Origin of the sequence: Winogradskya humida (genome assembly GCF_016862215.1) — a bacterium.
In the GTDB taxonomy this organism is placed as follows: Bacteria; Actinomycetota; Actinomycetes; order Mycobacteriales; family Micromonosporaceae; genus Actinoplanes; species Actinoplanes humidus.
On sequence record NZ_BOMN01000012.1, the window covers coordinates 1 to 175142 of the forward strand.

Here is a 175142-nt window from a genome sequence, read left to right on the forward strand (position 1 = left end):
TCCGGGGGCTCGGCCCCCGGAGCAAACATGACGAGAGTCCCCGGTCCGAGCGTTACGCGGACAGAGTCCTCCGACTCTCGTGGGCGCGGTAGGTTTCGAACCTACGACCCCTCGCTTGTAAGGCGAGTGCTCTCCCACTGAGCTACGCGCCCGGCTCCCGTCCCCGCGCTCGTCACGGCGCGGGGCGTTCCGGAGTGGTTATCTTACCTTGGTGGGGCTGGTGGGTCTTCTCCGGCTTCAGAGGATGAGGTCCTTGAGGGTTTCGCGCCAGGTGGTCTGGTCGCGGGGTTCTCCGGGGCCTTGCATCTGGGCGTAGCGGACGGCGCCTTCCTTGTCGATGATGAAGGTGCCGCGGTTGGCGAAGCCGGATTGGTTGTTGAAGACGCCGTAGGACTGGGCGACCGCGCCGTGCGGCCAGAAGTCCGCGAGGAGCGGGAAGGTGAAGCCCTCGCGGTCTGCCCAGATCTTGTGGCTGTATGTGGAGTCGACACTCGCCGTCAACACCTGGATGTAGTCATTCGAGTACTCAGAGTAGTGCTCTTGGATCTCTGAGAGCTCGCCCTGGCAGGTGCCGGAGAACGCCAAGGGGTAGAAGACCAGGAGTACGGCTTTGCGGCCGCGGAAGTCCGAGAGGGAGACCTCCTGGTTGTTCTGGTCCTTGAGCGTGAAGTCCGGCGCCTCTGTGCCCACGTCGATCGGCATCGGTCAACGATAGCCAAAAGGCCGCGCGGCGGCGGGTACCGCGCGGCTGACGAAGCGGAAGGGTTACTTCTTCTTCGCCCCGCGGGAGGACACCAGGCGGGCAGCGGTCCAGTCCGTGCCCGCGTTCACCGTGGAGGTCTGCTGAAGGCCGGCGGCCGGCGCGTTCTCGCTGACCTCGCTGGGTTCGACATGGCCGTCCCGGCCTGCCTTGGGGGTCAGGAGCCACACCACGCCACTGTCGGCTAGGGGGCTCAAAGCGTCCGTGAGCAGTTCGAACAGGTCACCGTCGCCGTCGCGGTACCAAAGAAGCACCGCGTCGACCACCTCATCGGTGTCCTCGTCGACCAACTCGCCCACGCGTTCGGTCAGGGCATCACGGAGATCCTCGTCTACGTCATCGTCGTAGCCCATCTCCATGACCACCATGCTCGGCTCGAAGCCGAACCGGTCCGCCAGGCTGCGTACGCCGTCGGCCTGACCAGCGGTCGCGCTCACTGTCTAATTCCTCCTTGCTGTTCACGACAACTTTGTGGGGGTAGTCCACACACTCGGCGCCTTGTGCGCAAGTGGCGCACCGAGTGTGTGGCAATCTATCGCGTCAGCAGGGCATGGGCACCCTGTGTGATGGCATCTTCCCCGATCAGGACCAGTTGCGCTGCCGGACCGAGCGGAACGGGTGAATCTACCGAGGCGATCCGGCGGACCGCGCCGACGAATCCGCCGTCCACCAGAGCGGCCAGAATTCCCTCGCCGACCCCGCCTGAGCGGCGGGTTTCGTCGACGATGAGGACCCGGCCGGTCGCTGAGGCCTCGCGGACGAGGTCGGCAACCGGGAGCGGGCTCAGCCAGCGCAGATCCACCACCCGGGAACCGTATCCTTCCGCGGCGAGTTGGGCGGCGACGCGCAGCGACATGCGCACGCCGTTTCCGAAGGTCAGGATCGTCAGGTCCTCCGCCGAGCCGACCGGGTAGGTGCGGGCGCGGCCGACGGGGATGTGCGCGCCGGCCCAGTCGCCGGGTGGGGCGTAGGGGGCGAGCCATTCGTTGTCTCCCTGCTGGAACAGGTCGCGGGTGTGGTAGAGGGCGATGGGCTCGAGAAACACGCTCACCGTGCCGTCCACGGCCGCGGCGGCCAGGCAGGAGCGCAGCAGCGGGGCCGCGTCGGCCGGGCGGGAGGGGACGGCCAGGACCAGGCCGGGCACGTCGCGCAGGACAGCGACCGAGTTGTCGTTGTGGAAGTGGCCGCCGAAATTCTGCTGGTAGGCGAGGCCTGCGACGCGCACCACCATCGGGTTGCGGAACGCTCCCTGCGAGAAGAACGCCATGGTGGCCGCCTCACCGCGGAGCTGGTCCTCGGCGTTGTGCAGATATGCCAGATATTGGATCTCGGGGATCGGGAGCAGGCCCGCGAGACCGGCGCCCAGGCCGAGGCCGAGGATGGACGTCTCGTCGAGCAGGGTGTCGAAGACCCGGGTGGCTCCGAAGCGCTCGCGCAGGTTCTTCGTCACGCCGTAGACGCCGCCCTTGACCGCGACGTCCTCGCCGAAGAGCAACGCGCCCGGATGGGCGAGCAGCGCGTCGGTCAGGGTGGCGTTGATCGTCTGGGCGAGGGTCAGCGGGCCTGCCCGTTCGGGCAGTTTGCCGCCGAAGGCCTGGGAGCGCAGCGCGGAACCGGCTCCGTTGGCCCGGGTGGCGGTGTCGGTGATGTGTTTCGAGGTGCGCAGCGGGCGGCGGGTGGCCAGCGGCGCCGCGACCTCCGCCGCGGTCGCGAGTTTGGGCTCGCCGAGCACCTCCTCGGCCACCTTGCGGACCTGCCAGCCGAGCTCGTCGTAACGCGAGATCAGGTCGTCGGGTGTGGCGAACCCGCCCTCGATCAGCAGGCGCGCGGTGCCGATCAGGGGGTCGCGGGCCAGGTCGCTGCTGATCTCGTCGGCGGCGCGATAGGCCACCTCGGCGTCCGCTCCCGCGTGCCCCATCAGCCGCACCACGGACAGGTGCAGGACGGCGGGTTTGCGCTGCTCACGAACCCAGTCGGCGGCTTCTCGGGCGGTGTCGTAGGCGGTGGCCAGATCGGTGCCGTCGGCGGCGAAGTAGCGCAGGCCGGGGCGCGAGCTGAGCGTGGCGGCCACCCAGCCCTCGGGCGAGGGGACGCTGATGCCGAGGCCGTTGTCCTCGCAGACCAGCAGCAGCGGCAGGTCCTGCCCGAGGTGCTCGTAGTAGCCGGCGGTGTTGAACGCGGCGGTGGCGGTGGCGTGGTTGACCGAGGCGTCGCCGAAGGACGCGACCACGATCGCGTCCGCGGGCCAGGAGGAGTCGGCGCCCTTGAGCGAGGGGGCCAGCGCGAGGCCGACGGCCCGTGGGAGGTGCGAGGCGATGGTGGACGTCGTGGGGATGATCGCCAGATCGGACCGGCCGAAGACCTTGTGCCGGCCGCCGGAGATGGGCTCCAGCGAGGACGCGACGATGCCGCGGAGAACATCTCGGGCGGCATCCAGAACAAAGTCGCCCGCAGCGGAAGCGACAGCGGCCCGGACACAGTAGAACGCGCCGGAGCGGTAGTGGAGCAGGGCGGGATCATCCGGGCGCAGCACGGCCGCGACGGCGGCGTTTCCCTCGTGGCCGGACGACCCGATGGTGTAGAAACCCTCGTTGAAGCTGCGCAGCCAGCGCGCGGCGAGGTCGAGGTGGCGGCTGGTGAGCTGGGCGTCGAAGAGCTCCCGGGCCCGCTCACCGGTGAGTGCGGAACCTTCGCGGACCGGTTCGCCGGGCGCGCGCAGCGGGTCGCGCGGCCGCAAGGCCGAGACCGCGTCGCGGAAGCGCTCGTCGAGTTGTTGAGGCGTGGTCACGCGAACCAGCATTGCCGACCTTGGCCACCCCCGCCACCGCGCAATCGCGTCCTGTGGATAACGGACGCGGATAACGGGCGTCGATAACGGGCGCCTGTGGATAACCGCGTTCGCCTGCGGACAGGCACAACCGCGTGATGAGCTACGAACGTCTCCGTGTAAGACTTCCCTCTCATGGACACCACCGTGATCACCGTCCGGACCGGTTCGAAGCCGGTGGTCCGCGACATCACGGGCGAAGCGGAGCTGTTCGTCCGCGGCCGCGGCGACGGCCTGCTGCACGTCTTCGTCCCGCATGCGACCGCCGGGCTGGCGATCATCGAGACCGGTGCGGGATCCGACGAAGACCTGCTCACGGCCATCGACGAGCTGCTGCCGGCGCAGGACAAGTGGCGGCACAGGCACGGTTCCCGCGGTCACGGTCGTGACCATGTTCTGCCTGCCTGGATCCCTCCGTACGCGTCACTGCCGGTGATCGGCGGCCGCATAGCGCTGGGCACCTGGCAGTCCATCTGCCTCGTCGACCCGAACGGCGACAACCCCGAGCGCCAGGTCCGCTTCAGTTTCCTGGGGTAGCAAAAGTAGTTACTGCCCAGTACATGTGTCCCATGTCGCGCAGCACGACGGTAGGCGTGACGACGGGCACCGGGAGGGGGCAGGATGGAACCATTGCCGTGCGGCTCACACAATGGGCGTACGGTCCGACACCGACCAAGAGGAATGCCTGTGGCCACGGAACGCAAGCGCCCGGTGATCAGTGACGGCCTGCCGAGCCAGCTTCCGGACATCGACCCCGAGGAAACCAGCGAGTGGGTCGAGTCGCTCGACGGAGTCATCGACGAAGCCGGGCCCAAGAGAGCCCGTTATGTGATGCTGCGCCTGCTGGAACGCGCCCGTGAGCGACAGGTCGGCGTCCCGCCCCTGACCTCGACCGATTACATCAACACGATCCCGCCCGAGCAGGAGCCCTGGTTCCCCGGCGACGAGTTCGTGGAGCGGCGCATCCGGGCGTACATCCGATGGAACGCCGCGATGCTGGTGCACCGCGCGCAGCGCCCGCAGATCGGCGTGGGCGGTCACATCTCGACCTACGCGTCGAGCGCCAGCCTCTACGAGGTCGGCATGAACCACTTCTTCCGCGGCAAGGACCACCCCGGCGGCGGCGACCACATCTTCTTCCAGGGTCACGCCTCCCCCGGCATGTACGCCCGCGCGTACCTCGAGGGCCGGCTGACCGAGAACGACCTGGACGGCTTCCGCCAGGAGTTGTCGCACCCGGGTGGCGGCCTGCCGAGCTACCCGCACCCGCGGCTGATGCCGGACTTCTGGGAGTTCCCGACGGTCAGCATGGGCATCGGCCCGCTGAACGCGATCTACCAGGCCCGGTTCAACCGGTACATGCACAACCGCGGCATCAAGGACACCAGCCAGCAGCACGTCTGGGCGTTCCTCGGCGACGGCGAGATGGACGAGGTCGAGTCGCTCGGCGCGATCGGCCTGGCCGCCCGCGAGGAGCTCGACAACCTCACCTTCGTGATCAACTGCAACCTGCAGCGGCTCGACGGCCCGGTCCGGGGCAACGGCAAGGTCATCCAGGAGCTGGAGTCGTTCTTCCGCGGCGCCGGCTGGAACGTCATCAAGGTCGTCTGGGGCCGCGAGTGGGACGCCCTGCTCGCCAAGGACACCGACGGCGCGCTGGTCAACCTGATGAACACCACGCCGGACGGCGACTTCCAGACGTACAAGGGCGAGTCCGGCGCGTACGTCCGGGAGAACTTCTTCGGCCGTGACCCGCGCACCCGCAAGCTGGTCGAGGGCATGTCCGACGACGACGTGTGGAACCTCAAGCGCGGTGGTCACGACTACCGCAAGCTCTACGCCGCGTACAAGGCCGCCACCGAGCACACCGGCCAGCCGACGGTCATCCTGGCGCACACCATCAAGGGCTGGACGCTGGGCTCGCACTTCGAGGCCCGCAACGCCACGCACCAGATGAAGAAGCTGACCCTGGACGACCTCAAGGGCTTCCGGGACCGGCTCTACCTCGACATCAGCGACAAGCAGCTCGAGGAGAACCCGTACCTCCCGCCGTACTTCCACCCCGGTGCGAAGTCCGACGAGATGCAGTACCTGCAGGAGCGCCGGCGCGAGCTGGGCGGCTACGTGCCGACCCGGCGCACCAAGCCGAAGACGCTGGCGATCCCGGAGTCGAAGACGTTCGGTGACGTCAAGCGCGGGTCCGGCAAGCAGAAGATCGCCACCACGATGGCCTTCGTGCGCCTGCTCAAGGACCTGATGCGCGACAAGGAGTTCGGGGCCCGCTGGGTGCCGATCATCCCTGACGAGGCGCGTACGTTCGGCATGGACTCGCTCTTCCCGACGAAGAAGATCTACTCGCCGCACGGCCAGACCTACACGTCGGTCGACCGGGAGCTCTTCCTGTCGTACAAGGAGTCGACCACCGGGCAGATCCTGCACGAGGGGATCAACGAGGCCGGCTCGACCGCAAGCTTCATCGCCGCGGGCACGTCGTACGCGACCCACGACGAGCCGATGATCCCGCTGTACATCTTCTACTCGATGTTCGGCTTCCAGCGCACGGCGGACGAGCTGTGGGCCGCCTCGGACCAGATGACCCGGGGCTTCCTGCTCGGCGCGACCGCGGGCCGCACCACGCTCAACGGCGAGGGCCTGCAGCACGAGGACGGCCACTCGCTGCTGATCGCCGCGACCAACCCCGCGGTGGTGGCGTACGACCCGGCGTTCGCGTTCGAGATCGCGCACATCGTCGAGCGTGGCCTGCACCGGATGTACGGCGAGCACCAGGAGAACGTCTACTACTACCTGACGATCTACAACGAGCCGATCCTGCAGCCCGCGGAGCCGGCCGACGTCGACGTCGAGGGCCTGCTCAAGGGCATCTACCGCTATGCCGCGGCGCCGCAGACGACCGGTCCGAAGGCGCAGATCCTCGCCTCCGGCACGGGCATGCAGTGGGCGATCAAGGCGCAGGAGCTGCTCGCTCAGGACTGGGGCGTCGGCGCCGATGTCTGGTCGGTGACCTCGTGGACCGAGCTGCGCCGCGACGCGGTGGAGACCGAGGAGCACAACCTGCTCAACCCGGGCGAGCCGGGGCGCAAGCCGTACATCCAGACCAAGCTGGAAGGCACGGAGGGCCCGGTCGTCGCGGTCAGCGACTGGATGCGGGCCGTCCCCGACCTGATCAGCCGCTGGGTGCCGAACGACTACACGTCGCTGGGCACGGACGGCTTCGGCATGAGCGACACCCGGCACGCCCTGCGCCGCCACTTCCACGTGGACGCGGAGTCGGTGGCCGTGGCGACGCTGCGCCAGCTCGCGCTGCGCGGCAAGGTCCCGGCGCACGTGCCGGCCGAGGCCGCCAAGAAGTACGCGATCGACGACGTCAGCGCGGCTCCGGTCGGCGAGACCGGCGGCGACAGCTGATCAGCACGGCCTGAAGGGGTGTGCCGCGTTACAGCGGTACACCCCTCAGTTTTTGCCCGAGATGGTCGAAAAGTCGGGCATGGTGCGTGCTCAGATCAGTCACAAGCTGCTTGCCCTCGGCCTCGGCAGTGTCATCAGTACGGCCGCGGTCCTCGTAGGGGTCGGCGCCTGGCAGAGCGGTTCGTTCGCCGACCGCACGGACGACCAGGTCCAGCAGCTGACGACCGACGATCTGAACCGCACCTCGGACGAGGTGAACAGGCTGGTCAGCTCGGTCGGCGACGAGGTGCAGACCGGCGTCAGCAACAGCATGAACACCGCCAACTCGCTGCTCAAGAAGGCCGGCGGCGCGTCGCTGCAGGACCGGACCGTCAAGTGGGCCACGACCAACCAGGTCAGCCAGGCCAAGAGCACCGTGACCCTGCCCCGGATGGCCGTGGGCGGCAAGTGGCTGGGCCAGAACACGAGCTTCGGCACCTCCACCACGTTCGTGGACGACACCGCCGACCTCACCGGGCGCTCGGTGACCGTCTTCCAGCGGATGAACGACGACGGTGACCTGCTGCGGGTGGCGACGAACGTCAAGGGCAAGACCGGCAACCGGGTGATCGGTACGTACATCCCGGCGACAGGCGCGGACGGCACCCCGAACGCCGTCGCCGCCGCGATCAAGTCGGGCAAGAGCTACCGCGGCGTGGCGCAGGTGGTCGACACCTGGTTCATCACGGCGTACGACCCGATCAAGGACAGCTCCGGTACGGTCATCGGCGCGCTGTTCGTCGGCGTACCCCAGTCCACCGCCCTGGCGAACCTGACCGACGCGATCGCCGGCAGCAAGATCCGCGAGAACGGCTCGGTGGCGGTCTACAGCACGAACAGCGCCGACAAGGGCCGGGTCATCGCCTCCAGCGTCGACGGCGCGGCCGGGACGACCGTGCTGGACGCCACCGACGCCAAGGGCGTGAAGTACGTCGAGCAGATCGTCACCGAGGCGACGAAGCTCACCGGCGACAACACGTTCCGGACCACGTACCAGCTGCCCGGCGCCACCAACGGCAAGGCCGGCAACACGATCACCACGGCGTCGTTCTACAAGCCCTTCTCCTGGGCGATCGCGGTCAACGGGTACGAGGCCGACACCACCGGAGCCTCCGACGCGGTCCGCGACGGGCGCCGGGACATGCTGGTCGCGTTCGTCATCGCGGCGCTGCTGATGGCGGTGGCCGGTGGCCTGCTGGCGGCCGGGCAGGCGCGCCGCATCTCGAAGCGGCTGGGCCGGCTGACCGACGCCCTGGCCCGGCTGGCCAAGCGTGACCTGACGGTCAGGAGCGACGAGAGCGGCACCGACGAGATCGGCCGGGCCGGCACGGCGCTCAACACGGCCGTCAGCGAGCTACGCGAGGTGATGATCGAGGTCACCGGGGCGTCGCACGAGGTGTCGAAGTCGGCCGGGCTGGTCGCGACGACCGGTGGCGAGCTGACCGGCTCCGCCGCGACCGCCTCCGACCGGGCCGGAGCGGCGAGCCGGGCGGCCGAGGACATCTCGCACGTGGTGCAGACGGTTGCCGCCGGCGCCGAGGAGATGGGGGCCTCGATCAGCGAGATCTCCAGCAACGCGCAGGACGCGGCCAGGGCCGGGCGTGACGGCGTGGGCCTCACCGCCACCGCCTCGGGCGTCATCGACGAGCTGCGCGTCTCCACCGGCAAGATCGCCGACGTGGTCCGGCTGATCGCCAGCATCGCCGAGCAGACGAACCTGCTGGCGCTGAACGCGACGATCGAGGCGGCCCGGGCGGGCGACGCCGGTAAGGGCTTCGCGGTGGTCGCGGGCGAGGTCAAGGATCTGGCCCAGGAGACCGCGAAGGCGACCGAGGACGTCACCGCGCGGGTGTCGGCCATCGAGGGCGACACCGCCAAGGCCGTCGAGGCGATCAACGCGATCACGAACACGATCGCTCAGGTCAACGACTACCAGACGGCGATCGCCGCGGCGGTCGAGGAGCAGGCCGCGACGACCGCGGAGATGTCGCGCAACATCTCCGAGGTGGCCGTGGGCAGCCAGGAGATCGCTTCGGGCATCGGCGCGGTCAGCGGGGCCGTGGAGAGCACCCGCGGCGCGGTGCAGGTCTCCCACCAGGCCGCCGAGGAGCTCGACGCGACCGCGCGCCGGCTCACCGTACTCGTGGACAGATTTACTGTTTGATCTTCCCGCCCGCGCCCAGAACGGCAGCGAGCTTGTCGAACTGCTGGTTGGTTCCCTCGATCATGTAGCCCTGGACCACGTCGTCGGTGTAGCCGGCGAAGTGGTTGGTGAGCTCTGTGCGACCGTCGCCCAGATCCTTGAGGGTGACGGTCGCGGTGCCTCCGCCGATCCCGCGCTGGCCCTCCCACTCGTACCCGAGCGTGGCGACCGGCTCGACGACGGTGAAGCGCATGTCGGTCGGGAATTCCGTCCCGTCGGGGGCGACCATGGTCAGGCGGAAGACACCGCCGGGGCGTACATCCATCTCCACGCTCTCCCGGGGTGTGGTCATGCCGGAAGGCCCCCACCAGGCGGCGAGCTGGTCCGGGTCGGTCCAGGCCGCCCAGACGAGCTCGCGGGGAGCGTCGAAGACGCGAACGATGTCGATCTCACGGAAATCCATCAGGTGCCTTTCATCAGGTTCTTGAGGTGGGCGTCGAGCTTGTCGTAGCTCGACTCCCAGAACTGGCGGTAGCGGTCCACCCACTCGGAGGCCTCCTGCAACCCCTCGGCCTCGAGCTTGCACGGGCGCCACTGGGCCTCGCGGCCGCGGGAGATCAGGCCGGCCCGCTCGAGGACCTTGAGGTGCTTGGAGACGGCGGGCAGGGTCATGGCGAACGGCTCGGCCAGCTCGTTGACGCTCGCCGAGCCCTGCGCCAGGCGCGCCAGGATGGCCCGGCGCGTGGGGTCGGCGAGGGCGCCGAAGATGACGCTCAGCCGGTCGTCCGCCACCGGATCAGGCCGGCACGTACGTGATGACCTCGACGCCGGTCTTCGTGCTCCAGCTCTTGGTCAGCGAGAGCGCGACCTTGGTGCCGTCGTGCCACAGCTTGCGCCCCTCGCCGACGACGACCGGGAAGACCATGATCCGGTACTCGTCGATCAGGTTGTGCCGGGTCAGATAGTTGACCAGCTCGGCGCTGCCGTTGATCAGCAGACTCTCCGGGCCGTCCTTGAGCGCGCCGACGGCCCCGGCGACCTCACCGGTCAGGAACGCGGCGTTCCACTCCGGCTCGGTGAGCGTGGTGGTGGCGACGTGCTTGGGCATCGAGTTCATCTTCTTGCCGAAGTGCCCGGTCGCTTCCTCCATGCCGGGCCACGCGGCCTTGAAACCCTCATAGGTACGCCGTCCGAGCAGCAACGCGTCCGCCTCCTGCAGGTTCTCGTCCTGCCAGCCGCCGAGCTCGTCGTTGAAGTAGGGCCCGCTCCAGCTCGGCTCCTCGAAGACACCGTCGAGCGTCACGTACTCCACCGCGATGATCTTGCCCATGTCCCGTACTCCCAAGTCTGTCGGTTTGTTTAACGTTCTGGTTAATTAGCTTGTCGGTAAACTACCCAGCTCACGGCACTCGCGTCAAGGGCGTATAACCAGAAGCGTGAACCTCGACCAGATCCTGCGGCGGCGGATAGAGCGACAATTCCTCGGCAGCGAGCGGGGAACGGACGCGATAGCCGTCGCACGCCGCCTCAGCGGGGTGCATGCCCAAGTGGCCGCATCGGCTCAGGCCGCGGTCTCTATCCGGACGGCAACGGCGGACCTCGACAGAGCGCTCTACCAGGATCGGACTCTGGTACGCACGTGGGCAGCCCGGGGCACCCTGCATCTCCTCCCGGCCGAGGACCTCCCGACCTGGGTGGCAGCGATGAGTACGCGCACCCGTGAGACAAATCGAGGGGGTCTGGGAGGAACGGGACGGCAGGCCGGTGATCACCGCTTTCGGCCGGCTGCCGGCCGCGGTGCGCCGGGCCCTTCCCGAGGGGGCGGTGGTCAGCCGGGATTGAGGCGCCGCGTGGCGCCTTGACCTGCCCGGCGTGAACCTGCTCGACGGGCGCCGTAGTCTTGGTGGGTGACTGTACGAGTACGCTTCGCCCCCTCGCCGACCGGAATGTTCCACGTCGGCGGCGCCCGTTCCGCTCTGCAGAACTGGATCGTCGCCCACCAGACCGGTGGCGCGTTCGTCCTTCGCATCGAGGACACCGACGCGGCCCGCAACCGTCCCGAGTGGATCGAGGGCATCATCTCCGCCCTCGACTGGATCGGCATCGAACGCGGCAGCTACGAGGGCCCCTACTTCCAGTCCTCCTACGCGAGCGAGCACACCGCCGCCGCCACCCGGCTCTACGCCGAGGGCCGCGCCTACTACTGCGACTGCACCCGCGAGGACGTCGTCGCGCGTTCCGGCAACACCCACACCGGCTATGACGGCTTCTGCCGGGAACGTGCGCTCGGCCCGGGCGAGGGTCGTGCGCTGCGCTTCCGTACGCCCGACGAGGGCAGCACCGTCGTCGTCGACCTGGTCCGGGGCGAGCCGACGTTCGAGAACAAGCTCATCGAGGACTTCGTCATCGCCCGGAGCAACGGCACCGCCGTGTTCCTGCTCGCCAACGTCGTGGACGACATGACAATGGGCATCACCCACGTCATCCGCGCCGAGGAGCACCTGCCCAACACCCCGAAGCAGCAGCTGCTGTGGGAGGCGCTCGGGGTCAAGCCCCCGATCTGGGCACACGTGCCGGTCATCGTGAACGAGAAGCGCCAGAAGCTCTCCAAGCGGCGCGACAAGGTGGCCCTGGAGTCGTACCGCGACGAGGGTTATCTCGCCGCCGCCATGCGCAACTATCTGCTGCTGCTCGGCTGGGCGCCCACCGGCGACCGCGAGATCGTGCCGTGGCAGGTCATGGAGGACGAGTTCCGGCTCGAGGACGTCAACCACTCCCCCGCGTTCTTCGACGTCAAGAAGCTGCGGGCGTTCAACGGCGAATACATCCGCGCGCTGTCGTCGGAGGAGTTCGCCGCGGTGTGCGCGCCGTGGCTGGGCGGCACCGAGACCATCGCGGCCCCGCCGTGGGACCCGGAGGCGTTCGACTTCCAGGTCTTCGCCGACGTCGCGCCGCTCGCCCAGACCCGTATCGCGGTGCTGAGCGAGATCGTCGACTACGTGGACTTCCTGTTCCTGGCCGAGCCGGTCAGCGACGAGCAGTCCTGGAACAAGGCGATGAAGGAGGGTGCGGGCGACATCCTCGACGCCGCCGCGGCCGCCTTCGGCGCTCTCGAGGAGTGGGCTGCCGAGCCGTTGAAGGCCGCGCTCGAGAAGGTCGGCGAGGAGCGCGGGCTCAAGCTCGGCAAGACCCAGGCACCGGTGCGGGTCGCCGTCACGGGGCGTACGGTCGGACTCCCGCTCTTCGAATCTCTCGAGGTCCTCGGCCGGGAGAAGACCCTCGCGCGGCTCGCAGCGGCCCGCCAGAAGGTGGCCTGAACTATTTCGTGACCATTTCGGTACACGCTCACTGAGAATTCAGTGCGCGTGTACCGAGTGGTGCAACGTCCTGGTCAGCCGCGCGCGTCATAGGGGTAGAGGTATCCGCAGGACGGGTGACCGGGCACTGCGGGACTTGCTCCTGCTGGGTACTATTCGCCCGCTGATCAGCTCTGTCGGCGTACCCCCCTCGCCTTTGCACCGGGTCTATTCCGGATGGCTCCAAAGGTCGTGGCCCGGGATGCGGCCGGGGTCGTCTGCGGGGAAGCTGTGAACCGGGGTTCGTCAGAACCAGGGGCGCGGCGGACCATGTCCATCACCAAGGCGGGGGAGGCCGGACGGTGGCTCGAGGGATGTTGAAACGGCTTGTAACCGTGACGGGTGCGCTCGCCGCGACCGTCGCGATCGGCCTGTCCCTGTCCTCGGCGCCGGCGAGCGCCGCGCCCAAAGCGGCCGCGACCCCGGATTCCGTGATGGTGACCGGCAAGTTCCCCGAGGGCAAGCTCGTCGTCAAGCAGGCCGAGCACCCCGACCTGTTCCAGCGGCTGCTGGGCGAGGTCAACTGGCTGGGCGCCGCAACGCCGACCACCACTCAGCCCAAGTCGGACAAGCTCGGCGTCAAGTTCACGGTCACCGTGCAGATCAAGGACAAGGCCACCCAGGTCTACGACCTGTACCCGATGGCCTCCGGCGGGCCGCGGGCCTACCGGCCGGCCAAGCAGCCGACCGGCAAGAAGACCTCGGGCTGGTTCTACGGCCGGCTCTCGATGTCCGAGACGCTGCGGCTCAGCGGCCTTCCGCTGGACGCGAAGCCCGACGCGGTCGCCGGTGGCATCGGCGGCGGCGTGGGCGAGAGCGTCAACGAGGAGCTCGACCCGGTCGCCGTCGGCAAGGATGTCTTCGACCAGTTGCAGCGGCTGTTCCTGCTCAACGGCGCGGTCCTGCTCGTCGTCCTGCTCGGCCTGGCCGGCGTCGCGTTCCTCATCCGCCGACGGGTCTAACCAGCGGGCCGCACCGGGATGCGCAGGACCGGGCAGTCCGGCGCGGGTTGATTGCAGCGCTCGCCGAGACCGAAACCGTCCAGCAGTCGCGGGTTCGTCGCCGCGTCCGCCACCTCGCGGGTGGTCAGCGGTGCCTCGCCCCGGTCCCGGTCGCCCGTGCCGCGCTCGCCGGTGACCTGCACCGCGATCGTGCGGCCGTCGACCACCCGGCGGGCGATCACCTCGTGCACCTGCCAGTCCCGGTCGTCGCTCTCGTCGTAGCGGGCGAATTCGAACCCGGACGCTGAATGGTCCGGGTCGGCGCAGGCGTTCGGGTCCGCGGCCACCGGCAGGCACAGGCCCGCGGGTGCGTCGAAGACCGCCACCTCGATCAGGCCACGGGATTCCCCACCGGCGCCGACGACCGCGTACTGCCGCCAGCCCGAACCGCGGTACGGCGGGCGGGGCACGATCCGGAACTCCTTGGCGTCGACCGGGGCGGCCAGGACGTTCAGCACCGGATCCAGCACTGCCGACGGGCGGGGCTGGGCGACCGCCACGGCCGCTGTCGAGCGTGGTTTGTGGCCGGGGAGGAGGACTGTGGTCAGGGCGTACCCGAGAAGGACGACCAGGCAGACCGCGACGAGGCCGGAGATGACCACGGTGGCCGCCCGTCGCCGGCGCAGCCGTTCGGCGCGGCGGAAGATGTCGTCGACCGCGTCACCGATCGGCGGCTCCCCGGCGCACGCCCGTTCCAGGACGGACGTCATCGCCGCGCTCACAGTGCACCGGCGGGCTGGGTCGCGCGCAACAGGTCACCGAAGGCGGCCAGCCCCTCGGCCTCGTACTCCGTGACCTTGCCGCCGTCGATGCCGAGCACGTCGGCCGTCTCACCCACCGGCAGATGGCAGAAGTGGTGCAGGACCAGGACCGCGCGGCACTTCGGCGGCAGCCTGCGCAGGGCGTCGAGGACCAGGACGGTGTAGACGTCGCTGAGTGCGGCATCCGCGTCCTGCTCGCCCGCCGCCTGCGGAGATGCTGTCTGCGGTGGTGCCACGAAGACGTGCTCGCGACGGCTGTGCGCGGGTTTGAAGGCCGACATCAGATCGCCGTACGCCCACAGGTCGAGATCGGCGACGTCCGGATCGGTCAGCGCCCGGGCCAGCGTGGCACGGGCGAGGCCGGCCGCCCGCGTCCAGTCCCCGCACATCAGGAAGGCCGCGCGGCGCAGGTGGGCGTACCGCTGGGCCACGTAGTCGTCGGTCATTCGGGCCTCCCTTTTGCCCCTTTTATAGGGCACGGCGGGGTGGCCTCGTCGCGGAACGGGGTTCACACGACCCGGACGGTGACCTCGACAAGGCGTACGAGATCGTCCAGGTCGGCGTCGAACTCGGCTCCGGCCGGGTCTCCCTGCGGGGTCGCCTCGGGCAGCCCGCCGGTCACCTCGCCGGTCGTGTAGCCCAGCAGGAACGCGCAGATCATCCGGGTCAGCCGGGGCACCGTGTCCGGGGCCACACCGGCGTCGTGCAGCGTGGCGCGCAGGGCCGCGGTCAGCCAGGAACTGCCGGGCGAAGGGCGATTCAGCAGCAACGGGTACGCGCCGGGGTGCCGCAGCGACAGCCCCCGCACCGCCCGTCCGAGCGCCCGGAGCCGCTGCCGCCAGTCGATCTCCGCCGGGTCGCCGTCGTAGTCGGCCAGCTCCAGGTTCAGCAGATCGACCAGGCCGTCCAGCATGGCGTCCTTGCCGCCGACGTACGGGTACAGCGCCATCGACGTCAGCCCGACCCGTTCGGCGACCGCGCGCATGGACATCGCGGCCAGTCCGCGCTCGTCGACGAGCGCCAGGGCCTGGTCGAGGATCAGCCGTCTCTTGTCGTCCACCCGCTCACGGTGTCGGGCCGTACGCCCGGGCGCTGCGGACGCGCCGGGGCGGTCACCCGCCCGTGGCTCTTCAGCACCAGCGGCCGGGCGGGCGGCCACGACCGGCGGCGCGGCGGCGGGGGCGGACCGCACCGTGCAGGTGGGCACCGGCCCAGCCGTGCAGCTGGGTGCGGCAGCCCATGCGGTGCGGGAAGTCGTCGGCCGGCTCGGGGGCGAGCAGGGTGGGCAGGTCCTCGGTGCAGTCCTGCTCCGGGTCGGGGAGTACGCCCTCGTGGTCCGTCACTGCCGCCTCCTTTCCGTGCTTCGCCGGGATACCCGGTCTCATCGGCACCGCGACCCCGCGCTTGACCCTCGACGGTTATCGAGTCAAGTACGCGGTCACGTACCAGGACGACACGATGCCAGGTCACCGACCGGAATCGCAGGGAAGGCGCACCGCTATTACGGACAAATATCTCAAAAGGTACGCCTCTCGCCGCGCGCGCCGCGTACCGGTGGCCGCCTGACATGCTGGTCCGGTGGCACGCAAACCCGCACCGACGAACGCCCCGCTGGCGGCCACCCTCCGCAAGGTCGAACGCAGCGCCGGCACCCTGGCCTCGGCCAGCGTGGCCCGGATGGAGGAGACGCTGCCCTGGTTCCGGGCGCTGCCCGCCGACCAGCGCTCCTCGGTCATGCTCGTCGCGCAGGCCGGCATCCGCTCCCTGGTCGAGTGGCTGCACTCGGGCGGGACGGCTGCCGGCACCCAGGAGATCTCCGACGAGGTCTTCGCGGCCGCGCCCCGGACCCTGGCGCGCGCGATCACGCTGACCCAGACCGTCCAGCTGATCAAGGTGACCATCGACGTCGCCGAGTCCGAGGTTCAGGCCCTCGCCGCCGACGGCGAGGAGGACGCGCTGGCCATGGCCATCCTCAAGTTCTCCCGCGAGATCGCGTTCTCCGCCGCCCGTGTCTACGCCCGGGCCGCCGAGACGCGCGGCGCGTGGGACACCCGGCTGCAGGCCCTGCTCGTGGACGCCCTGCTGCGCGGCGATTCCTCCGACGTGCTCGCCAGCCGCGCCGCCGCCCTGGGCTGGGCCGACGCCCCGCCCGTCTCGGTGGTGGTGGGCCGCTCCCCCGGCGGCGACCACACCGTGGTGCTGCACTCGGTCTACCGGGCCGCGCGACGGGCCCGGGTCGAGGTCATCGGTGGCGTGCACGGCGACCGGATCGTGGTGGTGATGGGCGGCGCCACCGACCCGCTCGCCACGGCGACGCAGCTCGCGGGCGCGTTCGGCGACGGTCCGATCGTCGTCGGGCCGGCGGTGCCCTCACTGGACCAGGCCACCGAGTCGGCCCGCGCCGCGCTCGCCGGGTTCCGGGCAGCGCCCGCCTGGCCCGCCGCGCCGAAACCGGTCGCCGCCGACGACCTGCTGCCCGAACGCGCCCTGGCCGGGGATCCCGAGGCACGGCGGGCGCTGCGGCATGACGCGTACGGTTCCCTGTCCCGGGCCGGGGGTGGGTTGCTCGAGACCCTGGACGCCTTCTTCGGGGCGGGCGGGGTGCTGGAGAGCGCGGCCCGCGAGCTCTATGTCCATCCGAACACGGTGCGATACCGTCTCAAAAGGGTTACCGAAGTGACCGGGCTGTCCCCGCTGGACGGGCGCGACGCGTTCGCCCTGCGCATGGCGATGACCATCGGCCGGCTCGACCCGGCGACGTGAAACACCTCTTAGTGGGACAGGCACCAGGGGTCTTTGTAGGAAACCCACAACGTCGGTCGTAGGGTTTGGTCCCGTGCGACACCTTCGTAATGACCCCGGATCCGGGAGAGTCATAAGCGTGCTCGCAGTCCTCTCCCCCGGCCAAGGCTCCCAGAAGCCCGGCTTCCTCGCTCCCTGGCTCGAACTGCCCGGCGCCCGGGACCGGCTGACCGCCTGGTCGGCGCTGTCCGGTGTCGACCTCGTCCACCTCGGGACGGAGGCCGATGCCGAGGAGATCAAGGACACCGCGCGTACGCAGCCCCTGCTCGTCGCCGCCGCCCTGCTCGCGGCCGAGCACCTCCCGCTGGCGAGCGTCGACGTCGTCGCCGGTCACAGCGTCGGCGAGCTCGGCGCCGCCGCCCTCGCCGGGGTGCTGACCCCGGAGACCGCGATCACCCTCGCCGGGGTGCGTGGCCGGGAGATGGCCGCCGCCTGCGCGCTGGAGCCGACCGGCATGAGCGCCGTCCTCGGCGGCGACGCCGACGCGGTCCTCGCCGGGATCGAGGCGCACGGGCTCTACCCCGCCAACCGCAACGCCACCGGCCAGATCGTCGCCGCCGGCGCCCTCGACGCGCTCGCGAAGTTCGCCGCCGAGCCGCCCGCCGCCGCCCGGATCCGCTCGCTGGCCGTCGCCGGGGCGTTCCACACGCCGTACATGGCGCCCGCCGAGAAGGCCCTCGGTCTCGCCGCCGCCGAGGTCAGCGTCGCCGACCCGGCACGCGTGGTCCTGTCGGACCTGGACGGCACGTCCGTCGCCGACGGGCGAGAGCTGCTGCAGCGCCTGGTCCGCCAGGTCACCGCCCCCGTCCGCTGGGATCTGGTCATGAGGACCCTGCGCGAGCTGGGCGTCACCGGCATCATCGAGCTGCCGCCCGCCGGCACCCTGGCGGGGATCGTCAAGCGCGAGCTCAAGGGCGAGAACGCCCCCGAGATCGTCACCCTGAACAACCCCGGTGACCTGGACGCTGCCCGCGACCTCATCGCCCGCCACACTGCGACCGAAGGAGCATGACCATGACCGCGGGTTCCCGCATCGTGGCGATGGGCCACTATCAGCCCTCGAAAGTGGTCACCAACAACGACCTGGCCCAGCTCATGGAGACCAACGACGAGTGGATCCGCGACCGGGTCGGCATCGCCGAACGCCGGGTCGCCGACGCCGAGTCGGTCGCCGACATGTCCACGTTCGCCGCCGAGAAGGCCCTGGCCGGCTCCGGGCTGACCGCCGCCGACATCGACATGGTCGTCGTTGCCACCTGCTCCTCGATCGACCGGTGCCCGAACGTCGCGACCCGCGTCGCCGCACGCCTCGGCATCACCGCGCCCGCCGCGTTCGACCTGAACACCGCGTGCTCCGGCTTCTCCTACGGGCTGGCCACCGCGGACCACGCGATCCAGGCCGGCGCCACCCGTAACGCCCTCGTGATCGGTGCCGAGAAGCTCTCCGACCTGACCGACTGGACCGACCGCACCACCGCGATCCTCTTCGGTGACGGTGCCGGTGCCGCGATCGTCAGCGGCGTCCCCGACGGCGAGCAGGCCGGCATCGGCCCGGTGCTCTGGGGTTCCGCCCCGGAGAAGGGCGAGGCGCTGCGGATCGAGGGGCGCACCCCGTACATCAAGCAGGACGGTCAGGTCGTCTTCCGCTGGGCGACCACCGCGCTCGCGCCGCTCGCCCTGCAGGCCTGCGAGCGGGCCGGCGTCAAGCCGTCCGAGCTCGCGGCGTTCGTGCCGCACCAGGCCAACACCCGCATCATCGACGGCATCGTCAAGCGGCTGGGCCTCGGCCCCGACGTGGTCATCGCCAAGGACCTGGTCGAGTCCGGCAACACCTCCGCGGCTAGCATCCCGCTGGCGCTGTCCAAGCTGGTCGAGAGGCGCGAGGTGCCCTCGGGTGCCCCGGTGCTGCTCTTCGGCTTCGGCGGCGGCCTCACCTACGCCGGACAGGTCATTCGCTGTCCGTAAGCAAGACCACCATCGAGAGGAAAGACCACACAATGGCAACTCGCGAAGAGATCACCTCCGGCCTCGCCGAGATCCTCGAAGAGGTCGCCGGGGTGAACCCGGAGGACGTCGCCGAGGAGAAGAGCTTCACCGACGACCTGGACGTCGACTCGCTCTCCATGGTCGAGGTCGTGGTGGCAGCCGAGGAGAAGTTCGGCGTCAAGATCCCCGACAACGAGGTCCAGAACCTCAAGACCGTCGGCGACGCCGTCTCCTTCATCGAGGCGAACCACTGACATGAGTGTCACTGACGTCGTCGTCACCGGGCTCGGCGCGACGACCCCGCTTGGCGGGGACGTCGCGTCCACCTGGGACGCCATGCTCGCCGGCCGCTCCGGGGTGACCCCGCTCACCGCGGAGTGGGCCGAGCAGTTGACCGTACGCATCGCGGGGCAGCTCGCCGTCGACCCGTCCGAGGTCATCGACCGGGTCCGGATGCGCAAGCTCGACCGCTCCGAGGCGATCGCCCTGATCGCCGCGAAGCAGGCCTGGGCCGACTCGGGCCTCGAAGGCTCCGGGCTCGACCCGGAACGCCTCGCCGTCAGCTTCGGCAGCGGCATAGGGGGCGCGGTCACCCTGCTCAACCAGGACGACATCCTGGAGGCCTCGGGCCCGCGCCGGGTCAGCCCGCACACCGTGCCGATGCTCATGCCCAACGGCCCCGCGGCCTGGATCGGCATCGACCTGCAGGCACGGGCCGGCGTGCACTCCATGGCCAGCGCCTGCGCCACCGGTTCCGAGGCGCTGTCCCTGGCCCTCGACATCATCCGCTCCGGCCGCGCCGACGTGGTCGTCGCGGGCGGCACCGAGGCGGTCATCCACCCGCTTCCGCTCGCCGGTTTCGCCTCGATGCGCGCCATGTCGACGCGTAACGACGAGCCCGAGAAGGCCTCCCGCCCGTGGGACAAGGGCCGCGACGGTTTTGTCATGGGTGAAGGCTCGGGCGCCCTGGTGCTCGAGCGCTACGACCACGCCGTCGCCCGGGGCGCGCGCATCTACGCCCGTCTCGCCGGCGCCGGCATCACCTCCGACGGCTTCGACATCGTCCAGCCCGACCCGGACTGCAAGGGCGGCATCCGCGCGATGACCAAGGCGATCCAGGACGCCGGCCTGACCGGCGCCGACATCGCCCACGTCAACGCGCACGCCACCTCGACCCCGGCCGGCGACATGGGCGAGATCAAGGGCATCCGGGCCGCCGTCGGCGACCACCCGGTGATCACCTCGACGAAGTCCATGTCGGGTCACCTCCTCGGCGCGGCCGGCGCCCTGGAGTCCATCGCCACCATCCTGGCCATCCGGGACAGCGTCGTACCCCCGACGATCAACCTGGACGACCCGGACGATCGCCTCGACCTCGACGTGGCGGCCCACAAGGCCCGTCCCCTCGAGATCGCGGCGGCGATGAACAACTCGTTCGGCTTCGGCGGTCACAACGTAGCCCTGGTCTTCACCCGGGTGTGACCTCGCACTTCCAGGTCAGGGCGTCTCCTCGCGGAGGCGCCCTTTCCTGTTCTCAGCGGTCAGACGCTGTATTCGTCGATGCTGACGTCCGCGTCGATCGACACCAGAAAAGCCAGGTCGGCGATGGTGAGATGCCAGCCGAGCAGTGACTCCGGCGGGCCGTCCTCGGCTGCCTGCGGGTCGCCGTCGTCCACCTCGAAGTAGCGGACGATCTGCAGCACGGCCTCGATCTCGCCCGGCTCCACCAGCTCACGGATGCCGTTGGCTATGGGCCGGATCCGGTCCAGCACCTCGGAGACCTGCTCGTCGACGGTCATCCGGGGCTTGCGGCATTCGACAGCCCACGTGTGGGCGGCCGGGACCGGCGGCGTGGTCTGGCGTGACCCCCGGACCCCGACCCGATCGGGCTGAAAGCCCAGCTTCGCGGTTATCTCCTCCGGCGTCGTCACGTCGCTCTTCAGGGCAAAGTACACATACTGCTTAACCAGGACCGAGCCCTCATCATCACTCACCCCCGAACGCTATCCCCGTCCCGCCGGGCTCATCCGGTCAGGCGGCAGGACGCAGTCCGGCGGTGTCGAAGGCAACCAGGGACTCGACAACGAGGCCGCCGTGCAGCCGCATGCGATCGATGCCCTCCCAGGCGATCGACTGCCCGGCCGCGGTGGCGGTGCCGCGCCAGCTCACAAAACAAAGATCATCCACCATGGCGTACGCGGTGACGGCCAGCCGCACATCCGGAAAACGCCCGACGATGGCGGCTACCCGCTCGCGCCATGCCTCGATGCCACGCAACGGCTCGGGCAGCCCGGGGTATCGCAGCTCGATGCCGGGGGCTGCGAGCTCACCCACGCGCGCCGGGTCGGGCGAGCTCCAGAACGCGGCCCAGCGGTCGACAAAGTCCTGCATGGCACGCTCCTAACTTACATACTCGAAGTACGTACTTGGAGTATGTATCATTTGACCGGTCCACTCCGATGTCAAGCCGAGGACGTCCTATGCCGACGCGCCGCACCCAGGCCGCGCGGTCTGCCGGCACCACCACCGACCTGCTCGCGCACGCGACCACCGCGTTCGGGGCCGTCGGCTACGACCGCGTCACGATCGACGCCGTGGCCGAGGCCGCGAGCCTGACCAAGGGGGCGGTCTACCACCACTTCGGCGGCAAACAGGGGCTGTTCCTGGCCGTGTACGCCGCCGCACACGAGCGCATCGCCGCCCGTACGACCGCTGCCGTCACGGCCGCCGGCACCGCCTGGCAGAAGCTCGAAGCCGGCGTGGCGCAGTTCCTGACCGCGGTCGCCGAGCCGCACCTGCAGCGCATCGTGGTGGTCGACGGGCCCCGGGTGCTCGACCGCACGACGATCCGCGACATCGAGGACCGGCATGCCGCGGGCCTGCTCCGGACGGCATTCAGGCGGCTCCGCGAGGCAGGCGAGCTGACCGCGGGTGACGACGCTCTCCGCACCAGGCTGGTCATCGGCGCTGTCTGCGAGGCGGCCACGATGATCGCCGAGTCCGCCACACCGGAACAGACCTTCGAAGCCGCCCGGACCGACGTCGAACGCCTGCTGACCGGCCTGCGGGCCTGAGTCCTGCGCTACCGCACCGGGCAGGAGATCACCCGGGCGGTCAGGCGCGCAGGGAGCCGAGGAGTTTCAGGCGGTCGGCGTCCGGGCTGCCCGGTTCGGCGGTGAAGACCAGCATGACCGGCCCGGGGTTGCCGGGCAGCGGGTAGGTGTCCCAGTCCAGGAGGATGTCGCCGGTCTCGGGGATACGGAAGATCTTGGTGCCGCTGACCGATTCGCGGACGTCGTGCAGGCCCCACAACCGCCGGAAGTCGGCGCTGCGGATGCTCAGCTCGCCGACGATCGCCGTGGCGCGGGGATGGGTGGGGTCGGTGGCGACGGCGGCGTGCATCATGCCGATGTAGTCCAGGGCCTGGCGTTCCCAGTCCGGGCAGCTGCGTTCGCGGGTCAGCGTGTCGTCGAACATCAGCAGGAGCATGTTGAGCCGTTCGGGCGGGACCTGGTCGGGATCACCGAGCAGTGCCTCCGCCATCGGGTTCCAGGCGAGCAGGTCGAGGTGGCGGCCGAGGACGACAGCCGGGGTGTCCATGATCTGCAGCAGCCGCCGGGTACTGCGCGGGACCTCCTCCGGACCGCGCTCCAGCTGGGCGGGCATCGGCCGGCGCGCGGCGTAGGCCAGGGTGAACAGGTGGCGGCGTTCCTCGTCGTCGAGGCCGAGCGCACCCGCGATCGCGTCCAGGACCTCGTCGGACGGGCGTACCTCCCGGCCCTGCTCCATCCGCTGGTAGTAGTCGGTGCTCAGCCCGGCCAGCAGGGCGAGCTCCTCGCGCCGCAACCCGGCGACCCGGCGCCGGCCGCCCGGCTCCAGGCCCACGTCGTGCGGGCTCAGCCGGTTGCGCCGGGCGCGCAGGAACTCGCCGAGCTCACGTGCGTACGGATGGGTCATGCCCTCAGTCTGCCGACCCGCCCGGCAGCCAGGGTAGGTCTCGCGGACCTAGGCAACCGGGAACGACCGAAGCCGCCCGGATCGCGCCTAGCGTCGGCCGGACACCGACCCGACAGCCGCCAGGAGCCACAGATGACCGGATGGACCGCCGACCGCATCCCCGACCAGCACGGCCGGACCGCCGTCGTCACCGGCGCGAACTCGGGTCTCGGGTTCGTCACCGCCACCGAACTCGCCCGGCACGGCGCCCACGTCGTGCTCGCCGTCCGCAACACCGCAGCCGGGCAGGAGGCCGCCCGCCGGATCGGCGGCGACGTCGAGGTGCGCGAGCTGGACCTTGCCTCCCTCGCCTCGGTCCGCGCGTTCGCCGCGAAGCTGACCGCCGACCACCCGGTGATCGATCTGCTGGTCAACAACGCCGGCCTGGTGCTGCTCGGCCCGCGCCGCACCACCGCCGACGGCTTCGAGCTGCACCTGGGCACGAACCTGCTGGGCCACTTCGCGCTGACCGGTCTGCTGCTCGACGCCCTGGCCGCGGGGCGCGGGCCCCGCGTGGTCAGCCTCAGCTCGATCACCCACAAGAACGCGCACCTCGACTTCGACGACCTGATGTCCGAGCGCGACTACCGGCCCGCCCCCGCCTACGGCCGCTCCAAGCTCGCCACCACGATCTTCGGCCTCGAACTCGACCGCCGCCTGCGCGCCACCGGTTCGCCGATCATCAGCACGCTCGCCCACCCCGGCCTCACCCGCACCAACCTGACACCGCGCGCCTGGGAACACCGCGGCCGGCTCGGCAAGGCGGCGGCCCGGCTCGGCCTGCTCGCCACCCAGTCGGTGGAGCAGGGCACGCTGCCCCAGCTGCGGGCCGCGACCGATCCGGAGGTGCGGGGCGGCCAGTTCTTCGGGCCGGCCGGGCTGTTCGAGACGCGGGGCCGGGTCACCGAGGCCAAGCTCAGCCGGGAGGCCGCCGACCCGGCCGTGGGTAAGCGGCTCTGGGCCACGGCCGAGGAGCTGACCGGCGTCAGCTATCTCTGATGTCACATCGGCGCGACGCACGGGTTCACAGGGGTGGTTACCAACAACCCTGAGGAGGACACGTTGCAGTTCGTACTGGTCATCTATCACGGGAGCTATCCGCTGCCGGGCAGCCCGGAGTTCGAGGCGTTCCCCGCGCAGGAGAAGGCGGCGATCTATGCCGACTACGCCGCGATCTCCAAGCTGGAGAACGTCGCCGGCGGGCCGCCGCTGGGGCTGCCGGAGAACGCCACGACCGTGCGGGTGAAGAACGGCTCGCCCGTCACCACGCCCGGGCCGTACCTCGACGTCAAGGGCGCGGTCGGCGGGTTCGCGGTGGTCGAGGCAGATGATCTCGAGGCCGCGGTCGCCGTCGCGGCCCGGGTGCCGCAGGCCCGGCTGGGCGGTGCGGTCGAGATCCGGCCGTCTGCGAAGTACTGGTGACGCCAGTGCCCGGCACGCGCTGCGCGCCGGGCCCGGCAAGTCTTGGCCGATCGCTACTCCCGTCCGGACGGGGTTCCGGCCGGACGGCATGGCAGCCGGACGGCATGGCAGCCGGGTGAGACGGGATGGCAGCCGGGTGGGATGGGAGCCGGGTGGGATCGCGGCTCAGCAGGCGGTTGTGGGGAGTTTGCCGACCGGGACCGGGGATTTGCCGGGGGCCTTGGCCTTGCCGGCGATGACTGCGGCCAGGGCCTGCAGGGACAGGGGGCTGGAGGAATACGTTGCCAGCAGGGCCGGGGACTTGGCCTGGGCCAGGAGATACGGCGTGTCCATGATGACCGTGACCGCCGCGTCGGGGCTGAGGTCGATGGCCTTGTCGCCATAGCCGACGAGGTGGACGACCTTGCCGCCCGCGGCCTGGACCGTCATTCCCGCTTCCTGCAGCGCCTTGACCAGGGTGGCCCGGGCCGTCTCGCGGCCGTCGGAGGCGGTCACGGTGACCGGGCCGGTGATCAGCGGGCCGCTACAGGCGCCGCGCAGGACGGTGATGGAGGCCGCGTCGGCCGCGCTGACCGCCTGGTGGTGCGCCGGGGAGTCGAGCGTGGTGAGGGCCGGCTGGGGCTTTGCCGCCTGGCGCTTCTTCAGGGTCAGGATGCGGGTGACCGCCTCGGTCAGGCGCTCGCGTTTGAGGCTGCCGTCCTGGATGCCGGCCAGGATGCCGTCGCGTGCCGCGGTCAGGTCCGGCGGCATCAGGAGCATGTCGTTGCCCGCGTTGAGCGCCCGGACCGCTGCCTCGCCGGCGGGCCACTTCATCGCGGGGGCCATGTTCATCGCGTCGGTGATGGCGACGCCCTTGAAGCCGAGGTCCTTGCGGAGCACGTCGGTCATGATCTTGTGGGAGAAGGTGGCGGCGACCCCCTTGTCCAGGGATTCGACGTCGAGGTGGCCGGACATCACGACGCCCGCGCCCGCGTCGATGCCGGACTCGAAGGGCGGCCGATCCTGCTTCTTCCACTGATCGGCGGTCTGCTTCACGATCGGGAGGTCCTCGTGGCTGTCGCCGGTGGTGTGGCCGTGGCCCGGGAAGTGCTTGAGTGCCGCGGTCACCCCGGCGCCCTCCAGGCCCTGCACCGCTGCCCGGGTCTGCGCGGAGTTGGTGGCCGGGTCGCCGCCGAACGCGCGGGAGCCGATGACCGCGTTGCCCTGCGGGCCCAGGGTGTCGGCGACCGGGGCGAAGTTGAGGTTGATCCCCATCGCGGCGAGCTCCTCGCCCGCGGCGCCCCAGGCGGCCTTGGTAAGGGCGGGCTTGCCGGCGGCGCCGAACGCCATCGCCGCGGGCAGCAGCGTCACCCCTGTGCGGACCCGGGTGACCACGCCGTATTCCTGGTCGGTGCCGATCAGGAGCGGCGCGCCACCGGGGAGCTGCCGGGCGGCTGTCTGCAGACCGTCGGTGAGGGCGCGGACCTGTTGCGGGTTGTCGACGTTGGTGGCCGGGTTGGTGGCACCGGTCGGGTCGTCGGGGGCGAACGCGACGAGGATCAGGCCGCCCAGGTGGAACTTCGCGACCATCTCGGCGGGGGTGTCGACGCCGGCGATGCTCTGGTTGCCCGCGGCGGCGAGCTTGTCCACGGTGGTGGCGCTGTCACCGTACGCATAAGGCATGAGAACTTGACCTGCCAGGTCGGCGTCGCTCATGGCGGCGACGGCGGCTGTGGGATCCAGTGCGGCGGTGGGTGCGAGGGCCGGGGGCGCTGAGCTGGGCGCGACGGCCTGGGGTGGGGTGGGGGCAGGCTTGTCGCTGCCGCACGCCGCCAGAAGCAGCACCATCGCCAGGGGAAGCACAGCCCTCGTCGTCATGGCCGCCATTGGATCAGCATCCGGCGATCAACGACAAACCGCCCTGTGGACAGAGCCGCATTGTGGATAAGCGTCAGCCCACACGCGTCAGCAGGGTGACCGGGGCACCGTCGCCGGCGTAGCGGTAGGGCTCGAGCTCGGCGTCCCAGGCGGTGCCGAGCGCCTTGTCGAGGGCGTGCGACAGCGCCTCCGGAGCCCGGACGGACGCCATGATGGCGCGCAGCCGGTCCTCACCGATCTGGATGTCACCGGAGGCGCCGATCGTGCCGCGGAACAGCCCGCGACCCGGGACGTGCATGAAGCGTTCCCCGTCGACGCCGGGGCTGGGCTCCTCGGTGACCTCAAAACGGATCATGGGCCACTGCCGGAGGGCAGCAGCCAGCTCGGCGCCCGTCCCTGGCCGACCGGTCCAGCTGCATTCGGAGCGCCGCATGCCGGGGTCAACCGGCTGGGCACTCCAGTGCAGGGTGACCGGCGCGGTCAGGACGCGCGCGATCGCCCACTCGACGTGTTGGCTCACGGCGAGTGGGGTCGAGTGGACGTATACGACGCCACACGTTGGCACGGTGACCTCCCGGAGACCGAGGTGCGTCTTCCCCTACGACCTCGACCGCGGTTGATCGTGCTCCATGATGCCGGGTGGTACGGATGGTGCGCCAGAGAAACCGCAATATCGACATGGGGAATGCCGTCGAGGCCCACCTGACCTAACGGACCGAGCCTGTCGGGCGATGCGGCCCGGCTGCGATCGTGTAAACTGGCTGCGGCATTTTCTGCCGACAACCGTTCTTCTCAAGGAGTACCGCCGTGGCAGGCAACACCTCAAAAACCGCCCGCGCATCCGTCCGCGCCGGACAAGCCGGCCAGGGTGGCGCCCTCAGCGTGCTCGGTGAGTTCAAGTACCTCATCCCGCTCGCCGACGGTCGCTTCGCGTACGTGCGCAACCTGACCAACGGCAAGACCAACCACCTCAGGACCGACTCGGACGCGTTCGTCGAGGAGATCCGCAGCCTGGCCTCGGCCGGTCACGGTGCCAAGATCCGCGCGGAGATCCAGGGCCTCGACGAGGCCAACCCGGGTCACCAGTGGGCGGCCACCGAGAAGCGCCTCGCGGACGCGGGCGTTTTCGAGGGCTGATCGACCACGCGAAAAGGCGCTCCGGGGTTTTCGTACCCTGAAGCGCCTTTTCGCATTTCCCGAAGAAGATCAGGTCAGCAGTTCGACCCGGCCGGTGTCGAGGTCGTAGACGGCACCGGCGATGCTCACCCGGCCCGCCGCGACCGCCTCCGGCACGCCCGTGACGTCGCGCATCCGCCGGACCGTGCGGGTGACGTGCGCCCGCATCGCCTTCGCGCCCACGTCGGGGTCGTCCAGCCCGATGCCGTCGACGGCGGGTGCGATCTCGTCCACGAGATATCCCACGTCGCCGTCGGGCCGGGAATCCGTCCGCAACGCGGTGACGGTCGCGTCCACGGCCCCGCAGCGCGCGTGGCCCAGGACCACGATCAGCGGGACGTTGAGCGCCGAGACCGCGAAGCCGACCGAGCCGAGCACCGCCCGGTCCACCACGTGCCCGCCGGAGCGGATCACGCAGATGGAGCCGAAGGTCTGGTCGAAGATGGCTTCCAGGGGAACCCGGGAGTCGATGCAGCCCAGCACGACGGCGTGCGGGAGCTGACCGCCCGAGGCGTGGGCCGCCGCGGCGACCTCGTGGCCGTGGATGGGACGCCCGCTGACGAAGCGGCGGTTTCCCGCCAGCAGTTCAGCGAGGGCGTCGGCTGGGGAAACGATCCGCCCGGACACCGCCGGCGCGGGTGTAGCTGCAGGTGAGGGGCCCGTCATGGGTTGATTGTCTACGAGTGGTCGCCGCTGAACAGAGGGTGCGATTCGAATCACTTTTTGACGATCACGCCGATGGCGTTCAGAACTCGCAGGAGTGATGCTTATTACCCGCGGGTATGACGGGGCCGTGCGACACACGGAGGTGCCCATGCCTGAACGCTCGCAGTTCACCCTCTCCGACGGCGTCCGGTTACGCGTGGACACGTCGGGACCCGCGGATGCCCCGGTGACCGTCGTCTTTCTGCACGGGTGGTGCCTCGACCGGCGTACCTGGCACTACCAGCGGGCGGCGCTGCGCGGCACCGGGACCCGGGTGATCAGTTACGACGCGCGCGGGCACGGGCGTTCCGGCAGCATGGACCTGCGGTCGGCCACGCTGGGCCGGCTCGGTGCCGACCTGGCCGAGGTGCTCGCCGCGTACGCGCCGCAGGGTCCGGTTGTGCTCGCCGGCCACTCGCTCGGCGGCATGACGATCATGGAGTACGCCGACTCGCACCCCGCCGACTTCGCCGCCCGGGTCGCGGGCCTGCTCTTCGTCTCCACGACGGCCGAGGGCGCCACTCACACCTGTTACGGCCTGCCCTCGCAGCTCACGCCCGTGCTGCGGATGGCCGAGCAGACCGGAGCCGGCGTGCTGGCCCGGCTCGGCGACTGGCGGCCGCACCGGGTGATCAAGCCCGCGCTGCAGCCGGTGGTGCGCTGGCTGCTGTTCGGCGATGACTACGAGCCCGCAGACCTGGCCTCGACCATGTCCGCGTTCAACCGGGCGTCGATGCGGGCGATCGGCGGGTTCCGGGCCTCGGTCGGCGCTCAGCAGCGGCTCGACACGCTGGCCGCGCTCGGGAACATCCCGGCCGCCGCGCTCGTTGGAGACCGCGACAGACTGACACCGCCCGCCTGCGCGGAGTCGATCGCCGACGCACTGCCCGGCACCGAACTCACCGTCTACCCCGGCGCCGGTCACATGCTGATGCTCGAACGACCACATGAAGTGACGGCCGCTCTGCGTACGGTGCTCCAGAAGGCCGTCCGGCAGCAACGGCAGGGATACAGCCAGGCCGCTTGAGCGTGCCGCCGTCGACGGCGGCACCCCGGCAGGAGTAAGTTCGATTGCCCCCTTCGTACAGGTGGACCCCGGGGGGCGTTCACAGGATCCACCAGCGGCCAGATCAGAACCACCAGCGGGGAGCATGACCGACTTGAGCGACGCCCACGTCCTGCAGCAGGAGATCGCCGTCGAGCAGGAGCACGTCGACACGGTTTACACCCGTCTCGCCGAGCTCCGCCGCGAGGCGTCCCTCGCCGAGAAAGAGGGCTACCAGCTCGCCGGCGTCGGCACATTCGGCGCCCTGGTCGAGCGCGACGCGATGGTCTTCCACGCGGCGCGCCGCCGGCACGCCCTCGACACCGAATACGAAGGCCTGGTCTTCGGCCGCCTCGACATGAACGGCGGCGCCCGGCACTACGTCGGCCGCATGGGCATCCGTGACTCGGAGTCCCAGTCGCTGGTCGTCGACTGGCGGGCGCCGGCCGCCGCCGCCTTCTACCGCGCCACCCCCGCCGAGCCGCAGGGAGTGGTGCGGCGGCGGATGATCCAGTCGAGCCGGGAGAAGGTCACCGGCATCGAGGACGACCTGCTCGACCCGGAGGCCGCCCCCGACGACATGAAGGTGGTCGGCGACGGCGCCCTGCTGGCCAGCCTCTCCAAGGCCACCGGCCGCGGCATGCGCGACATCGTCGCGACCATCCAGCGCGAGCAGGACGAGGCGATCCGCTCCCCCGCGAGCGGCGTGACGATCGTGACCGGCGGGCCCGGCACGGGCAAGACCGCCGTCGCCCTGCACCGCGCGGCCTACCTGCTCTACGCCGACCGCAACCGCTTCGCCGGCGGCGGCATCCTGGTCGTCGGCCCGTCCGGCGTCTTCGTCAACTACATCGCCACGGTGCTGCCGTCGCTCGGCGAGGACACCGCCACGCTGCGGTCCCTCGGCTCGCTCGTGCCCGGTTACAACGCGACCCGGGTCGACCCGACCGACGTCGCGGCGGTCAAGGGCTCCCTGCGGATGCGCCGGGTCCTCGAGCGCGCCTCCCACGACGCAGTGCCCGGCGCCCCCACCGAGCTGCGGCTGCTCTACCGCGGCGCGCTCCTGCGCCTCGACGCGGCCGAGCTGGAGAAGGTCCGGCGCAAGGCACTCAACAAGGGCGCCCGGCGCAACGAGATGCGGGGAGTCGGCTTCGACCGGCTCTTCGACGCGCTCTGGGCGCAGGCCAAGGGCTCGGTCCGCAACCTGCCCGAGAAGCAGGAATTCGAGTCCGAGCTCGCCGACCGCACGGACTTCCGCGAGTTCCTCAAGCTCTGGTGGCCCCGCTTCACCCCGATGCGGGTGCTGCGGTGGATGGCAGACCCGGGGCGGCTCCGGGCGTACACCAATGGCCTGCTCTCGAAGGAAGAGATCACACTCCTCCAGGGCTCGTTCGACGGCCTGGACCAGCACGGCCCCACGATCGCCGACGTTGCGCTGCTCGATGAGCTCGACGAGCTGATGGGCCGTCCGCGCAAGGCCCCGGCCCGCAAGACCGGCGGCCAGTTCCACGTGCGCGACGGCGTCCAGGAAGTCAGCATGTCCATCGAACGCCAGAACGCCTCCCGCCCCAAGGCGGAACGCGAGGACGACTACCGCGACTATGCCCACGTCGTCGTGGACGAGGCCCAGGACGTCTCCCCGCTGCAGTGGCGCATGATCGGCCGCCGCGGCCAGTACGCCTCCTGGACCATCGTCGGAGACCCCGCCCAGACCGCCTGGCCGGGCGACACCACCGAGCTCGACGCGGCCCGCGACCGCGCCCTCAACTCCCGCAAGCGCCAGACCTACGAACTGACCACCAACTACCGCAACTCGTCGGAGATCTTCGCGGTCGCCGCCCGCGTGATCAAGAAGCTGATGCCCGGCCTGCGCCTGCCCCGAGCCGTCCGCAGCACCGGCGTCGAACCGATCGAGCACATGGTCGCTTCGTCCGAACTCCCCACGGTCATCCGGGACGCGGTCGAGAAACACCTGGCCGACGTGGACGGCACCATCGGCGTCATCACGCCGGTCCCGCGCCGCGACGAGATGGCCGCGTGGGTGGCCGGCCTCCCCGAGCGCGTCCAGGTCGTCACCGCCCTCGAGGCCAAGGGCATGGAATACGACGCCGTCGTCCTGGCCGAGCCCGCCGAAATCGCCACCGACGCCAGTGGGGTTCGGACGCTTTATGTTGCTTTGTCCCGCGCCACACAGCGATTGACGACGGTGGGCAGTAAGGCCTGGTAAGCCATAGAGGCAGGATCAAGATCAAGGGCTGGTCGTAGCTCGGCAGGTGGTGCGGATCGCTGCTCACGCCGAGGTCGGGCCCGGCAACCCCAGGCGCCTTGCGGCGCCAGAACGGGGTTCCCGGGCCCTCGGCCTGCGTAAGTAGTCACCCTCCGAAGATCAAAGGCCAAACCGAAGACCAACGCCGAGCGCCCCGTTTCCCGACTCTCCCGATAGAGCCGAAGATCAGGCCCGGCATCCCGCTCCAACCGCTCCCAACAGCCGAAGGATCACAGCGGTAGATCAGGCCCGGCGCCCCGCTGCGACCGCCCCCACCAGCCGGAAGATCACAGCAAACGCCCCATCGCAGCAGCGCCCCATCTCAGAAGACGCCCGCCAGGGCAGGGCCCCCACCTCGAAGACCAAACCCCTGTCCGGAGATCAACTTCTCGGGGTGGGGAGCGACGGGATGCGGGTGGTGGGTCAGGGACGGGCCACGCCGACGGCTGTGTAGGGCGTGGTGGGGGTTGGGGGTGTGGTGAAGCGGGCGTTCGGAAGGTAGAAGCGCTTGCCGTATTCGGCGATCGTTGTGGGGACGTCGAACGCGGGGCTGGTGGTGCGGCTGAGGACCGTACCCTCCGTGGCCTGGTTGTTGAGTTTGATCGTGGTGATGACGTTGTCGCGGTTCTGGACGACGTAGAGGGTGGAGCCGCGGAGCCACAGGCCGTCGCCGTTGAGGACGTTGTCGCCGCCGAGGTCGATCTCGGTGGTGTGGCCCGCGTACGAGGTCTTGAAGAGTTTTCCGGTGTTGGACTGCACGACGATGAGACCGCGCCCGTCCGGGGTGGCAGTGATGCCGTTGGCGTTGTTACCGGTCGTGTAGACCAGGTCACCGGTGATCGGGACCCGCACGGGCTCCGCGGGGAGTTTGCCGTGGCGGCCGAGCGGCAGTTTGAACAGAACCGGGTTGGCAGAGTCGGTGTACCAGGCGGCTCCCCCGGTGAGCACGACGTCGTTGATGAACGCGGCACCCGTCTGCAGCTGGTACGACTTGAGCACCGCGCCGGTCGCCGCGTTCAGCACCCGGGCGTTGCCGCCGGAGCCGCCGGAGACGAAGAGCCGCCCGCGGCCGTCGAGCTTGAGCCCGAGTGACGGCGTGCCGGGCCCCTCACTGATCACTGTGCCTTTGCCGGTTCGCAGGCTGACCCGGTAGATGTCGCCGTCGACCCGGGAGCCGAAATACGCGTACGGGAGCTTGCCGATCGCGATGCCCTCGGGCTGGAACCCGTCGGGCAGGGCGAGCACCACCGGCTCGGAGCCGTAACCGGCGGGAGCGGCACTCGCAGGCGCGGCTGGTGCGGCGGTGGTCACTGCCAGCGCGGTCAGGGCAGCGATCGCGAAAATGCGTCTGGACACGGATGAATCCCTCCAGGCGGGGTCAAGTTGTCGACAGTACGTACCCCGATGAACACGCCCTGGTTCAGATTGCACACATAGCAATGTGAACATATATTGGCCAAGGCGATCAGTCACGACGGAAGGTGGGCGCATGGGAGCCGGGCACGACCACGGCGGTCAGGCGATGCGCGCCGGTGAGCGACACCGGTCGCGGCTCTGGTGGGCCGCGGGGTTGCTGGCCGCGTTCATGCTGGTCGAGGCCGTCGCCGCGATCATGACGGGCTCACTGGCGCTGCTCTCCGACGCCGGGCACATGTTCACCGACGTGCTGGGCATCGCGATGGCGCTCGCCGCGATCCACGCCGCCGGCCGCGCGGCCACCGACTCGCAGCGCACGTTCGGGCTCTACCGGCTCGAGGTGCTCGCCGCGCTGGCCAACGCCGTGCTGCTGACCGGCGTCGCGATCTACGTGCTGATCGAGGCGGTCCAGCGGTTCACCGATCCGCAGAACGTCCCCGCCGGCTCGATGCTGCTCGTGGCCGCCGGTGGCCTGATCATCAACCTGATCGCGTTCGCGCTGCTCCGCTCGGGTGCCCAGGAGAGCCTCAACGTGCGCGGGGCGTACCTCGAGGTGGTCGGTGACCTGCTCGGCTCGGTCGGCGTGATCGTCGCGGCCGTGATCATCGCGCTCACCGGCTGGTCCTACGCCGACCCGATCGTCGCCGTGGTCGTGGCGCTGATGATCCTGCCCCGCACGTTCGCGCTCGGCCGCTCGGCGGTGCGCATCCTGGTCCAGGCCGCCCCGGAGCACCTCGACATCACCGTGGTCCGCGACCGGCTGGCCGCCGTCCCGGGCGTCTGCGACGTGCACGACCTGCACGTGTGGACGCTGACCTCGGGCATGGACGTCGCCTCCGCGCACCTGAGCCTCGAAACCGACGCCGAGCTCGGCAAGGTTCTCTCCAGCGCCCGCGAGGCGCTGCACCACGACTTCCAGATCGACCACGCCACGCTGCAGGTCGAGCCGGTCGGTGCCGGCGGCCGCGAGTGCACGCCCGTGGGCTGGTGAGTCTCGGCCGTGGGCTGGTGAGTCTCCGGGAAAACCCGGTCCTGCAACCCGGCGCACCTACCGTGGGTGGTTAGTCAACCGCGGAGGGAAAACATGAGTCAGACCGTCATCCATCAGCCCCGCGTGGTCTGGGACGGCGCGCGGGCGTTCGTCCGGGCCGCCAACGGATCCGGCTACGACGCCTTCTCCGCCACGGTGCTCAGCCGCCTCGGGAGCGGGTACTACGGCGAACTCGCCAACACCCGCCAGCGCCTGCAGCACGCGTCCATCGAGAGCAGCGACAACGACCGCTTCACCGTGGACGTGGAGGCCAGCCGCTGGCGCGTACGGCTGGATGAACTGATCCGCAACCGCCCCGACCTGATCCCCGTGATCCAGGAACTGACCACCACCGTCTGACCCTTTGGTCGATACTGGGGCCATGGGTAACAAAGGGGTCATGGTGTTCGTGCCTGCACCCCAGCTCACCGTGACCATCGAACAGCAGCACGACAAAGCGGAACTGCACGTGCATCCGGGCGGCCAGGGCGTCTGGCAGGCCCGGATGATCACGTTGCTGGGCGCCCAGGTCACGCTCTGTGCGGCCGCCGGCGGCGAGGTCGGCCGGGTGCTGGAGCCGCTGCTCAAGTTTCACGGCGTGACCCTCAAGACCATCAAACGCGACCACGGCACCGGCTGGTACGTCCACGACCGGCGCAGCGGCAAACGCGAGGAGCTGGCCGAGGACCCCGGTCAGCCGCTGTCCCGTCACGAGATGGACGAGCTCTACAGCCTCGCGCTCGCCGAGGGCCTGCGCGCCGGCATCGCCGTGCTGAGCGGCCCGGCCCACCCGTCCGTGGTCCCCGCCGAGGTCTACCGCCGGCTCGCCACCGACCTGGGCGCCAACGGGTGCAAAGTGATCATCGACCTGTCAGCGGCACACCTGTCCGCCGCGTTGGAGGCCCGTCCCTACGTGGTCAAGGTCAGCCACGAGGAGCTGATCCGTGACGGCATGGTCAAGGACGGCTCCACCGCGGCCCTGCTCAAGGCGCTGCACAAGCTGCACGCCGACGGCGCCGAGATGGCCCTGGTCTCCCGCGGCGACGAAGGCGCGCTGGCCCTGATCGACGACCGGGTCTACGAGGTCGACATGCCCCGGATGATCGCCGCCGAGTCCCGCGGCGCCGGCGACTCGATGACGGCGGGCGTCGCGGCAGTCCTGGCCCAGGGCGGCACGCTGTGTGACGCTGTGCGTACGGGAGCGGCCGCCGGTGCCCTCAACGTCACCCGCCACGGCCTGGGCACCGGTCGCGTCGACGCCGTCCAGGTCCTCACCGAACGGGTCCGGCTCACCCCCGTCGACACCAAAGTCCCGGCGTGACCCTAAGGAGATTCAGCGGTGACCCCTCGGATCCTGATCACCAACGATGACGGCATCGACGCCCCGGGGATCAGATGGCTGGCCCGCGCGGTGGCGCGCCAGGGCTTCGACATCGTGGTGGCGGCCCCGCTGACCGAGGCGAGCGGCACCAGCGCGGCCATGACCGCGGTGGAGCAGCACGGCAAGATCGTCGTGCAGACCCGCGAACTGCCCGGCGTGAAGAACGTCCCCGCGTACGGGGTGGCCGCGTCCCCGGCGTTCATCGTCCTGCTCGCCCTGCGGGGAGCCTTCGGCGAACCCCCGGAACTCGTCCTCTCCGGCATCAACCGGGGCGCCAACGCCGGCGCTGCGGTGATCCACTCCGGCACGGTCGGCGCCACGCTGACCGCCTCGCACGCGGGCCTGCACGGGCTGGCGGTCTCACTCGATGTGCTCAACCCCGCCAACGGCAGCGTGGGCAGCGGCGGCCAGGCCATCGCCGACCTGGAAAAAGCCGACGACGAGAAACGCCACTGGACCAGCGCCGCGGAGCTGGCCGTGAAGCTCCTGCCCACGCTGACCCACACCCCGCCCGGCACGATCCTCAACCTGAACGTGCCCGACCTGCACGTCGACGGGATCCGCGGGCTGCGACGGGCCAGGCTGGCGCGGTTCGGCCAGGTGCAGATGAGCATCGCCGAGGCCGGCGAGGGCTACGTCCGCACGGCGGTCCAGGCCGCCGACGAGCCCCTGGAGGATGGCACCGACCTCGCCGCCCTGGCCGAAGGGTTCGCGGTGGTCACACCGATCCGCGCGCCGGGCGAGGCCACGGACGTCAAAATCAACCTCGAGAACATCGTCTTCCAGACACCCGCCATCTGAACCCGGTCAGTTGATGCTGGGCTCCGGTGGCCACACCTGGATCTGGCGGAGCCGGAGCGCGACCTCCGCGCTCAGCGGGCGGTCCCCGGGTCTCTTCGCCATGCAGGCCCGGACCAGGTCCCGCAGCTCCGGCGGCAGCCCGACCACGGCCAGCACCGGCGTCGGCGCGAGCTGCCCGGCCCGGCCCGCCGCCATGATCATCGCGGCAACATGCGGAGGGTACGGCGAGCGCCCCGTCAGCATCTCGTAGAGCACCACACCGAGCGAGTAGACATCCTCCGCGGGATCCCCCGACCGCGCCCCCGGACGACCCTGCACCCGCGCCGTCGCCGCCCCACCACCCCTCGGCCACGCCGCCAGCCCCGCCCCGGAGCCCCCAAATTTCACCCGGGCCGTCGGCGCCAGATCCGCACGGGCCGACGCCAAATCTGCACGGACCAGCGGCGCTAGATCCGCACGGGCCGGTGGCGCCAGATCCGCACGAGCCGCGGCCGGATCCGCACGGGCCGATACCAGGTCCGCCCGGGCCGATACCAGGTCCGCACGGGCCGCGGCCGGATCCCCACCGGCCGGGAGCAGGTCCCCGCCGCGCGGGAGCAGACCCCTATCGCGCGGGAACAGGTCCCGGCCAGGCGCGAACAGACGCCCACCGCGCGGGAGTAGATCCCCACGGTCCTCGGAGGGCGGGAGCAGGTCCTCGGGGGGTGCGGCCAGGCCGAAGTCGATGATTTTCGGGCCGGTGGGGGTGAGCATGATGTTGCGGGTGGACAGGTCGCGGTGGACGATGCCGGCTTTGTGGGCGACGGCGAGGACGTCGGCGATCGTGGTGGCGGCGTGGGCCGCATCGGGCCAGTCGAGGCGGCCGTGGGTGAGCCGGTCGGCCAGGGGGATGCCGTTCAGGAGCTCGAGCGCCAGGTAGGGAGCCGTGCTGCCGTCCGGGAGGGGCGCATCGCCGTACTCGTAGACGCGGGGAACGCCCGGGTGGCGGAGCCGGTCGGTGATCAGCGCTTCGCGGCGGGCGGTTTCGCGGGGGCGGGGGTCGTCACCTTGCGCGGCTGCCAGGAGCTTGATCGCGAGGAGGCGGCCGAAGCGGACGTCGACAGCGCGGTAGACCGTGGAGACTCCGCCCTGGCCGGCAACGCCGAGCAGCACGTAGCGCTCCAGCAGAGTGGTGCCCATCGCGAGTCTCGCCACGCACCGGAGTGTTCCTCAGCGGGCCGGGGAGCGACAAGCAGCTCCCCCGGACGGCTCAACCCGGTCATCACGCGCGGTCAGGCGGACATGACCACAGGTCCGTCGGCGCGGTGCAGTACGAGTTTTTAGTCTGATTTGAGCCGGTGAGCCGAGGGGCCGGCGGCGGGTCGGGGTGAGACCCGCCACGATGCTGATGGTTTGCGCCGACGGCGGGGCTGATTGTGCACGGCGGGCGCGTCGCCGGGCGTACATAAAGGGTGAAAAGGCCGCGACCCACCTGGGCCGCGGCCGGATCGATCAGAGTGGAGAGATCGATCAGGGTACGAGGGTGCGATGTGCCGGATCGCCGCAGTCGGTGCACGGCTCCGGTGCGCCGAACAGGCCCAGCAGGCCCGTCACCCACAGCTGGCGGTGCGCGAACCGGCTCGGCCGCGTGACCACCAGCTTGACCCCGCTCACACTGGCCATCTGAAACGCCGCCACCAGGGCGGAGATGCCCACGGAGTCGATGAACGAGACGCCGTGCATGTCGAGTTCGATGCGGTCCGGGGTTGCCGCGGCCAGGTGCTCCGCGACGGCTTCCTTGATCTCGTACGCGTTCTCGACGTCGATCTCACCCACGGGTGAGAGCTCCACCACGCCGGTGGTTCTCGTCGACGTCGTTATCGACAGCGTCACGCCCTACCTCCACCCGCTCGGGTCACCCCCGAGCGTCTTCTCCTGGGTTCGAAAGGGCCCCGACCTGCGGAAACCTTTCGCCGGGGGCGGCGTTGACTACCCCCGTCGGGTCCGGTGAAACTGCCCCGGACACTAATGCTCGAACCTGGCAGGTGGCTGTGTGCCACCCGTGAACCGGAGCAAGCGTACCCAGTGACGTCCACCGGTTTCCGCCCTGAGGCTCGTCCACTTCTGACGGGTGCCCGACGTGAACGTCACGTTTGCGATTCGGCCACGCTGGGCAGGAGACCTGTGGATGACCTAGCGCCGGCACCGGCGAACGCAGGAGGTACAAGACGATGTTCTCTCGCAAGAGCACTGCCGAGCGCACCACCGCCCAGGCATGGGACTACCTGTCGACCGCGATGACCGCGGCCGGCGAGAGCGTCAAGGGCGCTGGACTGCACTCCGTCGACGTGGCGGGGGCGAAGACGTCCGAGCTGGCCGGCGCGGCGTCCAAGCACTCGCAGAAGCTGGCCGGCAAGGCCGCCAAGCACTCGGACCGGCTGGCGGCGAAGGCCTCCAAGCAGTCCCAGCGGCTCGCCGACAAGGGTTACAAGCTGGCCGACAAGGCGAGCACCAAGGGCTCCAAGCTCGCCGACAAGGCGACCACCCAGGGCTACAAACTCTCCGGCAAGGCCGGCGCCAAAGTCAACGCGGCAACCGACGAGGCTTGGTCGCGGGCCAACCTCGCCGCGAACGCCCTCGCGGGCCGTAAGCCGGGCCTGCCCTGGGGCCTGATCATCGGCGCGAGCCTGATCGGTGTCGCCGCGGGCTGGCTGGCAGCCTCGACGGTGCGGGCCGCCGCCGAGCGCCAGGCCGAGAACGAGGAGCTGGAGCTCGCGGAGACGGCGATCGTCGTCACCCCGACCTACGACAACTGACGTTCTGCTCTCAAGCGGGTGCCGGGCTTCCGGTGCCCGCTTTTTTGTCGTACCCCACCCCTAGCGTGAGCCGCATGGAAGCTGTCTTCTTCGCCGAACCGGCCGAGTTGCGCGCCTGGTTCGAAACCCATCATGCGGACGCCCCTGAGCTGCTGGTCGGCTATTACAAGAAACACGTCGGCAAACCGGGCATCAAGCACACCGATGCCATCGATCAGGCGCTGTGCTTCGGCTGGATCGACAGCATCGCCCACCGCATCGACGAGGACCGCTATCAGGTCCGCTTCACCCCGCGCCGCAAGGGCAGCGTCTGGAGCACGGTCAACATCGCCAAGATCACGGAGCTGACGGCGGCAGGCCTCATGCATCCCGCCGGCACGCGTGCCTTCGAGACCCGAAAACCCGACAAACCAGCAGCCTATTCGTACGAGCAGCCGGCCGATGCCGAGCTGGACGCCGCCCAACTGGCTCGCCTCCAAGCCACTGAAGCGGCCTGGGCGTGGTTCAGCGCCCAGCCGGCCTCGTACCGCCGGGCTGCCGTGCACTGGGTGACGAGCGCCAAACGCTCCGAAACCCGCGACCGGCGTCTGACTCAGTTGATCACCGACTCGGCCGCATCGCGTACGGTGCCGCCGTTGACCCGCCGATAGTGCGCTGGCTCACTCTTGCGGGGTGAGTGGTGGAGATGAGGCGGGCGGGGATGGCGGTTCACCAGGGGATGATTGGACGTCACCCGCCAGGGGTACGGCTTGTTCTTCGGTGTGCCCGATCCGCAACGCACCGACCTCGCCGTGGAGGGTGGGGAATCTGTATCGTGGTGCGCGGTTCGGAGGTAGGGCAGGTTCATGGTCCGGTCGTGGCGACACTCGAGTAGATAAGGTCCCGCTGGTGCTCAGTTCGGGAAGTCTCCTGGACAACCGCTACCGGTTGGACGATCGCATCGCCACCGGTGGCATGGGTGACGTGTGGCGTGGCACCGACGTGGTGCTGGGCCGGACGATCGCCGTCAAGGTGCTGCGCACCGCGATGCTCACCGACCCCGAGTTCGCCGCCCGGTTCTACGGCGAGGCCCGGATGATGGCCGCGTTCCGGCACCCGGGCGTCGTCGAGGTCTACGACTACAGCGCCGGCAACGAGGGCGACGAGGAACAATGCGCCTACCTCGTCATGGCATTCGTGGACGGTGACCCGCTGTCGGCCCGCCTGAAGGATCAGGGGCGGATCGGGGTCGCCGAGACGATGTCGGTCGTGGCCCAGGCCGCCGAGGCCCTGCACGCCGCGCACGAGAACGGCACCGTGCACCGCGACGTCAAGCCCGGCAACCTCATCGTCAAGCCGAACGGCACGGTGATCCTGGTCGACTTCGGCGTGGCCCGTTCCGCCGCCGTGACCAGCGTCACCGGCCTGAACGCGATCGTCGGCACCGCCCTCTACATGGCCCCCGAGCAGGTCGCGAAGGGCAACGTCTCCCCCGCCACCGACATCTACGCGCTCGGCGCGGTCGCCTACCACTGCATCTCGGGTGTCCCGCCCTTCGACGGCGACAACGCGCTGCAGGTGGCGCTGCGTCACCTCGAGGACGACCCGGAGCCGCTGCCCGACACCCTGGCCCCGCCGGCCGTCCGCGAGCTGATCAGCCGCGCGATGGCCAAGAACCCCGCCGACCGCTTTCAGAGCGCCGCCGAGTTCGCCGAGGCCGCCCTGGCCGCGTCGGGAGCCCTCGACTGGCGTGCACAGACCGGCACGCGGACGGCCCTGGTCCGCCCTTCGGCCGCCCACACGGCCCTCGGCGGCGCGCCCTCAACCGGTGCCTACGCCAACGTGCCCTACTCGACCGGCGCCCGGCTCGACCCGCGCTCCTCCATGCACGGTCAGCCGCTCCCGAGCCAGTCACCGCACGGCCAGTCCATGTCCGGCACCTCCCTCACCAGACCGATGAGCCCGGCCGGCCCCCGCGGCCCGCTGCCCTCCCAGCGCAACCTCCTGGAAGCCGCGCCGCCGCCGCTCGCCCCGTCCCGGCCCCAGCAGTCGAAGAGCCAGGTCGCCGTCCTCATCACGGTGATCGTCCTCTTCCTCGTCGCCATCGGCCTCGGCGTCGCCATCTGGAAATCCACCGGCAGCGACGCCGGCGAGCGCAAAACCCCCGGCGTCGGCACCGTCCCCTCCCAGACGGACGCCACCGAGGAAACCGACGACGACCCCACCGAGCCGACAGAAACCGAGCAGACCGAGGCCCCCGCCAAGCCGAACAACCCGGCCCCGCTCCCCAGCCTCACCAGCAAGGCACCCCCGTCGTCGTCCCCCACCCCCGCGAAATCCACATCCGCCACCCCGACGACGACCAAAACCACCCCGCCGACCAGCAAGCCCACCAGCAAGCCGCCGACGGACCCGACCACCACCCCTCCTGACGAGGGCACCCCGCCCCCGGAAGACCCCACCGACCCCGCCGCAGCCGGAGCCTGACCCCGCCCACCCAGCCACCCGGCGCCCGACCCCGCAGGTCGGCTGGCCCGCAGGTCGGCTGGCCCGCTGGCCCGGCCGTTGACTGGCCCGGCCGTTGACTGGCCCGGCCGTTGACTGGCCCGGCCGTTGACTGGCCCGGCCGAAACGGCTGGGGCCGGGACAACGACAGGCCTCGCGCAACACGGGCAGCATCCCGGTTGCCGGCTTCGGCGGGGGCTGGGGCCCGCGCCTGGGGGATGTCCCCGGTCGTCACGATCAGCATCCGGCGCAACCGCAGATGCTCCTCCCCGTCCGAACCGCGATCCGTGCGTTCCGCCGACCACCAGCGAACGCATGCCGAGCAACGGACAGACCGCACAACGGACAGGCCGGCGGACCCGCGGCCGGGCAGTCATCACGGACTCGCCGCCTGGCAACCACCAGGGACTCGTGATGTTGTCGCTGCCGCACCGGACAACGCCGGCCTGCGTGTTCTGGCGGCCGGCACCGACCCGGACCGGCTGGCTCCAAAGGCCGACCTGCGGCGCCGGCATCTTGAAAGTCGCCGCCGGGCAGCCACCGGGCGGGGCGGCCAGCTGGACGAGCGGCAGCGGGATCCGTGGCCGGAGCGGGACGTGACGGTGCTGGCTCTGGCGTTTGCCAAGAACGGGCGGTAGAGCGAGCAGCGGCTCGGGTGGCCCCCGCGGGGGCCGAAGAGCAAAGCCGCACTCTGCCCGGTCGGCGTAATCGTGAAGCGGCCCATTTCGCTGTGCGTATTTCAATTCCCGCAACCGAACGACAGAACCGTTTCGGGCGGAACGGGTTGTCAGACCTTTATGGCAGCCGCGGAAATGTCAGACATCATCGGGCAGGGCAGTCCCGCGCGCTGATCTGCCCGCCGGATGCCCGCAGCTCAATGTGGGCTCAAGCCTGCCCCAAGCTTGGGTGTGACGCGGTTGCGACGGCTCAGGATCGGATTTCCGGTACCGATACGGGTCGGGCGAGAAAGCAAGGGACCAGGCGGGAGAGAGTATGCAGATCAGCAGGACCCATGTCGCCACCGTTGCCGGTGTTCTGCTGGGATTCGCGCTTACGTCCACCATGGTCGTGCGGACCACCCAGGCGGTCATCACCAGTTCCACCGCGACCCAGTCGAACACCTGGACCACCGGCGGCGCCGCGATCAACAACGATGGTGCCATTTCGGCGAGTGCCGTGTTCAGCCAGGCCAATGACAATCTGCTGGCCGGCGGGCAGACCGTGACCAAGTGCATCGCGGTGAAGTACACAGGTAACTCTCCGGCGCAGATCAAGCTTTACGGGAGCAGCATCTCCGGCGGGCTGGCGAGCTATCTTGATCTGAAGATCGAGACCGGCACGGGTACGGCGAACGACTGCACCAACTTCGTCAGCGGCGGCACGCTCTTCAGCAGCGGTACGGTCGCGGGTTTCGGGTCGGCGAACAACAGCTACGCCAATGGGCTGGGTTCGTGGAATGCGACGCTGAACAATTCGCTGACGTACAAGTTCTCGGTGACCGTGCAGAACGTCGCCGGCGCGCAGAACGGTAACGCGTCCGCGGTGTTCAACTGGGAGGCCCAGGCGTCGTGACGTGGCCGGGGGTCGTCGGGCGGGGACTGCTCGTCATGGTCGTCACCACCGTTCTCACGCTCACGGCGTGGACGGTGGTGCCGTTGCTGTGGGGCTGGCAGGCGTACACGGTGACCTCGGGTTCGATGGCTCCTCTGGTCCGGCCGGGTGACGTGGTGCTGGCTTCGCCGCGCATCGGCGCCGGGCCGAAGGTGGGTCAGGTCGTGGTGATCGCGCCGGCGGCGGCCGGGGGTCAGCCGGTCACGCACCGGGTGGTCGAGCTGCTGCCGGACGGCCGTTTCCGCACCCGCGGTGACGCGAACGCCCAGGCCGACTCCCGCCTCGTCGCCAAGGACCAGCTGATCGGTCTCGGCCGCGTCGTGGTTCCGCTGGCCGGTCTGGTACGCCTCCACGGCGGCCGCATCGCCCCCGCCCTCGCCGGCCTGGCCGTCATCATGTTCGCCCTGACCCGCCGCCGCAGGCCCCGCCCCCCAGCCGCCGGCCAGCCCCGCCGCGCCGCGACCGAACCCCGCGGACCAGCCGCCGCGGAACCCCGCGGACGAGCCACCGTCGAACCCCACCGCGCCACCGTCCCCAGCGACGACCCGCCGGCTCAGGGCGAGCCGGCTGTGGAGGACCGCCCGGCCGACAGCGGTTCCCCGAAGTTCAGAAGCAAGAGGAAGCGCGTCAGCGGGCATGCCACCACGCGGAAACGGCCGCGTGGAGCCGTGAAGAAGCGCCGGGGAACGCGCAGGCGGAACCGGCCTCGTGCAGGCGTGGCGCTCCTGGCCGTACTCGGCATTGTTGTCGGCACCGGCCTTGCCCGCCCGGGCACCGGCGCCGTCTATTCCGCGATCAGCCCGACCCAGGCCAATGCCTGGAAGTCGAGTTACTTCTACACCACGGCGATCAAAGCATCCGCCCCCGTCTCGTACTGGCGGATGGGTGGCACCAGCACCACGTCGGTCGCCGATGAGATGGGCACCGTTCCGCTCGCTCTCTACGGCACCCCGGCCGTGGGTGCGGCCGGTGCGGTGAGCGTCGACCCCAATGCCGCGACCAAATTCAAGAATGGCACCGGCCGTTCGTACGCGGGCGTCACCAACGCCGCGCATTCGATCACCGGCCCGATGACGGTAGCGGCCTGGACGGACGGTGTCGCGAACACGAACTGGCGCCTGGTCTTCAAGGGCGGCCCGGGCACCAACAAGCTCAACTATCTGCTCTCCTGGAGCAGCGATTCCGGCGTGGACATGCGTTTCCTCGTCGATGCCGGCGGCGTCCGGCAGGAGGTCAAGTCGAAATGGCCGACGACCGGCGGCTACCACTTCGTGGTGGGTGTCTATGACGGCACGGCGGCCAAGCTCTACATCGACGGCGTCATGACCGCGACCAAGGCTGCCGGCGGCACGCTGGCGGTTGACACGACGCTGCCGCTGACCGTGTCGGAGGACAACGCCTCCACCGGCCTGAACGGCTCCGTCGACGAGGTCGCGATCTGGAGCAGGGCCCTGACCGACACCCAGATCAGCACGTTCTACGCGTTGGCCCGGCAATAGCACGTAAACGCATTCACTCAGGTCGGCCGGATATCGGCCGATTCAGTTGTTCTCGGCGCGGAGTTGCACCCCTGCCGCTACCGGAAAGGCCCCCGCATGACGACGCAGATTCCGTACGGCCCCGAGAACGCCGACTATCCGCAGTTCGCCGCGGGGCACGCACAGTATCCGCCGGCCGGTTACGAGCACCCCATCGAGCCGCAGCCCGGTTACGCGCAGCCGATCGAGCAGCAGCCCGGTTACGCGCAGCCGCTCTACCCGCAGGAGGGCGCGGCCGCCTACCCGCAGCCCACGCCGTACCCGCAGCCCCCGGCCTTTCCGCAGCCCCCGGCCCACCCCCAGCCCTCAGCCTTCCCGCAGCCCTCGGCCTACCCCCAGCATCCCGCCCAGCAGAGCCCCGCAGCCCACACCCAGGCGCCCCACCCGCCCGCGGCCCAGAACTATGCGACCCCGGGTTACCCGGCGGATCAGGCTTACGCGAACCAGGCCTATCCGACAAACCAGGCCTACCCAGCGACCCAGCAAGATCAGGACCAGCTGGTAGCAGCCCAGCAAGCCGCCGCCCAGCGAGCGATGGCCCAAGCCCAGCAGGCCCAAGCCCAGCAGGCCCAAGCCCAGCAGGCCCAAGCCCAGCAAGCCCAAGCCCAGGCCCAGCAGGCCCAAGCCCAGGCCCACGCGCAGCAGGCCCAGGGCCAGACCCAGGCGCAGCAGCCCCCGGCCCAGCAGAGTTACACGCCGCAGGGCGTATACCCGACAAATCCCCCCTGGGCGCCCACCGCGGCCGGCGGAGCAGCGGGAACCGGCTCCGCGTACGAAAATCAGGTCCCGGTTGTGGGTGGACTGCTCGTTCCCTACCCGGAAGCGATGCGCAACGCGGCCAGGGCGCAGCCCCCGGCCCTTTGGCCGGTGGCGGTCCTGACCTTCTTCTTCAGCCTGGCCGGCGTGGTGTCGGCGGCCCGCCGGGCCAACCGGGCCCAGCGCGGCGGCAACAGCGGCGCCCCCTACTGGATCACCTGGGCGGTGTCCCTGCTGGCCGGGTCGTTCGTCTGGTTCGTCGTCTCGCTGACCGTGATCCAGCCGGCGGTGACGGATTTCGTGGAATCGCGGGCGCAGAGTGCGGTGGAGAACCAGGTGCTGCACGACGGGCAGCTGGCGAAGGCGAACATCACCGCGACGAAGGCGGAGTGCAATGCGGCGTCGGAGCGACGGGCTGACGGCACTCGCGATTATCTGTGCAATCTGACGCTCAATGACGGCAAGACCGGGCAGGTCACGGTGACGGCCGACAAGGACGGCACCTGGAAGCAGCTGGCCGCCAAGTAAAAGGCTCGTGGCGCACCCGGCGGGGGGTCGGGTGCGCCACGGACAAACGTTTTAGAAGACGGGTACGCCGGCGCGCACGAGCTTCCAGTTCGGCACGTAGAAGTCGGCCGGGTTGATGGAGCCCTTGGCCTGCGCCCAGTCGATGAGCAGCTGGCGGATCTCCTGCTGCGCGTTGTAGACCTGCGTCTTCACGATGCCGGGGAAGTTGCCGCCGCCGCTGCGCCGGTAGTTGTTCACCGCCACCACGAACTGCGCGCCGGCCGCCACCGCGACGCCGGCGATCTCCAGGCGGGTGATGCGGGAGCCCACCGGCAGGCTGATGTCGATGTCGTAATCGACGCCGGAGAGCACGTCGTAGTTGTAGTCCGGCACCGTGGAGTCACTGATGGTCGCCGGGTCGGGCGTGGCGCCGGCGGGCAGGGTCACGAAGTACTTGGCGGAATACTCCAGGTACGCCTTGACCTCGGCACCGGTGAGGACGACGGCCTCGAGGGTGTTGTCGTAGATGTAGAGCCCGGCCACGTCCTTGATCTTGACGTCGCCCTGCGGGAAGACCGCGGTGCGGCTGAACGGCGCGGCGATCGACAGGACCGGCAGCGACGCGTACGCGCCACCCGCCAGCGCCGTGGTCACCGTGTCGGTCTGCACCTTGTTGATGTAGTCCAGGATCGCCGTGTCCTTGTACCGCGACTCGGCGGCCGACAGTTCCTCGGTGGACGTGGCGACGACCTGGTTGACGTACGCGACCGTCTTGGTGTGCTGGGCCTTGACCGCGGCGAGCACCTTGGGGTCGGCGGTGACCGTGTTGGTGTTCAGCGTCGCCGACTTCTTGGTGGTGATGCTCCACCGGCCCTTGTCGCGGACCAGCGTGAAGTCCATCCGGGTGAGCCGCTGGCCCCACTTGGACGGCTCGGAGAGCAGCACCTGCACACCGGTCTTGGTGTTGGTGACGAAGCGCTGCGCCACCTCGTTGTGCGCGTGCCCGAACAGGATCGCGTCGATGCCGGGAACCTGCTCGGCGATGAGCGCGCTCGGGTTCTCGTTGGGGATCTCGGGGCCGTAGCTGCTGGTCCCGCTGTCGCCGCCGTGCGCGGAGATCAGCACGAGGTCCGCGCCGCGGGCCCGCATGATCGGCACCCACTTGGCCGCGGTCGCGACCATGTCGTTGAAGACCAGCTTGCCCTCGACGTTGGCCCGGTCCCAGATCGCGATGCCCGGGTTCGTCAGACCGAGAATGCCCACCCGCAGGGTCGGTGCGCCCTTGCCGAGCGAGACCTTCTTGATGACGTACGGCGTGAAGGCCGGCTTTCCACTCGTCGCTCCGACCGCGTTGGCCGCCAGGGCCGGGAAGCCCAGCTGACGGATCCAGAGGTTGAGCAGCGGCAGCCCGTAGTTGAACTCGTGATTGCCCAGCGTGATGGCGTCATAGTTCAGCACGTTCATCGCCCGCGCCATCGGGTGCCGCTCACCGGTCGTGGTGATCGGCTCCTGCTTGGCGTAGTACGTCGCGAGCGGCGTGCCCTGGATCGTGTCACCGGCGTCGAGCACCAGCGTGGCCTTGCCCTTGCGCTCGGCCCGGATCTGGTTCACCAGGGCGGCGAGCTTCGCGACACCGACATCGTTGTGCGCGCTGTCGTCGTACTCCAGGTCCTTGTAGTAGTCCCAGTTGTAGACGTTGCCGTGCGTGTCGGAGGTGCCGAGCACGGTCAGGTCGTAGGTCTTGGGGGCGGGAGCGCCACCGTGCCCGCCCTTGCCGTGCGCATCGGCAGCACCGGCGAGGAAAACAGGAGCGGCGACACCGGCAGCAGCGGCACCGAGCACGCTACGCCGTGATACGCCCGTGGGGAGGGTCATACCCGAACCTTTCGAGGGGAGGTCACGGACGCCTTGTGGGCGCCCATCGAGGCACCATAGCTGCGAATGCATCGATCGGCGAGATCAACAACGTGAACGTAACCAGGCTCAGAGGTTGCTCAGAGCCAGCATGCCCCGGTCTAGACCGACAATCAGTACATCATCGACGGCAGCACAGGCCAGCGCCTGGTGATGGACGGGTATGACGCGCAGCACCCGCCCGGTGCTGATGTCCCAGATCCGCACAGTGCGGTCCAGGCTGGTCGATGCGAGTGCCGTCCGCCCCTCATACCGAACCGCGCACACGCTGGTGACCTCCGCGGTGTGCCCGGTCAGAATCCCACGTGGGGCCAAGTCGTCGAGGCTCCAGAGCCGCACGGTCCGATCGTCGCCGGCCGAGATCAGCAGCTCCCGGTCGTCGAGTGGGAACCGGGTGAGTGCATTCACCGCCTCGTGATGCCCCTGGACCTCACACAGCAGCTCGCCTCCTGGGTCCCAGAGCCGGATCGTGCCGTTCCTGTCACCGGAGACGAGCAGTTCGCGGCTGTCATGGCGGACGGCAGCGAGCGAGGTGACCCAGCTGGAATGACCGAGCAACGGGCGCGCCATGTCCTTGTCCAGGTCCCACACTCGCACGATCAGGTCATCAGCGCCTGAGGCCAGCAGCGGTCCGACACCGCTGACCGCATTGACCCGTTCGTGGTGCTGGTGGAACTCCTTGAAGAGTTCACCGCTGTCGACATCCCACACCCGCACGACGCGGTCCTCGCTAGATACCGCAAGCAAGTTGACGTCGTCGTCGGCCAGCACGGACACGTCGGTCGCCGCGGCTCCGTAACTGGTCAGCACCCCTGATTGCGCACCGGTCCGAGGATCCCACAGCCGGACGACACCGTCATCACCGGCGCCGGCGACGAGCGTGCCCTTCGCGGTCGGAACCGCGGTGAGGGCACCCACAGCACCGATCCTGCCGCCGTCCATCACCTTCCGGGCCCGGCCGGTGGCCGTGTCCCAGAGCCGTACGGCACCATCATCACCTGCCGTAGCCAACAGGTTGCGCTCTCCGACAGGTAGCTCGCAGATCGCGCGGATCCACGTCGCCTGCCCTTCGATGGGCGGCCGTTCCACCCCGGTGTGCATGTCCCAGAGCCGGATGATTCCGTCCTCGGCTGTCGCCGCCAGCAGCAACGCGTCGCCCGTATCCACGGTGCACAGATCGGTCAGCGGCCCGGCTTGCGTCTCGAAGACGGCGACCGGGTCGGCGTAGCGCGGATCCCAGAAGCGGATGCTGCCGTCATAGCCTGCCGAGACCACCATTCCGCGCACCGTATGAAGCGTGGTCACCCAGCCGGAATGACCGGTGAAGACCGCGAGGTTCCGGCCACTCAAGGGCTCCCAGAGCCGCACGGTGCCGTCGACGCCGGTGGAGGCGATCAGGTTGCCGACCCGGCACACGGCGGTCACCCAGCCGGAATGCCCCTCGATCGTGCGCACGAGCTCGCCGGAGATCGGGTCCCAGAGCCGTACGGTGCGATCGTCGCTTCCTGATACCAGCAGCTCACGACCATCGGGCAAGGGTAGGGAGCACATGTTTCGCACCCAGTCGGTGTGCCCGGTGAGAGTGTGGACGAGCTGACAGGTGCGCGGGTCCCAGAGCTTCACCGTACCGTCGTGGCCCCCCGTGGCCAGCAGAGAGATATCGCGGGTACGCACTGCCGCGAGACTCCGGATGCAGTCGTCATGGCAGTCGATGACGTGCTCCGTCTGACTGGTCAGAGGGTTCCAGAGTCGAACCGTGCCGTCCTCGCCCGCGGAAGCGAGCAAGGTCCTGCCGTCCACGGCGAGCGATGCCACATCACAGACGGCATTCGAATGGCCCTCGAGAATTACCCGTTCCAGCCTTCTCGGCGTACGCGACCAGAGTGGAATGTAGGCGCCGGGTCGTACCCAGTGACCACTCCCCAGTTCGTCCAGCTGCTCCACCACCGAGAACAGGGCGGCGCGTTCCGGCGCTGAGGCGTCCAGGGCCTGCGGGGTCAGCTGCAGGAGCCGGGCACGGGCGAAGCCAAGCTCGGTGCGTGCGGCGTCGGCTGCGGGCAGCAGACGATCCAGGCGGGCGTACAGGAGGTAGTCGTCATCGCCGAGCAGTTCATCGATGACTCCCGTACGCACGGCGTGCTGGGGAAGGGAACGCAGGAGATAGTCCGGCGCAGCGCTCCAACCGATCGTCCTGGCATGCGCGAGCCATGCTCCCACCAGGCGTTTCTCTTCGCTCTCCCGGCCGGCCAGCAATGCCTCGTTGAGTGCCTGGTGGAACAGCCGGTAGACGGGAATCTCCGCGGCACCGCTCTCGACGAGGAAGTTAGCCGCCGACGTGCGCGCAAAGAAGGTCAGATCCTCCTCCGTGACCTGGCCGCCGAGTGCTTCCACCGCTACGCGCCACAGCGAGATGGGTAGTCCTGGTGTCTCGGCGTGAGCGAGGGCGGTCAGAGCAAGGCGCGCCGGCGTCCAGCCCGCCGACGGCAGATTCTCGACGTACCGGTCGAGGGCATCGGACACGGTCGCCGCGAACGAGACGTCGGCGGGCAGCACCGGCTGTTCGTCACGCAGCCCCCGCGCCCGCGCAACGAGCCCGGCGACCAGGAAATTGCCGTGCGACAGCGCCGCGATCCGGCGTGCCACCGGCTCGGCGACCCACTCATCGGCGTACGGATTGTCCGATCGCTGCATTCCCATGAGCGTGGCGAGCGCGTAATCGACGAGATCGGACTCCGCGAAGTACTCCGGCGAGTCCAGGTTGACGAACTTCGCGGCCGACCCGAATTCGCCGAGCAGGTCGCCGTTGTCATCGGAGTGCCGGGTTCCGACAACCACTTTCACACCGATCGGGGCAAGGTCACGAAGCAGCGGCAGGACCACGTCGTTGATCGTCTTTCGGGCCTGTGCGGGTGAGACCGCCTCGTCCAGCGCGTCAATGACAAGGTTGAACCGACCCGATCGCCGGGTCAGACGGGCACGCAGAGCGGGCACCAGGTCGATCGGCTGGGACGGCAGCGCGACGGCGGCCCCCCGGGCGATTTCGGTGGCGATCTCCAGCGCGCTCTTGCCCTTCGCATGTACCGCGCAGGACACCGAGCCTTCGGTCGCCAGCTCGGCGGTATCTTCACTCGGCAGTCCAGCGCGTACGGCCGCGTCGGCAGTCGTGACGATACGGCCGAGAACCGCGGATTTGCCGACGCCTGGTGAGCCGGTTACGACGAGTGCCGAGTCTCGCGTCGCCGGCTCGTCCAGCCAATGTTTGATCACGCGTAATGCGGCCGCGCGTCCCCGGAACCGCGACCCGCGCTCACTGTTCACGGCGACCCCGCGCGCCCGCGGCAGCCAGTGACGATGGGCCTCATCGTCCTCGGCCAGCACCCAGCCCCACGCGGCGAGCGCCGCATCGTCGGCGTCCCTGGTCTGCCAGCCGGCGAGCACGGAGAGCTTCAGCTCGGGCAGCTGTTCGTCGGCGTGTTGCAGCGTCAACGCATAACCATTGCCCTCTCCCGCGGCGACGATTAGGCCGACCACGGCTTCGTACTCGGGCGACCAGAGCGCTCCCCCGCTGAATCCCTGCCGCAGTCCTGGTGCTGTCGCGGTCCGCAGGTCGATCCGGCCGTACGTCAGGGGATCACCGGTCAGGCCCTCTGCCGAGCCACCGTGTTCAGCACCGTGGGGAAATCCGAATGCCCACCAGGATCGCCCGCTCAGCTCCTGCGCCGGTAAGCACCGTAACCGGGCCGGTCGTACCGATGGCGGCACGGGCTCGCCGAGCTCCAGCAACGCGATGTCGACATGCTTGCCGTCCTCGCCGTCGTGGATCAGCCGGGCGCGGCGGCGTTCGCCGTAGCCGACTCCGGGGGCCTTGGGGAAGGCAAGCCAGATCTCCTGGAGGGTGACGCCGTCCCTGCGCAGGACATGCGCACAGGTCAGAACCTGATTGCTGTCGATGACCACGCCGGTGCCGAGTGGCTCGTTGTCGTGCCGGGTGGCGTGCACCGCGACGGTCCAGGAGTCCGCAGGCGCCTTTGTCATTCCCCCGCCCTGGCTCAGCGCCTGCTACCGGTGCCGCCGGGTTTCCAGATCATGGTCACCTCGAAGTTGGCCTCGGTCGCCGCCTTGGCGATCACCCAGTTGGCAGCGCCGGTGACCTTGATTCCGAACTTGACCTCAACTGCGTCGGGCGCGATGTCGCGTACCTGTTCCAGCAATACCTTTGCGGCCGCGACCGCCGGGCCCGCGGACTCACGGACCGAACCCGCGATGTCGGCGACTCCGGCCGGCCGGTAACCGTTGACCGGGTCGATCTCGATCTGGGCGACCGTCTCCGCGTCGACGCGATACCGCACGATCTCGGACGACATCGACGAGAGCCTCCCTGGAAGAATCGCGATCAGAATGATCATGAGATAGCGCCGCAGTGGCGCCGTCAGGGAATGTCGCACGCTCGGTCCCGGAGGGCAATAGACCTTTCAGCAGATCTCCGCAGGGGTCGGCGAACATGTGTTCGATCGGCCCATTTCGACCTGGCCCGCCGAAGATCAATACAAGATCCGGGTGTCAGATTTCTGAAACTGCACAGTGGACCTTGCGGCACCTGGCCGGGATCGGCAGAATCGGCCCGACACACCCGGGACCGAGTTGATCACCGGGTCGGCCCGCACATCGGAGGAACCGGAATGCCGGACGCGACGCTCACGTTGATCGAGACTTGCGCGCTGCTGGTCCTCCTGGAAAAGGCGCAGGAGATCGCGAATTCCGAGTTGACCAAGGCGGGCTTCAAGCTCGATATCAAAAATCGGGAGAAGCTGAAGGAGCTAGGCCTGATCGAGGTTCGCAAAGAGGGACAGCGCATTTTCCTCGGAATAAGCGAGGCCGGCTGGGCGAAGTCCTTGGCGGCTATCGGCACCGAACCACCCACCGGATCGGGTTACCGCGGCGTGGCCGTATATTCGCAGGTCGCCGCGCTACGACAGTTCCTCGCAACCTCCGGGCTCGCGCTTTCCGATTTCTATCTGCCGCAGGGTGAGGTGGCGCCTGACCCGCAACCCGCAACCATTTCCGCGGTCGATGACGTCACGGCAATGGTGCGAAAGGCGTATGACGGGCTGGCCGGTACCCCTGGTGACGCGGTCAAACTGGTGCGCCTTCGGGCCGCGCTGCCCGGGATCGGCCGGGCGGAACTCGACGCGGCCCTGATCGCCATGCGGAGCGCGCCCGGCGTCCGGGTCTTCTCCGAGGTCAATCAAAAGACACTTACCGCCGCCGACAGAGCAGCAGCCGTCAGCATCGGTAACCAGGACAAGCATCTCCTCGCCATCACATGATCAGCGAGATCGAGCGCAAGGCGCTGTCCGCGCTGCGATTCAACTGGGCGCCCACCGCTGACGACGTCTGGAGGCCACCGCCCTTTCACGTCGCCGCCCTGCATCGAACGGCCCTCTCGATGGTGCTGGATGGATTCGCCGAGGCACAGGAAGAGCCGGAGACAAGCCCGGTGGGCGTTGCCCTGCTCGGCGATCGCGGCACCGGCAAGACACATCTGCTGTCGGCAATCCGCGAAGAGGTGCAGGCGAGGGACGGGTATTTCTTTCTCATCAGCCTGCTGGACGCCAGCGCCTTCTGGAGCAGCACGGCGCTGTCCGTGGTCGAAGGCCTGACCCGCGCCCCCGAAGACGGTGACAGCCAGCTGGTGGTGTTCCTCCGCCGGCTGGCGGACGACTGCGGCGCTCCGCGCGGAATTCGCCGAGCGGTGAGCGGGGAGACCCCGCTGACCCGGGCGACCCTCGACGCGTTCATCGATCTGCTTCGCAAACGCAATCGACGCGTCGGCGTCGAGGTGCAGGACACGGTGCGGGCGCTCGTCCTGCGGGCCGCTGACGACCCCACGGCCCAGGATGTCGGATTCGAATTTCTCTGCTCGAACGACGAGGTCGAACCCGGGGAAAGGGCGAAGTGGGGTATGCGCCGGGGCCGGCGTTCCGCGCAGGAGATAGTCCGCGACATCTCACGGCTCCTGGCATTGACCGGGCCGACCGTGGTGGCCGTCGACCAGATCGATGCCATCGTCCACCAGTCCGCCCAGTCCAGTGCCGCAGCGGACCGGTCGAACTGGAGCGGATCACTGCTGCTGGAACACATCGCGGGCGGCCTGATGGCGCTGAGGGAGAACACCCGGCGGACCCTGTCGGTGGTGAGCTGCCTGCCGGGCGTGTGGGACCTAGTCAAGTCGACGGCGACAAACACCGCCCAGGACCGGTTCCGGGAAGCGATCGACCTCAGGGACATCCCGTCACCGGAGATCGGCCGTGAACTGGTCGCGCGACGCTTCACCGCGAAATTCACCGAGGCCGGCTTCACTCCGCCCTACCCGACCTGGCCGGTAGCGGATCTGGCCTTCGCGGAGTCGATCGAGTTCACGCCTCGTGAGCTACTCAGGACGGTGGACACCCACATCCGGGAATGCCTCCGGGCGGACGAGGTCCACGAGCTTCTCCACCTACTGCGTCAGCCGAGTAATGGGCCCGCGCGGGCGCTCGAGAGCGTCGCAGTCGCCGAGAGCGACCTGGCCGCACTGGACGCCCGTTACGCCGAGCTGATCAAAGAGGCGGACCCGAGGCCCGCCCTCACCCCTGGCACGGAGGACAAGGTTGTCCCCGGTCTCCTCCGTGCGGGCCTCACGGCCTGGATCGGGGCTCGAAACGAGCCCGAGGAGATCTTCGGCGTCGATCCCGCACCGGGCGGAAAGCCCGCGCTGCATGCCCGGCTACGGCGCACCTTGAACGAGGAGATCGAGGACGAAGCCCACTGGGCGTTCCGGGCGATAAGCGCACCGCATCACATCGCGGTCCTCAATCGGATCAGGAATGCTCACACCGCTGCGGGCCTGGTCGAGGGACAGCGCAAGCGCCGCCTCTTCCTGCTGCGCACCGCTCCGTGGTCCAAGGGTGTGCGGACCAGAGAGGTGGTCGCCACTCTGGAGGCCGCGGGCGGCATCCGGATCGAGTTTCCCGAGTCGGACGTCGTAAGGCTGATGGCGCTCGAGAGTCTGATCGCGGAAAATGGCCTGGAGAAACTGCGGCCCTGGTTCCAGCAGCACGATCCCGCCGCGGCGATCTCCTTTCTGCGGGAAGCCCTCGCGGATCAGCCCACGACCACCGCGGCCGTATCCCTGGCCGCGCCGACACCCGAGCACGGCGACCGGATCATCCTTGGGACAGCGGCCGAGGACGGGCATCCCGTGGGCATCGACCTGGCGGTGCTCCGCAAGCACACTGCGATCTTCGCAGGGTCCGGATCGGGCAAAACGGTGCTGATCCGTCGCCTCGTCGAGGAATGCGCGTTGCGCGGAGTGTCGTCGATCGTGCTCGATCCCAACAACGACCTGTCGCGTCTCGGCGATCCCTGGCCCGAATTCCCGCCGGGGTGGGATCGGTCAGACACCGCCAGATCGCAGGAGTATCTGCGGGAAACCGATGTCGTCATCTGGACACCTCGCAGAGAGAGCGGGCGGCCCCTCAGTTTTCAGCCGTTACCTGAGTTCAAGGACATGCTGGATGATGCGGACGTCTTTGCCGCGGGGATCGATTCCGCGGTCGCCGCTCTCGCGCCACGCGCCAAGCTGGACGGCCTGAGCAGCAAGGCACAGCTGGGGCAGGCGGTGCTGCGGGAAGCGCTCACCAGCTATGCGCGTACGGGTAGGAGTGACCTGAAAGAGTTCATCGGCCTGCTGAACGCGCTCCCCGACGGCTTGAGCCAGATCGACGATGCGCCGAAGATCGGTGCCCAGATGGCGCAACTGCTGATGGCTACCATCGTGAATGATCCGCTCTTCGGAGGGCTCGGCGCCCCTACGGATCCAGGGCTGCTGCTGACACCGAAGCCGGGCTGCCGTGCCCGGGTCTCGGTCATCAACTTCGTCGGGCTGACCGACGACTCGCAGCGGCAGAGCTTCGTGAACCAGCTACAACTGGCGCTCTTCGCCTGGATCAAGCGGAATCCTGCAGGTGACCGGCCGCTCGGCAGCCTGTTCGTGATGGATGAGGCACAAACTCTGGCGCCGTCGGGTCCGATGACCGCCTGCACCCACAGCACCCTCGTCCTGGCCTCCCAGGCCCGCAAGTACGGGCTGGGGCTCGTCTTCGCCACCCAGGCGCCCAAGGGCCTGCACAACCGTATTCCCGGCAACGCCGCCACGCAGTTGTTCGGATTACTGAATCACCCCACCCAGATCGCCAGCGCCCGTGAGCTCGCCCGGGCCAAAGGAAGCGACATCACGGACATCGCCCGGCTCAAAGTCGGCCAGTTCTATGCGGCGGTCGAGGGCGGGGAGTTCGTCAAGGTTCAAACACCGTGGTCGCTGTCCTTCCATCCCCAGAGCCCGCCGACGACCGAGGAGGTACTGGAGCGGGCCCGGACCGACCGGCCACGATGACGGGCCGGGTCGTGGCCCATGGGGGTGGCCGGATCCCATAGGATCGCGGCCATGTCTGCGCAGCCCGATCTGCCGCTGCGTCCGATGACGCTCGGTGAGCTGCTGGATGCCGCCATGACGCTGTTGCGCGCCAGGGCGTTGCCGCTGCTGGCCACCGCGTTCGTGCTGGCGGGGCTCGAGCAGGCGGTGCTGGTGCCGTTGCGGGGGTTCGCGCAGGTCAGCGCGCCGCTCTATCTACCCGAGGACGGGCATTTCGGGGCCTGGTGGACGCTGGTGTCGGCCGGGTTCGGCATCGAGGGCTTCATCGTCTGCGTGCTCGGGGCGCTCGCCGCCGCGGCTGCCGGGCCGGCCCTGGTGGGGCAGAGCGTCCGGGACCGGGAGTTGTGGACGCGGATGCGGCCGATCAGCACGCTGGTCACGGCGATAGTGCTGGGGACCATCTGCGGGGTCGCGGCGTTCGCGGGGTTCGTCGGGTGGATTTTCGCGTACGGGCTGTTCGGCCTGGTCAGCGGCGTGATCGTGATCGACCGGGCGGGGCCCTCGTTCGTGCGCGCGGCGCGGCTGGCGTCGCGCGGCGGGCTGCGGGGCATGTGGACGAGGCTGGCGGCGTATCTGACGTGGCTCGCCGTGCGGGTCGTGCTCGGTGCCGGGTGGGTTGCCTCGTTCGACCTGTTCACCGGTGGTGGGCTGCCCGACTGGTCGAGCTGGGCCGCACCGATCGCGTGGACGCTCGCCAACACCGTCGCCTATGCGGCGCTCGGCTGTGTCGACGCCGTGCTCGTGCTGGAGACCCGGATCCGCACCGAGGGGCTGGACATCGCCGTCAGCCGGGCGCGCAGCCGCGGTGAGGATCCGGCGGTCGTGCTGGTGTGGGCGCCGTGACCCGCGTCTGGGACGAGTTCGTCGCGTCCGTCTTCGACCACATCTCCCCCGGTCTGCTGCTACTCCTGATGCTCGCGGCGGCCGGGCTACTCGGCTCGCTCTGGTACTGGTATCCACGCTGGATCCCGCGCCGATGGCCACGCCTCCCCCGATGGGAAAAGCGGGCAAAACGCGCCAAAGCCAAGAAAACTCCCGCCCCAAAACCAAAAAAACAACAAGAAGAACCGATCTTCGAGCCGCAGGTCGTGCTGCCCAACGGCATGCTGCTCGCCGACCGCCTGGCCTCCGAGGGCCGCTACGCCGAAGCGATCCGCCAGCGGCTGCGTGATGTGGTCGGCGACCTGACCGCGGCCGGGGTCGTCTCCCCGCTGCCGGGCACCACCGCCGCCGAGGTCGCCGCCTCCGCCGCCCAGCAGCGGCCCGCGGTGGCGGCCCCGCTCGGCGGCGCGACCGACCTGTTCTCCGAGGTCTGGTACGGCGACCGCCCCGCGGAACGCGTCCACGACGATCACATGCGCACCCTGACCGGCGAGGTCCGGAGCAGGATGACAGGCGGCGCGCGATGAGGATGCCGAGACTGAAGAATCCGCGCCGACTGCGCCTGATCATGCCGTTCGCGCTGGTGCTGGTGCTGGTGGCGCTGACCGTGATCGTCCACGCGGTGCAACAACCCGACCCGACCGACGCCTCGTTCCTCTCCCCCACGAGCACAGCGGGTGACGGTGCCCGGCGCCTCGCCGATGACCTGACCCGCGACGGCGTACGCATCGACGTCCGGAGCACCAGCCCGGAGGCGATCGAGGCGGTCGGTGACGGTGACGCCGTGACGCTGCTGGTGACCACGCCGGAGCTGGTCAACCCGTACTACCTGGAGCGGCTGGCCCTGCTGCCGCCGCGGGTCCGGGTCGTCCTGGTCGCGCCGGGCGCAGGCGAGGTGTACGCCGCCGGCCTCGACGTCGTGGTCACCGGCCCACGCTGGACAGCCGCCGCGCCGCAGCCGGGGTGCACCGAGGACTTCGCCCAGGCCGGGCCCGCGGCGACCCTGCGCTGGCGTTACGACACCGGCGACTTCCGCAGCGAACCCGTGCGCTGCTATTCCGACAGCGTGGTCGAGGTCAAGAACCTGACGATGGTCGGGGCGGCGGACCCGTTCCGCAACGACCGGGCCGACGAGTACGGCAACCGCGCGCTCGCCGTCAGCCTGCTCTCCCGCTACGGCCGGCTGATCTGGCTGGACCTGCACGAACGCGAGAAGGCGCCGCCGGAGCCGACCGCGCCGACCGCCGAGCCGGACCCCGCCGAGCCGACCCCCGACCCGGACTCCACCGAGCCGTGGGACGACGACCCGTCGAACGACAACGGGGAGCCCGCTCCGGCGACCGAGGACCCGAGCGGGCAGCCGGCCGAGCAGAGCGACGACGGCGGGGGCGTGGCCGGCAGTCCCCTCGCACAGGCCTTCCCACCCGCCGTCTGGGCGACGCTGGCGCTGTTGCTGCTGGCCGGGATCGCGCTGGCGCTGGCCTCGGCCCGGCGGTTGGGCACGCCGGTCGCGGAGCCGTTGCCGGTCCAGGTCAGGGCCGCCGAGACCGTACGCGGACTGGGCGGTCTCTACCGCAGGGCCCGCGCCCGCGGCACCTCGCTGGCGACCGTGCAGGCCGCCGCGCGTACCCGGCTGATGGTGCATTTCGGGATGCCGGCCGACAGCACGGTGGACGAGGTCGCCCACCGGGTAGCCACGCAGACCGGCCTGCAGGAGAACGAGGTCCGGCATCTGCTCGGCGGTGGTGTCGAGGACAGCGACGAGGAACTGGCCCGCGCCGCCTCGGACGTGCAGCGGCTGGTCAGGACGGTTATCAGCAATGAACGAGGGGATCTGACGTGACGTCTTCCGCATCCGGCGACTCCGCCTCGGCCCGGGACGCGCTGCAGCGTCTGCGGGCCGAGGTCGCGAAGGCGGTCATCGGTCAGGACGCGGTGGTCGGCGGCGTGATCATCGCGCTGCTCTCCGGCGGCCACGTGCTGCTGGAGGGCGTGCCCGGCGTGGCGAAGACGCTGCTGGTACGCGCGCTCGCCGCGGCGCTGGACCTCGACACCAAGCGGGTCCAGTTCACCCCCGACCTGATGCCGGGTGACGTGACCGGCTCGCTCATCTACGACGCGCGCACCGCCGCGTTCAACTTCCGCGCCGGGCCGCTGTTCACCAACCTGCTGCTCGCCGACGAGATCAACCGCACCCCGCCGAAGACCCAGGCGGCGCTGCTGGAGGCGATGGAGGAGCGCACGGTCAGCACCGATGGCGAGACCCGCAAGCTGCCGGAGCCGTTCATCGTGGTGGCGACGCAGAACCCCATCGAGTACGAGGGCACGTATCCGCTGCCCGAGGCGCAGCTCGACCGGTTCCTGCTCAAGCTGGCCGTGCCGCTGCCGGAGCGCAACGAGGAGCTCGGCGTGCTGCGGGCCCACCACATGGGCTTCGACCCGCGGGATCTGAAGGCCGCCGGGGTCGGCCCGGTCGCCAACGCGCACGACCTGGCCGCGGGGCGCGAAGCCGTACGCCGCGTCGCCGTCGCCGAACCGGTCCTGGAGTACGTCGTCGACCTGACCCGGGCGACCCGGGTGGCCCCCGCGCTGGAGCTGGGTGCGTCCCCGCGTGGCACGACGGCACTGCTCGCCGTCGCCAAGGCGCGGGCCTGGCTCAGCGGCCGCGAATACGTCATCCCGGACGACGTGAAGGCGTTCGCGATCCCCGTGCTGCGCCACCGGGTACGGCTGCGCGCGGAGGCCGAGCTGGACGGCGTCACCACCGACTCGGTGCTGCGTTCCGTGCTCGGTGCCGTCCCGGCGCCCCGCTGAGCCGGCCGTGATCACGAGGCGCTTCGCGCTGCTGCTGGCGCTGGGCGTGCCCCTGCCGGCGCTGCTGCCCGCGCCGTGGCTGCTGACCGCCGCCGTGCTGGCGCTCGCGCTCGCCGCGGCGGCGCTGGACGCCGCTGTCGCCGCGCCACTGAACGGTGTGACGCTGCGTCGCGAGGGCGCCGAGACGTTGTGGCTGGGAGCGACGACGACCACGACACTGACGGTCACCAACACGTCGGGGCGTCCGATGTGGCTCCGGCTGCGTGACCGCTGGGTGCCGTCGGCCGGCGCGGACAACGCCGAGCACCGGCTGCGGCTGCTCGCCGGACAGGAGCAGACGATCACCACGACGCTGACCCCGACGCGGCACGGCGACCGGCCCGCCGTGCGCGTGACGCTGCGGTCGTACGGGCCGCTCGGGCTCGCGTACCGGCAGCGGCGGCAGCGCTGGAACGAAGCGATCACGCCGAAGTGGACGCTGCGGGTGCTGCCGCGTTTCCCGTCGCGGCGGTTGCTGCCCGAGAAACTGGCCAAGCTGCGGATCTTCGACGGCGCCGTGGTCACCCGGGGGCGTGGACAGGGCACCGAGTTCGACGTGCTCCGCGAGTACGTGGTCGGCGATGACGTGCGGTCGATCGACTGGCGGGCTTCCGCGCGTACCCATGATGTGATGGTCCGGACCTGGCGCCCCGAGCGGGACCGCCGCGTGGTCTGTGTCCTCGACACCGGCCGCACCTCCGCGGCCCGCATCGGTGACGAACCCCGTCTCGACGCCGCTATCGACGCCGCGCTGCTGCTCGCCGTGCTCGCCTCGAAGGCCGACGACCGGGTCGACCTGCTCGCGGTGGACTCCCAGGTCCGCGCGCGGGTCGAGGGTGGCGGGCACCGTACCAAGCTGCCCCGGCTGATCAGCTCGATGGCGGCGCTGGAGCCCCGGCTCGTCGAGACGGACTTCGGCCCGGCGGCGAGCGACCTGCTGCGCCGCGGCCACAAGCGCGCTCTCGTGGTGATCTTCTCGGCGCTGGACGCGGCGCCGATCGTGGAGGGTCTGCTGCCGATGCTCGCGCGGCTCACCACCAAGCACCGGGTGGTGCTGGCCAGCGTGCGGGACCCGGAGACCGCGCAGCTGGCCGAGCTGCCCGGCGAGGGGGCGAGCGCGGATGACGTACACCTCGCCGCTGCCGCCGAACTCGCCCTGGCCGAGCGTGGCCGGGTCCGTGCCCTGCTGGAACAGCAGGGCGTCATGGTCGTCGACGAACCCCGCGAGACCTTCGCCTCGAAGGTCTCCGACGCCTACCTCGCGCTGAAGGCCGCCGGCCGGCTTTGACTAAAGGCGCTGGTAGGCCGTCACCAGGTCGTAGTCCTTACCGGGCCCACCGGCGTGCCAGGTCTCGACGAACGAGTCAGGCCCGGTGATCAGCCCGGTCACCGTGTAGAGATCCGCCCCGCAGAGATGATCCGCACCCCACCGCTGATCCCGAAGATCAAGGTCATAAAACGGCCGACCATCAGCGAAACGTACGCCCACCGCGGACCCGGCCCCGGCCACGTAGACCAGCCGCCGCGACGCGGGACCACGATGCTCGGCGAACCGGAGCTCGCCCTCCTCGGCGTACCGCAGAGTCCCGGCGTCCCACTCGAAGCTCGCCCGCCCCGTGAAGAGACCGGTGTGCCCAGATCGGCGATCGGTGATATCGCGCCGGACCGCCCACTCACCGTGCAGGAACTGCAACGGTGTGACCTCGGCCGGAACCTCTTGGACGCTTCCACTCACCATCGCCCGCTACCTCCATGTCGCAGGTAGCCACGCTACGCCGACCGCGTACCCCCGCTAATCTCCCCTTCGTGAAACTGTTCCTGGGCGAGGGCGCGACGAGCACGCTCGTGGGCCGGCGCGCCCCCGCCGCGTCGGTGCCGTGCGACCATTTCGTGCTGGGTTCCCTCACCGTCCTGCGCCCGCGTGACGACGCGAGGGTGACGTTCGAGCTCCCCCTGACCGCGGGCTGGCGCCTGCTCGGCCGGTCCGCCGGCGACTACCGCGTCCTGACCGCCCCCGCCGACCAGGACGACTTCCGCCGCGCCGCCGACGCCGCCGTCCTCACCCTGCACCACTGGCCGTCGCTGCGCCGCCACCTCGACCTGGACGACCCCAGCCCCACCCTGGCCACCACGCTGTGGGACCTCGCGGGCATCCTGACGGACCGCGCCCGGGTGCGGGAGAGCCAGCTCCAGCTCGGCGCCCTCGTCCAGGACATCCCCGCCGGCAGCCACCTCCGCGCCGAGGTCGCCGAACGGGTCCTGCGCGCCCAGGACCGCATGGCCCACCTCGACGCCGACGTGGAACGCCAGGTCGAGCATCTGGCCCGGCTCGCCGACGAGACCGCCGAGTTCATCCGCGAACAGCAGGCCCTCCGCAAGGCCGAAGCGGTCCTCCGCGACGCCGACTACCTGCTGCACACCGGCACCCCGCCGTCCCCGAAGAGCGACAGCGCCGCGGATCTCACCGACCGGACCACCGCCGTCCTGGCCGCCTACCAGGAACTCACCCGCTGATGCGCCCCGGACCGGGCGAGGTGCTGCACTTCTCGCAGGACGCGACGATCGAGCGCTTCGTGCCGCAACCGGGCGCCTTCGTCTGGGCGGTCGACCACGATCGGGCCCCCGACTACTGGTTTCCCCGGGAGTGCCCCCGCGCGATGGCCTGGACCGTCGGGACGACCACCGACGCCGACCGGGAGCGGATCATCGGTGCCGGCAGCGGAACCCGGGTCCATGCGGTCGAGTACGCCTGGCTGGAGACGATCAGGACCGTCCGGTTGTACGCCTACCGCTTCCCCGCCGCACCCTTCCGCCCACTGCCCGACCCGCACGCCGTCGTCACGACCGGGGCGGTCGATCCGCTCGGTCCTCCCGAGCTCGTCGGCAACCTGTTCGACCTGCACGAACAGGCAGGCATCCAGCTCCGCGTCCTCCCGAGCCTCTGGCCCTTCTGGCACTCCGTCACCGCCAGCACCCTGGGATTCAGCGCCATCCGCCTCCGCAACGCCAAGCCCCCGACCGCCCTCGCCCCGTAGAACGGGCACACCAGCCCGCCACACGCCTGACACCCAGCCCGCCGCCCCGCCAGCCCGCCGCCCCGCCGCACGCCGCCCCGCCGCACGCCGCGCTGCCGCAGGGCACTTCGTCGGCCACCGCACGCTGCCGCAAGCGGAAAATAGGGAATCGGGCTTAATCAACGTTCAGTCTGGCGCTGGAAGGCACGAACCGGGCATAAAGAATTTTATTCGTCCGCATTCGCCCCGGCTGGCCCCATTCTGATAACGAGCAACCGGATATAAAGCCCAAATATCCTCGACTGCAAACCGCAGACAGCAGTCCGCCGACTGCCATCTCAGGAATGACTCTTGCTGTTGGCGTATGTCAGCCCTGACCATGATGTCTTGAGGGTCACGGGAGGTAGCCATGACAGTTGAGTCCGGTACCGCAGTTCCGGGGCAGAGCGGCTGGGTCGTGTATTACGACGGGCCGGGAGTGGTCGTCACGAGCTGGTATGTCATGAACGCCGCGGGCCGTTATCCGGTGACGTCGCTGACGGAGGTCCGGCAGGTGCACCTGCGGTCCGGCGGCCCGAGGCTGGCGGCGGTGATCGCCGGCGCGACCGCGGTGATCGTGGCGGTGCCCCTGTCCGTTCCGTTCGGGTACGCCGCCCTGCTGATCGCCGCGGCCGCCGCGGTGCTGGGAGGCATCGCCGCACAGGTGGTCGACCGCCGGTACAACCCGCGGTGGATGGCCTTGTGGGCCACCCACCAGGGGCACGACGTCGAGCTGTTCGGCTCGTCCGACAAGCAGCAGTTCGAGCAGGTCCGGCGCGCGGTGATCCGAGCCGTGCAGATCAACCGGGACCCCTGGTCATGACCTTGCCGCGGTCAGCACCAGCCGCAGTCAGCAAGGCCCGCAGTCAGCACGGGCCGCACTAAGCACGGCCCGCAGTAAGCACGGCCCGCAGTAAGCACGGCCCGCAGTAAGCACGGGCCGCGGTAAGCAAGGCCCGCGGTAAGCACGGGACGGCCCGGTGGTTATGACAGGCCGGCCCGGATGCCGCGGATCAGGTCGATCGCCGCGTCGCCGGTCAGGCCGGCGGTGAGCAGTTCGCGCATGATCTCGCCGTAGACCGCGGTGAGCTCCTGATCGAGAGACAGGTCGTCGGTCGACGCGGCGGCCTCCACGAAGAGCACGTCCGGGTCGGCGGTGCCGGCGAACTCGAGCAGCTCGAAGGTGCCGCCGAGGCCCGGGTGCCGGTCCAGCTCGATCGGGGTGACGGCGAGCGTGTACGCGTTCTCCTTGGCCAGCGTGAGCAGGTGGTCGAGCTGGCCGGCGAGCACGGCGCGACCGCCGACCGGGCGGCGCAGGGTGGACTCGTCGATGACCGCGACGATGCGCGGCGGCGCGGGCTGCAGGAGGCGTTCCTGGAAGGCCCGCTGACGGTCGAGGCGCAGGTCGACACGGGCCTGCACGTTCTCGCTGGCCGGGTCCTCGCGGATGGAGATCGACGTGATGGCCTGGGCGTACTCGGGGGTCTGCAGCAGGCCCGGGACGAAGAGCATCTGCCAGATGTTGATCGTGGAGGCTTCGTTCTCGTAGGCCACGAACCGCTGGTAGTCGCCGTTGAGCCGGTGCTTGCTGTACCACTGCCGGGTGCGCGACCGGCGCGCCAGGCTCGCCAGGGCGACGACCTCCGCCTCGTCGCGCAGGCCGTAGAGGGCCAGCAGGGCGCGCACCTCGAGGGGCTGGACGGTGACGTCGCCCTTCTCGATCCGGCTCAGTTTCGACGGTGACCAGTCCATCCTGGTCGCGACGGTGTCGGTACTGAGACCGGAGCTGTCGCGGAGCTCGCGCAGCCGCAACCGCAGCCGCTCGCGAGCGACCGTGGGGCCCACCGAATCGGGTCTGCGGGTCGAATCGGGTCTGCGGGTCGAATCGGATCTGGGGGCTGAATCAGGTCTGGGGGCTGAATCAGGTCTGGGGGCTGAATCAGGCATGTGAGCCCGCACGTGAATCTGCGTTCTGCAACCTGCCGAAGTCCATTCGCGGAATTCTACCTGACATATGCTTCCTGCCAATATCCACTGAGGAAAAGGGGCGCTTGCGATCCCATACACGGCGCCGGATATCGGGTACGTTGAGGCGATGAACGACCGGAGCGACCTCATCTGGCGGACCAGTTCCCGCAGCGGCGGCGGCAGTTGCGTGCAGATCGCCGCCGACACCGATCAGGTGCTCATCCGCGATTCCAAGAATCCCGCAGGGCCGGTATTGAGCTTCGACCGGACAGCTTTCCGGGAATTCATCACCTTCGTGAAAGAGTCTGCTCGCTGAGTTCGACCACGCGCGCCGAGCCGATCAGCGAGTCGATCCGGGCGCGGCAGGACGCCAGCACCCGCTGGTCGGTCGCGATCCGGTCGCCGTCCGGAGCCTCGAAGAACGCGGCCGCCATGACCCCGTCACGTTCGATGATCTCGGTCGGGCCGGCTAGTCCGGCATGCGCGCCGCGGTCCAGCATGGCGACGAAGATGCGGACCGTCGGGTAACGCCCTGACGTCTCGAGCAGGTGGCCGAGCTGCTTGTCCATGACGGCCTCGTCACCGACCCGGCGGCGCAGCACCGATTCGTCGACCACGACCGTGAGCCCGGGCGGCTGCTCCCCGTCGAGCCGCTCGCGGAAGCCGGCCGCCCGGCGCATCCGCAGGGCCACCTTGTCGTGGACGAAGGAGTCGCTGAACGCGGCGAGCATCGCGGCGGCGTACTCCTCGGTCTGCAGCAGGCCGGGCAGGAACAGCGGCTGATTCTGCAGGATGTGGGTCGCTTGGCGTTCCAGCTCCAAGAGCTGCACGAACGCGTCCGAAGCCCACGCCGGGGCCGTGTTGTCAGGAACCACGTTGTTCCCACCCTCCGAAGTCTGCCAAGTGCAATCTGCGAAATGCAGAATAGAGCACTCAGCTACCCCATGGGGATGGAAGCGACGGTGTGCTCGGGGGCGAGCTCCGACGACTCGCCGCGGCGGTGCGCGGCGGCGCCGACGCCCAGGGCGTACCAGAGGAAGGCGGCCCAGACCGTGAAGCCGATGCCGATCCGGACGGGATCCGGCCAGCCGGACGGGGTCACGTAGGCCTCGAGGACGCCGGAGACGAGCAGCATGACGACCAGGCCCAGGGCGACCAGCATGCCGGCGCGGGCCCGCTCGGCGAGCGCGCGGCCCCGGGTGCGGTGCGGGCCGGGGGCGATCCAGGCCCAGCCGATGCGCAGGCCGACGCCGGCCGCGACGAAGATCGACGTGAGCTCCAGGAAACCGTGCGGCAGGATGTAGGTCCAGAACGTCGAGCTGTTGCCGGTGTAGACCATCGTCCCGCCGACCAGCCCGATGTTCAGCAGGTTCTGCCCGAGGACGTAGATCACCGGCAGGATCAGCACGCCGGACGCGAGGCACTGCCCGGCGATCACGGCGTTGTGGGTCCACACCTCGGCCGCGAAGTTCTGCGCCTGGAACTCGCTGTAGTAGCCGACGAACGAGTTGGTGGCCGTCTCGGAATCCAGGCCGCCCGGCGAGAGCGACTCGATGATGTCCGGGTGCGAGCCGAAGTACGCGATCAGCACCCCGCCGACGAGCACGTTGAGCACCGTCACGACGAGCCACCAGCGCCGCGAGCGGTAGAGCTCCAGCGGCAGCGTCGTCGTGAAGAAGCGGGCCAGCGGCTGCCAGGAGAAGCGACGGCTGCCGGTCACCGCCGAGCGGCCCGCGAGCACGAGCTGGGACAGCGACGCCAGCAGGATCGGGTCGGCCGAATGGCTGCGCACGACGGAGAGGTGGGTGGCCGCGCGCTGGTAGAGCAGGACCAGCTCGTCGGCCTCGTGCGCGTCGAGGCGGCGACGGCGGGTCAGGGCCTCGAGGCGGTTCCACTCGCCGCGGCGTTCGCTGACGTACGCGTCCAGGTCCACCGGCGCAGCGTAGCGGGCGGCCATCTAGTTAACTACCCGCATGAGTGTGGTGCCGGTCGCGGACGTACAGCTCGTCAACGGCGAGGCGGTGGAGGTCGACATCCGGCACGCCCGGGTCGGCTCGCGCGGGCTCGCGCTGCTGCTCGACCTGATGATCCAGGTGCTGATCGCGCTCGCGTTCTTCATCGCCGGCGCCGCGGCCGCGGCGGGCCTGGTGCGGGACGTCGTCGACGACGCACTGCTCAACGCCATGGTCACCGTGGCGATCGCGATCGGCTTCATCGCGTACCCGACGCTTGTCGAGACCCTCACCAACGGCCGGAGCCCGGGCAAACGCGCGATGGGCCTGCGGGTCGTGCGGGAGGACGGCGGGCCGATCCGGGTCCGGCACGCGCTGACCCGCAGCCTGGTCGGTTTCGCGGTGGAATGGCCGGGCCTGCTGTTCCCGCCGTTCACCTGGGCGGTCGCGCTGACCACGATGATCTCCTCGCCCCGCGGCCGGCGGCTCGGCGATCTGGCCGCCGGCACGTTCGTGGTGCACGAGCGCACCCCGGTGCCGTGGGGCTGGGTGCCGTCGATGCCGCCGCACCTGGGCGCGTGGGCGAGCGCGCTCGACCTCACCAACCTCGGCGACGACCTGGCCCTGGCGTCGCGGCACTACCTGGCGCGAGTGCGCGACATCAAGGAGCCGATGAACTCCCGGCTGGCGAACGGCCTGGCCGCCGAGGTGAGCCTCCGGATCGCCCATCCGGCGCCGCCCGGCGTGCCGCCCTGGATGTTCCTCAGCGCGGTGCTGGCCGAGCGGCGCCGCCGGGCCGGGGAGCGGGTGCATGCGACCCGCGCCCTGACCCAGCGGATCTGGCCCGGTTTCGGCCGCGCGCAGTGGCCGTCGGCCGGCGGCCCGACCTGGGATCCCTCGGTCACCCACCCGCCGATTCTCGGGATCGCGAAGGAACGCCAGGGCGACAACCTATAGCCGGGCAGGACTGGCGATACCCAGGAGGTCCAGTCCCCGCCGGAGCGTGCGAGCTGCCACAAGACAAAGGGTCAACCTGCTCTCGCGTACGCCCGGAGCGGCCCTCAAAACGGGGCACTGCTGATGGAACGTGTTGAACAAAGCCGCCAGCCCGTACAGGTACGCGGCAAGCCGGTGGAACTCCAGCGACTGCGCCACCCCCGTCACCACCGGTTCGAAGGCGAGCAGTTCGAGGGCCAGCGCCCGCTCGGCCGGTTCGCCCAGCGTCACGCCCGCGGTGAAGGCCCCGCCCTTGTCGAGGATCGAGCTGATCCGGGCGTACGCATATTGCAGGTAGGGTCCGGTGTTGCCGGTCAGCGCCAGCATCCTGTCCCAGTCGAAGACGTAGCCCGAGCGCCGGTCCGCACCCAGGTCGGCGTACTTCACGGCGCCGATGCCCACCGCGGCGGCGACGGCCGGGTCCGGGTTGAGGACGGCGGCCCGCGTCACGGCCTCGTCGAGCAGCGCGGCGAGCGGGACGGCATCACCGGACCGGCTCCGGAACATCTTGCCGTCGGCTCCCAGCACCGACCCGAACTCGACGTGCTCGGCGCTCACGCTTTCCGGCAGCCAACCGGCCGCTCTCGCCACCGCGAACACCATCTCGAAATGGGTGCGCTGCGGGCTGCCGACTACGTACAGCAACCGGGTTGCCCCTACCGAGAGAGTCCGGTGCCTGAGCGCGGCGAGGTCCGTGGCGGCGTACCCGAATCCGCCGTCGCTCTTGCGGACGATCAGCGGGAGCGGCCCTCCCTCCCTGCTCACGAACCCGGCCGGCCACGCGCACAGCGCACCGTCGCTCTCGGTCAGCAGCCCCTTCGCTTCCAGCTCGGCAACAACCGGCGCGAGCTGATCGTGATAGCTGCTCTCCCCGGCGAAGTCCCCCCCGGTGAGTGTCACCCCCAGCCTCTGGTACGCCGTGAGCAGCTGATCCTTCGTCCCGGCGACCAGCTTCCGCCAGAGATCCAGCGTCTCCTCATCCCCCGCCTGCATCTTCACGACCCGCAGCCGCGACCGCTCCTGGAACTCGGGACTGCTCGCGAACAGCGTCCTGGCGTCGAGATAGGTCCCGCCGGGATGTTCGAGCAGATATTCGATGAGCATCCCGAACGACGTCCCCCAGTCGCCGAGATGGTTGGCCCGCACGACGTCGTGCCCGAGCCACTCCAGGATCCGCGCGGCGGCGTCCCCGATGACGGTCGAGCGCAGATGCCCGACGGTCAGCTCCTTCGCGGCGTTCGGCCCCGAGTAGTCCACGATCACGGTCTGCGGGTGCTCGACCCGGGGCACGCCGAGCCGTGCGTCGCCGGCCAGTTCGGTCAGCACCGCAGCGATCAGCTCATCGGCGACGGTGAGGTTGACGAACCCCGGCCCGGAAACCTCCGCGGTGGCGAGCCCGCCCAGATCGGCACGGGCCACCAGGTCGGCGGCGATGTCCCGCGGCGCCCGGCCCAGGGTGCGGGCCAGCGGCAGCGCGGCCCCGGACTGGTAGTCGGCGTGCGGCGAGCGCCGGACGGCCGGGTCGGCCCCGTCCAGTGCCGGAGCGAGCCGTGCGGCGAGAAGAGCTTCGAGATTCATCGGTAACCCATCGGTACGCGGGGGCGGCGGGCCCACCGATGGTCCTGGTCCTGCGACACCGGCGGGAGACCCACCGGTGGAGGACACGTGTCAGCTCAGCTGTTCAGTCCGTTCGCCGGGAGTCGCTTCTCCGGCGTCGCTCGCAACTGATGCTGTACACGAGCGCCATCTTAGCGGGTATTTTCCCGCCGATGCGAGCAGAATCGGCGGGGTGAAGAAGCTCATCAATGCTGCCGGCGACGTGGTCGGCGAAGCCCTCGACGGGCTCACTCTCACCAGCGCCGGCATCGCCCGGCTGGCGGGCTCCACCACCGCCGTCCGCTCGGACATCGACAAGGTACGTGCCGCGGGCCAGGTGGCCCTCCTCTCCGGTGGCGGCGCCGGACACGAACCGGCACACGCCGGCTATGTCGGGCCGGGCATGCTGACCGGCGCGGTGGCGGGCGAGGTCTTCACCTCCCCGTCGGTCGACGCCGTCCTCGACGCGATCCGCGCGGTCGCCACCCCCGGCGGCGTCCTGCTGATCGTCAAGAACTACACCGGTGACCGCCTCAACTTCGGCCTCGCCGCCGAGTTGGCCCGCGCCGAGGGCATCAGCACCGAAACCGTCGTGGTCGCCGACGACGTCGCCCTCGCCGAGGTCTCCGGAACGGGCCGCCGCGGCATCGCCGGCACGGTCCTGGTCCACAAGGTCGCCGGTGCCGCCGCCGACGCGGGCCTGCCCCTGAGCGAGGTCGCCCGCCTGGCCCGCCGCGTCGCGGACACGGTCGGCTCGATGGGCCTGGCGCTCAGCGCGTGCACGGTCCCGGCCGCGGGGCAGCCCGGCTTCCTGCTCGACGAGGACGAGGCCGAATGGGGCCTCGGCATCCACGGCGAACCCGGCGTCGAACGGGCCACGCTGCCCCCGGTCGCGGAGGTCGCCGAACGCCTGATCACCACGATCGTCGAGGACCGCGGCATCACCTCCGGCAGCCAGGTCGCCCTGCTGGTCAACGGTCTCGGCGCCACCCCGCCCATGGAGCTCTCCATCGTGGCCGACGCCGCCATCCGCGACCTGCGCAAACGCGGCATCACCGCCGCCCGGGTCTGGGCTGGCACGTTCCTGTCGGCCCTCGACATGGCCGGCGTCTCGATCAGCCTCCTCCCGGTCGACCAGGAACTCCTCGGCCTGCTCGACGCCCCGGCGACGGCTCCGGCGTGGCCGCGTACCGAATCCACCTCCGAAGGCACCGTCCTGCCGGCACCACCTGGTGTTCTCCAGGAAAGCGGCACCCTTGCCGCTTCCGACCCGGTGCGCCGCGCCCTCGAAGCCGTAGCCGAAACCCTCATCGCCCACCGCGACGAACTCACCGCGATGGACCGCGAGGTCGGCGACGGAGACCTAGGCATCAGCCTCGCCCGCGGCGCGGCCGCCATCCTGGCCGAAACCCCCACCTACCCCGGCGAACAGGGCCCGGCCGCGGTCCTCAGAGCAGTCTCAGCATCAGTACGCCGTGACGTCGGCGGCACCTCCGGCCCGCTCTACGCCATCCTCCTGCTCCGCGCAGCCGCCGCCCTCGAAGAAACCGGCTCCTGGCCCGCCGCCCTCCAAGCCGGCACCGACGGCATCCGCGAAGTAGGCGGCGCCTCCGTCGGCGACCGAACCATGATCGACGCCCTGGCCCCCGCAGCCGTTGCCCTCGCCGCCGGCGGAGACCTGCCCGCCGCCATCACCGCCGCCCGCACCGGCACGGACCACACGGCCACCATCACCGCCCGCCTGGGCCGCTCCAGCTACCTCGGCGAACGAGTCCTCGGCCACCCCGACCCCGGCGCGTACGCTGTGGTGCTGTGGCTGGAAGCAATCTCGGCGGCCCTGAGCCCCACCACCTGACCTGGCACCCCGACGGGCCCGGCGTGCTCCCCCTGCCGTCGGGCCGCCTGATCCGAGGCCGAGCCCTCCGCCGCCCACCCCTCGACCCACCCGCCGACCTCACCATCCGCCTGCTCGGCCGAGGCGGCGACATCCACTGGCCCGACTTCTGGCTCCCCACCGACCGACCCCACGCCCATGCCGTTCTCCGTGACGCCTGGCAGCGCTCCGCAACCGAGCGAGTGGAGATCGCCTGCAAAGGCGGCCGAGGCCGAACCGGCACAGCCCTCGCCTGCATCGCCATCCTCGACGGCATCCCACCCACAGAAGCAGTCACTTACGTCCGCACCCACTACAGCCCCCACGCCGTAGAAACTCCTTGGCAGCACCGCTACGTCCGGAATTTCACCGGCGGCTGAGTTACCAGTGGGCGGGTGCCAGCAGGTCGGTCTTCACAAGCGGCGGGAGACCGTCGTCGAGCGTGCGCAGGCGCTCGCGCACCCGCTCGTGCATAGGTTGCCGGGAGACCCGATAGATCACCCTGTCCAATTCGGGGGTGACCTCGTCGGAGAGGACCTCGATCCATCGTGGCGTCAACTTGCGCCAGACTGTCGCTGCGGCCTGCAAGCGGCTGTCCTCTCTGGCTTTCCTCAGCACCTCGCCTCGGACGGTCTCCGGCACGCTCAACGGGCCCAGGACGCTCATGAGAAGACGCTCTTTGTTGATCGAGAAGAAGTTCAGACTCGGTCCGGCATCGATGATCGGCCGTTGGGTCATCGCCCCGCGGCCTCCGTGCGGGACTCGGCGGCAACGTCCGGCGCGTTGAGATCCTGGTCGAGAGCCGCCCAGTCGATCTCGACGTTCGGGGACTCGGACGGATCAGCCCACACGACCGGCCGCTCGGCGGGGGTGATGCCGGCCTCGCGCAGCTCCGCTTCAACGGTTTCCAGCGGAATTCCGCGCAGGGTCGCGATGGCCTGGGCAGACAGCACACCTTCTACATAGCCGTTGATCGCGCGAGCGAGCAGCCGTTGGGGCGCTCTGCGCCGGTCGGAATCGATTCGCAGTGCTTCATATTGGTCGCTCCACCCGAAGCCGACTGCCAGACGACGGGTGGACAGGACCATCCAGCTGTCCTTCGTGGCTGCGTCCAGATATCCGACCTGCTGCAACGCTATGGCGGCGATGGCGGGGGACACCAGGAACCGTTGCACGACCGACGAAAGCGTCGCATGGGTTGCCGGCTTCCCCGTGCCGAGGAACTCCCGCAGTCCGTCAATCGGCAGCAGCAGATGGCGGGCAAAGGCATCGGCGCGGACCTCTGCCCGGGACCGGCCGCCGCGCTTGCCGGGAGTGCTCTCCGTCCAGTCGCCGAACTGCACGTGCCCCAGCTCGTGAGCGAGGGTGCTCCGCTGCCGCATGGGATCTCTCGTGCGGGCCACCCCGATGATCACGGTGTTGTGTTTCGGATCGCGCATCGTGAGGCCGTGCTCGTCAGGCCCGGCATCGAGCACGGCCACATCGATGCCGGCTGTCTGCTCAACGATCGCAACAAGGTCGCCCAGCGGCTGCAGGCCCAGTCGGTGCTCCCGACGGAACCGCTCGGCGGCGCCACGCCCTTCCGTTTCTGCGCTCATGCCTGTCCGCCCATGTCAGATCGTGGCCGGGATGGCCTGGTCGTCCAGGTAGTCGTCCAGGTCCAGGAAGTGCAGGAGCGATCGGCGCATGTCTTCCATGTCGCAGTCGTTGGTCGCGCGCGCCACGAACTCGACCCGATCGGCGACGGTCTCCAGCCCGGTGAGTTGCGCGACGGTGTGTCCGGTCGCCCAGGCGATCGTCATGATCTCGGGCATCTTCGCGACGCGATCCCCGGCGATGATCCGCGACAGGGTGGGCTGAGAAATGCCGGTCTGATCGGCGAGAGCGCGCTGACTCAGACCTGCCGCAGCACGTGCCCGTTCTATCGATGCGCCTACATCAGCCATCGCCACACTCCCGAGCTGAATCAAACTTCCTGGCCGTGATTCAGCCTACGCGGGTTTCCCCTTGATCGCACTCCCGCGCGAGCCGGCGAGCGTCACACCACGGCCTCAACCGCACCCACATCCGCACCACGCAATCAGTGGCTGGTGGGGGTGCGGACGAGGTCGTTGACATGGCGTTCGATCCGGGCGGCTACCGCGGGGTCGGTGATCATCATTTCGAGGCCGGCCTGGTCGGATTCGCGGATTTCTACGCGGGCCATGACGGTGATGGGGTCGGTGGGGTTGCCCAGGCCCTGGATGTCGACGATTTCGCCGGGGTCGAGGGGGGTTTCGGGTGGGAGGCGTACGCGGAGGCCTGATTTGCTGATGTTGATGAGGGTGGCTTCGAGGTCGTGGGAGCGGCCGGCCCGGTGGAGGTGGACGGTGCCGGTGGTGGCTATCCGCTGGGATTGGCGGCGTTCGAGCTGGGCGGCGAGGCCGGACATGCGCTCGACCTGGTCGATGGTCTGGGACATGCGTTCGGTGAGGCGTTCGACGACCTGGCCCTGGCCGGTGGCGATGGTTCGCAGGGAGGTTGCGGCGGTGCCGACGCCGCCGATGCCGGCGATCATGGCGGCGATGGTCTCGGAGACCAGGGTGGTGTCGCGGGTGAGGTCGGCGATGGTGGCGGCGATCTGGTCGGTGGATTCGGAGGTGCTGGTGGCGAGGTCCTTGACCTCGTCGGCGACGACGGTGAAGCCGAGGCCGAGGTCACCGGCGCGGGCTGCCTCGATGGTGGCGTTCAGGGCGAGCAGGCGGGTCTGGCCGGCGATGGTGTTGACCAGGACGGCGGTGGCCGCGACCTTGCGGAGGCTCTCCTCCAGGGAGGCGATAACCTCCTCGGCGCGTCGGGCGTGGTCGACGACCGTCGAGGTGGCGGATTCGGTGGCGGAGATGCCGTGGTCGATGGTGGCGGAGGCTTCGCGGACCTCGGCGACCTGATCGGTGACCTGGCGGAGCTCCTCGGCGACGGCGGTGGCTGATTCGCCGATGATGGTCTGGGCGCGGTCGCGCAGGCCGATCTCGGCTTCGCGCTGGTGGCGGAAGCTGACCCGGAGCTGTTCCTCGCGGACGGACTGGGCGGCGGCGAGTTCGCCCTCCTGGCCGATCATGCGGGTGCGGGCCACGTCGATCGCGTGGCCGATCTCGCCGAGTTCGTCGCGGCCGGCCGGGAGCGGGTGTGTGGTCAGGTCGCCGTCGGCGAGGGCGGTGACGCCACCGACGGCGAGGGCCACGTCGTGGCGGGTGCGCCAGAGCACCGCCGCCGCGAACCAGGCCGCGAGCGCGAAGCCGCCGAGCGTGATGACCAGGATGATCAGGCGTTCTCGGCTGAACCCGGCGATCCGCGTTTCGAGGAGGTCGTCGAGCACCGAGGTCAGCGCGGTTATGGCCGCGTCGGGGTCGCTGATGTCGAAGGTGAGCACCGGGGCCAGCCGGGATTCGAGATCGGGGGCGGAGGTGTTGGCGATCGCGGTGCTCACGTCGTACTCAAGAGCGGCAAGGACCACCGACTGGTCGGCGCCGGAAACGAAGGCTTTCGGCAGTTGGATGATCTGGGCATCCATGACGTAGAAGGAGTCCAGATCCGGATCGAGGATCAGGTTGGAGTTGTTGCCCGCATCGGTGATCAATTTCGGAAGCTCGGCGCCGGTGGTCACGCTGGTGAGCCGCAGCGAGGGATTGGCGGCAATCGCGGCGTTGACCGCGGAGAGGTCGGGCTGAGCACCCGCCGCCAGGGCGAATAGCGCCGGGCGGACCACCTCGAGACCGTCGCGTTCGCTCGCGCTGAACGTGATCTTGGTGTGCATCTCGTGGACATAACCGTAGGTGGCGGCACCACCCGGGATCATCAGCACCAGGACGAGGGTGCCGAGCCGCAGACTGGTCCGCATCCGGTCGGCGGCCGCGAGGACCGGCCGCAGCAGAACGGGCACCGGCCGATTCCACCACGCCTAGCCGCCCGATTCGCCCTTTTCATCCCATCAGCAGGCCGCCGGCGGGTTAGATTGGCAGACGATGATCACCGTTGACCGGACCTTCACCGTGACGGCCGCCCCCGCCGCCGTCCTCGAATACCTGCGCGACTTCGGCAACACCGAGCAGTGGGACCCAGGCACGCAGAGCACCACGCGCACCGACGCCGGCCCGATCGTCGCCGGGTCGACCTGGCACAACGTCTCCAAGGTCCTCGGCATCACCACCGAGCTGACCTACACGCTGCAGGAGGCGACGAGCGACCGGCTCGTCTTCGTCGGCCGCAACGACGGCGCCACCTCGACCGACACCATCACCGTCCGCCCGGCCGAGGGTGGCAGCGAGGTCAACTACCACCTCGAACTGCAGATGCACGGCGCGGCGAAGCTGGCCACCCCGGTGATGAAGTTCGAGTTCGAGAAACTCGGCACCGAGACCGCCAAGAGCCTCACCGAGACCCTCAACAAGCTCGGTTAGGACAGGCGGCGCTGCCGGGCGGCTTCGTAGAGGGCGACGGTTGCCGCCGAGGCGGCGTTCAGCGAGCTGGCCGCGCCCGTGATCGGGATCCGGACCATCTGGTCGCACGCCTCACGCCAGGCGGTGCTCAAGCCGTGCGTCTCATTGCCTACGGCAAGGACGGTCGGGCCGGTCAGGTCGTGCTCGGCGATGTCGACCGGCCCGCGCTCATCGGTTCCGACAATCTGCACGGGTACGCCCAGAGCGCCCACCCACGCGACAACTTCCCGATGGCTCGGCAACCGCACGACCGGCAGCGCGAACAGTGATCCGGTGCTCGCGCGTACGGCGCGGGGGTCGTACGGGTCGGCGGCGTGCCCGGTGACGATCACGCCGGCAGCCCCGAACGCGTCCGCCGAACGGATCAGGGTGCCGACGTTCCCCGGGGTGGCCGGGCGATCGAAGACGACAACGAGCAGCTTCGGGCGTACTGATATCCGGGTGGGATCGTCGGCCGGCATGCCCACCACCGCGAGAATCTCGGGGGTTTCGTCGTCCTTCTCGCCCAGCTCAGCCATGAGGCCGGCGGCCAGGAGCACCCGCGGCGCCCCGCTGGTCTCGATCAGTTCGCGCGCCCACTTCGACATCCCGGGCGCGTCGGAGGTCAGCAGGGTACGGATCTCCCAGCCGTGCTCGACGGCCAGCGAGACCGGGCGTACGCCCTGGACGAGGAACTCCCCCGCCTGGTGACGCTTGTTGCGGTTACCGAGCAGCGCCTGCCACTGCTGGAAGGTGGCGTTGCGCGTGGTGATGCGAAGTGTTCGGGGCACGCCGTCCGACGTTACGGTGTCGGCGGGTGACTGGTGTAGCCGGGGAAGTTCCCGTAGAGCCGCTCGCCCGGCCTGCCCTGCGTCACCGCCTGCACGAGCAGGTCACCGCCGACGAACGCGCCCTTCCAGGAAGCCCCTCGACCACCGAACGTCTCGGCCTTGTCACCGCGCGAACGCGGCCGGTTGATGCCGATCTTGTACGCCTGGACGTCGCGCGCGAGTTTCCCCGCCAGATCCTCGTCATCAACCGCGAGGCTGGCCACGAGGGCCCCGTTGCTGACGTTCATCGCGGCGAGCAGCTCGTCCTCGGTGTCGACCACCACGATCGTGTCCACCGGCCCGAACGGCTCGGCGTGACGCAACCGGCTGCGCCCCGGGGGCGCCAGCAGGGCGGTCGGGCCCACGTACGCGTCGTGGCCCGGGTCGCGGTGCAGGGGGATCGCGCCGGCCTCGATCGCCTCCTCGACCTTGCGTCGCAGTTCGCCGGCTTTGACGGCGCTGATCAGCGGGCCGAAGTCGAGGTCGTCGCGCTCCAACGGGTTGCCGTAGCGCACGCTTTTCAGGACCGGGAGGTAGACGTCGAGGAATTTGTCGACGAGTTTGCGCTGGATGACGAATCTCGGGTACGCCGTGCAGCGCTGCTTGCCGTACTCAAAGCCTTTTCTCAGGTGTTCTTCGAGCTGGTCCCATCGGGTGTATTCCCAGATTCCCCAGGCGTTGAGTCCTTCCTGTTCAATGAAGTGCCGCTTGTCGGTGTCGGCGAGGGCTGCTGCTACTTTTCCGCCGTTATCCCGGCCACCTACGAAGGCCACCGCCGCGATGTTTCCGTTTTTGACCAACACTTCGGACAATTCGTTCCCACTGCCGCTGAGCAGCGTGACCGGGAGGCCCTCCCTGGCCATCAACGCGTGCGCGAGCGTCAGGCAGATCGCGCCGCCCTGCGACGGCGTCTTCGCGATCACCGCATTGCCGGCCAGCAGCTGCACCAGCTCGGCGTGGACCAGCACACTCATCGGATAGTTCCACGACGCGATGTTGCTGACCGGCCCCGGCAACGGCGTGCGGCCCTGCATCTGCCGGTCGATCTGCTCGAGATACCAGCGGACACCGTCCAGCGCGCGGTCGACGTCGGCGCAGGCCAGCCGCCACGGCTTGCCGATCTCCCAGACCAGCAGCCGGGCGAGCAGATCGCGATGGTCCTGCAGGGCGGCGACGGCGGCGGCCACCCTTTGCTTGCGCTCTTCTCGCGGAGTCGCGGCCCATATCCGGTGGTCCCGGGCGGCGGCACGCACCGCGGCACCGGCGGTCAGAGCGTCGATTCGCCCACTCACCGCGATTTCCCGGCCATCAATGGGGGTACGCAGGACAGCTGCCACGCCGTCGTCCTGCCACCTGTTGTCGTAGAGGGTGCGCAGCCTGTTCCCGGTTATCGCTTCGGGGGCGGCCTGCCGGACCTGGGCCAGAACGTCATCCATAACCCACTGTGGCCGCTTGTTTTTACCTCGCGCGACGGTTTGCTGCTCGTCCTCGTCGCGATTCTTGCCGTGTGGCTAAATTCCGCGCTTCTTCTCCGGTCGTGCTGCGGAGGGGCCCTGGGTGGGGCCCCTCCATCGCATCAGATCTCGGGAACCGGCTCCGGCTCCAGACTGGCCAGACCCTCCCGCAGGTGACGGTTGTGCCGCGGCTCCTGCTTCGACTTCGCATCGTCGAGCTTGCGCCGCAGATCGTCACGAACGTCGTTCAGCGCGGCGTGCAGGTCTTCCTCACCCGACGTCGTCACGATCGTCTGCCGACCGGCGATGAAACACTCCAGGGTGACCTTCTGCCCCTTGGCGGCCCGGTCCTTGACCGAGATCTCCAGGGCGGTGGTCTCCGCGGGAAACGACGCCAGCCGAGCGTCGAGCGTCGCGAACTGCTCGGCGATCCAGTTCACATCACCCAGCGAAAATCCGCCCCCAGTACGCAAGCACTGGTCGACGGTGGCCGGCTCTGCCTGGACACTCATCCGTGGTCTCCCTCCGTTGGGACTGTTGCTACCCGGTCCCTACCCGCTTTGTCCGCTCTTCACTCCCCGCATCTCACTCCCCCGGGTCTCCACTGCGCCCGGCCCCCGTTCCCCGCCCGCCGCCCTCCGGTCAACCCCTCTGTCCGACTTCCGTCCGACAACCATCAAACCCCCAGGTCACGGACGTCTGCGAAATTGCGTGAACGCTTCCGCCCGTACACCCGTGTTGGAAGTGGTCGGCACGCTCGGCAACACTCGTCCCGAGCGGCCTGTCGATACGCTCGGCGACACTTCGTCCCGGGCGGTTCGCCGAGGGGGAGGCATCATGCCGGACGGCGTCCAGATCCGCACCGACCAGGTCACCGACTTCGCCACAGGCATCCGCGCCGACGCCCACGAAGGCTTCCGCTCCGCCGCCTCCCGAGCCGCCGCCCTCCACCACCACGGCGTGGTCTTCGCCACTGCCATCCCCGGCGACGCCACCCTCCTGGCCAAACAGCGCTACGCCCAGGTCCTCGAAAACACCGAAGCCAACCTCCGCGAATTCCGCCGGGCCGCCGCCCTCTTCGCCGAAGCAGCCGAACAGATCGCCCAAGGCTTCGCCACCGCCGACCTCACCACAGACCAGGCCCAGAAACAGATCGAATCCCTCCTCACCCACCACGAATCCCTCCCGCCCCTGCACGAAGGACAGCAGTGATGCCCCCCGCCCCCTGGGAGTCCTACACCCTCCCCGACATCTGGAAAATGCTCCGCCACGAAAGCACCTGCGACGGCGCCGACCGAATCCTCGACTGGGACGCCCTCACCCACGACGTCCGAACCCAGCACCGCCGCCTACAAGAAGCAAGAGCAGACCTGGCCGCCGCCTGGCCCCCCGACCAAAACACCTCCGCCCGAACCTTCCTGGACCACATCGACATCCTCACCACCGCCATGCAACAAACCCTCACCAGAGCCGAAGACACCCGAGCCGGCCTCCGCGGCATCATCGAAGCAATCTCAGAAGCCCAACTAACCGTCCAACCCCTGATCGCCCAACGCACCACAGTCAGCAACGACCTCATCCCCCGCTGGGCCGACCACGCCGAAAACGAATACGACGCCCAAGCCCAGCAAGCAATGAAAAAAGCCGAATCAGCAATAGCCGACCACACCGCCCAACTCCAACCACCGGAGCTCTTCTCCATGAGGACGGATCGGGCGGTTACCGGAACAGAGGTCGGTGGTGACAGGCCTGGCAGCGAAATCGGCGCAGGACCTTCTGGCTCTGCCGGGACGTCCGGCTCTGACTCCCTGCGAGCGACCCCTATCCCGGTCCCCGTCCCGCACGATCCTCCACCAGCAACAATCGGTCAGAGCGGCTCTCCCGCCACAGATGGTCCCGGGTTGTCAGGCGTGGTCACGCCCGCAGCGCCCGCTAGAGAAGTTCTCAGCCCTCCGATCGGTCCGGGGGGCGGAGCTGCCGGCGGCGGCGCCCTACCGGGGAACGTCATTGGCGGAGGAGCCTTCGGTTTGCCGGGAACAGTTCCTGGAAGTTTGTCTGTCCCCGTCGGGAGACAACCCGGTTCGACTGGACGCCAAAGCCTTCCAGCCAAGAAGGCGTTGCCCTCCGGTGCGGTGATCGGCTCGGCCAACTCAGCCACCGGCACCCCTGGGTTGATCGGTCAGCCGCATGCTTCCCGTTCCGATCGCAAGCAGCGCGGGACAGAGACAGCGTTCGAGAGCAAAACCGATCAAACATGGGATGTTCTAGAGGGCGTGGCCCCGGTCATCCGGCCACGACGCCGCAGGCAAGAGCACGGCCCCGGTCCTGGCGTCATCGGATACGACCGTTGAGACTCGTCAGCCGTACAGCCCAACTCGCCTTCACTGCCGCAGCAGTAGCGTCACTTCTCGGGTGGGCAGCAGCACCGGCCGCCGCCGACTCGATCAGAAAACGGCAATGGCACATTGCCGCGCTGGACCTATCCAAGGCCCACAAACTCAGCCGTGGTGACGGTGTCATAGTCGCAGTGATTGATTCAGGCGTTGACGCCGGCCATCCCGACTTGGCAGGAGCTGTGCTGCCCGGCGAAGACCTCGTGAGTGATGGCCAGGACGGCCGCTCCGATGTCGACGGTCACGGTACCCAGATGGCCGGAATCATCGCCGCTCATGGTCATGGGGACGGCGGCGGCACTCTCGGGGTCGCACCGAACGCCAAAGTCCTCCCCATCAGGCTCTCCATAAACGCTTTCGGAACGAGCGGTGAGGCAGTAAAAGCCGTTACCTTTGCGCAGAAGCACGGCGCCGGCGTGATCAACATGTCGTTCGGCAGCGCCGACGATGCTCCCGTTCAGGCTGCGATCCGAGCCGCCCTTGCCGCAGATATCGTTGTTGTCGCCTCGTCAGGCAACCGCGGTGAGCCCGGCGGAGACTTCCCAGGCAGGTATCCGGAGGTGCTGACGGTCGGAGCTACGGATCCTGCCGACAGAATTGCCAGCTTCTCCATCACCGGACCGCAGGTTGACCTCACCGCGCCCGGGGTGGACATCGTCACGACCGGGATCAATAGTTCGGGCTATTACCAGGGCAGCGGAACGAGTGAGGCCACCGCTGTGGTGAGCGGTGCTGCGGCCCTGGTGCGGTCTCGTTTTCCGGAGTTGAGTGCGGCGGAAGTTGTTCATCGACTGACCGCGACCGCCACAGATGCGGGCGACCCCGGCCGCGACGACAGCTACGGATACGGCCGACTCAATATCGTTGCGGCGCTGACGGCAAATGTCCCCGCAGCACCAGCATCCGCCCATTCCGAAACCACCCCACCGTCCACCGCAGAAGCACTGCCCCAGCGCTTCCCAAAGCGAACCTCGCCCCTCGTCATCACCGGAACCGCAGCCGCCGCGGTGCTGATCCTGGGCGGCCTGGTCCTAACTCTCATGCTGAGACGACGCCGCTGATCCCGGCGGATTCAGCGCCGATTCCCCAGCCCGATCATGGCCACATGAACCTGATCCATGGTCATAGGCGGGACCGGAAGCGAGTGAGCCGCCGAAGCCCTCAACCCATCAAGGGTGATGCCCAGAGCCCGACGCCAAGCATCCGGCGCAATGCCCGCCGTAGCCCGCAAAATCATTGAAGTCGACCAGAAGATGTACGCCAGATCCGCCGCAGTGAAGTCACCCCGCAACGCACCTGACTGCTGAGCCCGCTCCACAAGCTCCTGCGAGCTGATCATCTGAGCGTCACAGATCCGGGTCAGCTCGGCCGCGTCCGGGAAGCGCCGGCTGACCGCGTCGTTGAGCGCGAGGTCGCTGGCCTGCAGTTCGCACAACAGAGTGACATAGCGGGCAAAAGCGTCCCAGGGATCCTGGATCGCCGACGCCTCGGTGAGGGCATCGCGGACGCGGGATTCGACGAGGGCGGGCATGACCGCGTCGATGAGGGCGTCGCGGCCGCCGAAGCGGTTGTAGAGGGTGCCGGGGCTGACGCCGGCGCGTTTGGCGATCTCCTCGAGTGGCACCTGCAGGCCCTGCTCGCGGAACGCCTCGGTTGCCGCAGCCACCAGTCGTTCCTGGTTGCGCTGCGCGTCGCTCCGTAATTTCACGTCTCAAGACTACGTGCCCGTAAGTTGACGACACTCTCAACTTCGCCGTAAGTTGAGGGCGTCTTCAAGTTAAGGAGCAGCGTCATGAGCAGGACCATCGTTGTTTTCGGGGCCGGGACCGGTCTCGGGCAGGCCGTCGCGCACCGTTTCGGCCGCGAGGGATATCGGGTCGCGCTGGTCGCCCGCAATCGGGACCGATTGGAGACACTGGCCGCCGACCTGGCCAAGGAGGGCGTGGACGCTGCGGCTTTTGTCGCCGACCTTTCGCGTACGCCCGAAGTCCCCGACATGATCGCCCAGGTCAAGCGCTACTTCGGCAGCATCGACGCGATCGAGTACGCCCCGATCACCACGGAGGGCTTCGTCCCGGCAGCGTCCCTGGACACGGCGACGATGCAGCACTACGTGAACCTGTACCTGCTCACGCCGATCGAGATCGTCCGCGCGGTCCTGCCCGAGATGCTGGACCGTGGCGACGGTGGCATCCTGCTCGGCCAGGGCGTTTCGGCGATCCATCCGATGGCGAACCTGAGCGGCGTCGGCCCGGCGATGGCCGCGGCCCGCAACTATCTGCAGACCCTGCACGCCGAGGTCGCGGACAAGGGCGTCTATGCCGGGGCCATCCACGTCGGCGGCATCGTCCTGGGTAGCGCCGGCCACACCGCCATGACCAGCGGCACCCTCGCCGGCGATCTCGACCTCTCCCATGTGCCCCGGATCGAGCCCGCCGAGATCGCGGACGCGTTCTGGGATCTGCTCACCAAGCGCGACCGCTTCGAGCGCCAGCTCCCCTGAATCGGGAGAAACCGTCCTCGATGGGTAATCGGTTACGGGTGGTAGGTGTCACTTTGTCCCCCGCACACGAATGCCCCGGCGCGTCGTTGACTCGGGCATGGAAACACAGGCGCAAATCCTCGACACGTCACTGCTGGCCTGGGACAAGGAGGCCGCGTCGGGTGAGGACAACGTCCCCGCCGACCTGACGTGGGGCACGATCCGGCTCGGCGTCGAAGCCCTGCAGCGCAAGGCGGAGGTGCTGATCGAGCTGTCGGAGAAATTCCCGTCGGTCCAGGCCGTCCTCAGCATGGACGAGCAGTACCAGGAGGGCGTGGACCTCGCACACGACCTGGTAGGCCGCGACCACAAAGTCCGCGTCTAACGCTCACGGCAACCGTCCGCGTCTGACCTCTCACGGCAACCGCCGCAGAACGCAGACCACCTTGCCGAGGATGATCGCGTCGTCGCCCGGGATGACGTCGAAGAGCGGGTTGCGGGGCTCGAGCTCGACATGCCCGTTGCGCCGCTGGAAGACCTTGGTCGTGGCCTCGTCGTCGATCAGGGCGACCACGACGTCGCCGTTCTCGGCGGTCTGCTCGCGGCGCACGATCACCACGTCACCGTCCGCGATCGCCGCCTCGATCATGGACTCGCCCTTGACCCGCAGGGCGAACAGCTCGCCTCCACGGCCCACGAAGCTCTCGGGAAGCGCGAGCTCCTCCTCGATCACCTGGTCGGCCAGGAGCGGCGCACCCGCGGCCACCGTGCCGAGCAACGGAACCTGAACCGCGCCGGCCGGCCCGGGCCGCGGTGAGAACGACTCGCGAGCATCGACCGCACGCGGCGAGTGGGCCTCGCGGCGCAGCAACCCCCGCGCCTCCAACGCTTTCAGGTGGTGCGTCACGGTCGAGGGAGACCGCAGCCCGACAGCCGCGGCGATCTCCCTGACCGTGGGTGGATAACCGCGCTCGTGCACCAGCCTCTGCACGACATCCAGGATGCGTCGTTGCCGGCCACTGACCGCGGAATCCTCGTCATCCATGCGGCAACCCTACCGCAAGAACCGAACATATGTACGAACGGATGCCCTACGCCTCGAAGCGCGTCCGCCGGCGGCGGACCAGCAGGACACCGCCCGCGATCAGCACGACCCCGGTGAGAACGATCAGCGTGGTGGCCGGGCCGGTCACGGGTAGACCGCCGCCGCCGGAACCGCCTTCATCGGCGACGACCGGGGGCGTGGTGGCCACGGGCGGTGAGGTAGCCACGGGGGACGAGGTGGCCGGGGAAGGTGAGGGCGGAGGATTCAGGACCAGGGTCGTACCATTGTTGGCCTGGTCGTCGTAGCTTTCGTATTGCACCAGGCCGGCCCGGACCGTCCCCTTGGCAGTGGTGATGAGCTTGTCGATCCGCAGCCCGATGTCGAAGGTGACGGTCTCGCCGGGCAGAGTGAAGACATCCGAGATCGAGCAGAAGACGGTCGCCTTGTTGTAGGAGAAGCAATGCTCCGGCAGGCCGGTGGCCGTCGTTCCCGGCGGCAGGGCGAATTCGATGCCGCTCGGCCGCACGATGAACTGGCCGGCGTTGTGGACGCCGACCGTGGCCGTCACCACGTCGCCTTTCTTGCCACGGATCGGGGACTTCGCGTACGCGGCGGTGTCGGTCTTGCCGGTGGTGGCCTCGTCAGCCACGATCCATTTCGAGGACGAATTGTTCGCGTACTTCCAGTAGTCCTGGTCGACCTGTTCGACCGGCGGTCCCGTCGAGTCGGGTGCCGAGTCGATCCGCAACACGCCACCACTGCCGTGCGTACCCGTCACGGGTTTGTGCTCCGTCACGGTGTCCCAGGTGAAGCCGAACCTGAGCTCGCCGAAATGCTCGACGTCCGCGCGTACGGTCATCGGCAGCCGCACGGTATAGGTCCTGCCCGGCGCCAGGTCCTGGTCGAAGACGCACTGCTTGGGCAGGGCGAAGCCGGGGTCGTAGACACAATTGCTGTAGAGCTCGGCCGGCTTCGGCGGGGCCAGCACCAGCTTCGCCGTCGGATCGTCGAAGGTGAGCACCGCGCGGCGGATGGTGTAGGTGCCGTCGACCGCCGCCGAGAACGGGACCTCAGCGGTTTTGCCGGGCCCGATCCAGATGCGCTCCGCCGGGTTGGTGCCGACCGCCGCGAAATTGACGTTCTCGACGACACGATAGGTGTTCACCGTCGACACCGGCTCGATGTTGCTGCCGCTCAGCGTGACGGTGACGCGTACCGTTTCACCGGGCTTGGCATCCGAAGTGGGCGAGAGAAAAATGCCGATGCCCATGTCGTAGGGTTTCGCCGCGGTCAGCGCCAGTTTTGCACTGCCCTGGCAGACGACCTCGGTACCGCTTCGCGAGCACGTCGGGTTCTCGTGCGGGTAGACATAGCCATGCTCCCCCGCCGTCGACCACGTCCATTTCGGATCCTGGACGACGGTGTCGGCGGTCGTGTGCACGGTTGTCCCGGTGCCCATGCCGATCTCGGTGCCGGACCGCCCCACACCCATCAGGGTGCCGTTGTGGCGGGGCGTCATGGTGATATCTGCCGCCGCGGCCATGGCCGGAGCGGGAATGGTCAAGGCCATGACAGCCGCGGCAAGCGCCGCGCAAGCCATGCGTACAGGTCTGTATCGCATCGATCTTCTTTCCCCGTAGACGATCGATGCACAGTAATGGTTCTCGGTGAACTTCGGGGGGCGCCGTCGCCTGGCGCGACGCCCCCGGGAAGCTCAGACCTCGGACGTGACCAGCTGAGCGATGGCAGCCGCACGCTGGGGGCCGTAGATGGCGAGCATCCGCTGGGCGGCCTCCTCATCGGTCTCGCCCTGGCCCAGACCGGCCGACAGGACCTCGTCGGCCACGCCTTCCTGCGCTTTGGCGATCTCGTCCAGCTTCGCCATGATCGTCGGCAGATCCTGGTCGTCGGCCGCGACGTTCTTGGCGATCGCCTGAATGGCCGTCGACAGTGTCCGCAGGGTCGCCGGCACCCCCGAGAGAATGTTGATGTACGACCCCGGCTTCACGCCCGCGTACTTGGCCCCGGCGCCGTCGCCGATCTCATAGTCCCGCTTGTATTCGATGTCGTTGACAAAATTCTCGAACGTCCGCGTCGGGTACGCCTTGTTGCGGATGTGCATGTCGAGGATCGCGTCGGCCAGCGCCGCCCGCCCCTCGCTGCTCTTCAACGCGTCGATGACATCCTGCTTGCTCACGCCGTCCTCCTCGAGAAGCCCCCACGGGCTCGTGTTCTTTTCCTGCGCCGTCGTGTATCGAGCGCTGAAATGCGCGTGCTCCGTGTGCGGCGAAGTGCCGGTGTAGTCCCGCCACGTCCAGCCCCATGAGGCACTGGCGATCCGCCGGTTGTAGATGACGTTCTGCAGCCGGTTGTCCCGCCCGGCCCGGTGATTGCCGACGATGATGTCGACACACTTCTGCATGTTCCAGCCCGGCTTCTTCAGGTCGGTGTCCACATCAATGGCGTGCACCTCATTGATGTTGTCGGCATCCTCGGACGGCGTATTACCGGTCTCATCAGGATTGTGATCCGATGCGCCGGCCGCGTGCGAGGTGTCACCGATCGACCCGTCCGAAGCCTTGTCCCGGGACGGCGCCAGTTTGTTGAATTCGTTACGCAGACTGACCAGACAAGGCACCAGAATCCAGCTCGCCATGGTCACCTCCCACGTCGGCGCGGCCCGATAAGGCCTCGTCAGTGTTGCTGTCGTGCGGTTCCATCGGGGGTCTCTCCTCACGTCCAAGCGGGTTCGCGGGTGGGCGTACACATCGAAATACCCCGTTCCGTGCCGAACTAGTCGACACGGTGTCCGTCCCTCACCCCATCGAGACCCGCAAGTCCCAAGATCTGACATCCGACAAGCCATACGATCAACAACACCCCACCGGATCACTTCAACCCCTTTTTGGGTACGCCCGGAGCGCAGCCGCCGTCCGGAGGTCACGGGACAACGAAGGAGATCAACTGCCGCTAGGCTGCTGCGATGTCGTTCCGCCGAACGTTCCGCGCCGATGTCCGCGAGCAGACCGCCGCGCAGACCGAGAGCCCCGCCGTAGCCCGGGTCCGGTTCTACGCGGCCAACCTCAGCATCCTCTTCGGGCTCATCGGGCTGGTCTCCATCATTCCGTTGATGGCGGGCGACATCTCGTGGGCGGCCGCACCTGGTTGCGTACTCATGATTGCCGGTGGTGCTTTCGGCGGAATGGTGCACGTGGCCGGTGGCGTGCAACCAGCTCGACGATTCGGCCTCCTGGCGGCCATCTGCACCGTCCTCGGGTTCGCCGAGTTCTTCGCCACGATCTCGCTCACCTCATGACTTTCACAGTGGAGCCGTCCGCGCTGGACGGTTATGCGGGCCAGATCGGCCGGGCGGCCGACGATGCGAGCGGGACGAAGAACTATCTCTCCGGCTACACCGTCCAGGGCGGCTGGAACGGCGCGTTGATCGCACTGGTCGGCAGCTCCTCGGTCAATTCCATGAACGCCGCGGTCGCAGCCTCCCAGAAAGCGTCGGAAATCCTCGCCGACAGCCGCCAAGGGCTGATCGAGGCGGCAAGTTACTACCGCAGCACCGATGCGGCCGCCGCGGCGAGGCTCGACGCCACGTTGCTGAGTCCCTGCGACGTGATCCCGACCGCGCTGGAGAACCAGTGGGCAGCCAACCCGTGCGCGCCGTCGTTCAGCGACTCACGGGAACCGTCGGGCCGGCTGAAGCCCGTCGACGACGTCGAGTATTCGCACCCGCTGGGTCTGCTCGACAACATCAGCGTCTCCCACTGGGCGCTCAAGGGCTTCGATTTCGTGCTGGGCTTCAACCCGCTCGAGAAGATCTCCGACTATTTCCTCGGTGACTGGCAGGCATTCGCGAAGGCGGGCAAGGCCATCAGCAATGCCGCCGACGCGCTCGACGACCTGGGCTACAACGTGCAAGGTGGAGCGATCTCCCTGCAGAGCAGCTGGCAGGGCGAGGCGGCCACTTCCGCGTACACACATTTCACTGGTCTGGCCTCCGGTGTCGAGGACCTGGTCGATCCGATGCGGGAAATCGCCAAGCAGTGCGACACGATCTCGCGTGGCGTCTGGAATTCCTGTGAGTCGGCCACCGGCTTCGTCAAAGGAATGCTCGACGCCGCGATCATCGCCGGAATCTCCAGCGCCGCAGGCACCATCACCGTCGAAACAGGAATCGGTGCCATCGTCGGATACGGCATCGCCGCCATCGAGGTCACCCGAATCCTCGACATGTGGGCCGAAGCCACCAAGGTCATGACCACGGTCTACGGCCTGGTCCAGGCAGGCGCCGGCCTCATCGAGGCCCAGGTGTCCCGCCTGCAGGGCGCCGACCTGCCGGAGCTCTCGGGCTACGGCGGCTACCACCACCCGCTCGTGGCGAACTGACCCGGAGGATCCCACCCCGTGCACGACAGCGTCTACGACCTCGCTGGCGACGACCCCCGCATCGCCAAATCCCTGCGAGCCAGCCTCACCAAACTCGCCGAAGGCCCCGACGGCCTCCTCAAGGAAATGGCCGAAGGCGTCCTCCACGGCGAGATCGACCTCCGCCAGGCCGCCCTGTCAGAGGCTTACGGCAACGAAATCGGCGCCGCCCTCGACAAGTTCACCGTCTATTACGACACCCTCGACCAGGACGAACGCAACGCCCTGGCCGGGCAGGCGGAAGAACAGCTGGACATCCTGCTCGACGGCCCGGCCACCCTCAGCCGATCCCCGCAGGAATAACGTACTCAGGAAACGGCTCTTCCTCCGGCTCGTTCCCCACCATCGCCCCGGTCGCCTGCGACTGCAGAATCACCTTGCTGCCATCCTTGCCCGTGATCCGCACCCCGGCCGGAGCGGCCCCCCGAGCATCGGTCGGCCCGAAATCCCCGAACGCGATCAGATCCCAAGACCCAAAATCATCCGGCCGAGCCACATCAAGCAACTGCACCACAAACATCGGCAACCGAATAGCCCGCCGATTCGGCGGCGGCATCACCTCCGGCATCGCAATCACCTTCTCCCCCGCCCGCGAAGTCGCATAAAGCGTCGCCGTCGAGGTCGAGGTATAGGTAATCCGCAACCCGGTCACACTCCCCTTTGGGCTGTGATCCTTAGGATTCCAAGCCTCCCCCAGCGTCCCGTACCGTTCCAGAGACGCAATGTCAGGATGCCCACTAGCCTTCAGCAGCCCCTCGACAACATCAAAAACCCGACCCACCTGCACAAAAACTCCGATCCCCCACCCGCCAGAACCCGCGAATTCTAGCCCCATCCCGGCCCGCACCGGCCTCAGCCGGAGAAGACGACACCCGGCGGAAACTCCCCGCGCTCCTGCCAGAACTGCTTGACCTTCGACGCCACCGCACCGGCAGCAGCATCGAACTCGCCGTCCTCGGGGACCGCCTGCCAGGTGCGCTTGTCGACGATCAGCACCCGATCGAACCGCCGATCGAACCCGAACTCATACCGGACGTCGTCCGCGGTCTCTGCGACCTTCCGCCCGGACACCATCATGCCCACGGGTTACCTCCAGGGTGCCGAGTAGTCCTCATAGGTCGGAGCAGGAATCTGATTTTGCCAGTTGGAGACTACGTTGGCCGCGTGATGCGCCTCCTCATAGGTGGCCCCGGGATGAGCGTCGTAGTAGCTCGCCTCTGCCCACTCGTGCTCCAGCAGGACGATGTCCTCGGGCCGCGGGTTCCCGGAGCGTAGCCGCAGCCAGGCCTCGGCCATGTCAGGGCTCGCGTCGTATCGCCGATGAACAATTCCGCCGTCATAGTCGGAGAGCGGATGCTCTTCGAAGAAGATGTGCTTACGAATGCGGCTGATCTCCTGGACAGAGAATCCCACCGACCCGTCGAGCCTGCTCGTTGCGCGCAAATTAGCCGCAATTACTTCGGCATCGGGTGTCCCCCGAATGTCGTCGTAGGCAGCATTACTCCAGCGATCAAGGCGTTCGTAATCAAGGATGCTCCGAGGCCGGCTGGTGTGGCCGCCATGAAACGCGGATGCATCACCCTCGTCCGTGCCGTCAAGGCCAGAGCGCGGGCGTCCAGCCTCCACCAAAGCCATGGCGGCTTCCTGGGCTTGAGCCACGCTTAAGATGGCCCGCGGTGCCGCCACATCGCGGCCGTCACTGCCGCGCCGACCCGGCAGAGCGTCGCCGTCCCGAGGCGCCCTCGGGCGGCGAGTCATGACGCCGTCCGCTCAACTCCATCCATGGATGTCGAAGTTATCAGGCTCCCTGCCTCGATGTGGGCATAGTCGAAGGCGCCCCAGATATAGGGGCGCTATTGTCGCGCAACCGACTTACTCTTTCCGGCGCGTTACGTTGACCCGTCTTGTTGTACTCAGCGAGCGCATCAGGGAGGAATCAGCATATGAACACGGACGACCGTTTCACGCAGGGAGTCAAGGCTGGAGCCGCACTACACGTTGGCCGTTTCCGTACGGGTGCAGAAGGGCGCCCATTCTGGCAGGAAACGCCGTGCCCGCCGTGGTGTGCCGAGCAGCACTCGGACGGCAATTCGTATGACGACCGCTCCCACTACACCGATGAGGAATCGGTAGAATTGTCGACCGAGAATTTCACCGGATCCGGTCCGTCCGAATTGCGGCTGAGCCTGTGGCAGCACTACCGCGAACAAGAGCCGAGACTTTGCTTACACAAAGACGACTCTCAAGGCGTCTACCTCACGTTGTCGGAGGCAATCCGGCTGTCGGAGACCCTCGCTCAGCTTGCCGCAGTCGCTGTTAAGCCGGATACACTCTCTACTCCTCAACGTCAGGAGCGCGCGCTCAAGACGGCCGCTTAGCGCGCCGACCGGGTGCGCAGAGAATCCAGGGGACCTTTGCCCTCCGCTGCCCGGCCGACTCCGGTAGCTGCATGCCGAGCTGGTACAACGCATCGCGACGCAAGGCCCCGGCGACGCTTTCGCTACCAAGGGCACTCTGCGAGGCATTCTCAGCGAAGTCGGAGCTGACGATCGAACAGCTAGGCTCCTGAAGCAGCATGCTCGACAGCCGCGACAGGCACCCGCAGCGCAACCACCGCACCGTGGGGTGTCCGGGGGTCGCCCCCGGAGCAATATGGTGGGGCGGGCGGGACTCGAACCCGCGACCGAGGGATTATGAGTCCCCTGCTCTAACCCACTGAGCTACCGCCCCGTTCCGGCGGCGATCCTAACCCGTGGGCACCAGCGCAGGCCAGTGATCTACGCGGGGCGGCATTTCTGCCTTTTCAGCGGGCCGTTGCGGTCAGGGCGCCGAGGTCTTGCAGGACCGATCCTGCCGTACGCCAGCCGCTTGCCATGGCGCCTTGCAGGGATGGGCTGTCGCGGTGGTCGCCGGCTACGTAGAGGCCGCCGCCCAATGCGACTGGCTTTCGCAGTTTGGCCTGGGGGGTGGGGGCTGCGGGGAGGGCGTGGGGGATCGACACGATCTCCAGGAGTTGCCAGTCGTCGGTGGGGACGCCGTACATGCGGGAGAGTTCGACTCGGATTACCGCTTCGGAGGCGCCTGAGGGGGCTGCTACGCCCACGGTGGAGGCCGCGATGAGGGATTGGCCTGCTGGGGCGTATTCGGGGGCGGCGTTGGACATCACGATGGTGTTGGCGATGATTTCGCGGCGGTCGCCGTCCAGGAGCAGGGTCGGCTCGGCGATGGGGGCCTGGGGGGCGCCGAAGTAGTAGGTCGTGAGGCCGTTCATCGCGGGGGCCGGCAGGCTCGGGAGGAGCTGGGAGGCTGTGGCGGGGTCGGTGGCGACGATGATGGAGCGGCAGCGGATTTCGCCGCCTTCGGTGACGACCATGCCGGGGGCGAGCGAGAGGACTCTCGCGTTGATCAAGAGTTGGGGGTACGGGAGGGGGCCCGCGATCGCGGCGGGCAGGGCTCCCATGCCGCCGGCCGGGACGCCGATCCTTCCGCGCGCGAACGAGCGCAGGACCATCGCCAGGACGTGGCTCGAGGTGTCGAGAGAGCGGTCCGCGAAGACGCCTGACAGGAACGGGCGCAGGACTTCTTCGATCATGCGGTGGGAGAGGCCGGCTTTGCGCAGGGCTTCCTGGGTGGTCATTTCCGGGGCGCCGAGCAGGCGGGCCGGCGGGTAGGTCGCGCAGCGGGTGGCCAGGGCGGCGAATTTGAGGCGGTCGGCGAGGGTGCCGACGCCGCTTCCCAGGGTCTTCGGGGCGCTCAGGGGCTCGCGGAGGGGGTTCTCCAGGCGGTGGAGGCGGCCCGCCCGGCGGACCAGCACGCCGGGCGTGAAGTAGCGCATGTCGAGGGCGTCGATGTCACAAAGGGCCGGCAGCCTTGGGTACGCCGTGTTCAGCACCTGGAAACCACGGTCGAGATGCCAGCCGTCGATGACGTCCGTGGCGACGCGGCCACCGAGCCGGTCGGAGGCTTCGACGAGCAGCCAGTCGACGCCGGCGCGGTCCAGCCTGCGGGCAGCCGCGAGCCCGGCCAGACCGCCGCCCACGATGACGACGTCCACCTCTACCGGCTGCTCCAACAGGCACCTCACAGGAGGACAAACAACGCAGGCCCCAGACTAACGGGGTACGCCGCCCACGGCAGCGGAAAGCTCAACGCCACGGCTCAGGCGGCGGAGGTCCGTCTCGTTGGTCCGTTCGTAGCGCAGCACCTTGATCATCAAGGGTGACGGTAGACAGGCCGGCGGCCCGGGCCCCGCGAGGGGGGACCGGGCCGCCGGGGTTGTCAGCGGATGATGATCTAGAGGGTGCCCTTGCGGGTCGCGACCTGCTCGCGGAGGGCGCAGGAGATGACCGGGTCGAGGGTGAAGTCGGCGGTCAGGACGAAGCCGGCGCTGACCTTGGAGCTCTGGACCTCGGGGATCCAGCCGTCCTTGGCGACGATCGCCTGGTAGGTGCCCTTCGGCAGCCACCACTGGTAGTGGCCGGAGGCGTCCGCGATCAGCGTGTAGCTGGTCGTGCCGTTGAGGCGGATCGTTGCCTTGAGCGGGGTTGAGGTGCCGTTGCAGGAGACGCCGGTGACCGTGCCCTGGATCTTGCCCCAGCTGGCCGGCGGGGAGACGTTCATCTCCACGTTGACGTTCGGGACCGGGTACGGGGTGGCGGCGCGCAGGCCGAGCTGGGCGGTGAACTGTCCGGGCTGGGCCACGCCGGCCGCCGCGGTGGCGGTCAGGGTCACCTTGACGGACTTGGACTTGCCGGGGGCCAGTTCGAAGGTCACCGGGTCCTCGGTCAGCCAGGAGACGTCACCTTCGGCGTCGCATTCGCCGAGCCCGTCGAGCAGCGCGGAGTCCGCGTTGCCGACGAACGGGGTGACCGAGCCGCCGATGCGGTAGAAGCCGCAGGCGCCGGCTCCGCGGTAACGCGGGGTGGCCATGGCCGGGAGCGTGCTCCAGCTGTCGGCGGCCGGGTCGTACCCGATCGTCTGGCTGGTGACGCCGCTGGAGCCGTTGGCCACACCACCGGCCAGGACGAGCAGGCCACCGGCCGCGCTCACCTGACCGCCCCACAGGTCGACCGGGGCGTCGGCGACCGCGGTCCACGCACCCGAGGTGGGGTCGAGAACCTTGGTGGCCTTGGTGGAGGCGGTTCCGTCGTACCCGCCGGAGCAGTAGACCTTGCCGCCCAGGGCGCCGCAGCCGATGAACGAGGTCTTGTTCGGGTAGGACGTCGTGGTGCTGAACGAGCCGGAGGCCGCGTCGAAGACGACCACGTCGGCCGTGGAGGCGCAGTTGCCGTCGAGGCAGCCGCCGACCAGGTAGACCTTGCCGTCGATGATCGCCGAGCCCGCGGCCGAGGCCGGCTTCGGGTTGGTCGTGGCCGGCGTCGACCAGGTGCCCGCTGCCGGGTCGAACACGTCGACCGTGTTCACCGGCGTGCCACCGGGGCCCCAGCCGCCGATCACGTAGAGCTTGCCGTCGACTGCCGCGGCGACCGGCTTGGACCGGGCGGAGGGCAGGTCGGGCAGGGTCGTCCAGGCGCCGTCGGCGTACACGAACGCCTTCTTCTCGGTGCCTGTCGTACTGCCGCCACCGACCGAGTAGACCTTGCCGTCGATCGTCGCGGCGGCGTTGTCGTAGATGGCCGTCGGGTAGTTGGGCAGGGCGGTCCACGAGTCCGCGGCCTGGGTGCCGGCCTTGGGGTTGGTCGCGGCGAAGCTCGGCCCGGTCATGGCCGTGCTCAGACCCTTCATCTGTACGGTGGTCCCGGCCGTGCCCTTGGTCTTCAGCGCCTCGAAACCCTTGGGGCGTTCGAGGACGTCGACCGTCGTCGCGGCGTTGCCGGTGTTCGTGACCGTGACGGTGGTGCTGCGCGTGGTGCCGTACGTCTGGAAGGACTGGATCTCGGTCGGTGTGACCGTCAGCCGGCCCGCCTTGAGCGCGTAGTCCGCACGCTTCACGCCGTTGGCCGTAACCGCGACGGTCTTCGTGAGCGACTGGTACGGCGCCTTGCTCGCGGTGAACGGGTGCGAGCCGGTGGCGGTGGAGAACAGCCAGTAGAAGCCGTCCGCCAGGTTGGTGTCGGCCGGGGTGGCCGCCGAGACGCCCTTGTCAGCCGGGGCGTCGTCGCTGGTGACCGTCACGCCATTGAGCGCGAGGCCGGTGTTGCTGTCGGTGGTGTTGCCGACGACCAGGCCACCCGGGATCGGGGTGCACGCCCGGTTGACGACCTCGACATCGTCGACCTGCCACCACCAGGAGTACGAACCGGCGTACCGGAATCGCACCTGGGCGGCGGCAGCACCGGCGGCCGGGGCGAGCGAGACCTCCTCGTTGGCCGGACCACGGCGGCTGGCGGTCTGGTGCCACACGTTGGTCCAGGTGGTGCCGCCGTCGATCGTGACGTCGATGTCGGCCGGGCTGCTCAGCGCGTAGAAGTCGCTCTTGAAGCGGACGAACGGTGCCGTCTGCTCGCTGAGGTCGATCGGCGGGCTGATCAGGTCACTGTCCTGGGCCTTGCCGGAGCCGAGCTTGTCGCTGTCGATGATCGCGAAGCCACCGGTGCCGCCGGTCTTGTTGCCCCGGTTGCCGATGTCGGTGAAGCCCCAGCCGCCGCCGTCGGTGCGGTTGACGACCGACCAGCCCGCGGGGGTGCCGGTGCCACCGAACGATTCGGTGAGGGCGGGGGTGCCGTACGACGCCGAGTAACCGGTCGCGGTGCACGCGGCCTCGACGGGGACGACGATGTTGGCCGTCTTCGCGGCGGTGCCCACGATGACGTCCTCGGTGGTCGGCTGGTAGCCGGGGTACACCGGGGTCGCCTTGAGCTCGTACGACGTGCTGGCCGGCAGCGACACCGAGTAACGCCCGGTGACCGGGTCGGTGAACAGCGGGGCGCCGGGGCGTCCGCTGACCTCGACCTTGGCGTACAGCGGCCAGCCGTGGCCGGAGCCGTCGGTGACCGTGCCGCTGACGGTGACGAGCTGCGCCGGGGTCAGCGCGAAGTTGACCGTCTTGACCTCGCCCTCGCCGGCCGTGACCGTGATGGTCTTGGACAGGTAGCCGTACTTGGTGGCGGTGACGTCGTAGGTGCCGGCCTCGAAGACCAGCTGGTACTTGCCGTCGGCGCCGGTGGCGACCGTGCGACCGGCGGCGGTGACCGTCACGTCGGCGAGCGGGTTGCCGGTGCTGGCGTCGGTGACCGTGCCGGAGGCCCGCGCGATCGGACCCCGCGGCGCGTCGAGGACCGCGTTGTAGACGTCGAGGCGGCCTTCACCCCAGACGTTGTTGTCGGTCGCGGTGCCACCGCAGGAGGTGTCGCTGGTGTCGATCGCCGTCCCGTCGAGCAGTGCCCGGGTGGCGGCGATGTCACCGCGCAAGGTCGGGGCTGCTGCCCAGATCAGCGCGACAGCGCCGGCGACGTGCGGGGTGGCCATGGAGGTGCCGTCCCACGCCTCGTAGTCGTCGCCGGGGACCGCGGAGCGGACGGCGACACCGGGCGCGGAGATGTCCGGCTTCACCGAGTTGTCGATCGAGGACGAGCCGCGACCGGAGAACGAGGCGATGGCGTGACCCGAGTCGTACGCGCCGACGGCGTACGCGTCGGGGTAGTCACCGGGGTTCGAGGCGGTGTTGCAGCCCGGTCCGGCGTTGCCGTTCGCGATCGCGGGGAAGATGCCCGCGGCCACCCAGGCCTGGACGGTGTCCTCGTACCACAGGTCGCCGCGGCCGCCGCCCCACGAGTTGTTGACGACGTCGGGACGCAGGTCGGGGCGCGGGTTCTGACCGTTGCTGTCGGTCGGCGCGAGGATCCACTGGCCGCCCGCGAGCAACGAGGCGTCCGAGCAGTTGTCGCTCTCGCAGCCCTTCGCGGAGATGAACTTCGCGCCGGGTGCCACGCCGATCTGGTTGCTGCCGCCGTCGCCGCCGACCATCGTGCCGATGGTGTGCGTGCCGTGGCCGACGTTGTCGCAGGGGCCGGTGCCCCCGCAGGCGTTGGACGGGTCGAACCAGTTGTAGTTGTTGTCGACCGAGCCGTCCGACTGCAGGCCGCGGTAGTGCGACTTGATCGCCGGGTGGGTGATGTCCACACCGGTGTCGACGCTGCCGACGACGATGCCCTCGCCCTTGTCGGTGAAGTCTTCCCACACCCGGGGAGCGCCGATGTCGGTGACGCCCCACTCGACGGCGGCGGTGCTCGCCTTCGCGGCCTTCTTGGCGACCGGTTCGATCACCTTGAAGGTGCGCACCGGGTCGATGCGCTCGACGTCGGCGCGGGCCGAGATCGAGTCGAGCAGTGCCCGGTCGCCGGTGACGCGGACCGCGTTCGCGATCCAGTAGGTCGAGTAGCTCGCCTTCCTGCCGTCGAGCAGCGTACGCAGCCCCTTCTGGCTTTCCGTGGCTGTGGTCGTCAGCTCGCGGTAGACCCGGGTGGTGCGGTCCTTCTTGTCGGCGACCTTCGCGGCGGACGCGAGGTCCGCCTTGTCGCGCAGGTACACCCAGAAGCTTGCGGTGCCGTCCTTGGCCAGAGTGGACAGCAGTTCGGAGCTGACCGCCGGTGACGGGTCAGCCGCGTGCGCGGCCGTGCCCGGCAAACCGGTCAGGGTGATCGCGAGGGCCAGCGTGGCCCCGGCGATACTTCGTCGTCGTACGCGATTCACGCGCGGACCTGACATGGTTCTTCCTCCCCCAGAACTGCCGCGCCCGGTGGTGTCCGGGCACGGCTGTGACGACCGCCGGGGATAGCCGGCACCGTCCGGACACTGTGGGTCGTGCACGCGCCTACAGTGCGTGCATCCGCAGGTGTCGATGCAATGCTGCGGCCGGAGAGTGGTGCTGATCAATGGCATCTCTCGGCCAAGACCCGGGCAGGGGATGGGCTAAACCATTGCGGTGCTGTGAATTCTCTGTGTGCAGATGTTGACCGACACCTATGCGACAGCGTTTGCTGGTGACAGCCGAAGATCCCGGAGGAAGCCCGTGTTGGGTCGATCCAGCGTGCCGTTGGTGGTCTGCGTCTCCCCGGACCGCCAGGTCCGTGAAAACCTTGTCCGTCGCCTCGACGATCTCGGAGCCGTCCTGATGTGTGCCGACATCGGCGAGCTGCGTGCCATGCTCGCGGGGACCCTCCCCGCCGAGCCCGAATTTCCCGACGAGATTCCCGCCCGGAGCCCGAGCGAGAAGGTCAGTTTCGGGGACCTCGTCGTCGACGTGGTCCAGCATCAGGTCGCCTGGCGGGGTCACGCCCTCGACCTCACCCGCCTGGAACATCGCCTGCTCACGAGGCTCGCGTCACCACCGGTGGAGGTGTGGCCGTACGAGCGGCTCTTCGCCGCCGTCTGGGACAGCGCCTATCTGGGCGACACGTCGATCCTGCACTCGGCCGTGAAGCGGCTGCGGCAGAAACTACGCGCCCTGGACGGCGGGCCGGTGGTGGAGACGGTCCGGGGCATCGGCTACCGCCTCAAGCAGACGGTGGCCCCTGCAGCTTAGAAAGCCGGACAACGTTGTCAGGGACGCCGCCGGGCGTATTCGGCCCGCGCGGCGTCCAGGCTCAGGCTGCCGTTCGGGCCACCCATGACGACGGCACTGTTGTGGTCGTCCTGCCCGTCGTCCTCCCACCAGCACTCCCGGCAGATCTGGAACTGACCGCGTTCCGCCAGGGTCGCCTGGCCGCAGCACGGGCAGGCGTAGCGGTCCGCGTCCGGATCCGGGACCGGCTCCGGCCCGATCCGCCACTGCCATGGGCCACCCTCGCCGATCCTGCCGGTGTATCGCAGCAGAACACTCGTGGGGTGCTGCCTCGGCACCAGCGCTTCGGGGGCGAGGCGCAGGAGAACCAGACGGCTGATCCAGGCGGGCGGGCGCCACCTCACCCCCAGACCCTGAGTGATGTCGTACGTGTGGAGCAGCATCTCCGCGACGGCAAGCTCGGCGATCGCGGGCGTGGCGGCCAGCACCTCGCCGAGATGGGTCAGCGTCTCCCGGCACGTCCAGTCCAAGGTGCCGGCCGGGACGGACCAGTCACGATCGGCCAGCGGTTCGAGCGCCCCGATCGTCATCCGGGCGGCGCGCTGCAGGTCATCGGCTTTCACGCGGAGAATTCTGGCAGCTGGCACGTATGGGGGAGAACACCGATTCGCGGCCTTCGTAGCGTGGGAACAGTACGGATGATCAACGCTGCGAAGGAGACCACGATGCGTAACGTCAAGCGCGCGATGCTGCTGGTGACCGGTGCCGCGGGGCTGGTTCTGTCGGCCGCCTGCGCGAGCACGACTCCCACGGCGGCGCCGACCGCAGCGCCCACCACCGCGACCTCGGCTACCGGAAGCACCGGAAGCACCGGAAGCCCGGCCGCAGCGACCTCGTCCCCCGCGACCTCGACAAAGGGCAGCGGCGGCACCACGCGATGTCACACCGGGGATCTGAAGGTCAGCGACAAGGGCGACGAGGGCGGCGGCTCGGCCGGGCACCACAGTGAGTTCCTGGTCTTCGAGAACACGTCGGGCAGCGCGTGCACGCTGGAGGGCTACCCGGGCGTCTCGTTCGTCACCGGCGACTCCGGCGAGCAGGTCGGCAAGGCCTTCAACCGCGCACCCGCCGACTCCCCCTCGATCACGTTGAAGGCCGGGGCCAGCGCGCACGCTACGATCGAGATCGCCAGCCCGCAGGCCGTCGCGCCGGAGGACTGCAAGGTCAAGGATGTGCGCGGCTACCGCGTGTACCCGCCGGACGAGACTGCGTCGATCTTCGTCAGCCACCCGCAGACGGCGTGCTCGGCCGGGGACTACGCGATCGGCACGGTCAAGGCCCTCGCCACGGGAACAACCGACTAAGGCTGGACGGAAGCCTTGGAGACCGCGGCCCGGCGGGCGATCGCGGCGAGGCCGGCCGCGGAGGCGAGGAACATCACGGCGAGGATCAGCCAGCCGGGCGTACCGAGATCGATTGCCGTAAGGGTCACGACCGCGGGGGCGACCATCGCGCCCAGGGCGTACCCCGTGCCGTAGATGCCCTGGTAGGCGCCGAGCCGGTCCGGCGGGGCGAGCTCGAAGCTGAGGTTCCAGCCGGCCGCGCTCGACAGGATCTCCGCGAAGGCCTGCAGGACCGCCGCAACGAGCAGGGCCACGGTCGCGAGCAGGGGTGAACCCCATCCCGCGGCGGCGAAGACCACGCATGCGGCGGCCATCAACCAGCCGGCGCGGGACATTGCCCGTCCCGCGCCGCGGAGGTCGCCGGTTCCGCGGCTCAGGCGGACCTGCAGGGCGATGACGAGGCCGGTGTTGACGAGCAGCAGCGCCGAGACGAGCACGTCCGGGGCGCGCGTGTGACCGACGACCCACAGCGGGACGCCCACCTCGGCCAGGCCGAACTGGATCCCGAAGACGCCGCTCAGCGCCGTGACGCCGAGGAAGCGCAGGTCCCGGTACGGCGACGGCCCCGGTTCGACCGGCGAGGCAGCGGTACGGGCCCGGGCGTCGACCCGCGCCGCCGGCAGCCCGAGGAGCAGGACCGCCGACACGAGGTAGAACGCGCCGCCCGCTGCCAGCGTGATCCGGTACGCGGTGCCCGTACCTATGGCCAGCGGGATGGCCGCGACCGCCGTGCCCGCGGAGATCCCGATGTTCGTCACCGTCCGCATGGTCGCCCGGATCCGCACCCGCTCCTCGCCGGGGAAGGCGCGGCCCACCGCCGCGGACCGCACCGAGGAACCGCCCTGCTGGACCAGCGTCACGATCGAGGCCACCACCACGAGCGACACCACATCGTGGACCAGGACGTACGCCGCGACCGCGAGCCCCTGCACGACGTGCAGCACCACGAGCATCATCCGGGAGCTCCAGCGGTCGGCGAGGTGCCCGAACGCGAGGGAGCTGAGGACACCGACACCGCCGGCGATCGTCAGCCCGAGACCGACCGCCACGGCGGGGACGCCCGCGATCGTCGTGAGGTACAGCGAGGTCAGGGTGAAGAACGCCCCGCGCCCGACGGTGTCGACGAGGGTGACGGTGAGCAGGCGCCGCAGGACGGGATCGCCGCGGACGAGAACGCGGAGCGGAACGGGGGCTTCGACTTCGGCAACAGGCACCCGTCGGTTATGCCAACATACGGTTCCACGGCCAATAGATTTAGGATATAGCTTCATGATCAGGTACGAGCTGGAGTCCGCGGACGTCTCCGCCGTCCGCTTCGGCATCTCGCCGCTGGGCGAGGTCAGCCTCGGGCTCCGCGCGCTGCGTGCCCCGGACGCGTTCCCCCTGCAACAACCCTGGCTCGACCGCATCGCCCCCGTACGGCAGCTGCTCGACACCGAGGTGCTGCTCGGGCTCGTCAACGACCGGCGCTGGGTCGCCGACTTCACCAACCCGCGGCCCGGTTCACCGCTCACCGACTTCGGCCAGGAGATCGCGGAACTCGCCCGGATCACCCCGGAACGACTCCGCGGCGATCTCCGGCACGTCCACGGCGACGTTCCCCCGGTGTTCGACGGGCCGCACGACGAGGTGGTCGCCCGGCTGGTCGCGGCGCTGACCCAGGCATGGGACCTGTGCTTCGTGCCGTACTGGAAACGCATGCGGGCCGTGCTGGAGGCCGACATCACCTACCGGGGACGGGTCGCGGCGCAGGCCGGGATCGGCACGATGCTGGGTGGCCTCTCCAGCTCGATCAGCTTTGACGGCCGCAACATCGACATCCGGCTGGCGAGCCCGATCGCGCGGGTCCGCCCGATCCGCGGCGAGGGCGTGACCCTCGTACCGTCCATGTTCGTCGGGCGGTCCTCCACCCCGGCGGACGAGACCCTCCCCCCGGTGATCGTCTACCCGGCGCGCGGGCAGGGTGCGATGTGGTCCACAGCGGACCGGCCCGGCACCGGAGCCATCCGCGACCTGCTGGGCAGCACCCGCGCGACCCTGCTCGCGGCGCTGGGCGAGCCCGCCTCGTCGACCGACCTGGCGTTACGGCTCGGCGTCACCACGTCCGCCGTCAACCAGCACCTGCGGGTCCTCGAACGCGGAGGGCTGCTCAACCGCGCACGCTACGGACGGAGCATCCTGTACTACCGCAGTGATCTCGGCGAATCCCTAGCCGGTAACTGACCCTTCGTGCAGAGAGCAGGTCCGATGACACGTACGGCGCTGGTGACGGGTGCTTCGTCCGGTATCGGGAAGGCGACCGCGGCCGCCCTGGTGGAACGCGGTTACCGGGTCATCGGGACGAGCAGGTCACCCGGGAAGATCGCGGACCCGGTCGCGGGGGTCGACCACGTCGCGCTCGATCTCGACGACCCGGCGTCGGTCGAGGGGCTGGCGGCGCAACTGGGCGCGGTCGACGTACTGATCAATAACGCCGGCGAGAGCCAGAGCGGACCGCTGGAGGAACTCCCGGCGGAAGCGGTGGAAAGGCTCTTCCGCGTCAACGTCTTCAGCGCGCTGCGGCTCACCCAGCTCGCCCTCCCCGGCATGCGTTCGCGGGGATACGGCCGGGTGGTCATGGTCGGGTCGATGCTGGCGTCGTTCCCGCTCGCCTACCGGTCGTCCTACGTGGCCTCGAAGGCCGCCCTGAAGGGTTTCGCCAACGCCGGCCGTCAGGAGCTATCGCCCTTCGGAGTCTGGCTCACCACGGTCGAGCCGGGCTCCATCGCCACCGGCATCAGCGAACGCCGCACCAAGTACATCGCCGCGGACTCCCCGCACCAGAACGACTTCACGACGATGCTGGCCGCCCTCGACCGCAACGAACGCGCGGGCATCACCGCCGAACGCGTCGCCGCGACCATCGTGAAGGCGGTCGAGGCGAACCCGCCCAAGCCGCTCTACGCGGTGGGCAGCAACGCGCCGCTCGTCTTCGGCCTGCGCCGCATCGTCCCCGCCACCCTGGTCGAGAAGCTCACCCACCGCAGGCACAACCTCAAGCGCTGACCACGGTCAGTCGGGCTTCCTGCCGGCCTTCTTGCGGCGGTGGCGCCAGAAGGCGACTCCCCCGCCGATGATCAGCAGCAGGACGCCCCACACCTGGGCGGTCTGGACGGGGTCCTCGTCGGGTTCCAGAAACGCGTCCTCGAACAGGTCCGAAACAGAGCCCTCGTCCTCCTCGTCCTCGCCCTCCTCGGCACCGGCCTTGGTGGGGTCGACCGAGACCGGCATGGCGGGTTCGGCGAGGCCCAGCTGCGGGGTCACCACGCCCGTCGGCGCCGACTTGTCCGAGAGGCCGGCCCGGTTCTCGGCGAAAACCGTGAACGTGTACTTGGTGCCGTTGTGCAGGCCGGTGACCGTTGCCTCCAGGCGGTCGGTGGCGAGGGTGTGCGCGGCGATGTCCGGGGACGGGCCGACGATCGAGTAGCCGAGGACGGGGGAACCGCCGTCGCTGACCGGGGCGGTCCAGGCCACCTTCGCGTAGCCGTCGCCCGCCGCGGCGATCACGAAGCGGGGCGGGGACGGGGCCGTGATCGGGTCGCGGGGGATCACCGGGCGGGTCTCGTCACTCTGGGCCGACCTGCCGATCCGGTTGAGGGCGAAGACGGTGAAGCGGTACGACGTACCCGCGGTGAGCTCGCTGAACGTGGCCTTGCGGGTCCCCGCCGGGATCGTCTGTGTCAGCCCCGACGGCTGCATCGTCACGATGTAGCCGGTGAGCGGGGAACCGCCGTCCGTGCTCGGCGCCGCCCACGTGACGTCGGCGGACCGCGATCCCGCGAGGGCGATCGGCAGCCGCGGGTTGCCGGGGACGGTTGTTGTCGTGGTTTTCCCAGGGACGGACGGTGACGCGGCGATGGCGATCGCGCCGCTGGCCGCGCTGGCCATCGAGCTGCCGGCGGAGTTCTTCGCGGTGACCGTGAACGTGTACGAGGTGCCGGCCTTGAGCCCGTCCACCCGACCCGAGCGCAGCGCGCCGTCCACGGTCGCGAGGTGCGACTCCGGCTCCGAGGCGATGGAGTACGACGTGATCGGGCTGCCGCCGTCCGAGGTGGGCGCGGTCCACGTCACGGTCGCCGCGTCGTTGCCGGGCTGGGCGTTCACCTGCAGCGGCACCCCCGGCACCGTCACGGTCACGACCGGTGCCTGCGCTGCCTTCGACGGTACGACCGCCGCGGACTCGTTCGTCGGCCCCGACTCGGCCACGTCGTTGATCGCCACGACCTGGAACGTGTAACTGTCGCCGTTGACGAGGTCGCTGACCGACGCGGTGGTGGCCGCGGCGCCGACCGACGCGACGAGGCCGCCCGGGTTCGCGTACACGTCATAGCCGGTCATCGGCGACCCGCCGTCCGTGGTCGGTGCCCGCCAGGTCACGGTCGCCGCGGCGTTGCCGGTCTCGACCTTGACCCCGCGCGGCGAGCCCGGGTGCGAGATAGGCGGCAGCGGATAGTCCGAGGCGAGCGCGGTCCAGCCGGCCGGGACCGTGCCGTCCGACGCGGCCGCCGCACCGGGCGCGTCGACGGCGCTGGACAGCACCGCGGGATTGCCCCAGCCGCCGGGGTTGTGCGCCTCCACGGTGACCCGGTGCGACCAGCCGGGGTTGCCGGACATGTCGTAGTCGATCGAGGTGGCGGTCCCGTCGATCGTGCGCTGGGCGATCGGCACGACCTCGGTGGGGTGGCCGGGCTCGCTGCCGTAGACCGTGATCCGGTACTGGTCGACCGGCCCGGACGTGCCCGGCTTGGTCGGTGGGAGCCAGGCCGTTGTCAGGGTCGCGCCGCTGCCGGACGGGCTCACCACCGGCGGGTACGGGAGCGTCGACTTGTTACCCGGGATCGGCTGGCCCTTCGGGGTGGGCCTCGGCGCGCTGGCCGGCACCGGCACCCGCGCGGTGCCCGGCTCGCGGTGACAGGTCTCCTTGCCCGAGTCGGTGTAGATGCCGCCGAGGGTGCGGTATTCCCACGCGTACCCCATGGGATTGAGCTTCATGAAGAGAACGCCGAACTCTTTGTCCGTGCCGGTCTCGAAACCCGCGTGCCGGACCGGGTCGATCGCGTAGAAGCGGTGGTGGTTGATGCCGCCGGTCCCGACGATGAAGTTGCGGTAGCCGTTGTCGTTGTCGACGGTCGAATCCGGGGTGATCCGCGACCAGCGCTGATAGTTGTGGTCGTGCGCGTTCACGATGACGTCCACGCCGGCGTCGTAGAGCAGCCGGGCCATCGGCGGCATGTTGGGGTTGTTGCCGAACTGGCCGATGGAGATGATCGGATGGTGCCAGTACGCCATCTGGCACTGGTCCGGTGACTGGCCGGCGAGCTCGCCCTTGAGCCATTCGTACATCTCGCCGCCGGGTGAGCACGCCTTCGTCGAGCAGGCCGAGCTGAGCGCGTAGATCTTCCAGCCGCCGACCTCGAAGCTGTAGTTGCTCTTGCGGTCGGGGTGCGCCTGCTCGCCCCAGTAGCGGTAGTAGTCGGGTGCGCCGGAGACGGAGTACTCGTGGCTGCCCGGCACGGGATGGATCTTGTCGCGCAGCCGGCCCCACGTCGGGTCGAACGAGACCTGCAGGTCCTCCCACGCGCCGTGCTCGTACTGCAGATCACCCACGGCGAGGACCGTGGCGACGGCGTCTCCGGCTTTCAGGATCATGTCCGAGGTACGCCCCATCGCGCACCCGACGGCCGTACCCTTCCCGCCGTTGAAGGCGGTGGTGGTGTGCCCGCACGCGATGTTGCCCGACGCGGCGATCAGGGTGCCCGGCTCCCCGCTCAGCGGCACCGCGTCATAGATTCTGGTCGCCGCCGACGCGTCCGTGGCCAGCTCCGCGAGCAGAGCCAGCAGAGCCAGCAGCAGCAAACCGCCGAGGCCCGCAAGAAACCGTCGCGCGAGCCTCGCCATCGCAGGGCACCCTTCCGCGTACCGGGAATAGAACTGCCCACAATTTTGCGCGTTTTTGGCCCTTTTTCGTGCGAAGTTTAGCGTTTTCGAGTGATCAGTCGACGTTGACGTCGCGGCGTACCGAGAAGGTCGCGGCGACCACCGCTGCCAGGGCCCAGCCCAGGAACTGCACCAGGGCCCTGCCGTTGCCGCCGGCCGCATCCAGGTACGCCGAGAACGGCAGCGGCTGCTCCATCCGGAAGTACATGGCCTCGATGAAGATGACCCACACCGCGAACCCGACCACCAGCGGCGTCGCCCGGCGTACGACGATCGCCATGGCCGCACCGAGCAACCCCATGATCGGGACGACCGTCAGGGTACGCAGATAGACGTCGGCATCGCCGCTGAAGAGCACGACGACCCCGCTGACCGCGGCGAACCCGAGGGAAACGATCACTGTCGTCAGCAGCTGGGCGAGCAGTACCTGGATCCGCTTGGGCCGGGCCAGGTAGAGCAGCACGGCCGTGCGGTGCTGATAGTGCTGCGTGATGCCCGTGACCCCGAAGCCGAACGCGCTCACGCCCGCCAGCAGCGCCCACATGTCGGCGCTCATCACGCTGAAGATGATGCCGAACGCCGCGAACACGGCGATCGAGAACGCGCTGGACCGGATCGTCGACAGCCGGTACAGCTCACTGCGCACCACGGCGATCATCGGTCGCCCTCCTGAGTCGTCGCGGTGGTGACAGCGGCTTCCGGAGCGGCGTCAGCCTCGATGGGGGCGGCTTCGGAGGGCGTCCGGGTTTCGGAGGAGGCCCGGGTTTCGGAGGAGGCCCGGGTTTCGGAGGAGGCCAGGGTTTCGGAGGAGATCAGGCTTTCAGCGGAGATCGGGGGTTCGGAAGGGATCGGGATGAGGTCCGCCGGGGCGGGGAAGAGGTCGGCGGCCGGTGGGGAGCCGGGATCGGGGGCGGGGGCGGCGACCGGGGCGGGCACCGGCGCGTCGCCCGCGACCAGGTTGAGGAAGATCTGCTCCAGGTTCGGGGCGTCGGAGGCCAGCTCGTAGAGCGGCACGCCGGCCTCGAAGGCGATGTCGCCCGCGTCCTCCGGCGCCAGGCCGATGACCTCCAGGGCGTACCCGTCGGTGTCGACCGTGGCTCCGGCCTCCTCGAACGCGCGCCACAGCCGTTGCGGATCCCGGCCGCGGATCCGCAGCCGAGCGGAGGCCGAGCCGTACAACTCGGACAGCGGCGCCGCATACCGCACCGTGCCCTCGGAGATGATGACGACGTCGTCGATGAGCTGGGCCAGCTCCGCCAGCAGATGGCTGGAGATCAGCACGGTGCCACCGGCCCGGGCGTGATCGCGCAGCAGCTCCCGCAGCCAGGCGATGCCCTCCGGGTCGAGCCCGTTCGCCGGCTCGTCGAGGATCAGCACCTGGGGTTCACCCAGCAGCGCCGTCGCCACCGCCAGCCGCTGCCGCATGCCGAGCGAGTAGTCCCCGCAGCGCTGCTCCGCGGCGGCGGCCAGGCCCACCTGTTCGAGCAGCACGTCCACCCGGGCACGGTCGACCCCGATGAGCAACGCCTGCGTCGTGAGGTGGGCGCGGCCGCTCTGCCCCGGGTGGCTGATGCCCTGCTCCAGCACGGCCCCGACCTGCCGGGCCGGGTTGTCCAGCTCCTGGAACCGCACCTTGTTGATCAGCGCCTGGCCGGACGTCGGACGGCTCAGCCCGAGCAGCATCCGCAGCGTCGTGGTCTTCCCGGAACCGTTGAGCCCCAGGAATCCCGTCACCCGACCGGGCACCGCGGTGAACGTCACGCCGTCGACGGCACGGACCCGCCCGTAGGCCTTCGTCAGTTCGATTAGCTCGATCATCGCGCGCCATACTGGCAGGCAGCAGCAACCCGGTCTAGTCCCTGGCCGCGTCCAGCAGCGCCGCTGCCGCCTGGCGACTGGCTGCCAGTACGGCTTTCGCGGCACCCCCGCTGCCGCCGGTGAACGTGAACAGGCCCGGTCCCGCGGCACGCAGGATCAGCCCGGCCGGGTCGGTGTAGCAGTCGGCCGCCGCGACGGAACGCACCGGCGTCACCGCCTCGCCGAAGCGTTGCCGGACCGTCTCCCGCAGCACCGCGATCACGGTGGTGTCGACCCCGACGCGGTCCGGGTCGACGTCCCAGCCGGTGGTGGGCACGCCGAGCAGCATGATCTCCGGGGAAAGCGGCCGGCCGTAGAGCCCGCTCGTCTCGTCCACGAACGACCCGATCCGCGGCAACCCGGACAAACAGATCGTGTACTGGATCCGCTTGGTCCGCAACGCCCCCGCACCCGAGCCGCTCGAGCCCACGCCCGGCCCGCTCAAGCCCGGCCCGCTCAAGCCCGGCCCGCTCAAGCCCGGCCCGCTCAAGCCCGGCCCGCTCAAGCCCGGCCCGCCTGAGCCGTTCAGCAGGCGCGGTGTCCACGCGCCGGCGGCCAGGACGACGGCGTCGTACCGGACGTGCCGGCCGTCGGCGAGGGTGAGTGCGGCACCGGGCCCGACCGCCGTGACCGGTGTCCGCAGGACCGGCGCGCTGAGCCGGGCGAGCACCCCGTCCCGCAGCCGGGCCGGTGACAGATACCCGGCGCGGCTCTCCTGCACACCGACCGTCCCCGGCGGCAGCCTCCGCAACCCGAGCCGGTGCAGCGCGAACCGGTCGAGGACGGTCGCCGAGCCGGGCAGCCAGGCGTCGACCACCTTGAGCGGGTCGGCGATCTCCGCGCCCGGTTCGAGGACGTACACCGAGCCGATCTCCGTGTATCCGGCTGTCTCTCTCAGCTCCGGGTCCGCGTACAACTCGGCGAGGCTCTCGGCAGCGACCCCGGCGCTGGGGCCGTCGGGTTCGAAGCCGCGGACCAGGCCGCCCGACGCCGCGGTGGCGTCCCCGCCCGAGGACGGCAGCGTGTGCACGGTGACGTTCAGGCCGGGGCTGAGCTGATGCAGCCGCCAGGCCAGCATCGTGCCGGCGAGCCCGGCTCCCACGATGGCGATGCGCATGCGGGCCCCCTAACCGAGCTGCCGGGCGCGAACCACCCGGCGCAGGTCGTCGGTGTGGTCGGCGACAGCTCGGCGCAGTGGCGGTGGCAGTTCCGACCCGCCGAGCAGGTGCTGGGCCAGCATCAACGTCCGCGGCTGGGCGGCGTACCGGGGGTAGAGGAAGCGCAGCAGCAGCTCGGTGACGAGGTCGCCACGCCGGGCCGCGGCCGCCGGGATCTCGGCGAAGAAGCGGTCGACGTACCCATCGGTCAGGTTGTTCTGTTCGGGCTGCCAGAAGCCCTCGGCGAGCGCCCACAGCTGATAGCCGGAGATCTCCGGGTCGGTCATGATCGTGCGCCAGACCTCCGCCTTGGTCACGGGGTCGGGTCGCGCGGCACGGCATTTCGCGGCCCACTGGTCGGCGTCGAGCCCCGGATTCACCAGCGCCGCCTCGGCGATCTCCGCCTCGGAGAGCCCGCCCAGCACGGCCAGCCGGTACCGCAGCCGCCAGCCGAGGTCGTCGTCGAGGCCGGCGGCGCCCGGCAGCTTGTCGCCGTCGAGCCAGCCGCGCAGTGTGCCGGTGTCCTGTTCGGCGTCGATCCGGGCGCGCAGCAGCGAGATCGCCGTTCCGGCCGACTCGAGCCGCTCGTCCAGCGCGGCGGCGAGCCCGGCCATCGCGGAGGGACGGCGCGACGGGGTCAGGAAGCGGTCGAGGACGTCGTTGCGGGTCTGTTCGAGGACCTCGGTGAGGATGGCTAATTCCGGTTCGGTCCGGACCTGGTCGCCCACCATGGACAGATAGTCCGGCGCCGGGAACTCGCCGTCGTGCACGGCCAGCAGGACGGCACACCAGATCATGGCCCGGTTCTGCGCGGACAGCCGCGGAAGCCAGGACGGCAGGGCCGCCTGCGAGCGGGGATCAAAACGGATCTTGGCGTAGGTGAGGTCGCCGTCGTTGACCACCAGCAGGTCGGGGGCCGGGGCTCCGACAAGACCGGTCATTTCAGTACGCCCACCGCGTACGGTTATCCGCTTGACCTTGATCGTGTCCCCGTAGAGGCCGACGTTGAGGGTGTGGGTCCGTGCCGGGGTGCTCTGGCGGATGGCCGCTGACACGATCCGGCCGTCGGCGATCTCCAGCTCGGGTTCCAGCGTGGTGACCCCGGCCCGGCCGAACCATTCGCGACCCCAGCCGGACAGGTCCTCGCCGATCGCCTCGGCCAGGGCTTCGAGGAAGTCGCCGTAGGTCGCGGTGCCGTACCCGTGGCGGGTGAAGTAGATCCGCAGGCCCTCGCGCAGGCCGTCCTCGCCGACCCGGGCGACGAGCTGCCGCAGGACCGAGTGACCCTTGAAGTACGTGATCCGGTCCATCTCCAGCAGCACCGACTGCACGTCGTCGCCATCGACGCCGACCGGGTGCGTGGACGGGCGCTGGTCGGCGACGTACGCCTGGGCCTTGCGCCGCACCGAGAACGTGACCGGCGGCCCGCTGAACCGGGTGACCTTCGCGGTGACCCGGTGCGCCATGTAGTCGGCGAACGCCTGGCTCAGCCAGAACTCGTCCCACCACCGGTGGGTCACCAGGGCGGCCAGCCACATCAGCGAGATGCCGTGCGCGAGGACGACCGCACGGGTCTCGCGTTCGCTCTCGGTGGCCGGATCGAGGTAGAGCTCGCGGAGCAGGACACAGCCGGGGTGGTCGAGGGAGAGGACGCTGAACTCGGGGACGAAGACCTGGTGGAACGCGTCGAACGGGTAGCGGGCCCCGAACGTGTCCCGGTACTCGTCGAGGCAGCGGGCTGTGACGTCGAAGATCTCCTCGGTGTGCGGCGCGAGCGTTTCTGCCAGGGAGGCCCGGCAGTGCACGCCGAGCGGGATGCCGTCGTGCTCGGTCGTGAACGAGCGGTACGGCCCGGCCACGATCGTCGTCAGATACGTGGCCTGCGGCGCGGACTCCGCGAGCCGCCACCGCCCGGGCGCGATCTGGGTGGCGGGGCTGGTGCCGAGCACCGTCCAGTCCGCCGGGGTGGTGACCGTGAACCGGTACGGCGCCTTGAGATCGGGCTGGTCGAAGCAGGCGAAAACCCGGGGGGCGTGGTCGGCGTACACAAAGGCATAGAGGTAGGTCAGCCCGTCCGCGGGATCCGTGTAGCGGTGCAGCCCCTCCCCCTCCCGGGAGTACCGCATGTCGGCGACCACTTCGAGCCGGTTGTCGGCCGCGAGCCCGGTCAGCGACAGCCGGCCGTCCGCCCAGCTCGTGTGGTCGAGCTCGCGGCCGTTGAGCCGCACGCTGTGCAGGTCCCGCGCCTTGACGTCGAGGAAGGTACGCGTCCCCGGCTCGGCCGCTGCGAAGTGCACCGTGGTCGCCGACCGGTAGACCTCGCCGTCCCCGCTCAGGTCCAGGTCGACGTCGTACGAGTGCACGGTGAGCAGCGAACTGCGCCGCTGCGCCTCGGCTCGGGTCAGGCTGGGCATGGATCCTCCACCTTCAACAAATGGTTGTCGGTCGCCAGCAAATCGGTGCCGGGAAGCGCGCGGCAAGGGCAGTAATTGCCGGGGCGCGCTATTGAAGAATTGCGCTTACGCCGATCGCTGACATCTGTCCGGATAGGTGTGCGGGACGGCGAAACAGCGGCGGAATTCTGCGACGGTGACCGCCATGATTGAACGCATCGAAGCAGACCAGTTGATTCCCGGCCGGGGCACGCCCATCGAGAACGGGGTCGTCGTGTTCGACGGCGGCAGCATCTCGTACGCGGGCCCGGCCGCGGGCGCCCCCGACACCCCCGAGGCCACCGTCTCGCACACCCAGACCGTGATGCCGGGCCTGTGGGACGCCCACGTGCATTTCATGGGTCTGGTTACGGCCGACACGTCCCTGCTCCCGGTGGAGACGATCGCCGTCCGCGCCGCCCGCGGCGTCTCCAACATGCGGGCCGCGCTCGACGCCGGCTTCACCTCCGTCCGCGAGGTGGGCGGGCTCGGCGTCGACCTGGCCAAGGCCGTCGAGGAGGGCACCGTCGAGGGCCCGAACGTCTATGCGGCCGGTTCGGCGATCTCGACCACCGGCGGCCACGGTGACCTGCACAGCTACCCGATCGGCTGGGTCCGGGAGTTCGGCCAGCACGGCGGGGAGCTGCGGATCGCCGACGGGCCCGCCGAATGCGCCCGCGCGGTCCGGGAGCAGCTGCGCCGCAACGCCCGGGTCATCAAGATCTACGCGTCGGGCGGGGTGCTCTCCGAGGTGGACCACCCGATCCACCAGCAGTTCACGATCGCCGAGATGCGGGCCATGGTCGAGGTCGCCGGAATGGCGGAACGGTCCGTCGCCGCGCACTGTCACGGCAAGCCGGGGATGATGGCGGCGCTGGAGGCGGGCGTGCTCACGATCGAGCACGGCACGTTCATGGACGAGGAGACCGCCGCCGCGATGCGCGAGACCGGCGCCATCCTGGTCACCACCCGGACGATCTTCCAGGAGCTGATCGACGCCCGCGTCCTGCCCGGCTACGCCCAGGCCAAACTCGAAGCCATCGTCGACCAGCACGCGCAGGGCATCCTGCTCGCGCAGCAGCAGGGCGTCACGATCGCGGCCGGCACCGACGTCGCGATGACCGGCGCCGAACTGCCCGACTCGTGGGGCCGCAACGGCCGCGAGGTGCCGCTGCTCGTCGGCATCGGCCTGACCCCGCTGCAGGCGATCGAGGCCGCCACCGCCACCGGCCCGGCGACCCTCGGCCTCCAGGCCCCGCAGTCCGGCCAGCTCCTCGCCGGCTACGACGCCGACGTCATCACCCTCGACGCCGACCCGGTCGCGGACCCCGACGTCATCGCGAAGCCCGCCCACGTCACCGGCGTCTGGAAAGCCGGCCGCCGGGTCAAGTGAGCGCCCCCGACGCAACGATGGAGAACGCTCTGCTCGAGATCCGCTTCTTCGACCTGCACCCCGGCACCCGCGACGAGTTCCACCGCATCAGCCACGAGGGCACGGTCCCGCTGATGCGCCGCTGCGGCATCACCGTCGTGGCATACGGCCCCATGCTCAACGACGAGAACGCCTGGTGCCTCGTCCGCGCGTTCAAGTCCGAACAGGACCGGATCACCACGTCCGCCACGGTGTACGAGACCGCCGAATGGCTCTCACACTTCGACGCCGTGGTCCCCCCGATGATCGCCGGCTACCGCACGGCCGTCCTGAACGCACCCTCTCCCACATCACTAGAGTGGGCGGAGCTGACTTAGACAGGTCCGACGAGCTTCACCACTGGATGCAGACAAAGCTCGCGCAGCTCGACGACATCGAGCTGCGCGAGCTCGTCTTCGACTCCCCCGAGCAGGCGCTTCGCATGGACCTGACCCCCCAAGACCTCCTGGAGAAGGCCATGACCGCCCTGTCCTCAACCGAGCGCACCAAGCTCCGACGCTCCAAGGACAAAGGACGCGAGGACCGTGATGATCTGTACGCCGTCCTCCGCGCCGCCTTCGTCTGCCACCTCGGCGTCACCATCGACGGTACCCCCATGGTCGTCCCCACGGTCTACGGTTTCGACGACGACTACCTCTACCTGCACGGCTCAGTAGCCAGCCGCTCCCTGACCCAGCCCGCCGCCACGGTCTGCGTCACGGTCACCGTGGTCGACGGCCTGGTCCTGGCCCGCTCACTGTTCGAGCACTCGATCAACTACCGCAGCGCCATGATCTACGGCGTCCCCCAGGTGCTGGCCGACCCCTGGGACAAACTCGACGCCCTCCGCATCGTCACCGAACACGTAACCCCCGGCCAGTGGAACTATGCGCGCCGCCCCAGCACCAAAGAACTGGCCGCAACAACAATGCTGGCAATCCCCCTGACCGAGGCATCGGTGAAAACACGCGGCGGCCCACCCGACGACGCCGACTCCCCCGACGCCGCCCTGGGCCTCTGGGCAGGCGAACTCCCCCTGCGTTCCGCCTGGCAGAAACCGGTGCCGGACCCCGCACTCCCGGCCGGCACGGAAGTCCCAGCCCACATCGCCCAGCGCGCGTCCCCCTCCCCTTAAGGCATCCCTCGGCCATCGGAAGAGCTCCGCCAATGCCGCCAAGCCCGGCGGTAAAGCACTCGGGCTTGGCTCCACCCCGCCCCCGCCCCCGCCCCCGGCCCCGCCCCCGACTGGTCGCCCACGATTCAGAGCATGCGGTCCAGGCCCTACCCCCGGCCCCGCCCCGATCGGTCGCCCACGATCCAGAGCGTTCAGCCCAGGCGCCACCCCCGACATCATCACGATCGGTAATCTCGCTCAGAATGTATATGTGATGTGCGCAGACGTGATTGCGCCACGCTTGACAGCCGAGGCCGCCAAAAGTTGCGATAATTAGGGCCTCGACGCAATTTCTGGCGAGTTTCACACCCGCCTAAATCGTCTGCAGCTGAAGCCAAAAACGGAAACCACACACTGTCACCGAGCGGGTCAGACCGCCTCCTCCGAACGAACCCACCCGACCCCACACCCCGACCTTGGCCCCCACCCTTCGGCCCGCAACCACCAGCCGGCCGACAGCTCCCGGCCGCGGCCTGGCCTGGCCTGGCCCGGCCCGGCCCACAACCCTGGTCCAGCTCGCAGCCCAGCCCAGCCCCAGCCCGCAGCCCTCAGCCTTGGCCAGCCCGCAACCTTGCCCCAGCCCCAGCCCGCAGCCATGGCCCAGCCCGCAGCCCAGCCCCAGCTCGCAGCCCAGCCCGGCCCGGCCCGCAGCTCAGCCCCGGCCTTGACCCAGCCCTCAGCCATCGGCCACCGGCCACCGGCCACCGGCCGAGATTTCACATCCCGCCACAGCGCCAGAGCGCCCGGGCTCGGCCCACCCCGCTGCCGGCCAGTTAGGTTGTGCACAATTTAGTTGTGCGCAACCTAACTGGCCGGCAGCGGCGGCAGAGATACTGAAGCCCGGAACGCCGAGCTGCGCACCCAGTCACCCGCCATGGCGGACACCCAAGGTGACGGAACTATTTACGCCTATCCACGCAATTCGCACGCCTAGCTACAAGATCGGCCGGCGGGAAGCAAAGGCGGGCGGAGAGGCCGGGTGGTGGGGGCATTGCGTTGGGCCGAGAGAATACGTCCACAGAGGTCGGACCCCTCGGTGACACCGCGTGGTCTCCGCCGCCGGCACCAGCGGCGCGCGGTTTGTCAGGGCGTAAATTTCGCCAGAGATTGCGTCGAGGCCCTGGGTAACGCAACTTCTGGCGGCGTCAGCTGTCAAGCGAGGCGCAATCATGTCTGAGCACATCACACATACCTTCTGAGCGAGGTGACCGACCGTAACGACGCCCAGGCCAAGGACGAAATCCGGCCCAGGAGGGGCAAGGTCCGGCTGAACAAGGCGCCCGGCGGGATGCCCCCGCCGAGCGCCTTGCAGCAGAGCCGGCGTGACGTCAGGCCCGGGTCAGTTCCATGACCCAGTTGGTCTCCCAGGTCTCTTCCCCGTCCGTGGAGAATGCCTGGTCCCAGCGGGCAGTGTCAGCGGTGATGCCGGACCAGATGAAGCGCACCCGGACCGGCGTCCCGCCCTCCGTGTCGTTGCCGTAGAACGTGCCGACGCCGTCCGTGAAGGTCCCGGTGATCGCCGGGAAGAGGCGGCCGGTGTCGCTGGTCGTCCAGTGCAGTGACCAGTGCTGAGCGGCCGGGTCCCACAACCGTAGCGTGAGCCCCGAGACCGAGCGGAACGTGATCTCGTCGACGTTGGCGGCGCCGCCGAACAGGGGGGTGATCAGGGCGGTGGACGGGAATTCCTCCCAGGAGGTGCAGCCGGTGAGGCGGTCGCGGAGGCGTCTGTTGTGGACGTTCCAGCTGCCGTGGAGGAAGTCGAAGTCGTGTTCCATCAGGCCAGCTTGTATTCCAGTGCTTCGCCTGCACAATCCAGGGCGGTCTCGCAGGATGCCCGGGTGGGGCCGGTTGCCACGGCGTACGCGATCCGGCCCCAGACCGTGCCCTTCGGTGGCGGTGAGACCACTGCGCCGACAGCCGCGATCGGGGCCGCGCGGTTGATCGATGGGGGTAGCGCCGCCTCCTGGAAGCCGATCGCGCCCAGGGTTGTGTCCTCCTCGTCGACGTAGAAGAAGCGGACGCCGGCGACCTGATGGCGGTCCGAGCCGAGCTCTAGAGGGAGGCCGCAGGCGGCCTGGGCGGCGATTGTGCCCGGGTCGATGCCGGTGGCCAGCAGGCCCAGGTACGGGATGAGGTCGCCGCCCAGCCGGCCGTTGACCTCGATCAGGGAGGGGCCGTCCGCGGTGAGCATGAACTCGGTGTGGGTCCAGCCGTCGCGGAAGCCCAGTGCGGTGTGGGCTTCCTGCAGAACAAGGATGAAACGCTCGTCGCTGAGGAGGGGGTCGCGGGCGTCGACGAAATGGCCGACCTCCTCGGCGTACGGTGGGAATCCGACCACCTTGCGCCCGATGAAGAGTGGGGTGACGACGCCGGCCTGGATGACCGCGTCGACGCTGATCTCCTCGCCCGTCACACATTGCTCGACCAGGACGGGGTCGTCGGTGCTGTAGTGGACCGGGTCGGGTGCGGTTGTGTCGCGGGTGAAGGCGAACCGGGACCGTAGCTCGGCGGCGTTGTCGATGCGTACGACGCCGAGGCTGGCGCCGAGGCCGCGGGGTTTGAGGATCGCCGGGTAGCCGACGGATTCGGCGGCGGCGAGTGCGCCGGGCAGGTCGCGGACCGGCACCGAGCGGGGTTGTGCGACGCCGGTGCCGGCCAGCGCCGCCCGGGTCTGGGCCTTGTCGCGCAGGCGCCAGAGTACGTCCGGGTCGCCGTTGGGCAGGCCGAGTGCCTGGGCGATGAACGACGTGGCGTGGATGCGCCCCTCGTCCCAGCACAGCACCCCGGCGAAGGGTGAGTCACCGTGCAGGGGCAGGGCGGCGTCAGCCATGGCCGGGCCGTCGATGGTGCTCGGCAGGACCGTCCAGCCGGTGAGGTACTGCTGTTCCCAGGCCGGTTCGGTGGTGTGGAACAGGTGGACGCGGAAGCTGCCGGCGATCGAGGCGAGCAGGTATTCGCGGAAGGGTTGCCAGCCGCTGGCGACCAGCAGCAGCCGTGGGCGTGGGTCGTTGTCCGTCATCACTGGCCTTTCTCAGACGGCTAGCGTCTGTTCGCGGACGCGGTCTTCGGTGGTGATCGGGATGTGCCGGACCGTGCGGCGGAGCAGGACCGGGGCCATCAGCGAGGTCACGAGGGCGACCAGCACGATGACGGTGAACATGGCGGGGGTGAGGACGCCGAGCCGCAGTCCGACGGTCGCCACGATGATCTCGATGACGCCGCGGGCGTTGAGGCCGGCGCCGACCGCCAGGCCCTCCCAGTGGCTGAGGCGGGCGATGCGGGCTCCGGCGTACGCGCCGATGAACTTGCCGCCGATCGCCACCGCGAGAACCACGAGCGCCACCAGCAGCACACTCGGCTTGGCGAGCAGGGTCAGGTTCATCTGCAGACCCACGGTGGCGAAGAACAGGGGCGCAAGAACGGCCAGGACAACCGTACGCAAGGGTACGAGCCGGCGGTGGTTGAGCATTCCCGTCGAGCCGAGCAGCATCCCGCCCAGGAACGCGCCGACCACCGGCTCCATCTTCAGAGCGTGGGTGAGCGCCGCGAGCAGGACGACCACGACGACGCAGAACGCGGTGTCGAGGCCGGGTTCGTCGCGCCGGTCCAGGTAGCGCAGCGCGGGGCGCAGCAACGCCCGGCCCACGGTCAGCGACAGGCCGATGAGCGCGACGAGCAGCCCGACGGACAGCGCGAGGTCGGGCCCGTGCCAGCCGGTGGTCGCCATGGCGGACGCGACCGACAGCAGGAGCCAGCCGACGATGTCGTCCAGCACCGCGGCGCCGATGATGAGCTGGCCGATGTCGCGGTGCAGCAGTCGCATCTCCAGCAGTGTCTTGGCGATGACCGGGATCGCGCTGACCGCCATCGCGACGCCGAGGAACAGCATGAAGACCGGGCGCTGCCCCGGATCGGCCAGCGCCGAACCGGGCAGCAGGGCACCGAGGGCCAGACCGCCGGCGAGCGGGACGAGCAGGCCGCTGCCGCTGACCCAGAGCGCGGTGCCGGGGCGGCGGCGCAGCAGTGACAGGTCGAGCTGCGAGCCGGTGACGCCGACGAGCAGCAGGACGCCGATCTGCCCGACCGCGTCGACGAGGTGCCGCTGTTCGCTGTCCTGCAGCATCAGCAGGTGCGAGACCGATGGCGCGAGATTGCCGAGCAGGGACGGTCCGAGCAGGACGCCCGCGGTCAGCTCGCCGACCAGGGCGGGCATCCCGAGGCGCAGCGCGAGCCGGCCGAGCACCAGCGCGATCCCGAGCAGCAGCCCCACCTGCAGCAGGAACAGCAGCAGCTGGTGGGCGGCGAGTGGGGTGTACGAAGCCGACAGGTTCATGCCGCGTCACCATCCGAAGCGAAATACCACTTCTCCGGGTTGATCATGCCGAACGGGTTGACCTCGAAACCGCGCAGCCGCTCGTCGACCTCGAAGAGCCGGATCGGGAAGTTCGGCGTGAAGATCACCGGGACCTGTTCGGCGATGTAGTCCTGGTATTCGTAGAGCACGTCGAGGTCGTCGGAGGTGACCGTGCGTTCGATGAGCTCGTCGGCGCGGGCGTCGCTCCAGTGGCCGAAGTTGCCGCCGGCGCCCGTACCGAACAGGATCTCGCCGCTCGGGTGGTGGTAGGCCCATCCCCCGTTCCAGCAGCACATCTCCCACAGGCAGGGGCTGTCCGGGCCGGGCACGCACGGCGCGTCCTCGGCGACGAGCACCGAGCCGTAGACCTCCTCGAGCCGCACGTCGATGCCGGCCAGCGCCGCGTCGCGCCGGAACGCCGTCATCAGCCGGGTCAGCGCCGGGCGGCCCTCGACGTAGCGCAGCAGCACGCTCATCGAGGTGCCGGCGGGGATGCCCGCGCCCGCCTGGCCGGGGCCGGTGCCCGGGTTCACGCAGATCGCCGGGAAGACCGAGGTGTCCCAGCCGTTGTCGTCGAGGAACTGCTTGGCGCGGGCCGGGTCGAACGGCAACGGCCACGCACCTTCGCGCTGCCTCGGCGAGACGAGGTCGGTGACGGGCAGCATCGGGACAGGACCGTTCTGCCGGTACGCGTACCCGTGATAGATGTCGCGGACGGCCGAGTCCTGATCGAGGCAGCTCTGCAGTGCCCGCCGGAAGTACGGCTGGGCGAAGATCTTCCCGGCGACCGTCGGGTTGTTGTAGTTCAGGCAGAAGTAGCGGATGCAGTACGCAACCTGCGGCACCATCCGGTAGTCGGGCGCGAGCGGGTTCGCGGCGCCGCTGGCCGGATCGTCGGTCGCCTCGGTCGTGAAGCTCAGCGGCAGATACCCGACCTGGATGCCCTTGTCCGCGGTCGGCCCGTTGCGCAGCATCTCGTACTGCTCGTCGTCGGAGAACGTCGGCACCTGGCGGAACTCGTCGAGGTGCGGCTTGTCGGGCCCCGAGTACGCCTCGTTGGGCACGAACGTGACAACGCCTTCGAGCGTGTAGCTCTTCAGCCGCCACGGCCCGCTGACGATGCTCCAGATCGGGCTGTCCGCCCACTTCGTCCGGTGTTCGTTGGTCTCCGAGATGATGTTGCCCTGGGCGGACATCAGAAAGTCATAGACGGCGGGTACGTCAGCCACGCCCCCGGAAGCGTTGGCCGGCCCGGCGTCGGTGCGGTCCCACGCGTGCGGCATCGGTGTGATCGTGCTGAGCTGGTTCATCAGCACCCACTTGCGCGAGTACACCTTGTCGAACGTGAAGTAGACGGTGTCCTCGGCCGTCTTGCCGTAGTCGACGAGGTTGTCGGGGAAGTAGCCCGGGACGTACTCGCCGTACCTGTCACCCTTGATCTTCATGAGGTTGACCCAGAAGAGGACGTTGTCGGCGCACAGCGTCTCGCCGTTCGACCACTTCCAGGGCTTGACCCGGATCGTGACCGTACGGCCGTCCTCGCTCCACCGCGGTTCCTCGCCGATGCTCTGGTCGTAGTCGACCTCGGGCGTGCCACGGCTGCCGAAGTAGAACAGCGGCCGGTACATCAGCATCTGGAACTCGAGGATGTTGCGGGTGCCCATCCGCTCGGCCGGGGTGAACGGGAAGATCACCGCCGGCGGGAAGCCCGGGGCGCAAGCCCACGTGACCGTCCCGCCCTTGCGCGGGCTCGTCGAAGTGCCGCTGACTGCGGGTACCTGGGCGGTCGTCATCGGATCTCCTCCAGCCAGGATTCGCCGCTGCCGGCGTTGGTCCCGTAGCGCTCCCACGTCTCGTGCAGCCGGACCCGGCCGTCGGGGAGCAGGTGCGGGGTGCTCCGGCAGCTGCCGGAGACGATCTCGCCGTCGTCGAGGACCATGCTGTACGCGAACCGCAGCGTCCCGTCCGCAGCGCACGTCCCGGTCAGCGCACCGCGCCGCGCGCGCCCGCCGAGGAAGTGACCCCACAGCAGGTCACCGTCCTGGCGGTAGTACGCGACCCGGTTCTTCGCGTCGTCCTCCGCGGGCCGGAACCGGCGCCCGTCGTAGTCGATGGTGGTCATGACTCGCGCACCTCCAGGACGCAGCACTTGGCGCTGCCGCCCGCCTTGAGCAGTTCGGAAAGATCGATGCCGATGGGTACGAAGCCCCGCGCGGACAACTCCCGTGCGAGGTGGACGGCCTGCGGGGCGAGCAGCACGTTGCGGCCGTCGGACACGGCGTTGAGCCCGAACACCTCCGCGTCCTGCTCGGTGGCCAGCACGGCGTCCGGGTAGAGCCGGCGCAGCACGTCCTGGCTGTGCTCGGAGAACGCCGCGGGGTAGTACATGATCTGGTCGTCGTCGAGCACGGCCAGCGCGGTGTCGAGGTGGTAGAACCGCGGATCGACCAGGCGCAGGCCGATCACCTCGCGGTCCAGGACCCGGGCCGCCTCCTCGTGGGCGCGGGCGTCGGTGCGGAAACCGGTGCCGGCCAGGATCCGGTCACCGGCGACGAGCAGGTCGCCCTCACCCTCGTTGACGTGGTCCGCGTCGTGCACCGGGAAGCCGTGCGTGCGGAACCATTCCGCGTACGCGGGCCCTTCGGCAGCTCGTTGCGGATGCCGGAACCGCGCGCTGTACACCTTGCCGCCGACGACGGTGGCGCCGTTCGCGGCGAACACCATGTCGGGCAGACCCGGCAGCGGGTCGATCAGCTCGGCGGTGTGACCGAGTCCGATCAGCAGGCTGCGCAGCCGCTCCCACTGGGCGAGGGCCAGCGCGCCGTCGGTGGGCTTGGCCGGTTCCATCCACGGGTTGATCGAGTACGTGACGTCGAAATAGGTCGGCGGGCAGAGCAGGAAACGCCTGGTACGCGCGATCATCGGGCGAACCTCACGGTGATCCGGGACGCGAAGTCGTTCATCGTGCCGACGGCCTCGTCCATCGAGTCCCCGGTGGTGCCGAGGAAGCCGAGGATCGTGTTCCCGTCCGGCGGGCGGCGGATCAGGTCACCCGGCCTCGCGGTGATCTTGAGGAGGAACACCCGCTCCGAGTCGCTGACCTCGGCGGGTACGTCGACGTGCTCGACGACTCCGGCATCGCTGATGAGGCACATCGCGGCTACGTGCGTACCCGTAGGCTGGTAGTGACGGACCTGGGGGTGCTGCCCGCGGGCGACATCGACCACCGCGTGGATCGGGTCGTAGTCCGCGGAGATGCTGGCGATCATGTCCAGGCCGCCGCCACCGACCCGGGCGGCGATCTCCAGCAGGTACGGCTCCCCGTCGTGGAACCGCACCTCGGCGTGCATGACGCTGCGCCGCAGACCCTGGGCGTGCGCACCGGCCCGGACCGCGCGATGCACCTTCTCCAGCGTCACGTCGTCCAGCGTGGTCGGCGCGTGGTGCACGTCGTCGTCGAACGTCGCGCCCTCGGCGGTGATCCGGTCCACGACCGAGCCGAGGTAGACCTCGTCGTCCCAGGCGAGCGCCTCGATCAGGTATTCCTTGCCCTCGAGGAACGACTCGACGAGCAACCCCTGCGGGCCGAGGTCCAGGCCGGTCGGCTCCGAGGTGGCCCAGAACATCTTCGCGATGCCCTCGCTGGCCTGCTGGAAACGCTGACCCATCTGCTCGGCGTCGTCGACGCGGAAGACGAAGTTGCTGCCCGCGCCCATCGTCGGCTTGAGGATGACCGGATAGCCGAACTCCTCGGCGGCAGCCAGCGCCTGCTTCTCGTCCTCGGCGTAGCGGAACCCGGGGATCGGCGCGCCGGCCCGTTCGTGGGCCTGGCGCATGAGCAGCTTGTTGCGGCTCTGCACGGCTGCCTGCACCGGGATGCCGGGCAGCCCGAGCGCGTCGGCGACGGCCGCCACGGTGATGACAGCGGACTCGGAGAACGTGATCACGCCGTCGAAGTGCTCCCTGGCGTGCCACTCCTTCGCGACCGCGATGATGTCGTCGATCTGCTGCGAGCCCGCCACCCGGTAACGCTCCGCGGGCCAGAAGTCGTCGGTGCCCTGACCGTTGAGCACGAACAGCTCAACGCCGAGCTCCTCGACCTGCCGGTAACGCGAGATGTAGTACTGCAGGTACTGCAGGGTCTCCATTGCCAGCAGTTTCATGTCAGCTCCTCCCGGTGCCGTCGTGGTCGCCCGCCAGCGCGGGCAGCGTGAACGCGGTGATCGAATCCGGCGGCTCGCTGTCGTCGAGCCGCAGATCCACGCCCTGGCCCGCGGCCCGGGCCGCCACGTCGACGAGCAGCGGTGCCGCGCCGGCGAGCAGGGCCCGGACCTCGAGCAACAGGTCGCCCAGGGCCGCCGGGTCGTCCTTCAGGTCACCCGACGCGGCCCGTAGCCGGTCGAGCTGGTCGGCGACCATCGCGGCCGCCCGGCCCATGGAGAACGTCGCCAGCTCGTAACAGCCCGCGAACCGTTTCGTGAGCACCTTGGCGCGCAGCCGGCCGTTCTCGGTGGTCGGCAACTCGGTGTCGACGACCTTGCCGGTGAGCAGGGCCAGCTGTGCCGCCAGCTCGTTCCACGGCCGGACGAGCCGCGCGCCCGTGGTGGTGCGCAAGGCCGGCCGCGTGAACGTGGACCGCTGGAACTCCGGTGCGGTCAGGGCCAGATAGAACCGCGCGACGTCACGCGGCACGCCCTCCAGCAGGTCCCGGGTCCACACCAGATGGTTGCGGCTGGTGGAGAACTTCTGCCCGTCGAGCTCGTAGAACTCGTTGCAGACGTTCGTGGCGGGCAGCGCGTACCTGTCGTCGTGGGCCATGAGCAGCGCCAGGTCCACGACGCCCCAGTAGTAGACGTTGTCGTAGCCGTGGAAGTAGACGATCTCCGGGTCCCGCTCGCGCCGCCAGAGGTCGTCGGTCCCGGCCGGGGCCGGCCCGCGCTGGGCGGCGACCCAGGCGCTGGCGTACATCACCGCGGGCATGGCCTCGATCCACGGGTAGATGCGCTGGCCCGGGGTCTCGGCGAACGGCGCGGGCAGGCCCCAGTCGCCCGGCACGGTCACCGGGACGTCCGGCAACGGGCCGGCGAGCAGTTCCTGGATCAGCTGCCGGGCGTGCGGGCGCCACAGGTCACGGCGCTCGTCGTAGTACGCACGGAGCCGCTCCCGGTATTCCTCCAGAGGCAGGACGAGCACCTCGTACTCGCGGTATTCGAACTCCGCGCCCGGGTCGAGGGCCGGCGCCGCGTCGAGGAGCTGGTCGAAGTGGTTCGGGTGCCCGCAGCCCTCGCAGACCCCGCCGGAGCTGCCCGCGAGACAGGCCGGGCAGGTGCCGCCGAGGAAACCGTCGAACAGCACCTGGCCCGTGGCGCGGGCCACCGGCATGCGTACCTTGCGCAGTCGCAGGCGGCCGTTGCGGTGCAGCCGTTCGACGAAGGTCCGCACCGTCTCGCGGTAGCTCGCGCCGATCGGGGGCATCCCGTCGATGCCGATGCCGAGGGCGCGCAGGGACGCGGCGATCGCGTCGGTCGAGGTGGCCCGCAGCGCTTCCGGGGACAGGCCCTGGCGCTGCGCGGTGGTCGAGACGTACGTCTGGCTGTCGTCGGTGATCGTGGTGTAGACGACGTCGCGGCCGGTCGCGGCCAGGTAGCGGGCGTAGACGTCACCCGACAGGTACGGGCCCGCCATGTGCCCGAGGTGCAGGTCGCCGTTGGACGTGGGAGTGGCCGCGACGATGATCGCGGGGCGCTGCGTCATTCCTTGACCGCCGCGTGCCGGTCGGCGAAGTTCTTGGCCAGCTCGGCGTCCCACCAGACCGAGTACATCTGGAAATCGGTGTCGCTCTCGTTCACGACCTGGTGACGGAACTCAGGCTCGAAGTGGACGATGTCACCGGCGACGAACGGCGTACGCCCCTCGTCCGTGATGATCGTGGCGGCACCGGTCATCGCGACCCAGATCTCGTACTCGTGGTGGCCGTGCGCACCGGAGACGGCGCCCGGCGAGACGACGCACCAGGAGCCCTCGAAGGGGGCGTTGAGCACTTCCCACGGCATGAGCCGCTGGGCCCGCAGTCCGTTGTCCGGCTTGAGGGTTTCCCGGTCGAGTTTACGGATTTCCATGTCTCTGCCTCCGATGTCTCAGCGGGCCGCGAGTGCGGCGGCGCGGTGTTCGAGCAGGTCGGTCACGATTTCTCCGGAGCGTGCGGCGAGGACGCTCAGCAGGGAGTCCGCGATCCCGTGGGTGGCCTCGTTGACGCCCTGCAGGTAGCAGCCGGCGGTAACCTCGGGCGGGACGTTCATCCGGTAGTTGCGGTCGACCGTGACGTCGCCGATGCCGAGCGCGGCGGCGAGGTCGTTGACCACCCGGGGCATCCCGCGGACGAACCCGGTGCCGAGCAGCACGATGTCGCTGCGCAGCTCGCTGCGTTCGCCGTTCTTCCGCTCGACCAGGCTCAGCACGACCTCGTCGCCGTCCATCCGGGCGTCCTCGACCTCGGTCATCGTCACCAGGCGCAGCCGCTGCGAGCCGGTGAGCCGGCTCAGGTACATCTCGCGGTAGAGCCCGTCGAGGGTGGCCGGTGCGAGGCCCGCGTAGTTGGTCCGGTGCATCTCACGCAGCAGCTGCTCGCGCGCCTCGGGACGCGCGGCGTGGAACTCGTCGATGAACGACGGATAGAACAGCTCGTTCGTGAACTTGCTGCTCTCGTACGAGTTCAGCCCGATCGAGCGCATGACCATCGTGCACTTCGCCCGCGTGAACCGTTCGTGCGCGGCGACGAGCATCTCCGCCGCGCTCTGGGCGCCCCCGATGACCGCCACGCGACGGACGGACTGCGGGTCGAGGGACTCGACGCGGGTCGCGAACTCGGTGCTGTGCAGAACCCGTTCCCGGGGCAGCGCCGCGAACTCCGCCGGGATGTGCGCGTCGCGCCCGGCGCCGAGCACGAGGTTGCGGCACAGGATGGTGCGGCCGTCGGCGAAGTGCGCGAGCCAGTGGGTGACGACGCCCGACTCGTCCGGGACCGGTTCGACGGACGTGCAGCGCAGGCCGTACTCGATGCGTACGTGCTCCAGGGACCGCGAGACCCAGGCCAGGTACGCGGAGATCTCCAGCCGGTACGGCGTGAAGCTGCCGAGGTTGATGAACTCGTCCAGCCGCCCGGTCGCGTGCAGGAAGTTGACGAACGAGAACCGGCTGCGCGGGTTGCGCAGCGTCACCAGGTCCTTGAGGAACGACACCTGGCTCTGTGACCAGGGCAGCAGCATCCCGCGCTGCCAGACGACGTCGTCGTGCTGCTCCGCGATCAGGGTCTCGCCGGCGAACTCCTTGGGCGCCAGTTCCTCCAGGGCGATGGCCATCGCGAGGTTCGCGGGCCCGGCCCCGATGGCCAGTGTCTCGACTTCTTGATGCACGTCAGTCTCCCGTGGGGTGGTTGCGGTGCTCGTGGACGAGGGCGGTCAGGTCGTCGACCGTGCGTGCGGCGTTGAAAGCGGTGAGGTCGAGGCTCATGTCGAAGTGGGCCTCCAGGTGCGCCAGCGCTTCGAGCGAGGTGATGCTGTCCCAGTCGTGGGCGGCCAGGATCGGCTGCTCACGCAGGGCAGCGGCCGGCTCGTCGAGCACGCCGGCGAGGATCTCGGCGACAGTCGTGGCGGTCGCCACTGCGGATGTGGTCATGCGTCGCTCCGTTCGCGAAGGGTGATCCAGCCGGGCAGGTCGCCCGGCTCGGTGGTCAGATCGAGCACGAACGAGCCGGGCCGCGCATCGGCGGCGAACCCGGCCGCGCTCCAGAAACCGGCCGCGACCCCGTTCTTCTTCGAGGCCACGTAGCTGGCTTCGAGGCGGGTGGCGCCCGCGGCACGGGCCTGCCGGGCGAGCCAGCCGGCGATGGCCAGGTCGATGCCGCGGCCCAGCACCCGGCAGCTGAGCACCAGGTTGAGCACCCGCCACCGGCCGCCGTCGCGGTGCACCCAGACGGCGCCGACGACACCTTCGTCGCCGAAGCGGTCGCTGACCTCGAACGTCGCCACGAGGTGGTCGGGTGACGTACTCATGGCCGTGGTGGTGGCCCCGTCGAAGCGCTCGCCGGTCAGGTTGAACTGATTGGTACGCGCCGCGAGCTGCGCCGCCCTGGCTACCGTGTAGCCGGTAACGGCCGCCGGGGCCAGCCGCAGTCCGAGCGCCGTCAGGTAGTCCGATGAGGACCCGAACCCGGTGGAGAAGTCGCTGCGCAACGCCCGGGCGCGATAGAGCTGAGGCCGTTCCCGGTCGGTCCTCGTGAGATCAAGGACGTCGAACCATCCGGTACGCAGCACCGTGCGTACCAGGTGGGCGGGGTCGCCGCTCGGATCGAGCACAACGGTGCCGGGCAGCTCCGCGGCGACGTGGCCGCGTTCGAACGGCGAGTCGTCCAGGAAGACCATCGACTCCGTGGACAGCCCGAGCGACTCGGCCGCGGCCCGCAGGTTCCCGGCCTTGGCCTTCCAGTTCACCGCGCGTACGGCGAACGCGTCCGCGCCGAGCACCATCTCCGGGTGCCCGACGAGCACCTCGTCGACCAGCGCCGCGTCGTTCTTGCTGGCGAGCACGAGGATGACCCCCTGCTCGCGCAGCCGCCGGATGCTGAGCTGCAACTGCCGGTACGCGTTGCCCGGGTAGAGGCCGCCGAGCTCGATGCCGTCCGCCCCGGTCTCGCCGAGCACCCCGCCCCAGAGCGTGTTGTCGAGGTCGAGCGCCAGCACCTTGCGGGACAGGCCGGCGCGGGCCTGGGCAGCGCGGCGTACCTCTCCTGCCAGCAGCAGCAGGGCGCCGTCGGTGTACGGCAGGTCCGCGTACCGGTGCAGCCGGTCGTCGCGGGCCGCGAACGGCGCGTCGGCGAGCAGTCCGGCCAGATCAGCGGTCACGACCTGCGGATGTTCACGGGCCAGGTCGAGCAGCCCCGCGTTGAGCCCGGCCCACAGCTGGGCGACCGCGGCCCGGTCCCGGAGGCTGATCAGGCCGTCGCGCACCTGGGCGGGCAGCGGCACGGTGTGCAGCACGACGGTTGCGGCCGTTCCCGCGAGTCCCGCCGCGATGAGCTCCCGCAAGGTGTGCAGGCGCCCCTCGACATACGCGGCCAGGGCCGGGACCGCGGCGGGCGACCAGTCGGCGGGCAGGAAGAACGACTCGTCCATCAGCAGCGACACCAGGTCGGGCTCGCCCCCGGTGGTGAACCGGCCCGAGGCCAGCGTCATCTCGAACGAGCCGTAGGCACCTTCGTCGATCGACGGCCACATCCCGGCACCGACGAGCGCCGAGGTCAGCAGGTCCCGGTACGGCCCGACCGTGCACGTCGCCAGCACCGCCACGGTCACCGGACGCAGCTCGGGGTCCGCGGGCAGTTTCCGCAGTTGCCTACCGGCCTTGCGGGACAGGACCGGATCGGTGGACTCCAGCAGGGTCTGCCGGCTCGGTACGCTCCCGGCGCGCATCAGACGCGCACCAGCGTGCAGTACCAGCGCATGCCGATCGACGTCCCGGTCAGCGCGACCACGTCATCGTCGTGCAGCTCGCCGCGGCTCAGCTGCTCGCCGAGCGATGTCAGCTGGTCGGCCGCGCCCATGTGACTGTGCGCTGGCGAGATCGCCGCGTTCGTACGCCCGGCGGGCAACCCCAGTGGCCGCACCAGCTCCTCGATCGCCGCCGGGCTGTCGTTGAGGTAGATGACATGCGCGACGTCATGGCGGTCCAGCCCGGCCCGCTTGCACGCGCCGTCGATGACGTCGAGCAGCCGGGAGTTGAGCAGCTCGCCGAATTCGCGCAGCCGGGCCGGGTTCTTCGCGAAGTGGGACTGCACCCGTACGTGCCCGGGGTCGGCTGTCCTGCTGGACCATCCCGCCGGGGCGACCGGGGCGACACTGCCGCCGTAGTCCGTACGGAACCAGTCGCTCAGTTCCGGATCGGTGAACTGCTCGGTCGCCAGCCATCGCAGCGCCGGGTGACCACGGCGCAGCACCACGGCGACCGCGCCGTCGCTGTGCACCGCGTTGTTCACGGTCATCCGGTTGCGGTGGAACTCGCTGACCCGGTTGACCGCGACGAACAGCACCCGGTCGAGCTCCGGCTGCACGGCCATCAGCCCCGCGACCAGTCCGAGACCGGTGACGCCCGCGGCGCACCCCTCGTTGAGCAGCAGGGTCTGCACCTTGGCGATGCCGAGCTCGCGGGCCAGGGCGGCGCTCGCGTCCCAGTTCGGGTATTCGGGGACCTCGGAAGCCGCCAGCACGACCAGGTCGAGATCCCCGGCAGCCACGCCGGTCCGCTCCAGTGCGGCGTGGGCGGCCCGGGCGGCGAGCCCGACGGCGGTGACGCCGTCCGGTGCACGGTGAAACGTGTCGAACCCCCACCGGGTGACCCGCTCGGGATCGGACACATAGTCCGCGGCGCTGCTGCGAACGTCGGTGTCTTCGCCGAACGCGTAACCGAATCCGGTGATGCCGAATGCCGCCGGTCGTTCTGCCATCGATGCTCCTCGGCTTCAAACCATTCTGTTTTCGGTGCCGAGAGCGTTTCTAACGGGGTTTTCCGTTCGTGGACAACGAATCTGCGGCCATGTCAGCGTCGCTCGCAGCAGTCGTCATCGAATTCGCCGTACGCCCGGTAATCGATTCCCGGGCGCCCGGAAATCATCATTTGGCTGACCCGCGCGGCATCGACTCCGCCGCTTCGCATCCCTAGACTCGGACCTCATGCATTCGTCGCAGATCACCTTGGACGCGCTGCGGAAAGCGGTCGCGGAGTTCGCCGGTCCGGGCGTCCCGGACGCCGGATGGGCAGCCCTGATGACCCGCACCGCACCCGCGATCGATCCGTCGGTGGCGACGCACCGGGACGCCTTGCACGTGTGGCTCAACGCCTGGGGCTGCCGCATCCGCTACCCCCGCCCCGGCGAGGAGAACCTGTTCGACAGCGGCGTCGAGCAGTGGTGGAAGCAGTGGCAGCACGCGCTGCCCGCACCCGGGGTGTCCATCACCGGCCTGCTCGACGCGGACTTCCCGGCGCTCGGCGAGTGCTACCAGGAGTTGGCGCTGGTCAGTGTGTCGGCCGGGCCGCGGCGACGCGGTATCGGTGCCACCGCCGCTACCAAGATGCTGTACGCACTACGCCCGCAGGCACTGATGCCGTGGGACGAAGCCATCGCCAAGCGCCTGCACGGGCGGCGCGACGCGGCGTCGTACGCGGCACACCAGCGCCTCGGCCGCGACTGGTCCCTCGCTCTGCTGGCCGAGGCCGGCATGGACGAGGCCGAGCTCGGTGAGCACCTGGGCCGGCCCGGCCGTTCGCTGGCCAAGATGCTCGACGACTACTGCTACCTGACCTTCACCCGAGGCATCTGACCTTTCCCCTCCGCCCACGGACCGCCGCACCGGTGGCCCGGCGATGACGCACGCCCAGGGAGCCCCCGTGATCCTCGGCATCGACCACATCGGACTCGCCACCGACGACCCCGGCGGAGTCGCGCCGTTCCTGGCGCTCCTCGGGATGAACCCCTCGGACTCGGGCCACGCCGCCGCGTACGGGGTCACCTGCGATTTCTGGCAGTCCCCCGGCGCCTGTGTGGAGGTCGTCTCCCCCGCCGCCGAGGATTCCGCCGTCGGTAAGTACCTGACCTCCCGCGGGCCCGGCCTCTACCACCTGGCCTTCGAGGTCGACGACCTGCCCGCCGACCTGGCCGTGCTGCGCGCCGGTGGGTTCGTGGCGCTCGACGACCAGCCCGTGGCCGGTGCCCGCGACGCCATGACCGTCGCCTTTCTCTACCTGCGCAAACCCGCCGGCCTCCTGGTCGAGCTGGTCCAGTACGCCACCGCCCACCACCCGGAAGCAGGCGCCGCCCATGTCCCGCACTGAAACCGAACTGCTCGCCGCCGTCACCCGGGAACTCCCCGGTGTCCGCGCCGATCTGGAACGCCTGGTCACCATCCCCGGCATCGCGTTTCCCGGCTTCGACCCCGTCCACCTGCAACGCTCGGCCGAGGCGGTGGCCGAGCTGCTCGCCGGCTGCGGGCTCAAGGCGCGCGTCGTCTCCGCGGGCGGGTCACCGGCGGTCATCGCCCACCGCGCCGGGCCGGCCGGCGCCCCGACCGTGCTGCTCTACGCCCACCACGACGTGCAGCCGCCGGGAGAACGCGACGACTGGTCGAGCGACCCGTTCGTGGCCGAGGAACGAGAAGGCCGCCTGTACGCCCGCGGCGCCGCCGACGACAAGGCCGGGCTGATGGCGCACGTGGCAGCCCTGCGCGCGTTCGGCGACGACCTGCCCGTCGGCGTCTGCGTCTTCGTCGAGGGCGAGGAGGAGAGCGGCTCGCAGTCGCTGCCGGCGCTGCTCGAACGCCATCGCGACGAGCTCGCCGCGGACGTGGTGGTGATCGCGGACTCGAGCAACTTCGACATCGGCGTACCCGCGTTGACCACGTCGCTGCGCGGCATCGTCAACTTCCTCGTCGAGGTGCGCACCCTGCGCCAGGCCACGCACTCGGGCACGTTCGGCGGGGCGGTGCCGGACGCGCTCATCGCCCTGTCCCGGCTGCTCGCGACCCTGCACGACGATGCGGGCGACGTCGCGGTCACGGGGCTCGTGGCGAGGCGGGCCGCTTCCCCGGATCTGCCCCCCGCACGCATCCGCGCCGAGGCCGGGCTGGTCGACGGCGGCGAGCTGATCGGCACCGGGCCGCTGGTGGACCGGCTGTGGACCCGGCCCGCGATCAGTGTGCTCGGCATCGACGCCCCCGCCACGACCGGCGCCGCCAACGCGCTGGTGGCTTCGGCCCGGGCCAAGGTGAGCGTACGGGTAGCGCCCGGTGACGATCCGGAACGCGCCTACCGTGCCGTGGCCGCCCACCTGGTCGCGCACGCCCCGTGGGGTGCCGAGGTGTCCACCGAGTACGAGGCGAGCGGCGCGCCCTGCGACATCGACGCGACCGGGCCTGCGTACGACGCCGCGCGTGCCGCGTTCCGGCAGGCCTGGGACGGCGTCGACCCGGTGGACGTCGGGGTCGGCGGCTCCATCCCCACCGTCGCTGTCTTCCAGGAGCTCTTCCCCGACGCGGCCCTGCTGGTCACCGGCGTCGAAGATCCCCTGACCGGGGCGCACGGACCGGACGAGAGCCTGCACCTCGGGGAGTTCGCCCGGGTCTGCGCCGCCGAGGCCCTGCTGTTGCGCAACCTGGGGCTTACTGAGTAATCATTTTCGGTCAGATGTGGCGACGGGGGTCTCCCCGCCGCCACTTTGGCGTGCCCCGGCGCCCCGGACTTCCTCGCCGCCTGCCGGGCGCGCCCCGGCGACACGCGCCCGGAAGCGGAAGACGTGCCGGTACGACTGCGGCGAGACGCTGATGACCCGGCCGAAATGCTGGCGCAGGCTCGCGCTCGTGCCGAACCCGGCCCGCCGCGCGATCTGCTCGACCGAGTCGTCGGTCATCTCCAGCAACTCCTGCGCCAGCCGCACACGCTGCTCGAGGATCCACTGCAACGGCGTCACACCGACCTCTTCGCGGAACCGCCGGGCGAACGTCCGCGGGCTCAGATGCGCCCGGTCGGCCAGGTCCGCGACGAGCAGCGGGTGATCCAGCCGCTCCCGCGCCCACGCCAGCACCACACCCAGGTCACCGCGCTCGTCGCCGCGTACGAGCGGCTGCACGAACTGCGCCTGACCACCCTCGCGGTGCGGCGGCACCACCATCCGGCGCGCGATCTCGTTGGCCACCGCAGCGCCGTGGTCGCGGCGCACCAGATGCAGGCACAGGTCGATGGCGGCCGCCGTACCCGCCGAGGTCAGCACGCTCCCCTCGTCCACATAGAGCACCCGCGAGTCGACCTCGACCGCTGGATAGCGATGGGCCAGGTCATGCGCGTTGAGCCAATGGGTGGTGGCCCGCCGGCCGTCCAGGATCCCGGCCGCGGCCAGCACATACACCCCCGTGCAGATCGACACGATGCGCTTGCCCGCGGCATGGGCCGCGCGGACCGCCGCCACCAGAGCGGCGGGTGGATCGATCTGGTTGGCCCGGGTGAGGGCGGGGACGAGCACGGTGTCGGCCGCCCCGAGGGCATCGAGACCGTGCTGCGGGGCAACGACCATCCCACCCGCCGTACGCACCGGTTCCGGGCCCTCGGCGCACAGTTGCAGCTCGTACCACGGGGAGACGATGTCGCTGCGGTCGTTGCCGAAGACCTCCACCGGCACGGACAGCTCGAAGATCGGCAGTCCATCGGTCAGCGCAACCGCTATCACGTGAGGTGCCATGGCAGGAATCTATCGCATTCAGACGTTTCTGCCGCTGTTCAAAATCCGTCACTCGGGCGATCGTGAGTCCATGACGGACACTACTGCCACCCCGGCCCACCAGGGCGGCCGGCTGAGCGCTCTGCAGGGGACCGCACTGTACGTCGGTGCCGTGCTCGGCACCGGCGTGATCGCCCTGCCCGCACTCGCCGCCGAGGCAGCCGGACCTGCCTCGCTGATCGCCTGGCTGCTGCTCGTGATCATCTCCGCTCCGCTGGCCGCGACGTTCGCCGCGCTCGGCGCCCGGCACCCCGACGCGGGCGGCGTCTCGACGTACGCCCGGCTGGCCTTCGGTCATAAAGCGGCCGCGGTCGTCGGCTGGTGCTTCTACCTCGCCGTGCCACCCGGGGCCGCAGCCGCTGCCCTCTTCGGCGGCGCCTACGTCTCCGCGGCCCTCGGCGGCGGCTTCACCACGACAGCCGTGGCAGCTTTCCTGCTGATGTGCGTGGTCACCGCCACCAACACCGCCGGTGTCCAGCTCGCCGGCAAGGTCCAGCTCGCGGCGGCAGCCATGCTGGTCACGTTTCTCGTCGTCGCGGTCCTGGTGGCCCTGCCCCACGCCGACACCGCCAACCTGCACCCGTTCGCGCCACACGGCTGGGACGCGGTCCCCGGCGCGGCGGCCCTGCTCGTCTGGAGCTTCGTCGGCTGGGAGACCATCACCCACCTGACCGGCGAGTTCAAGCGGCCCGCCCGCGACGTGCCGCGGGCCACCACCGCCGCGATCCTCATCATCGGCGTCCTCTACCTCGCCGTCGCGTTCGCGATCATCGTCGTCCTCGGCCCCCGCGCCGCCGAGGCCGACGCACCCCTCGGCGAGCTGATGGCGACCGGACTCGGCGGCAACGCCCGGATCCTGGCCGCAGCCGCCGCCCTGCTGCTCACGTTCGGCGCGATGAACGCCTACTATGCCGGGGCCGCCAAGCTCGGCGCCGCGCTGGGCCGTGACGGCGCACTGCCGTCCTGGCTCGCCCGCGGCAGCCAGGCCGGTCAGGTGCCGCGCCGCAGCCTCGCGGTCAACGCCGCGATGTCCTTCGTCTCCCTGGCGGTCGTGGTCGCCACCGGCTTCGGCGCCAAGCCCCTGGTGCTGATGACCACCGGCTCGTTCGTGACCGTATACGCCTTCGGCATCGCCGCCGCCCTGCGCCTGCTCCCCAAGCGGAGCGCCGGCCGGGCCGCGGCCATCGCGGCCATGGCCGCGGTGCTGGTCCTGCTCGCCATGACCGGCATCTACCTGATCTGGCCCCTGATCATCACCGGCTGCGCCCTGCTCTACCTACGCCTCAACCGTTCCACCGCCCCGCCTCCCACCGACGACGCACCAGGCGAGGCTGCCATCGCCGCGGAGGGTTCCAAAGCCTGATTCCCTGAAATCTCCGGCGCCGCAGCCTTCCCCCGTTGGTTGCGGCGCCGGCCCGTCCGCCCTCTCAGGCCGCGGTCATCATTCCGGCCTCGTAGGCGAAGGAGACCAGTTGAGCCCGGTCCCGGAGCTGCAACTTGCCCCGCAACCGATAGAGATGGGTACGCACGGTGGCCGCACTGATGAACAGCTTCACGGCAATGTCCTCGACGGAGAGTCCCTGCGCGGTGAGGATGAGGACCTCCCGCTCCCTGACCGTCAGGCTCCGAGCCATCGGAAGGGCGTCCTTGACCGGCGCGTTGGTCCGGCGGAACCACGTGAGCATGCGGCGCGCGGCATCCGGGCCCAACATCGCCTGCCCCGCCGCCACGGCCCGGATCGTCATGACGAGCTCGCTGCGCCCCGACTGATCGGAGAGCAGCCCGTTGGCGCCGGCCCGGATGACATCCGCCATCACCTCGTCGAGCTCACCGACCGCATAGACGACAACCGGCGGGCTGGCCTCCTCCCTACTGCCCCGCAACCGCCTGATGAATTCGCTTCCCTGCATTCCGCGTAACCGCAGACCGGTCACCACGACGTTCGGTTTCTGCGACTCGGCCAGCGAAAGCCCCTGACTGGCCACCGACGTGGTTCCCACTATTTCGATGTCCTGCTCAGCCGAGAGCAGAGAGCGCAGACCGTCGCTCACCAGAGCCCTTTCGTCGCAAATGAGCACTCGTAATGCCACGTACTGCCTCCTAGGCGATGCCGAAAGGGGCAAGTTTGATCGTCACGACCGGCGGCAGCCCCCCAGCTCGCCCGTCCCCGCGTAATGCTGCTACCCCCGCGCCACAGACACGTAGTGGAAATAATTGATCACTCTTAGTACGCACCGACCCCACCCGGGTCCAGGCCCGTCCATAGTGGACCAATGGGGCACGCAGTCGTCCGCATGATGAGACGAAGGACCCCCGAACTTCCAGCAGGCGAGAAACCGCCCCCCATGGACACAGCCGGTGATGACGCAGGGCATTTACCAATATCAACATGATGCGCAGAGATCGCCCCCCGGTGACGTCTAGAATCGCGTAGCCGACTCAACAGCTCACCACTGTATTAGAACTTATGTTCGAATGCGTCAACGTCTGACTTACATCGGGCGGGCGTCACCTGCGAAAAGGACACCATGAAGATCATCGAGGAGGCCGGAGCCTTCAAACCGGGCTGGGCGGAACACTTCCGCAGCCCCGACCTCAGCATCGGCACCTACGCCATCCCGGCGGGCACCACCGACCCGCAGACCCCGCACACCGAGGACGAGATCTACGTGATCACCGCCGGCCGCGCCCAGCTGACCACCCCGTCAGCCACCGTCGACGTAAGCCCCGGCACCGTCATCTTCGTCCCGGCCGGCGAAGAACACCGCTTCACCGGCGTAACAGAAAACCTGACAGCCCTCGTCATCTTCGGCCCCGCCGAATACACCCGCGCCACCCCCGCGGCGTAATGAGAGCGGAATGAGAACAGCCGAGGTCGCGGTCGCCCGTACGGACGACCGGCCTCGGCCCCTTCTGCTGTGGAGCTCGGCCCCTTCTGCTGTGGAGTCAGGCGGCGAGGCGGCGGGCCGGGGTGGGAAAGCCGACGACGGTGGCATCGGGTCCGGCGTCACCCTGGGCCAGATCACCCTGGGCCAGATCACCCTGGGCCAGATCTCGCAGGGCCAGGTCACGCAGCGTTGACTGCACGTCGGACAGTGCATGGGCGAGGGTGCCGGCCGCCGCGCTCGCGTCGCGCAGGGTGTCGATGACCAGCGTGGACTCCGGGCAGGCAGGGCCGGTGGCGATCCGGGCCGACATCTGGCGCAGCGCCTGGGGAAGCTTGCCCGCGGCCAGCTTGAGCGCGCCGGCGAGCTCGTATGCTTCGTTCGGGCCCGGCATCGCCGGCTCGTGCCGCGTGGCGTAGGCGAGGTAACGGACCAGCTCGTCGATCAGGTGGGCGGCGTCGGTGGTGCGCACCGGGTCGTAGGGTCCGTGCAGGGGGAAGAGCTGCTGGAGCGGATCCGAGGTGGACATCGGGTTCCCTTCGGTAGCCATGGTGGCGACCAGGCTGGCGGGGGCGTCTCGAATCCGGGACGAAAGCCACTGTCCGTAGAGCAGAATGCATCCTTGGCGCAAGCACCGTATCGGGCAAAGTATGCAGACCGTTGGAATGACCAGGTACCCCGCAGACGGGTGGCAGACATCGACCGGCGTTGCATAGCCTCGAACGATGCGGGGGATCATTACTGTGGGTTACCGAAGAGCTGTGGGCTACCAACGAGCCGCGGGTTGTCGAAGAACTGGGAAGTACCGGTTGACCAGTGGATCACTGGCGCCGTGGGACGAGGTGTGTTAGGTGCTGTTCCTCATTCTCGGCGCCCTGGAGGTCGTTCTCGGTGACGACATCCTCGATCTCGGTGGCCTGCGTCAGCAGGTTGTCCTCGGCACGATGCTGCTGGAGGCGAACCGGGTCGTCCGGACCCCCCGGCTCATCGAGGCGCTCTACGGCGAGGATCCACCCTCGACCTCCCGGGTCCAGGTGCAGATCTGCATCTCCGCGTTGCGGCGCTTCTTCACCGGCCACGGGATGCCCGACGCCATCCTGACCCGCTCGCAGGGATACTCGCTGCAGATCCCCGAGGGCAGTCTCGACCTGCACCGCTGGGAGCACAGCCTGATCCAGGCCCGGCAGTCCCGCGACAACAGACGGATCGAGGAGGCGGTCGGGCAGTACCGGTCGGCGCTGAGCCTCTGGCGGGGTCCCGCGCTCGACGGCGTGGAGAGTCAGGTGGTGCGCTCCGCGGCGGAGCGGCTCGCCGATCGCCGGATCACCGCGCACGAGGAGTGCATCGACCTCGAGCTCAAGCTCGGCCGGCACAACGAGATCGTCGACGAGCTCGGTGGCCTGGTGACCGAGTATCCGTTGCGGGAACAGTTGCGTGGGCAGTTCATGCTGGCGCTCTACCGCGCCGGGCGGCAGAGCGAGGCGCTCGCCACGTACCGGTCGGCGCGGCTGCGGATGATCGACGAGCTGGGCCTGGAGCCGAACGAGCACTTGCAGGGGCTCGAGCGGGCCATCCTCACCTCGGACCCCGGCCTGATCCCCCCGAAGCCGGCTCCGTCGCCGGCGCTGTCGCAGCCCGCCCCGCCGCTGTCTCCTGCACCGGGCCCGGTGCAGGAGGAAGAGCTGCCGGTGCCCGCCGTACCGGTGGCCGTCGAGGTCATCGACATGCACAGCCCGCGCGCGGCTGAGCAGGCCGCGACGCCGGGGCCACGGCTGCTGCCCACCGACATCGCCGACTTCACCGGCCGGGAACGGCAGATCGGGGCCATCGAGCAGCACTTCACGGTGCCCAACGGCACCGTTGCGGGCTTCGCGGTGCCGGTCGTGGTGATCGCTGGTAAGCCCGGCATCGGCAAGACCACGCTCGCGGTGCACGCCGCGCACCGGCTCACCGGCCGTTATCCGGACGGGCAGCTCTACGCCGACCTGCACGGCCGGCACATCGACCAGGTCAGCGCCGAGCAGGTGCTCGAACGGTTCCTGCGCGCTCTGGGCGTTCCCGGCGCCGCCCTGCCGGAGAGCCTCGACGAGCGCGCCGAGCTGTACCGCACGATGCTGTCCGACCGGCGGATGCTGGTCGTGCTCGACAACGCGGGCGACGAGGGCCAGATCCGGCCCCTGCTGCCGGGCACGTCCCGCTCGGCGGTCCTGGTCAGCAGCCGGGGCCGGCTCGGTGGTCTGCCCGGTGCCGTCCACGTCGACGTGGACGTCTTCGACGAGCAGCACTCGATGGAGCTGCTGGCCCGGATCGCGGGGGCCGAGCGCATCGACGCGGAGCCGCGGGCCACCGCGGAGCTGGCCGGGCTCTGCGGGCATCTGCCGCTCGCGCTGCGCATCGCGGGGGCCCGGCTGGCCGCCCGTCCCCACTGGAGCGTCGACCACCTGGTCGAACGGCTGGAGAACGAGGCCCGCCGGCTCGACGAGCTCAAGCACAGCGGGCTCGGCATCCGGGCCAGCATCTCGCTGACCTACGACCACCTGGAGGAGGACGCCCGGCGGCTGTTCCGGCTGCTGACGATCCTCAATTTCCCGCACTTCCCGGCCTGGGTGGCGGCGGCGCTGCTCGACCAGCCGTTCTCCGGTGCCCAGGACCTGCTCGACGATCTGGCCGACGCGCAACTCATCGAGACCACCAGCTCGGGACGCGGTGTCCACGCGCACTATCGCTTCCACGACCTGATCCGGGTCTTCGCGCGGGAGCGGCTGGTCGCCGAGGACGCCACCACCGAGCGGGAGGCCGCGCTCGAACGGGTCATGGGTGCGTTGCTGTTCATCTCGCGGGAAGCACGACGCGGTGTGCACGGTGGCGATTACCTGCAGATGCAGGTGTCGGACCGGGTCTATCCGCTGCCGGAGCGGCACATGCGCCAGATCGTCGAGGCGCCGCTGACGTGGTTCGAGCGGGAACGCCCGGCGATCGTGGCGGCGGTCCGGCAGGCGGCCCAGGCGGGTCTCGTCGAGCACTGCTGGAGCCTGGCGCTGACCGCCGTGCCGCTGTTCGAGTCCCGCAACTACCTGAGCGACTGGCGCGAGACGCACCAGATCGCGCTGGCCGCTGCCCGGGAGGCGGGTGACGAGCGGGGACAGGCCGCGATGCTGTACTCCACCGGTTCACTCCACGTCATCGAGCGGCGCACCGAGGACGCCCGGGGGAACCTCACCGCGGCCGCCGAGATCTTCGAGCGGGTCGGCGACGAGGTGGGCGCGGCCATGGTCAACCAGCACCTCGGGTATGTCGAGTGGGTCGGCGGCCGTTATGCGCAGGCCGACGACCGCTACAGCCGGGCATTGCTGACGCACCGGCGCAACAACGACCTCGTGTCGATCGCATACGTGCTGCAGTCCATCGCCCACGTCCGGATCGAGCACCAGGAGTACGAGCCTGCGATCGAACTGCTCACGGAGGCGCTGGACCTGAGCCGGCAGATCGGCAACCGGCGCACCGAGGCCCAGGTGCTGCACCGGCTCGGCGAGGTGCACCGGCATGCCGGGCGGCCGGCCGAGGCGGTCGAGGTGCTCGCCCAGGCACTCAGGGCGGTCCGCGAGTTCGGTGACCCGACCGGGGAGGCGTACATCCTGCACGGGCTGGGGGTGTCGCGGGTGCGGGCCGGGCGGCCGGGCGAGGCCGCGGACGACCTGCGTGAGGCGATGCGCCTGGCCTGCGAGACCGGGGACCGGCTGGTGGAGGGCCGGGTGGCGATGGCGCAGGGCGAGCTCGCGCTGGCCGTCGAGGAGCCCCGGCAGGCGGTGGTGCACCTGCACCGCGCGCTCGGGTTGTTCCGGGCGATCGGGGCGAAGCATTTCGAGGTGCGGGTGCTGCCGATGCTCAGCGACGCCTATGCCGCGACCGGCGACCTGGGCGATCTACTGGCGCCGACGCCCTTGAAATAGCGGGCGCCACTGAAACAGTCGCGCAGAAATGGGAAACCCCGGGCTCATGGCCCGGGGTTTTTCCGTGTGCGGGGATTCAGTCCCAGGGCATGTCACCGTCGGTGTGCATCCCGATCGTCGCGGTCGGGCCGGCCGCGGATGACGCCGTGACGCTCTGCAGACCGGTTGCGGCCAGCGGCAGGGCGACCACTGCGACCAGGATGACGACGCGGACCTTGAGCGACCGGGCGAAGGTGTGAATGCGCATGGCGAATCCCCGTTCTCAGTGACGATTACGCCCTGGCTGCGAATGTTCCGCCGGGGCTGAGGCAAACGTTGCCAAGCCCGGCCATCGACGGGTTATCGCGCGACGACCGTTTCCGGTATCGCCATTCCTATTCGCTGCGGCATCGCCGATAACCGCGGGGAATAGCGCGGCGAAGCCCGCGCGATAGCGGCCTGCCACAGCATGGGTATCAGCCGGATCCACCGGCGGCGGACCGATGCCGGAACTCCTCACGAGGGCGGCCCGGCGGAAGACAGGTGACAGACATGAGCCTTTCGGTGCAAGCCCTGGACGGTGTCTACGGCCGGCCCGCCGTCGGTGTCCGGGCCCGGCTCGAACAGCCCGTGGACGGCCGGTGGGCCACCATCGCGGTGGCGGAGACCGATGCGGAGGGCAGCATCGGCGACTTCTCGGCCGGAACACTGGGCCGGGGACCGTACCGGGTCGTCTTCGAGAGCGACCCGTACTTCTCCGGTCTCGGTGTGAGCGCCGGATATCCGGAGATCGGGATCGTCTTCCGGATCCGGGACCGGCCGCACGAATGCCGGATCCAGGTCCTGATGACCCCGCACTCCTATTCGATGTACTTCGGCGGCAAGGCATGAACGGGATCGCGGTCCCGGAGGAAGGAACAGAAATGATCACCGAATCGACGCTGCAGTTCACCATGCTCGGCTCGTTGGCGGCGGTCCACGGGGGAAACGTGTGCCGTCCTACCGCACCCAAGGTCCGTACGGTGCTGGCCCTGTTGCTGGCCCGCGCCAACTATCTGGTCGAGACCGACTCGATCATCGAGGAGCTGTGGGGTGCCGAGCCGCCGCGCAGCTCGGTGACCACCGCGCAGACCTACATCTACCACCTGCGCCAGCGGCTGACCGCGGCCGGCATCGTCGAGGACGCCGATGACCTGGTCGTCACGACCGCACCCGGCTACATCCTGCGCGTCGACGAGGACCACATCGATGCCGTCCGGTTCCAGAAGCTCAGCGACGAGGGCCGGCACCTGCTGGAGGCCGGGCACGCCGGGGCCGCCGCCGAGCGGCTGCGGACGGCGCTCGGGTTGTGGCGGGGGCCGGCGTTGGCGGATGTCCCGGCGGGGCGGTTGCTGGAGGGTCATGCCGCGCATCTCGAGGAGGGTCGCATCCGAGCCCTCGAGCTGCGGATCCAGGCCGACATCTTCCTGGGGCTGCACCGCCAGCTGCTTCCGGAGCTGCGCACGCTCGTCTCGGCGTACCCGCTGAACGAATGGCTCCACGCCCGGCTGATCGAGGCGCTGCACCGCAGTGGCCGGCGCGGCGAGGCGCTGATGGCGTACCAGTCGGTCCGCAAGATCCTCGACGAGGAGCTCGGGCTGGAGCCGTCCGCGGAGCTGCGGCGGCTGCAGCAGGACGTGCTGATGGACGAGATGCCGCCGGCGTCCGAGCTGCGAGCGCTCCCGCTCGCGGGCTGAGCGGCAGGCTCCACGCGAAGGGGCTCCCGCCGGATCCGGTGGGAGCCCCTTCGCACAAGCTGTTCAGCCGGCGAGACGGCCGAACAACAGACGCAGCAGCGACGGCTGGCGGGGCCCGGCGGCAATCGGCTCGGGAACCGGGGCGGGCCGCGTCTTCGGCGAACGGGTCAGCGGGGCGACGGGCGGCATCATGGCGCCGGGTGCCCACGCGGCACCGGTGGCGGCGAGGCCGATCAGGAGAGCGCGGCCCACCTCGGCGGAGGCGTCGGCGAAGCGGGAGCGTTCCGGCTCCTGGGTGGGAAGCAGGTACATGGTGGTCCTTTCCTGGTGAACGTCGAACCTGTGCCGAGCGTGCGCACCTCCGTTCGAAGAGTGGTCGAAAGGCACCCTCGACGGCGGCTCGGCCCGGGTTCCAGCACCCGTCCCTAGCGTCGCGCCATGACTCCGATCGATGTCGCGGCGTACCTGGACCGGCTGGGTCTGCCCGCACTGCCCCCCACCGCGGAAAACCTCGCCGCCCTGCACGCGGCCCATGTGGAACAGATCCCGTTCGAGACCCTCGACCAGCTACCGGGGGTCGACCCGGCGGACGCGGTACGCCGCATCGTCGACACCGGGCGCGGCGGCGTCTGCTATCACCTCAACGGCGCGCTGGCGCTCCTGCTGGAGGCGCTCGGCTATGACGTCAGCCTGCACCCGGCCGGGGTGCAGAGCCGGTTCGCGCCGCTGCCCCAGGGCGCGAACGGCACGCACAACGTCATCCTGGTCCGGCACCTGCCGACGGCCGCCAACCCGCAGGGGCGCTGGCTGCTCGACGCCGGCTCCGGCGAGGGGTTCCACCGGCCGCTGCCGCTCGTCGAGGGTGAGTACGAGCAGAACGGCTTCCGCTACGGCCTGCGGCGTACGCCCGGCGGCTGGCGCCTCGACTACGACCGGCGCGAATCGTGCCGCGGTCTGGACTTCACCGAGCGGCCCGGTTCCCCGGAGGAGTTCGCGCTGCCCTACCAGGAGCAGGCCGGCACCCACATGGCGATCTTCTTCGAGTACGGCTGGGTGAAACGCCATCACGCGCACGGCTACGACGAGCTGATCGGCTGCCAGCTCAGCCATGTCACCGTCGACGGGCGTACGTCCGTCACGATCACCTCCGAGCAGCAGTGGTACTCGGCGCTCGCCGGCGTGTTCGGCGTACGGATGCCCGATCGGGATCCCGTAGGCCGGACGGCGCTGTGGGAACGGGTGCGGCTGGCCTGGCACGCCCGGGACTTCGCGACGGCGATCCGGCCGCAGCACGCGGAGGCCGTGCGATGAGCGCGCTGGACGCGGTGCGGCGTGCCCTGCTCGCCCGGCCGGAGATCGCGGACGCGGCGGTACTGCGCCGGGACGGCCGGACGGTGGCCTATGTGGTGCCCGTCGAGCCCGGCTCGCCCGCCGAGGCCCGGGAGAAGGCGAGCGAGGCGGCTCCGGACGCGATGATCTGCGTGGTGCGCCGGATTCCGTACGCGGATCTCGGCGCGCTGGCGCGGGTACCGCTCATCGACGCGGGGACGCTGCCCGCCGGTGTCAGCCTGCGACCGGTCGAGCGGACGGTGCCCCCGCTGCGGCTGAGCGATGCGGATGCGCCGGTGCCGGCCGGCGTTGCCGAGGTGGTGGATGCCGTAGACAGCGGCGTTCCCGCGTACGCGGAGGGTCCGTCGCTCGTGGTCCTGCCCGGCGATCCCGCGACCGTCACCGAGGCGATCGTGCGGGCAGCGGAGCGTTTCCCGGAGCTCGGAGTGCGTACCGTGCAGGCGCGGGGTGAGACGTTCCTGACCTATCCCGAGCTGCTCGACCGGGGGCGCCGGGTCCTGACCGGGCTGCGGGCGCGTGGGCTGGGCGAGGGCTCGTACACCGTACTGATCAATGCCGATCTCACCGACTACGTGGTCGCCGTGTGGGCGTGCCTGCTCGGCGGGATCCGCTTCGTGACGGTCGCCGACCCGGGCGGCTCCGCGACGCGCAGCCCGGTGCTGGACAAGCTCATCGGTGCCTGGCGGGCACTCGACCGGCCGCTCGTCATCGGCGGCGCGCTGACCGGAGCGGCCGCGCTCTACGACGAGCCGGGCTTCACCACGACGGTCGTCTCCGAGCTGTCCGGTCACGAACCGGCGGACGGGCTGCACACGCCGGAGCCTGCGGACGTGGCGATGTGCGCGCTGTCGTCCGGCAGCACGGGCGCCCCGAAGATCATCCAGGTCACGCATCGCGCGATCGTCGGCAACGCCCTCTCCAGCCGTCAGGTGGACCTGATCCGGCCCGGCGAGGCGAGCCTGAACTGGCTGCCGTTCGACCACGTCGCGCCGGTGGTCATGTTCCTGCTGCGCGACGCCGTGCTGGGCTGCGACAGCCTGCACGCGGCGACGCCGTGGATCGCCGAGTCCCCGCTGCGCTGGCTGGACCTGCTCGAACGGCACCGGGTCGCGCACACGTGGGCGGCCAACTTCGGATACCGGCTGGTCGCCGACGCGTTGCGGGCCGCGCCCGGGCGGCGCTGGGACCTGGCGCACGTACGGACCATGCTCAACGCCGGGGAGCAGTGCACACCCCCGGTGATCCGCGAATTCCTCGCCCGGACCAGGGACTCCGGGATCGGCGCGCAGACCCTGGTGCACATGTGGGGCATGGCGGAGACGGCCACCGCGGCCACCGCGAAGTTCCTCGCCACCGAGCACAGCCACCGCCGGATCCTCAAGTCCAGCCTCGGCGGGCCCCTGCGCCAGGCCGGGCCGGACGTACCCGCCGGGGGCTGCATCGAGTTCCTCGCCATGGGCGGACCGACCCCGGGCTATCGCGTGCGGATCACCGACGACGAGCACCGCACGCTGCCGGAGGGCCGGATCGGCCGGTTCCAGGTGCGCGGCGCGCGCGTCACCCCCGGGTATCTCGCCAACCCCGCCGCGAACGCCGAGGCGTTCACCCCCGACGGCTGGTTCGACACCGGCGACCAGGCGTTCCTGCTGGACGGCGAGGTGACGATCACCGGGCGGTCCAAGGAGCTCATCGTCATCAACGGCGAGAAGTACTACTGCCACGAGGTCGAGGACCTGTGCGGGACGCTCGACGGGGTCCGCTCCGGGCTGGTGGCCGCCTGCGGTGTCCCCGATCCGCGGACCGGCAGCGAACGGCTCGCCGTCTTCTACGTGCCGGAGGACCCCGGCACGGCTGAGGCAGGCGGCCGGATCCGGCGAGCGGTGGGTACGCGGCTGCGGCTCAGCGCCGCGTATGTCGTCCCGCTGGCGGAGGAGGACTTCCCGCGTACGACCAGTGGGAAGATCCAGCGGACAGCGCTGGTGGCGAAGACCGTGGCGGGCGAGTTCGACCGGTACGCCGAGCAGGACGAGCTGACCGTGCCGGCGTGCGCGTACCGGCCGGTGTGGCGGGTGACCCGATCGGCTGCCCTGCCCGGTGGGCCGGTGCGGACGCTGGTGTTCGCCGACGATCTAGGGCTGGGCGATGCCTGGCGGGACGGTGAGCCCGGGGCGGTCGTGGTGCGTGCCGGGACGGCGTACGAGCAGAACGACCGTGAGTGGACGATCGACCCGGCCCAGCCCGCGCACTGGCGCCGCTTGCACGCCGGCCTGACCGCGGCCGGTCTGCTCCCCCAGCGGCTGCTCTACCTGTGGAGCTATCTGGGCGACAGCCGGCTGTGGCCGGAGATCCCCCAGGTGCGGACGGACCTGGTGCGTTGCGGAGCGCACCTGCTGAGCGCGCTGCAGACGTTCGGGGGTGAGCCCGAGCTGGTCACGGTCAGCAGGCGGCTGCGCCGGGTCGACGGCACCGAGCCGGTCACCTATCCGGCCGCGCTGACCGCGACGCTGACCGGGGTGCGCGCGGCCGAGGAGATCGACGCCCCGGCGCGGCACATCGACCTACCCGGCGATCCGCCCGATGCCGACGCTGCCACCCTGCGCCGGGCGCTCGGCGACGCGGCGGGTCGCGGGGGCCAGGTCGCGTGGCGTGGCGGGCAGCCGTACGTGCAGGCTCTGGAACCTGTCCGGGAGCCTGCGCCGGGACGGGACGCCCTGCGCCGCGGGGGTCGTTATCTGATCGCCGGTGGCACGGGCGGGATCGGTGCGGTGCTGCTCGCGGAGCTCGCCGGGCGGTACGACCTCAGCCTGCAGCTCGTCGGGCGCCGTGACCCCGGCACCGACCCGTTGCTGCGCGCGTTCCTGGACGAGCTCACCGCCGCGGGCCGCGACGTGCGCTACGACCGCGCCGATGTGCGCGACGCCGACGCGCTGCACCGGGTCGTCCACCGCGCGGAATCCCGCTGGCAGGCTCCGCTCGACGGCATCCTGCACTTCGCCGACGAATACACGACCCGCACCCTCGCCGAGGAACGCCCCCGGGACTGGGCGGACGGCGACGTCGCGAAGATCAGCGGCAGCCTGCACCTGGTCCGGCTGCTGTCCGGGCGGCCCGGTGCGGAACTCGTCGTCTTCTCCTCACTGCTCGGGAGTCTGCACCTGGCCGGGACCGCGGCCTACGGCGCCGGCAACAGCTTCGCGGACGCGCTGGTGGAGCATCTGTGCGCGCAGGGGGTCCGGGCCCGCAGCCTCGCCTGGGGACTGTGGGACGGGATCGGGCTCAACCGCGACAACCCGTACCGTGCGGCCGTGCACCGGCGCGGGGCGCTCACGGTCGACGGCCGGACCGGGGCGCTGCTGACCCGGCTCGCGCTGCGCAACCCGCCCGGGACCTACCACCTGGGCTGGAACCCGGCGATCCCGTCGGTGGCCGCGCTCGTCGACACCGTCGAGGACCTGGCAGCCGAATCGCTGATCGTGCTCGGCGGCAGCGCGCCGCAGCCGGAGCCGGAGCCGGCCGACGCCGGGCACACGCTGCTCGCCGAGCGGATCGGGGCGGTGCTGCACGCCGTGACCGGCACCCGCGCCGACGCCGGGCGGCCGTTCTACGAGCTCGGCATCGGGTCGATCGCGATGCTGCAGCTGCACGCCCGGCTGGAGGAGGAACTGCACCGGCCGATCGACCGGTCCGCGCTCTTCGAGCACCCCACGATCGACGCGCTGGCGACCCATCTACGGGCCGCCGATCCGGCCGCGGCCCGCGTTTGACCGGGACTCGACCGCGGCCCAGCACCATGACGACCAGAACGCCTAACCCAATGCCTCGCCCTACGCCTCACCCGACGTCTCGCCCGACGAGAGGAACCACCATGACCGCGCCCGCCATCGTTCTCAGCCCCGCCACGCTCGCCGCTGTGTCGCCCACCCCGCAGCAGGAACTGCTGAACCTGCTCGCCGGGAAGATGGTCTCCGCGGTGGTCTGCGTGCTCGCCCGCGTCGGCGTCGCCGACCTGCTCGCCGACGGCCCGCGCGAGGTGGCCGACCTGGCCGCCGCGACCGACACCGACCCGGGGATGCTCTACCGCTTCCTGCGCTGCGCGGCCGGCGCCGGTGTCTTCGCCGAGCAGGCCGACGGCCGGTTCGGTCTCACCCCGACCGCGGACCTGCTGCGCAGCGACGCGCCCGGTTCCGTGCGGCACCTCGCCTACCTCTACGGCGAGGAGAGCGTCTGGAACTGCTTCGGCACGGCGATCGACACGTTGCGTACGGGCCAGCCGACCGGACCGGCCCTGCGCGGTGGGCAGGGCTGGTTCGACTACATGGAGACAGCGCACGGCGGCGAGTACGCCGAGGTGTTCCACAAGGCGATGACCGGCGTGAGCAACCGCGCCGACCAGGTCGCCAAGGACTTCGACTTCAGCCGCTTCCAGCACGTCGCCGACATCGGCGGCGGTCAGGGCAGGCTGCTCGCCGCCATCCTCACCGAGCAGCCGGGCATCCGCGGCACGCTGTTCGACACCGCGTCCGCGGTGGCCGGGGCGGCGCCGGTGCTGGCCGAGCAGGGGGTCGCGGACCGCGTCGAGTGCGTCGTCGGTGACTTCTTCGAGGCGGTGCCGAGCGGGCCGGACGCGTACGTGATGAAGGCGATCCTGCACGACTGGAGCGACGAGGACTCCGTCCGGATCCTGAAGAGCATCCGGACCGCGATCGGTGACAACACGCAGGCGCGCGTCCTGCTCGTCGAGTCGGTCGTCGCGGACCTCAACGAATGGCACTTCGCCAAGGCCATGGACATCGCGATGGGTGTCAGCCTCGGCGGCAAGGAGCGCAACCGGGCCCAGTGGGCGGAGCTGCTCGCCCAGGCCGGCTTCGAGCTGGTCGATGTGACCCGCACTCACCCCCCGCACAGCGTCGTCGAAGCCCGTCCGCTCTGAATCCCCCTGGGAGACAACACCATGCACGAATACCCTTTCCGGTGGCCGTCCCCCGTGGACCAGCCCGCCGAGTGGGCGGGACTGCACGAGGAACCGCTGGTCCCGGTCCGGTTGCCCAGCGGTGACACCGCCCTGCTGATCACCCGGTACGACGACGTCCGCGCGGTGCTGGCCGATCACCGCGTCAGCAAGAACCGCGGCCGCAAGGGCGCGGCCCGGATGACCGAGAACAAGCAGAAGATCTTCCAGCAGACCCCCGTCGCGATGCACGGTGCGGAGCACACCCGGGTGCGGCGGCTGATCGGCAAGACGTTCACCGCCAAGCGGGTGGAGACCCTGCGGCCGCGGATCGCCGAGATCGTCGAGGAGCTGCTCGACGACGTGGCCCGCGCGCCCCAGCCGGTCGACATCAACGCCACGTTCAGTTTCCCGCTGACCATCCGGGTCATCTGCGAACTGCTCGGGGTGCCCGCCGAGGAGCGCGAGCACTTCGGGGACACCAGCTCGCCGCCGTGGGGCTACATGCGGGAGCTGATCGAACGGCGCCGGGCCGAGCCGGGTGACGACCTGATCAGCGATCTCATCGCCGTGCACGACGCCGAGGACGGGCGGCTCAGCACCGAGGAGCTCGTCTGGTGGTGCACGCTGCTGCTGCTCGCGGGTTACGAGACCACCGCCAACCAGCTGTCCGGCTCCGTGGTGCTGCTGCTGCACAACCCTGCCGAGTTCGCGCGGTTGCGTACGAGTCCCGAGCTGGTCCCGGCCGCGGTCGAGGAGCTGCTGCGCTGCCAGGTCGTCGGCTCGTCGCTGTCGATGCTGCGGGTCGTCACCGAGGACATCGAGGTCGGTGGTTGCCCCGTGCCGGCCGGCACCAGCGTCATCCCGGCGCTGGACGCCGCGAACTTCGATCCCTCGGCGTTCGGCTGCCCGGCGAGGTTCGACGTGGACCGGGCCCCGCGGCGCCCGCAGCTCACGTTCAGCACCGGTCAGCATTTCTGCCTGGGCGCACCGCTGGCCCGCGTGCAGTTGCAGGAGGCGATCGGGCGGCTCGCCCAGCGCTTCCCGGAGCTGCGGCTCGCCGTGCCCACGCAGGAACTGCAGCGCACCGAGGACATCTTCTTCCCCGCCTTCACCGCCGTACCGCTCTTCCTCTAGGAGATCTCATGGACGCCAGGCCGTACCCGTTCGAGCGCCCGTCGGCGCTCGAGGTCCCGGCGGAGCTGGGTGACCTGCGGCGCGAGCCGGTGTGCCCGGTGACGCTGCCCAGCGGCGACACCGCGCTGATGGTCACCCGGTACGCCGACGTGCGCCGGCTGCTCACCGACGACCGGCTCAGCCGTAACATCGGCCGGCCCGGCGCGGCCCGGATCTCCAAGGAGAACCGGATGTTCCAGGACCCGCGGATCAACCCGGACCCGCCGGAGCACACCCGGGTGCGGCGCCTGGTGATGAAGGCGTTCAGCGCGGCGCGGGTCGAGCGGCTCCGGCCGTACGTTCAGGGTCTGGTCGATGAACTGCTCGACAAGATGGAGGCCACCGGTGGTGGCCGGCCGGTCGACCTCAACGAGGCGCTGGCGTTCCCCCTGCCGATCCAGGTGATCTGCAAGCTGCTGGGCGTACCCGACGCCGACCATGACCAGTTGCGCGGCTGGACCGAGGCGTTCCTGTCGGTGAGCCGGTTCAGCAAGGAGGACATCGGCCGCAGCATGAAGGAGATGAACGCCTACATCGCGCGGCTCGTGGAGAGCAAGCGGTCGGCTCCCGGTGACGACCTGATCAGCGCGATGATCCGGGTACGCGACGAGGACGACGGCGCGCTCGCCGAATACGAACTGCACTGGTGGTGCCGGCTGCTGCTGCTCGTCGGCTACGAGACCACCGCGACCCAGCTCGGCGGCGGCGTCGCTCTGCTGCTCTCGCACCCCGAGCAGCTCGCCGCGTTGCGCGCCGACTACAGCCTCGTCCCGCAGGCCGTCGAGGAGACTCTGCGCTGGAAGCTCGTCGGGTCGTCGGTGTCGATGCTCCGCTACGTCACCGCGGACATCGACATGGACGGGTGGACGATCCCGGCGGGCAGCAGCGTGATCCCCGCCGTCGACTCCGCGAACCAGGACGAGACAGTGTTCGAGCACCCCGAGCTGTTCGACATCACGCGTACGCAGAACGCGCACCTGACCTTCAGCCTCGGCGCGCACTTCTGCGTCGGCGCCGCCCTCGCCCGCCTCCAGTTGCAGATCGCCACCGAGAGCCTGCTGCGCCGCTTCCCCGGGCTGAAGCTGCACGTGCCCGCCGACAAGTTGCAGCGTCAGCCGGGCGCCCTGCTCGAGGGCTTCATCAGCATCCCGGTGGAGTGGTGACGTGCGGGTCCTGGTGACGGCGTGGGCGTGGCCGTCGCACTATCTGCCCCTGGTGCCCACGCTCTGGGCGCTGCGGGCGGCCGGTCACGAGGTGCTCGTCGCGAGCCAGCCGGCGCTGGCCACGGTGGTGCGCGACTCCGGCGTACCCTTCGTGGCCGCCGGACCCGACCTGGACCATGAGGCGTTGCGCCGGCGGCAGATGCGCGACCTGACGCACGCCGACGTGCCCCCGCCGCCCCCGCCGGGCCAGAGCGCGAAGGTGTGGACGCCGGACGAATGGGTGCGGGTCAGCAAGGTGTTCAGCGTCTTCGCGGCCCGGTCGGCGGCGATGCTCGACGACCTGGTCACCGTGGCCCGCGCGTTCCGGCCCGACCTGGTGCTGTTCGAGCCGACCACCTACGCGGGCCCACTGGTCGCCGGGCTGCTCGGCGTCCCGGCGGTGCGGCACCTGCACGGCGTAGACCTGACCTACCAGGCGCACGAGGTCGTCCCGGCGCTGATCGCACCGCTGTCCGAACGGCTCGGCATCGACCCGGTCGACCCGCTCGGCACACACACCGTGGACATCTGCCCGCCGAGCATGCAGATCCCGGCGCGGGTCACCCGGACCGTGCAGCGCTACGTGCCGTACAACGGCCGGGCCGACACCCCGTCCTGGCTGCGTGACCGGCCCGCCAGGAACCGGATCTGCCTGACCTGGGGTGCGACGAGCAGCTCGCTCGGCGCGCCGTTCGCGCCGCCGGCGGTACTGGACGCGCTGGCCGGCACGGACACCGAGGTCGTCGTGACGCTCACCCCCGCCGACCGCGAACGGCTCGGCCCGGTGCCGGGCAACACCCGCGTCGTCTCGTCCCTCGCGCTGCACCAGGTGCTGCCCAGCTGCGCCGCGGTGATCCACCAGGGCGGCTTCGGCAGCACGCTGACCGCGGCCGCGCTCGGAGTGCCGCAACTCGTCCTGCCGCAGCTCGTGGACCAGAAATTCCAGGCCGCCCGGCTCGCCGCCACCGGCGCGGGCACGGTGCTGACCGCGGCGGACTTCTCCGGGAACGCCGTCCGCGAGCGGGTCGGTGCGCTCACCGGCGAGCCCGCCTATGCCCGCGCCGCCGCCGGCCTGCGCGAAGAGATCCGATCAGTGCCGGCACCGGCCGAGACCGTCGCCGACCTCCACGCCCTCACCACCGGGAGCAACCGATGACCGATGTGCTCAACAAGCCACCCATGCCGTCGACCCCGCCGCGCCCGACCGTCCAGCGCCGCGAGGACGTGCTGCGCAAGCTCACCCACGAACGCCACCTGTGGCTGGCGACCTCCGGCCCCGAGGGCCCGCACCTGATCCCGCTGTCGTACTTCTGGGACGGCAAGTCGCTGCTCATGACGACAAAGCCGAACTCCCGCACCGTACGCAATCTGCGCACCGAACCGCACGCCCGCGCCGCCATCGGCACAGGCGCCGACGTGGTCCTCATCGACGGCGTGGTCCACATCGAACCCGCCGAGAACCTCAACCCGATCATCTTCCGCCGCCTGCCCCTGAGCCCCGAGCGGGTCCCGGGCGTGGTGGCACTGCGACTCCCGGCAGACAGCGTCCAGGCGTGGCGCGGCGTCCACGAGATCCCCGGCCGCGTCGTCCGCGAGGACGGGCACTGGCTCGACTGATTCGTACACCGGCGACACAGAAAAGCCGCGACGGTTGCGACCGTCGCGGCTTTCGCCGTTCCTCAGGCTGGTTGCTTGATCTGTTCGAGGGCACGGGCGGCTACGCGCAGGGCTTCCAGCTGGCCCTCCACGGTGGGGGCCAGCAACGTCAGGCCGAGCGTGGTCACGCCGGCGCGGGCGTAGGCCGCCAGGCGGGGGGCGATGCGGTTCTCGTCGCCGATCAGGGCTACCTGGTCCATGAGTTCCATGGGCACCGCGCGGGCGGCGGCTGGGCGGTCGCCGTGGTGGCAGTGGTCGTTGATCTCGGCGGCGGCACGGGCGAAGCCCAGTTGTTCCGTGAGGCGGAAGTAGATGCTGCGGCGGCGGTCGCCCATGCCGATGAAGTTGGCGAAGTAGTCGCGCAGGGGGAGGGCCGCGGTCTCCGGGTCGGGGCCGGTGCCGATCGCGATCGAGGGCAGGACCTGGAAGCCGTCGAGGGTCTTGCCGGCCCGGGCGCGGCCCTCGGCCACCCGGTCCAGGGATTCGCGGACGCGGTCCGGGGACAGGAAGACGCCGATCCAGCCGTCGGCGATCTCGCCGGTCAGGCGCAGACTGCGCGGGCCCACCCCGGCGAGATAGATCGGCAGGTCCGGACGGGTGGCGGCGGCGCGCAGGTGGGCGGCTTCGCCGGTGCCCGGCGGGGGCAGGGGGTAGTGGCGGCCGGGGTGGCGTACGGGTGCTCCGCTGAGCGCCAGACGCACCACCTCGACGTACTCGCGGGTGCGGTCCAGGGGGTGGTCGAAGTCGACGCCGTACCAGCCCCGGGAGACGTCCGGATTGGACACGCCCAGGCCCAGGTGGAAGCGGCCGCCGGAGAGGCCGTCGAGGGTGGCGGCGGTCAGCGCCGTCAGGACCGGGGCGCGGCCGGGGATCTGCATGACGCCGGAGCCGAGGCCGATCGTGGTGGTGGCGGCGGCCACAGCGCCGAGGACGGAGGGGGCGTCGGCACGGAAGCCCTCGGGTGCCAGGGCCATGGCGCAGCCGAGTCGTTCGGCCTCGCGGGCCACCTCGACCGCTCCGGACGGTTGGAGAAAGACAGCAAGTCGCACGAGCACTCCCGCGGATCGTCGGAAACCTACGCGGCGATGGTCGCGGCCCGCCGTCGAGCGGGGATGGAGGCGTGCGGCCCTCGATCGGCGTGCGAGCGAGGGCGGGCAGCCTGGCTGCGCGTGAAGTGTCGAGCGCGGAGGACAGCCGGGAGGCAGCATGCGGGTCTTGTTCGCGACCTGGGACATGAACGGGCACCTGAACCCGATGGTGCCGCTGGCCTGGGCGATGCGCGCCGCCGGGCACGAGGTGACGGTGGTCAGCAATCCGGGGATGGTGCCCAACGCGGTCGGGGCGGGGCTTCCCGCGTACGGTGCCGGGCCTGATTTTGATTCTTACGCGGCCCTGCGCGAGCAGCTGAAGGCGCGTAACTGGCGGCCGACCGCCCCCCAGCGGCCGGCGGACGACGCCGATCGCACCCAGCGGCGGCGGTTGATGGGGTTCCGGGTAGCCGTGGAGTCCGCGGCGGCGCAGGCCGACGATGCCGTGGCGTTCGCGCGCTGGTGGAAACCGGACCTCGTGGTGTTCGAGCCGGCCGGATTCGTCGGGCCGCTGATCGCGCGGCTGCTCGGGATCCCCGCGGTCCGGCATCTGTGGAGTGTGGACTTCACCGCGCCGATCGCCGACATGGAGGACGCGCTGACCGGTGAGCTCGCGGCGCGGTTCGGGCTCGAGCGGCTCGGCGTCAACGGGGACATCACCCTCGATCCGGCGCCCGCCCGGTTGCAGGTCGACGACGGGCGCGTGCGCGAGCGGATCCGGTATGTGCCGTACAACGGACCCGCCGAGGTGCCGGCGTGGGTGCTCGCCGAGCCGCCGCGCCGGCGGATCGCGGTCAGCTGGGGAACGTCGCGGGCACTGCTGGGCTACGACCACCTGATGCAGGCGCCGCTGGTCGTCGAAGCGCTGGCCGATGTCGACGCCGAGGTGGTCGTCGCGGTCGTCGAGAGTCAACGGGAGCTGTTCGGCACGCTGCCCGGCAACGTGCGGTTCCTGGGCCGGGTGCCGCTGCACCCGTTGCTGCGGACGTGTTCCGCGCTGGTCCAGCAGGGTGGCGCCGGCGGCACGATGACGGCGCTGGTCAACGGCGTGCCGCAGGTCGTCGTGCCGCAGATGCCGGACGAGATGTTCCACGGCTGGCAGGTCGAGAGCAGCGGCGGCGGGGTCATGCTCGAGGGTGCGACGGCTACCGCGGAGAGCGTACGGTCCGCGGTCCTCACCGTGCTCGACGACGCGAAGTACGCCGATTCCGCGCGCGAACAGCAGCACGACATCCTGACCGCCCCGAGCCTGTCGCAGGTCACCGCACGCCTGCAGGAACTCGCCGCCGAGTCCGTGGGTGCCGGGCGATGACCCTGCTGCACATCGGGCCCGGCACGGCCGACCTGCTGTTCCGCGAGGCCCGGTCGGCGAGCCGTTTCACCGGCGACCCGGTGTCCGACGAGCAGCTGGCGGCGATCTGGGAGCTGGTGCGCGACGGGCCGACGGCGTTCAACGAGCAGCCGCTGCGGATGGTGGCCGTGCGCTCCCCCGAGGCCCGCGCCCGGCTCGCCCGGCATCTGTACGGGCAGAACCGGGACCGCGCCGCGGGCGCACCGCTGAGCCTGGTGCTCGCGGCCGACCTGGATTTCCACAGGGAGCTGCCCGCGTTGTACCCGGGCGCGCAGCCGCTGTTCGACTACATGGACGGGCTGACCCGCGACGAGCGCCGGGAGACCGCGCTCACCAACGCCTGGCTGCAGATCGGCTACCTGATCGTGGGGGTACGCGCGGCCGGGCTCGCCGCCGGGCCGATGTCCGGCTACGACACCGCGGCGCTGAACGCGGACTTCTTCCCCGACGGGCGCTGGGAGTCGCTGCTGGTGTTGAACGTGGGCCGGCCGCTGCCCAAGACGTACGCCCGGCTCCCACGCCTCGCCCATGACCGGGTGTCCCGCAGTTTCTGACGACCGTTGCGAAAGGCAGGACCCGATGTTCGCTGTGTACGCGGCCGAGCCCCGGCCGGTGGACCCGCTGAGCGCGCTGCGGCTGGGTGACCGGCCGCAGGCACCGGCGCCGCCCGGGTGGACGGCGGTGACCGTGCGGGCCGCCACCCTGAACATGCACGACATCTCGACGTTGCGGGGCATCGGCATGCGCGCGGAGCAGTACCCGATGGTGCTGGGCTGCGACGGGGCCGGGGTGCTCGGCGACGGCACCGAGGTGGTGGTGCACGGCCTGGTCAACGAGCCCGGCTGGGTCGGCCCGGAGACCCTGGACCCGGGGCGTACGGTCCTCAGCGAGCGCTATCCGGGTAGCTTCGCCGAGCAGGTGCTGGTGCCGGCGCGCAACGTCGTGACCAAGCCCCCATCGCTGGCGTTCGCCGAGGCCGCGTGTCTTCCGACGGCGTGGCTGACCGCCTACCGGGCGCTGTTCGTCCGGGCCGGGCTGCGGCCGGGTCAGACGGTGCTGGTGCAGGGCCGGGAGCGCGTGGGCAGCATCGCCACCGCGATGATGCAGCTCGCCGCCGCGGCGGGGGCACGGGTCTGGGCGCTCGCCCCGCAGGGCCAGGAGGATTCCGTACGCCGGCTCGGCGCGCACGAGGTCTTCACCGACGACGCGGCGCTGCCCCGGGAGGTCGACGTCGTCGTGGACGGCGGCGTCGACGAGGCGAGCTGGTCCCGGTCGCTCACGCTGCTGCGCCCCGGCGGTGTGGTGGTCTGCGCCGGGTACCGCTCGGGTGCCACGGATGTGCGGGCGGTGCAGCACGCGCTGCACCGGCTGGTGTTCCGCGAGCTGCAACTCGTGGGCTGCGCCATGGGCACCACCCAGGACCTGGGCGACCTGCTGGCCTTTCTGGACCGGACCGGGCTGCGGCCGCTGATCGACCGGGAACTGCCGCTGACGCGCGCGCCGGAGGGTTTCGCGGCGATGCTCGGCGGCGAGGTCACCGGCAAGATCGTGTTCACGGCGTGACCGCGAACCTGGTGATCAAGGTCCTGGACCTCGCTTCGAGCCGGGCTCGGCGGGCGGCGCCCATCATCGTCGGCACGGCCCCGGATCGTGGACCGCAACGCTTCGACCCGCTGGCGGTGGTCTCGTGAAACACGTCCCCGAGGAGCTCGCGGCATTCGGCGCCGCGCCGGCGTTCAGTACGCCACGCAGCGTCGGCCGGCCCAACATCGGCGACCGGGCGGCGCTGTTCGCCCGGCTGAACGCGGCCCTGGACCGCGGCTGGCTGTCCAACGGCGGGCCGCTGGCCGAGGAGTTCGAGCAGCGGGTCGCCGCGATCGCCGGCACCCGGTTCTGCGTCGCCACCTGCAACGCGACCGCCGGTCTGCAGCTCGCGCTGCGGGCCTCCGGCGTCACCGGCGAGGTGATCGTGCCGTCGCTGACGTTCGCCGCGACGGCGCACGCGGTGGCATGGCTGGGGCTGACGCCGGTGTTCTGCGACGTGGACCCGGTGACCGGCGCGCTCGACCCGGAGCACGCACGCTCGCTGATCGGCCCGCGCACCGGCGCCATCCTCGCCGTGCACGTGTGGGGCCGCCCGGCGCCGGTTCGGGAGCTGGAGGAACTGGCCGCCGAACACGGGCTCCGGCTGTTCTTCGACGCCGCGCACGCGTTCGCCTGCACCTCTGGCGGCCGCCCGGTCGGGGGCGGCGGTGACGGCGAGGTGTTCAGCTTCCACTCCACGAAATTCGTGAACAGTTTCGAGGGCGGTGCGCTGGTCACCGACGATCCGGAGCTGGCCGAGCGGGCCCGCCGGATGCGCAACTTCGGCATCGCGGAGGCGGAGCGCGTCGAGCTGGTCGGGCTGAACGCGAAGCTGAACGAGGCCGCCGCGGCGATGGGGCTGACGTCGCTGGACAGCATGGACCGGTTCATCGCGCACAACCGGGAGAACTACCACGCGTACCGGGCGGGGCTCGCCGGGCTGCCGGGGATCACACTGCTCGAATTCGACGAGCGTGAACGCAACAACTACCAGTACATGATCGTCGCTGTCGACGAGCGGCGGGCCGGGTTCGACCGGGACACGCTGCTGGCGATCCTGGCCGCCGAGAACGTGCTCGGGCGGGCGTACTTCTCCCCCGGGTGTCATCAGATGCTGCCGTACGCCGACGGCACCCGGTTGCCGCACACCGAGCGGCTCGCGTCGCAGGTGCTGGCGTTGCCCACCGGGATCGCGGTGTCCGCGGCCGACGCCGCCACGATCGCCGGCATCATCCGCGTCGCCGCCCGGCAGGCGACCACACCGGCCCACGCGGCCTGACGACGCAGGGAGTATCCGGACGTGACCATCGAAGCCACCGCCCCACCGGTGCCGGACTTCCCGATGCGCAGGGGATGCCCGTTCGACCCGCCGCCGCAGTACGGACCGATGAGGGAGGACGGTCCCGCGTTCCGGGTCCGGCTGCCGGACACCACTATCGCGTGGGTCGTCCCCCGCTACGACGACGTCCGGCGGCTGCTGGTCGATCCGCGGATCAGCTCCGACCGGACCCGGCCCGGCTACCCGTTCCTGACCGAGGACTCACGCTATCTGAGCAAGGTACGGGTGTTCGTCGGCATGGACCCGCCCGAGCACGGCCCGCACCGGCGGATGTTCATCCCGGGCTTCACCGCCCGCCGGATCAAGGCGCTGCGTCCGGCGATCGAGGAGAACGTGACGCAGCGGCTGGCGGAGCTCACGGCCGGCCCGCGCCCCGCCGACCTGGTCACGGCGCTGGCACTGCCGGTGCCGACGCTGGCGATCGCGCAGCTGCTCGGCGTGCCGGACGAGGACTACACGCGGTTCGCCGCTCTCACGGGCGGGCTGATGACCGAGAATCCGCCGCGTGAGCTCTTCGACGAGCTGCTGGCGTTCGTGCGGGCGCTGGTGAGCGCGAAGTGCGCCGAGCCCGGCGAGGACATGCTCGGCCGGATCGCCGCCGAGCAGGTGGCGACGGGGGCGATGTCGGTGCACGAACTGGTGGTGATGGCGCTGCTGCTGTTGTTCGCCGGTTACGAGACGACCGCGAACATGATCGCGCTGGGTACGCTGACCCTGCTCCAGCACCCCGAACAGCTCGCGGAGCTGCGCGCCGATCCGTCGCTGATGCCCGCGGCGGTCGACGAGATGCTGCGCTATCTGTCCATCGCGGAGCTGGCGACCTGCCGGACCGCGGTGGCGGACATCGACCTGGGCGAGGGCGTGGTGATCCGGGCCGGCGAGGGCGTGATCCCGCTGGGCGCCTCGGCGAACCGGGACCCGGCGGCGTTCGAGCGTCCCGACGAGTTCGACATCCACCGCACCGAACGCCATCACCTCGCGTTCGGCTACGGCCCGCACCAGTGCATCGGCGCGAACCTGGCCCGGCTCGAGCTGGAGATCGTCTTCACCGCGCTGATCCGGGACTTCCCGGGGCTGCGGCTCGCGGTGCCGTTCGGCGAGCTGCGCTTCAAGCGGGACGCGAACCTGTTCGGCGTCCACGAGCTGCCGGTGACCTGGTGATGCGGGTGTCGGTGGACACCGGCCGGTGTGTCGGGGCGGCCCAGTGCAGCCGGGTCGAGCCCGAACTGTTCGATCAGGACGACGACGAGGGCGTCGTGCTGCTGCTCACGCCGCACCCGCCCGTGAGTCTGCAGGCCGGGGCACGCACCGCAGCCGACATCTGCCCGGTGCGGGCCATCACCATCGAGGAACCCACGGCCGGCTTCGAGTCCGCTTCGAGTGGACCCGGCCATCATCCGACTTCCGACTCCCATGTCCACTGTCAGTAGGCCTGATGCTCACCTTGCGCGAAGGGGACAGCACCGTGAATTACATCCTTCCTCTGTCGGAGACCCGGCTCGACGACTCCGCCCGGGTCGGCCGCAAGTCCGCCGTCCTGGCCGATCTCGTCGCCGCCGGGTCCGTGGTGCCCGACGGTTTCTCGGTCACCACCGACGCCCTCGATGCCTGCCTCGCCGCCGCGCCCCCGGGGTCCGGGGAACCCGAGCGGGTGCGGGCGCACATCATGGCGATGGCGCTGCCCGAGACCTTCGTCGCGGAGGTCGGCGCGGCGCTCGCCCGGCTCGGTGACGACCCGGTGGCCGTACGCTCGTCCGGCGTCGCCGAGGACCTCGCCGGCCAGTCGTTCGCCGGCCAGTACGAGTCGGTGCTCAACGTCCGCGGCCTCGACGGGGTGCTCGACGCCGTCCGCACCTGCTGGGCCTCCGGCTTCTCCGAGCGCGTCGCGGTCTACCGCGGTGACGGTCACGTCTCGGCCGAGGTCGGCGTGCTCGTGCAGCGCATGGTCGCCGCCGACGCGGCCGGGGTCGCGTTCAGCTGCAACCCGGTCACCGGGGACAGCGACGAGGTGCTGATCAGCGCGGTCGCCGGGCTCGGGGAACGGCTGATGGCCGGTGAGCAGACCGCCGACGAGTGGCTGGTCCGCGACGGCAGGGCCGAGCTCACCGCGGCCTCCGCGCCGGGTGCCGCGCCCGCGATCAACACTGTGCAGGCCCTCGAGGTGGCCGAGCTGGCGCTGCGGACCGCCGAGCATTACGGAAAACCCCAGGACATCGAATGGGCGTACGCCAACGGCGAACTGTTCCTGCTGCAGGCCCGCCCGATCACGACCCTGAGCAGCGTGGTCCGCGAGCAGATCCCGATCCCGATCGAGGAGCCGGCCCAGTTCTCCACCCGTGACCGCAACGCCGTCCGGCCGTGGACGCGGCTGCAGACCTCGCTGTTCCTGCCGGTCTTCAGCGACGCCGCCCGGCACGTGTTCCGCTTCACGACCGGCGCGACCCCGAAGGCAAGCTCGATCGGCGGCTGGGTCTACATGACGATGCCGCCCGCCGACCCGGCCACCCAGCTCGCCCGGATCGAGGACATCGCGGTGCAGATCCGCGACGGCGAACCCCGCAAGCTCGTGGAACGCTGGAACACCGAGTGGAAACCCGCGTTCGCCACCCGGTTGGCGGCGCTGCGCGAGATCGACCCGGTGGAGATCGACGACGCGACGCTGCTCGCGCACATCCGGGACATGACCGGCTTCTTCGCCGAGGTCCACGACGTCTACTTCCGGCTGACCGGTGCCGCCGTGGTGCTGCTCGGTGAGCTGGGTGTCGCCGCGCAGGACGTGCTCGGCTGGAACGCCGCGCAGACGCTCCAGCTCCGCGGCGGGCTGGTCGGCGCTCACATGGAGATCGCGATCGGGCTCGGTGAGCTGGCCCGGCTCGCGGCCGGTCGCCCGGCGGTGCGGGCCATCCTCGACGAGGGTGACCCCGATGCCGCCGAGCAGCTGCGCAGGGCCGATCCGGAGTTCGCGCAGGCGCTGCTCGACTACCGGGAGGCGTACTGCCACCGTACGATCGGCTTCGATCTGACCGAGCCCACCCTGGCCGAGCAGCCTGCGGTCCTGCTGAACCTGATCCGGGCGCAGCTCGACGAGCCCTTCGACGTCGAGCGCGAGCGCGCGGCGCTGCGGGCCCGGCTGGACGCGACCCTCGCCGAGGCGGAGCCCGCCCTGGCAGCGGCCGGCCCGGAGGCGCGGCGCCGATTCGAGGTGGCGCTGGCCGGCAGCGATCTGGGTGCGCCGGTGCGCGACGAGAAGGTCTACTACGCGGTGTCGCTGTGGGCCCTGCTGCGGTATTCGCTGCTGGAGCTCGGTGGCCGGCTCACCGCCGCGGGCCTCACCGACCACGCCCACGACGTGCTGCACCTGGACCTGGAGACCGCCCTCGGAGCCCTCGACAAGAGCTTCACCACGCCGGAAAACCCGGGCAGGAGCAAGGAGGGTGCGGATCTGCGGGACGCGGTCCGCACAGGCCGCGGCCGGCACACCTGGGCGACGGCGCACCCGGGCCCCGCGTTCTACGGCCCGCCGCCGAAGCCGATGGAGATGGGACCGGACCTGCCCACGCCGTCAGCGGGTGCGGAGTACGTCGCCCAGCTGGCCCAGTGGTCGATGAGCCTGTGGGCGGGTGGGCCGGGCGGCGAGTCGCCGGCCGGCACGCTGCGCGGACTCGCGGCCTCGGCGGGCCGCTACACCGGGCCGGCGCGGGTGATCCGCGACGTCACGGAATTCGGCAAGCTGCGCCGTGGTGACGTGCTCGTCTGCCCGGAGACCACGGCCCAGTGGGCGGTGCTGTTCCCGAGCGTCGGCGCGCTGGTCACCGACAACGGCAGCATCCTGTCGCACCCGGCGATCATCTCCCGGGAGTACGGCGTCCCGGCGGTGCTCGCCACCGGCTCGGCGACCAGCACGTTCCGCGACGGTCAGGTGATCACCGTGGACGGTGCCACGGGTCTGGTGACCCTCGCCGGGGAGCTGTGATGGGCCGCATCGACGTGCACCACCACGCCATCCTGCCGGAGATCTCGCGGCTGATGCGCGAGCTCGGGGCGCCGTTCACGATCCCGTGGTCGGCCGCGGAGACGGACCGGGTCATGGCGGAGCACGACATCGACGTGGCGGTCATCTCCAACGCCGTGCCGGGTGACTTCTTCTCCGACGCGCGCCGGGCCGGGGTCTTCCACCGGGCGGTGAACGTGGCGGTCGCGGAGTACGTCGCCGAGCAGCCCGGGCGGTTCGGGTTGCTGTCCGCGCTGCCGATGCCGTACGTGGATCTGGCGCTGGAGGAGGTCCGGCACAGCTTCGACGTGCTCGGGGCGGACGGCGTGCTGCTCGTGCCGCACTCGGGCGAGTCGTACCTGGGCGATCCGCTCTACGAGCCGCTGTTCGAGGAGCTGAACCGGCGGTCCGCCGTGGTGCTGGTGCACCCGATGGCGTTGCCGGGCCCGGCTGCGGCGCAGGTGCCGTACGTGCTGGCCGACTTCCTGCTCGACACCACCCGCGGCGCGCTGAGCCTGATCCTGTCCGGGGCGCTGGATCGCTACCCGGACATCCGGTTCGTGTTGTCGCACGGGGGTGGGTTCCTGCCGTACGCCGCGACCCGAGCCGATCTTCTCGCGCCGGCGTTCTTCGGGGTGGAGCCGGGCCTGGTGAAGCGGTCACTGGACCGCTTCTACTACGACACGGCGCTGACCGGTGCCTCCGGGCTGCCGAGCCTGCTGAGCACCGTCGGCCCGGAGCGGGTGGTGTTCGGAACCGACTGGTGTGCCGCGCCGGAGACCGCCGTCCGCGAGGTGGTCGCGGCGCTGAACGAGCCGTGGCCGCAGCTCGCGGACGGTGCGCGGGACCTGGTGGACCGGGGTAACGCACTCCGGCTCTTCCCCCGGTTCGGCGACACCCCCGAAAAAGCTTGCTTGCGTGACGCAAGTAGTTTTAGGCTGTCGGCATGAACCCGGACGCCCAGGACATCGAAGTGCTCACCGGCGGCCTGCTCGCCCTGGGTCGCGAGCTCTCCCGCGCCCGCGAACGCCAGGGCGAGGGCAGCCGGCTCACGATCCTGCAGCTCATCGACGAGGCCGCCGACGTGCGGCCGTCCGACCTGGCCACCGAGATGCAGATGTCGCTCTCGGCGGTCACCCGGCAGATCCACGCGCTGGCCGACACCGGCCAGGTGGAGCTGCACAACGACCGCAACGACCGGCGCTCCTTCCGGGTCGCGCTGACCCCCGCCGGCAAGGAGGAGCTCGACCGGCTCGTCCGCAAGTCGCACGACCGCTTCGCCGGCTTCCTGACCGGCTGGAGCGCCGAGGACACCGTGCAGCTGGGCACCCTGCTCAACCGGCTCGCAGCGTCCATCAAGGAGTCCCGTGACGGGCAGCAGAAGCCCGCGGCGGGCCGCACCTGGCAGCGCCAGGCGGCAGCACCGGAGGAGAAATGACGCTCCATGTGATCATCGCGGGTGCCGGGGTCGGCGGGCTCTGCCTGGCCCAGGGCCTGCTCCGGCGCGGGATCAGCGTCGCCGTCTACGAGCGCGACTCCTCCACGGAGTCCCGCCACCAGGGCTACCGGCTGCGCATCGACGAGCACGGGCGCACGGCACTGGCCGAGTGCCTGCCCGCCGAGCTCAACGACCTCGCCCACGCCACCGCCAACCAGATGTACATGCCGCGCGGCACGTCGTACGACCACCAGCTGAACCCGCTCGGCTCCTGGCGGCCCGCGGCACCGCTCGACCCGGCGCGGGCGGCCATCGTGGTCAACCGCCGCACCCTGCGGGAGATCCTGCTCGCCGGGCTGGACGGCGTCGTCCACTTCGGGCAGACCGTCACCGGGTACACCGAGCACGACGACCACGTGAGTGTGCGGTTCGCCGACGGCAGCGAGGCCACCGGTGACGTGCTCGTGGCCGCCGACGGCATCAACTCCGTGGTCCGCGGTCAGCTGCTGCCGCACACCGAGGTCCTCGACACCGGCCTGCGCGCGATCTACGGCCACCTCCCGCTCACCGCTGCGGTCCGCGAGTGGATGCCCGCGGAGCTGATCGGCGGGTCGCGGCCGGTTCTGGGGCCGGAGCGCACCACGCTGGCGCTCGGGGTCTTCGAGCCGGTCCGCTCGCCCGAGCAGGCCGCCGCGGAGCTCGCGCCGTACGCGAAACTGCACCCGGTCCCCGCGTACGTGAAATGGACGCTCGTGGCCCCGGTCGCGTCCTACCCCGTGCCCGAGGACGAGCTGTTCACGGCCCCGGCCGAGCGGCTGCACAGCATCGCCGGCCGGCTCGTGGCCGGCTGGCACCCCGTCGTGCGGCGGCTCGTCGCCGAGTCGATCGTGGCCGACACGTTCGCGTTGTCGATCCGCTCGACCCTGCCCTCGGGCGACTGGACGGCGGGCCGGGTCACGGTGCTCGGCGACGCCATCCACGCCACCACCCCGGTCGGTGGGACGGGTGCCAACACCGCGCTGCGCGACGCCGCCCTGCTGGCCTCGCGGATCGGCCGGGTCGGAGGCGGCCGCGGCGACCTGCTCGCGGCTATAACGAGCTTCGAGTCAGACATGCGTCAATACGGATACCAGGCGGTTCGCGACTCGCTCTCCGGAGCGGCCACGATCTTCCAGACCGCCGAACTCGCCCAGAAAGGCAGCCCCGCATGAACGCCGCCAACCAGACTCCCGCCCGCGGTGGCCGGCTACGCGCCCTGCTGCCGACCCTGCTGGACGTGATCGTCCCGGTCATCCTCTACTTCATCCTCAAGAAGCTCGGCAGCAGCGACTTCTGGGCGCTGACCCTCGCCGGTGTCGGCACGGGCGTCTACGCGCTGGTGAACACGATCCGACGGCGCAAGCTCGACTTCATCGGCATCCTGGTGCTGCTGGAGATCGTCCTCTCGGTCGGGCTGCTGTTCATCACCGACGACCCGCGCCTGGTCGCCATCAAGCCCGCCTTCTACACCACCCTCACCGGCCTGTACTTCCTGTTCACCTGCGTGGTCGGCAAACCCATCATCTACACCGCGGTGACCCCGATCGCCACCGACGGCGACCCGGTGCGTACGAAGGCGTACGCGCAGGCCTGGAACGAGTCCCGCCCGTTCCGGGTGCGGGAGCGGCTGATGACCGCGGTGTTCGGCGCCGGTCTGCTGATCGAGGCCGTCCTGCGCATCGTGATCGTCTACCACTGGTCGCCGGCGAAGCTGGACGAGTCGTTCGTCGTCTCGCAGCTGCCCGGCATCATCGTGATCGTCGCCGTGCTCGCGTTCTTCCGCTCCCAGGTCCCCGCGATCAGCAAGATCGTCGACGGCTTCCAGGAGCGGCTGGAGCAGGGTTCACGCCGCACCAACGGCAACCCGGCCCCCGCACCCACCGCCTGACCTCACTCCCCCGAAGGCTGCGCCCGCCCCCGACCCCCGGACGGCGGGCGCAGCCGTATCCGAAGCACCCCGCGACGCGCCCGCACCGGCGTCGTGCGATGGCTGCTGCCCTCGTTCTGAGAAGGAGTCCACGATGGCTGTCCAAGCCGGACCCGTACCCGCAGCGACAACCCGGACCGCACCACCGCCCGGGCGCCGCCGGCAGCTCGCCGCGATCCTGCCGATGGCCCTCGACATGGCCGCCCCGATGATCAGCTTCATCCTGCTGCACCTCGTTCTGGGGGTGTCGCCGGTCATCGCGCTGACCGCCGGCGCGTTCGCCGCCGGGCTCCGGGTGCTCTACCTCGCCGTGCGGGAGCGCCGGATCAGCGCGTTCTCCGTCCTGATGCTCCTCATCATGGCCGCCACCATCGTGCTGGTCCTCATCACCGGCGACCCTCGCCTGATCCTGGCCAAGTCGGCCCTCATCCCCGCGCTGGGCGGCACCTGGGGGATCATCACGAACTTCGTCGGCCACCCGCTGGTCTTCGACGTCGCCGGCCCGTTCATCACCAAGGGTGACCCGGAGCTGGCGGCGTCCTGGCGCACGGCGTGGGAGCACGAGCCCGAGTTCGTGGCGCGGCTCAAGCTGCTCAACCTCATCTGGGGTATCGGCTTCCTGATCAGCGCCGTCCTGCGGGTGGTCATCGTCTACCACGTGCCGCTCACCGTCGGCGTCTTCGCAGGTCAGGTGCCCACGCTCGGCGGGCTCGTCGTGCTGATCCTGCTCACCCGCCGGCTCGGCCGGCCCCTGATGGCAGCCGTGCACCGGCAGGCAGCGATCGCGCGGAGCGCGCCTGCCGTCCACCCGCAAGCCACGGTCGCCCGGAGCACCCTGTGAAATGGTTCCGGCACGACCCGGGCCGGCCCGACGGCCGTTACAAGGCTGCGGTCCGGCGCAACCTCGAGCTGGTCGGCGGGCAGATCGGCGGGCTGCTTGTCGCGACGGCGTTCATCACCGCCGGTGCGGTGTTCTCCGCCGCCACCCCCCTCGCGCAGCAGTGGGTCGTGGACCACGCCATCCTCACGCACAGCGCCCCGATCTGGCCCGGCCTGGTCGTCTACCTGCTGCTCGGCATCGGCGTCTTCGCCACCAAGCGGATCTGTCTCTACCGGCAGGCCCGCGCCGTCGCGGAGCTGCAGTACGAGGTCCGCAACCAGGTGCACACCCGGCTGCAGCACCTCGACGAGTCGACCCGCGAGGGGCTGCCCACCGGCCAGCTCGTCTCCCGGGTCAACTCCGACGCCGGGGTGCTCGTCCGGGTGCTCGCCAACGTGCCGCAGGTGATCGGTGCCCTGATCTTCACGGCGGTCGCGTTGATCGCCATGCTCGTGCTGTCGCCGCTGCTCGCCACGGTCACGCTGGTCATGGTGCCCGTGCTGACATATGTGGCCGCCCGGATGCGCGCCGTCGTGCAGCCCGCCTCCTGGGACGTCCAGCAGCGCGAGGGTGAGCTCGCCCAGACCGTCGACGAGACCGTGAGCGGCATCCGGGTCGTCAAGGCGTTCGGGCAGCAGGACCGCGAGCAGGAACGGATGGTGCAGAATTCGCGCGAGCTGTACGGCGCGCGGATGCGGCTCACCCGGCTCAGCGCGAAGTACGAGTCGCTGTTCGGGTCGATCCCGCGCTTCGGCCAGGTCGCCGTACTGGCCCTCGGCGGCTGGCTCGCGCTCGAGCACCGCATCTCGGTCGGCACGTTCCTCGCGTTCGCCAGCTATCTGATGATGCTGGTGGCCCCGGCCCGGATCGTTGCCGGGCTGATCGGCACGGCGCAGCGGGCCGGCGCGGCGGCGACGCGGATCTTCGAGGTGCTCGACTCGGTGCCGCTGATCGCCGACGCCCCGGACGCCCGCGAGCTGCGGGTCACCGCCGGCACGGTCACGTTCGACGGGGTGCGGACGGGATATCCGCATGCCGAGCCCGTCCTCGACGGGTTCAGCCTGACGATCGCGCCGGGTGAGACGGTTGCCCTGGTCGGGGCGTCCGGCTCCGGCAAGTCGACCGCGGCGCTGTTGCTGCCGAGGCTGCGGGAGGCGCAGGGCGGGACCGTACGCATCGACGGGCAGGACGTCCGCGACGTGACCCTCTCCTCGCTGCGCCGGCAGGTCGCGATCGTCTTCGAGGAGTCGTTCCTGTTCGCCGGTTCCGTACGGGAGAACATCGCCTACGGGCGCCCGGACGCGCCGTTCGACGAGATCGTGGCCGCCGCCCGCACCGCAGGCGTCCACGACCTGATCACGGCGCTGCCCGAGGGCTACGATTCGGAGACCGGCGAGCGCGGTTCGCGGTTCTCCGGCGGCCAGCGGCAACGGATCGCGATCGCCCGGGCGCTGGTCACGGGTGCTCCGGTGCTGGTGCTCGACGACGTGACCAGCGCGGTCGACGCGCATGTGGAGGCCGGGATCGTCGCGGGGCTGCGGGCCGCCACACTCGGGCGTACCACCCTGCTGATCTCGCACCGGCGGGCGACGCTCGCCCTGGCCGACCGGATCGCCGTGCTCGACGGCGGCCGGATCATCGACGACGGCACGCACGACGAGCTGATCGCCCGCTGTCCCCGTTACGCCGAGCTGCTGGCGTCGGCCGAGGCGGACCAGGCCGAGGCTGCGCTGGTGGAGCAGGACAGTGCCTGGGGTACGCCCCGGCCACGAGCGGTGAGCCCCGCCGCGGCCGAAATGATGGCCAAGCTGGCGACCCTGCCACCGGCCGACGAGGACCCGTCGATCGACCGGGCGGCGGCCGAGGACGAGTCGCGCTTCTCGCTGAAACGGTTCCTGGCGCCGTACCGCACGGCGCTGGCGGTGAGCGTGCCGCTGTTCATCCTCGGCGCGGCGACCACGGTGGCCGGTCCTTATCTCTACGAGCACGGCATCGACGGCGGCGTACGCAGCGGGTCGGGGCGGGTGCTGCTGATCGTGGTGGCGGTGATGGCGCTGGTGGCCGTCGCGGACCTGTTCGCCGTACGGGCGATGACTCTTGTTTCGGGCCGGCTCGGGCAGCGCATCGTGATCGCGTTGCGCCTGCGGGTCTGGGTGCACCTGAAACGGCTGTCGCTGGACTTCTACGAGCGGCACCGCAGCGGCAGCATCATGACCCGCGTGGTGACCGACGTCGAGTCGCTGACCGGCGTCTTCTCGTCCGGGCTGGCGCAGGCCGTCGTCGCGGTGTTCACGTTCGCCGGCGTGCTGGCCGCGATGCTCTGGATGAGCCCCGCGCTGACCCTGCTCACCTCGGTGGTGCTGGTGCCGTTCGTGCTGGTGACGGCCGTCTTCCAGCGGTTGAGCAGCAAACCGTACGCGGACGCCCGCGAACAGGTCGCCACGATGAACGCGGACCTGCGCGAGAGCCTGGCCGGCGTCCGCGAGACCCAGGTCTTCGGCCAGCAGGACCGCCGCCGCGGCCGGTTCGAGGAGACGACCCGGGCCTACGTCGACGCCCGGATGGCTGCCCAGCGCCTGGCCTCGCTGTACTTCCCGTTCGTCGAGCTGCTCGCCGACGTCGCCGCGGTGTTCGTGCTCGGGGCGGGGGCGTGGCTGATCGGCCGCGGTCACCTGCAGGTCGGCGCGCTCGTCGCGTTCATGCTCTACATCAACCTGTTCTTCACCCCGGTGCAGCAGATGTCGACGCTGTTCGACTCGTGGCAGCAGGCGCGGGTGTCGATGCGCCGGGTGCAGGAGCTGATGGACGAGCAGGCGAGTGTGCGCCCGGCCACCGATCCGGTGCGCCCCGCGGTCCTGCGCGGCGAGATCGAGCTCCGCGGTGTCGGGTTCACCTACCCGGACGGCCGGGAGGCATTGCGCGGCATCGATCTGCGCATCGCCGCCGGGGAGACGCTGGCCGTGGTCGGCGAGTCCGGCTCGGGCAAGTCGACGCTGGCGAAGCTGATCGTCCGGTTCCACGACCCGGTCAGCGGCGCGGTGCTGGTCGACGGGGTGGATCTGCGGGAAATCGACGAGCGCGGTTACCGGGCGCGGCTGGGGTATGTGCCGCAGGAGCCGTACCTGTTCTCGGGATCGGTGCGCGACAACATCGCGTACGCCCGCCCGGACGCGACCGACGCCGAGGTCGAGCGGGCCGCCCGTCGCTCCGGCGCGCACGAGATGATCGCCGGGCTCGACGGGGGCTACCGGCACGTGCTCGACGAGCGTGGCGCGTCCCTGTCCGCCGGGCAGCGCCAACTGCTCTGCCTGGCCCGCGCCGAACTGGTCGACCCGGTGGTGCTGCTGCTCGACGAGGCCACGTCCAACCTGGACGCGGCCGCGGAGGCGGCGGTGCACGAAGCGATGCGGCGGATGGCCGGGCGCCGGACCACCGTGGTGATCGCGCACCGGCTGGCGGTCGCGGAGGACGCCGACCGGGTGGCCGTGCTCAGCGCGGGCCGCCTGGTGGAGCTCGGCCCGCCGGCCGAGCTGCGCACCGCGGGCGGTCCCTACAGCCGGCTCGTCGCCGCCGCGACTGTATCGGCCTGACGAGTCAGGGCCCGGCAGTCCTCGTAGAACGGTAACAATCCGCGCCGGACGGACTCAGTCAGCGACGGCGCCCCGGCGTCGACCCGCGACATGATCAGGTCCGTCCGGCCGGCGAACGGCAGTGCCAGGTCGGGATCGAGCGGATCGACCGCGATGACGTCCCCCGCCACGTATCCCGTGGAGCACTGGTACTGCACCAGCGTGTCGTCGCGCAGGGCGAGGAACGCGTGCCCGATGCCCTCGCCGAGCAGCACGGCGCGCGGGTCACCGGCGCGCAACCGTACGGCCAGGTGCCGGCCGAACGTCGGTGAGCCCACCCGCAGGTCGACGGAGACGTCGAGAATCTCCCCGCGCAGACAGCTGACGATCTTCGCCTGGCCGGGCGGGACCCGGGCGCTGTGCACGCCCCGGACGACATCGGCGTGCGACACCGAGTGGTTGGTCTGAGCGATGCGGAACGGGCGGCCGAGGACCTCGCTCAGCGCGTCCTCGCGGTAGGACTCGACGAACTCCCCGCGGTCGTCGGCGAAGACGCGTGAGGTCAGCACGAAGACGTCGGGGATGTCGAGCTCGTGGATGTCCAGGCTACGGCTGGTGTACCTGCGATCTGCCATGCCGCGCGACGGTAGGTGCCGCGGTTGGAGAGCCGGTCGAGCCCCGGCGCTCCACCAGCCCTCGACGGCGGCACCCGACCCTGGCACGGCGACCCGCGCCGAGCCGGAGGAGGCTTTCATGGCACGACCGACGGTGCTCACCCGTCCCGCTCTCGCCGACCGGTTCGCCGCGTCGGCGAGAGCGCCCGGAGCTCTGCTGAGCGACGACGAGTTCGACGGATGGTTCGCCGGGCGGCGCCACGCGTCCCGCTTCGCCGTCGAGCGGATCCCGCTCGCCGGGCTGCGCGGCTGGCACGAGGATCCCGGCACCGGCAACCTCGTCCACGAGACCGGCCGGTTCTTCACCGTCGAGGGCCTGAGCGTACGCACCGGCACCCCGCACTCCTGGATGCAGCCGATCATCCAGCAGAGCGAGATCGGCATCCTGGGCCTGGCGGTCAAGGAGTTCGACGGGGTGCTGCACCTGCTGATGCAGGCGAAGATGGAACCGGGCAACGTGGGCCTGGTCCAGCTGTCCCCCACCGTGCAGGCCACCCGCAGCAACTACGTGGGCGTGCATCGCGGCCGGCCGATCACCCACCTCGACTACTTCACCCAGCCGGGCCGCAGCCGGGTGCTCGTCGACGTGCTGCAGTCCGAGCAGGGCTCCTGGTTCCTGCACAAACGCAACCGCAACATGATCGTCGAGGTCACCGAGGACGTCCCCGAGCACCCCGACTTCTGCTGGCTGACCCTCGCGCAGGTCCGCCGTCTGCTCCGGGCCGACAACGTGATCAACATGGACGCCCGCTCGGTGCTGTCCTGCGTGCCCGAGCCCGCCGGGGACGAGGGCACGGCCCGGCACTCCGGCGGCGAGCTGCTGCGCTGGCTCACCGACGTCAAGGCCCGCGCCGACCTGCAGCAGCGGCTCGTCCCGCTGCGCGGGATCACCGGCTGGCACCGGAGCGGCGACGCCATCCGGCACGACGAGGGCCGGTTCTTCGAGGTCGTCGCGATCGAGGCGGCGGCCGGCAACCGCGAGGTGGGGCACTGGACGCAGCCGCTGATCGCGCCGGTCGGGCAGGGCATCGCGGCGTTCCTGACCCGGCCGATCGGCGGGGTGCCGCACCTGCTCGTGCAGGCCAAGATGGAGGCCGGCGTACGCGACGTGGCCGAGCTCGCGCCGACGTTCCAGGCGCTGCCGGCCAACTTCGCGGGAGCCCCGGACCGGCTCCGGCCGCGTTTCCTCGACGAGGTGCTGGCCGCGAGCGGGACGGCGCTGCGTTACGACAGCGTGCAGTCCGAGGAGGGCGGCCGGTTCCACCACGCGACCAACCGCTACCAGGTGATCGAGGTGGGCACCGGCTTCCCGCTCGACGAGCCGCCCGGCTTCCGGTGGGTCACACCCGGGCAGCTGCGAGCGCTCCTGCAGCATCCGTACTACGTCAACGTGCAGGCGCGCAGTCTGCTGGCCGGGCTGGGTGCCGTCCGATGATCCCGCTGCGGATCGGGGTGCTCGGGGCGGCCGACATCGCCGTACGCCGCACGCTGCCCGCGCTGCGCACGATCCCTGATGACGCCGTCCTCGTCGCGGTGGCCAGCCGTGCGCCGGACCGGGCCGCGTGGCTCGCCGGTCAGTACGGCGCCCGCGCGTACGGCTCGTACGCCGCACTGCTCGACGACCCGGACGTCGACGCGGTGTATCTGCCGTTGCCGGCCGGGCTGCACGGGCCGTGGATCGAGCGCTGCCTCGCGGCCGGGAAACACGTGCTGGCGGAGAAGCCGCTGGCCACCGACCGGGCGACCGCCGAGCGGCTGCTGCGGCTGGCCACCGCCAGGGGCCTGGTCCTCGCGGAGAACATGACCTTCCCGTTCCACTCCCAGCACACGGCGGTGGCCCGGCTCGTGATCGCGGGCCGCATCGGCGAGCTGCGCAGCGTGCAGGCGTCGTTCTGCGTGCCGCCGCGCCCGGCCGGCGACATCCGCTATCAGGCGGCGCTCGGCGGTGGATCGCTGCTGGACCAGGGCGTCTATCCGATACGGGCGGCGTTGCTGCATCTCGGCCCCGGGCTACGGGTGGACGCCGCGACACTGCGCCACGACCCGGTTCGCGCCGTCGACCTCGGTGGCACGGCCCGGCTGTGCGGCCCGGACGGCACCGAGGCGCGGCTGGTCTTCGGCATGGACGGCGACTACTCCTGCCACTACGAGCTGACGGGCACCCGCGGCTCGATCCGTGTGCAACGCGCCTTCACCACGCCGCCCGGCCTGGCGCCGCAGGTCTGGCTGCAGAACGACGACACCCCCGGCCACGCCCTCGATCTGCCGCCCGACGACCAGTTCGCCCGCTGCCTGAGCACCTTTGTGGCGCGGGTCCGCGCCGGCTCCGAGCCGGGCCCCGGCCCGCTGCTGCAGGCCGCCGCGGTCGACGACATCCGGTCCTTCTCGACCATCACCTCAGGGAGCTCTCGGTGACATCGTCCCCTCATCGCCGGGTCACGGTCCTCGGCGGCACCGGCTTCGCCGGACGCCACATCGCCACCGCGTTCGCTGCTGCCGGCTGGCACGTCACGGTCGCGGCCCGACACCCCCACAGATCAGGCTTCGCGTACGCCCACCTCGACCTTTCCGCACCACCGGCAACCGTGGCGACGGCGCTGCGAGGCACCGAACCTGACGTCGTCGTCAACGCCGCCGGCGCCTACTGGGGGCTGAGCGGCACCGCGTTGCACGACGCGCTGGCCGGCACCACCGAGCGGCTCCTCGCGGCGTGGCCCCTGCTCGGCTCACAACCCCGGCTGATCCACCTCGGCAGCGTCATGGAGTACGCCCCGGTCTCCGGCCGGGTGCTGCTCCACGAACGCTCACCGGTGGACGCGGCAACCCCGTACGGTGCGGCCAAGCTGCACGCGACCCGCGCCGTTCAGAAGGCGGCCGGCGTTCCCGCGCTGGTGCTGCGCGTGACGAACTCGGTCGGCCCCGGCGTCGACGCCGCCAGCCTGCTCGGCAAGGTCGCCCACGCGCTGGGCACCGCCCGGCGCGACGGCACCACAGCGCGGATCGTCCTGGCCCCACTGCATGCCCAGCGTGACTACCTCGACGTCCGCGACCTGGGCGACGCCGTGGTCGCCGCCGCGGTCCACGGCGAGCCCGGGCAGCTCATCAACATCGGCAGCGGTTCCGCGATCGGCGTGCGTGAGCTGGTCGACGGGCTGATCGCGGCCAGCGGCGTCCCGGCCCGGGTCGAGGAACGCACCGACGCGCCCTCCTCCCCGGGCGCCGTCGCCGACTGGCTGGCCGTGGACCCGGCAACCGCCATCCGGCTGCTGGGCTGGCGGGCACGCCGCCCGATCGACCGCGCGGTCACCGACCTGTGGCAGTCCTCAAAAATCGACGACCTCCACTCGATCGGCGATCGATCCCGCGTGGATGCCGGTGCCGCACAGTCGATCTCGACCTACCGGAGGTGATCATGTCTTTCCTGTTCGCGGCCGCACTGATCGGATCAGGCCTGCTGGCGGGGACGCTGTTCGGCGTCGCCGTGGGTGTGGTCCCGGCGTTCGCGGCGGTCCCGGCCGGCGAGTACGTGCGGATCCACCGGGTCGTCGGCGCCGGCTTCGACCGGGTCATGCCGTTCATCGTCATCGCGACCAGCGCGGGCGACCTCATCGTCGCCCCGGCCGTCGGCGGCCCGGCCCGGGTCCTGCTGCTCGCCGCCGTGGTGCTGCAGGCCGGCGTCGCCGCCACCTCCCAGCTCGGCAACGTACCCATCAACCGGCGGGTGCGGTCACTCCCCGCCGGACCACTGCCGGACGGCTGGGCCGACCCCCGGTCCGCGTGGCGGCGCTGGCACCTGCTTCGGACCTCGTTCGCCCTCGCCGCGCTGACGGCTCACGCCCTCGCGGCCCTGTCCCTCATCCACCCCGCGCTCGAAGGAAGCCTGTCATGACGATTGCCCCCGCACCCGCCCCGGTCGCCGCGGCCGCGCTGCGCACCCCCACCGACGTCAAGCGCCTGGCCAACGCGTTCTGCCACGCGCAGCTGCTGCTCACCGCCGACGAGCTCGGCCTCTTCGCCGACCTCGGCAGCCATAGTCCCTCCACACAGGAGCAGATCACCGAGCGGCTCGGGCTCGACGGGCGCGGCACGGGCGATTTCCTCGACGGCCTGGTGCTGCTCGGGCTGATCGAGCTGACCGGCGACGTCTACACGCTGACGGACGTGGCCACCGAGACGCTGGTGCCCGGCACTCCCCGCTACATCGGCGGTTTCCTGCGCCGCGCGTCCCGGATGCTGTATCCCGCGTGGGGTCAGCTCGGTGCCGCACTACGGACGGGACAGCCCCAGACCGCGGGCGCCGGACCGGACGCGTTCCTGCGGATGCTCGCGGATCCGGCGCAGCGCAGCGCGTACCTCACCATGATGGACTCGGCCAGCGGCCTGGTCGCGCCGCACCTGATCCGGGCATTCCCCTGGTCCGCGTATGCCTCCGTGCTCGACGTGGGCGGCTGCCGCGGCAACCTGGTGGGACGCCTGCTCGGCGCGTACCCGGAGCTTCGGGGTGCGGTCTTCGACCTGCCGCCGATGGCGGAGCCCTTCCAGGAGCACACCACGGCGCTCGGCGTCGCCGAACGGGCCACGTTCCACGCCGGTGACTTCTTCCACGAGGACCTGCCCACCGCGAACGTCGTGATGCTCGGCCACGTCCTGCACAACTGGTCCCCCGAGGAGCGCGCCGCCCTGGTCACCCGGGCCTGGGCCGCGGTCGCCCCCGGCGGCGCCCTGCTGATCTACGACGCGATGCTCCCCGAAACCCCCACCGACCTCCCCCGGACCCTGGTCAGCCTGAACATGCTCCTGGTCACCGAGGGCGGCTCCGAATACCCCGCGTCGCACTGCCAGGCCTGGCTGACCGCGGCCGGCTGCACCACCACCGAGGTCCACGCCCTCGGCTCCACCGACACCCTCGTCATCGGTCACAAACCCCGATGATCCACATAGATCGGACCCCCATGACCCTCACCCTGAACCGCCGCCGCCTGCTCGCCACCGGCGCCGCCGGTATCGGCCTGGCGGCTGTGCCCGCTCTGTGCGTCTCCCCCGCCTCGGCCGCTCCGTTGGCCGGGGGCTCCAAGCGCACCCCCGGTACGGCGATCACGCTGGACGGCGCCAGCAACAGCCGCGACCTGGGCGGCTATGTCACCGCGGACGGCAAGTGCGTACGCAGCGGCAAGGTCTTCCGCTCGGGCACCCTGGCCGGGCTGACCACCACCGGCACTCGCCAGCTCGCCGCGCTGGGCGTGAAATGGGCGTTCGACCTACGCAACGACGCCGAACGATACCTGTTCGGCAAGGGCAAGGTGGGCACGGTCAAGCCCTGGCTCGCCCCGGTCGGCAACGACACGGAGGACAACCCGTACGGCCCGCCCGTCGCCGGCCAGGTCACGGCCTCGGTGATCGCGGAGTTCCAGTCCTACGTGTCGTTCTCATCGGCCGTGATCTCGGTCGGCTCGATCCTGCGCATGCTGGCCATCCCCGGCGGCCAGCCCCTGCTCTTCGGCTGCGACTCAGGCTCCGCCCGCAGCGGCTGGACGGCCGCGGTCCTCATGACCGTCCTGGGCGTCCCGCGCGCGCAGGTGAACTCTGAATTCCTGCTGAGCAACCAGACGCTCGGCGGCCAATACCTCTTCACCGAATACCTCGACGCAGCCTTCGCGAAGGTCGACGAGATCTACGGCGACTGGGCCACCTTCGTCCAGATCGGCCTGGGCCTCGACGCCGGCGACATCACCGCGCTCAAGTCCAGCCTGCTGTCCTGACAACCACGAAGGCTGCCGCCCCCGATCCGAGGGACGGCAGCCTTCGTCGTGCGGCTCGTGTTTCCACGTCGGGTCCGGCTCTGTCCGAGTCGATCCGACCGGCTACGAGGGTCGGCGTAGACCCTCGCCGGAGGCCTTACCCGGGTGGGAACGAGGCACGAAATTGCGCCCAAACCCGTGATGCCGCAACGTCCTGCGGCGTCAGCTGTCAAATGTGGGCCAATCACGTCCGGCCCGAAAACGTGTGTTCTGCGGTCAGACTCGAGTGCCCGGACTTGACGAACAGAACCGTATAAAATTGCGGCATCCCGGCGCCCTGCGCAATATCTAGCCTCGCGGCGTTGCGGCCGTGAGTGTCCCCGAGCCGGCGAGTTACATCCGGGCCGGCCGCGGACGTTGTCACGGGTCATCCTGACCACCTAGCTGCCAATGACGTCGCCCGACTGGTCGGTGTCATGGCCGAATGGTCGCGGAGCCCGCCACCACCGCCCACTGGCCGCGACCGAGTTGTCGCCGTCCATGCCGCGAGGCTAGA

General features: G+C 70.1%; 161 protein-coding genes, 2 tRNA genes and 2 pseudogenes. 93 read left to right on the forward strand and 72 right to left on the reverse strand.

Features of this window, described 5'->3' with window-relative positions; genetic code table 11:
• Positions 1 to 80: 80 nt before the first annotated feature.
• The 4 genes from Ahu01nite_RS03890 to Ahu01nite_RS03905 all read right to left on the reverse strand — a co-directional run bounded on the left by Ahu01nite_RS03890 (position 81) and on the right by Ahu01nite_RS03905 (position 3560).
• Positions 81 to 152 (reverse strand) — tRNA-Val (locus Ahu01nite_RS03890).
• Between the two features lie 85 nt (positions 153 to 237).
• Complete coding sequence (locus tag Ahu01nite_RS03895) at positions 238 to 702, reverse strand: peroxiredoxin (protein WP_203834982.1); 465 nt, start codon at positions 700 to 702, stop codon at positions 238 to 240.
• Positions 703 to 765: 63 nt separating this feature from the next.
• A complete protein-coding gene (locus Ahu01nite_RS03900; protein WP_203834983.1) occupies positions 766 to 1197 on the reverse strand; it encodes a DUF3052 domain-containing protein in 432 nt (143 codons plus the stop codon).
• A 95-nt stretch (positions 1198 to 1292) separates the two neighbouring features.
• On the reverse strand, positions 1293 to 3560 hold the full coding sequence (locus Ahu01nite_RS03905; RefSeq protein WP_203834984.1) for a thiamine pyrophosphate-dependent enzyme: 2268 nt from the start codon (positions 3558 to 3560) through the stop codon (positions 1293 to 1295).
• Between the two features lie 162 nt (positions 3561 to 3722).
• Between Ahu01nite_RS03905 and Ahu01nite_RS03910 the strand changes: the two genes are divergently transcribed.
• From Ahu01nite_RS03910 to Ahu01nite_RS03920, 3 genes are all read left to right on the forward strand, one after another.
• Positions 3723 to 4124, forward strand: a complete 402-nt coding sequence (locus Ahu01nite_RS03910; protein WP_203834985.1) for a YjbQ family protein — start codon at positions 3723 to 3725, stop codon at positions 4122 to 4124.
• A 150-nt stretch (positions 4125 to 4274) separates the two neighbouring features.
• Positions 4275 to 7013, forward strand: coding sequence for a pyruvate dehydrogenase (acetyl-transferring), homodimeric type (gene aceE, locus Ahu01nite_RS03915; RefSeq protein ID WP_203834986.1), 2739 nt, complete (start codon positions 4275 to 4277; stop codon positions 7011 to 7013).
• Between the two features lie 79 nt (positions 7014 to 7092).
• Positions 7093 to 9216 carry a methyl-accepting chemotaxis protein gene (locus Ahu01nite_RS03920; RefSeq protein WP_203834987.1) on the forward strand — a complete coding sequence of 708 codons (2124 nt, stop codon included), beginning with the start codon at positions 7093 to 7095 and terminating at the stop codon, positions 9214 to 9216.
• Here the strand turns inward: Ahu01nite_RS03920 and Ahu01nite_RS03925 are convergent.
• The 3 genes from Ahu01nite_RS03925 to Ahu01nite_RS03935 are packed head-to-tail and all read right to left on the reverse strand — an operon-like array spanning position 9206 to position 10525.
• On the reverse strand, positions 9206 to 9658 hold the full coding sequence (locus tag Ahu01nite_RS03925; protein WP_203834988.1) for an SRPBCC domain-containing protein: 453 nt from the start codon (positions 9656 to 9658) through the stop codon (positions 9206 to 9208). The two genes, Ahu01nite_RS03920 and Ahu01nite_RS03925, sit on opposite strands and share 11 nt — an antisense overlap.
• On the reverse strand, positions 9658 to 9987 hold the full coding sequence (locus Ahu01nite_RS03930; protein ID WP_203834989.1) for an ArsR/SmtB family transcription factor: 330 nt from the start codon (positions 9985 to 9987) through the stop codon (positions 9658 to 9660). Before Ahu01nite_RS03930 ends, Ahu01nite_RS03925 begins: the two co-directional genes overlap by 1 nt.
• Before the next feature lie 4 nt (positions 9988 to 9991).
• Positions 9992 to 10525: a dihydrofolate reductase family protein gene (locus Ahu01nite_RS03935; protein WP_203834990.1), complete on the reverse strand. Its 534-nt coding sequence runs from the start codon at positions 10523 to 10525 to the stop codon at positions 9992 to 9994.
• Positions 10526 to 10742: 217 nt separating this feature from the next.
• Here Ahu01nite_RS03935 and Ahu01nite_RS50155 point away from each other — a divergent pair.
• The 4 genes and pseudogenes from Ahu01nite_RS50155 to Ahu01nite_RS03950 all read left to right on the forward strand — a co-directional run.
• Positions 10743 to 10898, forward strand: a pseudogene (locus Ahu01nite_RS50155) (DNA glycosylase AlkZ-like family protein); the annotation flags it as partial.
• Between the two features lie 16 nt (positions 10899 to 10914).
• The gene (locus Ahu01nite_RS51280) at positions 10915 to 11037 is read left to right on the forward strand and encodes a hypothetical protein (protein ID WP_275411701.1); all 123 of its coding nucleotides are present in this window, start codon (positions 10915 to 10917) and stop codon (positions 11035 to 11037) included.
• A 65-nt stretch (positions 11038 to 11102) separates the two neighbouring features.
• The gene (gene gltX / locus Ahu01nite_RS03945; RefSeq protein ID WP_203834991.1) at positions 11103 to 12512 is read left to right on the forward strand and encodes a glutamate--tRNA ligase; all 1410 of its coding nucleotides are present in this window, start codon (positions 11103 to 11105) and stop codon (positions 12510 to 12512) included.
• Between the two features lie 353 nt (positions 12513 to 12865).
• The gene (locus Ahu01nite_RS03950) at positions 12866 to 13513 is read left to right on the forward strand and encodes a hypothetical protein (protein ID WP_203834992.1); all 648 of its coding nucleotides are present in this window, start codon (positions 12866 to 12868) and stop codon (positions 13511 to 13513) included.
• Here the strand turns inward: Ahu01nite_RS03950 and Ahu01nite_RS03955 are convergent.
• The 4 genes from Ahu01nite_RS03955 to Ahu01nite_RS03970 form a co-directional block, all read right to left on the reverse strand.
• Positions 13510 to 14262 (reverse strand): hypothetical protein, encoded by a 753-nt coding sequence (locus tag Ahu01nite_RS03955; RefSeq protein WP_203834993.1) that lies wholly within the window; start codon positions 14260 to 14262, stop codon positions 13510 to 13512. The two genes, Ahu01nite_RS03950 and Ahu01nite_RS03955, sit on opposite strands and share 4 nt — an antisense overlap.
• A gap of 8 nt (positions 14263 to 14270) precedes the next feature.
• Positions 14271 to 14759 (reverse strand): sigma factor-like helix-turn-helix DNA-binding protein, encoded by a 489-nt coding sequence (locus Ahu01nite_RS03960; protein WP_203834994.1) that lies wholly within the window; start codon positions 14757 to 14759, stop codon positions 14271 to 14273.
• Between the two features lie 62 nt (positions 14760 to 14821).
• Positions 14822 to 15373 (reverse strand): TetR/AcrR family transcriptional regulator, encoded by a 552-nt coding sequence (locus tag Ahu01nite_RS03965; protein WP_203834995.1) that lies wholly within the window; start codon positions 15371 to 15373, stop codon positions 14822 to 14824.
• Between the two features lie 70 nt (positions 15374 to 15443).
• Positions 15444 to 15656 carry a hypothetical protein gene (locus Ahu01nite_RS03970; protein WP_213003233.1) on the reverse strand — a complete coding sequence of 71 codons (213 nt, stop codon included), beginning with the start codon at positions 15654 to 15656 and terminating at the stop codon, positions 15444 to 15446.
• Between the two features lie 235 nt (positions 15657 to 15891).
• Between Ahu01nite_RS03970 and Ahu01nite_RS03975 the strand changes: the two genes are divergently transcribed.
• The 5 genes from Ahu01nite_RS03975 to fabF all read left to right on the forward strand — a co-directional run bounded on the left by Ahu01nite_RS03975 (position 15892) and on the right by fabF (position 20583).
• Positions 15892 to 17076 carry a PucR family transcriptional regulator gene (locus Ahu01nite_RS03975; RefSeq protein WP_203834997.1) on the forward strand — a complete coding sequence of 395 codons (1185 nt, stop codon included), beginning with the start codon at positions 15892 to 15894 and terminating at the stop codon, positions 17074 to 17076.
• A 118-nt stretch (positions 17077 to 17194) separates the two neighbouring features.
• On the forward strand, positions 17195 to 18127 hold the full coding sequence (locus tag Ahu01nite_RS03980; protein WP_203834998.1) for an ACP S-malonyltransferase: 933 nt from the start codon (positions 17195 to 17197) through the stop codon (positions 18125 to 18127).
• A gap of 2 nt (positions 18128 to 18129) precedes the next feature.
• Entirely contained in the window at positions 18130 to 19080 is a 951-nt protein-coding gene (locus Ahu01nite_RS03985; RefSeq protein WP_203834999.1) for a beta-ketoacyl-ACP synthase III, read from the forward strand.
• Between the two features lie 32 nt (positions 19081 to 19112).
• Positions 19113 to 19355, forward strand: coding sequence for an acyl carrier protein (locus Ahu01nite_RS03990; protein ID WP_015619828.1), 243 nt, complete (start codon positions 19113 to 19115; stop codon positions 19353 to 19355).
• Between the two features lies 1 nt (position 19356).
• Positions 19357 to 20583 (forward strand): beta-ketoacyl-ACP synthase II, encoded by a 1227-nt coding sequence (fabF, locus tag Ahu01nite_RS03995; protein ID WP_203835000.1) that lies wholly within the window; start codon positions 19357 to 19359, stop codon positions 20581 to 20583.
• Positions 20584 to 20642: 59 nt separating this feature from the next.
• Here the strand turns inward: fabF and Ahu01nite_RS04000 are convergent, their stop codons facing one another.
• Positions 20643 to 21095 (reverse strand): DUF4279 domain-containing protein, encoded by a 453-nt coding sequence (locus tag Ahu01nite_RS04000; protein WP_203835001.1) that lies wholly within the window; start codon positions 21093 to 21095, stop codon positions 20643 to 20645.
• Positions 21096 to 21132: 37 nt separating this feature from the next.
• Positions 21133 to 21492, reverse strand: a complete 360-nt coding sequence (locus Ahu01nite_RS04005) for a nuclear transport factor 2 family protein (protein WP_203835002.1) — start codon at positions 21490 to 21492, stop codon at positions 21133 to 21135.
• Positions 21493 to 21581: 89 nt separating this feature from the next.
• On the opposite strand from Ahu01nite_RS04005, the gene Ahu01nite_RS04010 reads away from it, so the two are divergent.
• A complete protein-coding gene (locus tag Ahu01nite_RS04010) occupies positions 21582 to 22175 on the forward strand; it encodes a TetR/AcrR family transcriptional regulator (protein ID WP_203835003.1) in 594 nt (197 codons plus the stop codon).
• Positions 22176 to 22215: 40 nt separating this feature from the next.
• On the opposite strand, the gene Ahu01nite_RS04015 is transcribed toward Ahu01nite_RS04010, so the two are convergent.
• Complete coding sequence (locus Ahu01nite_RS04015) at positions 22216 to 23058, reverse strand: helix-turn-helix transcriptional regulator (RefSeq protein WP_203835004.1); 843 nt, start codon at positions 23056 to 23058, stop codon at positions 22216 to 22218.
• Between the two features lie 132 nt (positions 23059 to 23190).
• Between Ahu01nite_RS04015 and Ahu01nite_RS04020 the strand changes: the two genes are divergently transcribed.
• The gene (locus tag Ahu01nite_RS04020) at positions 23191 to 24096 is read left to right on the forward strand and encodes an oxidoreductase (RefSeq protein WP_203835005.1); all 906 of its coding nucleotides are present in this window, start codon (positions 23191 to 23193) and stop codon (positions 24094 to 24096) included.
• Between the two features lie 63 nt (positions 24097 to 24159).
• On the forward strand, positions 24160 to 24519 hold the full coding sequence (locus Ahu01nite_RS04025) for a YciI family protein (RefSeq protein ID WP_203835006.1): 360 nt from the start codon (positions 24160 to 24162) through the stop codon (positions 24517 to 24519).
• Positions 24520 to 24684: 165 nt separating this feature from the next.
• Here the strand turns inward: Ahu01nite_RS04025 and Ahu01nite_RS04030 are convergent, their stop codons facing one another.
• Entirely contained in the window at positions 24685 to 26385 is a 1701-nt protein-coding gene (locus tag Ahu01nite_RS04030; protein WP_203835007.1) for a glycoside hydrolase family 3 protein, read from the reverse strand.
• A gap of 64 nt (positions 26386 to 26449) precedes the next feature.
• Entirely contained in the window at positions 26450 to 26941 is a 492-nt protein-coding gene (locus Ahu01nite_RS04035) for a DUF3145 domain-containing protein (RefSeq protein WP_203835008.1), read from the reverse strand.
• Between the two features lie 242 nt (positions 26942 to 27183).
• On the opposite strand from Ahu01nite_RS04035, the gene Ahu01nite_RS04040 reads away from it, so the two are divergent.
• Positions 27184 to 27513 carry a hypothetical protein gene (locus Ahu01nite_RS04040; protein WP_203835009.1) on the forward strand — a complete coding sequence of 110 codons (330 nt, stop codon included), beginning with the start codon at positions 27184 to 27186 and terminating at the stop codon, positions 27511 to 27513.
• A 69-nt stretch (positions 27514 to 27582) separates the two neighbouring features.
• On the opposite strand, the gene Ahu01nite_RS04045 is transcribed toward Ahu01nite_RS04040, so the two are convergent.
• Positions 27583 to 28218: a carbonic anhydrase gene (locus Ahu01nite_RS04045; protein ID WP_203835010.1), complete on the reverse strand. Its 636-nt coding sequence runs from the start codon at positions 28216 to 28218 to the stop codon at positions 27583 to 27585.
• Positions 28219 to 28366: 148 nt separating this feature from the next.
• On the opposite strand from Ahu01nite_RS04045, the gene Ahu01nite_RS04050 reads away from it, so the two are divergent.
• Positions 28367 to 29284, forward strand: coding sequence for an alpha/beta fold hydrolase (locus tag Ahu01nite_RS04050; RefSeq protein WP_203835011.1), 918 nt, complete (start codon positions 28367 to 28369; stop codon positions 29282 to 29284).
• 133 nt (positions 29285 to 29417) lie between these two features.
• Positions 29418 to 31529, forward strand: coding sequence for a HelD family protein (locus tag Ahu01nite_RS04055; RefSeq protein WP_203835132.1), 2112 nt, complete (start codon positions 29418 to 29420; stop codon positions 31527 to 31529).
• Between the two features lie 462 nt (positions 31530 to 31991).
• Here the strand turns inward: Ahu01nite_RS04055 and Ahu01nite_RS04060 are convergent, their stop codons facing one another.
• Complete coding sequence (locus tag Ahu01nite_RS04060; protein WP_203835012.1) at positions 31992 to 32924, reverse strand: NHL repeat-containing protein; 933 nt, start codon at positions 32922 to 32924, stop codon at positions 31992 to 31994.
• 133 nt (positions 32925 to 33057) lie between these two features.
• Here Ahu01nite_RS04060 and Ahu01nite_RS04065 point away from each other — a divergent pair, with 133 nt between their 5' ends.
• The 4 genes from Ahu01nite_RS04065 (at position 33058) to surE (ending at position 36196) form a co-directional block, all read left to right on the forward strand.
• Positions 33058 to 33975: a cation diffusion facilitator family transporter gene (locus tag Ahu01nite_RS04065; RefSeq protein WP_203835013.1), complete on the forward strand. Its 918-nt coding sequence runs from the start codon at positions 33058 to 33060 to the stop codon at positions 33973 to 33975.
• Between the two features lie 93 nt (positions 33976 to 34068).
• Positions 34069 to 34374 carry a hypothetical protein gene (locus tag Ahu01nite_RS04070; protein ID WP_203835014.1) on the forward strand — a complete coding sequence of 102 codons (306 nt, stop codon included), beginning with the start codon at positions 34069 to 34071 and terminating at the stop codon, positions 34372 to 34374.
• Between the two features lie 22 nt (positions 34375 to 34396).
• The gene (locus tag Ahu01nite_RS04075) at positions 34397 to 35335 is read left to right on the forward strand and encodes a 1-phosphofructokinase family hexose kinase (RefSeq protein WP_239158604.1); all 939 of its coding nucleotides are present in this window, start codon (positions 34397 to 34399) and stop codon (positions 35333 to 35335) included.
• Between the two features lie 18 nt (positions 35336 to 35353).
• A complete protein-coding gene (surE, locus tag Ahu01nite_RS04080) occupies positions 35354 to 36196 on the forward strand; it encodes a 5'/3'-nucleotidase SurE (RefSeq protein WP_203835015.1) in 843 nt (280 codons plus the stop codon).
• 6 nt (positions 36197 to 36202) lie between these two features.
• On the opposite strand, the gene Ahu01nite_RS51285 is transcribed toward surE, so the two are convergent.
• Together Ahu01nite_RS51285 and Ahu01nite_RS04090 are read right to left on the reverse strand one after the other, a co-directional pair.
• Positions 36203 to 37390, reverse strand: a complete 1188-nt coding sequence (locus tag Ahu01nite_RS51285; RefSeq protein WP_203835016.1) for a serine/threonine-protein kinase — start codon at positions 37388 to 37390, stop codon at positions 36203 to 36205.
• A 315-nt stretch (positions 37391 to 37705) separates the two neighbouring features.
• The gene (locus Ahu01nite_RS04090) at positions 37706 to 38068 is read right to left on the reverse strand and encodes an STAS domain-containing protein (RefSeq protein WP_203835017.1); all 363 of its coding nucleotides are present in this window, start codon (positions 38066 to 38068) and stop codon (positions 37706 to 37708) included.
• Positions 38069 to 38406: 338 nt separating this feature from the next.
• Between Ahu01nite_RS04090 and Ahu01nite_RS04095 the strand changes: the two genes are divergently transcribed.
• From Ahu01nite_RS04095 to Ahu01nite_RS04120, 6 genes are all read left to right on the forward strand, one after another.
• Positions 38407 to 38991: a hypothetical protein gene (locus tag Ahu01nite_RS04095; RefSeq protein WP_203835018.1), complete on the forward strand. Its 585-nt coding sequence runs from the start codon at positions 38407 to 38409 to the stop codon at positions 38989 to 38991.
• 74 nt (positions 38992 to 39065) lie between these two features.
• Entirely contained in the window at positions 39066 to 39641 is a 576-nt protein-coding gene (locus Ahu01nite_RS04100; protein WP_203835019.1) for a YdeI/OmpD-associated family protein, read from the forward strand.
• Between the two features lie 238 nt (positions 39642 to 39879).
• Complete coding sequence (locus tag Ahu01nite_RS04105) at positions 39880 to 41457, forward strand: serine/threonine-protein kinase (RefSeq protein WP_203835020.1); 1578 nt, start codon at positions 39880 to 39882, stop codon at positions 41455 to 41457.
• Between the two features lie 1011 nt (positions 41458 to 42468).
• A complete protein-coding gene (locus Ahu01nite_RS04110) occupies positions 42469 to 43047 on the forward strand; it encodes a hypothetical protein (RefSeq protein WP_203835021.1) in 579 nt (192 codons plus the stop codon).
• Complete coding sequence (locus Ahu01nite_RS04115) at positions 43044 to 44585, forward strand: signal peptidase I (RefSeq protein ID WP_203835022.1); 1542 nt, start codon at positions 43044 to 43046, stop codon at positions 44583 to 44585. Before Ahu01nite_RS04110 ends, Ahu01nite_RS04115 begins: the two co-directional genes overlap by 4 nt.
• A gap of 96 nt (positions 44586 to 44681) precedes the next feature.
• Positions 44682 to 45908, forward strand: a complete 1227-nt coding sequence (locus Ahu01nite_RS04120) for a hypothetical protein (protein WP_203835023.1) — start codon at positions 44682 to 44684, stop codon at positions 45906 to 45908.
• A 51-nt stretch (positions 45909 to 45959) separates the two neighbouring features.
• Here the strand turns inward: Ahu01nite_RS04120 and Ahu01nite_RS04125 are convergent, their stop codons facing one another.
• From Ahu01nite_RS04125 to Ahu01nite_RS04135, 3 genes are all read right to left on the reverse strand, one after another.
• A complete protein-coding gene (locus Ahu01nite_RS04125; protein ID WP_203835024.1) occupies positions 45960 to 47762 on the reverse strand; it encodes a bifunctional metallophosphatase/5'-nucleotidase in 1803 nt (600 codons plus the stop codon).
• 108 nt (positions 47763 to 47870) lie between these two features.
• Positions 47871 to 51836: a trypsin-like peptidase domain-containing protein gene (locus Ahu01nite_RS04130; protein ID WP_203835025.1), complete on the reverse strand. Its 3966-nt coding sequence runs from the start codon at positions 51834 to 51836 to the stop codon at positions 47871 to 47873.
• Between the two features lie 14 nt (positions 51837 to 51850).
• The gene (locus tag Ahu01nite_RS04135; protein WP_203835026.1) at positions 51851 to 52165 is read right to left on the reverse strand and encodes a CU044_2847 family protein; all 315 of its coding nucleotides are present in this window, start codon (positions 52163 to 52165) and stop codon (positions 51851 to 51853) included.
• A gap of 315 nt (positions 52166 to 52480) precedes the next feature.
• Here Ahu01nite_RS04135 and Ahu01nite_RS04140 point away from each other — a divergent pair, with 315 nt between their 5' ends.
• The 7 genes from Ahu01nite_RS04140 to Ahu01nite_RS04170 are packed head-to-tail and all read left to right on the forward strand — an operon-like array spanning position 52481 to position 61297.
• Positions 52481 to 53128: a hypothetical protein gene (locus Ahu01nite_RS04140; RefSeq protein WP_203835027.1), complete on the forward strand. Its 648-nt coding sequence runs from the start codon at positions 52481 to 52483 to the stop codon at positions 53126 to 53128.
• Positions 53125 to 56235 carry a helicase HerA domain-containing protein gene (locus tag Ahu01nite_RS04145; protein WP_203835028.1) on the forward strand — a complete coding sequence of 1037 codons (3111 nt, stop codon included), beginning with the start codon at positions 53125 to 53127 and terminating at the stop codon, positions 56233 to 56235. The genes Ahu01nite_RS04140 and Ahu01nite_RS04145 overlap by 4 nt, the downstream gene beginning before the upstream one ends.
• A 51-nt stretch (positions 56236 to 56286) precedes the next feature.
• The gene (locus Ahu01nite_RS04150) at positions 56287 to 57117 is read left to right on the forward strand and encodes a hypothetical protein (RefSeq protein WP_203835029.1); all 831 of its coding nucleotides are present in this window, start codon (positions 56287 to 56289) and stop codon (positions 57115 to 57117) included.
• On the forward strand, positions 57114 to 57683 hold the full coding sequence (locus Ahu01nite_RS04155; protein ID WP_203835030.1) for a DUF4129 domain-containing protein: 570 nt from the start codon (positions 57114 to 57116) through the stop codon (positions 57681 to 57683). Before Ahu01nite_RS04150 ends, Ahu01nite_RS04155 begins: the two co-directional genes overlap by 4 nt.
• Positions 57680 to 58999, forward strand: coding sequence for a DUF4350 domain-containing protein (locus Ahu01nite_RS04160; protein WP_203835031.1), 1320 nt, complete (start codon positions 57680 to 57682; stop codon positions 58997 to 58999). Before Ahu01nite_RS04155 ends, Ahu01nite_RS04160 begins: the two co-directional genes overlap by 4 nt.
• Positions 58996 to 59970 (forward strand): AAA family ATPase, encoded by a 975-nt coding sequence (locus Ahu01nite_RS04165; protein ID WP_203835032.1) that lies wholly within the window; start codon positions 58996 to 58998, stop codon positions 59968 to 59970. The genes Ahu01nite_RS04160 and Ahu01nite_RS04165 overlap by 4 nt, the downstream gene beginning before the upstream one ends.
• 7 nt (positions 59971 to 59977) lie before the next feature.
• Positions 59978 to 61297, forward strand: coding sequence for a DUF58 domain-containing protein (locus Ahu01nite_RS04170; protein WP_203835033.1), 1320 nt, complete (start codon positions 59978 to 59980; stop codon positions 61295 to 61297).
• Here Ahu01nite_RS04170 and Ahu01nite_RS04175 read toward each other — a convergent pair whose 3' ends face one another.
• On the reverse strand, positions 61298 to 61747 hold the full coding sequence (locus Ahu01nite_RS04175; protein ID WP_203835034.1) for a DUF6314 family protein: 450 nt from the start codon (positions 61745 to 61747) through the stop codon (positions 61298 to 61300). It lies immediately after the preceding gene.
• Positions 61748 to 61815: 68 nt separating this feature from the next.
• Here Ahu01nite_RS04175 and Ahu01nite_RS04180 point away from each other — a divergent pair, with 68 nt between their 5' ends.
• The 3 genes from Ahu01nite_RS04180 to Ahu01nite_RS04190 all read left to right on the forward strand — a co-directional run bounded on the left by Ahu01nite_RS04180 (position 61816) and on the right by Ahu01nite_RS04190 (position 63885).
• Complete coding sequence (locus Ahu01nite_RS04180; RefSeq protein ID WP_203835035.1) at positions 61816 to 62523, forward strand: hypothetical protein; 708 nt, start codon at positions 61816 to 61818, stop codon at positions 62521 to 62523.
• Complete coding sequence (locus Ahu01nite_RS04185) at positions 62523 to 63044, forward strand: DUF6886 family protein (RefSeq protein ID WP_203835036.1); 522 nt, start codon at positions 62523 to 62525, stop codon at positions 63042 to 63044. The genes Ahu01nite_RS04180 and Ahu01nite_RS04185 overlap by 1 nt, the downstream gene beginning before the upstream one ends.
• Positions 63045 to 63432: 388 nt before the next feature.
• On the forward strand, positions 63433 to 63885 hold the full coding sequence (locus Ahu01nite_RS04190; protein ID WP_203835037.1) for a DUF6232 family protein: 453 nt from the start codon (positions 63433 to 63435) through the stop codon (positions 63883 to 63885).
• 161 nt (positions 63886 to 64046) lie between these two features.
• Here Ahu01nite_RS04190 and Ahu01nite_RS04195 read toward each other — a convergent pair whose 3' ends face one another.
• Entirely contained in the window at positions 64047 to 64907 is an 861-nt protein-coding gene (locus Ahu01nite_RS04195; RefSeq protein WP_203835038.1) for a helix-turn-helix domain-containing protein, read from the reverse strand.
• A gap of 250 nt (positions 64908 to 65157) precedes the next feature.
• Here Ahu01nite_RS04195 and Ahu01nite_RS04200 point away from each other — a divergent pair, with 250 nt between their 5' ends.
• On the forward strand, positions 65158 to 65346 hold the full coding sequence (locus Ahu01nite_RS04200; RefSeq protein WP_203835039.1) for a DUF397 domain-containing protein: 189 nt from the start codon (positions 65158 to 65160) through the stop codon (positions 65344 to 65346).
• Here Ahu01nite_RS04200 and Ahu01nite_RS04205 read toward each other — a convergent pair.
• Together Ahu01nite_RS04205 and Ahu01nite_RS04210 are read right to left on the reverse strand one after the other, a co-directional pair.
• Positions 65318 to 65905, reverse strand: a complete 588-nt coding sequence (locus Ahu01nite_RS04205) for a DUF5753 domain-containing protein (protein ID WP_203835040.1) — start codon at positions 65903 to 65905, stop codon at positions 65318 to 65320. The two genes, Ahu01nite_RS04200 and Ahu01nite_RS04205, sit on opposite strands and share 29 nt — an antisense overlap.
• A gap of 62 nt (positions 65906 to 65967) precedes the next feature.
• Positions 65968 to 66963, reverse strand: coding sequence for a stage II sporulation protein M (locus tag Ahu01nite_RS04210; RefSeq protein WP_203835041.1), 996 nt, complete (start codon positions 66961 to 66963; stop codon positions 65968 to 65970).
• Positions 66964 to 67003: 40 nt separating this feature from the next.
• Between Ahu01nite_RS04210 and Ahu01nite_RS04215 the strand changes: the two genes are divergently transcribed.
• Entirely contained in the window at positions 67004 to 67939 is a 936-nt protein-coding gene (locus tag Ahu01nite_RS04215) for an RDD family protein (RefSeq protein ID WP_203835042.1), read from the forward strand.
• Here the strand turns inward: Ahu01nite_RS04215 and argS are convergent.
• Positions 67934 to 69556, reverse strand: coding sequence for an arginine--tRNA ligase (gene argS, locus Ahu01nite_RS04220; RefSeq protein WP_203835043.1), 1623 nt, complete (start codon positions 69554 to 69556; stop codon positions 67934 to 67936). The two genes, Ahu01nite_RS04215 and argS, sit on opposite strands and share 6 nt — an antisense overlap.
• A gap of 211 nt (positions 69557 to 69767) precedes the next feature.
• On the opposite strand from argS, the gene Ahu01nite_RS04225 reads away from it, so the two are divergent.
• Both Ahu01nite_RS04225 and Ahu01nite_RS04230 read left to right on the forward strand, forming a co-directional pair.
• Positions 69768 to 71429, forward strand: coding sequence for a dihydroxyacetone kinase family protein (locus Ahu01nite_RS04225; RefSeq protein WP_203835044.1), 1662 nt, complete (start codon positions 69768 to 69770; stop codon positions 71427 to 71429).
• On the forward strand, positions 71387 to 71827 hold the full coding sequence (locus Ahu01nite_RS04230; protein WP_307794510.1) for a protein-tyrosine phosphatase family protein: 441 nt from the start codon (positions 71387 to 71389) through the stop codon (positions 71825 to 71827). Before Ahu01nite_RS04225 ends, Ahu01nite_RS04230 begins: the two co-directional genes overlap by 43 nt.
• Position 71828: 1 nt before the next feature.
• Here Ahu01nite_RS04230 and Ahu01nite_RS04235 read toward each other — a convergent pair whose 3' ends face one another.
• The 4 genes from Ahu01nite_RS04235 to Ahu01nite_RS04250 all read right to left on the reverse strand — a co-directional run bounded on the left by Ahu01nite_RS04235 (position 71829) and on the right by Ahu01nite_RS04250 (position 75366).
• Positions 71829 to 72185, reverse strand: a complete 357-nt coding sequence (locus tag Ahu01nite_RS04235; protein ID WP_203835045.1) for a PIN domain-containing protein — start codon at positions 72183 to 72185, stop codon at positions 71829 to 71831.
• Entirely contained in the window at positions 72182 to 73045 is an 864-nt protein-coding gene (locus tag Ahu01nite_RS04240; RefSeq protein ID WP_203835046.1) for an ImmA/IrrE family metallo-endopeptidase, read from the reverse strand. The genes Ahu01nite_RS04235 and Ahu01nite_RS04240 overlap by 4 nt, the downstream gene beginning before the upstream one ends.
• Before the next feature lie 15 nt (positions 73046 to 73060).
• The gene (locus tag Ahu01nite_RS04245; protein ID WP_203835047.1) at positions 73061 to 73393 is read right to left on the reverse strand and encodes a helix-turn-helix domain-containing protein; all 333 of its coding nucleotides are present in this window, start codon (positions 73391 to 73393) and stop codon (positions 73061 to 73063) included.
• Between the two features lie 134 nt (positions 73394 to 73527).
• On the reverse strand, positions 73528 to 75366 hold the full coding sequence (locus Ahu01nite_RS04250; protein ID WP_203835048.1) for a methyl-accepting chemotaxis protein: 1839 nt from the start codon (positions 75364 to 75366) through the stop codon (positions 73528 to 73530).
• Positions 75367 to 75448: 82 nt separating this feature from the next.
• On the opposite strand from Ahu01nite_RS04250, the gene Ahu01nite_RS04255 reads away from it, so the two are divergent.
• Positions 75449 to 75883, forward strand: a complete 435-nt coding sequence (locus tag Ahu01nite_RS04255) for an SRPBCC family protein (protein WP_203835049.1) — start codon at positions 75449 to 75451, stop codon at positions 75881 to 75883.
• On the opposite strand, the gene Ahu01nite_RS04260 is transcribed toward Ahu01nite_RS04255, so the two are convergent.
• From Ahu01nite_RS04260 to Ahu01nite_RS04270, 3 genes are all read right to left on the reverse strand, one after another.
• On the reverse strand, positions 75880 to 76692 hold the full coding sequence (locus Ahu01nite_RS04260; RefSeq protein WP_203835050.1) for a TrmH family RNA methyltransferase: 813 nt from the start codon (positions 76690 to 76692) through the stop codon (positions 75880 to 75882). The genes Ahu01nite_RS04255 and Ahu01nite_RS04260 overlap by 4 nt on opposite strands.
• A gap of 11 nt (positions 76693 to 76703) precedes the next feature.
• Complete coding sequence (locus Ahu01nite_RS04265) at positions 76704 to 78167, reverse strand: aldehyde dehydrogenase family protein (RefSeq protein WP_203835051.1); 1464 nt, start codon at positions 78165 to 78167, stop codon at positions 76704 to 76706.
• Positions 78168 to 78307: 140 nt separating this feature from the next.
• Positions 78308 to 78697: an HPF/RaiA family ribosome-associated protein gene (locus tag Ahu01nite_RS04270; RefSeq protein ID WP_203835052.1), complete on the reverse strand. Its 390-nt coding sequence runs from the start codon at positions 78695 to 78697 to the stop codon at positions 78308 to 78310.
• Between the two features lie 325 nt (positions 78698 to 79022).
• Here Ahu01nite_RS04270 and Ahu01nite_RS04275 point away from each other — a divergent pair, with 325 nt between their 5' ends.
• Both Ahu01nite_RS04275 and mycP read left to right on the forward strand, forming a co-directional pair.
• A complete protein-coding gene (locus Ahu01nite_RS04275) occupies positions 79023 to 79397 on the forward strand; it encodes a hypothetical protein (protein ID WP_203835053.1) in 375 nt (124 codons plus the stop codon).
• 1135 nt (positions 79398 to 80532) lie between these two features.
• Positions 80533 to 81639 carry a type VII secretion-associated serine protease mycosin gene (gene mycP / locus Ahu01nite_RS04280; protein ID WP_203835054.1) on the forward strand — a complete coding sequence of 369 codons (1107 nt, stop codon included), beginning with the start codon at positions 80533 to 80535 and terminating at the stop codon, positions 81637 to 81639.
• Between the two features lie 11 nt (positions 81640 to 81650).
• On the opposite strand, the gene Ahu01nite_RS04285 is transcribed toward mycP, so the two are convergent.
• Complete coding sequence (locus Ahu01nite_RS04285) at positions 81651 to 82286, reverse strand: TetR/AcrR family transcriptional regulator (RefSeq protein WP_203835055.1); 636 nt, start codon at positions 82284 to 82286, stop codon at positions 81651 to 81653.
• An 84-nt stretch (positions 82287 to 82370) separates the two neighbouring features.
• On the opposite strand from Ahu01nite_RS04285, the gene Ahu01nite_RS04290 reads away from it, so the two are divergent.
• On the forward strand, positions 82371 to 83081 hold the full coding sequence (locus Ahu01nite_RS04290; RefSeq protein WP_203835056.1) for an SDR family NAD(P)-dependent oxidoreductase: 711 nt from the start codon (positions 82371 to 82373) through the stop codon (positions 83079 to 83081).
• A 97-nt stretch (positions 83082 to 83178) separates the two neighbouring features.
• Positions 83179 to 83445 carry a hypothetical protein gene (locus Ahu01nite_RS04295; protein WP_203835057.1) on the forward strand — a complete coding sequence of 89 codons (267 nt, stop codon included), beginning with the start codon at positions 83179 to 83181 and terminating at the stop codon, positions 83443 to 83445.
• 30 nt (positions 83446 to 83475) lie between these two features.
• Here Ahu01nite_RS04295 and lexA read toward each other — a convergent pair whose 3' ends face one another.
• The 3 genes from lexA to Ahu01nite_RS04310 all read right to left on the reverse strand — a co-directional run bounded on the left by lexA (position 83476) and on the right by Ahu01nite_RS04310 (position 86761).
• Positions 83476 to 84105, reverse strand: a complete 630-nt coding sequence (gene lexA, locus Ahu01nite_RS04300; protein ID WP_203835058.1) for a transcriptional repressor LexA — start codon at positions 84103 to 84105, stop codon at positions 83476 to 83478.
• 46 nt (positions 84106 to 84151) lie between these two features.
• Entirely contained in the window at positions 84152 to 85726 is a 1575-nt protein-coding gene (locus tag Ahu01nite_RS04305) for a COG1361 family protein (RefSeq protein WP_203835059.1), read from the reverse strand.
• Positions 85727 to 85819: 93 nt separating this feature from the next.
• Positions 85820 to 86761, reverse strand: coding sequence for a hypothetical protein (locus Ahu01nite_RS04310; protein WP_203835060.1), 942 nt, complete (start codon positions 86759 to 86761; stop codon positions 85820 to 85822).
• Between the two features lie 327 nt (positions 86762 to 87088).
• Here Ahu01nite_RS04310 and Ahu01nite_RS04315 point away from each other — a divergent pair, with 327 nt between their 5' ends.
• From Ahu01nite_RS04315 to Ahu01nite_RS04325, 3 genes are read left to right on the forward strand one after another with little or no spacing between them, the layout of a single operon-like run.
• A complete protein-coding gene (locus Ahu01nite_RS04315) occupies positions 87089 to 87421 on the forward strand; it encodes a hypothetical protein (RefSeq protein ID WP_203835061.1) in 333 nt (110 codons plus the stop codon).
• Entirely contained in the window at positions 87418 to 88503 is a 1086-nt protein-coding gene (locus Ahu01nite_RS04320; RefSeq protein WP_203835062.1) for a WXG100 family type VII secretion target, read from the forward strand. Before Ahu01nite_RS04315 ends, Ahu01nite_RS04320 begins: the two co-directional genes overlap by 4 nt.
• An 18-nt stretch (positions 88504 to 88521) precedes the next feature.
• Complete coding sequence (locus Ahu01nite_RS04325; RefSeq protein ID WP_203835063.1) at positions 88522 to 88845, forward strand: hypothetical protein; 324 nt, start codon at positions 88522 to 88524, stop codon at positions 88843 to 88845.
• On the opposite strand, the gene Ahu01nite_RS04330 is transcribed toward Ahu01nite_RS04325, so the two are convergent.
• The 3 genes from Ahu01nite_RS04330 to Ahu01nite_RS04340 form a co-directional block, all read right to left on the reverse strand.
• Positions 88823 to 89185, reverse strand: a complete 363-nt coding sequence (locus Ahu01nite_RS04330) for a hypothetical protein (protein ID WP_203835064.1) — start codon at positions 89183 to 89185, stop codon at positions 88823 to 88825. The genes Ahu01nite_RS04325 and Ahu01nite_RS04330 overlap by 23 nt on opposite strands.
• Before the next feature lie 209 nt (positions 89186 to 89394).
• Entirely contained in the window at positions 89395 to 89619 is a 225-nt protein-coding gene (locus Ahu01nite_RS04335) for a hypothetical protein (protein ID WP_239158605.1), read from the reverse strand.
• Positions 89620 to 89628: 9 nt separating this feature from the next.
• Positions 89629 to 90177: a hypothetical protein gene (locus Ahu01nite_RS04340; protein WP_203835066.1), complete on the reverse strand. Its 549-nt coding sequence runs from the start codon at positions 90175 to 90177 to the stop codon at positions 89629 to 89631.
• A 308-nt stretch (positions 90178 to 90485) separates the two neighbouring features.
• On the opposite strand from Ahu01nite_RS04340, the gene Ahu01nite_RS04345 reads away from it, so the two are divergent.
• Complete coding sequence (locus Ahu01nite_RS04345; RefSeq protein ID WP_203835067.1) at positions 90486 to 90920, forward strand: DUF6907 domain-containing protein; 435 nt, start codon at positions 90486 to 90488, stop codon at positions 90918 to 90920.
• Between the two features lie 275 nt (positions 90921 to 91195).
• On the opposite strand, the gene Ahu01nite_RS04350 is transcribed toward Ahu01nite_RS04345, so the two are convergent.
• From Ahu01nite_RS04350 to Ahu01nite_RS04360, 3 genes are all read right to left on the reverse strand, one after another.
• Positions 91196 to 91272, reverse strand: a tRNA-Ile gene (locus tag Ahu01nite_RS04350).
• Positions 91273 to 91345: 73 nt separating this feature from the next.
• Positions 91346 to 92614: an NAD(P)/FAD-dependent oxidoreductase gene (locus Ahu01nite_RS04355; protein ID WP_203835068.1), complete on the reverse strand. Its 1269-nt coding sequence runs from the start codon at positions 92612 to 92614 to the stop codon at positions 91346 to 91348.
• A 221-nt stretch (positions 92615 to 92835) separates the two neighbouring features.
• Positions 92836 to 97209 (reverse strand): S8 family serine peptidase, encoded by a 4374-nt coding sequence (locus tag Ahu01nite_RS04360; protein ID WP_203835069.1) that lies wholly within the window; start codon positions 97207 to 97209, stop codon positions 92836 to 92838.
• Between the two features lie 307 nt (positions 97210 to 97516).
• Here Ahu01nite_RS04360 and Ahu01nite_RS04365 point away from each other — a divergent pair, with 307 nt between their 5' ends.
• Positions 97517 to 98026 (forward strand): winged helix-turn-helix domain-containing protein, encoded by a 510-nt coding sequence (locus tag Ahu01nite_RS04365; protein WP_438874755.1) that lies wholly within the window; start codon positions 97517 to 97519, stop codon positions 98024 to 98026.
• A gap of 17 nt (positions 98027 to 98043) precedes the next feature.
• Here the strand turns inward: Ahu01nite_RS04365 and Ahu01nite_RS04370 are convergent, their stop codons facing one another.
• Positions 98044 to 98628 (reverse strand): CPCC family cysteine-rich protein, encoded by a 585-nt coding sequence (locus Ahu01nite_RS04370; protein ID WP_203835070.1) that lies wholly within the window; start codon positions 98626 to 98628, stop codon positions 98044 to 98046.
• A 102-nt stretch (positions 98629 to 98730) separates the two neighbouring features.
• Between Ahu01nite_RS04370 and Ahu01nite_RS04375 the strand changes: the two genes are divergently transcribed.
• Positions 98731 to 99369, forward strand: a complete 639-nt coding sequence (locus tag Ahu01nite_RS04375) for a DUF4232 domain-containing protein (protein ID WP_203835071.1) — start codon at positions 98731 to 98733, stop codon at positions 99367 to 99369.
• Here Ahu01nite_RS04375 and Ahu01nite_RS04380 read toward each other — a convergent pair.
• The gene (locus tag Ahu01nite_RS04380) at positions 99366 to 100622 is read right to left on the reverse strand and encodes an MFS transporter (protein ID WP_203835072.1); all 1257 of its coding nucleotides are present in this window, start codon (positions 100620 to 100622) and stop codon (positions 99366 to 99368) included. The genes Ahu01nite_RS04375 and Ahu01nite_RS04380 overlap by 4 nt on opposite strands.
• A 55-nt stretch (positions 100623 to 100677) precedes the next feature.
• On the opposite strand from Ahu01nite_RS04380, the gene Ahu01nite_RS04385 reads away from it, so the two are divergent.
• On the forward strand, positions 100678 to 101631 hold the full coding sequence (locus Ahu01nite_RS04385; RefSeq protein ID WP_203835073.1) for an ArsR/SmtB family transcription factor: 954 nt from the start codon (positions 100678 to 100680) through the stop codon (positions 101629 to 101631).
• A gap of 24 nt (positions 101632 to 101655) precedes the next feature.
• Positions 101656 to 102453 (forward strand): SDR family oxidoreductase, encoded by a 798-nt coding sequence (locus Ahu01nite_RS04390; RefSeq protein ID WP_203835074.1) that lies wholly within the window; start codon positions 101656 to 101658, stop codon positions 102451 to 102453.
• A gap of 6 nt (positions 102454 to 102459) precedes the next feature.
• Here Ahu01nite_RS04390 and Ahu01nite_RS04395 read toward each other — a convergent pair whose 3' ends face one another.
• The 5 genes and pseudogenes from Ahu01nite_RS04395 to pepN all read right to left on the reverse strand — a co-directional run bounded on the left by Ahu01nite_RS04395 (position 102460) and on the right by pepN (position 110812).
• Complete coding sequence (locus tag Ahu01nite_RS04395) at positions 102460 to 105345, reverse strand: fibronectin type III domain-containing protein (RefSeq protein ID WP_203835075.1); 2886 nt, start codon at positions 105343 to 105345, stop codon at positions 102460 to 102462.
• A gap of 94 nt (positions 105346 to 105439) precedes the next feature.
• Positions 105440 to 106042 carry a hypothetical protein gene (locus tag Ahu01nite_RS04400; RefSeq protein ID WP_203835076.1) on the reverse strand — a complete coding sequence of 201 codons (603 nt, stop codon included), beginning with the start codon at positions 106040 to 106042 and terminating at the stop codon, positions 105440 to 105442.
• 275 nt (positions 106043 to 106317) lie between these two features.
• Positions 106318 to 107202: pseudogene (locus Ahu01nite_RS04405) on the reverse strand (ATP-binding cassette domain-containing protein); the annotation flags it as partial.
• A gap of 34 nt (positions 107203 to 107236) precedes the next feature.
• A complete protein-coding gene (locus tag Ahu01nite_RS04410) occupies positions 107237 to 108358 on the reverse strand; it encodes an FAD-dependent oxidoreductase (protein ID WP_203835077.1) in 1122 nt (373 codons plus the stop codon).
• A gap of 9 nt (positions 108359 to 108367) precedes the next feature.
• Entirely contained in the window at positions 108368 to 110812 is a 2445-nt protein-coding gene (gene pepN / locus Ahu01nite_RS04415; RefSeq protein ID WP_203835078.1) for an aminopeptidase N, read from the reverse strand.
• Positions 110813 to 111047: 235 nt separating this feature from the next.
• Here pepN and Ahu01nite_RS04420 point away from each other — a divergent pair, with 235 nt between their 5' ends.
• The 3 genes from Ahu01nite_RS04420 to Ahu01nite_RS04430 all read left to right on the forward strand — a co-directional run bounded on the left by Ahu01nite_RS04420 (position 111048) and on the right by Ahu01nite_RS04430 (position 113376).
• Positions 111048 to 112223 carry a metal-dependent hydrolase family protein gene (locus Ahu01nite_RS04420; RefSeq protein ID WP_203835136.1) on the forward strand — a complete coding sequence of 392 codons (1176 nt, stop codon included), beginning with the start codon at positions 111048 to 111050 and terminating at the stop codon, positions 112221 to 112223.
• A gap of 17 nt (positions 112224 to 112240) precedes the next feature.
• A complete protein-coding gene (locus Ahu01nite_RS04425; protein WP_203835079.1) occupies positions 112241 to 112579 on the forward strand; it encodes an NIPSNAP family protein in 339 nt (112 codons plus the stop codon).
• 140 nt (positions 112580 to 112719) lie between these two features.
• Complete coding sequence (locus tag Ahu01nite_RS04430; RefSeq protein WP_203835137.1) at positions 112720 to 113376, forward strand: pyridoxamine 5'-phosphate oxidase family protein; 657 nt, start codon at positions 112720 to 112722, stop codon at positions 113374 to 113376.
• Between the two features lie 1367 nt (positions 113377 to 114743).
• Here the strand turns inward: Ahu01nite_RS04430 and Ahu01nite_RS04435 are convergent.
• Genes Ahu01nite_RS04435 through Ahu01nite_RS04495 form a run of 13 tightly spaced genes read right to left on the reverse strand, consistent with a single transcriptional unit; the run spans position 114744 to position 128267 of the window.
• The gene (locus Ahu01nite_RS04435) at positions 114744 to 115190 is read right to left on the reverse strand and encodes a hypothetical protein (RefSeq protein ID WP_203835080.1); all 447 of its coding nucleotides are present in this window, start codon (positions 115188 to 115190) and stop codon (positions 114744 to 114746) included.
• Entirely contained in the window at positions 115190 to 116434 is a 1245-nt protein-coding gene (locus Ahu01nite_RS04440) for an ATP-grasp domain-containing protein (protein ID WP_203835081.1), read from the reverse strand. Before Ahu01nite_RS04440 ends, Ahu01nite_RS04435 begins: the two co-directional genes overlap by 1 nt.
• A 12-nt stretch (positions 116435 to 116446) precedes the next feature.
• A complete protein-coding gene (locus tag Ahu01nite_RS04445) occupies positions 116447 to 117748 on the reverse strand; it encodes a cation:proton antiporter (RefSeq protein ID WP_203835082.1) in 1302 nt (433 codons plus the stop codon).
• A complete protein-coding gene (locus Ahu01nite_RS04450) occupies positions 117745 to 119562 on the reverse strand; it encodes an ABC transporter substrate-binding protein (protein ID WP_203835083.1) in 1818 nt (605 codons plus the stop codon). The genes Ahu01nite_RS04445 and Ahu01nite_RS04450 overlap by 4 nt, the downstream gene beginning before the upstream one ends.
• A complete protein-coding gene (locus tag Ahu01nite_RS04455; RefSeq protein WP_203835084.1) occupies positions 119559 to 119891 on the reverse strand; it encodes an avidin-fold protein in 333 nt (110 codons plus the stop codon). Before Ahu01nite_RS04455 ends, Ahu01nite_RS04450 begins: the two co-directional genes overlap by 4 nt.
• Positions 119888 to 120691, reverse strand: a complete 804-nt coding sequence (gene ddaH / locus Ahu01nite_RS04460) for a dimethylargininase (RefSeq protein ID WP_203835085.1) — start codon at positions 120689 to 120691, stop codon at positions 119888 to 119890. The genes Ahu01nite_RS04455 and ddaH overlap by 4 nt, the downstream gene beginning before the upstream one ends.
• On the reverse strand, positions 120688 to 121932 hold the full coding sequence (locus Ahu01nite_RS04465) for an ATP-grasp domain-containing protein (RefSeq protein ID WP_203835086.1): 1245 nt from the start codon (positions 121930 to 121932) through the stop codon (positions 120688 to 120690). Before Ahu01nite_RS04465 ends, ddaH begins: the two co-directional genes overlap by 4 nt.
• Position 121933: 1 nt before the next feature.
• The gene (locus tag Ahu01nite_RS04470) at positions 121934 to 123523 is read right to left on the reverse strand and encodes a class I tRNA ligase family protein (RefSeq protein ID WP_203835087.1); all 1590 of its coding nucleotides are present in this window, start codon (positions 123521 to 123523) and stop codon (positions 121934 to 121936) included.
• A complete protein-coding gene (locus Ahu01nite_RS04475; RefSeq protein WP_203835088.1) occupies positions 123520 to 123888 on the reverse strand; it encodes a cupin domain-containing protein in 369 nt (122 codons plus the stop codon). Before Ahu01nite_RS04475 ends, Ahu01nite_RS04470 begins: the two co-directional genes overlap by 4 nt.
• An 18-nt stretch (positions 123889 to 123906) precedes the next feature.
• Positions 123907 to 125181, reverse strand: coding sequence for a lysine N(6)-hydroxylase/L-ornithine N(5)-oxygenase family protein (locus Ahu01nite_RS04480; RefSeq protein WP_239158608.1), 1275 nt, complete (start codon positions 125179 to 125181; stop codon positions 123907 to 123909).
• Position 125182: 1 nt separating this feature from the next.
• Positions 125183 to 125443 carry an acyl carrier protein gene (locus Ahu01nite_RS04485; RefSeq protein WP_203835089.1) on the reverse strand — a complete coding sequence of 87 codons (261 nt, stop codon included), beginning with the start codon at positions 125441 to 125443 and terminating at the stop codon, positions 125183 to 125185.
• The gene (locus tag Ahu01nite_RS04490) at positions 125440 to 127236 is read right to left on the reverse strand and encodes an HAD-IIIC family phosphatase (protein ID WP_203835090.1); all 1797 of its coding nucleotides are present in this window, start codon (positions 127234 to 127236) and stop codon (positions 125440 to 125442) included. The genes Ahu01nite_RS04485 and Ahu01nite_RS04490 overlap by 4 nt, the downstream gene beginning before the upstream one ends.
• A complete protein-coding gene (locus tag Ahu01nite_RS04495; RefSeq protein ID WP_203835091.1) occupies positions 127236 to 128267 on the reverse strand; it encodes a 3-oxoacyl-[acyl-carrier-protein] synthase III C-terminal domain-containing protein in 1032 nt (343 codons plus the stop codon). Before Ahu01nite_RS04495 ends, Ahu01nite_RS04490 begins: the two co-directional genes overlap by 1 nt.
• A 226-nt stretch (positions 128268 to 128493) precedes the next feature.
• Between Ahu01nite_RS04495 and Ahu01nite_RS04500 the strand changes: the two genes are divergently transcribed.
• The 3 genes from Ahu01nite_RS04500 to Ahu01nite_RS04510 all read left to right on the forward strand — a co-directional run bounded on the left by Ahu01nite_RS04500 (position 128494) and on the right by Ahu01nite_RS04510 (position 130985).
• Positions 128494 to 129141 carry a hypothetical protein gene (locus Ahu01nite_RS04500; protein ID WP_203835092.1) on the forward strand — a complete coding sequence of 216 codons (648 nt, stop codon included), beginning with the start codon at positions 128494 to 128496 and terminating at the stop codon, positions 129139 to 129141.
• A gap of 67 nt (positions 129142 to 129208) precedes the next feature.
• Positions 129209 to 129652 carry a VOC family protein gene (locus Ahu01nite_RS04505; protein ID WP_203835093.1) on the forward strand — a complete coding sequence of 148 codons (444 nt, stop codon included), beginning with the start codon at positions 129209 to 129211 and terminating at the stop codon, positions 129650 to 129652.
• Positions 129639 to 130985 carry a dipeptidase gene (locus Ahu01nite_RS04510; protein WP_203835094.1) on the forward strand — a complete coding sequence of 449 codons (1347 nt, stop codon included), beginning with the start codon at positions 129639 to 129641 and terminating at the stop codon, positions 130983 to 130985. The genes Ahu01nite_RS04505 and Ahu01nite_RS04510 overlap by 14 nt, the downstream gene beginning before the upstream one ends.
• Here Ahu01nite_RS04510 and Ahu01nite_RS04515 read toward each other — a convergent pair whose 3' ends face one another.
• Positions 130986 to 132047, reverse strand: coding sequence for a GlxA family transcriptional regulator (locus tag Ahu01nite_RS04515; protein ID WP_203835095.1), 1062 nt, complete (start codon positions 132045 to 132047; stop codon positions 130986 to 130988).
• A 70-nt stretch (positions 132048 to 132117) separates the two neighbouring features.
• Between Ahu01nite_RS04515 and Ahu01nite_RS04520 the strand changes: the two genes are divergently transcribed.
• Complete coding sequence (locus Ahu01nite_RS04520) at positions 132118 to 133449, forward strand: APC family permease (RefSeq protein ID WP_203835096.1); 1332 nt, start codon at positions 132118 to 132120, stop codon at positions 133447 to 133449.
• 64 nt (positions 133450 to 133513) lie between these two features.
• Here Ahu01nite_RS04520 and Ahu01nite_RS04525 read toward each other — a convergent pair whose 3' ends face one another.
• The gene (locus Ahu01nite_RS04525; RefSeq protein ID WP_307794511.1) at positions 133514 to 134176 is read right to left on the reverse strand and encodes a LuxR C-terminal-related transcriptional regulator; all 663 of its coding nucleotides are present in this window, start codon (positions 134174 to 134176) and stop codon (positions 133514 to 133516) included.
• A gap of 438 nt (positions 134177 to 134614) precedes the next feature.
• Here Ahu01nite_RS04525 and Ahu01nite_RS04530 point away from each other — a divergent pair, with 438 nt between their 5' ends.
• Positions 134615 to 134935 carry a cupin domain-containing protein gene (locus tag Ahu01nite_RS04530; protein WP_203835098.1) on the forward strand — a complete coding sequence of 107 codons (321 nt, stop codon included), beginning with the start codon at positions 134615 to 134617 and terminating at the stop codon, positions 134933 to 134935.
• 97 nt (positions 134936 to 135032) lie between these two features.
• Here the strand turns inward: Ahu01nite_RS04530 and Ahu01nite_RS04535 are convergent, their stop codons facing one another.
• A complete protein-coding gene (locus tag Ahu01nite_RS04535; protein WP_203835099.1) occupies positions 135033 to 135521 on the reverse strand; it encodes a hypothetical protein in 489 nt (162 codons plus the stop codon).
• A 301-nt stretch (positions 135522 to 135822) separates the two neighbouring features.
• Between Ahu01nite_RS04535 and Ahu01nite_RS04540 the strand changes: the two genes are divergently transcribed.
• Positions 135823 to 138921 (forward strand): AfsR/SARP family transcriptional regulator, encoded by a 3099-nt coding sequence (locus Ahu01nite_RS04540; RefSeq protein ID WP_203835100.1) that lies wholly within the window; start codon positions 135823 to 135825, stop codon positions 138919 to 138921.
• A gap of 76 nt (positions 138922 to 138997) precedes the next feature.
• Here the strand turns inward: Ahu01nite_RS04540 and Ahu01nite_RS04545 are convergent, their stop codons facing one another.
• Positions 138998 to 139168, reverse strand: coding sequence for a hypothetical protein (locus Ahu01nite_RS04545; RefSeq protein ID WP_203835101.1), 171 nt, complete (start codon positions 139166 to 139168; stop codon positions 138998 to 139000).
• A 284-nt stretch (positions 139169 to 139452) separates the two neighbouring features.
• Between Ahu01nite_RS04545 and Ahu01nite_RS04550 the strand changes: the two genes are divergently transcribed.
• Positions 139453 to 139791, forward strand: a complete 339-nt coding sequence (locus tag Ahu01nite_RS04550; RefSeq protein ID WP_203835102.1) for a hydroxyisourate hydrolase — start codon at positions 139453 to 139455, stop codon at positions 139789 to 139791.
• Positions 139792 to 139823: 32 nt separating this feature from the next.
• Positions 139824 to 140636, forward strand: a complete 813-nt coding sequence (locus Ahu01nite_RS04555) for an AfsR/SARP family transcriptional regulator (protein WP_203835103.1) — start codon at positions 139824 to 139826, stop codon at positions 140634 to 140636.
• A gap of 63 nt (positions 140637 to 140699) precedes the next feature.
• Here Ahu01nite_RS04555 and Ahu01nite_RS04560 read toward each other — a convergent pair whose 3' ends face one another.
• Positions 140700 to 140948, reverse strand: coding sequence for a hypothetical protein (locus Ahu01nite_RS04560; protein ID WP_203835104.1), 249 nt, complete (start codon positions 140946 to 140948; stop codon positions 140700 to 140702).
• Between the two features lie 126 nt (positions 140949 to 141074).
• Here Ahu01nite_RS04560 and Ahu01nite_RS04565 point away from each other — a divergent pair, with 126 nt between their 5' ends.
• The 7 genes from Ahu01nite_RS04565 (at position 141075) to Ahu01nite_RS04595 (ending at position 150929) form a co-directional block, all read left to right on the forward strand.
• On the forward strand, positions 141075 to 141947 hold the full coding sequence (locus tag Ahu01nite_RS04565; protein WP_203835105.1) for an arylamine N-acetyltransferase family protein: 873 nt from the start codon (positions 141075 to 141077) through the stop codon (positions 141945 to 141947).
• Positions 141944 to 145750, forward strand: a complete 3807-nt coding sequence (locus Ahu01nite_RS04570; RefSeq protein ID WP_203835106.1) for an SDR family NAD(P)-dependent oxidoreductase — start codon at positions 141944 to 141946, stop codon at positions 145748 to 145750. Before Ahu01nite_RS04565 ends, Ahu01nite_RS04570 begins: the two co-directional genes overlap by 4 nt.
• Before the next feature lie 101 nt (positions 145751 to 145851).
• Positions 145852 to 146916, forward strand: a complete 1065-nt coding sequence (locus Ahu01nite_RS04575; protein ID WP_203835107.1) for a methyltransferase — start codon at positions 145852 to 145854, stop codon at positions 146914 to 146916.
• A gap of 21 nt (positions 146917 to 146937) precedes the next feature.
• Positions 146938 to 148071 (forward strand): cytochrome P450, encoded by a 1134-nt coding sequence (locus Ahu01nite_RS04580; protein ID WP_203835108.1) that lies wholly within the window; start codon positions 146938 to 146940, stop codon positions 148069 to 148071.
• Between the two features lie 8 nt (positions 148072 to 148079).
• The gene (locus Ahu01nite_RS04585) at positions 148080 to 149273 is read left to right on the forward strand and encodes a cytochrome P450 (protein ID WP_203835109.1); all 1194 of its coding nucleotides are present in this window, start codon (positions 148080 to 148082) and stop codon (positions 149271 to 149273) included.
• 1 nt (position 149274) lies between these two features.
• On the forward strand, positions 149275 to 150468 hold the full coding sequence (locus tag Ahu01nite_RS04590) for a nucleotide disphospho-sugar-binding domain-containing protein (RefSeq protein WP_203835110.1): 1194 nt from the start codon (positions 149275 to 149277) through the stop codon (positions 150466 to 150468).
• Positions 150465 to 150929: a pyridoxamine 5'-phosphate oxidase family protein gene (locus Ahu01nite_RS04595; RefSeq protein WP_203835111.1), complete on the forward strand. Its 465-nt coding sequence runs from the start codon at positions 150465 to 150467 to the stop codon at positions 150927 to 150929. The genes Ahu01nite_RS04590 and Ahu01nite_RS04595 overlap by 4 nt, the downstream gene beginning before the upstream one ends.
• Positions 150930 to 150991: 62 nt before the next feature.
• On the opposite strand, the gene Ahu01nite_RS04600 is transcribed toward Ahu01nite_RS04595, so the two are convergent.
• Positions 150992 to 152017, reverse strand: a complete 1026-nt coding sequence (locus tag Ahu01nite_RS04600; RefSeq protein ID WP_239158609.1) for an LLM class flavin-dependent oxidoreductase — start codon at positions 152015 to 152017, stop codon at positions 150992 to 150994.
• Positions 152018 to 152174: 157 nt separating this feature from the next.
• On the opposite strand from Ahu01nite_RS04600, the gene Ahu01nite_RS04605 reads away from it, so the two are divergent.
• The 14 genes from Ahu01nite_RS04605 to Ahu01nite_RS04665 all read left to right on the forward strand — a co-directional run bounded on the left by Ahu01nite_RS04605 (position 152175) and on the right by Ahu01nite_RS04665 (position 168195).
• Positions 152175 to 153368: a nucleotide disphospho-sugar-binding domain-containing protein gene (locus tag Ahu01nite_RS04605; RefSeq protein ID WP_203835112.1), complete on the forward strand. Its 1194-nt coding sequence runs from the start codon at positions 152175 to 152177 to the stop codon at positions 153366 to 153368.
• Positions 153365 to 153961: a malonic semialdehyde reductase gene (locus Ahu01nite_RS04610; RefSeq protein ID WP_203835113.1), complete on the forward strand. Its 597-nt coding sequence runs from the start codon at positions 153365 to 153367 to the stop codon at positions 153959 to 153961. The genes Ahu01nite_RS04605 and Ahu01nite_RS04610 overlap by 4 nt, the downstream gene beginning before the upstream one ends.
• 25 nt (positions 153962 to 153986) lie before the next feature.
• Positions 153987 to 154970 carry a zinc-binding dehydrogenase gene (locus Ahu01nite_RS04615; RefSeq protein ID WP_203835114.1) on the forward strand — a complete coding sequence of 328 codons (984 nt, stop codon included), beginning with the start codon at positions 153987 to 153989 and terminating at the stop codon, positions 154968 to 154970.
• Positions 154967 to 155098 carry a hypothetical protein gene (locus Ahu01nite_RS51290; protein ID WP_275411699.1) on the forward strand — a complete coding sequence of 44 codons (132 nt, stop codon included), beginning with the start codon at positions 154967 to 154969 and terminating at the stop codon, positions 155096 to 155098. The genes Ahu01nite_RS04615 and Ahu01nite_RS51290 overlap by 4 nt, the downstream gene beginning before the upstream one ends.
• Positions 155095 to 156270: an aminotransferase class I/II-fold pyridoxal phosphate-dependent enzyme gene (locus Ahu01nite_RS04620; RefSeq protein WP_203835115.1), complete on the forward strand. Its 1176-nt coding sequence runs from the start codon at positions 155095 to 155097 to the stop codon at positions 156268 to 156270. Before Ahu01nite_RS51290 ends, Ahu01nite_RS04620 begins: the two co-directional genes overlap by 4 nt.
• A gap of 21 nt (positions 156271 to 156291) precedes the next feature.
• Positions 156292 to 157491 (forward strand): cytochrome P450, encoded by a 1200-nt coding sequence (locus Ahu01nite_RS04625; RefSeq protein ID WP_239158610.1) that lies wholly within the window; start codon positions 156292 to 156294, stop codon positions 157489 to 157491.
• Entirely contained in the window at positions 157491 to 157760 is a 270-nt protein-coding gene (locus Ahu01nite_RS04630) for a ferredoxin (RefSeq protein ID WP_203835116.1), read from the forward strand. The genes Ahu01nite_RS04625 and Ahu01nite_RS04630 overlap by 1 nt, the downstream gene beginning before the upstream one ends.
• 35 nt (positions 157761 to 157795) lie before the next feature.
• Positions 157796 to 160303 carry a PEP/pyruvate-binding domain-containing protein gene (locus Ahu01nite_RS04635; RefSeq protein WP_203835117.1) on the forward strand — a complete coding sequence of 836 codons (2508 nt, stop codon included), beginning with the start codon at positions 157796 to 157798 and terminating at the stop codon, positions 160301 to 160303.
• Positions 160303 to 161271, forward strand: coding sequence for an amidohydrolase family protein (locus Ahu01nite_RS04640; protein WP_203835118.1), 969 nt, complete (start codon positions 160303 to 160305; stop codon positions 161269 to 161271). The genes Ahu01nite_RS04635 and Ahu01nite_RS04640 overlap by 1 nt, the downstream gene beginning before the upstream one ends.
• A complete protein-coding gene (locus Ahu01nite_RS04645; protein WP_203835119.1) occupies positions 161268 to 161759 on the forward strand; it encodes a MarR family winged helix-turn-helix transcriptional regulator in 492 nt (163 codons plus the stop codon). Before Ahu01nite_RS04640 ends, Ahu01nite_RS04645 begins: the two co-directional genes overlap by 4 nt.
• Positions 161756 to 162970, forward strand: coding sequence for an FAD-dependent oxidoreductase (locus Ahu01nite_RS04650; RefSeq protein ID WP_203835120.1), 1215 nt, complete (start codon positions 161756 to 161758; stop codon positions 162968 to 162970). The genes Ahu01nite_RS04645 and Ahu01nite_RS04650 overlap by 4 nt, the downstream gene beginning before the upstream one ends.
• Entirely contained in the window at positions 162967 to 163686 is a 720-nt protein-coding gene (locus tag Ahu01nite_RS04655; RefSeq protein WP_203835121.1) for a VC0807 family protein, read from the forward strand. The genes Ahu01nite_RS04650 and Ahu01nite_RS04655 overlap by 4 nt, the downstream gene beginning before the upstream one ends.
• A gap of 133 nt (positions 163687 to 163819) precedes the next feature.
• Positions 163820 to 164566 (forward strand): VC0807 family protein, encoded by a 747-nt coding sequence (locus Ahu01nite_RS04660; protein ID WP_203835122.1) that lies wholly within the window; start codon positions 163820 to 163822, stop codon positions 164564 to 164566.
• Complete coding sequence (locus Ahu01nite_RS04665) at positions 164563 to 168195, forward strand: ABC transporter ATP-binding protein (protein ID WP_203835123.1); 3633 nt, start codon at positions 164563 to 164565, stop codon at positions 168193 to 168195. The genes Ahu01nite_RS04660 and Ahu01nite_RS04665 overlap by 4 nt, the downstream gene beginning before the upstream one ends.
• Here Ahu01nite_RS04665 and Ahu01nite_RS04670 read toward each other — a convergent pair.
• Entirely contained in the window at positions 168156 to 168809 is a 654-nt protein-coding gene (locus Ahu01nite_RS04670; RefSeq protein WP_203835124.1) for a dTDP-4-dehydrorhamnose 3,5-epimerase family protein, read from the reverse strand. The genes Ahu01nite_RS04665 and Ahu01nite_RS04670 overlap by 40 nt on opposite strands.
• 118 nt (positions 168810 to 168927) lie before the next feature.
• On the opposite strand from Ahu01nite_RS04670, the gene Ahu01nite_RS04675 reads away from it, so the two are divergent.
• Genes Ahu01nite_RS04675 through Ahu01nite_RS04700 form a run of 6 tightly spaced genes read left to right on the forward strand, consistent with a single transcriptional unit; the run spans position 168928 to position 174607 of the window.
• Positions 168928 to 170283, forward strand: coding sequence for an NDP-hexose 2,3-dehydratase family protein (locus Ahu01nite_RS04675; RefSeq protein ID WP_203835125.1), 1356 nt, complete (start codon positions 168928 to 168930; stop codon positions 170281 to 170283).
• On the forward strand, positions 170280 to 171263 hold the full coding sequence (locus Ahu01nite_RS04680; RefSeq protein ID WP_203835126.1) for a Gfo/Idh/MocA family protein: 984 nt from the start codon (positions 170280 to 170282) through the stop codon (positions 171261 to 171263). Before Ahu01nite_RS04675 ends, Ahu01nite_RS04680 begins: the two co-directional genes overlap by 4 nt.
• Entirely contained in the window at positions 171260 to 172258 is a 999-nt protein-coding gene (locus Ahu01nite_RS04685) for an NAD-dependent epimerase/dehydratase family protein (RefSeq protein WP_203835127.1), read from the forward strand. The genes Ahu01nite_RS04680 and Ahu01nite_RS04685 overlap by 4 nt, the downstream gene beginning before the upstream one ends.
• 2 nt (positions 172259 to 172260) lie before the next feature.
• Complete coding sequence (locus Ahu01nite_RS04690) at positions 172261 to 172737, forward strand: anthrone oxygenase family protein (RefSeq protein ID WP_203835128.1); 477 nt, start codon at positions 172261 to 172263, stop codon at positions 172735 to 172737.
• On the forward strand, positions 172734 to 173780 hold the full coding sequence (locus Ahu01nite_RS04695) for a methyltransferase (RefSeq protein ID WP_203835129.1): 1047 nt from the start codon (positions 172734 to 172736) through the stop codon (positions 173778 to 173780). Before Ahu01nite_RS04690 ends, Ahu01nite_RS04695 begins: the two co-directional genes overlap by 4 nt.
• A gap of 20 nt (positions 173781 to 173800) precedes the next feature.
• Positions 173801 to 174607 (forward strand): tyrosine-protein phosphatase, encoded by an 807-nt coding sequence (locus Ahu01nite_RS04700; protein ID WP_203835130.1) that lies wholly within the window; start codon positions 173801 to 173803, stop codon positions 174605 to 174607.
• Positions 174608 to 175142: the final 535 nt, after the last annotated feature.

Bases quoted from the DNA above. Each gene is read 5' to 3' on its own strand.
- Ahu01nite_RS04255 (WP_203835049.1), top strand. From the start codon at position 75,449: ATGATCACCGTTGACCGGACCTTCACCGTGACGGCCGCCCCCGCCGCC.
- Ahu01nite_RS04565 (WP_203835105.1), top strand. From the start codon at position 141,075: ATGACTCCGATCGATGTCGCGGCGTACCTGGACCGGCTGGGTCTGCCC.
- Ahu01nite_RS04495 (WP_203835091.1), bottom strand. From the start codon at position 128,267: ATGGCAGAACGACCGGCGGCATTCGGCATCACCGGATTCGGTTACGCG.
- Ahu01nite_RS04510 (WP_203835094.1), top strand. From the start codon at position 129,639: ATGTCCCGCACTGAAACCGAACTGCTCGCCGCCGTCACCCGGGAACTC.
- Ahu01nite_RS04490 (WP_203835090.1), bottom strand. From the start codon at position 127,236: ATGCGCGCCGGGAGCGTACCGAGCCGGCAGACCCTGCTGGAGTCCACC.
- Ahu01nite_RS03905 (WP_203834984.1), bottom strand. From the start codon at position 3,560: ATGCTGGTTCGCGTGACCACGCCTCAACAACTCGACGAGCGCTTCCGC.
- Ahu01nite_RS04390 (WP_203835074.1), top strand. From the start codon at position 101,656: ATGACACGTACGGCGCTGGTGACGGGTGCTTCGTCCGGTATCGGGAAG.
- Ahu01nite_RS04150 (WP_203835029.1), top strand. From the start codon at position 56,287: ATGTCTGCGCAGCCCGATCTGCCGCTGCGTCCGATGACGCTCGGTGAG.
- Ahu01nite_RS04680 (WP_203835126.1), top strand. From the start codon at position 170,280: ATGATCCCGCTGCGGATCGGGGTGCTCGGGGCGGCCGACATCGCCGTA.
- Ahu01nite_RS04700 (WP_203835130.1), top strand. From the start codon at position 173,801: ATGACCCTCACCCTGAACCGCCGCCGCCTGCTCGCCACCGGCGCCGCC.
- Ahu01nite_RS04465 (WP_203835086.1), bottom strand. From the start codon at position 121,932: ATGAAACTGCTGGCAATGGAGACCCTGCAGTACCTGCAGTACTACATC.
- Ahu01nite_RS04410 (WP_203835077.1), bottom strand. From the start codon at position 108,358: ATGCGCATCGCCATCGTGGGAGCCGGGCTCGCCGGCACGATGCTGGCC.
- Ahu01nite_RS04215 (WP_203835042.1), top strand. From the start codon at position 67,004: ATGAGTGTGGTGCCGGTCGCGGACGTACAGCTCGTCAACGGCGAGGCG.
- Ahu01nite_RS04240 (WP_203835046.1), bottom strand. From the start codon at position 73,045: ATGAGCGCAGAAACGGAAGGGCGTGGCGCCGCCGAGCGGTTCCGTCGG.
- Ahu01nite_RS04670 (WP_203835124.1), bottom strand. From the start codon at position 168,809: ATGGCAGATCGCAGGTACACCAGCCGTAGCCTGGACATCCACGAGCTC.
- Ahu01nite_RS04450 (WP_203835083.1), bottom strand. From the start codon at position 119,562: ATGACGACCGCCCAGGTACCCGCAGTCAGCGGCACTTCGACGAGCCCG.
- Ahu01nite_RS04140 (WP_203835027.1), top strand. From the start codon at position 52,481: ATGCCGGACGCGACGCTCACGTTGATCGAGACTTGCGCGCTGCTGGTC.
- Ahu01nite_RS04500 (WP_203835092.1), top strand. From the start codon at position 128,494: ATGCATTCGTCGCAGATCACCTTGGACGCGCTGCGGAAAGCGGTCGCG.
- Ahu01nite_RS04520 (WP_203835096.1), top strand. From the start codon at position 132,118: ATGACGGACACTACTGCCACCCCGGCCCACCAGGGCGGCCGGCTGAGC.
- Ahu01nite_RS03985 (WP_203834999.1), top strand. From the start codon at position 18,130: ATGACCGCGGGTTCCCGCATCGTGGCGATGGGCCACTATCAGCCCTCG.
- Ahu01nite_RS04555 (WP_203835103.1), top strand. From the start codon at position 139,824: ATGATCACCGAATCGACGCTGCAGTTCACCATGCTCGGCTCGTTGGCG.
- Ahu01nite_RS04485 (WP_203835089.1), bottom strand. From the start codon at position 125,443: ATGACCACATCCGCAGTGGCGACCGCCACGACTGTCGCCGAGATCCTC.
- Ahu01nite_RS04100 (WP_203835019.1), top strand. From the start codon at position 39,066: ATGGAAGCTGTCTTCTTCGCCGAACCGGCCGAGTTGCGCGCCTGGTTC.
- Ahu01nite_RS04395 (WP_203835075.1), bottom strand. From the start codon at position 105,345: ATGGCGAGGCTCGCGCGACGGTTTCTTGCGGGCCTCGGCGGTTTGCTG.
- Ahu01nite_RS03935 (WP_203834990.1), bottom strand. From the start codon at position 10,525: ATGGGCAAGATCATCGCGGTGGAGTACGTGACGCTCGACGGTGTCTTC.
- Ahu01nite_RS04020 (WP_203835005.1), top strand. From the start codon at position 23,191: ATGACCGGATGGACCGCCGACCGCATCCCCGACCAGCACGGCCGGACC.
- Ahu01nite_RS04135 (WP_203835026.1), bottom strand. From the start codon at position 52,165: ATGTCGTCCGAGATCGTGCGGTATCGCGTCGACGCGGAGACGGTCGCC.
- Ahu01nite_RS04475 (WP_203835088.1), bottom strand. From the start codon at position 123,888: ATGGAAATCCGTAAACTCGACCGGGAAACCCTCAAGCCGGACAACGGA.
- Ahu01nite_RS04130 (WP_203835025.1), bottom strand. From the start codon at position 51,836: ATGACAAAGGCGCCTGCGGACTCCTGGACCGTCGCGGTGCACGCCACC.
- Ahu01nite_RS03895 (WP_203834982.1), bottom strand. From the start codon at position 702: ATGCCGATCGACGTGGGCACAGAGGCGCCGGACTTCACGCTCAAGGAC.
- Ahu01nite_RS04695 (WP_203835129.1), top strand. From the start codon at position 172,734: ATGACGATTGCCCCCGCACCCGCCCCGGTCGCCGCGGCCGCGCTGCGC.
- Ahu01nite_RS04580 (WP_203835108.1), top strand. From the start codon at position 146,938: ATGCACGAATACCCTTTCCGGTGGCCGTCCCCCGTGGACCAGCCCGCC.
- Ahu01nite_RS04125 (WP_203835024.1), bottom strand. From the start codon at position 47,762: ATGACCCTCCCCACGGGCGTATCACGGCGTAGCGTGCTCGGTGCCGCT.
- Ahu01nite_RS04545 (WP_203835101.1), bottom strand. From the start codon at position 139,168: ATGCGCATTCACACCTTCGCCCGGTCGCTCAAGGTCCGCGTCGTCATC.
- Ahu01nite_RS04400 (WP_203835076.1), bottom strand. From the start codon at position 106,042: ATGATCGCCGTGGTGCGCAGTGAGCTGTACCGGCTGTCGACGATCCGG.
- Ahu01nite_RS03920 (WP_203834987.1), top strand. From the start codon at position 7,093: ATGGTGCGTGCTCAGATCAGTCACAAGCTGCTTGCCCTCGGCCTCGGC.
- Ahu01nite_RS03955 (WP_203834993.1), bottom strand. From the start codon at position 14,262: ATGACGTCCGTCCTGGAACGGGCGTGCGCCGGGGAGCCGCCGATCGGT.
- Ahu01nite_RS04595 (WP_203835111.1), top strand. From the start codon at position 150,465: ATGACCGATGTGCTCAACAAGCCACCCATGCCGTCGACCCCGCCGCGC.
- Ahu01nite_RS04110 (WP_203835021.1), top strand. From the start codon at position 42,469: ATGCAGATCAGCAGGACCCATGTCGCCACCGTTGCCGGTGTTCTGCTG.
- Ahu01nite_RS04585 (WP_203835109.1), top strand. From the start codon at position 148,080: ATGGACGCCAGGCCGTACCCGTTCGAGCGCCCGTCGGCGCTCGAGGTC.
- Ahu01nite_RS04095 (WP_203835018.1), top strand. From the start codon at position 38,407: ATGTTCTCTCGCAAGAGCACTGCCGAGCGCACCACCGCCCAGGCATGG.
- Ahu01nite_RS04320 (WP_203835062.1), top strand. From the start codon at position 87,418: ATGACTTTCACAGTGGAGCCGTCCGCGCTGGACGGTTATGCGGGCCAG.
- Ahu01nite_RS04185 (WP_203835036.1), top strand. From the start codon at position 62,523: ATGCGCCCCGGACCGGGCGAGGTGCTGCACTTCTCGCAGGACGCGACG.
- Ahu01nite_RS04200 (WP_203835039.1), top strand. From the start codon at position 65,158: ATGAACGACCGGAGCGACCTCATCTGGCGGACCAGTTCCCGCAGCGGC.
- Ahu01nite_RS04050 (WP_203835011.1), top strand. From the start codon at position 28,367: ATGCCTGAACGCTCGCAGTTCACCCTCTCCGACGGCGTCCGGTTACGC.
- Ahu01nite_RS04530 (WP_203835098.1), top strand. From the start codon at position 134,615: ATGAAGATCATCGAGGAGGCCGGAGCCTTCAAACCGGGCTGGGCGGAA.
- Ahu01nite_RS04160 (WP_203835031.1), top strand. From the start codon at position 57,680: ATGAGGATGCCGAGACTGAAGAATCCGCGCCGACTGCGCCTGATCATG.
- Ahu01nite_RS04270 (WP_203835052.1), bottom strand. From the start codon at position 78,697: ATGAGTGTCCAGGCAGAGCCGGCCACCGTCGACCAGTGCTTGCGTACT.
- Ahu01nite_RS04315 (WP_203835061.1), top strand. From the start codon at position 87,089: ATGTCGTTCCGCCGAACGTTCCGCGCCGATGTCCGCGAGCAGACCGCC.
- Ahu01nite_RS04235 (WP_203835045.1), bottom strand. From the start codon at position 72,185: ATGACCCAACGGCCGATCATCGATGCCGGACCGAGTCTGAACTTCTTC.
- argS (WP_203835043.1), bottom strand. From the start codon at position 69,556: ATGAATCTCGAAGCTCTTCTCGCCGCACGGCTCGCTCCGGCACTGGAC.
- Ahu01nite_RS04535 (WP_203835099.1), bottom strand. From the start codon at position 135,521: ATGGCTACCGAAGGGAACCCGATGTCCACCTCGGATCCGCTCCAGCAG.
- Ahu01nite_RS04550 (WP_203835102.1), top strand. From the start codon at position 139,453: ATGAGCCTTTCGGTGCAAGCCCTGGACGGTGTCTACGGCCGGCCCGCC.
- Ahu01nite_RS04245 (WP_203835047.1), bottom strand. From the start codon at position 73,393: ATGGCTGATGTAGGCGCATCGATAGAACGGGCACGTGCTGCGGCAGGT.
- Ahu01nite_RS04470 (WP_203835087.1), bottom strand. From the start codon at position 123,523: ATGACGCAGCGCCCCGCGATCATCGTCGCGGCCACTCCCACGTCCAAC.
- Ahu01nite_RS04645 (WP_203835119.1), top strand. From the start codon at position 161,268: ATGAACCCGGACGCCCAGGACATCGAAGTGCTCACCGGCGGCCTGCTC.
- Ahu01nite_RS03990 (WP_015619828.1), top strand. From the start codon at position 19,113: ATGGCAACTCGCGAAGAGATCACCTCCGGCCTCGCCGAGATCCTCGAA.
- Ahu01nite_RS04340 (WP_203835066.1), bottom strand. From the start codon at position 90,177: ATGGCTTTGGTGGAGGCTGGACGCCCGCGCTCTGGCCTTGACGGCACG.
- Ahu01nite_RS04425 (WP_203835079.1), top strand. From the start codon at position 112,241: ATGGAGAACGCTCTGCTCGAGATCCGCTTCTTCGACCTGCACCCCGGC.
- Ahu01nite_RS04675 (WP_203835125.1), top strand. From the start codon at position 168,928: ATGGCACGACCGACGGTGCTCACCCGTCCCGCTCTCGCCGACCGGTTC.
- Ahu01nite_RS04610 (WP_203835113.1), top strand. From the start codon at position 153,365: ATGACCCTGCTGCACATCGGGCCCGGCACGGCCGACCTGCTGTTCCGC.
- Ahu01nite_RS04145 (WP_203835028.1), top strand. From the start codon at position 53,125: ATGATCAGCGAGATCGAGCGCAAGGCGCTGTCCGCGCTGCGATTCAAC.
- Ahu01nite_RS04690 (WP_203835128.1), top strand. From the start codon at position 172,261: ATGTCTTTCCTGTTCGCGGCCGCACTGATCGGATCAGGCCTGCTGGCG.
- pepN (WP_203835078.1), bottom strand. From the start codon at position 110,812: ATGCCCAGCCTGACCCGAGCCGAGGCGCAGCGGCGCAGTTCGCTGCTC.
- Ahu01nite_RS04630 (WP_203835116.1), top strand. From the start codon at position 157,491: ATGCGGGTGTCGGTGGACACCGGCCGGTGTGTCGGGGCGGCCCAGTGC.
- Ahu01nite_RS04605 (WP_203835112.1), top strand. From the start codon at position 152,175: ATGCGGGTCTTGTTCGCGACCTGGGACATGAACGGGCACCTGAACCCG.
- Ahu01nite_RS04120 (WP_203835023.1), top strand. From the start codon at position 44,682: ATGACGACGCAGATTCCGTACGGCCCCGAGAACGCCGACTATCCGCAG.
- Ahu01nite_RS04655 (WP_203835121.1), top strand. From the start codon at position 162,967: ATGAACGCCGCCAACCAGACTCCCGCCCGCGGTGGCCGGCTACGCGCC.
- Ahu01nite_RS04345 (WP_203835067.1), top strand. From the start codon at position 90,486: ATGAACACGGACGACCGTTTCACGCAGGGAGTCAAGGCTGGAGCCGCA.
- ddaH (WP_203835085.1), bottom strand. From the start codon at position 120,691: ATGATCGCGCGTACCAGGCGTTTCCTGCTCTGCCCGCCGACCTATTTC.
- Ahu01nite_RS04030 (WP_203835007.1), bottom strand. From the start codon at position 26,385: ATGGCGGCCATGACGACGAGGGCTGTGCTTCCCCTGGCGATGGTGCTG.
- Ahu01nite_RS04375 (WP_203835071.1), top strand. From the start codon at position 98,731: ATGCGTAACGTCAAGCGCGCGATGCTGCTGGTGACCGGTGCCGCGGGG.
- Ahu01nite_RS04290 (WP_203835056.1), top strand. From the start codon at position 82,371: ATGAGCAGGACCATCGTTGTTTTCGGGGCCGGGACCGGTCTCGGGCAG.
- Ahu01nite_RS04010 (WP_203835003.1), top strand. From the start codon at position 21,582: ATGCCGACGCGCCGCACCCAGGCCGCGCGGTCTGCCGGCACCACCACC.
- Ahu01nite_RS04070 (WP_203835014.1), top strand. From the start codon at position 34,069: ATGAGTCAGACCGTCATCCATCAGCCCCGCGTGGTCTGGGACGGCGCG.
- Ahu01nite_RS04065 (WP_203835013.1), top strand. From the start codon at position 33,058: ATGGGAGCCGGGCACGACCACGGCGGTCAGGCGATGCGCGCCGGTGAG.
- Ahu01nite_RS04310 (WP_203835060.1), bottom strand. From the start codon at position 86,761: ATGGCGAGCTGGATTCTGGTGCCTTGTCTGGTCAGTCTGCGTAACGAA.
- Ahu01nite_RS04650 (WP_203835120.1), top strand. From the start codon at position 161,756: ATGACGCTCCATGTGATCATCGCGGGTGCCGGGGTCGGCGGGCTCTGC.
- Ahu01nite_RS04015 (WP_203835004.1), bottom strand. From the start codon at position 23,058: ATGACCCATCCGTACGCACGTGAGCTCGGCGAGTTCCTGCGCGCCCGG.
- Ahu01nite_RS04175 (WP_203835034.1), bottom strand. From the start codon at position 61,747: ATGGTGAGTGGAAGCGTCCAAGAGGTTCCGGCCGAGGTCACACCGTTG.
- Ahu01nite_RS04265 (WP_203835051.1), bottom strand. From the start codon at position 78,167: ATGGATGACGTTCTGGCCCAGGTCCGGCAGGCCGCCCCCGAAGCGATA.
- Ahu01nite_RS04075 (WP_239158604.1), top strand. From the start codon at position 34,397: ATGGGTAACAAAGGGGTCATGGTGTTCGTGCCTGCACCCCAGCTCACC.
- Ahu01nite_RS04560 (WP_203835104.1), bottom strand. From the start codon at position 140,948: ATGTACCTGCTTCCCACCCAGGAGCCGGAACGCTCCCGCTTCGCCGAC.
- Ahu01nite_RS04570 (WP_203835106.1), top strand. From the start codon at position 141,944: ATGAGCGCGCTGGACGCGGTGCGGCGTGCCCTGCTCGCCCGGCCGGAG.
- Ahu01nite_RS04335 (WP_239158605.1), bottom strand. From the start codon at position 89,619: ATGATGGTGTCCGGGCGGAAGGTCGCAGAGACCGCGGACGACGTCCGG.
- Ahu01nite_RS04045 (WP_203835010.1), bottom strand. From the start codon at position 28,218: ATGACGGGCCCCTCACCTGCAGCTACACCCGCGCCGGCGGTGTCCGGG.
- fabF (WP_203835000.1), top strand. From the start codon at position 19,357: ATGAGTGTCACTGACGTCGTCGTCACCGGGCTCGGCGCGACGACCCCG.
- Ahu01nite_RS04575 (WP_203835107.1), top strand. From the start codon at position 145,852: ATGACCGCGCCCGCCATCGTTCTCAGCCCCGCCACGCTCGCCGCTGTG.
- Ahu01nite_RS04640 (WP_203835118.1), top strand. From the start codon at position 160,303: ATGGGCCGCATCGACGTGCACCACCACGCCATCCTGCCGGAGATCTCG.
- Ahu01nite_RS04435 (WP_203835080.1), bottom strand. From the start codon at position 115,190: ATGGAACACGACTTCGACTTCCTCCACGGCAGCTGGAACGTCCACAAC.
- Ahu01nite_RS03950 (WP_203834992.1), top strand. From the start codon at position 12,866: ATGTTGAAACGGCTTGTAACCGTGACGGGTGCGCTCGCCGCGACCGTC.
- Ahu01nite_RS04430 (WP_203835137.1), top strand. From the start codon at position 112,720: ATGACCGCCCTGTCCTCAACCGAGCGCACCAAGCTCCGACGCTCCAAG.
- Ahu01nite_RS04445 (WP_203835082.1), bottom strand. From the start codon at position 117,748: ATGAACCTGTCGGCTTCGTACACCCCACTCGCCGCCCACCAGCTGCTG.
- Ahu01nite_RS04615 (WP_203835114.1), top strand. From the start codon at position 153,987: ATGTTCGCTGTGTACGCGGCCGAGCCCCGGCCGGTGGACCCGCTGAGC.
- Ahu01nite_RS04360 (WP_203835069.1), bottom strand. From the start codon at position 97,209: ATGTCAGGTCCGCGCGTGAATCGCGTACGACGACGAAGTATCGCCGGG.
- Ahu01nite_RS04440 (WP_203835081.1), bottom strand. From the start codon at position 116,434: ATGACGGACAACGACCCACGCCCACGGCTGCTGCTGGTCGCCAGCGGC.
- Ahu01nite_RS03910 (WP_203834985.1), top strand. From the start codon at position 3,723: ATGGACACCACCGTGATCACCGTCCGGACCGGTTCGAAGCCGGTGGTC.
- Ahu01nite_RS03925 (WP_203834988.1), bottom strand. From the start codon at position 9,658: ATGGATTTCCGTGAGATCGACATCGTTCGCGTCTTCGACGCTCCCCGC.
- Ahu01nite_RS04385 (WP_203835073.1), top strand. From the start codon at position 100,678: ATGATCAGGTACGAGCTGGAGTCCGCGGACGTCTCCGCCGTCCGCTTC.
- Ahu01nite_RS04005 (WP_203835002.1), bottom strand. From the start codon at position 21,492: ATGCAGGACTTTGTCGACCGCTGGGCCGCGTTCTGGAGCTCGCCCGAC.
- Ahu01nite_RS04515 (WP_203835095.1), bottom strand. From the start codon at position 132,047: ATGGCACCTCACGTGATAGCGGTTGCGCTGACCGATGGACTGCCGATC.
- Ahu01nite_RS04305 (WP_203835059.1), bottom strand. From the start codon at position 85,726: ATGCGATACAGACCTGTACGCATGGCTTGCGCGGCGCTTGCCGCGGCT.
- lexA (WP_203835058.1), bottom strand. From the start codon at position 84,105: ATGGATGACGAGGATTCCGCGGTCAGTGGCCGGCAACGACGCATCCTG.
- Ahu01nite_RS04275 (WP_203835053.1), top strand. From the start codon at position 79,023: ATGCCGGACGGCGTCCAGATCCGCACCGACCAGGTCACCGACTTCGCC.
- Ahu01nite_RS04190 (WP_203835037.1), top strand. From the start codon at position 63,433: ATGACAGTTGAGTCCGGTACCGCAGTTCCGGGGCAGAGCGGCTGGGTC.
- Ahu01nite_RS04660 (WP_203835122.1), top strand. From the start codon at position 163,820: ATGGCTGTCCAAGCCGGACCCGTACCCGCAGCGACAACCCGGACCGCA.
- Ahu01nite_RS03960 (WP_203834994.1), bottom strand. From the start codon at position 14,759: ATGACCGACGACTACGTGGCCCAGCGGTACGCCCACCTGCGCCGCGCG.
- Ahu01nite_RS04295 (WP_203835057.1), top strand. From the start codon at position 83,179: ATGGAAACACAGGCGCAAATCCTCGACACGTCACTGCTGGCCTGGGAC.
- Ahu01nite_RS04455 (WP_203835084.1), bottom strand. From the start codon at position 119,891: ATGACCACCATCGACTACGACGGGCGCCGGTTCCGGCCCGCGGAGGAC.